The sequence below is a fragment of the Burkholderia sp. AU18528 genome, from assembly GCF_002223215.2.
Classification (GTDB): Bacteria; Pseudomonadota; Gammaproteobacteria; order Burkholderiales; family Burkholderiaceae; genus Burkholderia; species Burkholderia semiarida.
In genome coordinates, this window is the sequence record NZ_NKFC02000006.1 from 114,786 (window position 1) to 342,002 (window position 227,217).

The 227,217-nt window shown below is 66.6% G+C and carries 209 protein-coding genes, 5 pseudogenes and 2 riboswitches (1 of these 216 cut by a window edge); of the genes and pseudogenes, 117 read left to right on the top strand and 97 right to left on the bottom strand.

Annotated features, from left to right (window positions below):
• A riboswitch (yybP-ykoY riboswitch) is annotated at positions 1-21 on the bottom strand (it extends 148 nt beyond the left edge of the window).
• Positions 22-136: 115 nt separating this feature from the next.
• From CFB52_RS17280 to CFB52_RS17295, 4 genes are all read left to right on the top strand, one after another.
• Positions 137-412 (top strand): metal/formaldehyde-sensitive transcriptional repressor, encoded by a 276-nt coding sequence (locus CFB52_RS17280; RefSeq protein WP_059579714.1) that lies wholly within the window; start codon positions 137-139, stop codon positions 410-412.
• 12 nt (positions 413-424) lie between these two features.
• Positions 425-1,432, top strand: coding sequence for a CDF family Co(II)/Ni(II) efflux transporter DmeF (dmeF, locus tag CFB52_RS17285; protein ID WP_099317032.1), 1,008 nt, complete (start codon positions 425-427; stop codon positions 1,430-1,432).
• A gap of 2 nt (positions 1,433-1,434) precedes the next feature.
• Positions 1,435-1,620, top strand: a complete 186-nt coding sequence (locus tag CFB52_RS17290) for a DUF1289 domain-containing protein (protein WP_059579721.1) — start codon at positions 1,435-1,437, stop codon at positions 1,618-1,620.
• A gap of 89 nt (positions 1,621-1,709) precedes the next feature.
• Positions 1,710-2,918, top strand: a complete 1,209-nt coding sequence (locus tag CFB52_RS17295; protein ID WP_099317033.1) for an MFS transporter — start codon at positions 1,710-1,712, stop codon at positions 2,916-2,918.
• A gap of 23 nt (positions 2,919-2,941) precedes the next feature.
• On the opposite strand, the gene CFB52_RS17300 is transcribed toward CFB52_RS17295, so the two are convergent.
• Positions 2,942-4,351, bottom strand: a complete 1,410-nt coding sequence (locus CFB52_RS17300) for a heavy metal sensor histidine kinase (RefSeq protein ID WP_099317034.1) — start codon at positions 4,349-4,351, stop codon at positions 2,942-2,944.
• Positions 4,348-5,019, bottom strand: a complete 672-nt coding sequence (locus tag CFB52_RS17305) for a heavy metal response regulator transcription factor (protein WP_059579730.1) — start codon at positions 5,017-5,019, stop codon at positions 4,348-4,350. Before CFB52_RS17305 ends, CFB52_RS17300 begins: the two co-directional genes overlap by 4 nt.
• A gap of 228 nt (positions 5,020-5,247) precedes the next feature.
• On the opposite strand from CFB52_RS17305, the gene CFB52_RS17310 reads away from it, so the two are divergent.
• The 6 genes from CFB52_RS17310 to copC all read left to right on the top strand — a co-directional run bounded on the left by CFB52_RS17310 (position 5,248) and on the right by copC (position 9,581).
• Positions 5,248-5,604 (top strand): hypothetical protein, encoded by a 357-nt coding sequence (locus tag CFB52_RS17310; RefSeq protein WP_059579732.1) that lies wholly within the window; start codon positions 5,248-5,250, stop codon positions 5,602-5,604.
• 90 nt (positions 5,605-5,694) lie between these two features.
• Positions 5,695-5,976 (top strand): hypothetical protein, encoded by a 282-nt coding sequence (locus CFB52_RS17315; protein WP_059579842.1) that lies wholly within the window; start codon positions 5,695-5,697, stop codon positions 5,974-5,976.
• On the top strand, positions 5,973-7,475 hold the full coding sequence (locus CFB52_RS17320; RefSeq protein ID WP_099317035.1) for a TolC family protein: 1,503 nt from the start codon (positions 5,973-5,975) through the stop codon (positions 7,473-7,475). The genes CFB52_RS17315 and CFB52_RS17320 overlap by 4 nt, the downstream gene beginning before the upstream one ends.
• A gap of 1 nt (position 7,476) precedes the next feature.
• Positions 7,477-8,772: a multicopper oxidase family protein gene (locus tag CFB52_RS17325; protein ID WP_099317036.1), complete on the top strand. Its 1,296-nt coding sequence runs from the start codon at positions 7,477-7,479 to the stop codon at positions 8,770-8,772.
• A gap of 66 nt (positions 8,773-8,838) precedes the next feature.
• On the top strand, positions 8,839-9,186 hold the full coding sequence (locus CFB52_RS17330; RefSeq protein WP_059579844.1) for a copper-binding protein: 348 nt from the start codon (positions 8,839-8,841) through the stop codon (positions 9,184-9,186).
• 14 nt (positions 9,187-9,200) lie between these two features.
• Positions 9,201-9,581 (top strand): copper homeostasis periplasmic binding protein CopC, encoded by a 381-nt coding sequence (copC, locus tag CFB52_RS17335; RefSeq protein ID WP_059579847.1) that lies wholly within the window; start codon positions 9,201-9,203, stop codon positions 9,579-9,581.
• A gap of 13 nt (positions 9,582-9,594) precedes the next feature.
• On the opposite strand, the gene CFB52_RS17340 is transcribed toward copC, so the two are convergent.
• A complete protein-coding gene (locus tag CFB52_RS17340) occupies positions 9,595-10,020 on the bottom strand; it encodes a zinc ribbon domain-containing protein (protein WP_099317037.1) in 426 nt (141 codons plus the stop codon).
• An 89-nt stretch (positions 10,021-10,109) separates the two neighbouring features.
• On the opposite strand from CFB52_RS17340, the gene CFB52_RS17345 reads away from it, so the two are divergent.
• The 5 genes from CFB52_RS17345 to CFB52_RS17375 all read left to right on the top strand — a co-directional run bounded on the left by CFB52_RS17345 (position 10,110) and on the right by CFB52_RS17375 (position 16,422).
• Entirely contained in the window at positions 10,110-11,051 is a 942-nt protein-coding gene (locus CFB52_RS17345; protein ID WP_099317038.1) for a CopD family protein, read from the top strand.
• Positions 11,052-11,278: 227 nt separating this feature from the next.
• Entirely contained in the window at positions 11,279-13,093 is a 1,815-nt protein-coding gene (locus CFB52_RS17350) for an ExeM/NucH family extracellular endonuclease (protein WP_099317039.1), read from the top strand.
• A 703-nt stretch (positions 13,094-13,796) separates the two neighbouring features.
• Complete coding sequence (locus tag CFB52_RS17365) at positions 13,797-15,644, top strand: peptidase S10 (protein ID WP_089465326.1); 1,848 nt, start codon at positions 13,797-13,799, stop codon at positions 15,642-15,644.
• A 43-nt stretch (positions 15,645-15,687) separates the two neighbouring features.
• On the top strand, positions 15,688-16,119 hold the full coding sequence (locus CFB52_RS17370) for a hypothetical protein (protein WP_059579750.1): 432 nt from the start codon (positions 15,688-15,690) through the stop codon (positions 16,117-16,119).
• 135 nt (positions 16,120-16,254) lie between these two features.
• On the top strand, positions 16,255-16,422 hold the full coding sequence (locus tag CFB52_RS17375) for a hypothetical protein (RefSeq protein ID WP_226094112.1): 168 nt from the start codon (positions 16,255-16,257) through the stop codon (positions 16,420-16,422).
• A gap of 97 nt (positions 16,423-16,519) precedes the next feature.
• On the opposite strand, the gene CFB52_RS17380 is transcribed toward CFB52_RS17375, so the two are convergent.
• The 6 genes from CFB52_RS17380 to CFB52_RS17405 all read right to left on the bottom strand — a co-directional run bounded on the left by CFB52_RS17380 (position 16,520) and on the right by CFB52_RS17405 (position 25,394).
• Positions 16,520-17,998: an aminotransferase class V-fold PLP-dependent enzyme gene (locus tag CFB52_RS17380; RefSeq protein WP_099317040.1), complete on the bottom strand. Its 1,479-nt coding sequence runs from the start codon at positions 17,996-17,998 to the stop codon at positions 16,520-16,522.
• Positions 17,999-18,151: 153 nt separating this feature from the next.
• Positions 18,152-18,466 (bottom strand): TrfB-related DNA-binding protein, encoded by a 315-nt coding sequence (locus tag CFB52_RS17385; RefSeq protein WP_059579849.1) that lies wholly within the window; start codon positions 18,464-18,466, stop codon positions 18,152-18,154.
• A gap of 18 nt (positions 18,467-18,484) precedes the next feature.
• Complete coding sequence (locus CFB52_RS17390) at positions 18,485-18,742, bottom strand: PAAR domain-containing protein (RefSeq protein ID WP_059579755.1); 258 nt, start codon at positions 18,740-18,742, stop codon at positions 18,485-18,487.
• 79 nt (positions 18,743-18,821) lie between these two features.
• Positions 18,822-20,303, bottom strand: a complete 1,482-nt coding sequence (locus CFB52_RS17395; protein WP_257220495.1) for a virulence factor — start codon at positions 20,301-20,303, stop codon at positions 18,822-18,824.
• Positions 20,300-22,612, bottom strand: a complete 2,313-nt coding sequence (locus CFB52_RS17400; RefSeq protein ID WP_081066558.1) for a hypothetical protein — start codon at positions 22,610-22,612, stop codon at positions 20,300-20,302. The genes CFB52_RS17395 and CFB52_RS17400 overlap by 4 nt, the downstream gene beginning before the upstream one ends.
• Positions 22,613-22,631: 19 nt before the next feature.
• Positions 22,632-25,394, bottom strand: coding sequence for a type VI secretion system Vgr family protein (locus CFB52_RS17405; RefSeq protein WP_099317041.1), 2,763 nt, complete (start codon positions 25,392-25,394; stop codon positions 22,632-22,634).
• An 877-nt stretch (positions 25,395-26,271) separates the two neighbouring features.
• On the opposite strand from CFB52_RS17405, the gene CFB52_RS17410 reads away from it, so the two are divergent.
• Positions 26,272-27,021, top strand: coding sequence for a hypothetical protein (locus CFB52_RS17410; RefSeq protein WP_306532430.1), 750 nt, complete (start codon positions 26,272-26,274; stop codon positions 27,019-27,021).
• Positions 27,022-27,172: 151 nt separating this feature from the next.
• Positions 27,173-27,276, top strand: a riboswitch (SAM-I-IV-variant riboswitch).
• Between the two features lie 42 nt (positions 27,277-27,318).
• A complete protein-coding gene (locus CFB52_RS34650) occupies positions 27,319-27,744 on the top strand; it encodes a hypothetical protein (RefSeq protein ID WP_180278222.1) in 426 nt (141 codons plus the stop codon).
• Here the strand turns inward: CFB52_RS34650 and CFB52_RS35385 are convergent.
• The gene (locus CFB52_RS35385) at positions 27,689-28,129 is read right to left on the bottom strand and encodes a helix-turn-helix domain-containing protein (RefSeq protein ID WP_099317851.1); all 441 of its coding nucleotides are present in this window, start codon (positions 28,127-28,129) and stop codon (positions 27,689-27,691) included. The genes CFB52_RS34650 and CFB52_RS35385 overlap by 56 nt on opposite strands.
• Between CFB52_RS35385 and CFB52_RS17425 the strand changes: the two genes are divergently transcribed.
• From CFB52_RS17425 to CFB52_RS17435, 3 genes are read left to right on the top strand one after another with little or no spacing between them, the layout of a single operon-like run.
• Positions 28,057-28,344, top strand: a complete 288-nt coding sequence (locus CFB52_RS17425; protein ID WP_099317852.1) for a DUF4031 domain-containing protein — start codon at positions 28,057-28,059, stop codon at positions 28,342-28,344. The genes CFB52_RS35385 and CFB52_RS17425 overlap by 73 nt on opposite strands.
• A gap of 23 nt (positions 28,345-28,367) precedes the next feature.
• The gene (locus CFB52_RS34930) at positions 28,368-29,645 is read left to right on the top strand and encodes a nucleoside triphosphate pyrophosphohydrolase family protein (RefSeq protein ID WP_218964205.1); all 1,278 of its coding nucleotides are present in this window, start codon (positions 28,368-28,370) and stop codon (positions 29,643-29,645) included.
• Between the two features lie 51 nt (positions 29,646-29,696).
• Complete coding sequence (locus CFB52_RS17435; protein WP_257220496.1) at positions 29,697-30,326, top strand: uracil-DNA glycosylase; 630 nt, start codon at positions 29,697-29,699, stop codon at positions 30,324-30,326.
• Here CFB52_RS17435 and CFB52_RS34260 read toward each other — a convergent pair.
• The 6 genes from CFB52_RS34260 to glmS all read right to left on the bottom strand — a co-directional run bounded on the left by CFB52_RS34260 (position 30,318) and on the right by glmS (position 35,530).
• Positions 30,318-31,061 (bottom strand): hypothetical protein, encoded by a 744-nt coding sequence (locus CFB52_RS34260; RefSeq protein ID WP_144029745.1) that lies wholly within the window; start codon positions 31,059-31,061, stop codon positions 30,318-30,320. The genes CFB52_RS17435 and CFB52_RS34260 overlap by 9 nt on opposite strands.
• A gap of 99 nt (positions 31,062-31,160) precedes the next feature.
• On the bottom strand, positions 31,161-31,796 hold the full coding sequence (locus tag CFB52_RS17440) for a C1 family peptidase (protein ID WP_099317044.1): 636 nt from the start codon (positions 31,794-31,796) through the stop codon (positions 31,161-31,163).
• Positions 31,793-32,851: an ImmA/IrrE family metallo-endopeptidase gene (locus tag CFB52_RS17445; protein ID WP_099317045.1), complete on the bottom strand. Its 1,059-nt coding sequence runs from the start codon at positions 32,849-32,851 to the stop codon at positions 31,793-31,795. Before CFB52_RS17445 ends, CFB52_RS17440 begins: the two co-directional genes overlap by 4 nt.
• Complete coding sequence (locus tag CFB52_RS17450) at positions 32,851-33,219, bottom strand: helix-turn-helix domain-containing protein (RefSeq protein ID WP_099317046.1); 369 nt, start codon at positions 33,217-33,219, stop codon at positions 32,851-32,853. The genes CFB52_RS17445 and CFB52_RS17450 overlap by 1 nt, the downstream gene beginning before the upstream one ends.
• Positions 33,216-33,491, bottom strand: coding sequence for a hypothetical protein (locus CFB52_RS17455; protein WP_099317047.1), 276 nt, complete (start codon positions 33,489-33,491; stop codon positions 33,216-33,218). Before CFB52_RS17455 ends, CFB52_RS17450 begins: the two co-directional genes overlap by 4 nt.
• Before the next feature lie 209 nt (positions 33,492-33,700).
• A complete protein-coding gene (glmS, locus tag CFB52_RS17460) occupies positions 33,701-35,530 on the bottom strand; it encodes a glutamine--fructose-6-phosphate transaminase (isomerizing) (protein WP_099317048.1) in 1,830 nt (609 codons plus the stop codon).
• Positions 35,531-35,686: 156 nt separating this feature from the next.
• On the opposite strand from glmS, the gene CFB52_RS17465 reads away from it, so the two are divergent.
• Entirely contained in the window at positions 35,687-36,178 is a 492-nt protein-coding gene (locus CFB52_RS17465) for an Lrp/AsnC family transcriptional regulator (RefSeq protein ID WP_059640479.1), read from the top strand.
• A 68-nt stretch (positions 36,179-36,246) separates the two neighbouring features.
• Here CFB52_RS17465 and CFB52_RS17470 read toward each other — a convergent pair whose 3' ends face one another.
• Complete coding sequence (locus CFB52_RS17470; protein ID WP_099317049.1) at positions 36,247-36,780, bottom strand: methylated-DNA--[protein]-cysteine S-methyltransferase; 534 nt, start codon at positions 36,778-36,780, stop codon at positions 36,247-36,249.
• Between the two features lie 413 nt (positions 36,781-37,193).
• Here CFB52_RS17470 and CFB52_RS17475 point away from each other — a divergent pair, with 413 nt between their 5' ends.
• On the top strand, positions 37,194-38,486 hold the full coding sequence (locus tag CFB52_RS17475; RefSeq protein ID WP_059579857.1) for an MFS transporter: 1,293 nt from the start codon (positions 37,194-37,196) through the stop codon (positions 38,484-38,486).
• Positions 38,487-38,566: 80 nt separating this feature from the next.
• On the opposite strand, the gene CFB52_RS17480 is transcribed toward CFB52_RS17475, so the two are convergent.
• Positions 38,567-39,670 (bottom strand): LacI family DNA-binding transcriptional regulator, encoded by a 1,104-nt coding sequence (locus tag CFB52_RS17480; protein ID WP_099317050.1) that lies wholly within the window; start codon positions 39,668-39,670, stop codon positions 38,567-38,569.
• Between the two features lie 71 nt (positions 39,671-39,741).
• On the opposite strand from CFB52_RS17480, the gene CFB52_RS17485 reads away from it, so the two are divergent.
• The gene (locus tag CFB52_RS17485) at positions 39,742-40,575 is read left to right on the top strand and encodes an NAD(P)-dependent oxidoreductase (protein ID WP_099317051.1); all 834 of its coding nucleotides are present in this window, start codon (positions 39,742-39,744) and stop codon (positions 40,573-40,575) included.
• A 110-nt stretch (positions 40,576-40,685) separates the two neighbouring features.
• Here the strand turns inward: CFB52_RS17485 and CFB52_RS17490 are convergent, their stop codons facing one another.
• From CFB52_RS17490 to CFB52_RS17505, 4 genes are all read right to left on the bottom strand, one after another.
• Positions 40,686-41,006: a hypothetical protein gene (locus tag CFB52_RS17490; RefSeq protein WP_099317052.1), complete on the bottom strand. Its 321-nt coding sequence runs from the start codon at positions 41,004-41,006 to the stop codon at positions 40,686-40,688.
• A complete protein-coding gene (locus tag CFB52_RS17495; RefSeq protein WP_082720161.1) occupies positions 40,966-41,274 on the bottom strand; it encodes a hypothetical protein in 309 nt (102 codons plus the stop codon). Before CFB52_RS17495 ends, CFB52_RS17490 begins: the two co-directional genes overlap by 41 nt.
• A gap of 220 nt (positions 41,275-41,494) precedes the next feature.
• Positions 41,495-41,815 (bottom strand): DUF1330 domain-containing protein, encoded by a 321-nt coding sequence (locus CFB52_RS17500; protein ID WP_059579788.1) that lies wholly within the window; start codon positions 41,813-41,815, stop codon positions 41,495-41,497.
• 189 nt (positions 41,816-42,004) lie between these two features.
• Positions 42,005-42,463, bottom strand: coding sequence for a MerR family transcriptional regulator (locus CFB52_RS17505; RefSeq protein WP_060967980.1), 459 nt, complete (start codon positions 42,461-42,463; stop codon positions 42,005-42,007).
• Between the two features lie 77 nt (positions 42,464-42,540).
• Here CFB52_RS17505 and CFB52_RS17510 point away from each other — a divergent pair, with 77 nt between their 5' ends.
• Positions 42,541-43,773, top strand: a complete 1,233-nt coding sequence (locus CFB52_RS17510) for an NADH:flavin oxidoreductase/NADH oxidase family protein (RefSeq protein WP_099317853.1) — start codon at positions 42,541-42,543, stop codon at positions 43,771-43,773.
• Between the two features lie 99 nt (positions 43,774-43,872).
• Here CFB52_RS17510 and CFB52_RS17515 read toward each other — a convergent pair whose 3' ends face one another.
• From CFB52_RS17515 to CFB52_RS17530, 4 genes are all read right to left on the bottom strand, one after another.
• Positions 43,873-45,990: a TonB-dependent siderophore receptor gene (locus tag CFB52_RS17515; RefSeq protein ID WP_099317053.1), complete on the bottom strand. Its 2,118-nt coding sequence runs from the start codon at positions 45,988-45,990 to the stop codon at positions 43,873-43,875.
• Positions 45,991-46,029: 39 nt separating this feature from the next.
• Positions 46,030-47,505: a PepSY domain-containing protein gene (locus tag CFB52_RS17520; RefSeq protein WP_099317054.1), complete on the bottom strand. Its 1,476-nt coding sequence runs from the start codon at positions 47,503-47,505 to the stop codon at positions 46,030-46,032.
• A 243-nt stretch (positions 47,506-47,748) separates the two neighbouring features.
• Entirely contained in the window at positions 47,749-48,234 is a 486-nt protein-coding gene (locus CFB52_RS17525; RefSeq protein ID WP_059579802.1) for a hypothetical protein, read from the bottom strand.
• A 124-nt stretch (positions 48,235-48,358) separates the two neighbouring features.
• Positions 48,359-48,682, bottom strand: coding sequence for a hypothetical protein (locus tag CFB52_RS17530; RefSeq protein WP_034205546.1), 324 nt, complete (start codon positions 48,680-48,682; stop codon positions 48,359-48,361).
• A 588-nt stretch (positions 48,683-49,270) separates the two neighbouring features.
• On the opposite strand from CFB52_RS17530, the gene CFB52_RS17535 reads away from it, so the two are divergent.
• Complete coding sequence (locus CFB52_RS17535; RefSeq protein WP_059579804.1) at positions 49,271-49,903, top strand: LysE family translocator; 633 nt, start codon at positions 49,271-49,273, stop codon at positions 49,901-49,903.
• Positions 49,904-49,974: 71 nt separating this feature from the next.
• Here CFB52_RS17535 and CFB52_RS17540 read toward each other — a convergent pair whose 3' ends face one another.
• Positions 49,975-51,603, bottom strand: coding sequence for an NADP-dependent glyceraldehyde-3-phosphate dehydrogenase (locus CFB52_RS17540; RefSeq protein ID WP_089465359.1), 1,629 nt, complete (start codon positions 51,601-51,603; stop codon positions 49,975-49,977).
• A gap of 807 nt (positions 51,604-52,410) precedes the next feature.
• Here CFB52_RS17540 and CFB52_RS17545 point away from each other — a divergent pair.
• Both CFB52_RS17545 and CFB52_RS17550 read left to right on the top strand, forming a co-directional pair.
• Positions 52,411-54,540: a TonB-dependent siderophore receptor gene (locus CFB52_RS17545; protein WP_099317055.1), complete on the top strand. Its 2,130-nt coding sequence runs from the start codon at positions 52,411-52,413 to the stop codon at positions 54,538-54,540.
• Between the two features lie 59 nt (positions 54,541-54,599).
• Entirely contained in the window at positions 54,600-55,091 is a 492-nt protein-coding gene (locus tag CFB52_RS17550) for a hypothetical protein (protein WP_226221647.1), read from the top strand.
• Between the two features lie 19 nt (positions 55,092-55,110).
• Here CFB52_RS17550 and CFB52_RS17555 read toward each other — a convergent pair whose 3' ends face one another.
• Positions 55,111-56,058, bottom strand: coding sequence for a LysR family transcriptional regulator (locus tag CFB52_RS17555; RefSeq protein ID WP_060315994.1), 948 nt, complete (start codon positions 56,056-56,058; stop codon positions 55,111-55,113).
• A 226-nt stretch (positions 56,059-56,284) separates the two neighbouring features.
• On the opposite strand from CFB52_RS17555, the gene CFB52_RS17560 reads away from it, so the two are divergent.
• On the top strand, positions 56,285-57,313 hold the full coding sequence (locus tag CFB52_RS17560; protein WP_060315991.1) for a DUF1338 domain-containing protein: 1,029 nt from the start codon (positions 56,285-56,287) through the stop codon (positions 57,311-57,313).
• A 239-nt stretch (positions 57,314-57,552) separates the two neighbouring features.
• On the opposite strand, the gene CFB52_RS17565 is transcribed toward CFB52_RS17560, so the two are convergent.
• From CFB52_RS17565 to CFB52_RS34655, 3 genes are all read right to left on the bottom strand, one after another.
• A complete protein-coding gene (locus CFB52_RS17565; RefSeq protein ID WP_059579817.1) occupies positions 57,553-57,750 on the bottom strand; it encodes a CsbD family protein in 198 nt (65 codons plus the stop codon).
• A 53-nt stretch (positions 57,751-57,803) separates the two neighbouring features.
• Positions 57,804-58,154, bottom strand: a complete 351-nt coding sequence (locus tag CFB52_RS17570; RefSeq protein WP_059579819.1) for a BON domain-containing protein — start codon at positions 58,152-58,154, stop codon at positions 57,804-57,806.
• 83 nt (positions 58,155-58,237) lie between these two features.
• Positions 58,238-58,402, bottom strand: a complete 165-nt coding sequence (locus tag CFB52_RS34655; RefSeq protein WP_180278224.1) for a hypothetical protein — start codon at positions 58,400-58,402, stop codon at positions 58,238-58,240.
• 398 nt (positions 58,403-58,800) lie between these two features.
• On the opposite strand from CFB52_RS34655, the gene CFB52_RS17575 reads away from it, so the two are divergent.
• The 4 genes from CFB52_RS17575 (at position 58,801) to CFB52_RS17590 (ending at position 63,561) form a co-directional block, all read left to right on the top strand.
• On the top strand, positions 58,801-60,333 hold the full coding sequence (locus CFB52_RS17575) for a helix-turn-helix transcriptional regulator (RefSeq protein WP_059579822.1): 1,533 nt from the start codon (positions 58,801-58,803) through the stop codon (positions 60,331-60,333).
• 140 nt (positions 60,334-60,473) lie between these two features.
• Complete coding sequence (locus tag CFB52_RS17580; RefSeq protein WP_059579825.1) at positions 60,474-60,665, top strand: CsbD family protein; 192 nt, start codon at positions 60,474-60,476, stop codon at positions 60,663-60,665.
• 422 nt (positions 60,666-61,087) lie between these two features.
• Positions 61,088-62,239 (top strand): branched-chain amino acid ABC transporter substrate-binding protein, encoded by a 1,152-nt coding sequence (locus tag CFB52_RS17585; protein WP_099317056.1) that lies wholly within the window; start codon positions 61,088-61,090, stop codon positions 62,237-62,239.
• A 149-nt stretch (positions 62,240-62,388) separates the two neighbouring features.
• The gene (locus CFB52_RS17590) at positions 62,389-63,561 is read left to right on the top strand and encodes an FAD-binding oxidoreductase (RefSeq protein WP_099317057.1); all 1,173 of its coding nucleotides are present in this window, start codon (positions 62,389-62,391) and stop codon (positions 63,559-63,561) included.
• Between the two features lie 94 nt (positions 63,562-63,655).
• Here CFB52_RS17590 and CFB52_RS17595 read toward each other — a convergent pair whose 3' ends face one another.
• A complete protein-coding gene (locus tag CFB52_RS17595; RefSeq protein WP_099317058.1) occupies positions 63,656-64,837 on the bottom strand; it encodes a serine hydrolase in 1,182 nt (393 codons plus the stop codon).
• Positions 64,838-65,114: 277 nt separating this feature from the next.
• Here CFB52_RS17595 and CFB52_RS17600 point away from each other — a divergent pair, with 277 nt between their 5' ends.
• The 3 genes from CFB52_RS17600 (at position 65,115) to CFB52_RS17610 (ending at position 67,437) form a co-directional block, all read left to right on the top strand.
• Positions 65,115-66,242 (top strand): aminotransferase class V-fold PLP-dependent enzyme, encoded by a 1,128-nt coding sequence (locus CFB52_RS17600; RefSeq protein ID WP_099317059.1) that lies wholly within the window; start codon positions 65,115-65,117, stop codon positions 66,240-66,242.
• A 96-nt stretch (positions 66,243-66,338) separates the two neighbouring features.
• Entirely contained in the window at positions 66,339-66,908 is a 570-nt protein-coding gene (locus tag CFB52_RS17605; protein ID WP_099317060.1) for a YdeI family protein, read from the top strand.
• A gap of 94 nt (positions 66,909-67,002) precedes the next feature.
• On the top strand, positions 67,003-67,437 hold the full coding sequence (locus CFB52_RS17610; protein ID WP_226094116.1) for a lysozyme inhibitor LprI family protein: 435 nt from the start codon (positions 67,003-67,005) through the stop codon (positions 67,435-67,437).
• Positions 67,438-68,161: 724 nt separating this feature from the next.
• Here CFB52_RS17610 and CFB52_RS17620 read toward each other — a convergent pair.
• Positions 68,162-68,737, bottom strand: coding sequence for a TetR/AcrR family transcriptional regulator (locus tag CFB52_RS17620; RefSeq protein ID WP_099317061.1), 576 nt, complete (start codon positions 68,735-68,737; stop codon positions 68,162-68,164).
• Positions 68,738-68,883: 146 nt separating this feature from the next.
• Here CFB52_RS17620 and CFB52_RS17625 point away from each other — a divergent pair, with 146 nt between their 5' ends.
• Positions 68,884-69,576, top strand: a complete 693-nt coding sequence (locus CFB52_RS17625; RefSeq protein ID WP_099317062.1) for a glutathione S-transferase — start codon at positions 68,884-68,886, stop codon at positions 69,574-69,576.
• Positions 69,577-69,632: 56 nt separating this feature from the next.
• Here the strand turns inward: CFB52_RS17625 and CFB52_RS17630 are convergent, their stop codons facing one another.
• Entirely contained in the window at positions 69,633-70,091 is a 459-nt protein-coding gene (locus CFB52_RS17630) for a GNAT family N-acetyltransferase (RefSeq protein ID WP_099317063.1), read from the bottom strand.
• Between the two features lie 588 nt (positions 70,092-70,679).
• On the opposite strand from CFB52_RS17630, the gene CFB52_RS17640 reads away from it, so the two are divergent.
• From CFB52_RS17640 to CFB52_RS17650, 3 genes and pseudogenes are all read left to right on the top strand, one after another.
• The gene (locus CFB52_RS17640; protein WP_089465370.1) at positions 70,680-70,904 is read left to right on the top strand and encodes a hypothetical protein; all 225 of its coding nucleotides are present in this window, start codon (positions 70,680-70,682) and stop codon (positions 70,902-70,904) included.
• A 215-nt stretch (positions 70,905-71,119) separates the two neighbouring features.
• Positions 71,120-71,494 (top strand): annotated as a pseudogene (locus tag CFB52_RS17645) (VOC family protein).
• Positions 71,494-72,171, top strand: coding sequence for a hypothetical protein (locus tag CFB52_RS17650; RefSeq protein WP_059579883.1), 678 nt, complete (start codon positions 71,494-71,496; stop codon positions 72,169-72,171). Before CFB52_RS17645 ends, CFB52_RS17650 begins: the two are co-directional and overlap by 1 nt.
• A 5-nt stretch (positions 72,172-72,176) precedes the next feature.
• On the opposite strand, the gene CFB52_RS17655 is transcribed toward CFB52_RS17650, so the two are convergent.
• Positions 72,177-73,148, bottom strand: a complete 972-nt coding sequence (locus tag CFB52_RS17655; RefSeq protein ID WP_059579885.1) for a LysR substrate-binding domain-containing protein — start codon at positions 73,146-73,148, stop codon at positions 72,177-72,179.
• Between the two features lie 134 nt (positions 73,149-73,282).
• Here CFB52_RS17655 and CFB52_RS17660 point away from each other — a divergent pair, with 134 nt between their 5' ends.
• The 6 genes from CFB52_RS17660 (at position 73,283) to CFB52_RS17685 (ending at position 80,242) form a co-directional block, all read left to right on the top strand.
• Positions 73,283-75,583, top strand: coding sequence for an NADP-dependent malic enzyme (locus CFB52_RS17660; RefSeq protein ID WP_099317064.1), 2,301 nt, complete (start codon positions 73,283-73,285; stop codon positions 75,581-75,583).
• A 288-nt stretch (positions 75,584-75,871) separates the two neighbouring features.
• The gene (locus CFB52_RS17665) at positions 75,872-77,134 is read left to right on the top strand and encodes a DUF6402 family protein (RefSeq protein WP_180278225.1); all 1,263 of its coding nucleotides are present in this window, start codon (positions 75,872-75,874) and stop codon (positions 77,132-77,134) included.
• Positions 77,135-77,142: 8 nt separating this feature from the next.
• Positions 77,143-77,787 (top strand): hypothetical protein, encoded by a 645-nt coding sequence (locus tag CFB52_RS17670; protein WP_257220497.1) that lies wholly within the window; start codon positions 77,143-77,145, stop codon positions 77,785-77,787.
• Positions 77,788-78,156: 369 nt separating this feature from the next.
• Positions 78,157-79,356, top strand: coding sequence for a PLP-dependent aminotransferase family protein (locus tag CFB52_RS17675; RefSeq protein WP_099317066.1), 1,200 nt, complete (start codon positions 78,157-78,159; stop codon positions 79,354-79,356).
• Positions 79,357-79,368: 12 nt separating this feature from the next.
• A complete protein-coding gene (locus CFB52_RS17680) occupies positions 79,369-79,560 on the top strand; it encodes a hypothetical protein (protein ID WP_099317067.1) in 192 nt (63 codons plus the stop codon).
• A gap of 94 nt (positions 79,561-79,654) precedes the next feature.
• On the top strand, positions 79,655-80,242 hold the full coding sequence (locus tag CFB52_RS17685; RefSeq protein WP_099317068.1) for a pyridoxamine 5'-phosphate oxidase family protein: 588 nt from the start codon (positions 79,655-79,657) through the stop codon (positions 80,240-80,242).
• Positions 80,243-80,267: 25 nt separating this feature from the next.
• Here CFB52_RS17685 and gcvA read toward each other — a convergent pair whose 3' ends face one another.
• Positions 80,268-81,158 carry a transcriptional regulator GcvA gene (gene gcvA, locus CFB52_RS17690; protein ID WP_059579899.1) on the bottom strand — a complete coding sequence of 297 codons (891 nt, stop codon included), beginning with the start codon at positions 81,156-81,158 and terminating at the stop codon, positions 80,268-80,270.
• A gap of 134 nt (positions 81,159-81,292) precedes the next feature.
• Between gcvA and CFB52_RS17695 the strand changes: the two genes are divergently transcribed.
• Both CFB52_RS17695 and CFB52_RS17700 read left to right on the top strand, forming a co-directional pair.
• Positions 81,293-81,997: an SDR family oxidoreductase gene (locus tag CFB52_RS17695; protein ID WP_099317855.1), complete on the top strand. Its 705-nt coding sequence runs from the start codon at positions 81,293-81,295 to the stop codon at positions 81,995-81,997.
• 204 nt (positions 81,998-82,201) lie between these two features.
• Positions 82,202-83,479: an epoxide hydrolase family protein gene (locus CFB52_RS17700; RefSeq protein WP_060967959.1), complete on the top strand. Its 1,278-nt coding sequence runs from the start codon at positions 82,202-82,204 to the stop codon at positions 83,477-83,479.
• Between the two features lie 53 nt (positions 83,480-83,532).
• Here the strand turns inward: CFB52_RS17700 and CFB52_RS17705 are convergent, their stop codons facing one another.
• Positions 83,533-84,918, bottom strand: coding sequence for a PLP-dependent aminotransferase family protein (locus CFB52_RS17705; RefSeq protein ID WP_089465377.1), 1,386 nt, complete (start codon positions 84,916-84,918; stop codon positions 83,533-83,535).
• Between the two features lie 164 nt (positions 84,919-85,082).
• Here CFB52_RS17705 and CFB52_RS17710 point away from each other — a divergent pair, with 164 nt between their 5' ends.
• From CFB52_RS17710 to CFB52_RS17775, 13 genes are all read left to right on the top strand, one after another.
• A complete protein-coding gene (locus CFB52_RS17710; protein WP_099317069.1) occupies positions 85,083-86,369 on the top strand; it encodes a hydroxymethylglutaryl-CoA reductase, degradative in 1,287 nt (428 codons plus the stop codon).
• Positions 86,370-86,456: 87 nt separating this feature from the next.
• Positions 86,457-86,954 carry a hypothetical protein gene (locus CFB52_RS17715; protein ID WP_099317070.1) on the top strand — a complete coding sequence of 166 codons (498 nt, stop codon included), beginning with the start codon at positions 86,457-86,459 and terminating at the stop codon, positions 86,952-86,954.
• Entirely contained in the window at positions 86,954-88,333 is a 1,380-nt protein-coding gene (locus CFB52_RS17720) for a tripartite tricarboxylate transporter permease (protein ID WP_059579912.1), read from the top strand. The genes CFB52_RS17715 and CFB52_RS17720 overlap by 1 nt, the downstream gene beginning before the upstream one ends.
• A 254-nt stretch (positions 88,334-88,587) precedes the next feature.
• Positions 88,588-89,631 (top strand): alpha/beta fold hydrolase, encoded by a 1,044-nt coding sequence (locus CFB52_RS17730; protein ID WP_099317071.1) that lies wholly within the window; start codon positions 88,588-88,590, stop codon positions 89,629-89,631.
• Complete coding sequence (locus CFB52_RS17735; protein WP_099317072.1) at positions 89,631-90,173, top strand: cytochrome P460 family protein; 543 nt, start codon at positions 89,631-89,633, stop codon at positions 90,171-90,173. The genes CFB52_RS17730 and CFB52_RS17735 overlap by 1 nt, the downstream gene beginning before the upstream one ends.
• 277 nt (positions 90,174-90,450) lie before the next feature.
• Complete coding sequence (locus tag CFB52_RS17740) at positions 90,451-90,771, top strand: DUF4148 domain-containing protein (protein WP_099317073.1); 321 nt, start codon at positions 90,451-90,453, stop codon at positions 90,769-90,771.
• 84 nt (positions 90,772-90,855) lie between these two features.
• Positions 90,856-91,647, top strand: coding sequence for an alpha/beta fold hydrolase (locus tag CFB52_RS17745; protein ID WP_099317856.1), 792 nt, complete (start codon positions 90,856-90,858; stop codon positions 91,645-91,647).
• Between the two features lie 76 nt (positions 91,648-91,723).
• Positions 91,724-93,124, top strand: a complete 1,401-nt coding sequence (locus CFB52_RS17750) for an amidase family protein (protein ID WP_099317074.1) — start codon at positions 91,724-91,726, stop codon at positions 93,122-93,124.
• A 372-nt stretch (positions 93,125-93,496) separates the two neighbouring features.
• Positions 93,497-93,967: a rhodanese-like domain-containing protein gene (locus CFB52_RS17755; RefSeq protein WP_099317075.1), complete on the top strand. Its 471-nt coding sequence runs from the start codon at positions 93,497-93,499 to the stop codon at positions 93,965-93,967.
• Between the two features lie 28 nt (positions 93,968-93,995).
• The gene (gene epsC, locus CFB52_RS17760; protein ID WP_059640414.1) at positions 93,996-94,946 is read left to right on the top strand and encodes a serine O-acetyltransferase EpsC; all 951 of its coding nucleotides are present in this window, start codon (positions 93,996-93,998) and stop codon (positions 94,944-94,946) included.
• Complete coding sequence (locus CFB52_RS17765; protein WP_011356215.1) at positions 94,943-95,164, top strand: helix-turn-helix domain-containing protein; 222 nt, start codon at positions 94,943-94,945, stop codon at positions 95,162-95,164. The genes epsC and CFB52_RS17765 overlap by 4 nt, the downstream gene beginning before the upstream one ends.
• A gap of 137 nt (positions 95,165-95,301) precedes the next feature.
• Positions 95,302-96,234 carry a family 2A encapsulin nanocompartment shell protein gene (locus tag CFB52_RS17770; protein WP_006479760.1) on the top strand — a complete coding sequence of 311 codons (933 nt, stop codon included), beginning with the start codon at positions 95,302-95,304 and terminating at the stop codon, positions 96,232-96,234.
• Positions 96,209-98,209: a family 2A encapsulin nanocompartment cargo protein cysteine desulfurase gene (locus CFB52_RS17775; RefSeq protein WP_099317076.1), complete on the top strand. Its 2,001-nt coding sequence runs from the start codon at positions 96,209-96,211 to the stop codon at positions 98,207-98,209. The genes CFB52_RS17770 and CFB52_RS17775 overlap by 26 nt, the downstream gene beginning before the upstream one ends.
• 265 nt (positions 98,210-98,474) lie before the next feature.
• Here the strand turns inward: CFB52_RS17775 and CFB52_RS17780 are convergent, their stop codons facing one another.
• The 4 genes from CFB52_RS17780 to CFB52_RS17795 all read right to left on the bottom strand — a co-directional run bounded on the left by CFB52_RS17780 (position 98,475) and on the right by CFB52_RS17795 (position 102,332).
• Positions 98,475-99,089 (bottom strand): LysE family translocator, encoded by a 615-nt coding sequence (locus CFB52_RS17780; RefSeq protein WP_060967952.1) that lies wholly within the window; start codon positions 99,087-99,089, stop codon positions 98,475-98,477.
• A 185-nt stretch (positions 99,090-99,274) separates the two neighbouring features.
• Positions 99,275-100,915: a chaperonin GroEL gene (gene groL, locus CFB52_RS17785; RefSeq protein ID WP_059579935.1), complete on the bottom strand. Its 1,641-nt coding sequence runs from the start codon at positions 100,913-100,915 to the stop codon at positions 99,275-99,277.
• A 12-nt stretch (positions 100,916-100,927) separates the two neighbouring features.
• The gene (locus CFB52_RS17790) at positions 100,928-101,218 is read right to left on the bottom strand and encodes a co-chaperone GroES (protein WP_011694564.1); all 291 of its coding nucleotides are present in this window, start codon (positions 101,216-101,218) and stop codon (positions 100,928-100,930) included.
• 154 nt (positions 101,219-101,372) lie between these two features.
• Entirely contained in the window at positions 101,373-102,332 is a 960-nt protein-coding gene (locus tag CFB52_RS17795) for a LysR substrate-binding domain-containing protein (protein ID WP_099317077.1), read from the bottom strand.
• Between the two features lie 183 nt (positions 102,333-102,515).
• On the opposite strand from CFB52_RS17795, the gene CFB52_RS17800 reads away from it, so the two are divergent.
• From CFB52_RS17800 to CFB52_RS17810, 3 genes are all read left to right on the top strand, one after another.
• Complete coding sequence (locus tag CFB52_RS17800) at positions 102,516-103,637, top strand: M20 aminoacylase family protein (protein ID WP_099317857.1); 1,122 nt, start codon at positions 102,516-102,518, stop codon at positions 103,635-103,637.
• Positions 103,638-103,687: 50 nt separating this feature from the next.
• A complete protein-coding gene (locus CFB52_RS17805) occupies positions 103,688-104,470 on the top strand; it encodes an ABC transporter substrate-binding protein (RefSeq protein WP_099317078.1) in 783 nt (260 codons plus the stop codon).
• 136 nt (positions 104,471-104,606) lie between these two features.
• Complete coding sequence (locus CFB52_RS17810; RefSeq protein ID WP_099317079.1) at positions 104,607-105,791, top strand: porin; 1,185 nt, start codon at positions 104,607-104,609, stop codon at positions 105,789-105,791.
• Between the two features lie 72 nt (positions 105,792-105,863).
• Here the strand turns inward: CFB52_RS17810 and CFB52_RS17815 are convergent, their stop codons facing one another.
• Positions 105,864-106,883 (bottom strand): NAD(P)-dependent alcohol dehydrogenase, encoded by a 1,020-nt coding sequence (locus CFB52_RS17815; protein WP_099317080.1) that lies wholly within the window; start codon positions 106,881-106,883, stop codon positions 105,864-105,866.
• Between the two features lie 131 nt (positions 106,884-107,014).
• Here CFB52_RS17815 and CFB52_RS17820 point away from each other — a divergent pair, with 131 nt between their 5' ends.
• Positions 107,015-107,944, top strand: coding sequence for a LysR family transcriptional regulator (locus CFB52_RS17820; protein ID WP_099317081.1), 930 nt, complete (start codon positions 107,015-107,017; stop codon positions 107,942-107,944).
• 93 nt (positions 107,945-108,037) lie between these two features.
• Here CFB52_RS17820 and CFB52_RS17825 read toward each other — a convergent pair whose 3' ends face one another.
• The gene (locus CFB52_RS17825) at positions 108,038-108,751 is read right to left on the bottom strand and encodes a hypothetical protein (RefSeq protein WP_099317082.1); all 714 of its coding nucleotides are present in this window, start codon (positions 108,749-108,751) and stop codon (positions 108,038-108,040) included.
• A gap of 275 nt (positions 108,752-109,026) precedes the next feature.
• Between CFB52_RS17825 and CFB52_RS17830 the strand changes: the two genes are divergently transcribed.
• From CFB52_RS17830 to CFB52_RS17850, 5 genes are all read left to right on the top strand, one after another.
• The gene (locus CFB52_RS17830) at positions 109,027-110,976 is read left to right on the top strand and encodes an arylsulfatase (protein ID WP_099317083.1); all 1,950 of its coding nucleotides are present in this window, start codon (positions 109,027-109,029) and stop codon (positions 110,974-110,976) included.
• A gap of 15 nt (positions 110,977-110,991) precedes the next feature.
• A complete protein-coding gene (locus CFB52_RS17835; RefSeq protein ID WP_099317084.1) occupies positions 110,992-112,041 on the top strand; it encodes a formylglycine-generating enzyme family protein in 1,050 nt (349 codons plus the stop codon).
• Positions 112,038-112,850: a MetQ/NlpA family lipoprotein gene (locus tag CFB52_RS17840; protein ID WP_099317085.1), complete on the top strand. Its 813-nt coding sequence runs from the start codon at positions 112,038-112,040 to the stop codon at positions 112,848-112,850. The genes CFB52_RS17835 and CFB52_RS17840 overlap by 4 nt, the downstream gene beginning before the upstream one ends.
• The gene (locus CFB52_RS17845; protein ID WP_099317086.1) at positions 112,844-113,830 is read left to right on the top strand and encodes a YkgJ family cysteine cluster protein; all 987 of its coding nucleotides are present in this window, start codon (positions 112,844-112,846) and stop codon (positions 113,828-113,830) included. Before CFB52_RS17840 ends, CFB52_RS17845 begins: the two co-directional genes overlap by 7 nt.
• A gap of 64 nt (positions 113,831-113,894) precedes the next feature.
• Positions 113,895-114,221 carry an antibiotic biosynthesis monooxygenase gene (locus tag CFB52_RS17850; RefSeq protein ID WP_099317087.1) on the top strand — a complete coding sequence of 109 codons (327 nt, stop codon included), beginning with the start codon at positions 113,895-113,897 and terminating at the stop codon, positions 114,219-114,221.
• A gap of 10 nt (positions 114,222-114,231) precedes the next feature.
• Here CFB52_RS17850 and CFB52_RS17855 read toward each other — a convergent pair whose 3' ends face one another.
• Positions 114,232-115,089, bottom strand: a complete 858-nt coding sequence (locus tag CFB52_RS17855; protein ID WP_099317088.1) for a hypothetical protein — start codon at positions 115,087-115,089, stop codon at positions 114,232-114,234.
• A 155-nt stretch (positions 115,090-115,244) separates the two neighbouring features.
• Positions 115,245-116,177, bottom strand: a complete 933-nt coding sequence (locus tag CFB52_RS17860) for a LysR family transcriptional regulator (RefSeq protein WP_059579973.1) — start codon at positions 116,175-116,177, stop codon at positions 115,245-115,247.
• 205 nt (positions 116,178-116,382) lie between these two features.
• Between CFB52_RS17860 and CFB52_RS17870 the strand changes: the two genes are divergently transcribed.
• The 4 genes from CFB52_RS17870 (at position 116,383) to pdeR (ending at position 124,878) form a co-directional block, all read left to right on the top strand.
• Complete coding sequence (locus tag CFB52_RS17870; protein ID WP_099317090.1) at positions 116,383-117,156, top strand: putative hydro-lyase; 774 nt, start codon at positions 116,383-116,385, stop codon at positions 117,154-117,156.
• Positions 117,157-117,240: 84 nt separating this feature from the next.
• Positions 117,241-118,539: an MFS transporter gene (locus CFB52_RS17875; protein ID WP_059579978.1), complete on the top strand. Its 1,299-nt coding sequence runs from the start codon at positions 117,241-117,243 to the stop codon at positions 118,537-118,539.
• A 121-nt stretch (positions 118,540-118,660) separates the two neighbouring features.
• Positions 118,661-122,299, top strand: a complete 3,639-nt coding sequence (locus CFB52_RS17880; protein ID WP_099317858.1) for a hydantoinase B/oxoprolinase family protein — start codon at positions 118,661-118,663, stop codon at positions 122,297-122,299.
• A 575-nt stretch (positions 122,300-122,874) separates the two neighbouring features.
• Entirely contained in the window at positions 122,875-124,878 is a 2,004-nt protein-coding gene (gene pdeR / locus CFB52_RS17885; protein ID WP_060967942.1) for a cyclic di-GMP phosphodiesterase, read from the top strand.
• Between the two features lie 48 nt (positions 124,879-124,926).
• Here pdeR and CFB52_RS17890 read toward each other — a convergent pair whose 3' ends face one another.
• Together CFB52_RS17890 and CFB52_RS17895 are read right to left on the bottom strand one after the other, a co-directional pair.
• Entirely contained in the window at positions 124,927-125,790 is an 864-nt protein-coding gene (locus CFB52_RS17890; RefSeq protein ID WP_059579986.1) for a crotonase/enoyl-CoA hydratase family protein, read from the bottom strand.
• Positions 125,727-126,311, bottom strand: a complete 585-nt coding sequence (locus tag CFB52_RS17895; protein WP_144029747.1) for a hypothetical protein — start codon at positions 126,309-126,311, stop codon at positions 125,727-125,729. The genes CFB52_RS17890 and CFB52_RS17895 overlap by 64 nt, the downstream gene beginning before the upstream one ends.
• A 178-nt stretch (positions 126,312-126,489) precedes the next feature.
• Here CFB52_RS17895 and CFB52_RS17900 point away from each other — a divergent pair, with 178 nt between their 5' ends.
• Positions 126,490-128,406 (top strand): DUF3857 and transglutaminase domain-containing protein, encoded by a 1,917-nt coding sequence (locus CFB52_RS17900; RefSeq protein ID WP_099317859.1) that lies wholly within the window; start codon positions 126,490-126,492, stop codon positions 128,404-128,406.
• A 68-nt stretch (positions 128,407-128,474) separates the two neighbouring features.
• Positions 128,475-128,639, top strand: coding sequence for a hypothetical protein (locus tag CFB52_RS34660; RefSeq protein WP_180278226.1), 165 nt, complete (start codon positions 128,475-128,477; stop codon positions 128,637-128,639).
• Positions 128,640-128,691: 52 nt separating this feature from the next.
• Here the strand turns inward: CFB52_RS34660 and CFB52_RS17910 are convergent, their stop codons facing one another.
• Positions 128,692-129,741 (bottom strand): AraC family transcriptional regulator, encoded by a 1,050-nt coding sequence (locus CFB52_RS17910; RefSeq protein WP_060315850.1) that lies wholly within the window; start codon positions 129,739-129,741, stop codon positions 128,692-128,694.
• A 70-nt stretch (positions 129,742-129,811) separates the two neighbouring features.
• Here CFB52_RS17910 and CFB52_RS17915 point away from each other — a divergent pair, with 70 nt between their 5' ends.
• Complete coding sequence (locus CFB52_RS17915) at positions 129,812-131,014, top strand: MFS transporter (protein ID WP_060010326.1); 1,203 nt, start codon at positions 129,812-129,814, stop codon at positions 131,012-131,014.
• Positions 131,015-131,064: 50 nt separating this feature from the next.
• Here CFB52_RS17915 and CFB52_RS17920 read toward each other — a convergent pair whose 3' ends face one another.
• Positions 131,065-131,943 carry an aldo/keto reductase family oxidoreductase gene (locus CFB52_RS17920; protein ID WP_099317093.1) on the bottom strand — a complete coding sequence of 293 codons (879 nt, stop codon included), beginning with the start codon at positions 131,941-131,943 and terminating at the stop codon, positions 131,065-131,067.
• 101 nt (positions 131,944-132,044) lie between these two features.
• Here CFB52_RS17920 and CFB52_RS17925 point away from each other — a divergent pair, with 101 nt between their 5' ends.
• Positions 132,045-132,944 carry a LysR family transcriptional regulator gene (locus CFB52_RS17925; protein ID WP_099317094.1) on the top strand — a complete coding sequence of 300 codons (900 nt, stop codon included), beginning with the start codon at positions 132,045-132,047 and terminating at the stop codon, positions 132,942-132,944.
• 151 nt (positions 132,945-133,095) lie between these two features.
• Here the strand turns inward: CFB52_RS17925 and CFB52_RS17930 are convergent, their stop codons facing one another.
• Together CFB52_RS17930 and CFB52_RS17935 are read right to left on the bottom strand one after the other, a co-directional pair.
• A complete protein-coding gene (locus CFB52_RS17930) occupies positions 133,096-133,857 on the bottom strand; it encodes an isocitrate lyase/phosphoenolpyruvate mutase family protein (protein WP_099317095.1) in 762 nt (253 codons plus the stop codon).
• A gap of 146 nt (positions 133,858-134,003) precedes the next feature.
• Complete coding sequence (locus tag CFB52_RS17935) at positions 134,004-134,471, bottom strand: MarR family winged helix-turn-helix transcriptional regulator (RefSeq protein WP_060315843.1); 468 nt, start codon at positions 134,469-134,471, stop codon at positions 134,004-134,006.
• A gap of 81 nt (positions 134,472-134,552) precedes the next feature.
• Between CFB52_RS17935 and CFB52_RS17940 the strand changes: the two genes are divergently transcribed.
• From CFB52_RS17940 to CFB52_RS17970, 8 genes and pseudogenes are all read left to right on the top strand, one after another.
• Positions 134,553-134,921: a YciI family protein gene (locus tag CFB52_RS17940; protein ID WP_059580008.1), complete on the top strand. Its 369-nt coding sequence runs from the start codon at positions 134,553-134,555 to the stop codon at positions 134,919-134,921.
• A gap of 93 nt (positions 134,922-135,014) precedes the next feature.
• On the top strand, positions 135,015-135,632 hold the full coding sequence (locus CFB52_RS17945; protein WP_059580010.1) for a glutathione S-transferase family protein: 618 nt from the start codon (positions 135,015-135,017) through the stop codon (positions 135,630-135,632).
• 132 nt (positions 135,633-135,764) lie between these two features.
• On the top strand, positions 135,765-138,581 hold the full coding sequence (locus tag CFB52_RS17950; protein WP_257220498.1) for a type VI secretion system Vgr family protein: 2,817 nt from the start codon (positions 135,765-135,767) through the stop codon (positions 138,579-138,581).
• A gap of 43 nt (positions 138,582-138,624) precedes the next feature.
• Positions 138,625-143,469, top strand: a complete 4,845-nt coding sequence (locus CFB52_RS17955) for an RHS repeat-associated core domain-containing protein (protein WP_257220499.1) — start codon at positions 138,625-138,627, stop codon at positions 143,467-143,469.
• A complete protein-coding gene (locus CFB52_RS34270; protein WP_124657359.1) occupies positions 143,466-143,888 on the top strand; it encodes a hypothetical protein in 423 nt (140 codons plus the stop codon). Before CFB52_RS17955 ends, CFB52_RS34270 begins: the two co-directional genes overlap by 4 nt.
• 120 nt (positions 143,889-144,008) lie before the next feature.
• A complete protein-coding gene (locus tag CFB52_RS17960; RefSeq protein WP_144029748.1) occupies positions 144,009-144,338 on the top strand; it encodes a hypothetical protein in 330 nt (109 codons plus the stop codon).
• Between the two features lie 224 nt (positions 144,339-144,562).
• A pseudogene (locus tag CFB52_RS35390) lies at positions 144,563-144,709 on the top strand (RHS repeat-associated core domain-containing protein); the annotation flags it as partial.
• Positions 144,710-145,047: 338 nt separating this feature from the next.
• Positions 145,048-145,323 carry an Imm53 family immunity protein gene (locus CFB52_RS17970; RefSeq protein WP_099317097.1) on the top strand — a complete coding sequence of 92 codons (276 nt, stop codon included), beginning with the start codon at positions 145,048-145,050 and terminating at the stop codon, positions 145,321-145,323.
• 40 nt (positions 145,324-145,363) lie between these two features.
• Here CFB52_RS17970 and CFB52_RS17975 read toward each other — a convergent pair whose 3' ends face one another.
• The 6 genes from CFB52_RS17975 to CFB52_RS18000 all read right to left on the bottom strand — a co-directional run bounded on the left by CFB52_RS17975 (position 145,364) and on the right by CFB52_RS18000 (position 151,333).
• A complete protein-coding gene (locus CFB52_RS17975; RefSeq protein WP_099317098.1) occupies positions 145,364-145,567 on the bottom strand; it encodes a SymE family type I addiction module toxin in 204 nt (67 codons plus the stop codon).
• A gap of 695 nt (positions 145,568-146,262) precedes the next feature.
• On the bottom strand, positions 146,263-146,985 hold the full coding sequence (locus tag CFB52_RS17980; RefSeq protein WP_099317099.1) for an HAD family hydrolase: 723 nt from the start codon (positions 146,983-146,985) through the stop codon (positions 146,263-146,265).
• Between the two features lie 24 nt (positions 146,986-147,009).
• Positions 147,010-147,981, bottom strand: coding sequence for an ornithine cyclodeaminase family protein (locus CFB52_RS17985; protein WP_099317100.1), 972 nt, complete (start codon positions 147,979-147,981; stop codon positions 147,010-147,012).
• Between the two features lie 109 nt (positions 147,982-148,090).
• Positions 148,091-149,221, bottom strand: coding sequence for a DSD1 family PLP-dependent enzyme (locus CFB52_RS17990; RefSeq protein ID WP_059580017.1), 1,131 nt, complete (start codon positions 149,219-149,221; stop codon positions 148,091-148,093).
• Between the two features lie 129 nt (positions 149,222-149,350).
• Positions 149,351-150,310, bottom strand: coding sequence for a LysR substrate-binding domain-containing protein (locus CFB52_RS17995; RefSeq protein WP_089465384.1), 960 nt, complete (start codon positions 150,308-150,310; stop codon positions 149,351-149,353).
• Between the two features lie 108 nt (positions 150,311-150,418).
• On the bottom strand, positions 150,419-151,333 hold the full coding sequence (locus tag CFB52_RS18000) for an NAD(P)/FAD-dependent oxidoreductase (protein ID WP_060315828.1): 915 nt from the start codon (positions 151,331-151,333) through the stop codon (positions 150,419-150,421).
• A gap of 142 nt (positions 151,334-151,475) precedes the next feature.
• Here CFB52_RS18000 and CFB52_RS18005 point away from each other — a divergent pair, with 142 nt between their 5' ends.
• From CFB52_RS18005 to CFB52_RS18020, 4 genes are all read left to right on the top strand, one after another.
• Entirely contained in the window at positions 151,476-151,916 is a 441-nt protein-coding gene (locus tag CFB52_RS18005; RefSeq protein WP_059580023.1) for an Rrf2 family transcriptional regulator, read from the top strand.
• 249 nt (positions 151,917-152,165) lie between these two features.
• Positions 152,166-152,756 (top strand): DUF2760 domain-containing protein, encoded by a 591-nt coding sequence (locus CFB52_RS18010; protein WP_059580026.1) that lies wholly within the window; start codon positions 152,166-152,168, stop codon positions 152,754-152,756.
• Complete coding sequence (locus CFB52_RS18015; RefSeq protein ID WP_099317101.1) at positions 152,753-154,594, top strand: Hsp70 family protein; 1,842 nt, start codon at positions 152,753-152,755, stop codon at positions 154,592-154,594. Before CFB52_RS18010 ends, CFB52_RS18015 begins: the two co-directional genes overlap by 4 nt.
• 5 nt (positions 154,595-154,599) lie before the next feature.
• Positions 154,600-157,356 carry an Hsp70 family protein gene (locus CFB52_RS18020; RefSeq protein WP_099317102.1) on the top strand — a complete coding sequence of 919 codons (2,757 nt, stop codon included), beginning with the start codon at positions 154,600-154,602 and terminating at the stop codon, positions 157,354-157,356.
• A 267-nt stretch (positions 157,357-157,623) separates the two neighbouring features.
• Here CFB52_RS18020 and CFB52_RS18030 read toward each other — a convergent pair whose 3' ends face one another.
• The 4 genes from CFB52_RS18030 to CFB52_RS18045 are packed head-to-tail and all read right to left on the bottom strand — an operon-like array spanning position 157,624 to position 161,211.
• Positions 157,624-158,217 (bottom strand): peroxidase-related enzyme, encoded by a 594-nt coding sequence (locus CFB52_RS18030; protein WP_099317103.1) that lies wholly within the window; start codon positions 158,215-158,217, stop codon positions 157,624-157,626.
• On the bottom strand, positions 158,214-158,744 hold the full coding sequence (locus CFB52_RS18035; RefSeq protein WP_099317104.1) for a CMD domain-containing protein: 531 nt from the start codon (positions 158,742-158,744) through the stop codon (positions 158,214-158,216). The genes CFB52_RS18030 and CFB52_RS18035 overlap by 4 nt, the downstream gene beginning before the upstream one ends.
• The gene (locus tag CFB52_RS18040; RefSeq protein ID WP_099317105.1) at positions 158,741-160,201 is read right to left on the bottom strand and encodes an NAD(P)-binding domain-containing protein; all 1,461 of its coding nucleotides are present in this window, start codon (positions 160,199-160,201) and stop codon (positions 158,741-158,743) included. The genes CFB52_RS18035 and CFB52_RS18040 overlap by 4 nt, the downstream gene beginning before the upstream one ends.
• Positions 160,198-161,211, bottom strand: a complete 1,014-nt coding sequence (locus CFB52_RS18045; RefSeq protein ID WP_099317106.1) for a LysR family transcriptional regulator — start codon at positions 161,209-161,211, stop codon at positions 160,198-160,200. Before CFB52_RS18045 ends, CFB52_RS18040 begins: the two co-directional genes overlap by 4 nt.
• A 355-nt stretch (positions 161,212-161,566) precedes the next feature.
• Between CFB52_RS18045 and CFB52_RS18050 the strand changes: the two genes are divergently transcribed.
• The 4 genes from CFB52_RS18050 to CFB52_RS18065 are packed head-to-tail and all read left to right on the top strand — an operon-like array spanning position 161,567 to position 166,241.
• On the top strand, positions 161,567-162,760 hold the full coding sequence (locus tag CFB52_RS18050) for an ABC transporter substrate-binding protein (RefSeq protein ID WP_089465390.1): 1,194 nt from the start codon (positions 161,567-161,569) through the stop codon (positions 162,758-162,760).
• Positions 162,761-162,799: 39 nt separating this feature from the next.
• Positions 162,800-164,611 (top strand): ABC transporter permease, encoded by a 1,812-nt coding sequence (locus tag CFB52_RS18055; protein WP_099317107.1) that lies wholly within the window; start codon positions 162,800-162,802, stop codon positions 164,609-164,611.
• A gap of 11 nt (positions 164,612-164,622) precedes the next feature.
• The gene (locus tag CFB52_RS18060) at positions 164,623-165,480 is read left to right on the top strand and encodes an ABC transporter ATP-binding protein (RefSeq protein ID WP_099317108.1); all 858 of its coding nucleotides are present in this window, start codon (positions 164,623-164,625) and stop codon (positions 165,478-165,480) included.
• Positions 165,477-166,241: an ABC transporter ATP-binding protein gene (locus CFB52_RS18065; protein WP_059580051.1), complete on the top strand. Its 765-nt coding sequence runs from the start codon at positions 165,477-165,479 to the stop codon at positions 166,239-166,241. The genes CFB52_RS18060 and CFB52_RS18065 overlap by 4 nt, the downstream gene beginning before the upstream one ends.
• A 3-nt stretch (positions 166,242-166,244) precedes the next feature.
• On the opposite strand, the pseudogene CFB52_RS18070 reads toward CFB52_RS18065, so the two are convergent.
• The 5 genes and pseudogenes from CFB52_RS18070 to CFB52_RS18095 form a co-directional block, all read right to left on the bottom strand.
• Positions 166,245-166,492 (bottom strand): annotated as a pseudogene (locus CFB52_RS18070) (sensor histidine kinase); the annotation flags it as partial.
• Between the two features lie 316 nt (positions 166,493-166,808).
• Positions 166,809-167,429 (bottom strand): hypothetical protein, encoded by a 621-nt coding sequence (locus tag CFB52_RS18080; protein WP_099317110.1) that lies wholly within the window; start codon positions 167,427-167,429, stop codon positions 166,809-166,811.
• Positions 167,426-168,013 carry a PAAR domain-containing protein gene (locus CFB52_RS18085; RefSeq protein WP_230943804.1) on the bottom strand — a complete coding sequence of 196 codons (588 nt, stop codon included), beginning with the start codon at positions 168,011-168,013 and terminating at the stop codon, positions 167,426-167,428. Before CFB52_RS18085 ends, CFB52_RS18080 begins: the two co-directional genes overlap by 4 nt.
• A 174-nt stretch (positions 168,014-168,187) precedes the next feature.
• Entirely contained in the window at positions 168,188-169,639 is a 1,452-nt protein-coding gene (locus CFB52_RS18090; RefSeq protein WP_099317111.1) for a sensor histidine kinase, read from the bottom strand.
• A complete protein-coding gene (locus CFB52_RS18095; protein WP_059580058.1) occupies positions 169,626-170,291 on the bottom strand; it encodes a response regulator transcription factor in 666 nt (221 codons plus the stop codon). The genes CFB52_RS18090 and CFB52_RS18095 overlap by 14 nt, the downstream gene beginning before the upstream one ends.
• A gap of 237 nt (positions 170,292-170,528) precedes the next feature.
• Between CFB52_RS18095 and CFB52_RS18100 the strand changes: the two genes are divergently transcribed.
• The 4 genes from CFB52_RS18100 to CFB52_RS18115 all read left to right on the top strand — a co-directional run bounded on the left by CFB52_RS18100 (position 170,529) and on the right by CFB52_RS18115 (position 173,659).
• On the top strand, positions 170,529-171,554 hold the full coding sequence (locus tag CFB52_RS18100; protein WP_099317112.1) for an ABC transporter substrate-binding protein: 1,026 nt from the start codon (positions 170,529-170,531) through the stop codon (positions 171,552-171,554).
• A 124-nt stretch (positions 171,555-171,678) separates the two neighbouring features.
• Positions 171,679-172,989 (top strand): MFS transporter, encoded by a 1,311-nt coding sequence (locus CFB52_RS18105; RefSeq protein WP_059580063.1) that lies wholly within the window; start codon positions 171,679-171,681, stop codon positions 172,987-172,989.
• Between the two features lie 98 nt (positions 172,990-173,087).
• A complete protein-coding gene (locus CFB52_RS18110; protein ID WP_059580322.1) occupies positions 173,088-173,363 on the top strand; it encodes a YlcI/YnfO family protein in 276 nt (91 codons plus the stop codon).
• Positions 173,360-173,659, top strand: coding sequence for a type II toxin-antitoxin system RelE/ParE family toxin (locus CFB52_RS18115; protein WP_059580066.1), 300 nt, complete (start codon positions 173,360-173,362; stop codon positions 173,657-173,659). Before CFB52_RS18110 ends, CFB52_RS18115 begins: the two co-directional genes overlap by 4 nt.
• A gap of 40 nt (positions 173,660-173,699) precedes the next feature.
• On the opposite strand, the gene CFB52_RS18120 is transcribed toward CFB52_RS18115, so the two are convergent.
• Together CFB52_RS18120 and CFB52_RS18125 are read right to left on the bottom strand one after the other, a co-directional pair.
• Positions 173,700-175,499 (bottom strand): sensor histidine kinase, encoded by a 1,800-nt coding sequence (locus tag CFB52_RS18120; protein ID WP_099317113.1) that lies wholly within the window; start codon positions 175,497-175,499, stop codon positions 173,700-173,702.
• Positions 175,496-176,143, bottom strand: coding sequence for a response regulator transcription factor (locus CFB52_RS18125; protein ID WP_059580324.1), 648 nt, complete (start codon positions 176,141-176,143; stop codon positions 175,496-175,498). Before CFB52_RS18125 ends, CFB52_RS18120 begins: the two co-directional genes overlap by 4 nt.
• A gap of 332 nt (positions 176,144-176,475) precedes the next feature.
• On the opposite strand from CFB52_RS18125, the gene CFB52_RS18135 reads away from it, so the two are divergent.
• Entirely contained in the window at positions 176,476-176,928 is a 453-nt protein-coding gene (locus CFB52_RS18135) for a hypothetical protein (protein ID WP_099317114.1), read from the top strand.
• 122 nt (positions 176,929-177,050) lie between these two features.
• Positions 177,051-179,069, top strand: coding sequence for a VTT domain-containing protein (locus CFB52_RS18140; protein WP_099317115.1), 2,019 nt, complete (start codon positions 177,051-177,053; stop codon positions 179,067-179,069).
• Between the two features lie 24 nt (positions 179,070-179,093).
• On the opposite strand, the gene CFB52_RS18145 is transcribed toward CFB52_RS18140, so the two are convergent.
• Complete coding sequence (locus tag CFB52_RS18145) at positions 179,094-179,423, bottom strand: DNA-binding protein (RefSeq protein WP_006479699.1); 330 nt, start codon at positions 179,421-179,423, stop codon at positions 179,094-179,096.
• Positions 179,420-179,752 (bottom strand): type II toxin-antitoxin system RelE/ParE family toxin, encoded by a 333-nt coding sequence (locus CFB52_RS18150; RefSeq protein ID WP_099317116.1) that lies wholly within the window; start codon positions 179,750-179,752, stop codon positions 179,420-179,422. Before CFB52_RS18150 ends, CFB52_RS18145 begins: the two co-directional genes overlap by 4 nt.
• Positions 179,753-180,050: 298 nt before the next feature.
• Between CFB52_RS18150 and CFB52_RS18155 the strand changes: the two genes are divergently transcribed.
• Positions 180,051-180,560 (top strand): GNAT family N-acetyltransferase, encoded by a 510-nt coding sequence (locus CFB52_RS18155; protein WP_059580082.1) that lies wholly within the window; start codon positions 180,051-180,053, stop codon positions 180,558-180,560.
• A 19-nt stretch (positions 180,561-180,579) separates the two neighbouring features.
• Here the strand turns inward: CFB52_RS18155 and CFB52_RS18160 are convergent, their stop codons facing one another.
• From CFB52_RS18160 to CFB52_RS18165, 3 genes are all read right to left on the bottom strand, one after another.
• Positions 180,580-181,533, bottom strand: coding sequence for a leucyl aminopeptidase (locus CFB52_RS18160; protein WP_089465401.1), 954 nt, complete (start codon positions 181,531-181,533; stop codon positions 180,580-180,582).
• Between the two features lie 58 nt (positions 181,534-181,591).
• Positions 181,592-181,714: a hypothetical protein gene (locus CFB52_RS35130; protein WP_006479692.1), complete on the bottom strand. Its 123-nt coding sequence runs from the start codon at positions 181,712-181,714 to the stop codon at positions 181,592-181,594.
• Between the two features lie 342 nt (positions 181,715-182,056).
• Positions 182,057-182,512, bottom strand: a complete 456-nt coding sequence (locus CFB52_RS18165) for an Lrp/AsnC family transcriptional regulator (RefSeq protein WP_059580088.1) — start codon at positions 182,510-182,512, stop codon at positions 182,057-182,059.
• Between the two features lie 116 nt (positions 182,513-182,628).
• On the opposite strand from CFB52_RS18165, the gene CFB52_RS18170 reads away from it, so the two are divergent.
• On the top strand, positions 182,629-183,174 hold the full coding sequence (locus tag CFB52_RS18170; protein WP_059640318.1) for an alpha/beta hydrolase: 546 nt from the start codon (positions 182,629-182,631) through the stop codon (positions 183,172-183,174).
• A 178-nt stretch (positions 183,175-183,352) separates the two neighbouring features.
• Positions 183,353-184,586: pseudogene (locus CFB52_RS18175) on the top strand (YbfB/YjiJ family MFS transporter).
• An 11-nt stretch (positions 184,587-184,597) separates the two neighbouring features.
• Here CFB52_RS18175 and hpaC read toward each other — a convergent pair.
• Positions 184,598-185,143, bottom strand: a complete 546-nt coding sequence (gene hpaC / locus CFB52_RS18180; RefSeq protein ID WP_059580098.1) for a 4-hydroxyphenylacetate 3-monooxygenase, reductase component — start codon at positions 185,141-185,143, stop codon at positions 184,598-184,600.
• A 354-nt stretch (positions 185,144-185,497) separates the two neighbouring features.
• Here hpaC and CFB52_RS18185 point away from each other — a divergent pair, with 354 nt between their 5' ends.
• Positions 185,498-186,130: a response regulator transcription factor gene (locus tag CFB52_RS18185; RefSeq protein WP_059580100.1), complete on the top strand. Its 633-nt coding sequence runs from the start codon at positions 185,498-185,500 to the stop codon at positions 186,128-186,130.
• Positions 186,131-186,142: 12 nt separating this feature from the next.
• Here CFB52_RS18185 and CFB52_RS18190 read toward each other — a convergent pair whose 3' ends face one another.
• The 5 genes from CFB52_RS18190 to CFB52_RS18210 all read right to left on the bottom strand — a co-directional run bounded on the left by CFB52_RS18190 (position 186,143) and on the right by CFB52_RS18210 (position 190,304).
• Positions 186,143-186,886 carry an SDR family NAD(P)-dependent oxidoreductase gene (locus CFB52_RS18190; RefSeq protein ID WP_099317117.1) on the bottom strand — a complete coding sequence of 248 codons (744 nt, stop codon included), beginning with the start codon at positions 186,884-186,886 and terminating at the stop codon, positions 186,143-186,145.
• Between the two features lie 59 nt (positions 186,887-186,945).
• Positions 186,946-188,070 carry an amidase gene (locus CFB52_RS18195; protein WP_059580105.1) on the bottom strand — a complete coding sequence of 375 codons (1,125 nt, stop codon included), beginning with the start codon at positions 188,068-188,070 and terminating at the stop codon, positions 186,946-186,948.
• Positions 188,071-188,101: 31 nt separating this feature from the next.
• Positions 188,102-188,623, bottom strand: coding sequence for a nuclear transport factor 2 family protein (locus tag CFB52_RS18200; RefSeq protein WP_059580107.1), 522 nt, complete (start codon positions 188,621-188,623; stop codon positions 188,102-188,104).
• Positions 188,624-188,631: 8 nt separating this feature from the next.
• Positions 188,632-189,009, bottom strand: a complete 378-nt coding sequence (locus CFB52_RS18205) for a hypothetical protein (RefSeq protein WP_059580110.1) — start codon at positions 189,007-189,009, stop codon at positions 188,632-188,634.
• Positions 189,010-189,110: 101 nt separating this feature from the next.
• The gene (locus CFB52_RS18210) at positions 189,111-190,304 is read right to left on the bottom strand and encodes an acyl-CoA dehydrogenase family protein (protein WP_059640309.1); all 1,194 of its coding nucleotides are present in this window, start codon (positions 190,302-190,304) and stop codon (positions 189,111-189,113) included.
• A 148-nt stretch (positions 190,305-190,452) separates the two neighbouring features.
• Between CFB52_RS18210 and CFB52_RS18215 the strand changes: the two genes are divergently transcribed.
• A complete protein-coding gene (locus CFB52_RS18215) occupies positions 190,453-192,000 on the top strand; it encodes a sensor histidine kinase (protein WP_089465404.1) in 1,548 nt (515 codons plus the stop codon).
• Between the two features lie 50 nt (positions 192,001-192,050).
• Here the strand turns inward: CFB52_RS18215 and CFB52_RS18220 are convergent, their stop codons facing one another.
• The 3 genes from CFB52_RS18220 to CFB52_RS18230 form a co-directional block, all read right to left on the bottom strand.
• Positions 192,051-192,437, bottom strand: coding sequence for a tautomerase family protein (locus CFB52_RS18220; RefSeq protein WP_099317118.1), 387 nt, complete (start codon positions 192,435-192,437; stop codon positions 192,051-192,053).
• 65 nt (positions 192,438-192,502) lie between these two features.
• Positions 192,503-193,006, bottom strand: a complete 504-nt coding sequence (locus CFB52_RS18225) for an aromatic-ring-hydroxylating dioxygenase subunit beta (RefSeq protein WP_099317119.1) — start codon at positions 193,004-193,006, stop codon at positions 192,503-192,505.
• Entirely contained in the window at positions 193,003-194,286 is a 1,284-nt protein-coding gene (locus tag CFB52_RS18230) for a Rieske 2Fe-2S domain-containing protein (protein ID WP_099317120.1), read from the bottom strand. Before CFB52_RS18230 ends, CFB52_RS18225 begins: the two co-directional genes overlap by 4 nt.
• A gap of 140 nt (positions 194,287-194,426) precedes the next feature.
• On the opposite strand from CFB52_RS18230, the gene CFB52_RS18235 reads away from it, so the two are divergent.
• Positions 194,427-195,344, top strand: a complete 918-nt coding sequence (locus CFB52_RS18235) for a LysR family transcriptional regulator (RefSeq protein WP_059580327.1) — start codon at positions 194,427-194,429, stop codon at positions 195,342-195,344.
• Positions 195,345-195,464: 120 nt separating this feature from the next.
• Here CFB52_RS18235 and CFB52_RS18240 read toward each other — a convergent pair whose 3' ends face one another.
• Both CFB52_RS18240 and CFB52_RS18245 read right to left on the bottom strand, forming a co-directional pair.
• Positions 195,465-196,445, bottom strand: a complete 981-nt coding sequence (locus CFB52_RS18240) for a PDR/VanB family oxidoreductase (RefSeq protein WP_099317121.1) — start codon at positions 196,443-196,445, stop codon at positions 195,465-195,467.
• 213 nt (positions 196,446-196,658) lie between these two features.
• On the bottom strand, positions 196,659-198,062 hold the full coding sequence (locus CFB52_RS18245) for an MFS transporter (protein WP_089465406.1): 1,404 nt from the start codon (positions 198,060-198,062) through the stop codon (positions 196,659-196,661).
• Between the two features lie 410 nt (positions 198,063-198,472).
• On the opposite strand from CFB52_RS18245, the gene CFB52_RS18250 reads away from it, so the two are divergent.
• Entirely contained in the window at positions 198,473-199,591 is a 1,119-nt protein-coding gene (locus CFB52_RS18250; protein ID WP_099317122.1) for a porin, read from the top strand.
• A 44-nt stretch (positions 199,592-199,635) separates the two neighbouring features.
• Here CFB52_RS18250 and CFB52_RS18255 read toward each other — a convergent pair whose 3' ends face one another.
• Complete coding sequence (locus CFB52_RS18255) at positions 199,636-200,673, bottom strand: LysR family transcriptional regulator (RefSeq protein WP_099317123.1); 1,038 nt, start codon at positions 200,671-200,673, stop codon at positions 199,636-199,638.
• Positions 200,670-201,644 carry an AraC family transcriptional regulator gene (locus CFB52_RS18260; protein ID WP_099317124.1) on the bottom strand — a complete coding sequence of 325 codons (975 nt, stop codon included), beginning with the start codon at positions 201,642-201,644 and terminating at the stop codon, positions 200,670-200,672. The genes CFB52_RS18255 and CFB52_RS18260 overlap by 4 nt, the downstream gene beginning before the upstream one ends.
• A 149-nt stretch (positions 201,645-201,793) precedes the next feature.
• Here CFB52_RS18260 and CFB52_RS18265 point away from each other — a divergent pair, with 149 nt between their 5' ends.
• Positions 201,794-202,900 (top strand): NAD/NADP-dependent octopine/nopaline dehydrogenase family protein, encoded by a 1,107-nt coding sequence (locus CFB52_RS18265; protein ID WP_059580138.1) that lies wholly within the window; start codon positions 201,794-201,796, stop codon positions 202,898-202,900.
• Complete coding sequence (locus CFB52_RS18270) at positions 202,897-203,907, top strand: 3-hydroxybutyryl-CoA dehydrogenase (RefSeq protein WP_099317125.1); 1,011 nt, start codon at positions 202,897-202,899, stop codon at positions 203,905-203,907. Before CFB52_RS18265 ends, CFB52_RS18270 begins: the two co-directional genes overlap by 4 nt.
• Before the next feature lie 119 nt (positions 203,908-204,026).
• Here the strand turns inward: CFB52_RS18270 and CFB52_RS18275 are convergent, their stop codons facing one another.
• The gene (locus CFB52_RS18275) at positions 204,027-205,364 is read right to left on the bottom strand and encodes an MFS transporter (RefSeq protein WP_099317126.1); all 1,338 of its coding nucleotides are present in this window, start codon (positions 205,362-205,364) and stop codon (positions 204,027-204,029) included.
• Positions 205,365-205,773: 409 nt separating this feature from the next.
• Here CFB52_RS18275 and CFB52_RS35395 point away from each other — a divergent pair.
• The 3 genes and pseudogenes from CFB52_RS35395 to CFB52_RS18290 form a co-directional block, all read left to right on the top strand.
• Positions 205,774-205,863, top strand: a pseudogene (locus CFB52_RS35395) (PAAR domain-containing protein); the annotation flags it as partial.
• A gap of 154 nt (positions 205,864-206,017) precedes the next feature.
• The gene (locus CFB52_RS18285; protein ID WP_099317127.1) at positions 206,018-209,872 is read left to right on the top strand and encodes a type VI secretion system Vgr family protein; all 3,855 of its coding nucleotides are present in this window, start codon (positions 206,018-206,020) and stop codon (positions 209,870-209,872) included.
• The gene (locus CFB52_RS18290) at positions 209,838-210,728 is read left to right on the top strand and encodes a hypothetical protein (RefSeq protein ID WP_226094128.1); all 891 of its coding nucleotides are present in this window, start codon (positions 209,838-209,840) and stop codon (positions 210,726-210,728) included. Before CFB52_RS18285 ends, CFB52_RS18290 begins: the two co-directional genes overlap by 35 nt.
• Positions 210,729-211,326: 598 nt before the next feature.
• On the opposite strand, the gene CFB52_RS18300 is transcribed toward CFB52_RS18290, so the two are convergent.
• From CFB52_RS18300 to CFB52_RS18330, 7 genes are read right to left on the bottom strand one after another with little or no spacing between them, the layout of a single operon-like run.
• Positions 211,327-212,373, bottom strand: coding sequence for an ABC transporter substrate-binding protein (locus tag CFB52_RS18300; RefSeq protein WP_099317128.1), 1,047 nt, complete (start codon positions 212,371-212,373; stop codon positions 211,327-211,329).
• On the bottom strand, positions 212,370-213,521 hold the full coding sequence (locus CFB52_RS18305) for an FAD-binding oxidoreductase (RefSeq protein WP_059580157.1): 1,152 nt from the start codon (positions 213,519-213,521) through the stop codon (positions 212,370-212,372). Before CFB52_RS18305 ends, CFB52_RS18300 begins: the two co-directional genes overlap by 4 nt.
• Positions 213,514-214,956: an NAD(P)/FAD-dependent oxidoreductase gene (locus tag CFB52_RS18310; RefSeq protein WP_099317129.1), complete on the bottom strand. Its 1,443-nt coding sequence runs from the start codon at positions 214,954-214,956 to the stop codon at positions 213,514-213,516. Before CFB52_RS18310 ends, CFB52_RS18305 begins: the two co-directional genes overlap by 8 nt.
• Entirely contained in the window at positions 214,953-215,300 is a 348-nt protein-coding gene (locus CFB52_RS18315; protein ID WP_059580162.1) for a (2Fe-2S)-binding protein, read from the bottom strand. The genes CFB52_RS18310 and CFB52_RS18315 overlap by 4 nt, the downstream gene beginning before the upstream one ends.
• Positions 215,300-216,094: an ABC transporter permease gene (locus tag CFB52_RS18320; RefSeq protein ID WP_059580164.1), complete on the bottom strand. Its 795-nt coding sequence runs from the start codon at positions 216,092-216,094 to the stop codon at positions 215,300-215,302. The genes CFB52_RS18315 and CFB52_RS18320 overlap by 1 nt, the downstream gene beginning before the upstream one ends.
• Positions 216,091-217,089 carry an ABC transporter permease gene (locus CFB52_RS18325; RefSeq protein ID WP_099317130.1) on the bottom strand — a complete coding sequence of 333 codons (999 nt, stop codon included), beginning with the start codon at positions 217,087-217,089 and terminating at the stop codon, positions 216,091-216,093. The genes CFB52_RS18320 and CFB52_RS18325 overlap by 4 nt, the downstream gene beginning before the upstream one ends.
• Positions 217,090-218,172: an ABC transporter ATP-binding protein gene (locus tag CFB52_RS18330; RefSeq protein WP_089465414.1), complete on the bottom strand. Its 1,083-nt coding sequence runs from the start codon at positions 218,170-218,172 to the stop codon at positions 217,090-217,092.
• Positions 218,173-218,466: 294 nt separating this feature from the next.
• Between CFB52_RS18330 and CFB52_RS18340 the strand changes: the two genes are divergently transcribed.
• The 4 genes from CFB52_RS18340 to CFB52_RS18355 all read left to right on the top strand — a co-directional run bounded on the left by CFB52_RS18340 (position 218,467) and on the right by CFB52_RS18355 (position 221,889).
• Positions 218,467-219,372, top strand: coding sequence for an IclR family transcriptional regulator (locus CFB52_RS18340; RefSeq protein ID WP_089465415.1), 906 nt, complete (start codon positions 218,467-218,469; stop codon positions 219,370-219,372).
• Positions 219,373-219,599: 227 nt separating this feature from the next.
• A complete protein-coding gene (locus CFB52_RS18345) occupies positions 219,600-220,346 on the top strand; it encodes an SDR family oxidoreductase (RefSeq protein ID WP_089465416.1) in 747 nt (248 codons plus the stop codon).
• 153 nt (positions 220,347-220,499) lie between these two features.
• Entirely contained in the window at positions 220,500-221,348 is an 849-nt protein-coding gene (locus CFB52_RS18350) for a DJ-1/PfpI family protein (protein ID WP_059580176.1), read from the top strand.
• 67 nt (positions 221,349-221,415) lie between these two features.
• Positions 221,416-221,889 carry an SgcJ/EcaC family oxidoreductase gene (locus CFB52_RS18355; protein WP_059580179.1) on the top strand — a complete coding sequence of 158 codons (474 nt, stop codon included), beginning with the start codon at positions 221,416-221,418 and terminating at the stop codon, positions 221,887-221,889.
• Positions 221,890-221,993: 104 nt separating this feature from the next.
• Here CFB52_RS18355 and CFB52_RS18360 read toward each other — a convergent pair whose 3' ends face one another.
• Positions 221,994-222,941, bottom strand: a complete 948-nt coding sequence (locus tag CFB52_RS18360; protein WP_059580180.1) for a GlxA family transcriptional regulator — start codon at positions 222,939-222,941, stop codon at positions 221,994-221,996.
• A gap of 376 nt (positions 222,942-223,317) precedes the next feature.
• Between CFB52_RS18360 and CFB52_RS18365 the strand changes: the two genes are divergently transcribed.
• The gene (locus CFB52_RS18365) at positions 223,318-223,701 is read left to right on the top strand and encodes a hypothetical protein (RefSeq protein WP_059580183.1); all 384 of its coding nucleotides are present in this window, start codon (positions 223,318-223,320) and stop codon (positions 223,699-223,701) included.
• 167 nt (positions 223,702-223,868) lie between these two features.
• Here the strand turns inward: CFB52_RS18365 and CFB52_RS18370 are convergent, their stop codons facing one another.
• Positions 223,869-224,726, bottom strand: coding sequence for a helix-turn-helix transcriptional regulator (locus tag CFB52_RS18370; RefSeq protein WP_059580185.1), 858 nt, complete (start codon positions 224,724-224,726; stop codon positions 223,869-223,871).
• A gap of 95 nt (positions 224,727-224,821) precedes the next feature.
• On the opposite strand from CFB52_RS18370, the gene CFB52_RS18375 reads away from it, so the two are divergent.
• Positions 224,822-225,715, top strand: coding sequence for an SDR family oxidoreductase (locus CFB52_RS18375; protein WP_059580330.1), 894 nt, complete (start codon positions 224,822-224,824; stop codon positions 225,713-225,715).
• An 80-nt stretch (positions 225,716-225,795) separates the two neighbouring features.
• Here CFB52_RS18375 and CFB52_RS18380 read toward each other — a convergent pair whose 3' ends face one another.
• Positions 225,796-227,175 (bottom strand): FAD-containing oxidoreductase, encoded by a 1,380-nt coding sequence (locus CFB52_RS18380; protein ID WP_099317131.1) that lies wholly within the window; start codon positions 227,173-227,175, stop codon positions 225,796-225,798.
• Between the last annotated feature and the right edge of the window lie 42 nt (positions 227,176-227,217).

The following is a 227,217-nucleotide window of genomic DNA, read 5'->3' on the forward strand; positions in this document are numbered from 1 at the left end:
CTACTCCCCAAAGACGGAAATCAGTCTAGCCGAGCGGTTTTCCTTCGACAAGCCTTCGTCTCGAAAAATATACCCCTCCACCCTATAGGGTCAGCCTTCCGGATATATACTCCCCTACCCTATACCGGAGCCGCCGATGAGTCATACCGTTCGCGAAAAACAGAAGCTGCTGAACCGCGTGCGCCGTATCAAGGGGCAGGTCGAGGCGATCGAGCGGGCGCTGGAAGAAGAGCGCGGCTGCAACGACGTGCTGCAATTGATCACGAGTTGCCGCGGCGCGATGAACGGCTTGCTGGCCGTCGTGCTGGAAGACCACATCCGGTCGCATCTCGTCGATGCGGACACGGCCGACGCGCACGAGGGCAGCGCGACCGAGCAACTGATCGACGTCGTGCACAGCTATTTCAAGTAACCGGGCCGGAACATGAACGAATTCAATGGCTCGCGGGCCGGCGGTGCGCACAGCCACGCGTTTCTGGGCGCCGCGCACACGCGCAATGAGCGAAAGACGTGGATGGTCATCGGCCTGTGCACGGCGATGATGATCGCCGAGATCGTCGGCGGCACGTTGTTCGGCTCGCTCGCGCTGGTCGCCGACGGGCTGCACATGTCGACGCACGCGGGCGCGATGCTGATCGCCGCGCTGGCCTACACCTATGCGCGCCGGTACGCCGACGATCCGCGCTTCGTGTTCGGCACCGGCAAGCTCGGCGACCTGGCCGGCTTCACGAGCGCGATCGTGCTGGCGATGATTGCGTTGCTGATCGGCTACGAGGCGATCGCGCGCCTGCTGGCGCCGGTGCCGATCCATTTCGACGAAGCGATTCCGATCGCCGTGCTGGGGCTCGCCGTGAACCTCGCCAGCGTGTGGCTGCTGAGCGGCGACCACCATCACGGGCATGGTCACGGCCATCACCACGCGCACGGGCACGACCACCACGATGACCATGACCACGACGACCACGCGCACCATGATCGCGGTTCGCACTCGGCCGCGCATCGCGACCACAACATCCGGTCGGCCTACGTTCACGTGATCGCCGACGCGGCCGTGTCGGTGCTGGCGATCGTCGGCCTGCTGCTCGCGCGTGCGTTCGGATGGGGCTGGATGGACCCGCTCGCGGGCATCGTCGGCGCGCTGGTGATCGCCAACTGGTCGTACGGGCTGATGCGCGATACGGGCGAGATCCTGCTCGACGTCAACGTCGATCGCCCGCTGACGGACAACGTGCGTCGCGCGATCGAGGCGCTCGGCGACACGGTCAACGATCTCCATGTGTGGCGCGTGGGCCCCGGGCACATGAGTGCGATCGTGTCGGTCGAATCGGGCGACGCCGCGCGCGATGCGCGTTTCTACCATGCGCTGCTCGCGGGCTTCGACGGCATGTCGCACGTGACGGTCGAAGTGATGACACCTGCGAAGGCGGCCTGATCGTGGCCGTGAAATCGCCGTGTATCGACCTGTGCGCGTTCGACGGCCGCACGGGTTTTTGTGTCGGCTGCCTGCGCACGCGCGACGAGGCGCGCGACTGGAAGAAGCTGACCGATCATCGCCGGCATCAGATACTGAACGATCGTAAGCGCCGGCAGGCGAAGCTCCAGCGCGATACGGCGGAATAGCAAGGGCACGCGTTCCCCGGCTCGGCATCGCGGGCGTGCGGTAGCATCACGGGCATTCAGCTTCAGGATTCCTGAACCGGGAGCGACCCATGCAGACCGACGCATCGACCGGCATTCTTCGGCAGATTCCGCGCAGCGTGTGGGTGCTCGGCTGTGTCAGCCTGCTGATGGACGTGTCGTCCGAGATCATCCACAGCCTGTTGCCGATGTTCCTGATGGCGGGGCTCGGTGCGAGCGCGACGACGATCGGCCTGATCGAGGGGATCGCCGAGGCGACGTCGCCGGTCGTCAAGGTATTCTCCGGCGCGCTGAGCGACTACCTGCGCAATCGCAAATGGCTCGCGGTGGCCGGCTACGCGCTCGGCGCGCTCAGCAAGCCGCTGTTCGCGATCGCGCCGACGATCGGCGTCGTGGTCGCGGCGCGGATCGTCGACCGCATCGGCAAGGGGATTCGCGGCGCGCCGCGCGATGCGCTCGTCGCCGACGTCACACCCGTGCACCTGCGCGGCGCCGCGTACGGACTGCGCCAGGCGCTCGACACGGTGGGCGCATTCCTCGGGCCGCTGCTGGCCGTCGTCATCATGCTGGCGTGGCGCGACGATTTCCGCCTCGCGTTCTGGCTCGCCGTGATCCCCGGCGTGCTGGCCGTGGCGCTGCTCGCGTTCGGCATCGACGAGCCGGCGCGTGTACCCGGCGAGAAGCGCGTGAACCCGATCCGCCGTGCGGTCGTCGCGCAACTCGGCACCCGCTACTGGTGGGTCGTGGCCGTGGGCGGCGTGTTCGCGCTCGCGCGTTTCAGCGAGGCATTCCTGGTGCTGCGCGCGATGGGCAGCCGCGTGCCCGTCGCACTCGTGCCGCTCGTGATGGTCGCGATGAACGTCGTGTATGCGTTGTCCGCTTACCCGTTCGGCAAGCTCGCCGATACGACGAGCCACACGAAACTGATGGTGATCGGGCTGGTGCTGCTGATCGCCGCCGATGTCGTGCTGGCGCACGGCGCGCACTGGCCGACCGTGCTCGTCGGCGTCGCGCTGTGGGGGCTTCATATGGGGATGACGCAAGGGCTGCTCGCGACGATGGTCGCGCAGGCCGCGCCGGCCGAACTGAGAGGGACCGCGTTCGGCGTGTTCAACCTGATCAGCGGGGTCGTGACGCTCGTATCGAGCGTCGTCGCGGGCGCGCTGTGGGACCGGGCAGGCGCCGCCGCCACGTTCTACGCGGGAGCCGTATTCAGCGCGGCGACCATCGTGCTGCTCGTGTGCGTTCGCACGTCGTTCGGCGTGGTGCGGGATCGCTAGCGCTGAACGCGGTGGCGCACGATCTAACCATCGGCGCCGTGCGGAAAGTACAGCGCGAACGTCGTGCGCCCGTCGCGGCTTGCAACCTCCACCTTGCCGCGGTGCAGTTCCATGATCGACTTCACGATCGCGAGCCCGAGCCCCGCGTTGCGCGCCGCACCGTGCCGCGACGAATCGATCCGGTAGAAGCGCTCGAAGATCCGCTCGATCTGTTCGGGCGGGATCGCCGCGCCGCGATTCGTGACTTCGACGACCGCGTAATCGCCCTGGGTCGACACCGCCAGCTCGATCGTCGACGTGGCTTGCGCGTGTTCGAGCGCATTCGACGCGAGGTTGCTCACCGCGCGCCGGAACAGCGTCGCGTCCGCGACGACCGGCGCTTCGCCGCGCACGTCGATGCGCACGCCGGCTTCGTCGGCCAGCGCCTGGAAATACGACGCGAGCCGGCGCAATTCGCCACCCGCGTCGAGTTTGGCGGCCTTCAGATGCTGCGTTGCATTGTCGGTGCGCGCGAGAAACAGCATGTTCTCGATCATCCGCTGCAGCCGTTCGCATTCCTCGATGTTTGATTCGATCAGCGTCTCGTATTCGTCCGTCGAGCGGGCGCGCGACAGCGTGATCTGCGACGAGCTGATCACGTTCGCGAGCGGCGTGCGCATGTCGTGCGCGAGATCGGACGAGAACTGCGACAGCCGCACGAACGCGCGTTCGAGCCGGTCGAGCATCCGGTTCACCGACGTGGCGAGCTCGCGCAATTCGACCGGGCCGCCGCGCGCGTCGAGGCGCGCGTTCAGGTTGTGCGCCTCGATGCGCGACGTCTGCCGGCCGAGGCTTTCGACCGGGCGCAGGCCGCGCGACGCGACCGCGTAGCCGAGCGCGCCGACGAGCAGCGCGCCGACGGCTGCCGCGAGCCAGATATCGACCCGATAGCTTTCGAGCAGCGACTGCCGATCGGCCGCGGTGCGCGCGAGCGCGACGTGGATCGTTTCGCCGGATGGCAGCGTTTCGCGTGCAACCACGCAGCGCGACGTGCCGATGCCGGGCGGCGCGCATGTGAACGGGCCGTCGGCGCCGCCAGCCGGATGTGGCGCGGCGATCGCCGACGCGAGCGTATTGCCGGCTGCGTCGGAATGCTCGACGAGCGGGCGGTTCCCTGCGTCGTAGATGCCGAGATAGACGCCCGGATGCGACAGCAGCACGTCATGGAACACAGCCGGATCGGCGCGCAGCGCGGCCGTCGATCCGCTGGCGCGCGCGAGTTGCAGGAACTGGTTGAGCTTGCCGGAGATCTCGATGTCGTCGCGCCGCGTCAGCTCCGCGGACAGCGAGCGGTACAGATACGCGCCGGTCAGCGCGAACACGAGCGCCGCGACCGCGGCGAACGCGAGCGTGAGGCGCCGCAGCAGCGAATACGAAGCGGAGCGCGCGGTCACGAACGATCCTCGAGCACGTAGCCCATGCCGCGAATCGTGTGGATCAGCTTGTTCTCGTACGCGTTGTCGATCTTCGCACGCAAGCGCTTGATCGCCGCATCGACGACGTTCGTGTCGCTGTCGAAATTCATGTCCCAGATCTGCGACGTGATGAAGGTGCGCGTCAGCACCTCGCCCTCTCGTTCGGCGAGCAGTTGCAGCAGCGCGAATTCCTGCGCGGTCAGGTCGATGCGGGCATCGGCGCGCCGCACGCGGCGCTTGAGCAGGTCAATTTCGAGATCGGCGACGTGCAGGACGTCGCGCACGTTGCGCGGCGCGCGCCGCAGCAGCGAGCGGATGCGCGCCAGGAATTCGGCATACGCGAACGGCTTGAGCAGGTAATCGTCGGCGCCGAGCTCGAGCCCGGCGACCTTGTCCTCGATCGCGTCGCGCGCCGTGAGCAGCAGCACGGGCGTCTGCTTTTGCGCGCGCAGCCGCTTCAGCACCTCGAAGCCGTCCAGCTCCGGCAGCATCACGTCGAGCACGACCAGGTCGAAATCCTCGTGCAGCGCGAGGAACAGCCCGTCCTGGCCGTTTTCCGCGACGTCGACCGTATAGCTCGCCTCCATCAACCCCTTCCGGAGGTAGGACGCCATCTTCGGTTCGTCTTCGACTATCAGTATCCGCATGGTGAGGCAGGCTGTCCGTGATTCCAGCCGGTCAGTGTAACGCCAGAGCGTACGGCGTCGCGCGTGCGCGAAGGATGACCGGCGGATGACGGAATTGTCATGAAAAACCGGTCATGGTTCGGCCATCTCGTCGTCACCGCGGCGGCGCTAAGCTGCGGCCGTCTTGTCCCCGGAGCGCGCCGCCGTGCGCCGCGCCGGCCCAACGGTCGCTGTCCCGATTTCGCTTCCATGTCGTACTGGCGCACATTCGTTCTCGTCGTGTTGCTCGCGCTGAGCCTGCCGATCCAGTCGTTCGCGGCTGTGTCGATGCCATGCGCGGGCGCCGCCGTGTCGCATGGGGACAGCGCGCCGCACACGCTATCGGCCGCGCAGGACGGGCATCACGATCACGGCGACCACGCGCGGCATGCGACGTCGTGCGCCGCGTGCGTGTCCTGCTGCTTCGGCACGGCCATGTCGGGCGCACCCGCGGTGCCCGCCGCGGCGAGCGTCGGCGTCGCGATCGTCGCGCCGCCGCGCTCGGCCGGGGACGTGTCGTTCCTGACCGGCGGCATCGACCGGCCGCCTCGCCGAATGCCCGTCTAGCTCCTGCCCGCGGCGGACCCGCCGCGATCCCGCTATTTGCTCCGGCCGACGCATCGCGCCACGCCGGACGACTGACGACGAGACATGTTCATGCGATTGATCATTGCGGCGCTCTGGAGCGCGGCGGCCCTCGCGCCGTCGCTCGTGCCGGCGCAAACCCGGTTTCCCGATCCGGCCGACGCCGCCGCGTCGGTGCCGGACGTCACCGTGACGTCCGCGTTCGACGGCTACCGGCCGTATCGGGACGACGCAGGCCCGGGCTGGCAGCAACTGAACCGGGACGTGGCGGAGCGGCCCGCGAAAGGGCGCACGAGCGGCGCCGCGGCCGGCAACGGCGCCGCCCATTCGACACACGGCGGGGCCGCGCGATGACGACGCTCGCGATATCGCCGAGGATCGGCGCGGCTGCGGTCGTGCTGGCGATCCTCGCGGGCTGCACGACGTTTTCGAAGGACGGCGGCTTCGACGCCGTGTCGTCCGTCGCATCCGAGCGCATCGGCAAGGAGGCGGTGGCTGTGCGGACCGACGCCGACCGCGAAGCCGTCGACCGGCGGACGACGGAATTGCTCGCGAAACCGCTGTCGATGGACGATGCGGTGCAAATCGCGCTGCTGAACAACCGCGGCCTGCAGGCGTCGTACGCAGAACTCGGGCTGTCGGAGGCCGACCTCGTGCAGGCCGGCCGGCTGCCGAACCCGCGCTTCGCATTCAGCCGCACGCGTGCCGGCGACGGCGAGCTGACGCTCGGCCGCACGTTCTCGGCGAACGTGTTCGCGCTGCTGACGATGCCGCTCGCGACGCATATCGAACGCCGCCGCTTCGAGCAGACCAAGCTCGAAACGGCCGACGCGATGCTGAAGGTCGCGGCCGACGCGCGCCGCGCGTATGTCGAGGCCGTCGCCGCCGAGCAGGCCGCGAACTATGCGCAGCAGGTGCGCGAGGCCGCCAGCGCGGCCGCCGAACTCGCGCTGCGCATGCGGCAGGCCGGCAACTTCAGCCGGCTCGACCATGCACGCGAACAGGCGTTTCACGCCGACGCGGTCGCGCAGCAGGCGAAGGCGCGCCAGCAGGCCGTCGCCGCACGCGAGAGGCTCACGCGCGCGATGGGGCTGTGGGGCGAACGCACGCGGTACACGCTGCCCGAACGCTTGCCGGATTTGCCAAAGGCGCGCCCGGACCTGCCCGATCTCGAACGCTTCGCGATGAGCAACCGCCTCGACATCCAGGCGGCGAAATTGCAGACGCAAGGCGTCGCGTCTTCGCTTGGCCTCAGCAAGGCCACGCGCTTCGTCAACGCGGTCGAGCTCGGCTACGTGAACGACTACGAAACCGGCAAGGGCCACGAGCACGGCTACGAGATCAGCGTCGAGATTCCGCTGTTTGACTGGGGCGGCGCGAAGGTCGCGCGCGCCGAGGCGATCTACATGCAGTCCGCGAACCGGCTCGCGAAAACCGCCATCGATGCCCGCTCCGAAGTGCGCGAATCGTACGCGGCGTACGTGACGAGCTACGACGTCGCCACGCACTACCGCGATGAAGTCGTGCCGCTGCACAAGACGATCTCCGACGAACTGCTGCTGCGCTACAACGGGATGCTCGCGAGCGTGTTCGAGCTGCTGACCGATGCGCGCGAACAGGTCGGCGCGGTCAATGGCTACATCGATGCGCTGAAGGACTACTGGCTCGCCGAAACCGATCTGCAGATGGCCGTCGGCGGCCGGTTGCCGTCGTCGGATGCCGTGCCGCGCGCGACGCATTCCGCCGCATCCGCATCCGCATCCGCTGCAAAACCCGACGCCGCGCCGCAGCCGGCTTCCACTCCCGCGGCGCCGTCGGTGCCCGCCACGCAACCGCATCCGGAAGGTCATTGACATGGTGTCCCGTCGACAATTTCTCAGCGGCTCGGGCGCCGCGCTGCTTGGTGCGGCGATGGTCGGCCGGGCCGGCGCCGCGTCGCTGCCCGAAGCGCCCACGATGGCGAAAGCCGGCACGCAGCCGCCGCTCGTGCCGCCCAACGGCCGCCCGTACACGCCCGTCGCGACGCTGAACGGCTGGTCGCTGCCGTGGCGGATGAAGAACGGCTGGAAGGAGTTCCACCTGACGGCCGAGCCCGTCGTGCGCGAGATGGCGCCCGGCATGAACGCGAACCTGTGGGGCTACAACGGCCAGTCGCCGGGCCCGACGATCGAGGCCGTCGAAGGCGACAAGGTCCGCGTCTTCGTGACCAACCGGCTGCCCGAGCACACGACGATCCACTGGCACGGGCTGCGGCTGCCGAACGGGATGGACGGCGTCGGCGGCCTCACGCAGCCGCATATCCCGCCGGGCAAGACGTTCGTCTACGAGTTCCGGCTCGAAGCGCACGGCACGTTCATGTATCACCCGCACGCCGACGAGATGGTACAGATGGCGATGGGGATGATGGGCATGTTCATCGTACATCCGAAGGATCGCGGCACGATGCCGGTCGACCGCGATTTCGTGTTCCTGCTCGCCGCGTACGACATCGACCCGGGCAGCTACACGCCGCGCGTAAACGAGATGACCGACTTCAACATGTGGACCTTCAACTCGCGCGTGTTCCCCGGCATCGATCCATTGCCGGTGCGCGCGGGCGACCGCGTGCGGATTCGTTTCGGCAACCTGACGATGACGAATCATCCGATCCACCTGCACGGCTACAGCTTCGAAGTCGCGGGCACCGACGGCGGCTGGATTCCGCCGGCCGCACGCTGGCCGGAAGTGACGGCCGACGTCGCGGTGGGCCAGATGCGCGCGATCGAGTTCACCGCCGATCGTCCGGGCGACTGGGCGTTCCATTGCCACAAGTCGCACCACACGATGAATGCGATGGGCCACCAGGTGCCGAACCTGATCGGCGTGCCGCAGAAGGATCTCGCGAAGCGGATCGGCAAGCTCGTGCCCGACTACATGGCGATGGGCAGCACGGGCGGCGCGATGGGCGGCATGGAAATGCCGCTGCCCGACAACACGCTGCCGATGATGACCGGCACGGGCCCGTTCGGGCCGCTGGAGATGGGCGGCATGTTCACGGTGCTCAAGGTGCGACAGGGGCTTGGGCGCAACGACTATCGCGATCCGGGCTGGTTCCGGCATCCGAAGGGCACCGTCGCGTACGAATACACCGGCGAATTGCCGGACGGCTGAAGCAGCACGCGGCGGCCGCGCCGATGCGGCCGCCGGTTTCCATTCACTCACAAGGGAGTCGACATGATGAAGAAGGGACTGGTTTTGATGGCGACGGGTTGCGCGCTGGCGTTCCCGGCCGCGTCGTACGCGGCCGGCGACATGGCCGGCATGGACATGGGCGCGAGCGCGAAGCAGGGCGCCGCCGCGGCGGCGCGCATGTCGCACGGCGAGATCCGCAAGGTCGACACGGCGGCCGGCAAGCTGACGATAAAGCACGGCCCGCTGGAGAACCTCGGGATGGACGCGATGACGATGGTGTTCAAGGTGAAGGACCCGGCGATGCTGTCGCAGGTGAAGGCGGGCGATACGGTCGACTTCGTCGCCGAGGACGTGAACGGCGCGCTGACCGTCGTCGAACTGAAGAAGCCGTGATGCGGAGCGCGAACATGAAGATCTCGATGCTCAACCGGCTGGCCGGCTTCACCGCGGCCGCCGCCCTTTTCGCGGTCGCACCGGGTGCGGCGTCGGCGCACGGCAAGCTGGAAAGCGCCGTACCGGCGGCCGGCGGCACGGTCGACACCGCGCCCGACACGGTGCGGCTCACGTTCAACGAAGATCTCGAACCGGCATTCAGCTCGGTGAAGGTGTCCGACGCGAACGGCAACGCCGCCACGCAGGACAAGGCGAAGGTCGATGCGTCGAACCCGCGCGTGATGACCGTCGCGATACCGAAACTCGCGGCGGGCGCGTACAGGGTGCAGTGGGCGGCGATGACGGCCGACGCGCATCGTACGAAGGGTAGCTACACATTCCGGGTGAAGGATTGACGTCCTCCTCTCCCTAAAGGGAGAAGATTCCCACACCTAGCGATGCACGTCCGCATCGAAGAATGTTCAACGCAGCGTTGGTATCTCGATCATGCTCGACACCACAGTCACTGCAGGCCCACTCTCTTATTCTCAGTCCCGCGATACCGTTCGGCCGCGTCGTGCTGCCGCGATAGCGCAGGTAGGGCCGAGGGTGCTGGCTGAGCGACTTCGCATATTGCTCGCACGTCGCGTTGATCGTGCCGGAGTGGATGCCGAGCGCCTTGCTGCTGCCAGTGGTGAGCATGTTCAGGTCAAAGCCCGTCGGCCACTTCTTGCTCCACTTGAGCGCGTGCTTCTGCGTGTCGTTGCAGAAGTTCCAGACGTAGTTCACCGCACGGCTCTGCTTGTTGAGCAGTCCGTTGAGCGACTTCACGCGGTAGCGGTAGACAAGGATCATGTCGGTGATCCTAACCCGTGGAAGAAGCTGTCCGTCAACAGCGATCCTTTCCTTCCCGTCCTGAAGGACGGGGTTTCTCGGAGCAACTGATGAACGACGGTATCGTCGGCCTGCTTCGGCTCGTGGGGGTGGCGATCCAGAACGCCGGGTTCGCGGTCGTCGTCGGTGCGCTGCTGGCGCGCCACTGGCTCGCGCGCGGCGCGTCCGCGTGGCAGCACGGCGTCGGGCGGCGGCTCGTCGCGACGCTGCGCATCGCGTCCGTCGTATCGCTGCTCGCGAGCGTCACCGCGTTCTGGGCGCATTGCGCGCTGATGAGCGAGGTGTCGTTGCTCGAAGCGGGGCCGGCCGTCCGCGCGATGCTCGCGGGTACGGGGTTCGGTCATGCGTGGCTGATCGGGGCGGTGTTCATGCTCGTCGTCGTGGTGCTGTCGTTTATCCGGCGCGCGAACGATACGCGCTTGCCGTTCGCGATGTGGGCCGCGCTCGCCTGCGTCGCGCTCGCACGCAGCAACGGCGGACATCCGGTGGACGCAGGCCTGTTCAGCGTACCGGTGTGGATCGACTGGCTGCATCTGCTGGCGATCAGCGCGTGGGTCGGGCTCGTGCTCGTGACGGCATTCGGCGTGATGCCGAGGCTTGCCGCGATGCCCGCGAGCGAACGCACGACCGGCGCATCGTTCGTGCAGTCGCTGTCCGATACGTCGACCTACACGTTGATCGTGCTGTTCGTGACCGGCGCGTACAACGGCTGGCGAGGCGTCGATACGCCCGCCAATCTGCTCGCGTCGACGTACGGGCAGATCCTGCTGCTGAAGCTCGCGCTCGTGCTGATCGCGGCGGCGCTCGGCGGACATAACCGCTTCTTCGGGATGCCGAATCTGTTGGCCACACTGAAGGATCCGGCAGCCCCGATGCCGGCCAGTTCGTTGAAACGGTTCGGCGCCGTGTTGCGGATCGAGGCGGTGGTGCTCGGCGGCGTGCTGATGGTTGCGGCCGTGCTCGTGTCGAGCGCGCTGCCGGGCACGGTGTAGTGCGACGGCGCGACGCTGCGCTGTCGTGGCAGCGAAGGCGTGCGGGGCAATCGTCATGGGCGCGGCGAACTTTCGTCAGACGAACCCCCGCTTTTTCCGGGGTAAACGCGCGGTCGGTGGCGATCTCACCGCGATAGCGATAATTACATACGCCTGTCTCGCGATTACCAAAAACTGTCATTGAGCGCCGCTAAGCTTTCGCCACCGTCACAACCGGGATTCCCGCCATGCGCTCGACAATCCGCCTGTTTGCCCCGCTATTGCTGCTCCCGACGCTCGCCGCGCCGGTATTCGGCGCCACCGCCGCGCCCGTCAGCCCGAACTGCGGCGGCAGCACGACGCCGATCGCCGATATCCAGGGGCCGGGCGCGCCGTCGCCGCTCGCCGGTCAGAACGCGTCGATCGAGGCCGTCGTCACCGCCGATTTCGGCGGCACGGACGGCTTTGGCGGCTTCTTCGTCCAGCAGGCCGACGCGCAGCGCCGCAACCAGCCGGGCGTGTCCGAAGGCCTGTTCGTCTATGCGCCGAAGGTGCGTGCGAAGGCCGGCGATCTCGTGCACGTGACGGGCAAGGTCGAGGAGAAATACGGGCAGACGCAGCTCACGCTGTCGGGCGCGATCGCGGTGTGCGCGAACGGCCAGACTGTGACGCCCGCGACGCTCACGCTGCCGGTCGACGGCCCGAACGCGTTCGCCGCATACGAAGGGATGCGCGTGCGCCTGCCGCAGACGCTGAGCGTCACCGACAACTACGAGCTTGGCCGCTACGGCAGCGTGATGCTCAGCAACGGCCGCCTGCGGACGCCGACGAGCGTCGTGCCGCCCGCGCAGGCGCAGACGCAGATCGACGCGAACGCGCGCAACCGTCTGATCCTCGACGACGGCTCGAACAAGCAGAACCCCGCGACCGTGCCGTATCCGGCGCCGGGCCTGTCGGCCGCGAACACGCTGCGCGCGGGCTACACCGTGCGCGACGTCGAGGGCGTGCTCGAAGTGCGTTACGGCGCATGGCGCGTGCAGCCGCTGCCGGGCGCGGCCGTGCCGGCGTTCGACAAGCGCGAGAACCCGCGCACCAACGCACCCGCGCGCGACCCGAAATCGAACCTGCGCGTCGCGTCGTTCAACGTGCTCAACTACTTCAACGGCAACGGTCTCGGCGGCGGCTTCGACGATCCGGACAACCGCGGCGCGAAGACGTTCCAGGAATTCCAGCGCCAGGAAGCGAAGATCGTCAGCGCGCTGAAGGCCATCGACGCCGACGTGATCGGCCTGATGGAAATCCAGAACAACGGCTACGGCGAATTGAGCGCGGTGCGCCAGCTCGCGGCGAAGCTCGGCAATCAGTGGCGCGTGGTCGATCCGGGCACGTCGCGGCTCGGCGGCGATGCGATCGCGGTCGCGGTGATCTACGACAGCCGCAAGGTCGAACCGGTCGGTCGCGCGGCGACGCTCGCGATCGACGACAAGAACCGCCAGCCGCTCGCGCAGTCGTTCCGGCTGGTCGGCGGCAACAAGCAGGCGCTGACGGTGGCCGTGAACCACCTGAAGTCGAAGAACTGCCCGGACGCCGCGAACGACGATTTCGACCAGGGCGATGGGCAGGGCTGCTGGAACCCGACGCGCACGCGCGCGGCGGCGAAGGTGGCCGACTGGTTGGCCGGCAACCCGACGGGCGTCAAGAGCCAGGGCGTGCTGCTGATCGGCGACTTCAACAGCTACACGTACGAAGACCCGATCCGCACGCTCGAATCGCGCGGCTATCGCAACCTCGTCGCGCGCTGGATCGGCGCGAACGCGTACAGCTACGTGTACAACGGCGAAGCCGGCTATCTCGACCACGCGCTCGCGACGCTGCCGCTCGCGTCGCACGTGAAGGCCGTGCACGAATGGCACATCAACGCGGACGAGCCGCTCGCGCTGCAATACACGCTCGCGTACAAGTCGGCCGAGCAGCAGAAGACGTTCTATGCGGCCGATGCGTATCGTTCGTCGGATCACGATCCGGTGCTGATCGATATCGCGCTGCCGGGCGGCGGGAAGTAATCGTGGTTTGAGTCTTTGCGACGACGGGCGCGATGTGCGGCAATGCCGCGCGTCGCGCCCGTCCCGGAAAGCCGTTCGAATACCGGGTAAATAATGCCGCGAATAATTAGTCGAGCCGGTATTTTATGGATGACGCAGTGCACATCGGCACTTCGATTGAAACGCGATTGAAGTGGAAAGAATCATCGAGTGGCGTGTGCATGATGCCGCATCGTCTTAATCGATTGGCGATAATAAAATTGAAAGAATGATCCTGTCGATATGAAGGCTTTCGATGCGTTGCGCCAATACGGGAAGCGGCTTCCGCGCCGTGCTGAAAAAGTAAAATAGTCGGCGCGACATAGCCGATAAAGCCTACCTTGCACGAATAATTCCGTTTTCTTTCAAATCCCAGACACTATCTGCCCTTCGCATCATCGCGGGATTTTTAATATCCGAATGATCTTTGACAACGCGGCGCAGCACCGCCTATTTTTGTCATGTCGTAAATTTCGGTAATACAAAAGTTGGCCAAACTGCAGGGGGCGCGTCCGGGCATCATTCTCGCCAGCAGTTTGCTGTGTCTGTATCAAGTTCAGTCTCTGAGAAGTCCCATTCCCAACCGCCGACTGCCGACCTTGCAACGCGAGTCGCGGGGTAGGCCTGCGCGTGTCGCGGGCGTTGGCGGCCTTTGTGATGCGGTATCCGAAGCCGAAGGAAAGAGATGAAACCAGACAAGAGCAATACCGGCAGCCGCCGTGTCCGTCGCGGCCGGGTGGCCGGGCTAGGCGCATTGACCGCCATGACGCTGGCGCTCGCGGCATGCGGCGGCGACGATTCGTCGTCCGTCGGCGCGTCGAGTCTCGCGCAGGCCACCGCGAGCCAGCAGGCCAGCGCGCAGGCGGCCGGCACCCAGGCGTCGGCGGCCAACCAGCCGTACGTCGACCCGGTCGCGTATTCGATGAACGCGACCGACGGCCTCGCGCCGTCGCAGGTGTCCGAGAAAGCGGCCGTCATGCATTACCAGTGGAAAGGCGGCGGCAAGACGATCGACTACACGACGACCACCGGCCACCTGACCGCGCAGGATGCGAACGGCAATCCGGAAGCGTCGATGTCGTATGTCGCGTACACGGCGCCCAGCACCAACGGCAAGCCGCGCCCGGTCACGTTCGTCTACAACGGCGGGCCCGGCTCGTCGTCGATCTGGCTGCGGCTCGGCTCGTTCGCGCCGACCCGCGTGGCCACGCCCGATCCGCTGTTCGGCACCAACTGGCCGAACTATCCGCTCGTCGACAATGCGGACAGCCTGATCGACACCACCGACCTCGTGTTCATCGACCCGCCCGGCACCGGGCTGTCGGAAGCCGTGTTGCCGAACACCAACCAGAAGTACTGGGGCTCCGACGTGGACGTGAACATCATGCGCGACTTCATCCAGCGCTACCTGAACGTCAACGGCCGCGGCACGTCGCCGATCTACCTGTACGGCGAATCGTACGGCACGCCGCGTACCGACATGCTCGCGCTCGCGCTCGAATCGGCCGGCGTGCACCTGACGGGCATCGTGCTGCAGTCGTCGATCCTCAACTACTTCGCGGACGCGGTGGAAGCGGTGGCGATCACGCAGTCGACCGAAGGGCTGCTGCTCGATACCGATACGGTGGCCGGCTACCTGCCCGGCTACGCGGCGGTCGCGGCGTACTTCAACCAGGTGTCGCCGGCGCCGGTGAACCAGGATCTGTACGCACTGCAGACGGAACTGTTCACGACGCTGATCTACAGCCAGTTGCAGAAGTATTCGCAGTCATGGGTGTTGAGCCAGCTCGGCATTCCGGATGCGCTCGGCACGCCGGTGTTCCCGAGCGATGCGACGCTCAGGCTGTGGTCGATTCCGTCGAGCCTCACGCAGCGGGCGCTGCGCGACTACTTCAACGCGAATCCGTTCGGCACGAGCCTGGTGCCCGGCGCGACGATCGGCCGGTACGACGGGCGCGTGTCGCTGCCGAATTCGGACCCGCGGCTGCAGACCGACGGCGATCCGTCCGACATCCTGATCTCGCAGCCGTTCACTAACGCGCTCGCGACGCAGATGCCGGACTATCTCGGCTATACGGCCCCGAACGCGACGTACCTGCCGCTGAACGACGACATCATCGGCGTCTGGGATTTCTCGCACGACGGCCAGCCGATGCCCGACACGATCCCCGATCTGCTCGGTGCGCTGCAGCTCAACCCGAAGCTGCGCGTGCTCGCGGAGAACGGCTACCACGATCTCGCGACGCCGTTCTTCAACACCGAGAAGCAACTCGCGCGGCTGCAGACGGTGAAGGGCCTGAATCCGAAGCTGCAGGTGAACTTCTTCCAGGGCGGCCACATGATCTATCTGGACGACGTTGCCCGTCCGCAGATGAAGCGGGACTTGCAGACGTTCTACAAGGGCGCGCGGATTCCGACGGCGCTGACGCTGCATACGCTGCCGCCGCCGTGGCCGGACGAAAACCCGCCGGGCGTACCGACCGGCAGCGCGCCGGGCGCGACAGCGGCGACGACGCTGGCGGCCGCCCCCTGAGCGACGGACTCCTTGTCAGAGGAACCCTCTATTCATCCATTGAATGCGAGCGATCATGTCCCTAATCCAATTGATGCGGCGTATGTCCCCGTTGATCGTGCTCGGTGCCGTGATGAGCAGTGCCTACGCGTTGCCGCCGCAGGCGGTGGCGCCGGTGAAGCTGCCGCACGGCGGGCGCGGCGTCGACGGCCCGTTCTTCCCGGCCACGCGGGCGGCGCCGGTGCTGCCGTCGACCGGTGCGGCCCTGCAGCAGCAGGCGCAGCAGCGCGTCGACGCGCGGCTCGGCGGCAATACCGTGCTGAGCAACGGCGCGGCCGTGACGAAGGCGCAGGCGCAGAGCAGCGGGCTCGGCTTCGTGTCGCAGCACTTCGACGAGATCGATGCGAAGCACACCGGCCGCGTGACGATGAGCGATGTACGGCAGTTCATCCGGCAGCGACAGGTGCAGGCGCAGCAGGAACAGCAAGACGAGTGACGTAGCAACGCAGGGCGGCGGCCGGCGCGGCTTTCCCTCGCGCGGGCCGCGGATCATCGCGCAGGTCGTCGCGCATTTTCGGCGGCGTGCCTACGTGACGGGCCGGCGCCAGTCGATCGCAACATCCTTGTCTACATGTTCGAGGCGCCGCACGCGCGTGCGCTGTTCGCCGCGAGCCGGGCCGACGAGGCGCCGCGGATGATCGCGCTGTTTCACACGAGCCACGATCTCTATGCGAAGAATGACGATCCCGCGCTGAAGCTGGCGATCCATACGCCGGTAAACGGCGATGACGAGGCGTGATGCGGATGTGAAGGGCGCCCGCCGACGGCCACGCAGCGAAGCATCGGCTTCGTGCGTGAACGCGGGTCGTCACGCGTCATGGCGGGACAGCGGCGACTCAGGCCGTGCGCCGAGCGGACAGCCGATTCCACAGCAGGCCGGAGCGGCTGCCGCTGCGGCAATACGCGAGCACGGGCTTCGGCAGCGTGTCGACCAGTGCGCCGAACGCGTCGACTTCCGCTTCGCCGATGCGGTCGCGCTCGACCGGCAGGTAACGCGCATCCATGCCCAGTTCGCGCGCGGCGGCGGCGATCTCCTCGAACGCCGGTTGATCCGCGCCTTCGCCGTCGGGCCGGTTGCAGATCACCGCGCGAAAGCCGGCATTGCGGATCGCCTTCAGGTCGGCCGGCGTGATCTGCCGCGACGCGGTGAAGCCGGTCGCCGCCGCCGCCCGGCATTGCTCGATCGCCCGCGTGAAACAGGCGATCGCGAAGTCGACGTCCTCTTCCGTCGTGAAACGGCCGAAACTGATGCGTACGGTACGCCCGGCCGTTTCGGCATCGAGGCCGATCGCGGTCAGCACGTGCGACGGTGCGCCGCTGGTCGAATTGCATGCGGAGGTGGACGACACGGCAAGCGCTTCACCGAGCATGAACGGGAAGAAGCCCGGCGCATGCACCGTCAGGCTCAGCGTGTGCGGGATACGGCGGGCGGCGGCCGCGTTCTGCGTGACGTCGCCGAGCGCGAACAGCGCGCCGGTGAGCCGCGCGCCGAGCGCCGTGATCCGCGCGGCCTCGCCGTCGAGCTTTTCAGCGGCGAGTTCGCAGGCTACACCCATGCCGACGATCTGGTGCGTGGCGAGCGTGCCCGAGCGCAGCCCGCGCTCGTGGCCGCCGCCATGAATCTGCGGCGCGATCCGGTTCGCGATCTCGCGACGGACGAACAGCGCGCCGATGCCCTTGGGACCATACACCTTGTGGGCGGACATCGACATCATGTCGATGCCGAGCGCGCGCACGTCGATCGGCGTCTTGCCGAGCGCCTGCGCGGCGTCCACGTGAAGCAGCGCGCCGGCGGCGTGGACGATGCGGGCGATCGCGCCGATGTCGGTCAGCGTGCCGATCTCGTTGTTCACGAGCATCAGCGACACGAGGCCCGTGTCGGGGCCGATCGCGGCCGCCACTGCGTCGGCTGTGATTTCGCCGTTCGCGTCGGGCGCCAGGAAGGTGACCTGCGCGCCGTGCTTCGACAGGTTCGCCATCGTGTCGAGAATGGCCTTGTGCTCGAGGCGGCTCGTGATCAGGTGGCGCTTGCCGGTCGCGTTTTCCGCATACCCCTTCAGCGCGAGGTTGTTCGATTCGGTGGCGCCCGAGGTCCAGACGATCTCGTCGGCATCCGCGCCGATCAGCGCGGCGACCTGCGCACGGGCATGCTCGACCTTGTCTTTCGCCCGTCGGCCGGCCGCGTGCGAGCTGGACGCGGGGTTGCCGAAGAAGCCGTCGAAGCCGAGGCAGGCCGTCATCGCTTCGATTACACGGGGGTCGGCAGGGGTCGTGGCGGCGTAGTCGAGGTAGTGCAGCGGGGGGAAGTCGCTCATGTCCGTCTCTTGCTCATTGCGTGGTGACGGAATGATACGGGGGACAGAAGGGAAAAAGGATCCAAAGTTGGCTGACGATTCGATCTAACGTGGAATAACGTTTTGTTAATTTGCGAAATTGGGGAATTTTTTTATATGAGCACGCCGGCCCGATCACGTCGCCGTATCGGGGCCGGATTGGGTCGACAACCGGTGTGCATCCCGCACCCACGCCAGCAGCGCGTGCTCGTACTTCGACGGGATCGTGACCGTGAGCGTCGTGAGGCGGGTGGCGCTGCTGGGCAATTCCAGATAGCGCCGCCAGGTTTTTCGCACCAGTTGCGACATCGCGGAGTCCGTCATGCCGAGTTCGGCGGCCAGCGCCCGTTGGGATCTGCCTTTCACGAAAATCTCGTGCAAGGCCCACTGGTTCAGCGGCTTGGTCCGCGTATCCTGAAGCCGCAACAGCCGGAACTGTTCGGCAGTCATGCGTCGGGTCGTTTGCATTCAGATCCGCCCCGAATGTTGAAGTGACGAAATCAATTCCGCGCCGCACGAAGTCTTGTGGCCGTCGAAAGCGGCGGCCCGGCCTTCGATGTCGAAGCTCGGGTCGCCTTCGGCGATCTCGCAGGCGCCATGAATCGGACACGAGCACGCGTCGCCGATACGCGCGACCGCGCGCCCCATCACCGTGCTTGTTTGGGCGCCGGATTCGACCCGGCCGCCGTGGGTGTGCGTATCTTCTACCCGGATAATTCCCCGCATGGGATTTCCTCCTCCAAATGGTTTGAGGTCTGACGCGGCGATCACGTTCGGACGAAGCGATTTGCCGTGCCGGTGTGCATCACCATGAATAACCCTGCATGCCGTAATTCGTATCGTGTCGGCGTCCCCACCACGGCAGGTAGGCGTTGTTTCCGCCGCGTGCGCGGAACCAGTCCTTGTCGGGATCGATCGACGTGAGCTTCGACGGTGGCCGGACAACGACCGCGACCGGGTGCTCCGGATCGGTCGTGCCGGCGACGAGTGCGTTGCCGCCGAAGTGATTGATCCGGCCGATGGCGAGCGCGACGTCTGTCAATGCGCTGCCTGTTCCCATGTCGCCGAGCAGGGCGGCCGTGTTGAAGGTCTGTTTGCGGTGGTCGTATTCGGGAAGCGTTTCCGTCAAGGTCTGCGCGAGCGCGGCAAGACGTGCCGACGATGCGTCGCTGCCTTTACCTGCGTCGTGAACGATGTAGTTGACGTCGGTTGCCGCGATGCCGGCATTGCGTGCGGCTTGGTCGATGGTCGCCTTCCACGCCTGCACGGCGCGCGTTGTGCAGACCTTCGGCGAAAAATCATGCGTGTTGCCGGTTGCTGCCTTGCCGATCCAGGCGAGGGGCTCACGCTCAGTGTTGAAGGCCGGGCCGGCGAGGAACAGCACGACAAGATTCTCGTTGATCTGTGCGTCCGTGGGCGGGAAGTTGGGTGCGTCCCAGTTCACTACCCAGACGCTCTTGTCAGGGTTCGCCTGCAAGTAGTCCAGGGCATTGTTCAGCGATGTGAATCCGGTGTTTGGGCCGCCTTGTGTGACTTGTACGTCAGGGAGTTCGTTGCGGCTCCACATCGTCGGGAAATGTGGGTTGCCGATCGAGAACGTCTTTCGAATCGAGTCCTGCAAGTAGCTTTGCGATTCGGCTGCGTCAAGTCGTTCCGGAATTGCAAGCTCGACACGGATGCCAGCCAACTCGCGCCAGTTCTTTTTATCGTCAGGGCTGACCGTGTAGAAGTATTTCGCGTTGCTCGCGTAGCGTGAGTGAAGCAGCAGCGGGAACTTGGTCATGTACTTGCGATAGAACCCTCTAAATGTTTCTGCTCCGCGGTTGCCATATGCGATGCCTGCTACCGATTGGAGAGTAGTAAAGGACTGCGGGTCGGTGCGAACCATATCGTCATTCTTGTTTGGCCCGGAAAGCCCTTGCGTCCACAACAGCTGCCATTCGGTCGGGTAATCCATGCGTTGCAATGGATTCAACCAAATCAGACCGACAACTTGGGCAACAAATGGCTTCGCCGGCTCTGCGGCGGCCGGAGCTGAGTTCGCTACGAACTCAGGGGTTGGCGCGGAATGCGCGGAACGGGTCATGGCCGTAGTAAACAGAAAAACCATGAGCGCTACCAAACTGGGTACAACTACCAATCGCTTCATCCAATCTCCAAATTCCAACTGTGTCGGGTCCGGTTGTTCTACGTGTGCCATCAGCGAGGCCATGAGTACGGCTGCGATGATCCATGCTCCGACCGAAACGGCAACACGTCGCGGCCATGTAACGATCAGCACCTTCATACCGCACCGCCGATCTTCAGATAAAACTGTCCTTCGCGTTCGTCCGTGATCGCGGTCGGCATTCTTCCTTCGCTGTTCTCCTCATGGATCCAACTTTGTATCGATAGATCGTCAAACTTTCCGCGTATAAAGTACTCCGTGTATTTCTTGTTCGGGCTGTCGTCGGGAATACCATCTCCCATTCGCCAATCCGCCTCAATCCGCAAGTCGTAGAGTTGATCCGGCGTCAGATAGCAAACCCCGATCGCCACGTCGTACGCAAGCGCCTTTTCGGCATGCTTCGGATTCGTCATCGTCGTGGAGTGATTCGTCGGGCTGTTGGTCGCGCCACGATCGAGCCAATCGACAATCTGCTGATCGCGCCATTCCTTGTAGCCCTCCGGCATTTCGCTCTTGCCGTCCTCGCCGATCACGTGGCCATCACCATCGAGCCATTCCGTATTCAGCGTGCGTCGCGCTTCCATCCGCATCAACGCGCGATCCTCATAACGCTGTCCGGCTTCGCTCTCTGCCGTCCCTTGCGCGACACTGTCCGCGTTCTTCGCCTCGTACTGATCGTAGGGATCGTCCGTGCGCTTGTCTGCCTCGCTTTTGCTTGCGTCGCGCCATGCGGCCGGCGGATCGTTGCCTTCGTTGAAGTCGCTTGTCGCATTGCCGTCCTTCGTTTCGATGGGCTTGCCGAACCGCAACGCCTTCGGCGCGAACGGTTCGTCGAGTGCCGGCGCGTCCGCCACCACGGTCCAGCCCTGCGGCGGAACGGCGTTCACGCGGAACATGTTCAATGCCGAGCTGATCTGGGTGACGAAAAACATGATCGGCGCCGATGCAAGCGTGGCCGCCACCCCGAACACAGACTCGTTTCCCTTGAGTGCACCGATGAGATTGAACTTGGCAGGCGGCGAAGGCGGATACCAGAATCCCGCCGTCGTTCCCTTTTTGCCATGCCGCCAGTCGTCTTCCCAATAGCGATAGTGCTTCTGCACGCCAACCCGGAAGCCGGAGGCAAAGACGCGCTGCGTCAGCACGCCGGGGACACCGATATCGTTCAGTTCGTTCTTGTCGATGCCGCGCCAACCGATGCCTTGAACCGTGACCGCCGAGATCACCTGATCATGCGGACAGCAATACGCGGTGACGCGACCATACGTCGATCCGTTCAGGCCGTGGCGTATCCGATCCTCTTGTGCTGCATAAGATTTCTTGCTGGTCGGCGATACCCGTTCGTTCGCCATGTCTTCATCGATCTTGTCGGCGGGCAGTTCGTAGGCCTTCCGCGTGCCGATGATCGACAGAAACTTGCCGAACGTTTTCGTGCGGGCGGTGTAGGTCTGCCGTCCGCGACGGCCGCCACCGTCCCGGGTCGCGCGTTGCGACCAAGTATCCATGAACGTATCGGATGGATTCGGGCCATCTGCGCGCGCAAGACTGTACGGCGCATTCGCCAGTACATAGGCATCCGCCACGCAATGCCCGCTGCGTCCCCATGGATCTTCGACATCGGGTAGTGCATCGCCGAAGAAGGCCGCGGTAAGGCCCACGATGTTGCCCTGGCTATGGCACACGACGGTGATCGGTACGTCGGCCTGCATGCGGCGAATCGACTCGATCAGCCTCGCAAGGCGCAACGCCGCGAGCACGCCATATGCGCGGGGTGGCGCGCGATACAGCGGTCGATTGGTCGGGTTGATCCCCTGGACGGTCAACCACCCGGCCGCGCGGTCGTCGAGGCCGCCGTGCCAGAGATCGGGCAGGCTCGCGCAACCGTTCGTGAACGGGCCGCCGCCCCAGTAGTCCTTCTCGTTCAGGAAGATCTTGTCGCCGTACTCTTTCAGCTCAGCGGCGGTCGCCCGATAGCCCCATCGGAAATGAATGACGGGAGAGAAGGACGGGTCGGATTTGATGTAGTTGCCGGACCAAAGCTTCGGGTTCAGAAACCCGTCCGGCGTCACGCTTTCCGTGTACTTCGCCGGCACCAGTTGCCCGGCATCGATGCCGTGATACTTCAACTGATCGTCCAGCCGCCCGAGCCGGCGATTCAGGCCATCGCACAGCCCCTGCTCGGCGGCCTCGAACCATTCGCCTTCGGAGTTCACGCCATGCACGAAGATGACGACACCGGGCAACGGCATTTGCTTGACGCAGATCAGGCGGGTGTCTTTCGTCCACATCGCAACCCCGTCGGTCCGGCCGACGACGATCTGCGGCGCCTCCGGGCGCGACGCGGCCGCGTCGGGCACGTCGGCCTTCGCGGCGTGCTCGTTGGTGCGGATGTCCTCTTCCGGTCGAGGATCGAGAGATGACTGATTCATCCGGAATCCTGCGCTTTCGTTAAACATTCTTCTTGGTGAACTGCACCGCCAGCCTCTCGAACCGGTCGGTGTCGACCGCCGGCAGTTCCCCGGCCGTGTCGGTCGTCAAATTCGACAGCGTTCCCGAAGCCTTTCGAACCTGCCCTTCGAACCCCGGCGCCGCGTTGCCGTCCGTGGGGCGGATCAGCTTCGGGACGCGGCCGAGCGTATGTCGATCGAAGGCCGGCAGATCGGCCCTCATGCTGGCGGGGCCGTCCCATGCGTGACCGTTGGATTTCACGGTGAACTTGCCGGGGCATCCGAGTTCGATATCGCTCCCACGCAGCTTCAGATACGCGCCGCCCGCCGTGACGAATACGACTTCGTCGCTCGCCGTGCCGGCAAGCTTGCCGCCGGCCGCGGTCAACTGAATGCTTTTGCCGGACTCGATTTGCGTGTCGTCGTGCTGCGATTGAATGGCCACTTTCCCCTGATGCGCGATCGCCGATACGCCATTGCCGTGCGCGAACATCGCGACGCCATGCCCGGCATGCAGATTGATTCGCTCGCCGCTCGTGATTTGCACGTGTTGCTGCGCGATCTGATCGATGTTCTCGCCCGCATACGTGACGTGCGTTTTCGGCGTGACGTTCAGCGAACCCGCTTGCGCGCCGAACGCCATGAATGCGCGGGCGTCGCCGGTAGCGCCGGATTCGGAACTGCCGGGTTTCCAGTGACGGAACGCATCGGCGAGGGTGTCCTGGCCGGCCGTGTCGGGGGAATGCCCGCCATGCTGGCCGGCATGATCGCCGAGCGACTTGAACAGCGCCGTGCATTGATCGAGCAAGCGGAGCAGCTCGTCGCGATCGAGCTGACCGCCGGTTGCGTGCGAACGCGCATAGGTCGTCAACAGCATGCCTTGGGCGGCGCGTAACGCCGCGGCGGCGTCGGTGCGCAGCTCCGCGCCTTCGCCCCGATCGTCCCCGTGGCCGTCGATGCGCGGCTGCGTCAGGTAGCCGAGATTCAACTGCGTGTGCGCATGTTCGCTTGCCAACTGCGCGGAGATCTGCGACGGCGTATCGTCGAGGCGAAGCTGGTTGTGCCGGCGACCCCTGATTTCCCGCGTCTTGATCCCGGACACGTAGCGATTGCCCGGAAGCGCGCCGGTATCGCTGAAGGTCGCCGGCGGGTTCGCACCGTTGCTCAACACGCCGATGATCACCAGACGGTCCGGATCGCCCGACAGGCTCCCCAGCAGGACTTCCATCCCGACACGCGGCAGGAACAGCGCGCCGAAGCATTCGCCGGCGAGACTCGCCGCGACGCGAATCGGTGCGCTGTCGCCGGCCAGGCCGTTCGTACCGGCGCCTTGCGCATGAGCATGGTCCGCCGGATCGAGACCGTGAAGCTGCACACGCACGCGGCCGGCCTTGTCGCAAAACACCTGCTCGCCCTGCGTGCCGACGATCGTGCCGGTCAGCAGGTGAACCGGCGGCACGTCGATCGTCGGATCGTAGGCCGGCTTGAGCGGTACACCGCGTTGCACGCACGTGAAGCTGTTTTCGTAGCGCGTGTCCGTTTGTCCCGATGCATCGGGCGGCGGAACGGTTGGCCTCAGGTTGCGGCTTGCCGAGAACAGCCCGCTTGCGCGGCCCGACAGGTCTTTCGGCAGGTTGTTCCAGATGACGTGTCGAATCGACGTGACGACGAACCGACGACGATCGATGGGCTTCATATCCAGTTCGGGGTCGCCCGCCAGCGTGAATCCGTATCCGACCAGCATGTCGCGCACGGTGCCGATGCCTTCGAAGCGCGCGGCTTCGAACTGATGGGCCAGCATCCGGTCGTGGGCGATGCGTGCGTGATCGTTCCACGAGTCGCCGACGTGCGGGATGTCGATCGCGACGTCGGTCAGCAAACGCGCGAGATCGTTCCCCGACTCGCCCTGGTCGATGCCGGTGAAGGCCTCGAAATCGTCCACGCGCGCGGTCTTGTAATCCCACGACGGGCGGCGGACCTTGCCCGCGGACAGACGCTGGTCGTACGCGAAGAGGGTCACGGTGTCGCGTTGCTCGACGCCGGCGTCGCGCGGGTGAAGGCGTACCGTGCCCGCCGGTGCGTCCGGAAGACGATGCGGATCGTCGCAGAACACGAGCGTGTGAATCGGCCGCTCGTCGGTCACGCCGCGTCTGCCGTCGGCCGGGGCGGCCTTCGCAAAGACCGTGATGCCTTCCCGGCGCAGCAGACGCCGGATGAAGCGTGCGTCGGATTCGTTGACCTGCCGCGTCAGCTCGCGTGCCGGATAGCGGTCGGCCTGCAAGGTCGACAGGTCGAAATCGAACGCTCGCGCGAGCGCGGGGCTGCGCTGTTTCCACTCGTTCATCAGCGTCGCCAGGATGTCCGGCACGCTGCGCGAGCGGAACAGGCGCGCGTTCGTGCGACGATCCATCAGCGACAGGGCGTCGCATACATGGAGCTGATAGACGGTCAGTTCGCCGTCGGATTGACCGGCCCGCACTTCGTGCACGATTGCGTTGATGGCCCGGATGTCGCCTCGATCGGTCGTCAGCCGGACCGATACGGGCAAACCGAGAAACAGCGCAGGCGGCAGATGATCGTAGGTGGACACGCAGGTCAATTGCCCTTCGATGCCCGACATGAGCCCCTCGCGGATATCGGCGTGGTGGAGCGCCAGCAGATGACCGACTGCGCGTTGCGCCTGACCGAAATGAAGGGCGACCGGTCGCTTGTTCCGGTCGACGAGACCCGACGCAAAGTTTCGCAAAGTTGCTGCTATCGACATAACGACAATCTCGTTATTTTTTGTTCCGGATTCGGATGGGTTCGAATCCGCCTCTCAGAGTGATAAGGCGATGGTCTTTGGGATTTCGGTGCGAAGAATAGCAAGCTATTTCTATCTTTAACTGATATTTTTATTTTGAGATGGAAAATAAGTTCTTTTGAAACAATGGTTAATGTTTGTTTGGTTTGGGCGGGGATTTTGTGTGAATGAGAATATGTCGATTCGACTATTCGGGATTGGTATTTGTCTCGACTCGTTTTCAAATATCGCTGAAGTAAGGATTTTCTGTCCGGACATGATTGAGTGGGAGTTTGAAAAATCGGAATTGTCCCGACTCAATGTGAGCAGCGACATGTCATGTCTTTGAGATCGATGCGAGCGGGCTTGCGCTCTGGCGCGCGATATGCGCACCCGCCGATCGAATGTCGAAAATGCAGGATGATTTGATCAGCGCCGCGCTTCACTACCGGTTGTCGAAGCGGGCGATGCGGGTATGCGTCGCCGGGCTATCGGTGGGCGAGTCGCGGCGCGAATGCGCGCGTGAATGGCGTGCCGGATCCGAACGTGTGTCGCGAGTCAGGCGATGGCGCGGGATGCGTTTGCGGATGCTCGACGGGCGCCGCCGCGCGCTTTGCGTCGGTTGTTGTCGCCAAGGCAACACGGTAGTGTTGCCCATTGACGTGCCGCCGGGCCGACAATGAATCTGTGGCAACGCGTGCCGGCATCGGCCAATTCCAGATGGCGGGTGCGTGGCCGATCATTCCACCCTATAGTGCTCGTCGTTGATCGATCAGGAAGCGTTCGGGAGTTCGTCGTGTTTCACCGGAGATTCAAATTGGGTTGTTCACGCTTCGCGTGCATCGTCGCCGTGACGACGATGCTGGCGCCAGTCGCGGCGCATGCACAAGTGGAGGCTGGCGACGGCGCGACGCACGTCGCGGCGGCTGTCGATCACGGCACGTCCGCGGCACGACCGATCGTCGGCGACGACCCGGTTGCCATCCGCGATGCGTTGCAGAAGCTGCACGTCAATACGCTCCCGCCTTCGTTGCGTGACCGGATTCGCGGCGCGGTCTCCGGCGCCGCTGGCCGGCACGGCCCGGATCCCGACCTGACGGGCGTCGGTCTGGATCGTGACGTGACATTCGTGGTGCCGGTGCGGTACGGGCTGAGATACCGGTCACGGCCGCACCTGCTGACGCTGGACGTCGACCTGTTCGATGGGGAGCGCGACGGCCGGGCAGGCATCCTGCTCAGAAGGGTGACGACGGGGCCGCGAGGGCGCGGGCTCGTGATTGCGCCGGAAGCGAAGGCAAAAGGGTACATCCAGCACGTCGACATCATCGAACTCGACGCCGGACAAGGCAAAAAGACCACGGTCAGGAGCCGCATGCGGCTTTCGGCCGCCGAGTACGCGCGGACGCAAGGCGACTTCGCACTCGTTTTTTCCGGGCGCCTGGTTCGGCCTTACCTGACCGAACAAACCGAACACGCCGATCCGAGTATCGAGGAGCCGACGGACATTTCGACGAGAATCTCCACGTTGCACATGGATCTCCGCGATATCTGGCTGGTGAGTCCGTCGAGCGGCGTCGTGGTGTCGAAGAAGCTGCGGCTGTCGAAGTAGCGGTTTCCGGCGGGCCGGTCATGCAGGCGCCCGGATAGGGAAGGGCCGGATCAGCGGAGCCATCCGGCCGAAGTGACGCGTTCGGGGGCCGCTTGTTCAGCGCCGGGTTTTCGGTATAATGGACCCACGTTCGGAATGTCGAACGTGAGAATTCAAGCATCCAGAGTCGGGTTTTCCGACGCCAACCTGCCCTCCCGGGCAAGGTGGACGCCCTCGAGGCGATGCGGCCGATTGACGGCAACGAAACGGGAGCAGCATGGCTGGCACCGGTTCGATAACCATTCATCCGGAGCAACCATGAGCCAAGTTTCCTCCGCTTCCCATCCGACGGTCTGTGAAGACTGGTCGCGTTTTCTTCCCGGTTTCACGTTGACGCATACGGTTCATCTCGTTTCGAGACGAAATCCGGGCATTGTTTCGACCGCGGCTGCCGTACTCGAAGGCGAAACGGCGACGGTCGACCGGTGGGCCATCACCCGCTGTGGCGACGTGCTCGAACAAAAGATCGTGCTCGGCGAGATGACGGAAGGGCAAGCGGTTCGGCTGCGTGAACGGCTCGCCGCGCTCGATGGCGTGCTCCGGACGAGGGTCGAGCATCATTTCGTTCGGGTGGGGGCGGCGGTGGGCGGGGACGCGACGGAGTGCAGTCTACGTCCGAGAATACGTCTCAACGAAGCTGCTGAAGCGCTCGGACCAGAGCAATCGCGGCAGCTCTGTGCCTAGCAGATCGGTCAAGCAACTCAGCGAATTGCTCGACGATGCCATTGGGCTCCCCGACCTCGGCGTTAACTTGAATTTGCAAAAAATCGGCGACTTTTTGCAAATTATGAGATACGATTTTGAACTCGGCTCTCTCAAATCGGGAAAGCTGACCGACGTCTACGTTTATCTCGGACGCAAGTTGTTCTAGCGTCAAGCCGAGCTCCTTCCTTCGGTGGCGCAGTGCGTCACCGAGTTGTTTTGCCGCCAGAACTGACTTGCGATTTGTTTGCATATTGCGTATCATTTTGCAGATATTTTTGCAAAATGGCAAGCATGGCAATCTACGTTGACGACGAGCGCATATCTTGGCGCGGGAAGCAGTGGTGTCACCTAGTTGCAGATTCATTGAACGAACTGCATGATTTCGCCCAGCAACTCGGTCTCCGCCGTTCTTGGTTCCAAGAGCATGCTATCTACCCACACTACGACGTTACTGTAAGCGTGAGAGAGAAAGCCCTTATCCTTGGTGCTTTAATGGGTGACCGCGGGACTATCGTGACATGCGCGAAGCAGTTGAAGACCGAGCTTCGCAGCGGGAAAAATGCAATGTCGCAGCCATAAATAGATCAGAACGAGGGGCCGTCGTGTTCAATCCGGACAATTCCGCAAGAAGCTCAGCTTTGCCGCTTTCTGAGTACGAGGTTCGAGCTTCGGCGTCAAACCAGTTCAAGGGGACCCCGGAGGCGTTCAATCAACTCAGATACGGTCTTTTTGGCGAAGTCGGAGGAATTCTGGCTGCGATCAAAAAATCCAAGCGCGACCTCGGGCCGGCGGAGCAGGCGAGCGTAACGGAAGAAATCGGCGACGCGCTCTGGTATCTAGCAACCGTTGGCATCGAATGCCAACACAGCCTGAACGATCTCGGGCTCACTGCCTTGGAGGAACTTCAGCGCCGCCTCGAAGTAAATCACAATAGGCCAATAGGCGACGTAACGTTCGCTGAGTTCGATGGCTTGATAGCGTTCTGCCGAAATAGGCTTGCCGCAGACACACGCACTAAAACGCTTTGCGGGCTCGGTGCCCATTGTGGCCAACTGATGGCCATATCCAGTGCAGGAGATCTCGCGAGCCACTCAAGTCTCGAACTGCTTGGCTCGTTGCTGGCAGACATGGTACTTGTCTGCGCCCAATTTGACCTTTCAGTCGCCCAAGTCGCCAAAGAAAATCTAGATAAGTTCGAGTCAAGGTGGCCGCGAGAGGGAACTGCCTACCATGCGCTGTTCGATGATTCGTATCCGGAACTCGAACAACTGCCTCGGAAGCTCACGATGCGGTTCATCGAACTGCACGGGCCCGATGGTGTCCCCTATGTCGTTCAGCAGATGAACCGTGTGAACATTGGTGACAGGCTGACCGACAACCGTACGGAACCGGACGGTTATCGGTTTCACGACGTATTCCACCTAGCCTACATCGCTCATTTGGGCTGGTCGCCCGTCGTCCGCGGCCTGCTGAAGCTGAAGCGTAAGAGCAACGCGCAGGTCGACCGTGACGAAGATGGTGCGCGAGCCATGATTATCGAAGAAGGCATTGCCACCTGGATTTTCAATCACGCCTATCGCCATCGGTATTTTACGGATACCGCGCCTGGTAAGCTGGACTATGGCGTGCTGAAGCAGGTTCGTGAAATGGTAAAGGGCTATGAGGTCTACGCGTGCCCGCTGTGGCAGTGGGAAAAGGCCATCCTGGAGGGATTCAAAGTTTTCCGTGAGCTTTGTGAATCAGGAGGTGGCGAAGTGACTGTAGATATGAAAGCACATACCATCGCCTTCTCCCCAATAAGGGAGGAAGAGAAGCCCACCTTAGTGGTGCTCCCAAAGAAGAAGGTGATGGTCGGTGCGGTACCTCCTGACTATGAATAAAGAAGAAGTATGACTCCTCGTTCATTCGTTGCTGCGCTGTCCGAAATCGGAATGGAAGGCGTATTCAATCCCTACAGAAATCGCTGCGAGGTTCATGACCTTGCCGACGCACCTGCCGTCCGCCGACGTAACCTTCGCAACTATTTGAGCGCCATAGAGCAGCTTGGCGTCGACACGATATGGATGGGCCGCGACCTTGGCTATCGAGGCGGCCGACGCACCGGATTGGCGCTGACAGACGAGCGGCGCCTCGACGCCGTTGCGCTGTCGTATCCAGGCACAGCTGTCAACAAAGCAACCAGGGGGCCGGTTGTCGCGGAAAGAACCGCTGCTGAGATTTGGACAATCTTGGAGCGGCTGGAGCGGCACCCGCTTCTGTGGAACGTATTCCCATTCCATCCACATAAAGCCGACGACGCGTTGACGAACCGGAAATTTACTGCAAGAGAGTTAGCTGCGGTATCCGAATTGAATGACGCGCTCTTCAAGTGGCTAAAAATACGTAGAATCATCTGCATCGGTCAGGATGCTGCGACGTACGCAAAAGCATTCGGCGTCAGTGTCGAGTGTGTGCGTCATCCGAGTTACGGCGGCGTTTCGGACTTTCGCCGAGGTATGCAGAAAATATACGGGCATAGCTTGGCGCCACATGTCTCTGCGACGCAACCAACGTTATTCTGATCCCGTGCACCCCAACACTTCTCGGGCTCGCTGTACGCCGCCCCAAGTCTCGGTATCGAGTACTGCATGTGATGAAAGGCAAGTAAGTGTACCGACTTTCAATTCTGCCTCTTTCGCAACAAACGAAAGAAGTTGAGCTAGGCCCAAAAGATTGCCTAGTGCTCGAGCGCAGTAGTGATGTGACCGATACATTGCCGTGAGATGCACAGCAAACCCTTCTGCTTCTCTGACGCGCTTGAAACTGAGATGGGAGAGGCAGGGCATCCCCATCCATCGGCGGCCATCTATTGCGGCGTTGTATGTCGGCACATCGCCCTCGACGCTGTCGTCAATGGCCAAGTCCACCGCCGGATCTGCGACACCAAGTTCATAAGCGGACGTAAATGAAGAGACCGAGCCGTCTTGCTTCGCCGGCTGCCCGTCGTGCCGTAGTCGGGTAACGAGCATATCTAAAGGATTGATTGACTCTTTTCCCTTCGCAGGAGGTCTGTCAATCATTCTCGATGCGTAAGTACCCCACGTGCCATGCTTTTTACCGCGCTTGAGCATGGTTTTGTACTTGTCGTAGAAATTGGGGCGACCATAGCGCTCGTACAGATCCAACGGAAAAATGGTGCCTGCGACTGTACGGAGGGTTAGGTCTTCTGCCTCTAGCGCGACGTCCACTCGCTGCATTATTGCCCGGTCCTCGGCAGTTACGGTGAGTGGCTCAGTGATTTCGAGTACGAGGTTCATCGCCGTACGATTCGGAGATGACTCGAGATACTTGGCGGCAGCTAGCCACGCAGGCACTACTCGCAATTGCTTGTCAAAGAGAATGGCCATATCGTAGTTTTATACCGCAAATCCCTCTTGCATGTGCAGTTGAAGATGTCTTTCTGGCACCCAAGCATGTCCTTGATTGCCCCATCCGGTTCCCCAAGAGTTTCGGAGATAAATATGCGTTTCGTTGGTCATGCGATGCGTGCCGACGCCCACGGCGACCATCGCATGAAATTGCTCTGGAATGACATATGGATCAAAATCGATAATACCATCTCTCGGATAAAACAACGACTTCGTGATGGCTATCACTATACCCACTGCGCGCCCCTGACGGATTAAGGAGGTAATTTCAGAGAGTGTCAAGGCGCGAGTATTCGATGGGCTTTGGTAGAGTGGCATCAGCCCGCTGGGCGGGGCTTGAAGCGGTGCGTCCTGTGAATCCGGGCGGTAAGGGTAGCTGTTTTCTTCCGGCTGTCCAGGGTAGGCCACTGCCGTGAAAACTTCGTCTACGGTAAAACCGTCCCCTGGCTCCCAGCTTTCCCCAGCTTTAGCTGCATGATGGCACAGGAACTCGACGCTCAGATGCGCAGTCGCATTGGCGAACGCATTCAAATCGGATGTCGTGAACACCAAGCATGTTGGCCGCCGACCTTGATTGCGCGGAGCCCCGAGACGTTCGGAGTGGTTCACTTCAACTTCGATCATTCGAGACCCCGAACGCTATTCAGCCTGCGTGTACGCTCAGGTCTCGACAACCCGTCGTTGACGTCGTCAAATTCGGCACTGAATGCAAGTGAATCTTGAATCTCGGGCTTGCGGGACCACGGGGTGATTTCATGAACCGAGATTGTCGAGCGCCTATTGTGGTCAATCGTCGAGTTGCTGCTTAAGTCGATTGTCGGCGTCAATGCATATCTCATTGTAGTACCGGCACCCAGTCCTCCCACGCGAATTACCCTGTCTTCACGGTCGGATACCATCCGTGCATCTTGCACGAACGGTTCCAGCGTAAATCCTTCGCAGCGCAACTCATCGATAGTCCACAAATGACCCGCCGCCGCATGATTAGGTAAATCAACTACAAAACGGTCGGTCGACGCTGGTTCTATAATCCGGTCCTTGTCAGTCTTATCGAGAATCCAGACATCGCCGGGTACCTTCTCTGACACGTCGTCGATGTTCAAAGCGGCAAGCTTCAGGGTTTTTGGTTTTTGCCCGAGTGTGCGAGTTGCCGACAGTGTAGACAGCACTCCAAGGCGTACGAGCGACCAAGCCATCGCTTCGAAGCTCATGCCCAGCCGGAGAGAGAGTTGATAGACGATTGTCGGGTCGTTCAGGTGTTCTTTCGACCAGCCCTTCATTCTCATGACTGCTATGACAAGCCAGCGAGGCGCAAGTAGCGAATATGCAAACTGATTTGCTTGCTGTTCGACAAGGGCCGCGTTGGTCCCGATGTCTACGGTCTCGTCGGTGTTGCTTTCATGTCCGAGAAAGTAGTGACCGAGCTCATGTGCGCATGTCATATGCATCAGTCCGCGGGGGCGCAATACGTTGACCAATATCCCCGCCTCACCATCTTCTCGAAGAAAACCACCAAGAAGCTTTTCCAACGGCCGGAACATCACAGTTACATCGGCCTCGCTGGCTAACTGGGCCGGGTCAACTCGAGTGTAACCGTCCCTAATGCGATCTTTTGCTCGGAATTCATCCAGAACTTCAGCGGCCCGGCGTCCAGCTTGTAACAAGTCGTCCCGCGCCATTACGAGCCTCGTCGTTTTGATTTTCCAGAGCTACGCAAGAATTCGGCGAACCGACCTAGCTCTTCGAAGTCCCGATCGCTCAGTCCGTGAGTCGCCCGCGCGAGAAAGACAACACGAGTATCTTGAGCGTACGATTCCCCAGTTAGGAAGAACTGCACCGTTTTCCCGTATAACTGGCTCAGCTTGTCTAATTCAACGGCCTCGACCTTGCGCGTACCGGCTTCGATGTTCGTGACCGCGGGTCTTGAGATTCTCAGGGCGGCGGCGACATCCTCTTGCGATAGCCCGACGTACTCGCGGGCTTCGCGCAGGCGCTGGGCGAGGAGCAACCTTTGGTCATCAGTCGAGTCAGGGGTGCCCTGGCTCATTTTTTCTTGGCCTGGAGGTATGAGATGACTTTGGCGGACAGCCCGTCAACAAATTCCTCTCTTGTCTTGTAGCCGCCAGTTCGAATAACGCTATTCGGGAGCTCGGTTCCAACAATCTTGTCGAGTATTGCCAACACCTCGACAGCGGTCATGGATTCAATCGGTTCGAGCAATTCGTCTACTGTGCTGGGCCCACCCGCCTCGGGTATTAGCGCGTGCTCGTCCCAGAACTCTTCCAGCGCCGCTTTAATCTGTTTCTCAAGGTCTGCCATCGTTTCCTCGCGCGCAGCTGTTGATGTACGAAAATCGTACAATCAATGTTCGATTTTGTCAAAGAACGGAGTGCGCCACGACCGCAAGCTGACAGCATAAGAGACGGGCTGCCCGGCTGGAGTTGGCCCGGCAGGTGTAAAGGTACGGAGAGCTCGCAGTTGGGTAACGACTTCTAAACCGCATTGCCATGAAAAGGCGTGCCCCGCCCTCACTCCACCGTCACCGACTTAGCCAGATTCCTGGGCTTATCGATATCCGTCCCCCGCGCGAGCGCCGCGTGATACGCGAGCAATTGCATCGGCACCGTATGCAGGATCGGCGACAAAGGCCCGTAGTACTCGTTCAGCCGAATCACCTCGATCCCCTCGCTCGGCACCAACCCGCAGTCCACATCCGCGAACACGAACAGCCGCCCATTGCGCGCACTGACCTCATGCATGTTCGACCTGAGCTTCTCGAGCAGCATGTCGTTCGGCGCGACCGCGATCACCGGCATTTCGTTGCTGACGAGCGCCAGCGGCCCATGCTTCAGCTCTCCGGCCGGATAAGCCTCCGCATGAATATAGGAAATCTCCTTCATCTTCAGCGCGCCTTCGAGCGCGATCGGATAATGCATCCCGCGCCCGAGAAACAGCATGTTGTCGCGTCGCGCGAGCAATTCCGACCACGCCATGATCTGCGGTTCCAGCGCGAGCACCTTCGACATCGCGTCGGGCAGGTGCCGCAGCGCACGCAGATGTTCCTTTTCTTCGTCGTCGCTCAACCGCCCGCGCACCTGCGCCAGTGACAGCGTCAGCAGGAACAGCGCGACGAGCTGCGTTGTAAATGCCTTCGTCGAAGCCACCCCGATCTCGATTCCCGCACGCGTCACGAACTGCAACGCACATTCGCGCATCAACGCACTCGTCGCGACGTTGCAGATCGCGAGCGTGTGCATCATCCCGCTGCGTTTCGCGACATGCACGGCCCCGAGCACATCGGCCGTCTCGCCGCTCTGCGACACCGCAACCACCAGCGTGCGCGAATTCGGCACGCTGTCGCGATAACGGAACTCGCTGGCAATCTCGACGCTGGCCGGCAGCTTCGCAATGCTCTCGATCCAGTACTTCGCGGTCAGCGCCGCGTGATAGCTGCCGCCGCACGCGAGCAGCAGCACCGAATCGACGTCGTTGAACACGCGCCACGCGCCGTCGCCGAACAGCTCGGGCATGATCGACGTAACGTCGAGCAGCGTATCGGCCACGGCCTGCGGCTGTTCGAAGATCTCCTTCTGCATGTAGTAGCGGTACGACCCGAGATCGGCCGCGCCGCTATGCGCGGCGACGCGTTGCACCGCGCGCTCGACGCGCTGGCCGGCCGCATCGACGATCCAGTAGCGATGCAGTTGGATATCGGCGACGTCGCCGTTCTCCAGGTACGCAATGCGATCGGTGATGCCCGACAGCGCCATCGCATCGGACGCCAGAAAATTCTCGCCTTCGCCGACCCCGACGACGAGCGGCATCCCGTCGCGCGCGCCGACGATCCGGTGCGGCTCATCGCGGCACATCACCGCGATCGCATAGCTGCCGCGCAGTCGCGCGACCGCAAGCCGCACGGCCTCGAACAGATCGCCGTCGTACAGATGATCGATCAGGTGCGCGATCGCCTCGCTGTCGGTCTGGCTGGCAAACACGTAGCCGTGCGCCTGCAGCTCCGCGCGCAGTTGATCGCAGTTCTCGATGATCCCGTTGTGCGACAGCGCGATGCGCGCGTTCGCGTCGCTCGGTGAGAAGTGCGGATGCGCGTTGAGCGTGACGGGCGCGCCATGCGTGGCCCAGCGCGTATGCGCGATGCCGGTGTAACCGGACAACGCCAGCGCGGCGATCTCGCGCTGCAGGTTCGCGACACGATCGACGCTTCGGGCGCGCGCCAGCGCGCGGTCGCGGTAGACCACGACGCCGCACGAATCGTAGCCGCGGTATTCGAGCCGCTTCAGGCCGTCGACGAGGTTCGGCAGGATGTCCCGCTGGGCTACCGCCCCGACAATTCCACACATATCGCGCTCCGTAAATGTCCTGTCTGAATCAGTGAGAGCGATGGTAGAGCCAGCGAAATGGAATTAAATTTCAAAAAATTGCGATGGATGAAATTAACCGTGGATAGATTATCATGTTGAAATTAAATTTCATCCGCTAACCGGAAGGAGCAGCCGATGCCCGGCATCACCCTCGACGATCTCGACCTGCGCATCCTCGCGATCCTGCAGGAGGATGCGTCGGTGTCGAACCTGCAACTGGCCGAGCGCGCGCTGTCGTCGCCACCTACCTGCATGCGCCGCGTGCGGCGGCTGACGGAGGCCGGCGTGATCCGCCGGCAGGTTGCGGTGCTCGACCCGGTCGCGATCGGCACGGCCGTCACCGCGCTGATCGAGATCAGCCTCGACCGGCAGACGGCCGAGGACTACGACACGTTCGAAGCGTACGTGTGCGCGGAGCCGGCCGTCACGCAGTGCTACCGCGTGTCGCCGGGGCCGGATTTCGTCGTGATCGCCGATCTGGCGGACGTGGCCGAATACGACGAATTCGCGCGGCGGCTGTTCACCGGCGCGTCGAACGTCCGCAACGTGCGGACGTTTTTCTCGACGCATCGCGCGAAATTCGAGGCGAACGCGCGGGTCGCGCATGCGATGCGCAAGCGCACATAGCGTGGGTGACCGGCAGCGCTGTCGCGGCTGTTCCGGCAGGACGCGGGGCTGTCGTTCACCGAATGGCGTCAGAACGCGAGCGCCTGCTGCATCGGTTGATGCATGCCGCGCGAAAACCCGGCGCCTTCGAGCGACAGCAGCGCACGTTTGCGCTCGATGCCGCCCGCATAGCCGGTCAGGCTGCCCGATGCGCCGACCACGCGGTGGCACGGCACGATGATCGATATCGGATTGCGGCCGACCGCGCCGCCCACGGCGCGCGCGCCGCTCATCGGCAGCCCGACGCGCTCGGTGATGTCGCCGTACGACACGAGTTCGCCGAACGGAATCGCGAGCAGTTCCTTCCATACGCGTTGCTGAAACGCGGTGCCGCGCAGGTGGATCGGCACCGAGAACGTGTCGCGCGCGCCGGTGAAGTACTCGGCGATTTCTTCCGCGACCTGGCGGGCGACGGGCGACATCGCGTGCGCGTCCGCTTCGGTCGCGATCGCAAGCGACGGAAAGTATTTCTGCCCGACGAAGTACAGGCCGCTCAGCGCATCGTCCTCGATGCGTACGGCGATGTCGCCCAGCGGGCTCGGAATCAGGTGAGCGGGAGTCATCGCGACACATCTCCATGAAGGCGCCGCACATGCAGTGCGGCATACGCGCGTCACGGCGCCCGGCGCGCCGCATGTGACGACTGTAAACCATCCTCGACGTCGATTCCGGCCGGAATCGGTCGTGCGTTTCGGCGGCCGCGCGGCCGCCACGCCGTGGCGGGAAAATCGGCGGAAAAACGGTTAATACCACTCTGCGAAACAGTCGTCTCTTTTCTCGCGACCAATTTGAGATGACTCATCGAAATCCCCGACTGACACGGTGCCGGTAGGCGGCCTATCCTTTGAAAAACGTTTTCCAGATTGGTTGGTGAAAGGGCCTGTGCGCGAGCGCGCGGGCCGTTCACCCCGGCGCCGGTCGCCGGTCAACGAACTTGGTGCGGCGCGACGGGCGCGACCGCGCATCGGAGACATTCATGCCCTCTGCCGTCGTCGGCGCCGTGCGCGCGGCCGCGAGCCGCTACCGCTGGACCGTCTGTGCGCTGCTGTTTTTCGCGACCGTGATCAACTACATGGATCGGCAGATCCTCGGCCTGCTCGCGCCGATGCTCCAGCACGACATCGGCTGGAGCCAGGTGCAGTACGGCCGCATCGTGATGGCGTTTTCCGCGTTCTATGCGCTGGGCCTGCTCGGCTTCGGGCGCATCGTCGACTGGCTCGGCACGCGCGTGTCGTACGCGGTCGCGATGCTGGTGTGGAGCATCGCCGCGATGCTGCACGCGGCCGTCGGCTCGGTGGCGGGCTTCGCGTTCGTGCGCGCGCTGCTCGGGATCGGCGAGGGCGGCAACTTCCCGGCCGCGATCAAGACGACGGCCGAATGGTTCCCGCGCCGCGAACGCGCGCTCGCGACCGGCATCTTCAACTCGGGCGCGAACATCGGCGCGGTGTTCGCGCCGGCGATCATCCCGGCGATCGCGGTGGCCTACGGCTGGCGCGCGGCGTTCGTGATCATCGGCGCGATCGGTATCGTGTGGCTCGCGGTGTGGCTGGTGATGTATCGCACGGCCGATACGCGCGCGCTCGCCGCGGAATACGACGAGCCGCGCGACGAAGCCGAAGCGCTCGACGCGGCGAACGCGAACGCCGGCGCGCCGCGCTGGGGCGAACTGATCCGCAAGCGCGAGACGTGGGCCTTTCTGGTCGGCAAGTTCCTGACCGATCCGGTGTGGTGGTTCTACCTGTTCTGGCTGCCGAAGTGGCTCAACGAGTCGCGCGGGATGGACATGCAGCACATCGGCTTGCCGCTCGTCTGCATCTATGCGCTGACGACGGTCGGCAGCATCGGCGGCGGCTGGCTGTCGTCGATGCTGCTGCGTGCGGGCTGGAGCGTGAACCGTGCGCGCAAGACGGCGATGCTGATCTGCGCATGCTGCGTGCTGCCGATCGCGTTCGTGTCGCAGGTGCAGAGCCTGTGGATCGCGGTGCTGATCGTCGGCCTCGCCGCCGCCGCGCACCAGGGCTGGTCGGCGAACCTGTTCACGACGGCCTCCGACCTGTTCCCGCGCCGCGCGGTCGCGTCGGTGGTTGGTATCGGCGGGATGGCCGGCTCGATCGGCGGCGTGCTGTTCTCGGAAGTGATCGGCCAGGTGCTGCAGCGCACCGGCCACTACTGGGTGCTGTTCGCGATCGGCGCATCGGCCTATCTGATCGCGCTGGCCGTGATGCATGTGCTCACGCCGAAGATGAAGCCCGCGAAACTCGATGCGTAAGCGCATTCCGGCAAACGAATGCGCCGCCCTCGGGCGGCGCTTCCTTTTTGCGTTGGGGAAAAGGGCGCGTCGCGACCGCGTCAGCTCGCCGAGGCCGTCGACGCGCGCATGATCAACCGCGGCTCGAACGTCGAATAGCTCGCGTCGGTGCGCCCGGCGAGCGCGTCGATCAGCTTCTGCATCGCGAGCTCGCCCATGTTCTCGCTCTGGATATCGACGGTCGTCAGCGCGGGCGCCGCGTATGCGCCATACGGCACGTTGTCGATGCCGGCGACGGACACGTCCTGCGGCAGCCGGAAGCCGAGCGACGCGGCTTCCTTCATGAAGCCGAGCGCGATCAGGTCGTTGTAGCAGATCACGGCCTGCGGGCGCTGCGGCCCGAGCATCACGCGCGAGCACGCGCGCTCGCCGGCCTCGGCGGTCGGCGCGTGTGCGTCGTGCACGTCGAGCGTGAGCCCCGCTTCGGCGAGGCAGTCGCGCGCGCCCTGGATCCGTTCGTCGTTCACGCGCGCGGTGCCGAAGCCGAGATACGCGATGCGCGTGTGGCCGAGGTTGAGCAGGTGACGCGCGAGCATGTAGGTCGACAGCCGGTTGTCGATGCCGACGCTCGGAATCGGCAGGCCGGGGCTGCGACGCAGCAGCACGAGCGGCTTGTTGAGGTCGAGCATCCAGCCGGCTTCCTCGTCGGGCATCCGCGTGCTGACGATCAGCCCGTCGACGCGCTGCGCGAGCGCCTCGATCAGCGAGCGTTCGCGCGTCTGGTTCTCCTCGGTGTCGACGAGCAGCAGCGTGTAGTCGTGCTGCAGCGCGACGCGGTTCGCGCCTTTCACGACGTTCGTGAAGTGCGGGTTGCTGATGTCGAGGATCACGAGGCCGATGGTGCGCGTGCGGCCGGTGATCATCGAACGCGCGAGCGGGTTCGATCGGTAGCCGAGCCGCTCGATGGCTTCCTTCAGCCGTGCCTCGACGGTCGGCGAGAAGCGCTGCGTGCCGTTCACGTACTTCGATACCGTCGCGACCGACACGCCGGCTTCCGCGGCCACGTCGCGGATCGTCGGGGAAACTTTTTTCATCCGAAGGGTAACGTTTTCGTTCGATAACGCCGGATTGTGGCAGAAAAAGCCCGCGCACGGCCGTACGGCGATATCGGGAAAGTGCGGATGGCCGCGAACAGGTCCGACCATTGACGTTCGGCGCGGCGTCCGCGTATAGTTGGAAAACGTTTTCCGGTTTAGATCAGATCCAAGGAGATTCGATGAACGCCTCATCCACCGCCGCGCGCAAACCGTTCGGCCGCCTGCTGCTGACGGGCGCGGCCGGCAACCTCGGCCGCCAGTTGCGCGGCGCGCTCGCCGACTGGGCCGACGTCGTGCGCGTCAGCGACATCGCGACGCTCGGCGACGCCGCCGCCCATGAAGAGCTCCGCGTCGTCGATCTGGCCGATCGGCCGGCCGTGATGCAGCTCGTCGAAGGCGTCGACGCGATCGTCCATCTCGGCGGCATTTCGGTCGATGCGCCGTTCGACGATCTGGTCGGCGCGAACATCACCGGCACGTACAACCTGTACGAAGCCGCGCGCAAGCATGGCGTGAAGCGCGTCGTGTTCGCGAGCTCGAACCATGCGATCGGTTTCCATCCGGTCACCGAAGTGCTCGATGCCGATGCGCCGCTGCGCCCGGACAGCCTGTACGGCGTGACGAAATGCTTCGGCGAATCGCTGTCGCGCTACTACTTCGACCGCTTCGGGATCGAAACCGTATGCCTGCGGATCGGTTCGTCGTTCGAGGTGCCGAAGAATCCGCGCATGCTCGTCACGTTCCTCAGCTATCGCGATTTCATCGAGCTCGTGCGCTGCTCGCTGCTGACGAACCGCGTCGGGCACGCGATCGTCTACGGCGCGTCGGACAACCCGGTGAAGTGGTGGGACAACACGAAGGTCGGCTTCCTCGGCTTCCGCCCGCGCGACAGTTCCGAGCAGTTCGCGGAACTGTTCCCGGTGACGGCGCCGACCGCCGAGTACGATGATCCCGCGCAGCGGTTCCAGGGCGGCGGGTTCGTCGTCGGCGAGCCGATGGAGCGGAAGGCTTAAGCGGTACGGCCCGTCGAGGGCCGCTTCATTGACGACGGATTTGCGGTTGAGGCCGCGCTCGATCAACTGAAAAACGCCGGACCTCGAGAGTCGGGGTCCGGCGCACCGAATCACTTTTTGCCGTAGGTCGCGTCGTGATCGGGCTCGATCGTGAGGAGGCGGAGCATATTGCCGTCACGATAGGCGGTCGCGCGACGCGCCTGCGTGATGCGCAGCGAATACAGCACATCGATGCCGGCCGGCGGCGCTACGCTCGTGATCTTTTCCCACTTCAGCCCCTGGTCTCGGTATAGCTGATCCCAGTTCAACTGCAGCAACTTCTTGACGGTCGCAAGCACCCGTGATGCCTCGGTCTTGTCCAGGTCGACCCACTGACGCTGGAAGACCGGATTATTCAGATCCACCTTTACGACGTCGTTTTTCTTGTGCATGTCGCAGCTCTTCGAAAAGGGCGTCAGGGTCTGATTCGTGCGGCGGATTGGCTTGAGCCCACGCGAGTGCTTCCTGCAGGTCACGTTGGGCCTGAGGCGCATGCAGCCACGCTTCGTTTTCGGGGATCACGACGGCGGTGCGGACGAGCCACACCCCCGGCTCGCGCTCTTCGATGAGCACTTGCCGGCCGGCGAATTCCTTGCCAAGCGAAATCTGACCGCTCGAACCGACGACCTTGACACTGGTCTTGTGTTCAAACGTGTTCATAGCCGGTTTCGTCCTAATGATTTAAGTAGGCGCACGCTCTAACTTGCCTCCTGTATGCCCAAACGGTGCGCGGCGTTTCGGCGGTTGACGACCCATAGTGTTACGTTGACGCTGAAGCATCGGATGGTGCTTCAATTTGTAATAAACAGGCACCGGCTCGTGCCTGTGTTCACTATAGCACAATTGCACGATTGCACAACGGCATGAATGCATGATTGCATCAACGCAGGATATCGGTCGCCTTGTGCCGTTCGTCGACGCCGTCGATCAGGATCAACGGGCCGCTCGCGTGGCGTGCGCGCAGCGGCTGGATTTGCCGGTACGCATCCGAGTCATACCACGCGCGCGCCGCGTCGAGATCGGGAAACGCGATCGCGATCAGGTCGCCGCGCCACACGCCTTCGCGCACTTCGGGCCGTGCGCCGTGAATCACGAAATGGCCGTCGTACGGCGCGAGCGTGCCGTCGATCCGTTCGAGGTATTCGACGATGTCGTCGCACATCTCGACGTCGTGCAGGTGGGCGATGGCGTAGGCGGTCATGGCGGGCTCCTTGGCGGGATGCGGTGCGTGAGTCGATGGGGCCATGATCGCGGCGCGGGTAGCGCGCGTCGATTACCTGCGACGTAAGCAAATCGCGACAACCGCGCCGCGTCGCGCTTCCGGCCGCGAGCGCATCGATCGACGGACGACGCGACGCAATCCCGCGATGCAATCCCGCAGCACACGCCATCACGCCCGCTTGCGCGCCGGCCGCACGACTCGCGCCGGTTCCAGCGGCTCGCTGGCCTGCTCGCACAGCCGGTCGAGCATCCGCTGTACGGCGCCCGTGCAATCCTCGCCGGCCGGCTTGTTTTCGATCGCGTCGATCAGCGTTTCCAGATGCTGTCGGTTCTGCGCGAGACGCCGTTCGAGCAGCGCGATTTCGCCGACCTTGTGCCGCAGCGCGTCCAGCAGTTCGTCGTGCGGCCACGCGCCGAGATCCGGCGGCAGCACCGCACGAATCTCGTCGAGCGAGAAGCCCGCGCATTGCGCGCGGTCGATGATCGCGAGCCGCGTCAACGCTTCCGGCCCGTATTCCCGATAACCGTTCGCCTGCCGGCGGGCCGGTTCGAGCAGGCCGCTCGCTTCGTAGAAGCGGATGCGCGACGCCGCGAGGCCGCTCGCCTTCGCCAGTTCGCCGATTTTCATGGTGGGCTCCAAAAGGGCTTGACCTTAAAGTTGACTTTAAAGTTATCGTTGGGCATCGTCAATCGAGGATGCTCACCATGAATCTGTTTGCGCCCCTGACACTGCCCAACGGGGCGGTGGTTCCGAACCGTCTGGCCAAGGCCGCGATGGAAGAAAACATGGCCGATGCGGACCACGCGCCGTCCGACGCGTTGCTGCGCCTGTACCAGGCGTGGGCCGACGGTCAGGTCGGCCTGATCCTGACCGGCAACGTGATGGTGGACGGCCGCGCGATGACGGGGCCGAACGGCGTCGTGCTCGAAAGCGACGCGCATCTCGATCGCTTCCGCCGCTGGGCGCAGATCGCGCGCTCGGGCGGTGGACACGTGTGGATGCAGATCAATCACCCTGGGCGCCAGATGCAGGCGGCGCTCGGCCAGACGACGCTCGCGCCGTCGGCCGTGCCGCTCGCGCTCGGCGCGCTGTCGAAGCAGTTTCCGGTGCCGAAGGAAATGACCGCAGCCGATATCGCCGACGTGCGGCAGCGCTTCGTGCGCGCCGCGCAGCTCGCCGAGCAAAGCGGCTTCACCGGCGTGCAAGTGCACGCGGCGCACGGCTATCTGCTGAGCCAGTTCCTGTCGCCGCTGACGAACCGCCGGCAAGACCAATGGGGCGGCAGCATCGAGAATCGCGCGCGCCTGCTGCTCGACATCGTGAAGGCGGTGCGCGCGGCGGTGTCGCCGGCCTTCGTCGTCGCGGTGAAGCTGAACTCGGCGGATTTCCAGCGCGGCGGCTTCAGCGCGGACGACGCGAAGCGCGTGGTCGAGCTGCTGAATCCGCTCGGCGTCGATCTCGTCGAACTGTCGGGCGGCAGCTATGAAGTGCCGGCGATGCAAGGCGAGGCACGCGATGGGCGCACGCTCGCGCGCGAAGCGTATTTCCTCGAATTCGCGCGCGACATCACCGCCGTCGCGCGGATGCCGCTGATGGTCACGGGCGGGATCCGCCGCCGTGCGGTGGCCGAGCAGGTGGTGGACAGCGGGGTGGCGATGGTCGGCATCGCGACCGCGCTGTCGATCGACCCGAACCTGCCGCGCGACTGGCGCGCCGGCAAGGACAGCGCGCCGGTGCTGCGGCCGATCCGCTGGAAAAACAAGGCGCTGGGCGCGCTGGCGAACATGGCCGTCGTCAAGTTCCAGCTCGCGCGGCTCAGCGAAGGGCGCCGCCCGCACCCGCGGGTGTCGCCGTTGCGCGCGCTGGTGCGGGAGCAACTGGCCGCGCAGTGCCAGACGCGGCGCTACCGGAAATGGATGGCCGGCCCGCGTGCGTGACGGCGCCTCCGGATCGGCGGCGGCGATGCCGAAGGCTGACCGGCGCGCCACCGCGCCCGTGCCCGTGCCGCTTTGCACGTTGCGCGGCGGCGTGCGCGCTCAGAAGCGGTAGTTCGCCAGCACCTCGAACCGCCGGTCGTTGCCGAGCAGATACTGCGTCTCGTTGTAGTACGCGGATTGCACGTAGCGGCGATTGAACACGTTGTACGCGCGTGCGGTGATCGTCGTGTCCTTGCGCGGCTTCCATGCGAGGCCGAGGTCGACGGTCGTGTACGACGGCATCACGAGCTGGTTCGCGGTATCGGCGAACCGCTTGCCCACGTACTTGACGCCCGCGATGCCCGTCCAGTCCGGTGCGAAGCGCCAGCTCACCCACAGGTTCGCGAGCCGCTGCGGCACCGACACCGGCACGTTGCCCGCGCGCGACACGGTCGCGCCGCCTGACGACTGCTGGAAATCGTCGTATTTCGCGCGCAGGATCGACACGTTCGCATCGACGCGCCAGTCCTTCGCGATCTCCGCGCCGACCGTCGCTTCCAGCCCGCGCGACGACTGCTGGCCGACCTGGATCGACTGGTTCGGGTTCACCGGGTCGGCCGTCAGCAGGTTGCTCTTGACGATCCGGTACGCGGCGAGCGTCCATTCGGCCTTGCCGTCGAGGAACGACTGCTTGACGCCGATCTCGATCTGCCGGCCGGTCGCGAGCGTGAAGTTCGCCTTCGATGCATTCAGCGACAGCAGCGAGCTGACCGGATCGGCCGCGACCGAGTACTGGCCGTACACGGCGAGGCCGGGCCGCACGTCGTACACGGTGCCGATGCGCCAGCCGGTATTCGCGAACACCTTCGTGAATGCGCCGCCGTTCACGAGATCGTCGCGGTTCACGCTTGCATGGTCGTAGCGCAGCCCGCCGATCACCGACCAGCGCGGCGTGATCTCGAGCCGGTTCTCCGCGAATAGCGCGTACTGGTTCGACTGGCTGCGGTACTTCGGAAACGTGCCAGCCGTATTGATGAAACGGCCCGGATCGAAGTCGAACGGGTCGACCGTCGACGTGCCCGCATACGGCGAGTTGTTGTCGTGCTGGAACGTCGTGTGGTTGAACTCGACGCCCGCCGAAAACGTGTTGCGCATCCCGAGCAGCACACTGCCGACGGTGGCCGTCGTCACGTTGCCGTACTGCTCCTGGTCGTGAAAGATCTCGGTGTAGCTGCTGCGCCGGATTTGCGCGCTCGACGGCAGATACGTGTAGTACTCCGCATCCTTCCAGTGACGGTTGCTCTTCATCCGGTACAGCGTGCTCGTCACGTTCAGGCCGTCGCTCGGCTGCCAGTTCGCCGATACGGTGGCCCAGCTGTCGCGGAACGCGATGTCGGCGTCGCCGACGTTGTAGTTCTTCTTGTCGAGCGCACGATCGCGCGCGCCGTTGACGAGCGGCACGCCGAAATACTGCATCGGATGCATGAAGCCCTGCGCGTACGACGCCGTCACGTACAGATCGGACGTCACGTCGTAGCGCAGCGCGCCGGAGACCGACAGGTTGCGCGAATTGCCGCGATCGACCCAGTTGGACGATCGATTGCCGCTGATGTCGAAGCGGTACGACAGCTTGTCGTTGATCGCGCCGCCGCTGCCGAATGCGGCGCGCGCCGTACCCTCGGTGCCGCCGCCGATCTGTAGTTCGTTGCGGATCGGCGTGCGCGTCGGCTTCTTCGGGACGATGTTGACCACGCCGCCGATCGCGCCTTCGCCGTAGATCACCGAGGCGGGGCCGCGCAGCACGTCGATATGGTCGACCGACCACGTGTCGAACGGGAACGTGACGCCGATCGCGCCGTACGGGCGCACGCCGTCGTACAGCTGCGTGACCGACGACGCGCCGACGAAGCCGCGCGCGGCGAGCTCCGAGTTGCCGTTGCCCGGATGCGGCGACGCGCTGATGCCGGCGGCGCGGCTCACGGCGTCGATGATCGAGCTGTCGCCGCGCGTGTCGAGCGTCGCGCGGCTGATCTGTTCGACGCTCGCGGGCGTTTCGAGGGGCGACAGCCCGAGATGGCTGCCCGTGTCGAGCGGTTGCGTCAGGGCGGGCGCCTTCTGCGCGTCGACGCGAATCGGTGCGAGCGTGGCGCCGGTGCCGTCGACGCCACTTTCCTGTGCCTGCCCGGCCGGCGAGAGCGCCGCGAGCACGGCAGCCGGCAGCATCAATTTCAACTTCATTGCTTTGGGTTCCTTCGAATGGGGAAGCGATTGCCTCGATCACGCCGCGGCGGCAGCCGCGCGGCCGAACAGCAGCCGGTCGATCAACCAGACCGCGACGATCGTCAGCCCCATCAACGGGAAAACGATGCCGAGCAGCACGAGCCCGGCGATCCAGCCGCGCATCGGCGGCGTGCCGCGTTCGCGCGACGGTGCGCCCAGCGTCCCGGCCGGGCGGCGCTTCCACCACATCACGGTACCCGTGACGGCCATCGCGGCCAGCCCGAGCGACAGCACCGCGCAGATGATCTGGTTCGCGAGCCCGAAATATCGGCCCATGTGCAGCGACGTGCCGTACGACACGGCTCGCGCTACCGCGCCGTAGTCGTCATAGCGGATGTCCTTCAAGACGGCGCCGCTGTACTGGTCGACGTAGATCGTGCGTTCGGCCTTCGGGTCGGCCGGAAAGTACGACGCGGTGAACACGCCGTCCGGGCCGGACGGCAGCGCGAGCGTGTAGCCGCTCGTCACGCCGAGCCCGGCGACGATCGCGATCGCGCGGGCCAGCGGCAGCGGCAGCGGCGCGGGCGTCGGCGCGGACGGCGAATGCGGCACGGGCACGTTGCCGACGGCCCACGGCGTCTGCGGCAACGGCAGGTCGTCCATCACCATTCCCGGCATCGCTTCGCCGGAATCGTGGTGATGGCCGGACGGCGCGGCCGCCTGCGCACGCGCAGTCTCGGGCGTCGCTGCGGCGCCGGGGCGCGTCGAGCGTACCGACGCACCGCCCCACGCGCCTTCCGGCGCGCCGAGGTTCACGGTCGCGGCGAGCGCCTTGAAGTTCTTGCCCCACGAGCCCGACCACGGCAGCCCGGACAGGATGAACGCGATCGTGCCGGCCGCGAGCCAGATACCGGCCGTCGCGTGAAGGCTCTTCCACAGCGGCCGGCCGCGCAGCGACAGGTCGGGCCGCAGCGCGCGCCCGACGCGTGCCGCGCCGCGCGGCCACCACAGCGCGATGCCGGTGCCGATCATCACGAAGGTCCAGCACGCGGCGAGTTCCATCAGCAACTCGCCGGTCTTGCCGAGCAGCAGCTTGCGATGCAGCATCCGGTCGACCTGCATGAAGCGGTTCTCGACGCTGAGCGTGCCGAGCACGCTGCCGTCGTACGGGTTCACGTACACGCTCTCGCGGCTGCCGTCGCGCAGCCGGAAAACGTACTCGGCGCTGCGATCCGGCGCGGTGGCGATCTGCACGGAAATCGGCGTCGCGCCGGCCGGCATCGCGGTGCGGGCGCGGGCGAGCAGCGTGTCGGCATCGAGTCGCGGCGTCGCGCGCGGCTCGACGATCAGCCGGTGCGGATACAGCAGCGGCTCGATCTGCGGCTGGAAGCAATAGAGCGTGCCCGTGATCGCGAGGATTACGAGAAACGGCATCACGAACAGGCCGGCATAGAAATGCCAGCGCCAGAGTGTGCGGTAACCGGCGCTGGCGGAACGGGCGGGCGAGATGGCCCGATCGACGGTGGTCGACATGGTGTGAACTCCTCGGGTTCGTCGAGCGGCGGGAGCGGCGCGGGCCGGCCGCCGTCGACGTGCGTCACACCCGCGTGCGTGCATCGCCGCAGGCAGGCGGCGCGGCACGCTGCGCAAACGGTGCGCAGGGCGGCGTCGCCCGCGCGAGGCGGGCATGCGAGTGAACGCGTGAATCAGGTCGGGTGAAACGAACGGCGTGAACGCGCTTGCACGTCGACGTGCACGCGCCACGGGGCGGAACGTTCAGCAGAACAGAGGAGGCGCGCGGGAGGGTGGGCGATCGTCGAATATCGATCGCACGAAAGGAAGGCTGTCGAATTGAACGCGGAAGCGCCGCGGCGGCGCCGCGGGGAACAGCAGCACCAGCAGCGCGAACGATGCGAGCGCGGTGAACAGCGCGGCGCCGAACGCGCACAGGCCGTCGCCGTGGCCGGAGGGCGCGGCCTTGTCGGCGTGTGCGTCATGCTCGAGCGCGTCGACGAGCGCGCGCGCATCGTTGGCCGGCGTGATCGGCGCGCTCGCGTCGAAGCGGGCGGCCAGCGCGGCGCTCGTGACGATCAGCGGGCCTTGGCCGGAACACAGCACCACCGAGCCCGCATCCGGACCGTCCGGATCGAGCATCACGGCGCCCGACATCAGCGCGCGGGACAGCAGCGTCACGAGGAGGAACCCCCACAGCAACTGTCGCGCGACGCCTGGCCGGAGCAGGAAGCGGCGAAGTGCGTTCATGGCGCGCGATTGTACCTCCGTTTGCGCGGAGGGGCAGGCGGGCCGTGCGTGTGCCGTGGGGCGAATCACGCATGGCCGGCGTGGCCGCGCCGGTCCTGCGCGACCTCCGGTCGGTTGCGCCCGCTCACACCGGATACGCGTCGTCGACCTTCAGGTTCGCGAGCCGGAACAGCGTGCGCAGCGTCTGCGGATGGATGTCGCGGTGCGCGGCGAGCGACGTCAGCATGAAGTCGAGCACCTTCGCGTAGCGGAGCAGCACGAGGCAGCGTGCGAGATCGGGCGCGCGGCCGCGCATGTCTTCGGCGAGCGTGACCATTTGCGTCGACAGCGTGCGCGCCATCTCGAGTTCCATCTGCTGTTTTTCGGTCCAGTCGGGCAGCGGCTGTTCGAGCACCTTCGCGAGGAAGAGCTGGAACGACGAATCGGACGAGTTGGGCTGCGCATCCATGAAGAGCCTCGTTGCGTGTGCATATCGTACGGGCGGATCCGTGGAGCGCCCGAGGGTGAATCATGTCCGCGCGGTATGGGGCGCGGCTTCTGCCCGAACGGAATGCAGATTCCGTACCAGCCCCGTCGGACGATTGTTGAGCAATGTTGAGCCGTGATACGGCATCGGTCGGCGAGTCCCGCCGGGACTGGATCGCGCAGGCGATCGAGGAGGGTGTCTACGGGCGGGAGGTGGGCAGCGTCGGGCGCCCGAAGCGACTCGACGACGCGAAATGCTTCACGGATGTAACGTAACGCGGGCGTCCGGCATGTCGCGCATTCGCGCCGGCGAACGGCCGACCCGGCGCGTGCCGGGCGGTTCGCCATGCCCGCCGTGCGTTCGCCGACGGGAAACGGCTGCATGGAGCGCGCGCCGCCGCATCGCGCGAACCGGCGGCGAATGCGCCGGTTGTTTCAAAACAGAGACGGTCCGGCGCGCGGCAATCGGTTGCATGGTCACGCAACTGGCCCAGCGAATCGCCGCGCAATTGTCCATGGGCACACGGTGCGGGTTTGCCGACAATCTCCCGATCATCTCCCGAGGTGCGACATGAACGCCCACGCCTTCTTCTCCGCCAACCTGCTGCTTGCCTACACCGCCTATTTCATCGGCACGGCCAGCCCCGGCCCCAGCAATCTCGCGATCATGTCGGTCGCCGCGAACCAGGGCCGCAAGGCGGCGCTCGCGTTCGCGCTCGGCGTGATTTCGGGGTCGATGTTCTGGGCAACGGTGGCGGCGCTCGGCGTCTCGGCCGCGCTGCTCGCGTGGTCGAAGCTGCTGGTCGCGATCAAGGTGTTCGGCGGGCTGTACCTGCTGTGGCTCGCGTTCAAGTCGGGGCGCATGGCGCTGTCGGGCCCGCCGGCTGCAACCGCGAACGCGGCGCGCGAGCAGCGGCTGTCGCGTTTCTACGTGCGCGGCGCGATGCTGCACCTGACCAATCCGAAGGCGATCCTCGTGTGGGTGTCGATCGTCGCGCTGTCGTCGAACGGCGCGGGCGGCGCGCACGGCGCCGTCGTGCCGGGCTGCCTCGCGATCGGCTGCGTGGTGTTCGGCGGCTACGCGCTGGTGTTCTCGATGGACGGTGCGCGCCGGCTGTACGTGCGCGGGCGGCGTGCGATGGAAGCGTGTCTGGCCGTCGTGTTCGGCGTGGCGGGCGTTCGGCTGCTGGCGACGAACGTTTAGCCGTGCAGCGTGTGCCGGAGCCTGCGCCGCACCGGCGTGCGACGGAGGTTCCGGCATCGATCAAGCCGGCTTCAGAAAATGAAGCCGGTATTGATGAACTTCGAGTGGTGATCCGACACGATCGAGTCGAGCAACTGCTTGCTGCTGTCGGTCTGCTTCGCCGCGACCATCGAGCGAATCGAGAACGCGCGCAGCGCGTCGCTCACCGACAGCGTGCCTTCCGCCGAATCCTTGCGCCCCGCGAACGGGAACACGTCGGGCCCGCGCTGGCACTGACAGTTGATGTTCACGCGGCACACCTGGTTCACGAGCGGATCGACGAGCGCGCCGATCTGCGCCGGATCGGAACCGAAGATGCTGACCTGCTGGCCGTGCTCCGACGTCGTCACGTAGTCGAGCGCGGTATCGACGTCGTCGAACGGCGCGACCGGAATGATCGGCCCGAATTGCTCCTCGCGGTACAGCTTCATTCCTTCGGACACCGGATACACGACGGCCGGGTAGAACAGCGTCTTGCTGAACTCGCCGCCCTGGTGGTTGACGACCTGCGCGCCTTTCGCCTTCGCGTCGTCGATCGCGTCGGTCATGTACGCGGTGCGATGCATGCCCGGCAGCGGCGTGATGCTGACGCCCTTTTCCCACGGCATGCCGATCTTCAGCTGTTCGAGCGCGGCGGTGAAGCGCTTCAGGAATTCGTCGACGATCGAGCGATGCACGAGCAGCATCTTCAGCGCGGTGCAGCGCTGGCCGTTGAACGACAGCGCGCCGAGCAGGCACTCCTTCACGGTGAGGTCGAGATCGGCGTCGGGCAGCACGATCGCCGCGTTCTTCGCGTCGAGGCCGAGGATCGCGCGCAGCCGGTGCGACTTCGGGTGCTGCTTCTTCAGGTGATCGGCGACCTTGCTCGAGCCGATCAGCGCGAGCACGTTGATCTTGCCCGACGCGAGCATGTGCGGCACGACCACTGCGCCCGGTGCGTAGATCGTGTTGATCACGCCCTTCGGGAACGCGTCGCGGAACGCCTCGAGCAGCGGTTCGAACAGCAGCGTGCCGTACTGCGGCGGCTTGAACACCACGGTGTTGCCCATCAGCAGCGCGGGGATCAGCGTCGCGAAGGTTTCGTTCAGCGGATAGTTGTACGGGCCCATGCACAGCACGACGCCGAGCGGCGTGCGGCGGATCTGGCCGATCGTGCCTTCCGCGATCACGAAGCGCGAGTTCGCGTTGTCGAGCTCCTTCAGCGCGTCGATCGTCTGCGTCATGTAGGTGACGGTGCGGTCGAACTCCTTCTGCGAATCGGCGAGGCTCTTGCCGATCTCCCACATGATCAGGTTCACGACGAGTTCGCGCTGCGCGACCATCCGCTTGATGAAGTCCTGCATGCACGCGATGCGCTGCTCGACCTTCATCGTCGGCCACTCGCCGCGGCCGGCGTCGTACGCGCGCACCGCGGCGTCGAGCGCCGCGTCGCTTTCCGTTTCGCCCATCACCGGGTAGCTGCCGATCTCGACCTGCTCGACGCTGCCGTCCGCCTGCCGCACGCATACCGGCGACAGCACGGTCTTGGTGGCGCCGTCCCACGGTCGCAGTTCGCCGTCGACGAGCGACACGCGCTGGTGGATCGGCGAAGCCAGCCGGCATTCGGCGGGAATCTCTTGTAACGCGGGAAACAGGTGCTGCAGGGAGGCGGAATCGGGCATGACGGTCTCGTTTGACGGGGGGTGTCCGGGAAGGACGGGCGATGCGAATCCTGAGCGGAATGATCCTCGATCCTGAATCGGCATCATGACGCGCACGCGGCTGCACGTCACGCGCGAATGTGGCCGATCCGGCGAATGGAACCAGTTCCATTTAAAAGGAACGCCGCAGCGAATGCAACAACGCGGAATCACGTCGCAATTACCGTAAGTATTTCGAAAGACTGTTTCCGAATCGCCGGTATAGCCATGCGGGTGCAATCGCAAACGTTTTACTTCGGCCGAATTGAGCGGATAATGGCGCGACGCGGTGAGGAAAAAAATGCAGTGAACCTGAGAGCAGACGCAGTGAAGAACAGAAGAAGATCCGCCGCGCCGCCGATACGAGGTCGGCTGCCCGGAGCGCCGGGTCGGGGTTGCCCGGTCCGGCGCGCACCGGACGATTGAATCGGTCGCGCCTGCTTGTCTCGATCCTTCGTGATCCTCTCCAGCTTCTCCATCGCCGTATCCCGAATCCTGCCTTTTACCGATCGTCGCCACACGAGACGATCGATTCAATTCTTTCGTTTACATTACGAATCAAGCCGCTCGACGGCCTGAAACGGAAAGGTATTCGTCGGGAATACAGAGCGCGCTCCACGTCCGCGTTGCGGGCAGGCGACATGCCGCAAATTAATTAAAAACACGAATCATTCTCGTTTATTATTTCGCCGCATTACGAGCCGTGACCGGACGTCACGGCTTTTTTCGTGCCGGGTGCGCGGCCGGCGTGCCCCGTTCGTCGCTTTCTTCACTACCTCTACGTTCACGATGAAACTCAACAAGAGCGCGTGCCATGCGCTTCTGATCGCCACGTCGCTGGCCGGCGCCCGCACTTCGTTCGCGCAGGCGAGCGACGCCGCGGCGACCCTGCCCGCGATTTCCGTCAACGCGACCGCCGAGCATGCGTCGTACGACGGCGGCCATTCGCGCGCGGCGACCAAGACCGACATGTCGCTGATGGACGTGCCGCAGACCGTGAACGTCGTGCCGCACGCGGTGATCGAGGATCAGAACGCGACGTCGCTGCAGGACGCGTTGCGCAACGTGCCGGGCGTCGGCTTCTCGGTCGGCGACGGCCAGCGCGACCAGATCACGATCCGCGGCTTCAACAGCATCACGGACCAGTACGTCGACGGCATTCGCGACGACGCGCTCTACTACCGCGACCTGTCGAACGTCGACCGCGTGGAGGTGCTGAAGGGGCCGGCGGCCGTGCTGTACGGGCGCGGCTCGGCGGGCGGCATCGTGAACCGCGTGCTGAAGCGGCCGCAGGCGAACCCGGTGAACGACGTGGGCGTGACGCTCGGCACGCGCGGCGAGCGGCGCGGCGAGTTCGACCTCGGCTGGAACGCGAACGACGCGGCGCGCTTTCGCATGACCGGCGCGGCCGAGAATTCGAACAGCTTCCGCGACAAATTCCAGCTCAACCGGCAGGCGATCGCGCCGTCCGCGCAGTTCAAGCTCGACAGCGACACGGTGCTGAACGTCGAATTCGACTACCTGCACGACCGCCGCACGTCGGACCAGGGGATTCCCGCGTATCGCGGCCGGCCGGTCGACGTGCCGATCAACACGTACTATGGGTCGGCCGATGGCGGGAACAGTTCGTACAACGACGTCTCCGCGAAAAGCGCGACGGTGTCGCTCGATCACCGCTTCAACGATTCGCTGTCGTTTCACGGCGCGATCCGCGCGTACGACTTCTCGCTCGAGCGGAAGAACTACGTGACGTACGAGCCGATCAAGACCGCCGCGCACCCGGTCGTCACGCTCGACCAGTCGACGCGCCAGCGCACCGACCACGGCATCGACGGGCTGTTCGAGCTCACGCAGAAGACGTCGCTGTTCGGCATGCGCCACGAGCTGCTGTACGGGCTGGAGCTGTCGCAGCAGCAGAAGTTCGACACGATCTACAGCGTGACGAAGGTCGCGAACTACGATCTCTTCAATCCGCAGCCGGTCGTCCTGCCCGGCGTGCCGATCGGCGCGCGTGCGAAGACGAACGCGTCGACCGTCGTCGGGCTCGCGGGCGTGTACGCGCAGGACCTGATCTCGCTGACCGAACACTGGAAGGTGCTCGCCGGCCTGCGCTTCGACTACCTGAACCAGATCCGCCACGACTACACGTCGTCGAACGTCAATCTCGACCGCACCGATCACGCGTGGAGCCCGCGTGTCGGCCTGATCTACGAACCGCTCGACTGGCTCACGCTGTACGGGTCGTTCAGCCAGTCGTTCTCGCCGCTGGCCGACACGCTGATCAGTTCCGGCGCGTTCTCGAACGGCGCCGCGCTCGCGCCGCAGAAGACCACCGCGTATGAAGTCGGCTCGCGCTTCGACCTTGGCGGCAAGGCGACGGCCAGCGTCGCGCTGTTCGACATGCGCCAGACCAACCAGCAGATCGGCGACCCGGCGAATCCCGGCTATGCGCTGCCGATCGGCACGCAGCACGTGCGCGGGATGGAGCTCGGCTTCACCGGCGAGATCGCGCCGAAGTGGTCGGTGTATGCGGGTTACGCGTACCTGAACGGCACGGTGGACGGTTCCGCGCAATCGACGGCGGCCGGCCTCTCGCTGTCGAGCAACACGCCGGGGCTGATGCCGCGCCACAGCGCGAGCCTGTGGCTCAAGCGCGAGCTGCCGTACGGCTTCTATGCGGCGGCCGGCATGCAGTTCCAGTCGGCGCGCTATACGTCGGCGAGCGATCTCGTCACGCTGCCGTCGTTCACGGTGTTCAACCTGGGCGCCGGCTATCGCAGCAAGAAGGTCGACGTGACGCTCACGCTCGACAACCTGTTCAATCGCCGCTACTTCATCGCCGCGCACGGCAACGCGGACCTGTACAACATGCCGGGCGATCCGCGCACGCTGACCGCCACGGTGAAGTGGCACATGTAACGCACGCGGTGCGCGACAATGCGGGTCTTCGTCACGACGACCCGCGCCCCTGACTGCCCATGATCCGCCACACGATCGATGTATCGAGCCTGACCGGCCGCGCCCGCGCGCTGTTTCTATCGTTGCTGGTATGCGGCCCGGTCGCGGCCGGTGCGCAGACGATCGCGGCGGATGCCGAGCCGGGGTGCCACGCGATGCATGTCGACCGGACGATCACGCTGTCGGGGCGCTACGCGCTCGACTACGGCGACGAATCGCTCGGGTCGGACGTGTGGTTCGAAGAGGACGATGCGTCCGCCCGGCGCTTGCCTGATCGCTCGCAACGCGCGGGCGTGATCGTTTTCACGAACCAGCGCGAGGCGGCCCGCGGGCTGCGGCTGCCCGCGGCGCAGCCGCGCGGCGTATGCCGGTTCGACGGGCGCGCAACGCTCGTGATTCGCGATCTGGAGACCGCGTGCCCGGGGCTGGAAACGCCCGATCGCGCGCGGCTGCTGAGGGTCGTGGCAGCCGACGTGCCGGCGCGGCACGCCTGCGGCGCCACCGCGCCATGACGCCGGCGCGGCGGCGCCCTTACTCGACGTCCTCGTCGTCCGCCTCGTCGGCGTCGTGCGCGTCGCGCTCGGGCGCCGCATACGCGCTCGCCTGTTCGAGCAGCCACCCGCGGAACGATTCCAGCGGCTTGCTGTGGCTGAACTCCGTCGGATACACGAGGTAGTACGCCGAATCGCCGACGGTGGCCGCATCGCACGGCACGACGAGGCCGAGCTGCTGCAACTGTTCCTCGACGAAGAACTTCGGCACGAGCGCGACGCCGAGCCCGGCCGCCGCCGCGCTGATCAGCATCGTATGCAATTCGTAGCGCACGCCCTGCATCGTGCGGATGTCCTCGACGCCGTGCGTCTCGAACCACTGCGCCCACGCGCCGGGGCGCGTCGTCGAGTGCAGCAGCGGATACGCGAGCAGATCCTCGACGCGCTCGACGGGCCCCTTCAGCAGCGCGGGGGAGCAGATCGGCACGACTTCCTCGCCGAACAGGTAGTCGGACGACGTGCCGGGCCAGGTCGGCTTGCCGTAGTGGATCGCGGCTTCGAAGTGCGTGTCCTCGAACGAGAACAGGTCGGTGCGGCTGCCCATGTTCACGCGCACGTCGGGCGTGCGGTCGTAGAAGCTCTTGATGCGCGGGATCAGCCAGTGCGACGCGAAGGTCGGCAGCACCGCGAGTTCCAGGTAGCCGCCGCCGCTGCCGTGCGCGATGATCGACAGCGTGTCGCGGTCGAGCGCCTCCAGCGCGCGCCGCACCTGCGTGCCGTACAGCTTGCCGGCGCGCGTCAGCACGACGCGCTGCTTCACGCGCGCGAACAGCCGCACGCCGAGGCTCGCTTCGAGCGTCGCGATCTGCCGCGACACGGCGCTTTCGGTCAGGAACAGCTCCTTGGCCGCGTGCGTGAAGCTCTCATGGCGGGCGGCGGCTTCGAAGGCCACGAGCGCACCCATGTTGGGGATCTTGAATTTGCGCATGATGCTCGTTTTGTCTGATGGACGGAGCCGCCCGGCGCCGGGGGCGAAATGTCGGCGAAGGACGATCGATAATTCCAAAAACTCATCACATATCAATTTAATCTCGCTTTACGCGCCGCTGCAACCCTTTGAATAATGCTTGCCATGCAAGGTCAGGCGCCCGTGGGCGGCCGGCCGACGAGTGGCCGGCGCGCTTGCCGGCGGGTCCCCCGAGACGAGAATCCCGATGCGCAATCCGAATATCGACAGCTTGCTGACGAAGCTGCTGGGACAGGCGAAGACCGACGCCCTGTTCTCGACCCTGAACATGCCGGCCATCCTCGAGGAGTGGGAGGACGGCGTCGTGACGCGCGCGGAAATCGCGCAGGCGATGAACATGGCGCTGTTCGAGGGGCTGCTCGAGCGTTCGGCGAACGGCCGCGCGTACACGGCCGACGCGATTGAAAGCGGCGGCTCCGTCTATTTCGACCACGGCGCGCTACGCACGGTGCGCTGGCCGCATACGGGCGCGCTGCCGCCGGGCGAAGCTGCATTCACGCGTATCCTGCGTCCGCTCGGCTTCCGGCTGAACGGCCGTTATCCGCTCGACAAGCTCGGCATGACGGGCCGCGCGTACGCGCATGAAGACGCGCCGGACGAAATCGCGCAGTTCTTCGTCAGCGAACTGCATCCGGAGCGCTTTTCGAAGGAATTCCAGCAGGCCGTGACGAACGTGGTCAGCTCGTCGCGCGACCCGCTGTCGCCGGCGGCCGTCGCACTGCTGTGGGAGGTCGAGCGCGAAGGCTGGCTGCCGCTGGAAGCCGCGCACGCGCTGCTGCCGGAAATCGTCGGCGCGTTCGCGCGTCAGCACGACGTGCCGAACGAACTCGACTACGAGACGCTGCTGATGGAATCGGCGGAAATGGCGTGGATCGCGACCGAGGGCAATGCGTTCAATCACGCGACGGACCGCGTCGCCGACGTGTTCAAGCTGTCCGACGACGAGAAGGCGAAGGGCCGGCCGATGAAGCCGGAAGTCGAGCGCTCGCGCTCGGGCCGCGTGTTCCAGACGGCCTATCGCGCGGATACCGTCGAGCGAGAGTTCCGCACGCGCGACGGCGGCACCGTGAAGCGCAACGTGCCCGGTTCGTTCTACGAGTTCATCACGCGCAAGCGCACGTTCGACCAGGCGTCGCGTCGCTGGGTGACCGACCTGCGCTTCGATGCGGGCAACGCGCAGGGCATCTTCAAGATGACGGCGAACGCGGCGAAGTAAGCGCTTCGCGTCGCGCGGCAGGGAGGAAAGCAGAAGGGCCGGCGGCTGGTTTCAGCCGCCGGCCCGTTTGCGTCGACGGGGCGTCGCGTGCGTCAGAACAGGTGCGTGACCAGATAAAACAGCACCAGCAGCCCGATCGGTACGCCGAGCAGCCATGCGATCAGATATTTGCCCATGTCGTTGTCCTCCTCGTGGCCGCGACGCGGCGTGCGTCGCGGCAGGGTGAGACGACTGGCGCGTTACAGCTCGCGGTCGAATTCCTTCAGTTGCTTCTCGGCTTCGTCGCGGGCGATCCCGTAACGCTCCTGGATCTTGCCGGCCAGATAGTCGCGATTGCCTTCCGCGACCGCGAGATCGTCGTCGGTCAGCTTGCCCCACTTGGCCTTCAGCTTGCCGGTGAGCTGCTTCCACTGGCCCTGGATCTTGTCCTCGTTCATCGTGTACTCCTTTCATAAGGGGAGAAAAGTGCGGCGCTCGGCCGCGGGGTAGCTCAGGCCTTGGCCTTCAGGCCGGACGCGTCGACGTGCTTCACGCCCTTGATCGCACGGGTGACGGCGATGGCCTTCTTCACGGCGGTCTTCGTCTGCAGCACGCCCGTCAGCGTGACGACGCCGTCCACCGTCTTCACGCTGATGTCAGTGCTTTCCACGCCCTTGGTGGTCGCGAGTTCACTCTTTACCTTGGTCGTGATCCACGTGTCGGTGACAGGCTGGTTCGATTCGGTCGCCATGCCGCTGTCGGTCGACGATGCCTGGGCATGCGCGTTCGTGAGCGGGGCCGCGGAAAGCAGGAACGCCGCGCTGACGGCGAGCAGGGTCGAAAGGTGCGAGGTCTTGTTCATTGATGTCCTCCTTCGATTGGCGGGTTGAATCAATCGGTGGGCGAGCACGGATCGTTCCCGTGCATTCCGGCGCATCGCGCGGCTTAGCGCGCGATCGGCGTGTCGTAACCGGGCTCGCGCGGCGGCATGTCCGGGCGCGGCACGTCGGGCGGCAGCGGCACCGGCGGATCGGTGCCCGGCGCCGGTTCGGGCGGATTGTCCGGGGCCGGCTCGGGCCGCGTCGGATCGGGTGTCTGATGCAATTCCATCCTGGTGTCCTCCCTCTGCGGTATGAAAGGGCAGCGCATGAGCGCCGATGCAGTACCAGCGTACCGACGCGAACGCGAGCGGACATCGCGCAAATTCACCGGGTTGGCTAGTGCGCTTGCACCGGGGGACGGAACACACGGGCGGGAACGGCACATGCACCACGACCCGGGCAACCCGCCGTGGCGGGCGCGCAGGCCGCGCCGCCTCATTCGGCGGGGCACCGCACGATCAGCGGCGGCGTGCGAATGTACTATTCGGGGTAGTGCATCCGCGCCTGTCGCGCCGTTGCCCGGCACACGATCATCGCCGCACGCGGCGGCTGGCATGTGCCGCTGCCACGGGCGCTCGGCCGGCGCGCATGTTGACCGCTCATGTTGACGACAGGGACGACGATTCGATGAACGAACCAGTAGACGAACAGGTGCTCAAGTCGCATACCGACCGGCGCCAGCTGCACCAGATCATTGCGGGGCTCACCGAGGGCGTGATCCTGATCGAGCCGGACCAGCGGATCGTCTGGGCGAACGAGGCCGCGCTCGCGATGCACGGGGTGACCGAGCTTAAGGCGCTCGGCGCGGACGTCACCGAATACCGCGAGCGATTCCGGCTGCGCTACCGGAACAACCATCCGGTGCGCGACGGGCACTATCCGATGGATCGCGTGATCGCCGGCGAGGAGTTCAGCGACGTGACGGTCGAGGTCGAATCGGCCGCCGACGAGTCGGTGAGCTGGGTGCATCGCATCCGCAGCCTCGTGCTGACGAACGCGGCCGGCGAACCCGACTGCCTCGCGCTGGTGCTGCACGACGCGACCGAATGGGCGAGCGCCGAAGAGCGCTTCGAGCGCACCTTCAACGCGAATCCGGCGCCGGCCGTGATCTGCCGGCTCGACGACTTGCGTTACGTGAAGGTCAACCAGGGCTTTCTCGACATGACGGGCCACGCGCGCGACGACGTGCTCGGCCGCTCGGTGTACGAGGTCGACGTGCTGGATCAGGCCGAGCGGCGCGAGCTGGCGATCGAGCGGCTCGGCGAAGGCGCGACCATCCCGCAGATGGAAGCCGTGCTCAAACTTGCCGACGGCAGCACCAAGGCGGTGGTCGTCGCCGGGCAGCCGATCGACATGAACGGCGAGGCGTGCATGCTGTTCACGTTCATGGATCTCGAGCCGCGCAAGCAGGCCGAGCGCGCGCTGATGCAAAGCGAGGAACGCTTCGCGACGGCCTTCCGGATGGCGCCGGTCGCGACCGCGATCGTCACGGCCGACCGTTTCGAGCTGCTCGACGTGAACGATGCGTTTGCCGCGATGACGGGCCACGCGCAGGCCGACCTGCTCGGCAAATCCGCGGACGAGATCGGGCTGTGGGCCGAACGCGGCGCGTGGTCGCGGATCGAAGGCCGGCTCGCGCGCGACGGCCACGTGCGCAACGTGGACGTGCAGATCCGCACGCGCGACGGCGACGTGCGCGATTGCGTCGTGTCGGCCGACCCCGTCGCGATTCACGGGCGCGACTGCCTGCTCGTCGCGCTGCTGGACATCAGCGACCGCAAGCGCACGGAGATGGAGCTCGTCTATGCGATCGAGACCGCGATGCAGGACGCGTCTTGGTTCAGCCGCACGCTGATCGAGAAGCTCGCGAACGTGCGGCGCGCGAATGCGCCGGATGCGGGCGCCCAACTGTCCGACCTGACCGCGCGCGAGCGCGACGTGTTCGACCTGCTGTGCCACGGCCTCGCCGACAAGGAGATCGCCGGCCGCCTCGGGCTGGCGCCGAACACCGTGCGTAATCACGTCGCGACGATTTACGCGAAGCTCGACGTGCACAGCCGCGCCGAGGCGATCGTCTGGGCGCGCGAGCGCGGCATCGTCGGCGCGGCCGAAACGAACGGCGCGCGCGGCGACAAGGGCGGCGCGAAAGGCACGGACTGACGGGATCGGTGCGAATGCACCATGCGCACTGGTGCATCCGCATCTGCCGCCCGTGGCCGCCGCTTGCGATCCTGTCCGCTCGGCGGTGCCGCGCAGGCCGCTGCATTGCCGGCTTTCCTCAACCATCGCAGGAGACGACCATGGACAGGAATCGCATCGAAGGCAAGCTCAAGCAGGTCAAGGGTTCGGTCAAGGAAGCACTCGGCAAGGTGACGGGCGACCGCGAGACCGAAGCGCAAGGCGTGGCCGAGCAGCAGGCCGGCAAGCTCCAGGAGAAGGCCGGCGAGGCCGCCGATGCGGTGCGCAAGCATACGGGCACCGATCGGCACTGACCGATGACGCGGCGCCCGCCGTGGGCGTCGCGAAGGCCGGCCGGGCCGGCGCCGCGACGATGATGCGCGGCCGGCATGACAACGACCGGCCTTTACGCTGCGGCGCGGCCGCCATTCCCCACGGAATACCGCCATCCACGGCCGCCGCCGGACGGCCGTCGATCGGCCATCAGCACGGAACTTGATGACAAATCCTCACGACATAGTTCCGATATTTCGTTTGCTGGACGGGTATTGGCTACCCACAATCCCTTCACCTCTTTCGCGATGAAAGGTTCTTCGGAGACGGAGCCGCGGTGATCGTCCGGCCGGATCGGCGTGTCGCACGCACTCCGGCACGGAAAGGCATCACCGGCGCGCAGGAGGTTGCCGACGCGTGCCAGTCTCGCGTTGCATCCCGACCCATAGAAAGAAGGATTGCCATGACGTTCCGCATTCGTTCGCTTTCCGGCGTCGCGCTGACCGCCGCGCTTTTCGCATTCCAGACGGGCGCGGCCCATGCGCAGGAGACGATCGTCAAGGTCGGCGTGGCCGGCCCGCTGACGGGCGGCGGCGCGGCATACGGCAAGGACATCGAGAACGGCGTGCGCATGGCCGTCGACGAAGCGAATGCGGCGCGGACGACCGTCGGCGGCAAGCCGGTGAAGTTCGTCGTCGCGTCGCAGGACGACCAGAGCGATCCGCGCACCGGCGTGCAGGCCGCGCAGCAGCTCGCCGACGCGCAGGTGGCCGTCGTGATCGGCCACTTCAATTCCGGCACGACGCTGCCGGCGTCGGAGATCTATGCGAAGGCCGGCATTCCGATGATCACGCCGTCGGCGACCAATCCCGACATCACGCGCGCGGGGCTCGACACCGTGTACCGCGTGATCGCGACCGACACGCAGAACGCCGGCAACGCCGGTGCGTACGCCGCGAGCGTGACGAAGGCGAAGCGCATCGCGATCATCGACGATCGCACCGCGTTCGGCCAGGGCGAAGCCGACGAATTCGAGAAGGCCGTGAAGGCGAACGGCGGCACGATCGTCGCGCGCGAATTCACGAACGACAAGGCCGTCGACTTCAGCGCGCAGCTCACGAAGATCAAGAGCGCCAATGCCGATCTCGTGTTCTTCGGCGGCCTCGACGCGCAGGCCGCGATGCTCGTGAAGCGCATGCGCCAGCTCGGCATTCGCGCGCAGTTCCTCGCGGGCGGCGGCGTGATGAACGCGAACTTCATCAAGCTCGCCGGTAATGCGGCGGAAGGCGCGTCGGTATGGGAGTACGGGCAGCCGCTGTCGCGTCTCGCGAAGGGCAAGCTGTTCGAAACGAAATTCAGGCAGAAGTACGGCGTCGACATGCTCGCGTATGCGCCGTTCGCGTACGACGCGACGTGGATCGCGATCAACGCGATGCAGAAGGCGAACTCGACGAAGCCGGGCGATTTCAACGGCGCGCTGAAGGGCACGCGCTACGACGGCATCACGGGCACGATCGCGTTCACGAACACGGGTGACCTGAAGAACCCGAGCTCGACGCTGTACGAAGTGAAGAACGCCGCGTGGCAGCCCGTCACGACGAAATCGGCGGACTGAACGCAACGCGTGAGCAGGCTTTCGCGGCGATGCCGGACGTGCTGAAATAGCCGGGCGATCGCCCGCGAAGTTTGCTCGCGGGATGCCCGCGAGTCGCGGCACGCATCATTTTCAGGCCCTGAGCCTTTTACGTGCAACCGGAGTCAGTCGTGAGTTCTCAAGTCGTCATCGTCGGCGGTGGTGTGATCGGCAGCTCGATCGCTTATTTCCTGCGCGCCACCGATCCCACGGTCGCCGTGACCGTGATCGAACGCGACCCCACCTATGCCAAATCGTCGTCGGCGCTGTCGGCCGCGTCGATTCGCCAGCAGTTTTCCACGCCGTTGTCGATCGAGATGTCGCTGTTCGGCATCGACTTCCTGCGCACGATCGGCGAGCGGCTCGAAGTGGACGGCCACCGCCCGTCGATCGACCTGCACGAGGGCGGCTACCTGTTCCTCGCGACGCCGGCTGGCGACGCGACGCTGCGCGAGAACCATGCGCTGCAGACGCGCCTCGGCGCCGATATCCGGCTGATGGACGGCGACGCGCTGCGCGCGAAGTTCCCGTGGCTGAACGTCGACGATCTCGCGTCGGGCGCGTACGGCGTGAGCGGCGAAGGCTGGTTCGACGGCTACGGGCTCGTGCAGGCGCTGCGCAAGAAGGCGCAGGCGCTCGGCGCGCGCTACGTGCCGGCTGACGTGAAGGACGTGGTGCGCGACGGCCGCAGGATCACGCATGTCATGACGGGCGACGGCGAGCGCTACGCGTGCGACACGCTCGTCAACGCGGCCGGTGCGTGGACGCGCACGCTGTCGTCGATGATGGGCATCGACATCCCCGTGTATGCGCGGCGGCGCAGCATCTTCAACGTATCGTCGCCGGCGAAGCTTGCCGATTGCCCGCTGCTGATCGATCCGACCGGCGTGTATTTCCGGCCGGAAGGGCGCACGTATATCTGCGGCACGTCGCCGAGCCCGGATCGCGACCCGGACGACCTGCCGCTCGACGAAGTCGACCACGACCTGTTCGACGACGTGATCTGGCCGACGCTCGCGCACCGCGTGCCGGAATTCGAGGCGCTGCGCGTCGAGCATTGCTGGTCCGGGTACTACGAGTACAACGTGTTCGATCACAACGCGATCATCGGCTACCACCCCGAACTCGACAACGTCGTGTTCGCGAACGGCTACAGCGGCCACGGGCTGCAGCAAGGGCCGGCGACGGGGCGGGGCGTCGGCGAACTCATTCTGGGCGGGCGTTACGACACGCTCGACCTGTCGTCGCTCGGCTGGGCGCGCGTGCTCGAAAACCGGCCGATCGTCGAAAAGAACGTCGTGTAGTGCGGCGTAACCGCCCGGTATGGGGTGGGCGGGATTCTCCTTGTGTCTCAAACCCGTTGGCCCGACTTTGTCGGGCCTTTTTTCGCCGCGTGCGTCAGCCAACGCCGTAGACGGCGTCGCGCAGATCGAGCGTGTACTGCCCGTTCATCCCTTCGTAGAGCGTGTTCGACAGCGACACGACGGTGAGCCCGCGTGCGCGATCGACGAACCACGAATGACCGTAGACGCCGCCCCAGCGCCACGTGCCGACGGATTCCGGCGACGCGGCCGCCTGCGGGTCGCGCAGCACCGAGAAGCCAATCCCGAAGCCCGCGCCCGGCAGGTCCGGCAATTCGAGATCGCCGGTTTGCACGCGGCCCATCTCGTCGACCAGCTCGGCCGGCAGAATCGCACCGCCGCCTGCGCGCAGCGTGTCGAGCACCGTCAGCACGTCGCCGGCGGTGCCGACCATTCCGGCGCCGCCCGACGGGAACGCATGCGCATCGAGCGCGCGCGACGGCGAGTACGTGACGCCGACGAACCCTTCGTCGATGGGCACCGTCTCGTTCTCGGCGAGCCGGTGCGGCTGCGGCGTGTCGTTGACGTACGGCGTGGCGAGCCGGGCGGGATCGCGTGCGACGAAGCCCGTATCGCGTGCCCCGAGCGGGCGCAGCACGAGCGCATCGATCGCATCGGCGAGCGGCATGTCGCAGACGACCTCGATCAGCGCGCCGACGACGTCGATCGACAGCGAGTAGTTCCAGTTGGTGCCGGGCGCGAACAGCAGCGGCACGCTCGCGATCCGGCGCAGGTTTTCGGCGAGCGTGATCGATGCGCGATCGAGCCCGTCGGAGACGCCCGCACGTGCATACGGGCCATTCGCGTCGGTTTCATTGAAACGATAATCGAGGCCGGCGGTATGCACGAGCAACTGGCGCACCGTGATCGTCGGCACGCGGCCGTCGGGCAGCGCCGGACGGAACTCGGGCAGCCAGCGCGTGATGTCTTCGTCGAGCGACAGCTTGCGTTGCGCGACGAGCGCCATCGCCGCTGCCGAGACGATCGGCTTGGTGACCGACGCGAGCCGGAACAGCGTGTCCTCGCGCATCGGCGTGCGCGATTCGCGATCCGCGAAGCCGGCCGCGCGGCGATAGACGAGTTCGCCGTCGCGGGCGACGAGCACCACCGCGCCGACGAGGCGCTGCGTGTCGAGCTGGCGGGACAGGACCGCGTCGATGCGCTCGGCGAGCGCGGGATCGGTTGACGACTGCAGTGACGATGCGGGAGAAGAGGTCATCGAAAGTTCCGTCGTGAAGGGGGCCGATCGACATGTTAGGCGGCTGCGGCCGCACGCGTCGTTAACCCTTACACGGAACAGGGCGATGTGCGCGGTACCGGCCGGCGTCGACGAGCACCGGGCGCGGCGGCAGGCAAAATAGGCGCCAAGCGGCCGGCGGCGTTCGTTAGAATCTGCTTTCGTCGAGGAAATGACGCAGTTGCATGGTGCAGAGCAGTATCGAATCGAAGACGCTGCTTGTCCTGATTCCATCGTTCATCTTTCGCCGGAGGCGAGCATGCCAGGTTTACTTCCCGATGTTGACCGCGAGGGGCTCCTCGAATATTCGGTGGTGTACACCGATCGCTCGGTCAACCATATGTCGCAGCGCTTCCAGGGTGTCATGCGCGACATCTCCGCCACGCTGAAAAAAGTCTACAACGCGAAGTCGGTCGCGATCGTGCCGGGCAGCGGGACGTTCGGCATGGAAGCCGTGGCGCGACAGTTCGCGACGAACAGGAAGTGTCTCGTGATCCGCAACGGCTGGTTCAGCTTCCGCTGGTCGCAGATTTTCGACATGGGCGGCATTCCGTCGGAGGCGACGGTGCTGAAGGCGCGCCCCGTCGAAGCCGGCAGGCAGGCCGCCTACGCACCGGCGCCGATCGACGAAGTCGTCGCCGCGATCCGGGAAAACAAGCCCGATCTCGTGTTCGCGCCGCACGTCGAAACCGCGTCCGGAATCATGCTGCCCGATGCGTACCTGCGCGCGGTGGCCGATGCCGTGCATGCGGTCGGCGGCATGTTCGTGCTCGATTGCATCGCGTCGGGCACCGTGTGGGTCGACATGCAGGCGAGCGGCGTCGATATCCTGATCAGTGCGCCGCAAAAGGGCTGGAGTGCGTCGCCGTGTTGCGCGATGGTGATGTTCAGCCCGCTTGCGCGCGAGCGCATCGATTCGACCACCAGCACCAGCTTCGCGTGCGATCTGCGCAAGTGGCTGCAGATCATGGAAGCGTACGAGGGCGGCGGGTTCGCGTATCACGCGACGATGCCCACGGACAGCCTCACGACCCTGCGCGACGTGATGAAGGAAACCGACGCATACGGCTTCGACAAGGTGAAGGCGGAACAGCTCGAACTCGGCGAGCGCATTCGCGCGCTACTGACGGAGAAGGGGATCAGGAGCGTGGCCGCGAAGGGGTTCGAGGCGCCGGGTGTCGTGGTCAGTTACACCGACGATGACGGGATTCGCACCGGGAAGAAGTTTGCCGATGTCGGTTTGCAGATCGCGGCGGGCGTGCCGTTGCAATGCGACGAACCGGAGGACTTCAAGACTTTCCGGCTCGGGTTGTTCGGTCTCGACAAGCTGCATGATGTCGATGGCGCGGTGAAGCGGTTTGCCGATGCGTTGAACCGGATCGTTTGAGGCGGTTTTGCGGCGAGGGTTGCTTCGGTGGTCGCCGCTCGTGTGTTGAGTGGCGGCTTTCGAGTCGTTGAAAACGCAACCATTCTGGATCGTGACATGACAGAAGGCGCACTAACGTTTGCCAGTCAAGCCGAATGGGAAAGCTGGTTGGGGCGGAACGGCGGCACGTCGACCGGAGCATGGCTGCGGCTCGCGAAAAAAGGCGCGGGGCAGCGAACCGTCACCTATGAAGAGGCGGTGGAAAGCGCCCTCTGCCACGGCTGGATCGATGGCCAAAAGAAGGCCGAGAGCGAGCAATACTGGTTACAACGCTTTACCCCGCGCTCGGCGAAAAGCATCTGGTCCAAACTCAACAAGGACAAGGCCGAAGCGCTGATCGCCGCAGGCAGGATGCGCGCGGCCGGCATGGGCGAAATCGAGAAGGCGAGGAAGGACGGCCGTTGGGAGGCGGCTTATACGTCGGCCAGCAACTCGATCGTGCCGGACGACTTGCAGGCGGCGTTGGACGCCGATCCGAAAGCCGGGAAGTTTTTTGCGACACTGAACAGCCGTAATCGCTATGCGATCCTGTTTCGGATACAGAACGCCAGGAAGCCGGAATCACGGGCGCGCAAAATCGCGGAATTCATCGACATGCTGAAGCGGGACGAGACTTTTCATCCGTAGAGGGTGGGTTTCCGACGGAGATTTCGTCGAACGCGATCGGCGCGTGAATTGTTCCGATCGCCATATGAATGGGAAAACGGGAATGGGAGCAAGAATGCATATCCGTGCATCGGCGTTCAGCTTTCGTCGCGCGACGCTGGGCGCCGCCATGGCGCTGACATTGTCGTGGTTCACCGCTGCGCAAGCGCAGGGCTGCGCACCGGATAGCGTAGCTCCCGAGTGCTTGCTGCAACGTAGTCAAGATGAATTTCAGCAAGCAGACGACGAATTGAACCGCACTTACCAAAAGGTATTGAAGTCGCTGTCTCGGCCACGTGACGAGTACGTCGACTATCCAGCACTCAAGGTGAAATTTGTCGCGGCTCAGCGGCAATGGATCCGTTTTCTCGGCGACGAGTGTTCCGCTTGGTATCTGATAAACGAGGCAGGCGCGGATCGTAATCTTGATCTACTGACTTGCGAAATCGACAGAACACGTGATCGTACGCGTCAATTGAACGCGTGGCTCAAACAAGTGAGCCATGGTTAGTGCGGCGCTAGATAAAGACAGAATGAGTGCCGGGAGCGCGGCTAGCGTCAGGCTTGTTACGTGGTGCACCGGGATGATAGCTCGGATATAACGGGGGAAACGAGCGATGGTGTCGAAAAGCGTCCGCAGAGCGACGGCAGACGATGTCCCGGTACTGACACAGATCCGGAACGATGCACATGCAAAGAAGGTCGCGCATGGCGACCACGTATGGGGCAAGGAACGCGACGGCTTCTCCGAACGGTGGGTACGAAACCACGTCGCCGAGAAAGCCGTGTACGTCGTCGAACAGGATGGCACGCTGGTCGGAACGTTCTCGCCCGACTTCGACGACGACAGGCACTGGGGGCCCACGCGCCGATTGCGGGCTACGTGCACGGCCCTGCGTGCGGAAAGGTTTCAACGGGCTCGGCAGCTTCATGCTCGACGGGTGCGCTCATGAGGTGAGCCGCTTGAACCGGCGTTTGCTTCGACTCGACTGCGGCGCTGAAAACATGACGCTCTGCGCTTACTACGAGTCGCTGGGCTTTGTCCGCGTCGGATTGCAAACGGACGGTATTGCCTGGTCCCTGTACGAAAAACCCGCCAGTTCGGTCCGCCGGTGATCGCGGGGGGGCAGCAGCAAACATCGGCGACGGATTCCACGTCAGCCGGGGTCACACGATCGAACATCATGCGTTCACGAACGATCGACGTCGTCCGAAGCCGCGTCACCGTTACCCTGCTACGCCGGCAAAAGGCCCGCTTTACGATAATTGTCGATCAGTGAGTCATAGAGCGAAAGATCGGCGCGACTCCGCGCGATGAGCTGGGCGCCGGCGATGGCGGCGAAGATTGCCCGCGCCCGCTGTTTGCTCTCCCGGGCGCTGACCACTGCCGCAGCGGACAGCACCTTGCTTAACCACGCCACGTTGACGTCGGCGAAGGCCAGAACTTCTTTCATCACGACTTCCGGCAGATCGTCGGTTTCGGCGGCCATGAAGCTGCAAAGACACAGGCGGTTGCCGGTCTCGAGCGCCTTGCGGAAGGTATCCGGATAGCGGCGCAGGCAGTCCAGCGGATCGCGCGATCGGGCCAGCATGTCCTCCAGCGCCGCCGCGGAATCCTCCCAGTAACGCCTCGCCACCGCGGCGCCGAGATCGGCCTTGCTTTCGAAGTGGTGGTAGATGCTCGCGGCCTTGATTCCCACCTCGCTGGCGAGATCCCGATAGTTCAACCCGCCGTAGCCGTGCGTCTGCGCGAGCCTCGTGGCGGCTGCCAGAATTCTTTCTCTCGAGTTCGAGCTCGCGTCGTTCGTCACTGCTTCAGCCTCCGCGTGCAGGAAATGGATGTTGACACCCCGGATTCTACCTTATATGGTTAACCTAACAAACGTTAGGTAGTTTCGCCGGCGACGTGTTTCCGCGTCGTCCGATCCAGTGCAACCGACTCCGGAGCGCCCCTGCAATGACTTCCAGTAACGTCGACTTCGACACAGCCCAGCTGCCCATGATGAAGATCCACGATTTCCCGACAGGGCCCTATCCGACACGCGTGCGCATTGCACTGGCCGAAAAGGGGCTGCAATCGCGCGTCCAGTTCGTGATGGTCGATCTTTACAAGGGCGAGCATAAAAAGCCCGAGTTCATCGCCAGCAAGAATTATTCGGGTACGTTGCCGGTTCTGGAACTCGATGATGGAACGTGCATTGCCGAGTGCACGGCCATTACCGAATACCTCGACGCGCTCGACGGCGTACCCACGCTCACCGGCACCACGCCACGCGAAAAAGGGGTCATCCACATGATGAGCAAGCGCGCCGAGTTGGAATTGCTCGACGCGATCAGCGTCTATTTCCATCACGGCACGCCGGGGCTGGGGCCCGACGTGGAGACGTATCAAAATCCGGAGTGGGGATTCCGTCAACGCGACAAGGCGTTGAGGGGCATGCGCTATTTCGATGCCGTTCTGCAACGGCAACCGTATGTCGCGGGCGAGACGTTCTCGATGGCCGACATCACCGTCATCGGTGGTTTGATCTTTGCGATGCTCGTGAAGCTGCCAGTGCATGAGGAATGCGAAGCACTTCGAGCCTGGTACGCGAGAATGCTGGAGCGCGAGAGCGTCAGGAACCAGCCGGTGTTTGCGATGCTGGCCTGAGCTGCCCCTGCGTCGGTCGATAACGGGCGGATGAGGCGAGCGAACGGACGAGCGCGCTACCGCGTCAAGCGATACAAAACATCGGGACAACGCTCCTCGTTTCTGCTTCCGTCGCTGTACGCAATGGCAACGAACCCGTGCTGCTCGTAAAACGCAGCAGCATCGTGGTTCATTTGAAACGTATGGAGCTGGAGCGAGCCATCCGTTTGCGACTTCACCGATTCCAGCAGGGCAGTGCCCATCCCTTGCCGTTTGAATTCGGGGCACACGTACAATTGCTCGAGCCATGTCACGCCGTCGGTGGCAGCGTGTGCGGCCATGCCGATGATGTGGCCATCGTTCACGGCAACGGTAACGTTGCCCGACGGAACAAGCATGTTGGCAACCCAATCGCAGACGGTTGCTTCGGCGTGCGCGAGTGGCGCATAGGATGCCAGCGTGTCGCGCGACCGAAGATAGACGTCGGCCACCGCTGCGGCATCGGCCATCGTCGCGCGACGCAAGATCAGGGGCATGGTTCGGCCACTCCGAAGTCGTCAAGGAATGCTCGACGATAGCAGCATGGCATCGAACTTCCAAGGTCGTGTGGAATGCTGCTGAAGGGGCGGCGGAAATCGGCAAGTCCGCGCGATATATCGAGTTTGCAGCGCGGACAATTGGCGCAGTGTCCGGCCAATTGCGGCTACTCACCTGGCGCGCCTGATGGCTGCTTTCGGGTCGCAATCTGCCGTCGCTACAGCCCACTGGTGAGGCATGAATCGCAATCCGAGCATTTCGCGGGCGTATCGAGAATGGTGTAGAAGCTCTGAGTAAAATGGCATTCTTGTCGCGCACGGGACCCATATGTTCACACCGGAATTTGTAAACGAAGAACTGCGCCAGTTTGCCCTAGTAGCAAACCACAGCTTGGAAACGGAGGAGGCCGCTTGTCTAAGCATCGAGTACAACCGAGCGCGCATCGTGCACGGTCGATCGCATCTGCCTTCGGCGTCCTGGAAATGTCAGCTTGTCTATGATGTTCGTGGGCAATCGGTGAGTGAAGTGACGATCGACCAGGTCAGGGCAGCGCTCTGCGACGTAGCTACTGTGGAGTTCAAGCGCTGATGGGCATTCAGGTCATAGTTTCCGCCGGGAGCCGAGCAGAGGTAGTAGAGAAATTGGGAAATGCGGCTCCATTCGCCGAGATCTTTCCATTGTCGGGAGGCAATTTCGGGATTTCCATCCCGTTCAAAGTCGTCGACGATATTGGCGAACAGCTCGTACTCGGCTGCATCTCGGCTCTCAAGTATTTCGATCTCTGGGCGGGCGAGTGGAAGCCACCGCAGTAGAGCCTACGCTCGCTTGCGAAAGAACAGCAATAGCTCGTACGCCACGTCATGAGGGTCGGCTTCCGGGTACCCAAACGGCCGTCGGCATCCTTGTTATCGAACGGCGGCAACGGGTCCTTTGGAGCCGGCACCGGACCACCGCCGCATGTGGCAACATTGCGGCCATCGCTACATCACACCACCGTGATGACTGATCGATCCATCGGAGGGAACTCATGTTCGACCACGTCAAGTTCGGCGTCAGCGACTACGCCGCCAGCAAGGCGTTTTTCCTGAAGGCACTTGAACCGCTGGGCGCCGAAATTGTCGGGGAAGGTGAGCCGTCGTACGGGATCGAGATCGGACTGCCCAGCAAGTCTTGACTGTGTTTGTTCCCGACCGACGAGAAGCCGGCGCCTCTCCACATCGCGTTCGCGGCCGACACGCGGCAGCAAGTCGATGCGTTCCATCGCGCGGCGCTGGAGGCCGGCGGGAAAGACAATGGCGCGCCCGGGCTGCGGCCGCATTATCACGCGAACTACTACGCGGCGTTCGTCATCGCTCCGGATGGACACAATATCGAGGTGGTGTGTCATCGGGCGGAGGGGTGATGCGCTGGATCGGTAAAACGCTCGCGGCGATCGCAAGCATGGCGCTCGTCGGCATCGCCTGCGTTCAAGCAGCGCCCCGCGAAACGGCATTCCCGCGCTTCACTCAGACGGAAGGCAAGCTCGACGGCGACGGGCTTCCGCTTTCCGGCGTGAAGCTCTGCGTGCTGCCCGACCGTGCGCCGTGCTTCGAGATGCCGCCGGCGCCGCTTCCCCATTCTTCGAAGGAGTGGTACCAGTTCGGCCTGAATCCGCGGTCCGAGCGCTTACCGATTGCATCGGGCGGCTCGTGGGTGTTCTTCTCGGGGATGTTCTCGGGTGGCGGCAGCGGGATGCTGGAGCGTGTGGCCGTGCTGCGTGTCGGCGCGAACGGCAAGATCGAGAACCTGATGCCGACAGTCACCCAAACGGAGATGGCCGATCGCGCGATGTGGAGCTTGCCGCAGGTGTCGCCGTATCCGCTGTTCGTCCGGGCCGACTATGTATGGGGCAAGGACGAGAATCATTTCGGTCAGCACTTCTTCGAAGTCGACGCGTGGATGTTCGATCCCGCCGCCAATCAATACGTGAAGCGCTTTTCCTACCGCACGAGCAAACGCTACGACAGGGGCGAGGGCGCGGACCACGTGTTGACCGCCGAGCGTCCGGAGATACTGCGGCGCCTTGCCGCCGGCAAGTAACGCAGCTATCGACGCATTTCTCCGTACGTTTCCTTGCACACCTCGCGTAGCGCGTCGACGAGCAGATCGCGCGCGGGCGAATGCGAATCGGCGGAGCGCGTGAACAGCGCAATCGGCGGCAGCGTCCACACCAGCGAATAAGGCACGATCGCCACGCCGGCGATCCGCACCAGTTCTTCGGCGATATCGGCCGGCACGATCGACACGGCCTCGTCGCTCGACGCGATCATTTCGCCGATCAGCTTCGACGAGTAACTTTCGACGATCGGCACGGGCGGCGCGATGCCGGCCGACAGGAACAGGTCGGTCACCTGTTCGCGCATCGGCGTATGCGGCGCGCCGAGAATCCAGTCGAGCGCGTGCAGCTTGTGCCAGTCGAGCGGCGTGCGGGCGAGCTTGGCGGCCAGCCGCCGGCTCGCGATCATGCGCGGCTGCTGCTGGTACAGCACTTCAAACGAGACCTGCCCGAGATCGATCGCCGACGACGCGCGCCCGATCACGATGTCGACACTGTGATCCCGGAGTTGCAGCAGCAGCTGATCGCTGGTGCCTTCGTGAATCGTCACGGTCAGGCGCCGCTCCATGCGCGCTTGCAGCCGCTTCAGCGCGGCCGACAGCATCTGGCCGGAGATGAACGGAATCACGCCGATGTGCAGATGAGCCGCATGCCCGGCGGCGACGGCCTCCATCTCGCGGGCGAGGTGGTCGAGATCCTTGATCATCGCCTTCGCGCGCTCGAGCACGACCGCGCCGAGCGCGGTGGGCCGCATGCCGCGCGACGAGCGCTCGAACAGCGGCGTGCCGAACATGCTCTCCAGCTCGGACAGCGCGTTCGTCACGGCCGGCTGGCTGCTTGCCATGTGCTCGGCGACGCGCGTCAGCGATCCGTGCTGCTGGATCTGCAGCAACAGCACCAGATGCCGAATCTTCAGACGCGCGCCGAGCCGCCTGACCACGTCGTTTGCGTCAAAATTCATTGACTGGTCATGCATTCATCATGAAAAAGTGATGGGCCGATATTAAAACAGAATCATCACGTTATGGCGGATCCCTAGAATCACCTTCATGGATCGCGCCGGGACTGGCCTGGCGCCCACGCCGGGACGAAAACATGAAACAGACAGAGACACAGCAGCAGGCCGCTTTCGACTATCACGAATTTCCGACCCCCGGGAAAATCTCGGTCGTCGCGAGCAAGCCGCTGGTGACCCAGCGCGATCTGGCGCTGGCCTATACGCCCGGCGTGGCGAGCGTGTGCGAGTCGATCGCCGCCGATCCGCTGACGGCGCACCGCTTCACGAGCCGCGGCAACCTGGTGGGCGTGATCACGAACGGCACCGCCGTGCTTGGCCTGGGCAACATCGGCCCGCTCGCGTCGAAGCCGGTGATGGAAGGCAAGGCCGTACTGTTCAAGAAGTTCGCGGGCATCGACGTGTTCGACATCGAGATCAACGAAACCGACCCGGACAAGCTGGTCGACATCATTGCCGGCCTCGAACCGACGTTCGGCGGCATCAACCTCGAGGACATCAAGGCGCCGGAATGCTTCACCGTCGAGCAGAAGCTGCGCGAGCGCATGAAGATTCCCGTCTTCCACGACGACCAGCACGGCACGGCCATTACCGTGTCGGCCGCGTTCATCAACGGGCTGAAGGTGGTCGGGAAATCCATCAAGGAAGTGAAGGTCGTGACGTCGGGCGCCGGTGCGGCCGCGCTGGCGTGCTTGGACCTGCTGGTCGACCTCGGGCTGCCGGTGGAAAACGTGTGGGTGACCGACATCGAAGGCGTCGTCTATCGCGGCCGTACCACGCTGATGGACCCGGCCAAGTCGCGCTTCGCGCAGGAAACCGACGCGCGCAAGCTCGCCGACGTGATCGGCGGCGCGGATGTGTTCCTCGGGCTGTCGGTCGGCGGCATTCTCACGGCGGAGATGCTCAAGCAGATGGCGGCGCGCCCGCTGATTCTCGCGCTGGCCAACCCGACGCCGGAAATCTTCCCGGAACTGGCGCACGAGACGCGCGACGACGTCGTGATCGCGACGGGCCGCTCGGACTACCCGAACCAGGTCAACAACGTGCTGTGCTTCCCGTACATTTTCCGGGGCGCGCTGGACGTGGGTGCGACGACGATCACGCGCGAGATGGAAATCGCCGCGGTGCACGCGATCGCGGGGCTGGCCGAGGAAGAGCAGAACGAAGTCGTCGCGGCGGCCTATGGCGCGTACGACGTGTCGTTCGGCGCCCAATACCTGATTCCGAAGCCGTTCGACCCGCGCCTGATCGTGCGGATCGCGCCGGCCGTGGCGAAGGCGGCGATGGAAGGCGGCGTGGCGACGCGTCCGCTCGCGAATCTCGATGCGTACGTCGAGCAGTTGCAGCAGTTCGTCTATCACTCGGGTGCGTTCATGAAGCCGCTGTTCGCGACCGCGCGCCAGCTCGTGCGCGACGGCGGCAAGGCGCGGATCGTGTTCACCGAAGGCGAGGACGAGCGTGTGCTGCGTGCGGTGCAGGTGATCGTGGACGAGAAGCTGGCGCGGCCGATTCTGGTCGGGCGTCCGGAGGTGCTGCTCGCGCGCATCGAGCGGTTCGGGCTGCGTTTGCGGCTCGGTCAGGACGTCGAAGTGACCAATCCGGAATACGACGAACGTTTCCCGCAGTACTGGACGAAGTATTGGGAAATGCGCTGCCGCGACGGTATCTCGAAGGAAATGGCGCGCGTGGAAATGCGCCGCCGCCTGACGCTCATCGGCGCGATGATGGTGCAGCTCGGCGACGCGGACGGGATGATCTGCGGGACGGTGGGCGAGTATCACAATCACCTGCGTTTCGTGGACGAAGTGATCGGCAAGAAGCCGGGTGCGTCGACCTACGCGGCGATGAACATCCTGTTGCTCGATCAGCGGACGGTGGCGCTGGTGGATACGCACGTGAACGACAACCCGGATGCGGAGCAGATCGCTGAATTCACGATCGCGGCGGCGCGGCAGATGGAATGGTTGAACCTGACGCCGAAGGTCGCGCTGCTGTCGCGGTCGAATTTCGGGTCGGGGAGTGCGGCTTCGGGCGTGAAGATGCGCCGGGCGCTGGAGATCATGCGGGAGCAGGCGCCGGATATCGAGGCCGATGGCGAGATGCATGGCGACTGCGCGCTCGATGAAGGGCTGCGGGCGAAGCTGCTGCCGATGTCGCCGTTGAAGGGTGCGGCGAATTTGCTGGTCTGTCCGAATGTGGATGCGGGGAATATCGCGTACAACCTGCTCAAGACCGAGGCGGGGAGCAATGTGGCGGTGGGGCCGTTCCTGTTGGGCGTCAATGCTCCTGTGAACATCCTTACGTCCAGCGCCACCGTGCGGCGGATCGTGAATATGGCTGCGTTGACGGTGATCGAGGCGAATCGGGGTGTGGGTGGGTGATTGAATGGCTTCGTGGGGCGGCTGAGGCCGCCCTTTGTTTGTCAGCTTCGGCCATGAGCGGCCGTCGTGACGGTGCCAAGCAATGTCTGCCCTAAGCTGGCACCCAAGCCAAGAATCTTGGAGCAACTCGTGACAAGTCCTCCTATTCAATCACCCCATTGAGAATTGTCCCAATCTTCGCGATTTTCTCGTAATCGAATTGATTTAACAGTTGTTTTCATTGCTATTGCGGAATTGCTTGGGTATCGATTATTTTGGCGCCGATTCGTTCAGAGGTGCTATCTACCCATGTCAGTTGTCAAAAAAGTTCCGTACTACCAGATGGAATCGCGCCTTTTATATTCCGGAAAGCATTGGAAATGCTATTCAGGCATCGTCGGGTGCGTTCCCATCGACACGCAGCAAAAGATCTCGTTCGCTAGGCTTGCGCCAAATGAGCAGCCACCGCCGCCTCCGCCCAAGATAGCCGATCGAGTCGCAGCGCAGAAGCCGCGAGCCCCGGCTCCAGCACCGGTTAAGTCACCCGCCAAGCCACAGCCGAGCGACAAGCCTCAAGACGCAGAGCAAGCCGACAAACTGCCCGAGTTCGATCTGCAGGATATCCCCAACGCGATGGACAGGGCGGGGTGGCCAATTTCGGCTAAGTTGGCGCGAAAGTGGTTGGCGAGTCCCAAGCATATCTACAACAACAAGCTCAACTCACCGCAGCCGATCGACGACACGACAGTCACTCTGGAGTGGGCGTTGAGATTTAGTGGTGCATCCTGGCGATTCAAGCAACTCGTCCGGCAAGCGATTTACACGGAGAAAGCTGCTGAAGCAGTCAAGAATGCGCTGGTGCCCGTGATCGAGAGGGTTTTTTCTGCCGGAAAGATGAACGCAGCGGGTATCGTGATCGACACTGCTCCGTTTCTGACGGATCTGCTTCAGTTTCATATCGCCTGGAGATTTCAGTTCCAGTCGGTATCATCCTTTGCCACCCTCGACGGAACGGCTTTGACCGATCTAACCGGCGCTCTGGGAAACTTCAATTTCTACGCTGCTGTTGGGAGGGCGACCGTTACCGGTGAGCGCTACTACAAGTACGAGGGTAAGAACACAATATTCTGTCTCGAACCGGTTGCACAGATGACCCACATCTATGTCTACATCAAGGACAGCTACTCGTTCAACGACGACTCGCCTTCCAAGAGCCAGTACCTCGGTCACTGGAACAAGAGCGGGATGGTTTTGTCCTATGCCGCGGCCATCAACGATCTCTTTAAGAGCAGTAACTTTAACGTTGGGAGCTCGACCATTGAGGAGTGGCGCTATCTCCCTGAGGGAGAAGAGATCGATAAGCCGATCGACAAACGAACCAGTCGCTTTCGGAAATTTCGAGTGAAAGATGTCTACTGGCCGGTGCATAACAAGACGTACCGGGACTGGAGGTCGGTGCATAATCGTGGTGGCGACTTCATGGTCTACAGCAAGCCAAAGCTCATCAAGCTGGACAGGCCGATCATTTTGAAAATTGACACCGTATGCAGATCCATTCCGGCCGAGCAATGAAAGGGGCCATGACCATCCTCAAAGTAGTCTTGTCCGTGAGCGCCATATACCTCGTTGTCGATATCGCGTGGCTGTGCTTGCCACTCAACGTGAGGAACGGAATCGTACTTGTCTCGGCGATGAATACGAAGCCGGCGATCTTCGCCATCACGTCGATCATCTTCGGTTTCTACCTGTACCGGCGCGTCAGAAATTTCAACCGTTTCAGCCGAGCGAAGCGCGCAGGCCTCGCGATCGTCACGCTCGTTTTTTTTGCGTTCGTCTACCTGGTAGGATTTCGCGGGATCATGGCTGACCGTACCGATTGTCAGCGCTTCAACTACAACGTCAAGATGAATGGCGGTGTCAAGCACGTTGACGGCACAACCTACATCATCAACATCTGCGGGAGTGGTGCTCCGGGCAATGGTTTTTTCGTGGATCAGAATGAGCAGGTCAAACTCGTCGTCAGCAATGCACACGGCTCGACGCTCGCCACTCGACTATTTTTCGTTTTTTGGGACGGCCGGCCGGGGGAAGAATCGACCATCATCCGTAAGAACAAATTGATTTATTTCGACGCATCGGATGAGTACGACAGTGAAAGGTCGATCTCGCTGCCACCGACCACGCTCGATTGGATCGCGGCGAGAATTCCGATTTGGCTTCGCTGAGAACGCCCTCGATGCCGTGGTGGTCGTCGCGTTGAAGCGGCGCCGCCCACGATTCACGATTCTTGCTGAACCGCCCAAGCCAAGAAAGCCGTGGCGATCATCATGACCACCCGGGCGAAACAACCACCCGAATCAAACACCCGTTCGGCAACCCGTCCCCGAACCCCACATCATCCCCGCACCGCCAACACGCACCCCACCGCGATTTAATGACCAAACCGCAAGACCTAGTGCATAGATATCGTTTGCCGAGCCCTTAATGACTATCGACAATCGTGGCTCGAATTCACCGCCGCGGCGCCAGAAGCGCCTTGGCGGCCGGCACTCGACGGCTATCCCGGCCGTCCGCGCCCACCCGCTCACGACGACATGTACGCGTTCACGCCCTCATTCCAAAACCCTGCCGGCTCGCCGATCCGCGAGTTGTTCAAGTACCTGTCCGAACCGGGCATGATTTCCTTCGCGGGCGGTTATCCGGCCAGCGACCTGTTCGATGTCGACGGCCTGAACGCGGCCGCCGAACGCGCGTATGCCCAGCCCGTCCGCTGCCTGCAATACGGCCCGACCGACGGCCTCGCCGAACTGAAGCAGCAACTGATCGCGCTGATGGCGCGGCGCGGCGTCGCATGCACGCCGGCCGAACTGCTCGTCACGACCGGTTCGCAGCAAGGCCTCGACCTGCTGCTGCGCGTGATGGTGTCGCCCGGCGACGTCGTGCTGACCGAACAACCGGCGTACCCGGCCACGCTTCAAGCCATGCGTTTGCAACAGGCGCGCATCGTGACGATCCCCGTCGACGGCGAAGGCCTCGACGTCGATCGTCTCGGCGAACAACTCGCGTCCGGCGCGATCGCGCAGCCGAAGCTGCTCTACACGGTCCCCACCTTCGCGAACCCGACGGGCGCGACGCTCACGCGCGAACGCCGGCTGAAGCTGCTGCGTCTCGCGGTGCAATACCGTTTCCTGATCGTCGAGGACGACCCGTACGGCGACCTGCGCTTCGCGGGCGAACCGGTGCCGTCGATGCTCGCGCTCACCGGCGAGGTGGACGGCGCACGCGACTGGCTCGTGCATTTCGCGAGCCTGTCGAAGATCGTCGCGCCGGGTCTGCGCGTGGGCTGGACGATCGCGCCGGCCGAGATCGCGCGGCGCTGCGTGATCGCGAAGCAGACGGTCGATCTGTGCAGCGCACCGTGGACGCAGGCCACCGCCGCCGAATATTTGGCGGACGGCGCGCTCGAACGCCATCTGCCGCGCATCACGGCCGCGTACCGGATCAAATGCGACGCGATGTGCGACGCGCTGCGCGACGGGTTCGGCGATGCGATCGAGTTCCATCGTCCCGAAGGCGGGATGTTCGTGTGGGCGCGAATCGGTGCGGTGTCGTCGGACGTGCTGCTGCAACAGGCGATCGCGCACAAGATCGTGTTCGTCCCCGGCAAGGCGTTCTTCGCGGACAACGTCGACGCGGCGTCGCTGCGCCTGTCGTTCGCCGCGCCGGACGTCGACGCGATCCGGGAAGGCGTCGCGCGCCTCGTGCGTGCGTATGGTGCGGCGCGGGCCGCGTAAGGAGACATCGGCATGACCATCACCGTCAACGAAACGGCATCGACGCGCGCAGCGGCGAGCGGCGGCGACAACCGGCCGGCGAAGCATCGCTCGTCGCAGATCAGCGCCGGGCCGCAGTATGTGGCCGACGTGCTCGGCCGCTTCGGCGCGGAGCCGGCGACCGATGCCGGCGATGCGGCGCCGGTGGTGCTCGGCTACAACTGACTGGCACAGGCGCGGCGGCGCACTGGATGCGAGCCGTCGGCGAAACGAACGGTTAAGCTTGCGCGATCGAAACACCGACGATCGCCGCCGCCCCATGTCCGACTCGACCTCCGAATCGCTCGCGCAAACGTACGACCGCATCTGGTCCTGCCTCGAATCCGGCGTCAGCGTGCAGCGCTCGCCGTTCACGATGTTGCAGGCGGCGACGCTCGGTCTCGATGGCGCACCGAAGGTCCGGACGATCGTGTTGCGTCAGGTGAACCGCGTCGAGCGCGTGCTGTCGTTTCATACCGATGCGCGCTCGGCGAAGGTCGCGGAGTTGCGTCGCGATCCGCGTATCTCGATCGTCGCCAATGATCTCGACGCGCTCGTGCAGATTCGCGCGGAAGGAATTGCATCGGTCTGCGATGACGAAACGCAACGGCGCGCGCTCTGGGCATCGAGCCGCCCGCATACGCTGCTGCTGTATCGAGCACCGTTGCCGCCCGGCACGCCGGTCGCGTCTCCGGAAGCCGCACATGTCGACAGCACCGCACCAACCGGCGACGGCTACGAAAACTTCTGCCTGATCCACATGACGGTCACACGCATCGACTGGCTCGAACTCGCGCGCGCCGGCCATCGCCGAGCGGTATTCGACCTGAACGAAAACCGCTACGAAGCCCGCTGGATCGCGCCCTGAAGCGGGCCGAACGCGCTCGAGCCGCTCAAGGCCGCCCGTCCGACGCGGCTTGAATCATCCACTCGCGCATCACCGCGATCGCACCGTCGTCGCGGCGCTCGGCCGGATACACGAGATAGAACCCCATCGACAGCGGAAACGCGAAGTCGAACGGCTTGCACAGCCGTCCGGCGGCGATGTCGCGCTCGACGAGCGGCTCGGTCGCGAGTGCGATGCCCTGGCCGGCGACGGCCGCATCGATCGCGAGCGACGTCTGGTTGAAGCGCAGCCCCTTGTGCGGATCGACGTCGACCGGTTCGGGCATCGCCGCGAGGAACTCGGGCCACAGGTCGTGCGCGTCGTGCAGCAGCACCTGGCCGGCAAGCGCGCGCGGCGAAGCCGGCGCGGTCAGCAGCGAAGGGCTGCACACCGCGCACACGTCGAGCGGGAACAGCGCATGGGTGACGAGATGCTTGCCGAACGGTGGCTTGCCGTAGCGAATCGCGAGATCGACGCCGTCGTGGCGGAACGTCGCGATCTGCGGGTCGGCGATCACGCGCACGTCGTAGTCGGGATGCGCGTCGGTGAACTGCGCGAGCCGCGGGATCAGCCACTTCGACGCGAACGACGGCGTCGTGCTGATCGTCAGCGCGGCGCGCCGTTTCACGAGCTTGTCGGTGGCGTCGGCGATCGCATGCAGCGCGCGCTGCACGTCGGAAAAATAAGCGGCGCCGTCGTGCGTGAGCGCGAGACCGCGCGGCAGACGCTCGAACAGCTTCAGGCCGAGCACGTCCTCGAGGTGGCGCACCTGCTGCGCGACGGCGCCCTGCGTGACGCCGATCTCGTCGGCGGCGGCGCGGAAATTGAGGTGTCGCGCCGAGACTTCGAACGCGCGAAGCGCATTCAGCGGCGGCAGGCGGGAAGGGCGTGGCGGCATCGTAAGACTGTAGAAAAACTATCGGCTGGCGGCAGAAATACTGGTTCGACAGCCGGAATCGATGCGCCTACATTACCACCATGGCGCGCCGAATGGCGGCTGCGCGGCGGCGGAATCGGAGCAAGGAGCACATCGTGACTGTAGAAAAAGTGGCGTTGATCACGGCGGCGGGCAAGGGCATGGGCGCGGCGATCGCGCGCGAACTGGCGGCGACGGGCTATCGCGTCGCGCTGATGTCGCCGTCGGGCAGCGCGGTGGCGCTCGGCGAGGAACTGGGCGGGTTCGGCATCAAGGGCTCGGTGACGGACGAAGCCGATATCGACACGCTCGTGCAGGAAACGGTCGCCCGCTACGGGCGGATCGACGCGGTCGTGAACAATACCGGCCATCCGCCGAAGGGCGAACTGCTGGCGATCACCGACGACAATTGGCATGCGGGGCTCGACCTGATCCTGCTGAACGTGGTGCGCGTGATGCGCCGCGTGACGCCGATCTTCCAGAAGCAGGGCGGCGGCGCGGTGGTGAACATCTCGAGCTTCGCGGCGGACGCGCCCGAGCAACCGATGCCGGTGTCGTCGGCGCTGCGCGCGGCGCTGAGCGCATGGACGCGCCTGTACGCGGAACGCTATGCGGCCGAGAGCATCCGGATGAACGCGGTGCTGCCGGGCTTCGTCGACAGCTGGCCGGAAACGCCGGAGATCGTCGCGCGCATTCCGGCCGGCCGCTTCGGCAAGACCGGCGAGATCGCGAAGACGGTCGCGTTCCTGCTGTCGGACGGCGCGGGCTACATCACCGGCCAGAACATTCGCGTCGACGGCGCGATCGTCAAGGCGCTCTGAGCGCCGCGGCGGCGAGCGAGCGGCGGCGCGGGCCGCCCGCTCGCGGTGCAGCCGCTACAAACGCGTACAAATCAGACAAATCCCGGATACATCAGACCTTTCAAATGGGCGACGCCGCGTGACGAGGGCGCGCCGGATCGAAAGCCTGGGCGCGATCCCGCGCGCGGCATCTTCACTTTCCACTTCACGAAAGGATGCCGAACGATGTCTTCCACACCGTTTTCCCCGATGCGTCGCCACCTGCTGGCCACTTCCGTGGCCGCCGGGGTCTCGGCGATGCTGCCCACCGCGCTGCATGCCGCGACCGGCGCGAGCGGCATACGCCCGTTCACCGCGCACATTCCCGATGAAGCCGTGGCTGACCTGCGCCGCCGCATTGCCGCGACGCGCTGGCCGGGCCGCGAAACCGTCGCCGACGAATCGCAGGGCGTGCGGCTCGCGCGCATGCAGGCGCTGCTGCGCTACTGGGGCACCGACTACGACTGGCGCAAGGGCGAGGCGCGCCTGAACGGTTTCCCGATGTTCATCACGGAAATCGACGGGCTCGACATTCATTTCATCCACGTGCGCTCGCGGCACGAGAACGCGATGCCGATGATCATGACGCACGGCTGGCCCGGCTCGGTCTTCGAGCTGCTGAAGGCGATCGGCCCGCTGACCGACCCGACCGCGCACGGCGCGAGCGCGGACGACGCGTTTCACGTCGTCGTGCCGTCGTTGCCGGGTTTCGGCTTCTCGGGCCGTCCGACGAAGACCGGCTGGGGTTCCGATCACATCGCGCGCGCGTGGGGCGAGCTGATGGCGCGGCTCGGCTATACGCGCTTCGTGTCGCAGGGCGGCGACTGCGGCTCGGTGATTTCGCACCGGATGGCGATGCAGCGCGTGCAGGGCCTCGTCGGGATTCACGTGAACATGCCGGCGACGGTGCCGCCGGACATCGCGACGCTGCTCCAGGTCGATGCGCCGGCGCCGGCGTCGCTGTCGCCGAAGGAGAAGGCCGCGTACGAGAAGCTCGCGACGTTCTACCGCGACAACTGCGGCTACTCGGCGATGATGGTCACGCGGCCGCAGACGGTCGGCTATGCGCTGGCCGATTCGCCGTCCGGACAGGCCGCGTGGATGTACGACAAGATCTCGCAGTGGACGTACAGCGGCGGCGTGCCCGAACGCTCGATTCCGCGCGACGAGATTCTCGACGATATTTCGCTGTACTGGCTGACGAACACCGCGACGTCCGCTGCGCAAATCTACTGGGAGGATCACTCGAACAACTTCAACGCGGTGGATATCTCGCTGCCGGCCGCGATCACGGTGTTTCCGGGCGAGATCTACCAGGCGCCGCGCAGTTGGGCGGAGCGCAGCTATCACAACCTGATCTACTTCAACGAAGTCGACAAGGGCGGGCACTTCGCCGCATGGGAGGAGCCGGAACTGTTTGCGCGTGAAGTGCGTGCCGGGTTCCGGCCGTTGCGGCGCGTGTAAGCGCGGTTGCACGACGAATGCGGGCCAGGCGATGGCGCGGCCCGTGTTCGTTTTCAGGTAACCGCCTGCAAGGCCTGCGCAAACCGCTTGTCCGCGAGATACGCAACGTTGAAGCGGCAATACTTCGACGGACGATCGGCCTGCGGCGAAAACACCGCACCGGGCGCGAGAATCACGCCACGCTCGAGCATTGCCTGCGCGAGCTGCATCGAATCGGGCCAGCCGGGCAGCGCGGCCCACAGATACAGGCTCTGGTCACAGGGCCGATAGACCTCCGCGCCGAGGCGGCCGAGCGCATCGAGCGCGGTGCCGGTCGCGCGCCGCAACTTCTCCTGAAGATGGTTCGTATGCCGGAGGAAATGACCATCGCTGACGATCGCGTCGAGCGTGCGTTCGCAGTATTCCGAGCTGCTGACGTGCGTCAGCATCTTCACGTCGGCGAGATCGCTGGCAAGCGCCGCATTGCACGCGAGAAACCCGACACGCAGCGCCGCCGACACCGATTTCGAAAAACTGCCGATATAGATGGTGCGGCGCAGCTGGTCGAGCGTCGCGATGCGCGTGAGCGAGCGCGGCCGCAGGTCGGCGAGCGCATCGTCCTCGACGATGATCAGATCGTGCGCGTCGGCGAGCTGCAGAATGCGGTGTGCCTTGGCCGCGCTCGTATCGGTCGCGGTCGGGTTGTGGCCGACCGATTGCGTGAAGAACAGCTTCGGCCGGTACGCGGCGACATGCTCGGCCAGTTTCGCGACGTCGGGGCCGTCGATCTCGCGCGGCACGCCGACGATGTTCGCGCCGCTCAGCTTGAGCTTGCCGAACAGCGGGTAGTAGCCGGGATCGTCGACGAGCACGGTATCGCCGGGACGCACGAAGTAGCGCAGCACGAGATCCATCGCCTGGTTCGCGCCGTGCGTGAGCACGATCTGCGCGGGCGGCGCCTCGATCTCGTAGCCGGCGAGCTTCTGCTGCAGCGACTGGCGCAGCGGCAGATAGCCGAAGCGGCTGCCGTAGCGGAACAGCGACGCGGCGCTCGTGCGCATGATGCGCTGCTGGTACTGGTTCAGCCGCGTTTCCTCGAGCCACTCGATCGGCGGGAAGCCTTCGCCGAGATTGAGCACGTCGGGCTTCACGTGCAGTTGCTCGCGCATCAGCCACACGATGTCCATCGCGCGGTCGAGCGAGCTCGGCTCGTCGATGTCGGGCACGGCGGCCGCGCGCCGCGTGACGAAGAAGCCCGAGCCGCGGCGTGGCTCGATCAGGCCGTCGGCCGCGAGCATCTCGAACGCGCTGATCACGGTGTTCTTCGAGCAGCCGGACGCCTCGGCGTATTCCCTGATCGACGGCAGTTTCGCGCCGGCCGGCAACACCCCTTCTTCTATCTGTCTGGCCAGATTGTCCGCCATTGCGCCAGACAGGCTGGCTTTCGCACGCTGTTTCATCGGAATGTTCCGTCGACGCCGGCCCACTGTCATGGGTACGGTTGGGTGACTGTCTGCGCCGCCTGTACCTTTTCAATGGGTACGGCGTGACTATTATTCGGCTATCCGCTGCCTGCCGCAAGCGCCGACGGGCTACACCGCCACCCCGAAACAGTCGACCCATCATGCCGATCGATTCCGCCTTGCCGAACTTCCGCTCGCTCACGCCCGAGCAACGCCTGTCCCACCTGTCCCGCATCGTCGGGCTCGACGACGCCGAGCACGCGCTGCTCGCGAAACCGGGCGCGCTGCCGCTCGAGACCGCGAACGGGATGATCGAGAACGTGATCGGCACGTTCGAACTGCCGATGGCGGTGGCCGGCTACTTCCGGATCAACGATCGCGACGTGATCGTGCCGATGGCCGTCGAGGAGCCGTCGATCGTCGCGGCCGCATCGTATATGGCGAAGCTCTCCCGCGCGGCCGGCGGCTTCCGCACGTCCAGCAGCGGCCCGCTGATGCGTGCGCAGGTGCAGGTAATCGGCGTCGGCGATCCGTACGGCGCGCGGCTCGCGATCCTGCGGCACGCGGCCGAATTGATCGCCCTCGCGAACAGTCGCGACAAGGTGCTGGTCGGCCTCGGCGGCGGCTGCCGCGACATCGAGGTTCATGTGTTCCCCGACACGCCGCGCGGCGCGATGATCGTCGCGCACCTGATCGTCGACGTGCGCGACGCGATGGGCGCGAACACGGTGAACACGATGGCCGAAACCGTCGCGACCCGCATCGAGGCGATTACCGGCGGCCAGGTACGGTTGCGGATACTGTCCAACCTCGCCGATTTGCGGTTGGCGCGCGCGCAGGTACGGTACTCGGCGGCGACGCTCGCGACCGACGATTACGCCGGCGAGGACGTGATCGACCGCGTGATCGACGCATACGTGTTCGCGGCGACCGATCCGTACCGCGCGGCGACCCACAACAAGGGCATCATGAACGGCATCGATCCGGTGGTGGTCGCGACCGGCAACGACTGGCGCGCGGTCGAGGCCGGCGCGCATGCGTACGCGAGCCGCAGCGGCCGCTATACGTCGCTGACGACGTGGGAGAAGGCCGCCAACGGCGACCTCGTCGGCACGATCGAGATGCCGATGCCGGTCGGGCTCGTCGGCGGCGCGACGAAGACGCATCCGCTCGCGCGCCTTGCATTGAAGATCATGAACGTGACGTCGGCGCAGGAGCTCGGCGAAATTGCGGTCGCGGTCGGGCTTGCGCAGAATCTCGGTGCGCTGCGCGCGCTCGCGACCGAAGGGATCCAGCGCGGACACATGGCGCTGCATGCGCGCAACATCGCCGTCGCGGCCGGTGCGACGGGGGCCGACATCGACCGGATCGCGCAGCAGATGGTCGCGGCGAAGGACGTGCGTACCGATTTCGCCGTCGCGTTGCTCGCGGGCCGCAGCGGCGGCTGACCCGCGCGCTGCACGCCGCGCGATACAGGCGGCGCGCTGCGCGCCGCGCCGGCATGGCCGGCGACATATCAAACCAGGAGGAGACACATGGAACAGACCGGTTCAAGCGCCGTCGCACCCGCGCCGCATCGCGCCCGGCCGTTGGCCGGCGCCGATGCGGCGGCCACGACGCTCGTCGAGGTATGGGGCGACACGGTGGCGACGAAGCATCTTGCGTGGTCGGTGCTGCTCGGCATCGCGATCAGCCTCGGCGCGTTCGAGGTCGGCCGCATCGCGCTCGCGTCGTTCGTGCACGACGCGGCGATCGCACGCGCATACGCGATGCTCATCGGCCTCGGCGGCTGCCTGCTGGCCGGTGCGATCTGCGCGCGGCTGTTCAAGCCGAAGCGCACGGTGATCGAACATGCGGCGGGCGGCGCCGAGCGCGACGACGCATTGCGGCACCTCGCCGAAGCATCGGGCGGGCTCGGCTCGACGAACGACCTGTCGCCCGCCGCGCGCGCCGAGATGGAGGAACTCGGGTTGCTCGACCTGTTCGCGTCGTACGACGCCTCCACCGGGCGCGCCCGCGCGGGAGGCCGCTGATGGACGCGCTGCTGCATGCATTGCCGGCCGCGTTCGCGATGGGGCTGCTCGGCGCGATCGTGTTCTCCGCCATCGGCCTGATCTCCGGCACCGACGAAACGACGACGATCGCGCCGCTCACGTTGCTCGTCGCGCTGCTCGGCGTGCCGCCGGCCGGCGTGTTCACGTTCTTCCTCGCGGGCGCGGTGGCCAAGCACATCACGCACGCGATCCCGACCGCGCTGCTCGGTATTCCCGGCGACACGATGGCCGCGCCGCTGCTGCAACAGGCGACGCTGCTGCGCGCGCTCGGCGTGCCGCACATCGCGCTGCGCAAGATGATCTCCGGCGCGATCGTCGCGGCGTTCGTCGCACTGCCGCTCGCGGTGCTGTTCGCGTCGCTGCTCGCGCCGTTCGGCGCGGCGATCGCGAAGGCGGCGCCGTGGGTGTTCCTCGCGGCGGCCGTCGGCATCGCGTATTTCTCCGCCGGGCGGTGGGCGTCGGTACTGCTGCTCGTGCCGTTCGTGATGCTGGTGGTCGGCTTGCAGGCGCTCACCGGTCGTTACGGCGTGAAGCTGAGCGTCAGCTACTTCCTCGGGATCGCGATCGGGCCGCTGGTGGCCGACCTGTTCTCGATCCTGTCGCCGGCCGAGCGGCGGCGCATGCGTCGCGACGGGCCGTCGACGTTCGTGCTCGCGCCCGACGTGAAAAGCTGGCGCGGCTACTTCCCGAATCCGCTGAAGGTGCTCGACCGCGAGCAGGTCGCATGGACGGTCGGCACGGCCGCCGTGTCGAGCGCGACGTTCGTGTTCAGCCCGGTCGCGATGACGGTGCTGATGGGCGAGATCGTCGGTGCCCGCGTGCGTCATGCGTACCAGCGCCTGACGACGGTGATCGCCGCGCGCAACGGCGTGACGGAGGCGACCTACATCGCCGAAGCGCTGATTCCGCTGATCGCGTTCGGGCTGCCGCTGAGCCCGGTGGCGGCCGGCCCCGCGGCGCCGCTGTTCAATGCGCCGCCGCGCTTCACGGTCGATGCGGCGAGCGGGCAGATCCACAACCTGCATACGCTGATGAGCTGGCCGGCGTTCCTCGGCTACGGGCTGCTGTCGATCGTGCTGGCCGCGCTGATCGCGTATCCGCTCGCGATGCACCACGCGCACCGCGCGGCGTCGTTCGTCGCGCGCAAGCTGAGCCATGAAGCGATCATCGCGACCTTCGCGGGGCTGATCGTCGTGATCGGCGTGTGGGAAGGGCAACTGCTCGGGCTCGCCGTGATCGTGACGATCGGCCTGTTCGGCGGAATGCTGTCACGCCTGTTCGCGTTCAACACGGGCGTGCAGTTCATGGGCTATTACGTCGCGGTGCTCAGCGTGCCCGCGATCGCCAAACTGTTCTGACGCGCCGGCGCCGGTCGCGGATGCCCGGCCATCGCGGCGAAACGTCGCTTTTCCGACGATTTTTGAATCGCTTTTTGTCGTGTTCGCACACAGATACGTTGGGATACAAAGCGCCCGGTCGGTTCGGATATAAAACCGGTGAAGCGATTCACACGACGGCGCGGTGCGATGCGCCGCCGCTGCGAACGACGATACCCGAATGCCCGCACGTGCCGCGGGCCCCTTCCTTAGCGATCGACAATGGAGAACGAGTCATGTCCGATAACGTGAACACCCGCCGCCGCCTGATCCTGGGCTCGACGCTGGCGAGCCTCAGCCTGGCCGACCTCGGCTTCAGCGCGCTTGCGCATGCGCAGTCCGCGCCCGATGCATCGGCCGGCAAGCGTGCGGCCGGCGTCGCGTCGCTGGGCACGATCCACCAGATCGACGCGGGCGTGCTCAACGTCGGCTATGCGGATCTCGGCCCGAAGAACGGCCCCGTCGTGTTCCTGCTGCACGGCTGGCCGTACGACATCTACAGCTATGCGGAAGTCGCGCCGCTGCTCGTCGCGGCCGGCTATCGCGTGATCGTGCCGTACCTGCGCGGCTACGGCTCGACGACGTTCCGCTCGGCCGACACGGTGCGCAACGGCCAGCAGGCCGTCACGGCCGTCGACATCGTCGCGCTGATGGATGCACTGAAGATCGACCGCGCGGTGTTCGGCGGTTACGACTGGGGCGCGCGCACGGCCGACGTCATCGCGGCGCTGTGGCCGCAGCGCGTGAAGGCGCTGGTGTCGGTGAGCGGCTACCTGATCGGCAGCCAGGCGGCGAACGCCAAGCCGCTGCCGCCGAAGGCCGAGCTGCAGTGGTGGTACCAGTTCTATTTCACGACGGAGCGCGGCGAACTCGGCTACGCGCAGAACCGCGATGCGTTCAACAAGCTGATCTGGCAGCTCGCGTCGCCGAAGTGGCAGTTCTCCGACGAAACCTTTGCGCGCACGGCCGCGTCGTTCCAGAATCCCGACCACGTGGCCGTCGTGATCCACAACTATCGCTGGCGTCTCGGGCTCGCGAAGGGCGAAGCGCAATACGACGACATCGAGCGGCGTCTCGCGGCAGGCCCCGCGATCACCGTGCCGACGATCACGATGGAAGGCGACGCGAACGGCGCGCCGCATCCGGAGCCGGCCGCGTACGCGAAGAAGTTCACCGGCAAGTACCAGCACCGGACGATCACCGGCGGCATCGGCCACAACCTGCCGCAGGAAGCGCCGCAGGCATTCGCCGATGCGATCCTGCAAGTGGAGCATCTGTGATGCGGGCCCGCGTCGGAGTGTGGCGGCGCGGTGCGCGCCGGGTGTTCGCCGCGGGCGTGCTGCTGGCCGGTGCGTGGTCGGCGAGCGGTCCTGCCGCGTTCGCGGAACAGCCGAAGCCGGCCGCGGCCGCGTCGCCGATCTACGGCGTGACGATTCCGCCCGGCTATCGCAAGTGGGAAATGGTTGCGCCGGCAGAGGAAGCCGCGCCGCTCGACGAGTTGCGCGTGGTGCTCGGCAATCCGGTCGCGATCCGCGCGCTCGAAAAGGCGACGCTGCCGTTTCCGGATGGCACGATCCTCGTGAAGCTCGCGTACAAGCGCAAGCAGTCCGACGAGTTTCCGCCGGCGACGGTGCCCGGGCAGGCGACGACCGTGCAGGTGATGGTGAAGGACTCGCGCCGCTATGCATCGACGGGCGGCTGGGGCTTCGGACGCTTCATCAACGGCGTGCCCGCCGACATCGGCCAGCATCAGACGTGCTTTGCGTGTCACCAGGCGCGCGTGAAGAATCACGATTACGTGTTCACGCGGCTCGCGCCGTGACGTGACACGGCGGCGTGAAGTGGAGGGAAAGGCGTGCCTTGCGAGGCACGCCTTTTTTCATGGGTGCGCGGCGGGGGGCGAAACGGATCACGCGCGTTTGTATCCCACTGTATCTGCGGTCGTTCCTGAAAAACTGGCATGCAGAACGCCCCGGTTTCGGAAACATGCCGGATACGTGCGCGGGTTCTACTGTCGACATGCAGCAAGCGTTCGGTGCCAGACGTTCACGCCGAATGCCAAGTGATCGACACCCCAACTTCCTTCAAGGAGAACTCTCATGAAAGCCGCTCGAATCCTCGCCGTTGCCGTCCTCGCCGTCGCTCCGGCCCTGTCGTTCGCCGATACGGGCCACGGCCTCACGCGTGCCGAAGTGCGCGCCGACCTCATCCGTCTCGAGCAGGCCGGCTACAACCCGGCCGGCAGCGAAGCGCACTACCCGGACGATATCGCGGCCGCGGAGCAAGCCGTCGCCGCCGCGCAGCAGGTCGCACGCTCCGACCAGAACGGCCCGTCGAAGTCGCAAGGCGACAACGTGGCCGATGCGTCGACGTCGGCCGGCCATCGCAACGCCGCCGACGACCTGTACGCGCATTCGTGATCGGTCGCCGCGCCTGCTTCACGTAGGTGTGGCGCGCGCTGAAGCACTTCATTTGAACAACACGACAAAGAAAGGAGCATGACGATGGCCGGTTTGATGAAACGCGTTCTGGTATCCGCCGCGATAGTCGGCGGACTGTTCGGTGCGGTCGCGGCGCAGGCCGCACCGAAGGAAGACCTGAAGGGCACCAACGTCGTGCTCGTGCACGGCGCGTTCGCCGACGGGTCGAGCTGGAACCGCGTGATTCCGCTGCTCGAGGCGCGCGGGCTGCACGTGGTGTCGGTGCAGAATCCGCTGAGTTCGCTCGCCGACGATGCGGCCGCGACGAAACGCACGATCGACGAACAGAAAGGGCCGGTCGTGCTGGTCGGCCATTCGTGGGCCGGCGTCGTGATAAGCGACGCGGGCAACGACGACAAGGTGAAGTCGCTCGTGTACGTCGCGGCGTTCGCGCCCGACAACGGCCAGTCGATCGCCGACGTCACGCAAGGGCTGCCGGCGCCGTCGTGGGCGGGCGAGCTGCGCAAGGACGCGGGTGGTTTCGCGCGGCTGTCGGACAAGGCGATCGCGCAGGATTTCGCGCCGGATCTGCCGCCCGCGCAGCAGCGCATCGTCGCGGCGACGCAAGGGCCGTGGTACGGTGGCTGCATCTCGGAGAAGGTCACGCAGGCCGCGTGGCATGCGAAGCCGTCGACGTTCGTCGTCGCGACGCAGGACCGGATGATCGATCCGAAGCTGCAGGAAGCGATGGCGAAGCGGATCGGCGCGACGGTCACGCGCGTGAACGGCAGCCATGTCGCGATGCTGAGCCAGCCGAAAGCCGTGGCCGATGCGATCATCGCCGCCGCCGAGCGCGCGAAGCACGATACGCAGTGAGCGAATGCGGCGCCGCGCCTTCGTGAGGACGCGCGGCACCTTGAGTGATGGCGATGTCTTTCCACCAGGAGAAGTGATGACGCAACTCTGGCAACTGTCGGCAACCGAACTCGCGAAACGCGTGCGGCAGCGTGAAGTATCCGCGCGCGACGTGGCGGAATCCGTGCTCGACCGGCTGGACGCCGTGAATCCGGCGATCAACGCGGTGGTCGAGCATCGCCCCGACGACGTGCGGCGGCAGGCCGACGAAGTCGATCGTGCGATCGCGCGCGGCGACGATCCGGGGCCGCTCGCGGGCGTACCCGTCACCGTGAAGATCAACGTCGACCAGGCCGGCTATGCGACGACCAACGGTACGCGCTTGCAGGAGAGCCTGATCGCGCAAGCCGACAGCCCGGTGGTCGCGAACATCCGCAAGGCCGGCGGCGTGCTGCTCGGCCGCACCAATTCGCCGACGTTCGCGTTGCGCTGGTTCACGTCGAATCTCGTGCATGGCCGCACGCGCAATCCGCGTAATCCGTCGCTGACGCCGGGCGGATCGAGCGGCGGCGCGGCGGCGGCCGTCGCGGCCGGGATCTGCCCGCTCGCGGTCGGCACCGACATCGGCGGCTCGGTGCGTTACCCGGCCTATGCGTGCGGCGTACACGGAATCCGGCCGTCGCTCGGCCGCGTGCCGGCGTTCAATGCGTCGTCGCCCGAGCGGGCGATCGGCGCGCAACTGATGTCGACGGCTGGGCCGATCGCGCGCACGATCGACGATCTCTCGCTCGCGCTGCGGGCGTTCTCCGCGCCGGACCCGCGCGATCCGTGGCACGTCGCGGTGCCGTTCGACGGGCGCGCGGTGCCGAAGCGCGCGGCGTTGTGCGTGCGTCCGCGTGGCCTCGAGGTCGTGCCCGAAGTCGAGGCCGCGTTGCGCGATGCCGCGCGTCGGCTCGTCGATGCAGGCTGGACCGTCGACGAGATCGACGATACGCCGCCGATGCGCGAGGCGGCGCTGCTGCAGGAGCAGCTGTGGCTGGGCGACGGGTTCGACGCGCTGGCGAACGCGGTCGAGCAAGACGGCGATCCGGGCGCGGCCGCGGTGATCGCCGCGGTGCGCGGCAAGGTGCGCGACCTGCCGGCCGACGTGATCAGTCGCGCACTGGTTCGACGCACGACGCTGACGCGAGCGTGGCGGCTGTTTCTCGATGAATATGCAGTGTTGCTGCTGCCTGTTTCCGCGGAACTGCCGTTCCCCGACGATCTCGACCGGCAAGGGCCGGACGGGTTCGAGCGCGTGTGGGAAGCGCAGCTCACGTTGCGCGCGCTGCCTGCGATGGGGCTGCCGGGGCTGGCCGTCACGACGTCGCTCGTGAACGGCGTGCCGGTGGGCGTGCAGGTGGTGGCGGCGCATCATCGCGAGGATTTGTGTCTGCTTGCCGGACGCGATATCGAGGCGCGTGGCGCGCCGGTTGCGCCGGTCGATCCGGTGGCGTGATGTGTCGACGGCGCGTGCATCGGCGAGGCTCGGAGGCTTCGTCGGTGCATCGCGTGGCTCGTGTCATTTCGGATTCCATGACGACGCGCGAAATGCGCGTCGATCGTCCCCCTCCTTTCTTTTCACCCCCTTCGATGCACGACATCGAACGGCCATCGCCCTCCATTTCCAGCCCGCGATCGACCGCGCGCCGATAGCGCGCGTCCGCTATTGCATTCCCCGCAGCGCTGATTAGGAAATGAATTTTTATTGGTTCTGCTTCCCCGACCGCACTCGCATAGTGGCGCTGACGGCTATAGACAGCACGCAAGCTGCGACGGCCGCATTCCCGATGTTTTTGTTCATACGAATCTGCGAGAACGAGGAAGTGTCATGACGGTTGAACTGCAAGAACGAACCGCTGCGCAGCAGGCGCTCGAAGACGCGCGCGCGGCAGCCGTGGCGGCCGGCACGCCCTACGCGGGCCGCGTCGCGCCGCAAGCCGCGTGGGCGCTGTTCGCGGCGGGCGATGCGTTGCTGGTGGACGTGCGCACGGCCGAGGAACGGAAATTCGTCGGTCACGTGCCGGAGTCGCTGCACGTGCCGTGGGCGACCGGCACGAGCCTGACGCGCAACCCGCGCTTCGTGCGCGAGCTGGAAGCAAAGACCGGCAAGGATGCGGTCGTGCTGTTGCTGTGCCGCAGCGGCAACCGCTCGGCGCAGGCGGCCGAGGCTGCCACGAAGGGCGGTTTCACGCAGGTATTCAACGTGCTCGAAGGCTTCGAGGGCGACCTCGACGACCGGCAGCATCGCGGCGGCCGCAACGGCTGGCGCTTTCGCGGCCTGCCCTGGGCGCAGGATTGATTCACGGCCGTTACGGGGAGAAAGCAGCATGGCCGCGTTCGACATCGACGACATCGTTCAATCGCTGCAGACGGTGCGCCGCGCATGGCGCGAAAAGCAGCGGCGCTCGCTTGAACCGGGCGGGCGCGATTTGCCGGCGCGCGAGGCGCTCGCGCAGATCGTCGGCGCGCTGAAGGGCGTGCTGTTCCCGATGCGGCTCGGGCCGCCCGACCTGCGGCAGGAAAGCGAGAACCTTCACGTGGCCCACGCGCTCGACGCGGCGCTGAATGCGTTGCTCACTCAAGTGACGCTCGAATTGCGCTACGCGGCGCGTCAGCGCAATGCCGACGGGCCGCTCGACAACCTCGACGAAGTCGCGTCGAAGGCCGTGCAGGCATTCGCCGCGCGCCTGCCGGAGATTCGCCGGCTGCTCGACAGCGACGTGCTGGCCGCCTTCCACGGCGATCCGGCGGCCGGCAGCGTCGACGAGGTGCTGCTGTGCTACCCGGGCATCCTCGCGATGATCCACCACCGGCTCGCGCACGAGCTGTACGGGCTCGGCCTGCCGCTGCTCGCGCGGATCATCGCCGAGCAGGCGCATGCGGAAACGGGCATCGACATTCATCCGGGCGCGCGCATCGGCGCGGGCTTCTTCATCGATCACGGCACGGGCGTCGTGATCGGCGAGACGGCGATCATCGGCGAGCGCGTGCGCGTGTACCAGGCCGTCACGCTCGGCGCTAAGCGCTTCCCGCGCGATGCGGCCGGCCATCTGGAGAAAGGGCTGGCCCGCCATCCGATCGTCGAGGACGACGTGGTGATCTATGCAGGCGCAACGATTCTCGGCCGCGTGACGATCGGACGCGGCGCGGTGATCGGCGGCAACGTGTGGCTCACGCAGGACGTGCCGCCCGGCGAAAACGTCACGCAGGCCGTGCTGCGCAGCGAAGCGAATGCCGCGCCGCGCACGGCGGCGCGCGTCGCCTGGGAGGCGCGATGAGCGACCTCATCCATCACTTCGGCGCCAACGTGCGCAAGCTGCGCGAAGCGCGCACGTGGTCGCAGGAGCAACTGGCCGAGCATGCGGGGCTGAACCGCTCGTACGTCGGCGAGATCGAGCGCGGCGAGGCGATCGCGTCGATCGTCACGGCCGACAAGATCGCGCGCGCTTTCGACGTGTCGATCTCGACGCTGCTGCCGGGCGCGTACGTCACCTGAGCTCGCGCCGCATCGTTTCCCCTTCGGTTGCACGCCCCTGACGGCTATAGCATGTTGAGCCGGCACGGGTGTGCTTCCGATAATCACCGAGCGTCATAAGCAATCCCGTTTTTCATCTTAAGAACCCGGAGCCACACATGTCGACCGTTGCAAGCGGCACGGCCGCGCTGAGCGATCACGCCGCCCGCCAACTAGCGAACGCTACCAAGACCGTCCCCCAGCTTTCCACGATCACGCCGCGCTGGCTGACCCATCTGCTGCAATGGGTGCCGGTCGAGGCCGGCATCTATCGGCTGAACCAGGTGAAGAACCCGGAAGCCGTGCGCGCCGCGTGCACGCAGCTCGAGGACGAAAGCGTGCTGCCGCAGACCTTCGTGCCGTACGAGGAACAGCCGCGCGAATACTTCCTGAACGCGGTGAGCACGGTGCTCGACGTGCATACGCGGATCTCCGATCTTTACAGCAGTCCTCACGACCAGATCAAGGAACAGCTGCGCCTGACGATCGAGACGATCAAGGAGCTGCAGGAAAGCCAGCTGATCAACAATCCCGATTACGGGCTGCTCGCGAACGTGACCGACGAACAGCGGATCTTCCCGCTGACGGGCGCGCCGACGCCGGACGATCTCGACGAGCTGCTGACGAAGGTGTGGAAGGAGCCGGCGTTCTTCCTCACGCACCCGCTCGCGATCGCCGCGTTCGGCCGCGAATGCACGCGGCGCGGCGTGCCGCCGCCGACGGTCAGCCTGTTCGGCTCGCAGTTCCTCACGTGGCGCGGCATTCCGCTGATCCCGTCGGACAAGGTGCCGGTCGCGGACGGCAAGACCAAGATCCTGCTGCTGCGCGTCGGCGACAAGCGTCAGGGCGTCGTCGGCCTGTATCAGCCGGGCGTCGCGGGCGAGCAGGGGCCGGGCCTGTCGGTGCGCTTCATGGGGATCAACAACCAGGCGATCGCGTCGTACCTGATCTCGCTGTATTGCTCGCTCGCGGTCCATTCGCCGGATGCGCTGGCTGTCCTCGATGACGTCGAAATCGCCAAGTTCCATGACTATCCCGACACCTATCGTTAATCCCGGCGTGGCCGCCGGCGACGCGCACGCGTTGCCGCACGCGCCGCTGCCGGCCGGGTTGCCCGATCCGGCGACGCTCGCGCGGCTCGCGTCCGAGTTCTTCGCGACGCCGCCCGGGCAGGCCACCGCGCCCGGGCTGTCGGCGGGCAGCGGCGCGGTCGGCGGCGTGCCGTCGGCATTGCCGGCGGCGGCGCCGATCCTCGCGTCGGTCAGCAACCCGGTGCCGGGCGGCTCTCCGCTTGCAGGCCCGGGCGGAGCGGGCACCGGCGTGCCGGGGCTCGCGCTGCCGCAAGGCAAGGTACCGGGCGCGAACCTCGCGCCGTCCGCACCGACGCATGTGCTGTCGCTCGGCAACCGCGCCCCCGCGCTCGCTCCGCATGCGGCCGCGCAGAACGGGCTGCCCGACAACGCCGTGTCGATCGCGCCCGCGCTCGAACCGCGGGTCGGCGGCGCGGCGCTCGGCGTGCCGCAGGTGAACGCGGCCGCACCGGAAGGCGCGACGAAGGCGTCGCCGTACTACTTCACCGACGGTTCGCTGCAGGGCTGGCAGGCGACGCCGCAGGACATCGTCGTGCCGTCGAACGGCCTCGCGTCGCCGGAAGCGTTCGGGTTGCCGGGCGACGACGCGCTGCGTGCGCTGCTGGCGGTGCACCGCGACGTGCCGGTGTCGCGTGCGTCGGGTGCCGACGTGCCGCGCTACTTCATCGACGATGCGCAGGCAGCCGAGCCGCAAGGCCAGCCGTATCGCGGCGCCCACCCGCCGTTCGACGTGAACGCGATCCGCCGCGATTTCCCGATCCTTCAGGAGCGCGTGAACGGCAAGCAGCTCGTCTGGTTCGACAACGCGGCGACGACGCACAAGCCGCAGGCCGTGATCGATCGCCTCGCGTACTTCTACGCACACGAGAACTCGAACATCCACCGCGCCGCGCACGCGCTGGCCGGCCGCGCGACGGATGCGTACGAGCATGCACGGGAAACGGTGCAGCGCTTCATCGGCGCATCGTCGCCCGACGAGATCGTGTTCGTGCGCGGCACGACCGAGGCGATCAACCTGATCGCGAAGACGTGGGGCGTGCAGAACGTCGGCGAAGGCGACGAGATCGTCGTGTCGCATCTCGAGCATCACGCGAACATCGTGCCGTGGCAGCAGCTTGCCGCGCAGAAAGGCGCGAAGCTGCGCGTGATTCCGGTCGACGATTCGGGGCAGGTACTGCTCGACGAATACCGGAAGCTGCTCAACGATCGCACGAAGATCGTGTCCGTCACGCAGGTGTCGAACGCGCTCGGCACGGTCGTGCCGGTGAAGGAGATCGTCGAGCTCGCGCATCGCGCGGGCGCGAAGGCGCTGGTCGACGGCGCGCAGTCGATCTCGCACATGCGGGTGGACGTGCAGGCGCTCGATGCGGATTTCTTCGTGTTCTCCGGGCACAAGATCTACGGGCCGACCGGGATCGGCGTCGTGTACGGCAAGCGCGCGATCCTCGACGACATGCCGCCGTGGCAGGGCGGCGGCAACATGATCGCGGACGTGACGTTCGAGCGCACGGTGTTCCAGCCGCCGCCGAACCGCTTCGAAGCCGGTACCGGCAACATCGCGGATGCGGTGGGGCTGGGTGCCGCGCTCGATTACGTGAACCGCGTCGGCATCGAGAACATCGCGCGCTACGAGCACGATCTGCTCGCGTATGCGACGAGCGTGCTCGCGCCGGTGCCGGGCGTGCGGCTCGTCGGCACCGCGCGCGACAAGGCGAGCGTGCTGTCGTTCGTGCTGAAGGGCTATGAAACCGAGGAAGTCGGGCAGGCGCTGAACGAAGAGGGCATCGCGGTGCGCTCGGGGCACCACTGCGCGCAACCGATCCTGCGGCGTTTCGGGCTCGAGGCCACGGTGCGGCCGTCGCTCGCGTTCTACAACACGTGCGACGAAGTCGATGCGCTGGTGAGTGTCGTCAGGAGACTGGCGGCGCGACGTTGACGTTGTCGTTCTCGTTGCGCCGATGTTGTCCGCTTGCGGCGGCCTTCGCGGGCCGCCGCGAGCGTTTTCATGCTACCCGCTCAGAAGCGCACGACCGGCTTCTTCTCGACGTTGAATCCGTCGCGCAGCATGCCGGTGATCGAACGCACGCGTTGCGATGCGCGACGACCGTATCGACGTCGTGTTCAGGCGTGCGCGGGAATGCCCGCCGGGGCGGCATGGCAGGTGAACGGCGAGCATTCGAAACGGACAAATACGCAGCGAATCAACGTCCGGCCAGCATCCGCCCGCCGACCCCTATCAGCAACAGCCCGGCCGCCGTATCCAGCACGGCCTTGCGCCGGACCAGCAGCCGGCGCACCGACGGGTGCGACGCGAGCAGCGCCATCGTGCAATACCACGCGGCCGAGATCGCGACCGACAGCACGACGACCGACAGATCGAGCCACGCCGGCGCGTGGGCCGGCACCATCAGCGCGAAGATGCTGCCGTAGAACGCGACGGATTTCGGGTTCGTCATGCTGACGACGTAGCCCTTTCTCGCCGCGTGCCAGTCGGACATCGCGGCCGGCGCGGAAACGGGCAGCGGCTTGCGCGCGGTCGCGATCATCTTCAGGCCGAGCCAGATCAGGTACGCGGCGCCCGCCAGCCGCAGTGCGGTGTGAACCCATGCGACGTGCGTGACGAGCAGGCTCAACCCGCCGATCGCGATCGCGGCCCAGGTGCCGGACGCCGCGGCCAGGCCGAGCCCCGTCATCACGCCGGCGCGACGCGACGCGACCGCGGTGGAGGTGACGATCACGAAGTTCGGGCCCGGGCTGGCGACGCTCAGCAGCAGGACGCCGGCGAGCGGCAGCAGGGTGTTGGCGATGGGTGACATGGGGTGGAAGCGGCGTGGCGGAACGGGTCTTGATCTTACCCGAGCGCGGCAATCGGCTTCGTCGAACCCGGCATTCCGTGGCGCCAAAGCAAACAACGCGTGACGACTTCGGTCGCCACGCGTTGTTGCAGGATTCTGCCCAACCGCGCGCACGCCGACAAACCGGCGCGCACGCTGCCGCGTCGTCAGAAATCGAACCCCGGCCCGCCCGCACCCGGGCCGCCCGGCGCGGCGGCCGGCGCCGCGTCCTTCGGCGCTTCGAACACGGTCGCATCCGTCGTCAGCAGCAGCCCGGCCACCGACGCCGCGTTCTGCAGCGCGGTGCGCGTGACCTTGGTCGGATCGAGCACGCCCGATTCGACGAGGTCGCCGTACTCGCCCGTCTGCGCGTTGTACCCGAAGTTGCCCGTGCCTTCGGCGACCTTCGCGACGACGACGCTCGCTTCCTCGCCCGCATTCGTGACGATCTGGCGCAGCGGTTCCTCGAGCGCGCGCAGCACGATCTTGATGCCCGCGTCCTGATCGGCGTTCGCGCCCTTCAGTTCGCGGATCGCCTGCCGCACGCGGATCAGCGCGACGCCGCCGCCCGGTACGATGCCTTCCTCGACGGCCGCGCGCGTGGCGTGCAGCGCGTCGTCGACGCGGTCCTTCTTCTCCTTCACCTCGATTTCGGTCGCGCCGCCGACCTTGATCACCGCCACGCCGCCCGCGAGCTTCGCGACGCGTTCCTGCAGCTTCTCGCGGTCGTAGTCGGAGGTCGCCTCGTCGATCTGCACGCGGATCTGCTTCACGCGCGCCTCGATGTTCTTCGCATCGCCCGCGCCGTCGATCACCGTGGTGTTTTCCTTGCCGACCTCGATGCGCTTCGCCTGGCCGAGTTCGGCGAGCGTCGCCTTCTCGAGCGTCAGGCCCGTTTCCTCGGCGATCACCTGGCCGCCGGTGAGGATCGCGATGTCCTCGAGCAGCGCCTTGCGGCGATCGCCGAAGCCCGGCGCCTTGACCGCGACCGTCTTCAGGATCCCGCGGATGTTGTTCACGACGAGCGTCGCGAGCGCTTCGCCTTCGACGTCTTCGGCGATGATCAGCAGCGGCCGGCCCGACTTGGCGACTTGTTCGAGCACCGGCAGCAGGTCGCGGATGTTCGAGATCTTCTTGTCGTGCAGCAGGATGTACGGGTTTTCGATCTCGGCGATCTGCTTGTCCGGATTGTTGATGAAGTACGGCGACAGGTAGCCGCGGTCGAACTGCAGCCCTTCGACGACGTCGAGCTCGTCGGCGAGCGACTTGCCGTCCTCGACGGTGATCACGCCTTCCTTGCCGACGCGGTCGATGGCCTCGGCGATGCGCTGGCCGATCGATTCCTCGCCGTTCGCGGAGATCGTCGCGACCTGGGCGATTTCCTTGCTGGTGGTGGTCGGCTTGCTGATCTTCTTCAGTTCGTCGACGGCCGATGCGACGGCCTTGTCGATGCCGCGCTTCAGGTCGAGCGGATTGAGCCCGGCCGCCACGTATTTCTGGCCTTCGCGGACGATCGCCTGCGCGAGCACGGTGGCCGTCGTCGTGCCGTCGCCGGCCGCGTCGCTGGTGCGCGACGCGACTTCCTTCACGAGCTGGGCGCCGATGTTCTGCAGCTTGTCCGCGAGTTCGATTTCCTTCGCGACCGACACGCCGTCCTTCGTGACGACGGGCGCGCCGAAGCTGCGTTCGAGCACGACGTTGCGGCCCTTCGGCCCGAGCGTGACCTTCACCGCGTTCGCGAGGATGTTGACGCCTTCGGTCAGCTTCGACCGGGCGATGTCGCTGAAAATGATTTCCTTGGCTGCCATGATTGCGCTCCGTTATTGATTGACGACCGCGACGATGTCTTCCTCGCGCAGCACGAGAAACTCGTTGCCGTCCACCTTGACGGCTTGCCCCGCGTACTTGCCGAACAGCACGCGCTCGCCGACCTGAAGGTCGGGCACGATGCGCTGGCCGTCCGTGTCCTTGCGGCCGGGGCCGACGGCGATGACTTCGCCCTGATCGGGCTTTTCGGCGGCGCTGTCGGGGATCACGATGCCCGACGCGGTGGTGGTTTCCTGATCGAGTCGCTTCACGATCACGCGATCGTGCAAGGGGCGTAGGCTCATTGGTTCGTCCTGTGCGGTTCTGTCGAAATTGGCTGGCACTCTTTGGCAGAGAGTGCTGACGAGTATAAAAACGCGCGGCGACGCGATCCAATAACGGATTTCGAAAAGCATTTGCGCGAATGCGCTATGGACGAACGGCAGCCGGTGCAGGCCGTCAGATCAGCAGCGACACCGTCTTGAACAGCGCGAGATCCTCCTTGCGCGCGGATCGCGCGTGCCGGCGGATGACATGCAGCAGGCAATCGATGAAGCAGCGCGCGGCGTCGCTGAGCGTGCTGCTGCGGCGCGTGACGATGCCGAGCTCGCGCGGTTCGAACGTCTCCTTCAGCGACAACGCGCGCATCCGGTCGCCGGACGGCGGCACGGCCGCGAGTATCGTCGGGCACCACGTGCACATGTCGGCCTGTTCGAGCATCGTCTGCAACATCGCGACCGACTGCGCGCGGACGATGCGCCGCTCGTCGATCCGGGCGCCGTGGCGCGTGAACAGATAGTCGACGAGCGCGGCCTGCCCGTCGGCCGCGAAGTTCAGCACCCAGTCGTTGTCGAGCAGGTCGTGGATCGACCGCGCGCGTTCGAGCGGATGGCCGGCGCGCACCATGACCGACGTCTCGTAGCGCAACATCGGCTCGCATGCGAATTCCTGCGTGCCGCCCGGCTGCACGTGCCCGAGCGCGAAATCCATGCTGCCGTCGCGCAGCAGCGGTTGCGCGACGGCCATCAGCGCGTCGTAGAGTTCGAGCCGCACGTCGGGCATGTGCTCGCGAAATCGCAGCACCGCTTCCGCGAGGAACGTCATCGTGAGCCACGGCGTGACACCGATGCTCAGTCGGCCCTCGACGCGGCCGCGCATGCGTTCGAGATCGCTCTGCGCGTGTTCGAGCTGTTTCAGCACGAGCTTCGCGTGCGTGAGCAGCGTCTTGCCGTAGTCGGTGAAGCCGATCCCCTCCGGCGCGCGCACGAGCAGCGGCAGGCGCTCGCTCGCCTCCAGCTCGCGCAGCGCACGCGTGACGGCCGCCTGCGACAGCCCGAGCGAGCGTGCCGCGCCGCGAATGCTCCCGGCCTCCGCGCTGGCGACGAGCGCCTGTAACTGATGCAGCTTGATCGTGCTCATGGTGCGATACCCGACAACGAAAGGTTGTCATCATAACGAAACCGCGGCTGTTCGACGGGATTTTCGCTACCTACGATTAGGGCACGATCGGTCATTCGGGCGATCGGCAACCGGAATGCATCGAGGAGAATCGGGTTGGACCATTTATCCATTCAGCCGGAAATGGCGGCGATCGAGGCGGAGATGATCGCGCTGCGGCGCCGGCTGCACGCGCATCCGGAGCTGGGTTTCGACGAGCATGCGACGAGCGATCTCGTGGCCGAGCATCTGACAACGTGGGGTTATCGGGTAACGCGCGGGCTCGGCGGCACCGGCGTGGTCGGCACGCTCACGCGCGGCGCCGGGAAGCGGCTCGGGCTGCGCGCCGACATGGACGCGCTGCCGATTCGCGAGGCCACCGGGCTGCCGCATGCGAGCCGGCACGACGGCGTGATGCACGCGTGCGGTCACGACGGCCATACGACGATGTTGCTCGCGGCCGCGCGCTGTCTGGCGGAACGTGCACGCTTCACGGGTACGCTGAACCTGATTTTCCAGCCGGCGGAGGAAGGGCTCGGCGGCGCGAAGCGGATGATCGACGACGGGTTGTTCGCGCGCTTTCCCTGCGACGCGGTGTTCGCGATGCACAACGTGCCGGGCCTGCCGGCCGGCGTGCTCGGTTTCTGCGACGGCCCGGCGATGGCGTCGGCCGACGAGGTGCGCGTGCGTGTGACCGGGCGCGGCGGGCATGGCGCGGCGCCGCACCTGACGGTCGATCCGGTGGTCGTTTGCGCGTCGATCGTGATGGCGCTGCAAAGCGTCGTGTCGCGCAACGTCAATCCGCAGGATCTGGCCATCGTCACGGCCGGGTCGATTCATGCGGGCACGGCATCGAACGTGATTCCCGCGCATGCGGAGCTCGCGCTCAGCGTGCGAGCGCTTTCGCCCGACGTGCGCGCGCTGCTCGAAACGCGCATTCGCGAGATCGTGCACGGGCAGGCCGCGAGTTACGGCGCGACGGCCGAGATCGATTACCGCCACGACTATCCGGTGCTGGTCAATCACGCGGCGGAGACCGCGTTCGCGCGCGACGTCGCCCGCGAATGGGGCGGCGATGCGGCGCTGATTCCGCACCTGAAGCCGATCGCGGCCAGCGAGGATTTCGCGTTCATGCTCGAAGCGTGCCCCGGCAGCTACCTGTCGATCGGCAACGGCGACGGTGTCGGCGGTTGCGGGCTGCATCACCCGGGTTACGACTTCAACGACGCATGCGTCGCCATTGGCGCGAGCTACTGGATTGCGCTGGCGGAGCGCTACCTCGCGTGAGGCGCCCGCACGCTTTCGATCGACGATTCACACACGCAAGGAGACTGGCAATGAAGACATGGATGGCGGCGCTCGCGGTGGCGCTGGCGGCAGGAACGGCGCAGGCGGGCGACTGGGCGGGCAAGGAGATTCGTCTCGCGGTCGATCCGACTTATCCGCCGCTCGAATACAAGCTGCCCGACGGCGCGCTGACGGGCTTCGGGATCGACATCACGAACGCGTTGTGCGCGGAGTTGCGTGCGCGCTGCGTGTGGGTCGAGTCGAGCTTCGACGGGATGATCCCCGGGCTGCTCGCCCGCAAGTTCGACGTGATCGCATCGTCGATGACGATCACGCCGAAGCGGATGCAGCAGATCGCGTTCACGAACCGGATCTCGAACGCGCCCGCGCGGCTGATCGCGCGCAAGGGTTCGCCGCTGCTGCCGACGGCCGCTGCGCTGAAGGGCAAGCGGGTAGGTGTCGAGCAGGGTTCCGCGCAGGCCGATTACGCGATTGCGAACTGGCAGCCGGCCGGCGTGCAGATCGTGTCGTATCAGAACCAGGACCAGGTCTACGCCGATCTCGTGACGGGCCGGCTCGACGCGGCATTCCAGGCGTCGATCGCGGCCAGCGACGGTTTCCTGAAGAAGCCGCAGGGCAAGGATTTCGCGTTCGTCGGCCAGGCGATCGACGACGTGAAGTACTTCGGGCAGGGCGACGGACTCGGGCTGCGCAAGCAGGACAACGATCTGCGCGAGGCATTCAACCGCGCGCTCGCGACGATTCTCGCGAACGGCACGTACCAACGGATCAACCGGAAGTACTTCGACTTCGACATCTACGGCGCGAAGTAACGCGCGGGACCGGCACGAGGGGACGGTGCGCGGCGAGCCGTGCACCGGAAACGGAAGCAGCATCGCACCTGTGCGAGCGGCGGACCATGAACCGCCGGCTCGCCACGGTAAATCATATCGATGAGGATTACATATAATGAAATGGAGATTCGTTTTCGTCGCGATTCCGGCGCTGTGTGCGGCGCCTGCGTTCGCGCAAGGCAGCGTCACGCTTTACGGCCTCGTCGACGCGGGTATCGACTATACGAACAACGTCGGCGGGCACGGCGCGTGGCAGATGGCGAGCGGCTTCGCACAGGGTAGCCGCTGGGGGCTGAAGGGCACCGAGGACCTCGGCGGCGGCTACAGCGCGCTGTTCCAGATCGAGAACGGTTTCAACGTCAACAGCGGCACCCTCGCGCAGGGCGGTCGCATGTTCGGGCGGCAGGCGTACGTCGGGCTCGGCAGCACACGGTTCGGCACGCTGACGCTCGGCCGGCAGTACGACGCGCTCGTCGACTATCTCGCGCCGACCACGGCGAACGGCAGTTGGGGCGTCTATCCGTTCGCGCATCCGTTCGACAACGACAATACCGGCAACACGTTTCGCGTGAACAACACGGTCAAGTACGCGAGCCCGGATTTTTCCGGCTTTTCGTTCGGCGGCACGTACAGCTTCAGCAACGACACGGGCTTCGCGAACAACCGGCAATGGAGCGTCGGCGCGCAGTACGAGCACGGCGGCCTGCTCGTCGGCGCGGCGTTTCTCAACGCGGACAACCCGGGTGCGACGTCGGGCGGTGCGATCGCCGGTTCGGGGTCGGTCGGCGCCGATGCCAATTTCGCGTCGGCGCGGTTGCGGATCTTCGGCGCGGGCATCAACTACACGGCGGGGCCCGCGACGGTCGGCTTCGCTTACACGAACAGCAACGTCACGCGGCCGGGCGCGAACGTCGGCTACCTGTTCGGCGACGAAACGATCGAGCCGGTGACGGGCCCGCTCGCGGGCGGCACGGTCACGTCGATCAAGTACCAGAACTTCGAAGTGAACGGCAAGTATCAGTTCACGCCGGCGCTGTTCGTCGGTGCGCAGTACGTGTACACGACAGTGCGCTATGACGCGACGACGGGCTCCGCGAAACCGAAGATTCATTCGATCGAGCTGATGGCCGACTACAACCTGTCGAAGCGCACGGACGTGTACCTGATGGGCGCATTCCAGCGCGTGGCGGGCGACGCGACCGGCTCGTCGCTCGACCAGGCTTACATTCCCGGTGCGGCGGATCTGTCGTCCACGTCGAAGCAATTGATGGTGCATGCCGGGATTCGTCACAAGTTCTGACGAGGTCATCCGGGAAGCGGCGAGCGCGGCACGAGGCCGTCCGTCGCTCGCCGCCCGTGCATCTCGCGTCGCTCATTGAGCGACGCGAATCACGACCTTGCCGAAGTGCTGCCCCGACTCCAGGTACGCATACGCCTGCGGCGCTTCGTCGAAGCCGAACACGCGATCGACCACCGGCTCGATCCGTTTCGCGTCGACGAGCCGCACGACGTCGTCGAGCATCGTGCGGCTGCCGACCATGAAGCCGTGCAGCCGCCGGAAGCCGCCGATCAGCGGCAGCAGCGCGAGTTCCGGGCCGCCGAAGCTGCTGAGTCCGCCGATCACCGACACGAGGCCGCCCAGCTTCGTCGCGGCGACCGAGCGCGGCAGCGTATCGCGGCCGCCGACTTCGACGACCAGATCCGCGCCGGCGCCGCCGGTGAGCCGCAGCACTTCGTTTTGCCATTCGGGTGTCGCGCGATAGTTGATCGTTGCGTCCGCACCGAGTGCGCGGGCGCGTTCGAGCTTCGCGTCGCTCGACGAGGTCACGATCGTGCGCAGCCCGGCCGCCTGCGCGAGCTGCAGCGCGATGATCGACACGCCGCCGGTGCCGAGCAGCACGACGGTCGCGCCCGGCGCCAGCCCGCCGTCGACGAACAGCGCGTTCCACGCGGTGACGCCCGCACACGACAGCGTCGCCGCCTTGTCGTAGTCGAGATGCGCGGGAATCGCCACCAGCGCCGTTTCGTCGGCGACGAAGCGTTCGGCCAGCACGCCGTCGAATTGCGCGCCGGGCGAGCCCGACACTTTGTGCGGCGTCGGCGGCCCGTCGATCCAGCGCGGGAAATAGGTATTGATCACGCGGTCGCCCGGCTTGAAGCGCGTGACGTCGCGGCCGGTCTCGACGACTTCGCCGGCGCCGTCGGCGACCGGGATCAGCGCGTCCTTTCCGATGCCGAGATAGTCGCCGCGCGCGAACATCAGGTCGCGATAATTCAGCGCGGCCGAGTGGATCTTCACGACGACGTCGGTCGGCCCGACCGGATGTTCAGTCGCATCGACGCGACCGAGCCCGGCAATGCCGTCGCCCGGTTTGATTTGCCATGCATGCATGTCGGCTCCTTTTCGAGATAGTCGGGACTATCATAGTGTCGCGCCCGGGGACGCATTGGCGAGAATTCGGCCAATGATTGTCGCCGGTGCGGACACAACCCTGTCATCCCCTTTCATCGGAGCGGAACGACATGGACGAACGGCTCAGAGGCGTCGCCGAATTCGTCGACGTGGTGGAATCGGGCAGCTTCGCGGCGGCGGCGCTGCGCCTCGGCATGACGCGCTCGGCGGTCGCGAAGATCGTCGCGCGGCTCGAACAGCGTCTCGGCGCGAGGCTGCTGCAGCGTACGACGCGCCAGCTCGGCCTGACCGACGAAGGGCACGTCTATTACGAGCAGTGCCGGCGGGTGCTCGCCGAACTCGGCGAGACGGAGGCCGCGCTCGACGCGGGCCGCCGCGAGCCGGTCGGGCGCGTGCGCATCAGCGTGCCCGTGCTGTTCGGGCGGCAATGCGTGGCGCCCGTCGTGCGGCGCCTCGTCGAGCGCCATCCGCGGCTCGAAATCGACGTGTCGTTCAGCGATCGCGTGGCCGACCTCGTCAACGACGGTTTCGACCTGGCGGTGCGCATCGGCGAACTGGCCGATACGAGCGCGCTGGTCGGCCGCAAGCTCGGCGTGCAGCGCATGGGCATCTGCGCATCGCCCGCGTATCTCGCGCGTCACGGCCGGCCAGCGGGGCTCACCGAACTCGCGTCGCACGTCGGCATCGCGTATTCGCGCGGCGGACAGCCGGCGCCGTGGCGGATCATCGGCGCGGACGGTGCGGTGCACGACCATCGCGCGGCCGGCCGCCTGCGGTTAGACGACCTGCAGGCGATTGCCGACGCGGCCGCCGCCGGTGCGGGTCTCGCGTGGCTGCCGTGCTGGCTGATGGCGCCGTACGTGCGCGACGGCCGTCTCGCGCTCGTGATGGACAGCGACAGCGTATCGGGCGCCGAGGTGTTCGCGGTGCGGCCGGCTGCGCGCCACGTGCCGTCGAAGGTGCGGGTGGTCGTCGATGCGCTGGTCGACGAGATTCCGCGGATGCTGGCGTCGGACGACGCGAATGGGGAGCGCGCATGACGGCGGCCGATTCTCCATGACGGCGCGCAATCCGGTTGGCTGCACGTCGCGCTTGCTCTCGTCTCACATATCGAGAAGGTAACCGGTAAGGCGCTACGTATTCTTTTCCATTGTCTCCAACGCTCGGCGTAACAATGTCAGTTCGATCACTTCGAGTTGGTACGCGAAGCGCGACTGGACCCGCCTCATCATCATGGAGCCGACGGACAATCCAAAGACGAGGGCGATACCCCAGAGAATCGCCGTGTTGATGAAGTTTCCGGAGACGAATCCGCTCGCCAGCGTATTCCCCAGCCACGGCAATCCACCCGCATCCTTAATGTTGGTGAACGTGATGGCAAGAAGCGCATATGCTGCCGCGCCGCTACCAAAGAATGAAGCGACACGCGAATCGAGGCGTTTCACCTTGATCTGCAGGCAATGCTGCGCGCATTTGAGGGTGTCGTCCGCATAGCTGTTCAGCAATCGGGCGTTCTTTTCGTCGGTTTCTATCTCGCGGATGAGCGTATCCAGCGCTTCTTGCTTCCAGTGACACATCTTTACGACGCCGACGATGGGTTCCACAACGAGAGAGAGCAGGCTGAGGACGACTGTAAAGGTATAGAGTGTGACTGCCGGAATCACCTGCCACTCGGCAGCCGCCAATTTATGCCACCCGGCTAACAAGAGGAGCAGCAGAAAGCAGAAGCCGCCACTGCCAAGGAGAAGTGTGGAGGCCTTCCGCGCGCGCTCCATAGACAACGTTTTTATTGGACGGTAAGGCTCGCAAGTATCGAGCGTTTTCAGTAGTTCCGTGATTTTCGACATGACGACTCCGATGAAAATTCGATGGTTGGATGGCGTGCCTGCATGGTCTTGAAAGCGACATCAACATGCGGATGCGCGCGTGAACGACGGCGCACGACGGGATGATGGGGCGGGGATGCGCATTCCTGTCTCGATTACGGTTTGGAAAGCATGGGCAAGCACGCGCTGCTTGAGCCGCATATTCCCGCACCCCGTTAGCATGTGACGAATCCGACTTTGGGCGCCGCGCGAGCAACGCTAAGATCGCCGCTCCCGTAGCTCGAGCGTCAACAAAAATGAAAAAGTCCGTGTCGCCGTTGCATGCCGTTCGTTTCCGTGTCGTCTGCGCCGCGATTGCCGGCGCGGTGTCGCTCGCGTCGTGCGGCGGCGTCGACAGCAATCCGCCGCCGCAGGCCAGCGCGACGCCGTCGGCCAAGCGCCCGAACATCCTGTACATCATGGCCGACGATCTCGGCTATTCCGACATCCACGCATTCGGCGGCGAGATCAATACGCCGAACCTCGACGCACTCGTCGCATCGGGCCGCATCCTGTCGAACCATCACACGGGCACCGTCTGCGCGATCACGCGCGCGATGCTGGTGTCGGGCACCGATCACCATCTCGTCGGCGAAGGCACGATGGGCGTGCCGACCGACGAGCGGCGCGGGCTGCCCGGCTACGAGGGCTACCTGAACGATCGCGCGCTGTCGTTCGCGCAATTGCTGAAGGACGCCGGCTATCACACCTATATCGCGGGCAAGTGGCACATCGGCTCGGGAATCGTCGGCAGTGCGACGGGCAGCGGGCAGACGCCCGACCAGTGGGGCTTCGAGCGCAGCTACGTGCTGCTCGGCGGCGCGGCGACGAACCACTTCGCGCACGAGCCGGCCGGCTCGTCGAACTACACGGAAGACGGCCGCTACGTGCAGCCGGGCCAGCCCGGGCAGCCGGGCGGCGCGGGCGGCAGCCCGGCCGTGTTCTATTCGACCGATTTCTATACGCAGAAGCTGATCTCGTACATCGATGCGAACAGGCAGGACGGCAAGCCGTTCTTCGCGTACGCGGCCTATACGTCGCCGCACTGGCCGCTGCAGGTGCCCGATCCGTGGCTGCACAAATACGCGGGCGTGTACGACGCCGGCTACGATGCGATCCGCAACGCGCGGATCGCGCGACAGAAGGCGCTCGGCCTGATTCCGGCCGATTTCAAGCCGTTCGACGGGCTGCCCGAGGCGACGACGGCATCGCCCGCGACCGCGAACAACGGCACCGCGAACGCGAAGTACATCAGCGCGGTACATTCGGCCGCGGACGGCTACAGCGACTACGGCACCGGCAAGGTCGACAAGCTGTGGTCGAGCCTGTCGCCGGCCGAGCGGAAGGCGCAGGCGCGCTACATGGAGATCTACGCGGGGATGGTCGAGAACCTCGACTACAACATCGGACTCCTGATCCAGCATCTGAAGGACATCGGAGAATACGACAACACGTTCATCATGTTCCAGTCGGACAACGGCGCGGAAGGCTGGCCGATCGATTCCGGCGCGGACCCGACCGCAACCGATACCGCGAACGCGCAGGAGCCGGCCTATTCGGCGCTCGGCACCGACAATGGCAAGCAGAATGCGCAGCGCCTGCAGTACGGGCTGCGCTGGGCCGAAGTGAGCGCGGCGCCGTTCCGGCTCACGAAGGGCTATTCGGGCGAAGGCGGCGTATCGACGCCGACGATCGTGCACCTGCCGGGCCAGTCTCAGCCGTTGCCGACGCTGCGCGCGTTCACGCACGTGACCGACAACACGGCGACGTTCCTCGCGGTCGCGGGCGTCACGCCGCCGTCGCAGCCGGCGCCGGCGCTCGTCAACACGCTGACGGGCGTCGACCAGAACAAGGGCAAGGTCGTTTACAACAACCGCTACGTGTATCCGGTCACCGGCCAGTCGCTGCTGCCGGTGCTGACCGGCTCGGCAACGGGCGAGGTGCACACGACGCCGTTCGGCGACGAAGCGTACGGCCGCGCGTACCTGCGCAGCGCCGACGGCCGCTGGAAGGCGCTGTGGACCGAGCCGCCGCTCGGGCCGCTCGACGGTCACTGGCAGCTGTACGATCTCGCGTCGGATCGCGGCGAGACGACCGACGTGTCCGCGCAGAACCCGTCGGTGGTCGGCACGCTCGTCGACCAGTGGAAGGCCTACATGAGCAACGTCGGCGGCGTCGAGCCGCTGCGTCCGCGCGGCTATTACTGATCGCGGGGCGACACGATGCGGTTGCGTTTCTGGACGATCGGCGCGGCGCTGGCCGCCACGCTGTTCGCCGCCGCATTCGCGGCGGGCTATGCGAATCCGGCGGCGCCGGCAGGCGACGCGTTCGACGAGCTGAATCGCGGCCGCGCGCTCGCGCCGCTCGGTTCGGAGCGCGCGTGCGAACGCTATTCGGGGCTGCCCGCGAAGTGGCGCGACGATCCGAAGGCCGGAATGGTGCATCTGCGCGGCGGCGCGTTCGTGTTCGGCAGCACGCGCGGCTATGCGGACGAGCGTCCGGCGGGCGACGGCCGCGCGCGCGTCGGCGGCTTCTGGATCGACCAGACCGACGTGACGATCGCGCAGTTCGCGGCATTCGTGCAGGCGACCGGTTACGTGACCGAGGCCGAGCAGCAGGGCGGCGCGGCGGTGTTCCATGTGCCGACGCGCGACGAGCTGAATGCGCGCGACCTCGCGTGGTGGTCGTGGGTGAAGGGCGCGTCGTGGCGGCATCCGCGCGGGCCCGGCAGCAACGTGGACGGGCTCGGCAACCTGCCGGTGACGCTCGTCACGCAGCGCGATGCGCTCGCGTATGCGCACTGGCTCGGCCGCGACCTGCCGACCGAGGCCGAATGGGAATATGCGGGCAAGGCCGGCCGCGACGACGCATCGCTCGATGCGGCGCCGCGCGATGCGCACGGCAAGCCGGCCGCGAACTACTGGCAGGGTGCGTTTCCGGTGCTCGACTCGGCCGAGGACGGCCATGCGGGGCTGGCGCCGGTCGGCTGCTATGTGGCGAACGGCTTTCGTCTTTACGACATGATCGGCAACGCGTGGGAATGGACGAAGGACGCGTACACGGGCCCGCATCAGTCGCACACGAACGGCGATACGGCGGCCGTCGCCCCGCCGACGCACCGGCACGATACGCCGATGGTCATCAAGGGCGGCTCGTTCCTGTGCTCGCGCGATTACTGCGTGCGCTATCGCGCATCGTCGCGCGAACAGCAGGAAGCCGATCTCGGCGCGTCGCATATCGGCTTCCGCACGATCCTGAGGGACGCGTCATGACGACGCGCATCGGGCGTTGGGTGGCGGCCTGGCTGCTGGCCGCATGTGGCGTCGTGCATCACGGCGCGGCGATGGCCGCCGAAGCCGCCGCTCCGGCTGTGCGCGTGGGCGTCACGCGCGGCGTGCATGCGCAGATTCTCGACGAAGTGAAGCGGGTGGCGGCCGCGCGTGGGTTGAGCGTCGACGTCGTCGAATTCGACGATGCGTCGCGCATCGACACGGCGCTGGCCGACGGGCGCATCGACGCGGCCAGCTTCGAGGATGCGCAACAGCTTGCCGCGACGCGTGCGCGCAAGCGCTATGCGCTGACCGAAGTCGCGCCGACGGTCACGCTGCCGATGGCGTTTTATTCGCGCAAGCTGAAGCGCCTGAACGAACTGCAACCCGGCGCGACGGTCGCGCTTCCCGCCGATCCGCGCGGCATGGCGCGCGCGCTCGTGCTGCTGCAGAACGACACGCTGGTGACGCTGCGCGAAAATGCCGGCCTGCATCCGACGCTGCGCGACGTGACGGGCAACCGGCTCGGGCTCAAATTCGTCGCGCTGCGCCGCGACCGGCTTTACGCGGCGCTCGACACGGCCGCGTTCGTCGCGATCGACAGCGACGACGCGGCCCGCTTCGGGCTGCAGCCGGCGCGCGACAGCATCAGCCTCGAGGACGCCCGCTCGCCGTATGCGAACGTGCTGACGGTGCGCGACGCCGATCGCGCGAAGCCGTGGGTCGCGCAGCTCGTCGCCGCGTATCACTCGGACGACGTCGCGCGCTTCATCCTCACGCGCTACCAGGATTCGGTGCGGCGGCCGTGGTAGACACCTGGCTGCTCGCGTGCAACGCGTGCGGACGCTGCTGCAACAGCGCGCCCACGTTGTCGTTGCGCGAGCTGTTCCGGCATCGGCATCGCTTCGTCGGCGCGTTGACGATTCGCCGCGTGCCGAAGCGGCGGATCGGCGAACGCTGGCAGGCGGGCGGGCGCGAGCATGCGCTCGATGCGGCCGACGTCGCGGCCGCCGATGCGCTGGCGGACCGGTTGTTCCACCGCGGCGGCGGCGTGCATGGCGAATGGCTCGCGCTGACGCTGCAAGGCTACGACTATCCGTCGCTGGGCCGCTGCGCGGCGCTCGCCGACGACGGCCGTTGCGGCGTGCACGCGAACAAGCCGTCGATCTGCCGCGCGGTGCCGCTCGATCCGATGCTGCCCGACCGGTTGCAGTCGCGCGTGCTCGTGGCACGGCGCGACGATGCGGCGTGGCTGGGCGCGAACTGCATCGTCGAGGCGGGAAGCGGGCAATCCGCTGGCGAGCGGGCGTTTCCGATTCCGCTGGTGACGGCCGGGCAGGTCGCGGATCGTGCGGCGCTCGACGCGCATCGCGATGCGCTCGTGTTCGAGCGTGCGGTGTGGCGCGACGCCGTGTTCGCATCGTTGACCGACGGCGGGCACGACGTGCGTCATGCGCTGTCGCGGCTTGCGCCCGGCGGCTACCTGACCGTGTCGATCGTGCCGGTGCTGTTGGCCGTCGCACCGGTTTCCGCGCATTGTCGCGCACTGTGCATCGACTTGATCGATGCTCAACTCGCATTGATCGGCACCCGCATCGAAGCGGCGCTGGCGCGCCGACGAGCCGACGACCGGCCGGCAACGCACGAATTGCGCGGCTTCGCGCAGGCGCTGGAACGGGCGCGACGCGCGCTTGCGGCCATGCCGGCTCCGGCAGCCGCAACGCATGAGGACGCGCCGCGCATCGACGCGTGGCTCGACGATCGCGTCGACACCGATTCGCTCGCCGCCTGACGATCGCGGTACGCCGCGCGTGCCTTACACTTGCGCTCTTTCAATCGTTGCAGAGCGGGCGGACATGTACGCGTCGACCTTCATTTTCCGTGCCGGGCAGTACGACGACGAATTCCACCGGCTCGACCGGCAGATCGCCGACGTGGCGCGCGCGACGCCCGGCTATCTCGGCGAGGAAACGTGGGAGAACGCGGAAGCTGGCCTGATCCAGAACGTCTACTACTGGGAATCCGAGGCGGCGCTGCGGCAATTGATGCAGCATCCCGCGCATCTCGAAGCCAAGGCGAAGCACGCGCGCTGGCTGGACGGGTATCGCGTCGTGATTTCGCAGGTGCTTCGCGAGTACGGCGACGGCAAGCTGACGCCGCCGCGTGCGGGGCCCTCCGCGTAACGGCTGCCGGTCAGGCGGTCGCGCCGGCGTCTCCCGGCGTGGCCGGTTCGCGCGCCGGGCGCTCCCAGATCGGGAACGTCGCGTTCTGGATCGACGTCTGCGCGTCGATGACCTTGCGGTGATCGATGCCGGGCAGGTCGAGCAGCCGATCGACCGCCGCCTTCGCGCCCTCCGCATCCTGCGGGAATGCGCACGCGAATTGCCTGCTCGTATCGAACAGGACCCACCAGACATCCGACGCGAACGGCCCCTGGTCGTTGGTTTCGATCAGGATCGCGCCGAGGTCGGACAGCGCGATGCCTCGCGTCGCTCCGGTCCGGTCGGTCGACTCGATGCGCGTATCGGTTGCCGTCACGGTCCAGCCGCGCGGCCGGGCATTCGGCCGGGCCGCGGTGCGGCGGCCGGTGCCGGTCGGCACGGCCGCATCCGCGGCGCCGGCGGCAAGGCCCGGCGCTCCGTCCTCCTGCACCCCGCGCCCGTCGATCCACGGTAGCGCGGCGGCGCCCGCGATCGCTGCAATCCACAAGTAGTATCCGGCCCCGAACGTACGGATCGTTTCGTAGTTCGCGTCGGTCGGGATCGTATGCCACCCGAGCGCAAAGACCACGACCACGGCCAGCAGCGCCGACACGGTACGGCTCGGCCTGAGTAGCGCGACGACGAGCAGCGGGTTGCCGAGCCATGCGAATTGCAGGTCGAGGATCGCGAGCGGCCCGAGCGCGAGCACGGTGTAGCCGTGCCACCAGCTCACCGCGCCGGCCGCATTCGGCGGTTCGGCCGCGACGGGCAGCAGCAGCGACGCGACATACAGCGCGACGATCACGATGCGCGCGAGGGTCAGGCGGGGCGAAGCGGAGCGAATCTGCATGTTGCCTTCCCGTGGTGCACGATCATGCGAAGCGACGAATGCCGGACGGCCGGGCCGTCATTCACGACGCGCGGCGCCGATGTGGCGACGCGCCGAACGCGATTGTGGGCGATTCGCGCCGCGATGTCGAACGCGCGATATCCGGCGCGTCACGGTCAAAGCGCTTCGACCAGCAACCGCGTGCTCTTCTCGCAATACTCGTGACATGCCGCGCGCGCGGCGATCGATGCGCCGTGAACGAACCGCGGCGCGTCGGCCCGCCGCGACATCGACACGACGATCGACGGCGGCGACGGCTGCAGCGGCAGCTCGACGACTTCGCCGCTTTCGATCAGCGCGTCGACGAACAGCACCGGAATCGCGGCGACGCCGAAGCCGTCGCGCACCAGTTGCACGATCACCGAGATCGACGGCGACCCGGTGATGCGCGTCTCCGACAGCGGCACGCCGTGCGCGTGCGCGAGCGTGCGCACGATGTCTTCCAGCGCGCGATGGGGCGCGGTGCCGCGCCCGTAGGTGAGGATCGGCTGGCGCAGCACCTGCCGCGCGAGGCCCGTGCGCGTGTTCGGCAGCAGCCCGGCGCGCGCGATCCAGCGCACCGGGTAGTTCGCGAGCGCATCGCATACGACCGACGCCTCGTCGCTGCCCTCGACGCGGATGATCAGGTCGAGCTCGCCGGCCATCAGCCGGCGCTGCAGCACGACGCTGACGTCGACGGTCAGGTCGATCTCGAGCTGCGGATAGTCGGCCGCAAGCCGCCGCATGTAGTGCGGCAGCCAGCTGTGCACGACCGTCTCGATCACGCCGAGCCGCAGCTTGCCGCGCAGGGCGCTCTCGCCGGACGCGGCCGCCTGCAGCTCCTGCGTCGCCTCGACCACCGCTTTCGCATAGCCGAGCAGGTATTCGCCGTTCGGCGTGAGCCGGAATTCACGGCTGTCGCGATCGACGAGTACCGTGTGCAGTTCGTCCTCGAGCGCCTTCAGGCGCTGCGAGATCGCGGCCGGCGTCGCGTGCAGCGCAGCCGCGGTCGTGCGGAAGTTGCGCAGTTTCGCGAGCGTGACGAAGGTTTCGAGAAAACGCGTGTTCATGGCGGTCGAGCGAGCAGTGGATGCGCAGCTTGCCGCCGACGAAAATTGAACGGGACCGGGGAAAACCCGCGGATCCGTTAAGAAATTCTATACAGCGGGCGCAAAAAAACTCGTTGGCGACAAAATTTTTTCCTTTCTATTCTTCGCCGTATCCGATGACACACCACCGTCATCGCCACGTCATCCCGACCCGAGACCGATTCTCATGACGCCTTCCGAATTCCGCCAGTCCGTGCGCCGCGGCGCGTTCCGCGGCCCGACCGCCGGCCATTGCGGCCCATTTGCCCAGGCGAACCTGGCGATCCTGCCCGACGCGTACGCGCACGATTTCCTGCGCTTCTGCCAGGCCAACCCGAAGGCCTGCCCGCTGCTGGGCGTCGGCGAACCGGGTGCGTTCCGGATCGACGCGCTGGGCGAGGATCTCGATATCCGCACCGACGTGCCGAGCTACAACATATATAGGGACGGCCGCCTGACCGAGCGCGTCGAGTCGCTCGAAGCGCTGTGGCGCGACGATTTCGTCGTATTTGCGATCGGCTGCTCGTTCTCGTTCGAGGACATGCTCGCCCGCGAAGGCATCGGGCTGCGCCACGTCGAAGAAGGTCGCAACGTGCCGATGTACCGCACGTCGATCGCGAACCGCCGCGCGGGCATCTTCGGCGGCCAGCTGGTCGTGTCGATGCGGCCGCTGCGCGGCGCCGACGCGATCCGCGCGGTGCAGATCACGAGCCGGTTCCCGGGCGTGCACGGCGCGCCGATCCATATCGGCCACCCGCGGGAACTCGGCATCGAGAATCTGAACGCGCCCGAATTCGGCGACGCGGTGACGATTCGCGACGGCGAACTGCCGGTGTTCTGGGCGTGCGGTGTGACGCCGCAAACCGCGCTGATGGACGCGAAGCTGCCGATCGCGATCGCGCATACGCCCGGCCACATGCTGATGACCGACATCCCGAACGCGTCGCTGGCCGTGTTCTGACGCGGCCGGCATCCGGTACGCCACGCACATACGACACACCGCACCCCACGCCCTTTGACGGCGCACAACGACAGGAGCATCACCATGGAAAGCAAGACCTTCGCGGCGCCCGCCGCCGAGCCCGCGAGCCGCGAGCGCAGCGGCCTGTTCTCGTGGTACGCGGATGCGCAGCCGCGCGAGCGCCGCGCATTCTGGAGCTGCAAGGTCGGCTACATGCTCGACGGGATGGACACGCAGATGCTGTCGTTCGTCATCCCGACGCTCGTCGCGACCTGGGGCATCTCGCTCGCCGACGCAGGCTTCATCGGCACGGTCACGCTGCTCGCGTCGGCGCTCGGCGGCTGGATCGCCGGCATCCTGTCCGACCGCATCGGCCGCGTGCGCACGCTGCAGCTCACGGTGCTGTGGTTCGCGGTGTTCACCGCGCTGTGCGGGCTCGCGCAGAACTACCACCAGCTGGTCGCGGCGCGGGCGCTGATGGGCTTCGGCTTCGGCGGCGAATGGACGGCCGGCGCGGTCCTGATCGGCGAGGTGATTCGCGCGCGCGACCGCGGCCGGGCCGTGGGCCTCGTGCAATCGGGCTGGGCGATCGGCTGGGGGCTCTGCGCGCTGCTGTATGCGCTGCTGTTCTCGGTGCTGCCGGCCGAGCAGGCGTGGCGCGCGCTGTTCCTCGTCGGGCTCGCGCCCGCGCTGCTGGTCGTCGCGATCCGTCGCTACGTGAAGGAGCCCGACGTCTACGAGAAGGAAAAGGCCGCGCAGGCGAAAGTGGCCGACGCGCCGCGCCTCACCGAGATCTTCGCGCCGAAGCTGATCACGACGACGCTGCGCGCGGCACTCCTGACGACCGGCGCGCAGGGCGGCTACTACGCGATCACGACGTGGCTGCCGACCTTCCTGAAGACCGAGCGGCATCTCACCGTGATGGGCACCGGCGGCTATCTCGCGATGATCATCTTCGGCTCGTGGGTCGGCTACCTGACGAGCGCGTACCTGACCGACCGCCTCGGCCGCAAGCCGAACTTCATCCTGTTCGCGGTCGGCTCGATGGTGATCGCGTTCTCGTACACGTCGCTGAACCTGACCAACGCGTCGATGCTGTGGCTCGGCTTCCCGCTCGGCTTCTTCGCCTCGGGCATCTTCTCGGGGATGGGCGCGTTTCTCACCGAGCTGTTCCCGACCCGCGTGCGCGGCTCCGGCCAGGGCTTCTGCTACAACGTGGGCCGCGCGATCGGTGCGCTGTTCCCGTTCCTGATCGGCGCGCTGTCCAGGCAGTACGGGCTCGGCACGAGCATCGGCATCTTCGCGGTCGCCGCCTACGGCGTGGTGATCGTCGCCGCGCTGACGCTGCCCGAGACCCGCGGCCGCGAACTCGACGCCGCCTGACCGACGGCGGCGGCCGGCCGTTCGTTTTTCTTCCCCTTTCATCGACACCGTGACACGGCGCGCGACGCGCGCCGTGCGGCGGCGCTCGTTCCTCGAATCAACGACGCATCGACCCGACATCATGACCGATCGACACCTTTCCCCCGTTTCCTCCGACGCCGCACGCTGGCAATTCTGGATCGACCGCGGCGGCACGTTCACCGATATCGTCGCGCGCCGGCCGGACGGCACGCTCGTCACGCACAAGCTGCTGTCGGAGAACCCCGAGCAATACCGCGACGCGGCCGTGGCCGGCATCCGCCACCTGCTCGGCCTCGCGGCCGGCGAGCCGATCACGCCCGAGCGCGTCGACATGGTGAAGATGGGCACGACGGTCGCGACCAACGCGCTGCTCGAACGCAAGGGCGAGCGTACCGCGCTGGCGACGACGCGCGGCTTTCGCGACGTGCTGCGCATCGCGTACCAGAACCGGCCGCGCCTGTTCGATCTCGACATCGTGCTGCCCGACGCGCTGTACGAGACGGTCGTCGAGATCGACGAGCGCGTCGGCGCGCATGGCGACGTGGTCGTGCCGCTCGATGTTCAGGGTGCCGAAGCGTCGTTGCGCCGCGTGTTCGACAGCGGCGTGCGCGCGCTCGCGATCGTGCTGATCCACGGCTACCGCCATACCGCGCACGAACGCGCGCTGGCCGAACTCGCGCGCCGCATCGGCTTCACGCAGGTGTCGGTGTCGCACGAGGTGTCGCCGCTGATGAAGATGGTGTCGCGCGGCGACACGACCGTCGTCGACGCGTACCTGTCGCCGATCCTGCGCCGCTACGTCGAGCAGGTCGCGCACGAGATGCCGGGCGTGAACCTGCAGTTCATGCAGAGCAGCGGCGGGCTGACACGCGCCGATGCGTTCCAGGGCAAGGACGCGATCCTGTCGGGCCCGGCCGGCGGCATCGTCGGGATGGTGCGCGCGGCCCGCGCGGCCGGCTTCGACCAGGTGATCGGCTTCGACATGGGCGGCACGTCGACCGACGTGTCGCACTACAACGGCGAATTCGAGCGCGTGTTCGAGACGCAGGTGGCCGGCGTGCGGATGCGCGCGCCGATGATGAGCATCCATACCGTCGCGGCGGGCGGCGGCTCCGTGCTCGGCTTCGACGGCGCGCGGCTGCGCGTCGGGCCCGAATCGGCCGGCGCGAACCCGGGGCCGGCCGCGTACCGGCGCGGCGGCCCGCTGACGGTGACCGACTGCAACGTGATGCTCGGCAAGATCCAGCCCGATCATTTCCCGCGCGTGTTCGGCCCGCAGGCGGACCAGCCGCTCGACCGCGACGGCGTGGTCGCGAAGTTCGCGGCGCTCGCCGACGAGATCCATGCGGCGACCGGGCGGCGCGAGACGCCCGAGGCCCTCGCCGAAGGGTTCCTGGAGATCGCGATCGGCAGCATGGCGAACGCGATCAAGAAGATTTCCGTGCAGCGCGGCCATGACGTATCGCGCTACGTGCTGACGACGTTCGGCGGTGCGGGCGGCCAGCATGCGTGCGGCGTGGCCGATGCGCTCGGGATGACGCAGGTGTTCGCGCATCCGCTCGCGGGCGTGCTGTCCGCGTACGGGATGGGGCTTGCCGACCAGACGGCCATGCGCGAGCGCGCGGTCGAGGCCGTGCTGACCGACGAATCGCTGCCGGCGCTGAATGCCGCGCTCGACCGGCTGGCCGACGAGGCCATCGGCGCGCTGCTCGAACAGGGCGTGCCGCCCGAGCGGATCGCGACCGAACGGCGCGTGCACCTGCGCTATCAGGGCACCGACTCGGCGCTCGACGTGCCGGCCGGCAGCGTCGCCGCGATGCAGCAGGCGTTCGAGGCCGCGTATCGGCAGCGCTACGCGTTCCTGATGCCCGGCACGCCGCTCGTGGCCGAGCTCGCGTCGGTCGAGGCGATCGGCCGCTCGGACGCGCCGGTCGATATCGCGCCGCTCGCACCGCGCGAGGCGGGCGCGGCGCCGCAAGCGCACGCGGCCGTGCGCTTTTATTCCGGCGGCCAGTGGCACGACGCGGCGCTGTACGTGCGCGACACGCTCCTCGCCGGCGACGCGATCGACGGCCCGGCGATCGTCGCGGAGCAGAACGGCACGACTGTGGTCGAGCCCGGCTGGCGCGCCGGGATGACCGCGCAGGGCAACCTCGTGCTGACGCGCACGACGCCGCTGCCGACGCGCCGCTCGCTCGGCACCGACGCCGACCCGGTGCGGCTCGAGATCTTCAACAACCTGTTCATGTCGATCGCCGAGCAGATGGGGCTGCGGCTGCAGAACACCGCGTACTCGGTAAACATCAAGGAGCGGCTCGACTTCTCGTGCGCGATCTTCGACGGCGACGGCAACCTGATCGCGAACGCGCCGCACATGCCCGTGCACCTCGGCTCGATGGGGGAGAGCATCCGCACCGTGATCGAGCGCAACCGCGGCCGCATGCGCGACGGCGACGTGTTCATGCTGAACGACCCGTACCACGGCGGCACGCACCTGCCGGACGTGACGGTCATCACGCCGGTGTTCGCGGACGGCTCGGGCGCGCCGCTGTTCTACGTCGGCTCGCGCGGCCACCACGCGGACATCGGCGGCACGACGCCGGGCTCGATGCCGCCCGATTCGACCCATATCGACGAGGAAGGCGTGCTGATCGACAACTGGCAGCTCGTGTCGGCCGGCGTGCTGCGCGATGCCGAGACACGCGCGCTGCTGGCGTCGGGCCGCTACCCGGCGCGCAACGTCGAGCAGAACATGGCCGACCTGCGCGCGCAGGTCGCCGCGAACCAGAAGGGCGTCGACGAGCTGCGCCGGATGGTCGCGCAGTTCGGCCGCGACGTCGTGCTCGCGTTCATGGGGCACGTGCAGGACAACGCGGAAGAAGCCGTGCGGCGCGTGATCGGCGCGCTGCAGGACGGCGCGTACCGCTACCCGCTCGACAACGGCGCCCAGATTCGCGTCGCGATTCGCGTCGATCGCACGGCGCGGCGCGCGGAGATCGATTTCACCGGCACGTCCGCGCAGCTCGACAACAACTTCAACGCGCCGAAGGCCGTCTGCATGGCCGCCGTGCTGTACGTGTTCCGCACGCTGGTGGGCGACGACATCCCGCTGAACGCCGGCTGCCTGAAGCCGCTGACCGTGATCGTGCCCGCCCGCTCGATGCTGAACCCCGAGTATCCGGCGGCCGTCGTGTCGGGCAACGTCGAGACGTCGTCGGCGATCACCAACGCGCTGTACGGCGCGCTCGGCTGCGTCGCGTCGAGCCAGGGGACGATGAATAACTTCACATTCGGTAACGATCGCTACCAGTACTACGAGACGATCGCGGGCGGCAGCGGCGCGGGTGACGGCTTCGCGGGCGTCGGCGCGGTGCAGACGCACATGACGAACTCGCGGCTCACCGATCCGGAGGTGCTCGAATGGCGCTACCCGGTGCGGCTCGATTCGCACCGGATCCGCGCCGGCTCGGGCGGCGGCGGGCGCTGGCGCGGCGGCGACGGCGCGGTGCGGCGGATTCGCTTCCTCGAGCCGATGACGGCGTCGATCCTGTCGAACAACCGGATCCACGCGCCGTTCGGCGCGGCGGGCGGCGAAGCCGGCGCGCTGGGCCGCAACACGATCGAGCGGGCGGACGGCACCATCGAGACGCTCGATCACATCGGCCGCGCGCAGATGGCGCCGGGCGACGTGTTCGTCGTCGAAACGCCGGGCGGCGGCGGCTACGGCGCGGCAGGCTGAGCTGTGCACCCGGCGCGAACATCCCGCGCCGGGTTTCCGGCGGCGGGTGGACGATATTGCAACGAACTGTGGAATAAAGCCGCGCATTCGCGCACAAATTGAATCAAAAACAGCAAAAAACGGGATCGCGGCATCCGGGTCGACCCAGCCGCCACGGCGTCGCCAAAAGATCTGGCCCGATATTCGCGGATCGGCCGCGACCGCCCGCCTGTCGGGCCGCGCGGCGTGGCACGCGGCGCCCGGCACGCGCCGCGTCGCCCGCCCATTCGCACGCTACCAATCATGAAAAATCCGGCTTGCCAATCGAGTCCCAATTCCTTGACACTCTGCTCTAAATGTGAGTGCCAATCCTCATCGTCATTTGATAAGATGGCTCTCATCATTCATTCGTAAGGCAGAACCTGCGCATCACGCGCGAACGCCGGTCGCATCAGCTGCAAACAAGTACGGGACGAGACTCGCCGTCACGGCAATCACGTCCGCCCTGCCGGCCCGCGCACCGCGCGTCCCGGGAAGGCGGCCGGCCCGCTCGCCTCCGTCTACACTGTGCGTTTTTTCTGGATCGGGGCGTGTCCATGGATGACGAAAACGATAGCGCGGTGCTCGAGGCGCATGTCGGTACGCGCAGCCCCTGCTGGCGTCTCGGCAGCGACAGCAACGCGCTCGAACTCGCCGCGGTGCGCGGCCTGACCAACGTCGCGGTCGCGCTGACGGCCGAGCAGGCCGCGCGCATCCGCGCGCTGACCGGCGTCACGTCGCACCTCGTGCTCGACATCGTGCTGTTCGGCAGTCCGGTCAGCCTCCATCTCGTCGGCAGGAAGGTCAACACGGTCGACTGGGCCGGCACGGCGTCCGCCTATTCCGATACCGAATCCGTCGCCGGCGATCTGTCGCACGGGCTCGCGTTCGCCGAGCAGGTGGTGTCGGAGGTCAATTCGCTCGTCGTGATCCTCGACCGCAACGGGATGGTGCAGCGCTTCAACCGCCTGTGCGAGGAAGTGACGGGCAAGCGCGAGGTCGACGTGATCGGCCGCAGCGCATTCGAGCTGTTCATGAGCCCGGAGCAGGGCGCGCAGTCGCGCAGCAACATCACGGGCTTCTTCGCGAGCAACCAGTCGTTCGCGGTCGAGCGCTACATCAACACGGTCAACGGGCCGCGCCTGTTCCAGTTCCGCAACAAGTTCGTGCAGAGCGGCAGCGGCGTCGACGAGCAGTTCCTGATCTGCTCGGGCATCGACATCACCGAGGAGCGCAACGCGCAGCAGCGGCTCACCGAGCTCGCGAACACCGACGTGCTCACCGGGCTGCCGAACCGCCATGCGATCAGCGAGCGCATCCACGCGGCGATCGCGGAGGAAGACGCCAATACGCGCGGCCAGGTCGGCATCCTGTTCCTCGATCTCGACAACTTCAAGCGCGTCAACGATCACTACGGGCACATCACCGGCGACCGGCTGCTGCAGGACGTGTCCGCGGTCATCGGCGGCTGCCTGCCGTCCGGCGCGACGCTCGCGCGGCTCGGCGGCGACGAGTTCCTGGTGCTGTTCGAGCACGGCACGCGGCCGCTGCTCGAGGCGACCGCGCAGATCATCCTCGAGCGGCTGCGCACGCCGATCCACCTCGGGCTGGTGGAGGTCTACACGAGCTGCTCGATCGGCATCGCGATGTATCCGCAGCACGGCGATTCGCTCGAGACGCTGATCCGCAGCGCCGATACCGCGATGTACGTCGCGAAGGAAGAAGGCAAGCATACGTACCGCGTGTTCTCGCTGGAGATGAACCAGAAGGTCGCGAAGTACATGTGGCTCGACACGAACCTGCGCAAGGCGCTCGAGGAAGAGCAGTTCGTGCTGCACTACCAGCCGGTCGTCGACATCGCGACGGGCGACGTGCACGGCGTCGAGGCGCTGATCCGCTGGCAGTCGCCCGATCGCGGGCTCGTCGCGCCGGTCGAGTTCATCCGTTTCGCGGAAGAGTCGGGGCTGATCGCGCCGCTCGGACGCTGGGTGATGCGTACCGCGGCCGCGCAGGCCGCCGCGTGGAAGGCGAAGGGGCTCGGCATCCGGATCGCGGTGAACGTGTCCGCGCGGCAGTTGCAGGACATGAACATCGTGCACCAGTTCGCGTCGATTCTCGACGGCGCGGGGCTCAAGCCGAGCCTCGTCGACATCGAGCTCACCGAGAGCAGCTTCATCGAGGACGAAGAAGCGGCGATCGGGCTGATGCGGCAGTTCCGCCAGCTCGGCGCGGAAATCCACCTCGACGATTTCGGCACCGGCTATTCGTCGCTGTCGCAGTTGTCGCGCCTGCCGCTCGACGCGATCAAGCTCGACCGCACCTTCATCACGGCCATCGACCGCAATCCGCGCTCGCAGGCGCTGGTGCGCTCCGTCGTGTCGCTCGCGAAGGCGCTGAATTTCGCGGTGATCGCCGAAGGCGTCGAAACGCATGCGGAGGCCGAATTCCTCAAGCAGCTCGACGTCGATCACGCGCAGGGCTACTACTACGCGCGGCCGATGCCGGCGCAGGCGTTCGAGGCGTGGCTCGCGGAGACGAGAAAGCTCAGGCTGATCGCCTGAGCTTCGTTCCGGAAAAAGGCGCCGCCGACGGCCGGCGGCGCCGTCGCATTACACCGTGCGCAGCTTCGACACGCGCCGGTTCTGCAGCATCACCAGGCGTTCCATGTACGCGAGATCCTTCGGCTCGATCGTGAACGCTGCATGCACCCACGCTTCCGTGATGTCCATCAGCTCCGAGCGCGACAACTGGAATACGCGTTCGCGCGCGCGCAGCATCGCGCGGATGCCGTTCAGCTTGGGCTTGGTCACGTCGATGAAGGTGCGCGTCGCCAGATACGCGTCACCGGCGTCGAACGTCTCGTCGATCAGCCCCTGGTCTTCGTACCACTCGGCCGCATGCGCCTCGCCGGTCGCGATCAGCGATTCCGCGAGGCCGCGGTTCGCCTTGCGCGCGACGAGCGAATAGCCGCCCATGCCCGGGAACAGGTTGAACGCGATCTCCGGGAACCCGAGTTTCACGCCCTTCTGCGCGAGCACGTAGTGATGCGCGAGCGCGGCCTCGAAGCCGCCGCCGAGCGCGCTGCCCTCGACCATCGCGATCGAGATCGCGCCGGTGCCGAAGCCGGTGTAGATCTCGTACACGCCGTCGATGCACGAGCGCGCGTAGGCCATCAGCTGATCGCGCCGGCCGCTGCGGATCGCGTCGACGAAGAAGCTCAGGTCGCCGCCGACGTTGAACAGCTCGGGGACGAGCGAGCCCGTCACCCAGAAGTCGAACGTAAGGCCCGAGTCGCGTGCGACGCGCGCGAGATGGATGATGTCGGTGACGAGTTGCTGGTTGAAACACGGCCGCGGCTCCGATCGCAGCATCATCCACATGACGTTCCGGCCTTCTTCGTAGAAGGCCGTCAGTTGCGACAGTTCGCCGGCTTCGTAAAACGGGCGGCACGCCGGATGGGATTGGAGTTGCATGGTATGTCCTCGTGAGATGTGGTTTTTGAAGACCATCGCGCCCGGCGCCCTGCGGGAATCGGGTTGCCCGCCGGGCGCCAGGCGCGAGGCATCGCCATTGTTGCGCGCGCACAAATGTCGAAATGCGGGGAACAACGCACGAGCGGGACGCCGGTGCGGATCGCGTCCGGGCGACGGGGCGGGTGGCGGTGGATTGGGGATGAGGGGCCGAGATCGGCGGGTGGAAGGCGGCGCGAGCCGAGCGGCGCGCCGGCGACGAGGCGGCCGGCGTCGCCGGTCGCTTGCGCGCCGAATATGACGTCGGGACGTCGATCGACGGTTGCGGGTCGGGCCGATCGGCGTGGCGGCCCGCCGATTTGCCGTGAGCGATCGCGCAGCGCGCATGACCGTGCGGCGCCGATCGGCGTCGGGTGCCGCCGTTCGAGATGCGGCGCCGTCGGCAAGAGGCCGAACGGGATCACGCGCAGCCATGCGAACGCAATCGCGAGGTCGCCGATTTTGAAATCGGTGTTGCTCCGCATGATGTCTGCTTCCCGATGGCGCGGCTTGACGCTCGCCGGCACGTCGCCCACACTGGGTCGCACGACGGCCACGCGTGAGGGTGGCGCGGGCGGCTGTCATGCGCGCGTCATGCGGGTCGGGCCGCCGTGCCGGCGCTCGGTGCTGACGCCCGGCAACGAACGCGCGGGGAGCTTCGACGTGGTGCGTTTTCCTTCCCGATGGACCGGCTGCCTGCTCGCGTGCGCCATGGCGTTCGGCGCTGGGGCGGCCGCGGCCGACACGCGCGACTCACACGACACGCGCGATGCTCGCGACGCGGGCGATACGGCGCCCGTCACGCTCGTCAGCGACGTCCACGAATTCGTGATCCAGCGCGACGGCTCGCTCGACGAGCACGACGATTCGACGCTGCGCGCGAATGACGCGAACGGCATCGACGCGGTCGCGCAGCGCTACGTGTGGTTCGACAAGAATCTCGAGAAGGTGGAGTTGCTCGCGGCCGAGACGATCGACCGCGACGGCGTCGCGCACCCGGTCGGCGCGGACGGCATCCGCGACGTGCAGGAGCCGCGCTCGGCCGGCGCGCCGACGTTCCAGGACGGGCTGCTGCGCACCGTCGTGTTCCCCGGCGTCGAAGCCGGGTCGAGCACGCGCGTCGCGTTCCGCAAGACCCGCACGAAGCCCGTCAATCGCGGCTATTTCGGCTACACCGTCGAGCCGTCGCGCGAGCCGGTCGACAACCAGCGGCTGATCTTCGACGTGCCGGCCGACATGCCGCTGTACGCGGATGCGCGCGGCTACGTCGCGCTGCCGCCCGTCACGGCGAACGGCCGCACGCGCTACGCATTCGACTACCGGCACGGCGCGTACGATCGCATCGAGAGCGGCGCGGTCGGCTACCCGACCTACGGCGACCGGCTCGTCGTGTCGACGCTGCCCGACTACGCGGCGTTCGCCGCGCGCTACCGCAACGCGGCCGTCGATCCGGGCGCGAACGATCCGGCCGTCGTGCAACTGGCGCGTGCGCTCACGGCGGATGCCGTCGCTCCGCGCGACAAGGCGCGCATCCTGTACGACTGGGTGCAGGCGAACGTGCGCTACGTCGGGCTGTTTCTCGGCGAAACGGCCGCCGCGCCGCATCGCGTCGCCGACATCCTGCGCAACCGCTACGGCGACTGCAAGGATCACGTCGCGCTGTTCGGCGCGTTGCTCGCGGCGGTCGGCATTCGCAGCGAACCGGTGCTGATCAATCTCGGCGCCGTGTACACGCTGCCGTCGGTGCCCGGCTACGGCGCCGGCGCGATCAATCATGCGATCACGTGGCTGCCCGATCTCGGCCTCTACGCGGATACGACGACGGCCGGCATCGCGTTCGGCTACCTGCCGCCGATCGTGATGGACCGCCCGGCGCTGCTGGTCGATACGGGCGTGCTGTCGCGCACGCCGGCCACGCAGCCGCGCGGCCGCATCGCACGGATCGCGATCGATGCCGCGCAGCCCGGCCCCGCGCGCGTTCAGGCCTATGTCGAGGACGACGGCTGGACGGCCGAGCTCGAGCGCAACCTGTTTCGCCGCGCGTCGCGCGAGCGCATCGCGCAACTCGCGAACGAGCGCCTGCGGCAAAGCGGCCTGCGCGGCCGCGCGCAACTGTCGACCAGCGACCGGCGCGGGTCGACAGGCCCGTTCGACGTGACGATTACCGGCACGCTCGATCATTTCGTGTGGCCCGACGGCACGACCGCGTTGCCCGCGCTGTCGAGCGTCACGGGCGGCATCGCGACACAGGTCGAGACGTGGCTGGCCGAGCCCGTGCGCACGCAGCCGTGGGGTTGCCTCGGCGGCACGTTCGACGAGAGCGGCCAGATCGCGCTGCCGGCGGGCGTCGCCGTGACCGACCTGCCGGCCGATACGGCCGTGCACGACCGCTTCGTCGACTTCACGTCGCATTACGTGTTCGATGCGGCCGCGCGGGTCGTGCAGGTCACGCGGCGGATGAACGCCGATTTCGGCCGGCAGGTCTGTACGCCGGCCGAATTCACGGCGCTGCGCGCGTCGCTCGAGCGCATCGAGCGCGACACGCAGGCGCAGATCGTCGTGCGGGCGAAGCAGCGTTGAGCGGCGCGGGCACGGCATTCGCTCCGAACGGGCGAATCACCGGAATCGCCGACGCGAAGGAGGACATCATGACGGAACGGGATCACGAGATCGCCGAACTCTCGAAGGAATTGTTGGGCAGGATCGTGCAGGGCACGGTCGCGACCGGCGCGGCAGTCGACGCGGAGCAGTGCGCGGCGCTCGCGGTGCGGTGCGCGACGGCGCTGGTCGACCGGCTCGACGCGTTGAAGTGACGCCCGCGGGCCACCGCCGCCGCGGCCACCACCGGCGCCGCGCGTCGGCGCGTTACGCTTCGGCGTGCACGTTGCCGTCCGCGCGCACGGCGCCCGGCGGCTTGCCGACCACGCGCTTGAACGCGCGGCTGAACGCGGCGAGCGAACCGTAGCCGAGCCGGTACGCGACCGCTTCGATCGTCTCGCGGTCGCGTGCGATCCATTGCGCGGCGAGCCGCATCCGCAGCTCGGTCAGGTAGCGCACGGGCGTCATCCCGGTGGCCGCGAGAAAACGCTCGGCGAACACCGAGCGCGACACGCCCGCTTCGGTCGCGAGCTCCGCGACGCTCCAGTTGCGGCCCGGGTCGCGATGCAGCGCGACGATCGCGCGGCCGAGCTTCGGCTCGCGCAGCGCCTGCACCCAGCCGGTCGCATCGCCGCATCCGCACTCGACCCAGCCGCGCACGATGAACGCCGCGACCACGTCCGCGAGCCGCGCGAGGATGCCCGCGAAGCCCGCGCGCGCCGTGCACGCCTCGCGCTCCATCGCGTCGAGCATCGGCCGGATTTCCGGGTAGCGCGCGAGCAGCGTGCCCACGTGCATGAATGCGGGCATCGTGCCGACGAGCGGCTGCATGCCGCCGAGGTCGAGTTCCATGCACGCGCTGAAGATCAGCGCATCGCCGGCGCCGGGTTCCGTCGTCGCGCAGGTCGGGGGCGACATGCCGGCCGACGCGACCGACGCCACCGTATCGCAGATCTTCCTGGCCTCGAAGCCGTTGATCTCGCGGCACGGCACATCCGGATCGGACACCAGCGCATGCATGCCGCCGTGCGGCAACAGGATCGCGTCGCCGGCCTCGAGCCGCATCGTCTCGCCCGACGCGTCGCGCAGCAGCACGGGCCCGCGCACGACGAAATGGAACTGCGCGCGGCCCGGCGCATGGCCGAAATTCAGCCCGAACGGCCGCGCGACCTGGATGCGGCGGTACTGGACGCCGCTCAGGCGCATCCCCAGCAGCAGCTCGCTGACGAGGTCGTGCGCATCGGGAATCGGCGGCAGAAGGGGTTCGGACATCGTGAGATACGGACGATCGATCAACAGGAACGGATTGTATGTCATAGACCGTCCTGCCGCTGTTCCTTACGATACGCCCTCATCAGTACTTTCCCTAACCGACACGGAATCCCGCATGAATCCCGGAATCTCCCCGGCCGCCTCGACGGCGGCCCCCCGCGAACCGGCCTGGGGCGCGGTATTCGCGATGGCGCTCGGCGTGTTCGGGCTCGTCACGGCCGAATTCCTGCCGGCGAGCCTGCTCACGCCGATGGCCGAGAGCCTCGGCGTGACCGAAGGCGTGGCCGGGCAGGCCGTCACGGCTACCGCCACGGTCGCGCTCGTCACGAGCCTGCTGATCTCGGCGCTCACGCGCACGATCGACCGGCGGCGCGTGCTGCTCGTGTTTTCGGTGCTGCTCGTGGCGTCGAACCTCGCCGTCGCGTTCGCGCCGAACCTGGGCGTGCTGCTGTTCGGCCGCGTCGTGCTCGGCATCGCGCTCGGCGGCTTCTGGACGATGGCCACCGCCACCGCGATGCGGCTCGTGCCGACGGCGATGGTGCCCCGCGCGCTGTCGATCATCTTCAGCGGCGTGGCGGTCGCGACCATCGCGTCCGCGCCGATGGGCAGCTACTTCGGTCACCTGATCGGCTGGCGCAACGTGTTCCTGATCGCGGCCGTGCTCGGCGGCATCGCGTTCGTGTCGCAGCTTCTCACGCTGCCGTCGATGCCGCCGAGCGGCACGACGCGGCTGCGCACGCTGATCGACGTGCTGCGCCGGCCGACCGTCGGCCTCGGGATGTTCGCGACGATCCTCGTGTTCACCGGCCATTTCGCGTTCTTCACGTATCTGCGGCCGTTCCTCGAACAGGTGGCGGGCGTCGGCGTGAACGGGCTGTCGGCGATCCTGCTCGGCTACGGCATCGCGAACTTCGTCGGCACGTCGCTCGCGGGCCGCGTGCTCGAACACCGGCTGCGGCCGATGCTGATCGGCATGCCCGCGTTGATGGTCGTGCTCGGCATCGCGCTCGTCGCGCTCGGCCGTGCGCCGATGATCGACGCGGTGCTGGTCGCGTTGTGGGGGATGGCGTTCGGCGGCGTGCCGGTCGCGTGGTCGACGTGGGTCACGCGCACCGTGCCCGACGAGGCCGAGAGCGCGGGCGGGCTGATCGTCGCGGCGATCCAGCTCGCGATCGCGACGGGCGCCGCGGCCGGCGGCGTCGTGTTCGACGCGAACGGCGCGGCGGGCGTGTTCGTCGGCGCGGCGATCGTGCTGGCGGTGGCGGTCGCGACGATCGTCACCGGCGTGCCGAAGCGCGTCGGCGTGGCCGCGTCCTGACCGGCGTGGCGGCCCGCGTTGCACGGGCTGCCAGGCGGATTATCCGCGCGTCACGCGGCGTCGGCGCCCGCGATGCGGTCGAGTTCCGCGAGCGCGTCGGCCGGCAGATCGAGGTCGGCTGCCGCGAGATTCTCGCGCAGATGCGCGACCGACGACGTGCCCGGAATCAGCAGGACATTCGGCGCGCGGCGCAGCAGCCATGCAAGCGCGACCTGCATCGGCGTCGCGCCGATGCGCGCGGCCACGCCGGACAGCGTCGACGACTGCAGCGGCGAGAAGCCGCCGAGCGGAAAGTACGGCACGTAGGCAATGCCGTCGCGGGCGAGCGCGTCGATCAGCGCATCGTCGCCCCGGTGCGCGATGTTGTAGTGGTTCTGCACGCACACGATGTCGCAGATCCGGCGGCCTTGGGCGACCTGCGCGGGCGTGACGTTGCTCAGGCCGATGTGCCGCACGAGCCCGCGCCGCTGCAGCTCGGCGAGCGTGGCCAGCGGCGCCTCGATCGATCCTTCGGCCGGCCCGTGTGTGTCGAACATGATGCGCAGGTTCACGACGTCGAGCACGTCGAGCCCGAGGTTGCGCAGGTTGTCGTGCACGGCCCGTTCGAGTTCGTCGGGCGCGAAGGCGGGCAGCCACGACGCGTCGTCGCCGCGGCGCGCGCCGATCTTGGTGACGATCACGAGATCGTCGCGATACGGATGCAACGCGTCGCGAATCAGCCGGTTCGTCACGTGCGGGCCGTAGAAGTCGCTGGTGTCGAGATGGTCGACGCCGGATTCGACGGCTTCGCGCAACACGTTCAATGCGGCTTCGCGATCTTTCGGCGGGCCGAATACACCGGGGCCCGCAAGCTGCATCGCGCCGTAGCCGATTCGTCTGACGGCGCGATCGCCGAGCCTGAAGGTGGCGGTATGGCGAATATCGGGCATGACCTTACTCCTGTCGAAGAGATGAATGCGTTCAGCATAAGGACGAGTCGGCTGCGCGATAAGCGGGCATAATTCGCACGGGTTGTACGAAAAGGCGAACAATGCAAACCGATCTGGGTGATCTGAACGCATTCATGGCCGTCGCACGCGCGAGCGGATTCCGCGACGCCGCACGCATGACGGGCCTCAGCGCGTCGGGGCTGAGCGAAGCCGTGCGCCGGCTGGAAGCGCGGCTCGGCGTGCGGCTGCTGCACCGCACGACGCGCAGCGTCGTGCCCACCGAAGCCGGCGAGCGCCTGCTCGCGCGTCTCGAGCCCGCACTGACCGAAGTGGCGGCCGCGCTCGACGGTATCGATGAATTCCGCGGCCGACCGGCCGGCACGCTGAAACTCAACGTGCCGGTCAGCGCGTCGCGGCTCGTGTTGCCGGCGATCGTGCCGCGCTTTCTCGATGCGTATCCGGACATCCGGCTGGAAGTGACTGCCGACGAAAATTTCGTCGACGTGCTCGCGGCCGGATGCGACGCGGGCATCCGCTACGACGAACGGCTCGAACAGGACATGATCGCGGTGCCGATCGGCCCGCGCATCCAGCGGTTCGCGACCGCGGCGGCGCCCGGCTATCTCGACCGGCACGGCCGGCCGCGGCATCCGCGCGACCTGCTCGCCCATCGGTGCCTGCGCGGGCGCTTCGCGAGCGGCGCGATGCCGCCGTGGGAGTTCGAGCGCGACGGCGAGGTCGTGCGGGTCGAGCCGGCCGCCGGGCCGCTGCTGGTCCAGATCGGCGGGGCGACGGAGCTGCTGGTCGACGCGGCGATCGCCGGGACGGGCATCGTGCATCTGTTCGAAGACTGGCTGCGTCCGCATCTCGACAGCGGCGCGCTCGAACCCGTGCTCGAACCGTGGTGGCGGCCGTTTTCGGGGCCCTTTCTGTATTATCCGGGGCGGCGTCTCGTGCCGCCGGTGCTACGCGCGTTCATCGATTTCATCAAGGCATCCTGAGCGTTCGACCGCGCCCCGGGGCATGCGCGCCCAGCGGGCCGCGTGCCATCGCCGCTCATATGGCCGGCCGATGCGCGATGCACGCGCTGCAGCAAGCGGCGCGACGGCCGAAGCGCGGGAGCGGGCGTGCCGCGCCGCCCCCGCGGATCCGTCAGCCGCCTTGCCTGACCAGCGCCGCCAGCGTCTTCATCGCCTGCAGATACGGATACGGCCCGTGGCTGATGCGCGCCACGCCGTAATCGGCGAGCTCCGCGAGCGTCGGCGTTTCCGACACGCGCATCACGTTCACCGGCAGCGGCGACGCGGCCGTCAGCGCGCGAATGAGCGCCGGCGCGCGCAGGCCCGGCACGAACAGGCCGTCGGCGCCGGCCGCCGCATAAGCGCGCGCACGGGCCAGCGTCGCGTCGAGCAATCGTTCGTCGTGCGTATCGGCTGACGCCTTGAAGAACACGTCGGTGCGTGCGTTGATGAAGTAGTCGGCGCCCGCGCGATCGGCCGCCTGCCGGGCCGCCGCGAGACGGGCCGCCGCTTCGTCGGCGTCGCGCAGTTCGCCCGTCGCCGGAAAACTGTCTTCGAGATTGCAGCCGATCGCGCCGGCCCGGATGCTGAGCGCGATCGTTTCGGCGACATCGTCCGGCCGCTCGCCGTAGCCGCTTTCGAGGTCGACGGTGACGGGTAGCGCCGTCGCGCGCGTGATCCGCTCCAGCACGTCCATCATCAGCGCGCGCGGCATCTGCTCGCCGTCGACGAAGCCGTTGGCTGCCGCGACCGACCAACTGCCGGTGGCCAGCGCGACGGCGCCGGCATCGGCCGCCGTGCGCGCGCTGCCGGCGTCCCACACGTTGAACAGCACCAGCGGCTGGCCTGCGCGGTGAAGCGACCGGAAAGTCGCGCCTTTCTCGTTGTTGCCCATGCTCGTCTCCTCGTGAATACCGGATCGGTTGTCGTGCCGAGCGATATTGCCACCGAATCGGGCGGTGCGACGCGGGCCGGCAATGTCTGCTGACAGCGCGTGGCAGGAAGTAGGCATGAGCGCCGCGCGGCGATCGGCGCGCCGGCTCAGCGGCGCGAACCCGGATCGATCGACAGCGTGCGCAACTGGCCGCGCAGCTGGTCGACTTCGCCGGGCGCGAACGGCCGCTCGATCTCGGCATGCGTCTGCCGCCACAGCGGGAACGCTTCGGCCAGCAGGTCGTGCCCGGCCGGCGTCAGTTCGAGCAGGCGGCTGCGCCGGTCGTCCGGATCCTGCACGATCGTGACGAGGCCGCGCCGCTCGAGCGGCTTGAGCGCCGCGGTGAGCGTGGTGCGGTCCATCGCGAGCAGCGACGCGACCGATTTCATCGGGGCCGGTTGCGGCCGGTTCAACGACATCAGCAGCGAAAACTGGCCGTTGGTGAGGTCGAGCGGGCGCAGCACATCGTCGAAGATGCGCGCCAGATTGCGCGCCGCGCGCTGCATGTGCAGGCACAGGCAGCAATCGCGCACCATCAGCGTCGTCTCGAAGGGAAGCTTTTCTTTTCGTGCCATGTTGCAATTGTGTTGATATCAACCTATCTTGTCAAGATCGAGGCGCGGCAACCCGCCGTGTCCGTCATCGGAGGGGAAGGCATGAGTGCGCAACAACAGTTGTATCTCGCCGTATTTCTCGGGACCCAGGATAGCCCGGCGATGAAGGCATGGCTCGCGCTGCCGGATGAAGAACGGCGCACGCGCGAGCGCGACGGCATCGCCGCATGGCATGCGTGGGTCGAGCGGCATCGCGACGCGATCGTCGAGCTCGGCGGGCCGCTCGGCAAGACCAAGGCCATCGATGCAGGCGGCATCCGCGACACGGCCAATGCGTTGACCGGCTTTACCGTCGTGCGCGCGGCGTCGCACGACGCGGCCGCCGCGCTGTTCGAAGGTCATCCGCATTTCACGCTGTTCCCGGGCGTGTCGGTCGACGTGATGCCGGTGCTGGCGATTCCCGGCGCATGAGCGACGCGTGACGCCGGGCGCTGCGTGTCGCCAGGTTCGATGCGCGCGGCCCGGATGCAGAGGTTTTCACGACATTCTGGATGGAGACTCGCGATGAAGCTTTACGGATTTGCCGGCACCCGCTCGCAACGCGCGCTGTGGGGGCTGAAGGAGCTGGATGCGGACTTCGAATTCGTGTCGGTCAACCTGCTCGAGGGCGAGCACAAGCGGCCCGAATTCCTGCGCCTCAATCCGGCCGGCAAGGTGCCCGTGCTGGTGGACGGCGACCTCGTGATTCCCGAATCGGCCGCGATCGTGCTGTACCTCGCGGACAAGTATCCGGAGAAGGCGCTGCTGCCCGTGGATCCGGCGCTGCGGGCGCAGGCCTATCGGTGGATCATGTTCGCGGTGACGGAGCTCGAGCAGCCGCTGTGGCGGATCACGCGGCATACGTTCCTCTATCCGCCGGAGAAGCGCTCGCCGGCCGATATCGAACTCGCGCGCGAGGATTTCACGACGATGGCCGCGATTCTCGACACGCATCTCGAAGGGCGCGCGTTCATCGTCGGCGATACGCTGACGGTGGCCGATTGCGTGACGGCCTATCTGATCGACTGGGCGAGCGAATGCCACCTGATCGAGCCGTTCCCGCAATTGCGCGCGTATCTGGAACGGCTGTATGCGCGGCCGAAGGCGCCGCAGCGGATCGCGGAGGCGAGGAAGGCGGCGTGAAATGGTGGTCGGTCACGTCGACGTGATCGGCCACGAACATTGTTGCAGACCGTTGCCATTCGCTGGACGAGAACCCGGCCATCCTTTATCTCTTCAGTTTCCGAGAAAAAACGCGGTTGCTGAGAGAGAAGCATGGCCCGAGGACGAGATACGCAACGCGCATTCGCGCAGTGGATAACCGGTCGGCAGTCGTATTTCCTGGAGGTGCCCGGCGCACCCGCGACGCCGGATCTGTCGATCATGTCGTTCGTGCTCGACGAGCGGCTGGGCGAGCCTTATCGGATCGAAGTGACGCTGACGAGCCCGGTTTCGCTCGCACGCGCCGATTACCTCAATCGCCCCGCCATCTTTACGATCGAGCCCCCCGGCACGAATGCCGCGACGGGCGTGGTGCGTCGATTCGCCGGCTGCATCACCGCGTTCGGTCAGATCCGCAAGACGCGCGATTTCGTGTCGTACAGGATCGTCGTCGAGCCGTTCGTCGCCCGTTTGCGCCTCGTGGAGGCGACCCGCATTTATCAGCAACAGTCCGTGCCCGAAATCGTCGAATCGATCCTCAGGCGGCACGAATTCCGCGCGCACCAGTTTTCATTCAAGCTGCGGCGCGCGTATCCGCGTCTTGCGTTTCGCATGCAGTACCGGATGTCCGACTGGGATTACATCCGCCTGCTGATGGAACAAACCGGATTATTCTGTTTTTTCCGCGCGGGACAGCATGGCGACGAACTGCATTTCGGCGATGATGTCGATGCCTATTCGTATCGTCCGCAAGTCGTCATTCCGTACCGCGAAGCAAGCGGCCTGGAAAGTGGTCACGAGGCCGTGCTTTCGCTCGAATCGTTAAGCGAAACGATTCCTCGTTCGATCAAGGTCGCCGATTACAACCCCGAGAAGGCTGACGACCGATTCAACGCCGAGGCGACCATCGCCGCACGCGACGATCCGACGACATGGGGGGCGAGCTACGTCTATGGCACTCACCATGCCGACGGCGACGAAGCCCGGCGTGAAGCGCAATTGCGCCGCGAGGCGGCGCTTGCATGGCAGGTCACGTATTCGGGCAAGAGTTCGGTTGTCGACTTCGCGCCGGGCCTTGTCGCGAAGCTCGACGAGCAACCGGCCGACGCGCCGCACGGGATCGTGATCGTGTCGGTGCGTCATGCGGGCGGCCGGGATGCGTCGTATATCAATACGTTCGACGCGATTCCGTGCGGCCGGGCGTTTCGACTGAAACTCGACGAGCACCGCTGGCCTGCGATTGCGGGCACGTTGCCGGCACGGGTCACGACTCCGGGCGCTTCGCCGTATGCGCACCTGACGAGCGACGGCTGTTACACCGTGCGCTTCGATTTCGATTTCGACACATGGCCTGCCGGCGGCGAGTGTGTGCCGCTGCGCCTCGCCAAGCCCTTCGCAGGCAGCCATCAGACGGGATTCCACTTTCCGCTGCTGGCCGATACCGAAGTCGCGGTCGCATTTGCCGGCGGCAACCCGAACCGGCCGTATATCGCGCATGCGCACCATCACAGTCAGGCCGTCGACCTGGTCACGAGCCGGGATAGCTTCAACACGCGCAACGTGATTCGCACGCGAGCGAACAACAAGCTTCGCTTCGAGGATCGGAAGGGGCGCGAAAGCATCAAGCTGTCGACGGATTACGGTGGAAAGACGCAGGTCAACCTCGGGCATTTCGTCGACAGCCGACAGCAGACGCGTGGTGAAGGGTTCGAGGTCAGGACCGATGAGCGCGGCGCGCTGCGCGCCGGCAAGGGACTGTTCCTGTCGGCCGATGCGCAATCGAGTGCGGGCGGGCACGCTTTCGACATGACGGTCGCGCGGCGGCAACTCGACGCGGCGCGATCCCGCATGCGCCGTCTGAGCGACGCGGTCGAGAAGGCGCGAGCGACGATGGCGGCCTGCGAAGCGCAGCAGGCGTTGCTCGAAGCGCAGGTTCGTGATCTCGAGGCTGCCGTGCTGCTCGCATCAGCACCGCACGGGGTTGCCGTGACCAGTGGAGAACACATGCAATTGGCGGCTGACGGACATCTTTTCACGACGACGGGCGGCAACGCCGATGCGGCGATCGGTGGCAACTATACGGTTGCAGCGGGCAATGCGGTGTCGCTGTATGCGAATGCGCATGGAATGAAGCTATACGCGGGCGCGGGCAAGGTCGACGTTCAGGCGCAAGCGGATGCGCTCGAACTGACGGCGCTAAAGGGCGTGACGATCGCGAGCACGTCGGATGCGGTGACGCTGAATGCGCAGAAGGCGCTGGTGCTGATGTGCGGCGGCGCCTATATCAAGCTCGAAGGCGGGGCAGTGGAGATCGGCAGCGCAGGCGAGATTCGGTTGCGGGGGCCGGTGAGTGCCGGACCGTCCGCGACCCGCCGGCAGGCGTTGCCGCTGATGCCGGCGCAGGAGCGAACCGGCATGAAGCTCTGGCATGCATATCCGAATGGGGAGCCGGTCAGGAACGCAACGTATCGCGTGACGTTCCCGGACGGTTCGTGGCGCGAGGGCCGGCTCGATGCCGACGGCCGGGGCACGGTGGCGGATGTGCCGCGCGGCGGTGGCTCGGTCCAGTATTTCGAGGAAGACCAGGATCTTCAGGACACCGCGCGCAAGTGGAGCGATCCGCAAGGGACGCCGCCATTTTCGCCGGCGAGCGGGGATGCCGGCCACGCGGTGCCGAGTCTCGTCGGGGCGTCGATGACGGCCGCGATTCCCGTAGCGGAGTCGGCCGGGCAAGCGCTCGGGGCGGCCGCGCTCGTCAGGGAAGCAGCATCGGGCGGGGCGGCGAACGTCGCGAACGGCGATGCCGCTGCGCTTGCCCGGGCCTCGCTCGACGCTGTCGGCGAGCCAGTCGCGAATTCCACACGCAATCACGCGGCGGCTTCGATGCCCGGCGCCGCCCCCGGTCTCGTCAAAACCACCGTGTCGCGCTGATCGCGCGCGGTGTTCGCTTCCTATTCGAAACAGATAACAATTTATGGCCGGAACCACCGCACCCTCGACCCCGCAGCGTCCGATACCCAACGCGATTCTTCAGAATGCCGAAGCACGGCGCGTGATCGTCAGTCCGGTTCCCGCACCGGACACCTCGCCGAAGCTGATCGCGACCGACGTCGAATCGGTCGGTAACCCCGGCCTCGAGATCTTCGTGCAGTGCCTGTACATGGTGCCGTTCGTCGGCAATGCGATGTCGCTGTACGACGTCGGTGTCGACATCTACCGGATCTGCAGCGAGCCGGGCGGCACGGCGAAGGTCCTCAATTGGGGTATTCTCGCGATCGATGCGATCGGTGTCGTGCCCGCCGCGGGCAATGCGACGCGGCCGGCGCGCGCGGTCGTCAAGGAAGTGTTGCTCGCATTTGCAAAGGGTGCGGGCGCGGCGATGCTCGTCGACCTGTTCTGGGCGACGGCCGGCGGCGACGTGCTCGCCTTCATGGCGGAACTCGACACGTACCTCGACGCGTGGAAGAAAGACATCGTCGCGGGGGTGCGCGAAGCGTCGCGCACGGTGCGCCGCTTCGTGCTCGATCCTGTTTCGGCGGCCGAGCAGATGGGGCGCATCAAGAAGAACCCGGGCTTCCTGTCGTGGGTGCCGTCGACGGAGGAGATCGCGCTCATCGGCATCGACCAGTTGCTCCAGGTGTCGGGCCAGCGCGATGCGATCGTCGCCTGGCTCGACGCGTTCGACCGCGAAACGGGGCCGATGCTGGACCGCGCGTTCGGCAGCGTGGACGAAGCGGGTGGTTTGCTGTTCATGGCCGCGCAGATCACCGCGCAGATCAAGGCGCGCAAGGCGCGCGGGATGCCGTCGCACGTCGCGCAGGTCACGCCGGGTACGATGAGCGCGCCGCACCGCAAGCCGGGCGAGCACCGCGATTCGACGCAGAAAGGCGCGATGCCCAGCCCGCTGCCGCCGAAGGACGGGTGCGGCTGTCCGAAGACGGCGAGCGCGAAGCCCGTCAGTTACGCAATGGGCGACGAGCACCTCGCGCAGACCGACTTCGTGCTCGACGGTGTCGTGCCGATCGTGTGGACGCGACGCTATCGATCGAGCCTTGCGGCCTACGATGCGAGCCCGCTGGGCGCGCGCTGGAGCAGTGCGTATCATCTGTCGCTGGAGGAGCGGGACGGTACGCTGACGTTCTTCGATCCGGACAGTCGCGCGGTGCCGTTGCCGCCGGTGGGATTCGGGGAGTCGGTCGAGGTGCCGGCCGAGCAGTTCACGATTGCACGCCCGGATGGCCGCCGAATCCATTTGACCTATCCGGACGGTAGTCGAGAGGAATACGAACTGAGCGACCGCGTTGCGTCGGCCCGTTACCGCCTCGTTTCCCGCATCAACCGCGACGGCATCGGTCTCGGCTTCACGTACAACGCCGCCGGCGAACTCGTTACGATCAGCGATGGCGCGGCGAACGCGATCCGCATCGAGTACGTCGACGGTCGCGTCTCGGCGATCTACCGTGCAGGCGTTCCGGGGCTCGCCAACGAAGCCCTCGCGCGCTACACGTACAGCGCCGACGGCGACCTGAGCGGCCACGTCGACATGCTCGGTTTCCGGCGTACGTATACGTACGAGCAACACCTGCTCACGCGTTATACGGATTTCAACGGACACCCCGCGAACCTCGCATGGGACTGGCCGGGCCGGCGCGAAGGCGTGCCCGCGACGGCCGACGCCCGATGCGTGCGGACGTGGTACGGCAACGACGGCCAGCATGTCCAGGACGACATGCACTTCGAGTACCATCGCGAACACTGGTACACAAAGGTGACCGATGCCGGCGGCCATGCGACGATTCACCGCTACGATTTCCACAACCGGATCGTGCTGGTCGAGCATCCCGACGGCTCGACCGAATCGTACGAATGGGACGACCAGCACCGTCTGGTCGGAATGCGGAACGCGCTGGGTCACACGCAGCGTTTCGAGTACGACGCGCACGGCCGGCTGACGGCCGAGATCGACGCACTCGGCAATGTCACGCGTACCGAATACGACGCGCGCGGTTTGCCGGTCCAGGTCACCGGGCCGGATGGCCGTGTCACACAAACGGCCTACGACGCGCTTGGCCGGCCGGTCTCCGTGACGGACGCGGCAGGCCGCACGACCCGCTACGTGTGGGGCGTACGCAGCGAATTGCTGTCGCTGACCGATCCGAAGGGCGGCGTAAAACGCTTCCGTTATGACCACGGTGGACGGCTCGCGGAGGCGGCCGACTGCTCCGGCCACGCGACACGCTACGGCTACGACGAGCGCGGTCATCCGTCGCGGGTCACCGATGCCGCGGGCCACGACACGCTTTATCGCTGCGACGCGCGAGGGCAGGTCGTCAGCGTCGTGCATCCGGACGGCGCCGAGGAACGCTTCACGTGGGACGGAGAAGGCAACCTGCGCACGTATCGCGACGGCGCGGGCCACGTCACCGAGTACACGTTCAATGCACGCGGGCAGCCGACCTGGCGCAAGGACGCCGCAGGCCGGGAACTGGCATACGGATACGACCGGCAATGGCGGCTCGACACGCTGACCAACGAGAACCGGGACCGGACGCGGTTCGGCTACGACCGGCTGGGGCGCATCGTCGAGCAGACGGATTTCGACGGCAGCACGACCCGCTACCAATGGGACGATGCCGGGCAATTGATCGGTTCGCAGGCCGGGGACGTCGAGACGACCTACACGCGCGACCCGCTCGGCCGGCTGACGCGGCGGGAGACGAAGGGGCCGGGCGGCCGGGGCCGGGTGACCGAGCTTTTCCATTACGACGCCCGCGGCCGGCTAACGACCGCGCAGGGATATCACAGCCGTGTGCACCTGCACTACGACGATGCCGATAACCTGATCGCCGAAGAGCAGACGATCTACCCGGACAGCGACGGTTCCTACACGACGGTGACGCGTCACGAATACGACGTGCTCGGCAACCGGATCCGCACGCAACTGCCGAACACGCGCACGATCGACTGGCTGCGCTACGGTTCGGGCCATTTGCACGGCGTGTTGCTGGACGGCCGGCCGCTGGTGGACTTCGAGCGCGACAAACTGCATCGTGAGATCGTGCGCCGGTATCGCAGCTTCGAGCAGGTTCGGGAATACGATCCGGCAGGTCGGTTGCAGCGCATGGCCGTGCGGCGTGACGGGAGTGCGCGGCTGGCGGACTGGATGGCCACGCGCCGGTTGCAGTACGACGCGGCCGGTCACCTGACGCGTATCGAGGATCGCACGCGCGGCGTCACGGAGTATGCGTACGACCCGACCGGGCGTCTGCTGAAGGCGACGACACGGGATCTGAAGGAGGTATTCGCATTCGATCCGGCGGGCAACCCGGTGGATCCGGACAGCATCCCGCCGCGCCCGAGCGACGAAACGATCGAGTCGGCCAAGGCGCGGATGCAGCGGCAGATGGCGCAGGATCGTGCGTGGTGGGACGCCCATCCGGGCGAACGGTTGCCCGACGAACAGCTCGCGCGGCGCTTGCGGATTGCCGACGAGGTCGACGCGCTGACCGGCTGGGAGCGGTCATTGCCGAAGTGCATCGGCAACGTGCTGAAGGAACTGAACCGCACGCGCTACGAGCACGACGCGCAAGGCAATCTGGTGCGCAAGACGGAGCCGGGCGGCGTGACGTGGCTGTACGAATACGACGCGGCGAACCGGCTCACGCAGGCCGAACGCTATGCGAGGTGGCCGGCGGCGAACGAGATCGACCGGATCGAGCGGACGCCACATGGCGTGACGTCGACCCCGGGCACGGTGCGGCCGGAATTGCGCGTGCACTTTACCTACGACGCGTTCGGCCGGCGGCGGATGAAAGAGGTGACGAGCAGGGACGGCCACATCGATCGGACAGTGTTCACGTGGGACGGCGACGTGCTGCTGATGGAGGAGCGGTTCCATATCGCACCGCTTGAGCCGGGGGAACGCGGCGAGCGGGTGGGGGACCGCTCGACGCCGATGGTCCGGGAGGATCCTGCCGATCCGTACTCGGTGCCGGTGGCGCAGCGGGTCCATACGTTCATTGAGCGGCACCGGTGGCAGGGGGCGTCGCTGTACCTGCACGAACCGGGGACGTTCGTGCCACTGGCGCGGCTGGACGAGACGCTGGTGGAGGCGGCGTTCGTGGCGACGGGCACGGATGGAAGGTTCGTGCAGGTGCCGGCGAAGACGCGGCATGCGACGCTGTTCTACCAGAATGACCACCTGGGGACACCGCAGGAACTGCTGGACGATTCGGGGAAGGTGGTGTGGCTGGGGCGGTATCGGGCGTGGGGTGGCGAGAAGACGGTGTGGGGGGAGGTGCCGGAGCGCAACGAGGCGGGGAACGCGGTTCGGTTCCAGGGGCAGTATCGGGACGAGGAGACGGGGCTGCACTATAACCGGTATCGGTACTATGATCCGGGCAGCGGCAGGTTCATCTCGAAGGACCCGATTGGGTTGCAGGGTGGATTGAACGTCTGGCAGTACGCACCAAACCCGGTTGGGTGGATAGACCCACTTGGGCTGACATGCAAATGCCCTTGCCCTGGTACTTTCTGGGCCGATAGGTCGCTGCCTCGAGATAATCACGGCAATCCCGTGCCGGACGTAGGCGCGCCTCACACGCAATTGGGTCGGAGGGATGGACGTCGAGGTGCATACAATCAGGCACGAGAATGGAGTTACGATGCAAACGGAAATCTTGTTCCCACACGCGATATAGATTTCACTGATCACGGTCGCCCCCAAAACCACCCGTGTCCCCATCAGCACAATTGGCTTCCCAATCCGACGGGAGGAACACGACAGCACGGGCCCGCAGTCCCCATGGAGATGCCATGATGCAAATGCGATCGTTTCCAATGGATCGATCAGACGGCTCCAAGATTTCACTCGAGGAACTGTTGACAGTTGTTCCGGGCAGCCAATGGACTTGGTACGTGCTTGATTTTTACGGCATTGGTTGTGCCCCAGGTGACCAAACCATGACCTCTTTTGAAGACGAGGTCCGTTCTTCGGATAATGGTGTTGCTATGACTTGGACTGAGTTGAACGACTTTGCTCACGGGTTGGATCAAACGATCGATTGTCAAATAGTTGCGGCTACTCAATATCCGGTTTCCCGCGAGCGAGTGGGAAGGAGGGATTTTTGCGAATATGAAATGGTGATCGATGGATTCGATAGTACTGAATGGGCTGTTTGGGCGCGCGATGAGAGCGTATCTGATCGAATTGTAAGAGTGGCTTCGAAATTGAAATAGCAGAGGCGCGCGCTCCGCGCTCAACCGCTATATCAATACGTGCCAAATTCGTCCAGGCGGTGTTGATGAAGGAAATGATGAAAATATTGATTGCCTTTCGATGGTGCTCGGAAAATCTACGTGTTGCTCATGGTGATGAAGTTTAATCTCAAGGATCATAGCGGGGAGGGTATGGGTGAAATCATTGTGATCGCCTCACGCGAGGGGAGCATCCTTGGTGAATTCTCTCCTGCTTCATGTTTTGCTACTTATGCACCGTTGTTTAAGGAGTTTGAGCAGGCGGCGAATGATCAGCTCTTAGTGGAGATAGACCGGCTGGAAGGTGAAATTTACAAACTCGGGTTCTATGTGGTTGGTCCCTGTCCTCAAGGCCCGAGGTATGAAATAGAGAATCTCCAAATAATGGAAAGGGGTATCAGTTTTCGATTGAAGGGCGGAGGCAAAATATAACTGCCATAATTATTGTTGTTCGTGCCTGAGACGATTGGTTGCGGTACGACTACGATTGAGTGTCGGACCAAGCTCTGTCTACTGTCGAGCGACGTCGAGATGCCACGCGGCACAAGGCGAGGCGGAGAGTCGGTCAACATACGATAGTGTTACGACGACGAGTGTAATCTGAGGTAGCGCACGAGATTTTGGGCAATCGTTAGGGGATTGGTAACGGGCGGTAGACGGGGCTGCACTATAACCGGCACCGGTACTATGATCCGAGTAGCGGACGATTCATTTCGAAAGACCCTATTGGGCTCGCGGGCGGCATCAACGTCTGGCAGTACGCACCCAATCCAATTGGCTGGATTGATCCGCTGGGGCTGTCGAAGCAATGTGCGAAGTGCTTGCCGAGTTGCAACGATATCGCATCTCAGGGACCGAAGGATGCCACCGAGATGGCGCAAGAACTTTCTAGGCAGATTAATCGGAATTCGGTAACATTTTCTACGCCGACAACGCAAGGCCATATTGATTTGCAGGGTGATGCGCACTTCGATAAGGCGACGAAAGTTAAAATTCCAACTCCCCATGTTCAGACGCGAACGATTAACATCGGACCGAACGGCCAAATAACTACGTCAAAAAAGACAGAGGTCACGACGGCGGCAACTAAGCAGGATGTGCGAGTGGCAAGGGAGCTTGCAAGACGGAAGGGGTTGTGCAAATGAATGATCTAATCGATGCGTTGCAGCACTGGTATACATCTCAATGCGATGATGTTTGGGAGCATTCTTACGGTGTGAAGATTTCTACCATTGACAATCCGGGATGGGAAGTTAGAATAAATGGTGTTTCGGGGAGAAAGTTGATAGATATTAATGCAGAGCGTGATGAATCAGATTGGATTAGTGTGACTGCTACTAAAGAGGAATTTGTTGGGTATGGTGGTTCAAGTAATTTGAAGGAAATTCTGATGCTTGCGATGGACTGGTTGCATTAAGCACCAAGGGCCGCAGTTGTGGCCCTTGTAGTTAGTGTGGTTAGCCGCAATCGGGGGTGATTTGCGCGGCGGTAATGGTGAGCTTGCCGTGTTCAACGTGAACGTGAAGCTTCTGGCCGGCGTGGAAGCCGACGTCGTGTATCAGCCAGCGGCCGACGATCTTGAGCCAGAGGTGCAGCGGCTCGCAGCTCTCGTCATAGATGGCCTGCAGTCCGTAACGACCGATGTCGCGCTTGCGCTGCATGGTGATGAAACGCTCCGTGACGGGTTGCCGAACCTACGGCGCGTGGACTTGGCGCACGTCCTGGTGTAGATATCCCGGTCGACATTGACGGAACGGTTCATCCAAGCACTGGCGGCATTTCGGTTGCTCTGGAATCAGCACGCAATCTTCCGCCTCATAGGCGCCCCGAAAATCCAGGGGGAACCGGAAGGGACTGTGCTTGTTTGCTGAATACAGCGAACCTTCCGAAAAGTCTGAGGTGCGTGCGGGATAGTGCCAAGCATGGAACGATCCAACCAAGCACAAGTATGTCTTTATCTGATTATCAAGCCGCACTTCGTTCAACGCGTGAAAAATTGGTGAGGCAATGACGGCTGAACTTTATGTCGTGCTGGATCGGGAACTGCGCGACGCATTGGAGGCGAGCGCCGACTTCGACGTGCTGAGAGATATTCTCGTGAAATATCGGGAGAAAGGTTTTAGTTCGAATTCCGTATGTGAATTGTTGGAATCTATGAGGGATGGCGTAACTTAAAATATTGAAGAGCGAATTCTGGAGCTTATGGATATCGTTTCTGGATTCTGTTCTCCGAATATGCGAGTTTGGTGATGGGTGAAAGGGCCGCAGTTGCGGCCGTTGTTGTTATCGTGGTTGGCGGCGATCCGGGCCGATGGTGATCTGCTCCGCCTGTTCTACCCGACCGTCGTACAGACGTCTACGACACGTCGTCAGGCCCGCCGAGCACGCGACAAAGCATCGACAGGTCGCGCAGCCTGAGATGCGGCGCCACGGCGTACCCCGGCGCGTATTCGCCTGCAGAAACCGGCTCGCGCACGACCCACGCCGCCTGCAGCCCCGCATTCAGCGCGCCGACGATATCGAGATGAAAATCGTCGCCGACATGCAGCAATTCGCCCGGCCGTACGTCGAGCGCATCCGCCGCCGCATGGAAGATCTCGGGTTCCGGCTTCGCGAAGCCGAACTCACGCGCACTGAGCGTCGTGCGAAAGAATTCGCCGCCGCCGGTCAGCCGGAGATCCGCGTTGCCGTTGGTGACCGCGATCAACGGAAAGCGCTCGCTCAGCCACGCGAGCGCCGGCAGCGCGTCTTCGTAGAATTCGACGCGGTTGCGCGCCGCATAGAACACGTCGTACGCACGATCGGCCAGCGAGACATCTTCGTTCGCACGTTCCAGCGCCAGCCGGATCGACCCGATTCGCATCGCGCGAAAGTCGCCGGCAAGCTCTGGACACAAACGTTCGTATTCGTCACGTAACGCACCGAGTGCCTGTTGCGTGGGCAGCACGCGCTCGGTGTTCGGCGCGTGCTCGATCAACCATGCGCGAAGCGCCGCCTCGGCCCGTACGATGGACGGCCCGAACGGCCACAGGGTGTCGTCGAGGTCGAACGAGAGGGCGGAGACTTTGGCGAGACGCATGGCGGTTGAAAGCGGGAAGTCGTTTTACCAGGGCCACGGAACGGCAGTGCCGGTGCCGTGGTCGAGGGCGTGCCGATACAGGAAGCGCGCGACGGTCAGATCCTGAAGCGCGAGCCCCGTCATGTCGAAGACGGTGATCTCGTGCGCGGCACGATCGATCGATGTCGCACCCGCGAGGATGTCACCGATTTCCGTGCGCGGCAAATCTGGCGCCCACTGGCACTCGCCGATGCCGCGCGCCTGCTCGTGATCGTCCACGACGATGCGCGCGCGTTCCAGCACGCCCGCCGGAAGTTCGCGCTTGCCCGCGGTATCGGCGCCCACGCAGGTCAGGTGGGTGCCGGGCTGCACGGCATCCGCGTCGAACAACGCGCCGCCGCCCGGCGTGGCCGTGATCACCACGTCGCTATCGGCCACCGCGTCGTTGCGGTTGTGCGCCACGCCGATCGTGCATCGATCGACGAAGTGCGCTTCGAACGCCGGGTCCGGTTCGCCGCTCACGGTCACGTACTGCACCGTGCATCGCCGCGGCAGCAGCCTGAGCGCGTAGTCGAGCTGCACACGCGCCTGCACGCCCGTGCCGAACACGCAGAGCCGCGTGCTGTCGCGGCGCGCGAGCAGTTGCAACCCGAGGCCGCCGGCGGCCCCGGTGCGCGCGGTGGTGATCGCGTTGCCGTCCATGATGCACAGCGGGCGTCCCGTCGCCGGATCGAACAGCGCGACGGTGGCCTGATGCGGCTCGCCGCCCAGCGCACGGTTGCCCGGCCAGAACCCGGCCGCCTTGAAGCCGAGCAAGTCCTGACCGGCGACGTCGCCCGACTTGATGCCGAACACGCCGCCGGTATGGAGCTTCTCGCGCACGACCGGGAATACGCGTCCTGCCCGTTGACTGTGCAGCACGAACGCTTCGCGGACGGCCGCCATCACTTGCTCGACCTGCAGGGCGGGCTCGACGGCATCGCGGTCGAGGAGAAGGAGGCGGGCGTCGGTCGGCATGGTCGGGGGCGCCTGTTCGGCACGAGATGAATCAAGGGTGTTTAAAGTTTGTCCAAATATGGACAAATAGTCAATGCGTGGATGAGACGGCATGGACGCCGGACGACGCTCACCACCCGTAGAACCGCGGCCACGTCTGCGCGGCGCCGTCGCCGCCGATGGCCTGGTATTCGGGATGCTGCGCGCCAGTGGCGCACGCATGATTCGGGAGAATGCGCAGCCGCGTGCCGATCGGAAACCGCTGCGCGATGTCCGTATCCGGCGCGCCCGTTCGCGACACGATCCCGTGTTCCTGATTGGCGGCGCTCATCAGGTAGCCGCCGAGCACCTCGCCGTCTTCGGTGCAGACCTGCCCGTAGCCGAAATCGCGCGCCTGGCGCTGCGTGCCGCGGTCGCGGCTCATCGCCATCCAGCCCGCGTCGACGATCGCCCAGCCTTTCTCTTCCTGATGGCCGACGACGGTGGTCAGCACCGACAGCGCGATGTCGGACGGTTCGCACACGCCGATGTTGTGCATCACGAGGTCGAACATCACGTACACGCCGGCGCGCACTTCGGTCACGCCGTCGAGCCGTTGCGCCGCCAGCGCGGTGGGCGTCGATCCGATGCTGACGACCGGGCACGGCAAGCCGGCGGCCCGCAGGCGCTCGGCGGCGCGCACGGTGCGGCTGCGCTCCTGTTCGGCGATCGCGACCAGCGCTTCGGGCGTGTCGTATTCGTAGCTGGAGCCCGCATGAGCGAGCACGCCGCCGAGCCGCATGCCGCCGTCGGTCAGCGCGCGGCCGACGGAGATCAGCAGGTCGGCATCGGGCGGGATGCCGGAGCGGTGCCCGTCGACGTCGACCTCGATCCACACGTCGAAACGTTCGCCGTGCTCGCGCCCGAACGCGGCGATCGCGTGCGCGGCCGGCAGGCTGTCGGCGACGATCTTCAGGTCGCAGCCCTGCCGGCGCAGCGCCAGCGCCTGGCCGAGCTTGGCGGGCACCATGCCGACCGCATAGACGATATCGACGATGCCGTCGGCGAAGAATTGCTCGGCTTCCTTGAGCGTGGACACCGTGATGCCCTGCGCGCCCGCCGCGATCTGCGCGTCGACGACTTGCCGGCATTTGGTGGTCTTGACGTGCGGCCGGAACCGCACGCCGAGCGCGTCCAGATGCGCCTGCATGCGTGCGATGTTGCGGTGCATGCGGCCGATATCGATCAATGCGGCCGGGGTGTTGAGGGTGTGAAGGTCCACGATGCGTCCGTTTGCGAAGTTGCCGATACGGACACTGTAGGGGAGGGGAGCAGCGCCGTGTTTAATGCACGTCTAATCTGCCATTAAGCAGAATTTAATCAACGAAGTCCTCCTGGATCGCACCGGAACTCAGGCCTTGCCGCGCCAGGGCGGCGGATCGAGAAGCTGCCGCGCGGCGTCGAGAAACACCCGCTGCCGCGCGGAGCGGCCGGTACGCGATGGCACGAGCGCCGTCACCGGCGCGGGCGGCAGGCGCCAGCGGGGCAGCAACCGGACGAGCTTGCCGTTCGCGAGCAGCGGTGCGACGTCCCACTCGGAGCGCTCGACGATGCCGAGCCCGGCCAGCGCCCATTCGGTGATGACGGTGCCGTCGTTGGACGACAGCGCGCCGGTGACGCGGATGACGGTGGACCGCCGCGAATCGCCCTTGGCGCCGCCAACAGGCGAGAAGCGCCAGCGCGGGATGTCCTCGTCGTTCTCGCGCAGGCACAGGCAGTCGTATCGCGCCAGGTCGGACGGATGCTTCAGATCCTTGATGCGACGCGCGTACGCGGGGCTCGCACAGAGGAAGCGCTCGTTGGGCGCGAGCGGATAGCCGATCCACGAAGACGACTTGAGGCTGCCGACATGGACGACCACGTCGGCCCCCGCCGCGCTGGTCAGCGGGCTTTCCGACAGATGGAGCGAGATCTCGAGTTTCGGATGTGCGCGCTGCACGTCGCGCACGATCCGTGCGACATATTTGCGGCCGAAGCCGAGCGGGGCGACGACGCGCAGCGTGCCCTGCACGTCGCCGTGGTCGCCCGCGATGCTGACCGGCAGCGCCTCCACGCGCTCGAGAATGCCCACGGCTTCCTGGTACAGCCGCTGCCCTTCGTCGGTCAGCGCGATGCCTTTCGGTTGCCGCACGGCGAGCCGCGCGTTCAGGCGCGCTTCCATCCGCTGCAGGCGAATCGTGACCGCGGGCGGCGTGAGATCGAGCAGCCGGGCGGCAGCGGCCAACGATCGGGACGTGCCGATCGCGCGGACGAGTCGAAGGTCGTCGAGGTCGAGCATTTCATGGCTCTTAATGCAGAGGGTATCCAGCATTAAACCGCACATTCGGTGCCGACGCCATCGAGGTGGCCGGCGCCCGCCTGCCGCATTCGCCGATATATTGAATCGTCCGATCGATCGTGACGCCCGGCGCCCGCCCGCCTACGCGTGCAGCCCCCAGATCAGCGACCGGTGCGCGGCCACTCCGGCCATCACGCCCGATGCCGATGCGAAGGTTGCGTTGCTCATCGACGTCGACGCATCGCCCGCCGCGAATACGCCGGCGACGCTCGTCTGCTTTGACGCATCGACGCGAACGACGGGGCCGAGCGGCCCTTCGTCGAACGCGCAGCCGAGCTGCCGCGCGAGGTCGCTCGCCATGTCGGTGCGCGCGCCGATGAACAACGCGTCGATCGGCACGACCTGGCCGTCGGCGAGCCGCAGCGCGTCGATACGCGGCGCATCGCCGAGGATCTCGGCGACCGGCGAGCGTTCGATCCGCACCCCGCGCGCGGCGAGCAATGCGGCTTCTTCGTCGTTCGCTTCGACCACGCCCTGCGTGAACCACGTCGTCGGGCCCCAGTCCGGAATCAGGATCGCCTGATGGACCGACAGCGGATGCGTGGCGAGCACGCCGAGCCGCTGGCCGCTTACTTCATAGCCATGGCAGTACGGACAATGCAGCACGCTGATGCCCCAGCGTTCGGCGAGCCCCGGCAGCGCGGGCAGTTCGTCGCGGATGCCGGTGGCGAGAATCAGCCGGTCGGCGCTCGCGCGGCCGCCGTCGGCCAGCGTCACGTGAAAGCGCCCGTCCGCGTCGCGCTCGGCCGTGCGAACCGTGCCGTCGATGCGCCGCACCGTCGGATACGCGTCGAGCTGCGCGCGCGCATCGGCGACGATTTGCGCCGGCGGCTTGCCGTCCTGCCCGAGGAAGCCGTGCGCGTGTTCGGCAAAGCGGTTGCGCGGCCGGCCGGCGTCGATCACGAGCACGCGGCGGCGCGCCCGCGCCAGTTGCATCGCGGCCGACAACCCGGCAAAGCTGCCGCCGATCACGATCACTTCATGATGAGAATGCATGCGTCCTCTCCTTTCTGAACCTGCGTGAATGACCGATGTGCTCCGCTGACGGTCAACTCATGAAACATGAGAAGTTGCATGATAGGGCGATGGTATCATTCATGCAACTTCAGAAGTTTCGAGAGAGAGGGGAGTTCTACCCGTGAGAACCGACAGCCGTTTGTCGCGCATCCTGCATGCGCTGATCCACATGGACCAGGCCGACGGCCCGCTGACGTCGGAGACGATCGCGACGATGCTGTGCACGAACCCGGTCGTCGTGCGGCGCCTGCTCGGCGGGTTGCGCGATCGCGGGTACGTGCAGTCGGAGAAGGGGCACGGCGGCGGCTGGGCGCTCAGCGTCGCGCTCGACGACATCACGCTGCTCGACGTCTATCGCGCGGTGGGCGAGCCGCCGCTGTTTTCCGATCTCGTGTCCGACGACGCGCCCGAATGTCTGGTCGAACAGGCCGTCAACGCGCATCTGTCGGCGACGCTGAAGGAGGCCGAAGCCTCGCTGCTCGCGCGCTTCGGCGAAGTCACGCTCGGCATGCTCTCGCGCGATTTCGACGCGAAGGCGGCGCGGCCGCGCAAGCCGCGCTGACGCGGCGCAGCACGTCCGCCGTACACGCGTGACGTGCGCGCCGGCGCGATCGAAACCGTCGCGCCGTCATGTTCTGTCCCCCAACTTCTGCCCGGTTCGCCCGCCACAGGGCAAAATACGGGTTTTCCGCACCCGCGAGGGCGCGTTCGAATCACGCGCCGGGCGGCGGCAGTGCGCATGCCGCACGCGGCCGCCCGGTGCCAGGCAAGATCGCTCGCCACGCTGCGAGCCCACAGGAGTCCAGACCCCATGCCCGAATCCAACCTGTCCTTCTTCGGCCGGCTGTCGCTGGCCGTCGGCACGTTCTTCTCCGTGCTCGGCAATCGCGAGTTCGCCGCCGACGTGCTGCGCGTGCGCGATGGCGCCGCGGCGCCCGTCGCGCCCGCTCCGACGCCGGCACCGGCCGCCGCGCCCGTCGCCCCCGCGCCCGTGAAGCCGCCGGCGCCCGAGCTGCGCGAAGCCAGCCCGCAGGCCGCGCTGCAGCTGCTCGGCCTGCTGCAGCGCGATGCGCGCTTCATCGATTTCGTCGAGGAAGACATCGCCGGCTACGCGGACGCCGACATCGGCGCGGCCGCGCGCCTCGTGCACGACGGCTGCCGCGTCGCGCTGCGCGAGCACTTCACGATCGTGCCCGTGCGCGACGAAGCCGAAGGCAGCCGCGTGACGCTGCCGGCCGGCTTCGACGCGACGGCCGTGCGCGTGACCGGCAACGTGGTCGGTTCCGCGCCGTTTACGGGCACGGTCAGCCATCGCGGCTGGCGTGTCGCAGACGTGCGCCTGCCGAAGCTGACGGGCAGCCACGACGCATCGGTCATCGCACCGGCGGAGGTGGAACTGTGAGCGATCCGCGCTATTCGATCGGTATCGACCTCGGGACGACCCATTGCGCGCTGTCGTACGTCGACAGCAGCACGAGCGACGGCGAGAAGATCACGCAGCAGGTGCTGCCGATCGCGCAACTCACTGCACCCGGCGCGCTGGAATCGCGCGACCTGCTGCCGTCGTTTCTCTACTTGCCGCACGAAAGCGAGCTGACGCAGGGCGACCTGACGCTGCCGTGGACGGCCTCGCGCACCTTTGCGGTCGGCGAGATGGCGCGCACGCGCGGCGCCGGCACGCCGATCCGCCTCGTGTCGAGCGCGAAGAGCTGGCTGTGCCACCCGGGCGTCGATCGCCGCGCGGCGATCCTGCCGAGCGATGCGCCGCCGGAAGTGACGCGCGTGTCGCCGCTGGAAAGCTCGATCCGCTATCTGACGCACCTGCGCGAAGCGTGGGACCACGCGCATCCCGACGCACCGTTCGCCGACCAGGACGTGACGGTGACGATCCCCGCGTCGTTCGATCCGGCCGCGCGCGAGCTCACGGCCGAGGCCGCGCGCGCCGCCGGCTACTCGCGGATGACGCTGCTCGAGGAACCGCAGGCGGCGCTGTACAGCTGGATCCAGAAGAGCGAAGGCGGCTGGCGCAAGCAGGTGCAGGTCGGCGACCTGATCCTGTGCGTGGACGTCGGCGGCGGCACGACCGACCTGTCGCTGATCGCGGTGGTCGAGCGCGACGGCAATCTCGAACTGCATCGCGTGGCCGTGGGCGAGCACATCCTGCTCGGCGGCGACAACATGGACCTCGCGCTCGCGCACGTGGTGGCGCGCAAGCTCGCGCAGCAGGGCACGCAGGCCGATCCGTGGCAACTGCGCGCGCTGACCTACGCGTGCCGCTCGGCCAAGGAAACGCTGCTGTCCGATCCGAGCGCCGACGCGGTGCCGCTCGTCGTGCCGAGCCGCGGCTCGAAGCTGATCGGCGGCTCGATCCGCACCGAACTGACGCGCGCGGAACTGACGCAGACGATCCTCGAAGGCTTCTTCCCGCAGGTCGATGCGGCCGCGCGCCCGGTGAGCCGCGCGCGTGTCGGCCTGACGCAGCTCGGCCTGCCGTATGCGCAGGACGCCGGCATCACGCGCCATCTCGCGGCGTTCCTCGGCCGCCAGGTCGCGGCGCTCGACACGCTCGAAGGCGTGCAGCGCACGCTGCCGCAGGGCGCGACGTTCCTGCATCCGACCGCCGTGCTGTTCAACGGCGGCGTGTTCAAGTCGACGCTGCTCACGCAGCGCGTGCTCGACACGCTCAACGGCTGGCTCGCCGCCGAAGGCGCGCCGCCCGCGCGCCTGCTCGAAGGCGCGGATCTCGATCTCGCGGTCGCGCGTGGCGCGGCGTACTACGGCTACGTGAAGCGCGGCCGCGGCGTGCGCATTCGCGGCGGCACGGCGCGTGCGTACTACGTCGCGATCGAATCGGCGATGCCCGCGGTGCCGGGGCTGGAGCCGCCGGTGCAGGCGCTGTGCGTCGCGCCGTTCGGGATGGAGGAAGGCTCGGACGCGGCGCTGCCGCCGCAGGAGTTCGGGCTGGTCGTCGGCGAACCGGTGCAGTTCCGCTTCTTCGGCTCGTCGGTGCGGCGCCAGGACCAGGTCGGCACGCTGCTCGACTACTGGTCGCCGGAAGAGTTGCAGGAGCTGGAGGAAATCCAGGCGACGCTGCCCGCCGAAGGGCGCACCGTCGGCGAAGTCGTGCCGGTGAAGCTGCATGCGCGCGTGACCGAAGCCGGCACGCTCGAACTCGAGGCGATCCCGAGCGGCACGAACGAGCGCTGGAAGGTCGAGTTCGACGTGCGCGGCGCCGCCTGAGCGCGATGAAGCGTTATACGGTCGGCATCGACCTCGGCACGAGCAATACGGTCGTCGCGTACGTCGAGGCCGGCTCCGACGCGATCCGCGTGTTCGACGTCGAGCAACTGGTCGGGCCCGGCGCGGTGGCCGCGCAGCCGCTGCTGCCGTCGGTGCGCTATCACCCGGCGGCGGGCGAGCTGCCGCCGGATGCGTTGCGACTGCCGTGGGCGGCCGATCCGAAGGCCAACACGAAAGCGGACGCGGCCGACGCGCCGCCGGCCGTGATCGGCCGCTACGCGCGCACGCTCGGCGCGCAGGTGCCGGGCCGGCTCGTGTCGAGCGCGAAGAGCTGGCTGTCGCATGCCGCGGTCGATCGGCTCGCGGCGATCCTGCCGTGGGGCGCGGCTGACGGCGTCGACAAGGTGTCGCCGGTCGACGCGAGCGCGAGTTATCTCGCGCACGTGCGCGACGCATGGGACGCACATTTTCCCGATGCGCCGCTCGCGCGGCAGGACGTGATCCTGACGGTGCCCGCGTCGTTCGACGACGGCGCGCGCGCGTTGACGGTCGAGGCCGCGAAACGCGCGAAGCTGCCGGCGCTGCGCTTGCTCGAAGAGCCGCAAGCCGCGTTCTACGACTGGCTGTATGGGCAACGCGACACGTTGCGCGAGACGTTCGCCCATCCGCGGCGCGTGCTGATCTGCGACGTGGGCGGCGGCACGACCGACCTCACGCTCGTCGACGTCGCGCCGGGCGACGACGGCGAGCCGACCTTTACGCGCGTCGGCGTCGGCAACCACCTGATGCTTGGCGGCGACAACATGGATCTCGCGCTCGCGCGCCTCGTCGAGACGCGGCTGACCGAGCCCGGCACGCGGCTGTCGGCGGCGAGCCTGTCGCAACTCGTCGAGCGCTGCCGCGCGGCGAAGGAGCGGCTGCTCGGCGACGACGCACCCGCGTCCGTCACCGTCACGCTGCTCGGCGCGGGCAGCAAGCTGGTGGGCGGCGCGCGCTCGGCCGAGCTGACCCGGCAGGAAGTCGAGCAGATCGTCGTCGACGGGTTCTTTCCGCAGGTCGACGCCGACGAATTGCCGCGCCGGGCGCGCGCGGCGATCGTCGAATTCGGCTTGCCGTATGCGAGCGACGCGGCCATTACGCGCCACGTCGCCGCGTTCCTGAAGCGTCATGCGGAGGGCCCGCTGCCCGACGCGCTGCTGCTCAACGGCGGCGTGTTCCGCGCGGATGCGCTCGCCGGCCGTCTCGCGCAGACGCTCGGCGCGTGGCGTGGCGCGCCGCTCGACGTGCTGCACAACGCGCACCCGGACGTGGCCGTCGCGCGCGGCGCGGTGGCCTACGGGCTCGCGCGCGCCGGGCATGCGCCGCGCATCGGCGGCGGCTCCGCGCGCAGCTATTTCCTCGTGCTCGACGATGGCGAAGGCGACGCGGCCGCACGCGGAGTCTGCCTGCTGCCGCGCGGCGCGGAAGAGGGCCGCGAGATCCGGCTCGACGATCGCACGTTCGCGCTGCAGCTTGGGCAGCCAGTGCGCTTCCACCTCGTATCGACCGTGGCCGACACGAAGTATCGACCCGGCGATCTCGTCGATCTCGACGGTGGCGATTTCGTGCGGCTGCCGCCGATCGCGACGGTCGTCGACGCGAAGGCGGGCGGCGACGCGCGCGAAACGCCGGTGACGCTCACCGCGTCGCTGACCGAGGTCGGCACGCTCGAAATGCACTGCATCGCGATCGACGATGCGGCGCGCCGCTGGCGGCTCGAATTCCAGTTGCGCGGCGACGCGCCGGTGCACGGCGACGCGGCCGCGCCCACGCGGCATCCAAGGCTCGACCAGGCGATCGAGCTGATCGAGCGCTCGTTCGGCAGCAAGGCCGCGGGCGTGACGCCGAAAGACACGCGCCGGTTGCGCGCGCAACTCGAGCAGGTGCTCGGCGCGCGCGAAGAGTGGGACGTCGCGCTCGCACGCGAACTGTTCGACGCATTGCTCGCGCGGGCGCGGCGGCGGCGCCGCTCGGCCGATCACGAGCGCGCGTGGCTGAATCTCGCCGGGTATTGCCTGCGTCCGGGTTTCGGCCATCCGCTCGACGCGTGGCGCATCGAGCAACTGTGGCCGCTGTTCGACGACGGCATTCAATACGTGACCGACGCGCAGGTGTGGTCCGAGTGGTGGACGCTGTGGCGGCGCGTGGCCGGCGGGCTCGACGACGATGCGCAGACGCAGGTGCGCGATGCGATCGCGTTCCTCGAACCGTCCGACGACAAGCGGCGCAAGCTGCCGTTCGATCCGGCCAAGGTCGGGCCGGCCGACATGACGCGGTTGTCCGCGTCGCTCGAACGGCTGCCGGTCGAGCGCAAGGTCGAACTGGCCGAGCGCCTGATCGCGCAATTGCAGAAGCCGGCCGAACGCACGCTGTGCGCGTGGGCGCTCGGGCGGATCGGCGCGCGCCGGCCGTTCTACGGCAGCGCGCACGGCGTCGTACCGGCGGAAATCGTCATCGGCTGGCTCGATGCGCTGTTCGCGCTCGACTGGAAGCAGGTCGAGCCGGCTGCGTTCGCGGCTGCGCAGATTGCGCGGATGACGGGCGACCGCTCGCGCGATCTGCCGGACGACACGCGCGAGGCGGTGATCAAGCGCCTGTCGGCCGCGAATGCATCGACGGCATGGATCGACATGGTGCGTGAAGCGATCGCGTTCGACGAAGCCGATACGGTGCGCGTGTTCGGCGAAACGCTGCCGGCCGGGTTGAAGCTGCTGGGCGATTGATGGCAGTACAGGATGTTTCGATCTCGTTGGAAGGTCGAAGCATCCGGTCGCGGTCGCGCCAACCATGGCGCGACCGCGACGCCCGTTCCATTCAGGCGTGCGATACCGACGCTGCTTCGCGTCGTTTTTCCATTGATTCGAATTTCGCGCCCTCCTGCGCCGCCGCCGAACGCCGCGCGAGATGAATTCCCGCGAGCATGCAGCGCACCGACCGTTGACGCGCAAGGCGCGAAACGGGCCGGTTCCGCGCCACGTTCCTGCGTGCGGTCAGGCGCTGGGCGCCGGCTCCGGAAACACCGGCTCACCAAGCGTCAGCATCAACCGGTTCGCCCACGCGAAGATCGCGATCGCGTGCGACAGGTCGAGCATTTCCTCATGCGTCAGCCCTTCGGCTTCGAGCGCGGCGATGTCGCTTGCGTCGATCGCGTCGGGCCGTTCGGTCAACGCGATCGCATAGCGGACGATCGCGCGTTCGCGTGCCGTGGTGCCGGCCGTCGCCGGGTCGTCGAACACCTGTTCGATCGCATCGGTGCGTTTCGCGAGTTGCGCGAAGCGCTGCGCATGCACCGACGCGCAATACACGCAGCCGTTCACGCGCGATACCGCCGTGCTCGCCAGTTCGCGCTCCGCGCGCGACAGCCCGCCGGGGCCGTACATGATCGCGTTGAACACGCCCGAGCGCTGCCGCAGGATGTCGGGCAGATGGACGAGCAGCAGGTAATAGTCGGACGTCTTCGCTTGCGGATGGCTCGCTTCGAGCACCGCGAGCTGATCGGGCGTCGCCGCATCGAGCGAGACCGTGTCGAGCCACGCGCGCCAGCCGAGCGTGTCGAAGGTGAAGCCGTGGGTGGCAGTCGTCATGCGGCCTCCTTTGCGACGCGTGCCTGAAGCGCCCGCGCGGCCGCGGCGACGCGCAATTGATACGCGACGAACGCGACGAGCTGCGACAGCGCGACGATCGCGGGCGTCGTGAGCCCGGCCGATTTCAACGTGTCGAGATCGGATGCACGCGCGTCGACCGGCGCGTGCGTCAGGCGCTTCGCGTGCAGCAGGATCGCGCCGAGGCGGCGAGGCAGCGCGTCGAACGCGTCGGCATCTGCGTGCTCGATGTTGTCGAGCGTGCCGCCTGCGTCGAGCAGCCGGGCGCGATAGATGTCGGCCAGCGCGTGCGCATTCGACTGCCACGCGACATACCGTGCCGCATGCAGCCGCTCGATCAGCGAAAGATTGGGTAGCGCGGGATCGAACAGCGCGGCTTCGCTCAGTTGCGTATGCAACCGTACCTTGTCGCGCACGCGGCGCAGCGCGGCGACGGCGTCGCCGGCGCGCAGGCCGGCTGCCGCGTCGATCGTGTCCGGCCCGGCGGCCGGCGTGATGGAGTCAGTCATCGTTTCGGTTTCCCTTCGTCGTCAAAGTGATCGATGGCGTCGGCGTCGCGCCATTCGTCGCCTTGCAGTTCGGCATTCGCGTACGCGACGAGCGCATCGTAGTGGCGGTCGCGATCGGCATCGAAGAGCCGGCTCGCAATGCCGCGCGCGAGCCGCTGCGCGCCCGCGCTGATCGCCGGGATATCGCCGGACAGCTTGCCTTGGCTCAGGCTCGCCGCGTGATTGAAGCAGTGGATGCGCGTGACGGCCGGGCACGCACCGCGCTCGCGTTCCTGGAACGCGAACGCGGGGCCGAGATCGGGCGACTCGGCGAGCTCGTCGAGCCACAGCGCCGGTTCCGGCCGATACCGATCCTTCCAGCGCCGCACGTGCGCGCCGAACGACGCGAATTCCTCGCGCGTCGTCCAGTCCGAATGAAAGCCCGTCGCGAAGATCAGGAAGTCGACCGTGTAGCGTCCGCGCGGCGTCGTCAGTTCGAGGCCGTCCGCGTGGTCGGCGAGCATTTCGATCGGGCTGCCCGCATGGAAATGCGCATGGTCGTGGCGCGATACGCGCAGCACGCTGTCGCGCGGCGGCGGCGTCTGCGACGTCAGCGCGTAGTGCATGAAACGCCACTTCGTCGCATCGTCGAGATCGGCGTAGCCGTGCACGAGGCCCGGGCTGCCGATGCCGGTCAGCTTGTTGATGCGCGGAATGTCCGCGCGACGGAAGAACAGGTCGACACGCGCGGCGCCCGCTTCGAGCGCGGTACCCGCGTTGTCGAACGCGGACGCGCCCGCGCCGACCACGCCGACGCGCTTGCCCGCGAGCGCGGCGAAATCGATCGGCTCGGACGAATGGGCCCAGCGCGCGCGCGGCGCGCGCCGCGCGACGGGCGGCACGTACGGGCCGCCGAGGCCGTCGCGGCCGGTCGCGAGCACGACGTGCCGCGCGAGCAGCGTGTGCGCTTCGCCGTTGCCGCGCACGTCGAGCGCGAGCAGCCCGTCGTCGCGCGGGCGCAGCGCGACGAGCGTCGTGTCGTTGCGCACCGGCAGGTCGAGCACGCGCCGATACCAGCGCAGGTAGTCCATCCATTGCGGGCGCGGAATCTTGTACAGCGCGTCCCACGCGTCGCGGCCGTATTGCGCTTCGAACCACGCGCGGAACGTCAGCGCGGGCAGGCCGAGTGCGGGGCCCGCAAGCTGCTTCGGCGAACGCAGCGTCTCCATCCGCGCGAACGTGACCCACGGGCCTTCGTAGCCGGCCGGCGCGCGGTCGATCACGCACTGGTTGTCGATGCCGAGCAGGCGCAGCTCGGCCGACGCCGCGAGCCCGGCCATGCCGCCGCCGACGATCGCGACGTCGAGCACGCGCGCGCCGTCCGCTTCGCGCGGCGGCACCCACGACGGCGCGGGCAGGTCGAGCCAGCGCAGGTCCTGCGCGAGCCGCGCCTCGAGTGCGTCGAGCGGGGTCGTCATGCGGCCTCCGGGCGCACGCGGCGGGTACGTGCCGGGCGAGGCGCGCGCGTCGCGCGGTCGGCCCGCAGCCGGTCGCCGCGCAGCAGCGCATCGTGCGCGGCGGCATCGTGAAAGGTCACGTCGTCGAGCAGCGCGCGCGTCGTGCGATGCAGCGCGTCGAGCAGTGCGTCGACGGCCGCCGTGCGCGCCTTGCCGGCCGGCGTCGCGACGCCGAACGCGAACGGTATGTCGACGTCGAGCGCGCGCGCGACGACACCGGCCACCGGCAGCGCGACGCCCGTGGCCGGATCGACGATGCCGACCCCGATGCCCGCGCGCGCGGCCATCACCGCATTCAGCGACGCGTTGGTTTCGATGAACACGTGCGCATCGACACGCGCGGCCGCGAACGCCGCGTCGATCCGCTGGCGCAGCCGGTGCCGGTTCGCGACCGTCACGATGCGGCGCCGCGCGAGGTCGCGCAGCGCGATGCGCGGTTTCGCCGCGAGCGGATCGTCGGCCGGCAGCACGGCGACGCACGGCGTTTGTGCGATCCAGTGCACGTCGAGCCCGGCATGCGCCATCGGCAGCGTGACGACGCCGACATCGGCCGTGCCGGCCAGCACCTCGTGCACGACGTGCTCGGCCGATTCGCTGCGCAACTGATAGTGCGGCGCATGCGCGTCGTCGGGCAGCGCGGCGAGCGCGGCCGGCACGAGCGTGGCCGCGAGCGACGGCGTGGCCGCGATGCGAACGGGTTCGGCCGTTTCGTCGCCGAGTGCGCGTGCGCGCGCCTCGATCGCGCGCAGGCCGACCAGCGAGCGCTCGACTTCCTCGTACAGCAGGAACGCGCGCCGCGTCGGCGTGACGCGCGGGCCGTGCCGGTCGAACAGCGCGTAGCCGAGATCGGCTTCGAGTTCCTGGATCTGCCGCGTGACGGCCGGCTGCGAGCGGCCGAGCAGCTCGCCCGCGCCGGTGACGCTGCCGGCCGACATGACTGCGGAAAAGGCTTCGAGTTGATGCAACTCCATGACGCGTTCCGATGATGCGATTTGCGCATTGTAGGAGTGCGAGCATGCACGATTCATATAATGATTTTTGCTATCGACAGCGGGAAAACTGCGAAGGGCGTAACGGCCGCGGCGGCCCGTCGTGCGTGCAGTCGCACCGGTCGTGCACGGTGCGCCGAACGAAACGCCCATCGAATCAATACGATGCGATGCATGCCGGCATGTCGATCGATGCGGCGGGTATCGGCGGCCGTTCGCGCTCGTCATCGGCTTCGCGCCGCATGCGATATCGATATGCGCAAAACTTCGTTGGATCGTCCTGAACCGGATGGTTACATGCCCTCACTCTTTTCGATTGACGGAAGCTGGGGGACGCATGAAGGTTTCGGGGAACGACGCGCGCGGCGCATGGCGGCGCGTGCTGGGCACGGTGGCGGCGCTCGCCGCCGCATGGGGCTTGTCGGCCGGCGGCGCGCTCGCGGCCGGCGTGTCGGGCGAGCCGGTGGTGATCGGCGTGAGCGGGCCGCTGACGGGCCAGGACGCGCAATACGGCGAGCAGTGGAAGCGCGGCTTCGATCTCGCGCTCGACGAGATCAACGGCAGCGGCGGCATTCACGGCCGGCCGCTCGCGATCGACTTCCAGGACAGCCGCAGCGATCCGCGCCAGGCGGTGGCGATCGCGCAGAAGTTCGTCGCCGATCCGCGCATCGCGATCGAGCTCGGCGATTTCTCGAGCGCGACGTCGATGGCCGCATCGCCGATCTACCAGCGCGGGCAACTGGTGCAGTTCGGCTTCACGAATTCGCATCCGGATTTCACGAAGGGCGGCGATTATCTGTGGAGCACTGCGCTGAGCCAGGCCGAGGAGCAGCCGCTGCTCGCCCGCTACGCGGTGAAGGAACTCGGCTTCAAGCGGATCGCGGTGCTGTACCTGAACACCGACTGGGGCCGCACCAGCAAGGACATCTTCGCGAAGGCGGTGACGGGGCTCGGCGCGCAGGTCGTCGCGGCCGAAGGCTACCAGCCGGCGGAGAAGGATTTCCGCTCGACGCTCGTGCGGATCGGCGCATCGAAGCCCGATTCGATCGTGCTGATTTCCTACTACGCGGACGGCGCGCAGATCGTGCGCCAGGCACGCACGTCGGGCGTCGCGCTGCCGATCGCGGCGGTCGGCTCCGTGTATTCGCCGAAGTTCCTCGAACTGGGCGGCACGGCCGTCGAAGGCGTCTATACGGAATCGAACTTCTTCCCGGCCGAGCCGCGCCCCGAGGTGCAGGCGTTCGTGCAGCGCTATCGCGCGAAATTCCACGCCGATCCCGATTCGTTCGTCGCGCGGGCGTACGATGCGCTGATCCTGTCGGCGGAAGTGCTGCGCCGCTACGGCACGACGCGCCAGGCCGCGCACGACGGCTTCGCGAAGATCAGCGACGTGCCGAGCGTGATCTTCGGCAAGGTGCGTTTCGATCCGCAGACGCGCCGCGTCGCGGGCGCGCGCACTGTGTACCTGGTCGTGAAGCAGGGGCAGTGGGCGCTGTGGGATGGCGCGAAGCCGCAGCTCGCGGCGCGCTGAACCCGACATGAACCGCCTGCACCTGACGGACGCATCGTGATGGCTTCCTGGCTCGACTACACGCTCAACGGCCTCATCGTCGGCAACATCTACGCGTTGCTCGCGGTCGGGCTCGCGCTGATCTTCGGCGTGTCGCACCTGATCAACTTCGCGCACGGCTCGGTGTACATGGTCGGCGCGTTCATCGGCTGGCTGTGCCTGACGCGCTTCGGGCTGCCGCTGCCGGTCGCGCTCGCGGCGGTCGTCGTCGGCTGCGGTGCGCTCGGCATCGCGATCGAGCGGATCGGGCTGCGGCCGCTGCGCCATGCCGCGCGCATCGCGCCGCTGCTCGCGACGATCGGCATCAGCTTCATCCTCGATCAGCTTGCGCAGCTCGCGTTCGGCGCGGACCCGCGCGCGGTGCCGACGCCGCTGCCCGACTGGCACCTGCGGATCGCCGGCGCGACGCTCGGCTCGCTCGACCTGCTGATCGCGGGCATCGGCATCGCGGCGGCCGCGCTGCTGTACGGCTTCCTGCGCTTCACGCGGCTCGGCTGGGCCGTGCGCGCGACCGCGCAGGATCGCGACGCGGCGTTGCAGATGGGCGTCGACGTCGATCGCGTGAACCAGACCGTATTCGCGATCGCGTGCGCACTCGGCGGCGTGAGCGGGCTGCTGGTCGGCATGTACTACAACAGCATCGATCCGGCGATGGGCTTTCAGGCGACGCTGAAGGGCGTGGTTGCGCTGCTGATCGGCGGGCTCGGCAACGTGCCCGGCGCGATCGCCGGCAGCTTGCTGCTCGGTCTCGTCGAAAGCTACGGCGTCGCGCTGTTCGGCACCAGCTACCGCGACCTGTTTGCGTTCGGGCTGCTGATCGTGTTCCTCGTGTGGCGGCCGAACGGCTTGTTCAGCGCGAACCGCGCATTGCCGCCCGAGCCGATGACGGGCACCTTCCTCGCCGCCGCGAAAGCCGTGCGCGTGCCGCGCCCCGTACTCGTCGCGCTGATCGCGGCGGCGGCCGTGCTGCCGTGGCTCGGTGCATCGCCTTACGTGCTGCAGACGCTGACCAACGCGTGGCTGTACGGGCTGCTCGCGCTGAGCCTCACGCTCGTCGCGGGCACGGTCGGGCAGATCTCGCTTGGGGCTGCCGCGCTGCTCGTGATCGGTGCGTATGCGTCGGCGCTGCTGTCGTCGGATCTCGGCTGGTCGCCGGCCGTGACGATTCCGTGCGCGGGTGTGATCACCGCCGTGCTCGGCACGCTGCTCGTCTATCCGGCGTTCCGGCTGCGTGGGCATTACGTGTCGATCGCGACGCTCGGCATCGGCGAAGTGGTGAGCCTCGTGATCCTGAACTGGGATGGCCTCACGCGCGGCCCGCTCGGCATCACCGGCATCGCGCCGTTGCCGTGGGCGACGACCGCGCGCGCCGCGTACTGGTTCACGTTCGCGGTGCTCGTCGTGTTCGCGCTCGTGCAGGTGCGGCTGCTGCGCTCGCACCTGGGCCGCACGCTGCGCGCGGTGCGCGAGGACGACGTCGCCGCGCGCGCGCACGGCATCGCGCCGAACCGCTACAAGGCGATCGCGTTCGCGGTCGGCGGCGTCGCGGCGGGCGTGAGCGGCGGGATCGCCGCGCATCTGTACAGCTACATCAATCACCAGACCTTCGACTCGCAGGTGTCGATCCTCGCGCTGACGATGGTGATCCTCGGCGGGCTCGGCAACGTGCTCGGCGGTATCGTCGGCGCGATCGCGCTGATCGGGCTGCCCGAGCTGTTCCGCTGGGCGGCCGATTACCGGATGCTGATCTACGGCCTCGTGCTGCTGCTGCTCGTTCGTTTCCGGCCACAGGGCCTGCTCGGCACGGTGTGAGGAGGAATGCGATGATGACGACTCGACCCCTGCTCGACGTGCAGGGCCTGACGCGCCGCTTCGACGGCGTGACCGCGCTCGACGGCGCGAGCCTGACGCTCGCCGACGGCGAACTGCTCAGCGTGATCGGCCCGAACGGCGCGGGCAAATCGACGCTGTTCAACCTGATCGCGGGCGCCGACCGGCCCGATGCCGGCCGCGTGACGTTCGACGGCCGCGACATCACCGGCACCGCGCCCGAACGGCTCGCGGCGCTCGGCATCGCGCGCACGTTCCAGCACGGCCGTGTATTCGGCAACCTGAGCGTGCTCGACAACGTGCTGATCGGCGCACATGCGCGGCTGCGTGCGGCGCGGCCGGGCTGGCCGGCGCTCGGCGCGGCGGCCGAAGTGCTGCGCGCGCTCGTGCGGCCCGCGTCGGTGCGGCGCGAGGAAGCCGCTTTGCGTGAAGAAGCGCGCGACATCATTGCCGGCTTCGGCGAACGGCTTACGCCGCGCATCGATCATCCGGCGCACAGCCTGTCGTACGCGAACCGGCGGCGCGTGGAGATCGGTCGCGCGCTCGCGCTGCATCCGCGCCTGCTATTGCTCGACGAGCCGACGGCCGGGATGAACGAGACGGAGACGGCCGAGATGCTCCAACTGATCCAGTCGCTGAAGGCACGCGGACTGACGATCCTGCTGATCGAGCACAAGCTCGAACTCGTGATGCGCGTGTCCGACCGCGTGATGGTGCTCGATAACGGCGTGAAGATCGCCGAAGGCGCGCCGCGCGACGTGCGGCACGATTCGCGCGTGATCGAGGCCTATCTCGGTCGCCGCCACGCGGGCGGTGCGCCGGCGGACCATACTACGCAGGCGGCCGCATGACCGTGCAATCTTCCGTGCCTGATACGACCATGACCGACGCGCTGCTGAAACTCGAACACCTCGACACGTTCTACGGGCCCGTGCAGGTGCACTTCGACGTGAACTTCGAAGTCGCCCGTGGGCAGATCGTCAGCCTGCTCGGCGGCAACGCGAGCGGCAAGTCGACGACGATGAAGCTGATTCTCGGGCTGATGCGTCCGCGCCGCGGCGTCGTGCGTTTCGACGGCGACGACGTGACCGCGCTCGCGACGCCGCAGCGCGTGCGGCGCGGGATCGCGGCCGTGCCCGAAGCGCGGCGGCTGTTCGGCGACATGAGCGTGCGCGAGAACCTGTTGATGGGCGCGTACACGCGCGGCGATCGCGCGGCGGTGGCCGAGGACTATGAGCGCGTGCTGGACCTGTTTCCGCGTGTGCGAGAACGATTGACGCAACGTGCGGGCACGTTGTCGGGCGGCGAGCAACAGATGCTTGCGATGGCGCGCGCACTGATGGCGCGGCCGAAACTGATCTGCATGGACGAGCCGACGATGGGGCTGTCGCCGCTCTACGTCGACAAGGTGCTCGAACTGATCGACGCGATCAACACGCAAGGGGTGACGGTGTTCATGGTCGAGCAGAACGCGAGCCTCGCGCTGGAAATCGCGCACTACGGGTACGTGCTGCAGACCGGGCGTGTGGTGCTGGAGGGGCCCGCGAAAACGCTGCTCGACGACGAGCGCGTGCGCGATGCGTATCTCGGTGGGGAGGCGGTGGCGGCGTAGGGGCGCGAGCTCCACGCGCCCGCCGCGCGCCTTCATCACTTTTTGCACGATCGCGGGATCGAGGCCCGACACCGTGTGCCGCTCGCTGCCGTCGGCGCGATCCGCATGCACGGCTGCAATGCGGCGTCCCAATGCTCGCGCGGACTGCGATGACCATTGTCGGTGGCGATCAGCGTCACGGCATCGTCGGCGGTGCTCGAGGTCTCGACCGACACGAAGTTGTCGTCCGCATGCCCGTGCAGCAGCACGTTCGACCGCGTTGCCTGTTATCGGGCAGCCATGCTCACCACGCAAATAACAGCAGGGTCAGAAGTTCCACGGAAGGCAGCGTGACGACGAGAAACAAAACGATCATCGATCGGTTCCGCTTATCTGATACTGCGAGTGCGATTGCCAGTAGTACCGTTGCGAGCCATCCAGCAAGGCAGTAGAAGGACGATCGTATGACGAGGGACCATTCCCCAGGGCCGTCGAGAAAGTCGATGTCTGGCCAAGCCCGTCGCCTGAGCCAGCCGGCGGTTGCAATCAGCAGCACTTGCACGAGCCCGAGGGTGATGTATCGGACGATCATTGATCTGTGCGCTTCGGATAGTGATTTTTTTTCGCCAATCGCTTCGATTTTTCGAGGACGGCCAACAATTCGGCCGGCGTCACAGGCGTCGGGAGCCAGCGTGGATCATGGGCGAGAATGCCGATCGATTCAAGTACGTCGGCCACGTTGGACGAGCAACTGTTGTCGAAGACACTATAAGTGCTGGAATGGGGGCGTGTGATTTTGAACGCTCGATCAACGGCGACACGTCGTTCGAGCTCCTTCCTGATCTTCTCTTTTTCAGCAGGCGAAAGTCTCACGACCAGACCGAGGTTATCCCGCCATAAATTTCCGCCGGTTCTTATCGAACCGTTTGCCAGCGACACGATTCCGCCATGCAGGTAGGTACTCTTGTCGATCTTGACGTATTCTTCATGGGCGCGGCTATACACGATTCCGTCAATTTCGATTGCCACGTGACCCCATTGAGAACCTCGACTGCGCAAGCGTGAATCGCTGACGATTACTTCGACGCTTGTCGTGTCAGTGATCACCTTCTTGATGGCTTTGTCCGTGGTTGGCGTGGTCTCCTTAACTGCGATAAGTCGATATTTCACGCCATCCGGAGCAATGTGCGTCCGATTTCCCATGGTCATCCCGCTACGTACAGTTTGATTCGTTCTGGCTGCTGTCCGGATTCGATCTGGCGTGTGCGTCCAAAACGATCTGTTGTGCCGTACACGAGGCTACCGTTTTCGAACTGCATGGCATATGCAGTATGAGACAGGATCACTCCGGTCGGATCGTAGAGCACGAATCGGTCATCGAACGATTCCGTGCCCACGAACGACGAACTTGCGTCCGTAGAGGCTGCCGTGTCCGCGAGATCCGACGGGTGTCGGCTCGATTGCAGAAAAATGCCGGGGTCGCTGCCGACAAGGACGCGGTTAGCCCCGCAAGGGCACATCACGATGTCTCCATCGACGACGACATTGCGCCCTTTTTCCGAGATACCCTTCCCGGTAGCGACTATCTTGAATGCACCCTTGCAAGTGCCGCAGGTTGCTTTTTCTCCATCCAGTGCAACTTTTTTCTTGCCGTCATAGATGGTGGAGGCGTGAGCGATGACCGATCCGCGAGTGGTAGTCGGATCGCCGTCACGTACGGCTGCCTTACGCATGATCAAAACCTCGGTGTCGTCAATGTTGAGACGGTGGCGCTGTGTTTGAGCGTTTGTCACGCGCTCATCCGCCAACGCGAATTGGCGTCAACATGATGTCGGTTGGAAACGACGACACGCAATAAGACAGATTCGAATATTTCGTTCAGATCGCCATGATTTCAGACTTGTTTAGGGAATTATCTGGAGCGGTGCCTGAAATCGAGAGTCGCATTGCAACGCTGCTGGGCAACTTCAGACGCGTGTACGTTTGGAAGATCCACCCGCATTTGCGCCGCCATCTATTCCCGTACCACGCGGAAACGTCAACACCACCGCGAATCCGCCCGCCTCGGGAAACGCGAACCCCACGCGCCCGCCGTGCGCCTTCATCACTTCCTGCACGATCGCGAGCCCGAGGCCCGACCCCGTGCGCCGTTCGCTGCCGTCCGGCGCGATCCGCACGAACGGCTGCAACGCCGCGTCCCAGTGCTCGCGCGGTATCCCGCGCCCGTTGTCGGTGACGGTCAGCGTCACCGCCTGATCCGCGTTGCCGGTGGTCGCGACCGACACGACGATGTCGTCCGCATGGCCGTGCAGCAGCGCGTTGTGCAGCACGTTCGACAGCGCTTCCTGAAGACTGATCGCATCGCCGTCGATCCACGCATGCGGCGCGTCGCTCGCGAACGCAACCGCCACGTCGCGTTCGCCGGCGAGCGGAATCGTGCGGCCCAGCACTTCTTTCGCGAGCGCGACGAGGTCGACCGGTTGCAGCGGCACGGCCTCGGTGCGATGAATCACCATCGCGTGATTGAGCAACTGCCCGGTGAGCCGGCCGACGTCCGACGAGGTCGCACGCAGCGCATCGAGCCGTGCCGCGTGACGCGCGGGATCGGATTCGCCGTCGAGCAGCTCGATCTGCGCGTCGAGCCGCGCGAGCGGCGTGCGCATCTGGTGCGCGGCGTCGGCGATGAAGCGCTGCATCGCGTTGATCCGCTCGGCGAGCCGCCGCATCAACCCGTTGATCGACCCGATGATCGCGTCGATCTCGCTCGGCGTATCGACGGCCACCGGCCGCAGGTCGGCCGGGTCGCGTGCGGCGATGATCGCGCCGATCCGCGCGAGCGGACGCAGGCCGCGCCGGATCGCGAGGCCGCTCGCACCGATCGCGAGCACGCTCATCAGCAGGATCAGCGTCCATACCTTGATGCTCATGTCGTTCGTCAGTTGCTGGCGCGCATTGGTGGTCTGCGCAACCGTCACGAGCGCCCAGCCGGGCGTGCTTTCCTCCGGCATGTAGCGTGCGATCGTCGCGGTGCGGACCCGATGCCCCTGGTAGACGGCGTTCGCGAACGCGGGTCCCTGCTTCGCGGCGGCGAGTGTCGCGGGGCTCGCGAGATCGTGATAGCCGGCCACGACGACGCCGCGCGAATCGACCACCTTGTAGTAGACGAGGTCGTAGCGCGACAGCGTCGACAGCGCGGCGACCGGCGGATTCAGCGCGAGCACGCCGCCTTGCACGTAGAGGTTTTCCGCGACCTGGATCGACGCGCCCGCCAGCAACTGGTCGTACGCGCGTTCGGCCGCGACGCCCGCGTAGTAGCGCGCGATCGCCGCGAGCGCGAGCGCGCCGGTCGCGACGACGAGCGCGATGAACAGCAGCGTGCGCCCGAACAGCGTCCTCGGGAACCAGTCAATGCGCGGCAATCTGATACCCCATCCCGCGTGCGGTGCGGATCTCGACCGAGCTGCCCTGCAGCTTCCTGCGCACGCGCGTCACGTATTGCTCGACCGCGTTCGCCGTGGGCTCGTTGCCGAAGCTGAACAACTGGTTCAGCAGTTCTTCCTTCGAGAAGATGCGCTGCGGACGGCTCGCGAGGATTTCGAGCAGCGCGAATTCCTGGCGCGACAGCGACAGCGGCTGGCCGTCGAGTTCCGCGAGACGGCTGCTGCGGTCGATCACGAGGCCGCCGAGCGTCAGCACGTCGTTCGCGTGGCCGCTGTTGCGGCGCAAGAGCGCCTGCACGCGCGCGTCGAGCTCGCGGTAGTCGAACGGCTTCACGAGGTAGTCGTCGGCGCCGAGGCCGAGGCCGCTCACGCGGTCGTCGATCGCCGAGCGCGCGGTGACGAGCAGCACGGGCGTCGTGCTGCCGGCCGCGCGCAGGTTGCGCAGCACCGTGAAGCCGTCCATGCCGGGCAGGTTCGCATCGAGCACGACGAGATCGAAGCGCTCGACGCGCAGCAGCCCGTTCGCGGTCGAGCCGTCGGTTTCGAGATCGACGGCATGGCCGAGCCGCGTCAGACGGCTGCGGATCGCCGCGCCGATTTCGGCATCGTCCTCCACGACGAGAATGCGCATGGTGCCGTTTGCAGGTAGGTGGATTAGGGGTTTTCCCGGGGGCGGGATGTCAGCATTTTCTCAGACTCGCCCGATAACCTGTGTCGAGCCGGAAGCAGGATGCAAGGACGGCATTAATACCAGAAATATTCAAGGAGACGGCAACATGCAGCATGTCACGGGCACGACGAACGCGCGCCGCCGCGCCACGCCGGCCGGCGCGTCGCCGCTGGCCGTTCGCCGCGCGGCGGTGCGCGCATGACGACGTCGCCGCGCCGCCGCGCGTTGATCGCCGCCGGCCTCGGCGTGCTGGGCGCGCTCGGGGCCCCGGCGCTCGTGCGCGCGAAACCGCGCACGGTGCGGATCTCGAAAGGCTATGGCGTGCTGTACCTGCCGCTGCTCGTGATGGAGAAGCAGCGGCTGTTCGAGCGGCATGCGGCGCGCCACGGCGTGCGCGACGTCGCGGTCGAATGGGTGCTGCTCGACGGCGGCAATTCCGTCAACGACGCGATGATGGCCGGCACGCTCGATTTCGCGGGCGCCGGCGCGCCGGGGTTCATCGAGCTGTGGGCGCGGGCGCGCGGCATTCCGAATGTCGAGGTGATCGGCATCAGCGGGCTGTCGACCACGTCGCTGTCGCTGAACGCGAACCGGCCGGGCCTCGTGTCGCTGCGCGATTTCACGCCGTCCGACCGGATCGCGGTGCCGGGCATCCGCACGTCGCTGTCGGCGGTCGTGCTGCAGATGGTCGCGAGCCGGCAGCTCGGCCCCACGCATTTCGCGCAGCTCGATTCGATCACCGTGAACCTGCCGCATCCGCAGGCGATGCAGGCGCTGATCCGCCGCGAGAACGGCGTGACCGCGCACTTCACGTCGCCGCCGTTCTCGACGCTCGAATTGCGGCAGCCGGGCATCCATCGCGTGGTGAGCTCGGTCGACGTGCTCGGGCCGATGACGCTCGACGTCGTGTTCGCGCCGAAGCGGCTCGTCGATGCGGAGCCCGCGTTGGCCGCGGCGTTTCTCGGCGCGCTCGACGAAGCGAACCGCCTGATCGCGCAGGACCCGCGCGCGGCGGCCGCGCTCTATGCGGCGTCGTCCGGCGTCGGCGTGTCGCACGACGACGTGATGCGCATGCTTGCCGCGCCCGACACGCGCTTCTCGGTGCGGCCGAACCAGCTGATGGACTACGTCGAATTCCTGTACCTCGCCGGCACGATCAAGGCGAAGCCGCGCGCGTGGCACGAGATGTTCGCGCCGATGCTCGACGACTACCGGTCGGGTTGAGCCACGCGGGCCGCGAGCCGATTCCATTCATCGAACCACGTGGCGCCGGCGCGCTCGTTCCGCGCGGCGCCGATTCAACCCGCCGATTCAACCGATACGCAACCGATTCACGAAGGAGCCTGAAGTGAACGCTACCGACACCCTGGACCCCGCGTCCGCCGAAGAACAGCGCATCATGTCGAAGATGGCGCGGCGCCTGCTGCCCATCCTCGTCGTGATGTTCCTGATCGCGTTCATCGACCGGCAGAACGTCGGTTTCGCGAAACTGCAGATGGTGCACAGCCTCGGGATGACGGAAGCCGCGTTCGGGCTCGCGTCGTCGCTGTTCTTCATCGGCTACCTGCTGTTCGAGGTGCCGAGCACGCTCGCGCTGCATCGTTACGGCGCACGCGTATGGCTCGCGCGGATCATGCTGACGTGGGGGCTCATCACGGTGCTGATGGGCTTCACCACGTCGATGCCCGCGTTCTGCTCGCTGCGCTTCCTGCTCGGCATCGCCGAGGCCGGCTTCTATCCGGGCGTGATCTACTACCTGACGCTGTGGTTCCCGCAGAGCTACCGCGCGAAGGTGCTCGGCATCTTCACGCTCGGCAGCGCGCTCGCGAACATGCTCGGCTCGCTGGTCGGCGGCGTGCTGCTGAGCCTGAACGGCGTGTGGGGGCTCGCGGGCTGGCAGTGGGTGTTCGTCGCGACGGGCATTCCGGCCGTGATCGTCGCGATCGTCGTGTTCCGCGTGCTGCCCGCGTCGTTCCGCGAAGCGCCGTTCCTCGACGAGCGCGAGAAGCAGATCGTCGCGGCCGCGCTGGAGCGCGAGAAGCCGGCGCAGGCCGAGCACGGGCAGCCGTGGAAGGCGCTGCTCGATCCGCGCGTGATGCTGTTCGCGGCGACCTACATGCTGATGTCGACGTCGCTGTACGGCGTCACGTACTGGCTGCCGACGCTCGTGAAATCGTTCGGCGTGTCGAGCGCGACGAACGGCTTCCTGAGCATGCTGCCGTGGGCGCTGGCGGTGGTGCTGCTGGTGTGGCTGCCGGCGAAGCTGCGCCGCGCGAAGAGCATCCTGCGCACGATCGCGATCGTCGCGGCGCTCGGTGCGCTCGGCTTCCTGCTGAGCCTCGTGCTGCCGTCCACGCCGCTGCGCTTCATCGCGCTGGTGCTCGGCGGCGCGTGCATCCCGCTGCTGTATCCGTGCTTCTGGTCGATGCCGCCGCGTTACTTCACCGGCGCGCGGGCGGCCGCGAGCGTCGCGGCGATCAACTCGATCGGCAACCTCGGCGGCTTCTTCAGCCAGAACCTGATGCCGTTCGCGGGCAAGATGACGGGCACCGCGTTCGGGCCGATGATCGTGCCGATCGTGTGCCTCGCGCTGCTCGGCGTCGGCGCGCTGGTCGCGTGGACGCGCTCGGAGCGGGGGATGGTGGCGGCACGGGCGTGAGCGTTCCGTTGACAGCTCGACTAGAACGAACGGTCGACTGTCGTCGATTCGGGCCGATGTGCTACCATGTATTACATATGTAATGCATGGAGGGTGCGATGAAAACGGCCACGATGCCCGCGCTGCGAGTCGATCCGCAGTTGCGCGAGGAAGCGGAATCAGTTCTTGCGGAAAACGAGACGCTGTCTGCGTTCATGGAGTCGGCGTTGCGTGATGGCATCGCTCGGCGACGCTTGCAGCGCGAGTTCGTCGCACGAGGTTTGGCGTCTCGCGACGAGGCGCGACGCACGGGCGAATACATCGATGCCGCCGACGTTCAGCGCGAGCTCGAGTCCATGCTGAAAGCGGCTCGTTCGAAGAAGGCGGCGGATTGAGTTACCAAGTCAGATATACGCGTGCGGCGCGCGAAGACTTGGTGCGACTGTATCGATATCTCGTCGAACGTGATGAGGAAGCGGCAGCGAGGGCGTTGGAAGCGATCGAACGAGGTGTGGCCATGTTGCGATTGTTTCCGTTTACCTGCCGCAAGCTGGATGCGAGCAATCCCTTCCTGCGTGAACTCATCGTTTCCTTCGGCACGTCGGGCTATGTGCTCCTGTTCGAGATCGAAAGTGCAGAACAAGTCACGGTCTTGGCCGTTCGGCATCAGCGCGAAGAGGACTACCACTGACCCCTCGCGGCAGCATCCCGCTACCGTTGCTTTGACCGCTTCAGCCTTTCGTCCGCAACGCGCCGGGTCGTTCATGCACAATCGCCGCATGCACGGACGCCACCGGAATATCCACCTCCACCGTCGTGCCTTCGCCGAGTGTCGTCGCGATCCGCAGCGTGCCGCCGACCAGATACGCGCGCTCGCGCAACCCCACCAGCCCGAACGAACTCGACTTGCGCGGCACCGCCGGATCGAACCCCGCGCCGTCGTCGCGTATCGTCAGCGCGATCGCTTCGCCGCCGCACACGAGCTCGACGGCCGCGTGCGACGCGGCCGCGTGCCGCGCGACATTCGCGAGCGCTTCCTGCGCGATGCGGAACACGGCCGTCGCATACGGCTCGTCGAGTTGCAGCTCGGGCGGCTCGACGTGCAGCGAACAGGTAATCCCGTGACGGTGCCGGAAATCCTCCACGAGCCATTGCATCGCCGCCGCGAAGCCGAGATCGTCGAGCATCAGCGGGCGCAGGTCGGACGCGATGCGGCGCGTCGCGGCCACCGCGCCGCGTGCGAGCGTATGCATTGCCGCGATCTTGCGTGCGAGCGACGCGTCGTCCTGCGGCACGCGGTCGATCAGCCATTCGAGGTCGTTCTTCAGCGCCGCGAGTGACTGCGCCAGTTCGTCGTGCAGTTCGCGCGCGATGCGGCGCTGCTCGGCTTCGCGCGCGCTGGCGCTGATCGCCGCGATCTCGCGCAGCTCCTCGCGCGACGCCTGCAGCGCCCGCTCGGCACGCACGCGCTCCTCGACTTCGCGCCGCAGGTCGCGGTTCGACGCGCTCAGTTGCGCGGTGCGCGCGGCGACGCGCTGTTCGAGCCGTTCGTTCGCGTCGTTCAACTGCGCGCTTTTCTGCGCGACGAGCAGATGCTGATAACGGGCGCCGGCCAGTGCGCGCACCGTCTGCGCATGCAGCCGGCCGTTTTCGAACAGCATCGCGAACAGCACGACGCCCGATGCAACGAGACCGTACGCGCGCCCCGCATAGAAACCGAGATCGAAGCGCCCGTGGTTCAGCATCGACGACAGCGCGATGTCGAACAGCCACGCGACGAGCACCGTCATCACCCACAGGTCGAGCACGGAATGGCGCCGCCGCTGCCGCCACATCAGCATCAGCGCGACCAGGTTCAACCCCCAGACGGCCGTGATCGCTTTCGTCATCGTCGCGGTCATCCGGTTGCCGCTCATGATGCGCGGCAGCAGGTCGTGGCCGGCGGTCGCGAGCAGCGCGAGCGCGACCGTCGCGCCGCCTGCGGCCGCGATGCAGAGGACGACCGGAATCGCCGCGCGACGCTGCGGGGCCGGGACCGCACGGCCGCGCGAGGTCGCGCGCAGCAGTGCGTACGCGGCGACCGACAGCGGAAAGCCACCATGCCAGAACAGGTACAGCCATGCGGTGGTCTGTTCGCCGGCGCCGAGCAGGCCGGTGGGCGCGAACAGGCCGGGGAAGGTCAGCATGTGCGTGCCGGCCATGAACGCCGTGAACAGGTAACCGCCCGCCAGCACGAGCAGCGGCTTCTCGCGCAGGATCGCGTACTGGCCGAGCAGCAGGCCGGCCGTCACCATGTCGTTGACGACGATCGCCGACTGGTACACGGGAATGAACGCCCAGCCCGGCGCGAGCGGGATCGCTGCGAACGGCGCGAGCGCGGCGAAGATCACGGCCGAGACGAGCACCGTCGCGAGCGCGAGCCGCCGCTCGCGTCGGCCAGGCGGCAGCGACGACATGAACAGGCGCGACGTATCCGGACCGTCGTCGTCCGACGGCGGCGGGGCGGGCGGGAGGGGGAAGGCGGCCGTCATGCGTCGTCGGTGCCGAGGTCGAGATCGTGGCGCACCGCGTAGCGGATCAGCGCGGCTTCGTGCGGCAGCGCCATCTTCTCGAGGATCCGCGTCTTGTACGTGCTGACCGTCTTCGCGCTCAGCGCGAGTTCGCACGCGATCTGCGTGACGGTCCGGCCCGTGACGATGCGGCGCATCACGTCGAGCTCGCGCGCGGACAGTCGCTCGTGCGGCAGGGCATGAGCCGGCGCCCGCAACGTGCGAGCGAGGCTTTCGGCCGCGGACGGGCTCACGTAGACGCCGCCCGCCGCCACCTTGCCGACGGCCTCGACGAGCTCGGCGGTCGCGCTGTCCTTCGTCAGGTAGCCGATGGCGCCGGCCTTGAATGCGCGTGCCGCGTACTGCGTTTCCGCGTGCATCGTCAGCACGAGCGTGCGCAGCGACGGCGCCTGGCGCTTGACCAGCCGGATCAGCTCGATGCCGGTGGGGGCGGGCATCGACAGGTCGAGCAGCAGCACGTCGGCGGCGGCGCGCTCGGCCAGCGCGAGCGTGCCCGAGCCGTCGCTCGCCTCGCCGACGATCTCGAAACCGCCGGCCGTTTCCAGGATGTGACGCAGTCCGTCCCGCATGACTGCGTGATCGTCAGCCAGAATTACCCTGATCATCTTCCAGCGGTCCTCTTCGGGATGACGCCGCGCGCTGCTGTCGTTGCTGTCCGGGTGTTGCCGCGGCCGTTCTTCTGACCAATATATGCCCCCGAACCCGAAAACGGTACTCGTTCGCGAAATTTTCAGGATGGTGGGTCGCGAAATGCCCACCGACACGAAATAATTCACGCGGAATGGCACGGCCCCAGCCCGGGCGAATCAGGGTATTCCCGGGGGGATCGTGACGTCCGACGCGGCCCGGCGCGCCGTCGCCGCAACCGCCCCGCGAACCGTGCCGAATCGGGACTAAACTGGTGCGCGATGCCACTGCGCGAACCGGGGAGCCCGCGATGATCGACCTGGCCGATATCCTGCCGTCCGCGCTGCCCGCCGCGCTCGCCTGGGCCGAAGCCGAGGCGGCGAGCGGGCTCGCGCGGGGCGCGCCGCTGACGCCGGCGCAAGCCGACGATGCGCGCGCGGTGGGCGTCGTGCAGCCGGACCTCATTCGCGTGGTGGCGGTCGATCGCATGCCGTTTCCCGATACGCCAACGCTTGCCGAGATCGCCCGCGAGGCCGGGCTGCTGTCGCCCGGGACGATCGGCCTCACGCTCGGTCATGCGGTGTACGTGCTGCGCGGGCACGACACGCGCCGCCTGCTGACCCATGAATTCCGTCACGTACATCAATACGAGGCCGCCGGCTCGATCGGCGCGTTTCTTGCGCGCTACCTGCGCGAGATCGCGACGGTCGGCTACCACGATGCGCCGCTCGAGGCCGACGCGCGGCAGCACGAGTTCGATTGAGCCGCAACCCTGCCCCCTGAACCCCGCCGGCGGCCCGAGCGTGTACATGTTGCGATGAACGTATCCAATGCCCCTGCCGGCCCGGCGTTCGCACACCGGGCCGCCCCGCTCGGGAGTGTGCGATGAGCGACACGATCCATGCGTGGATCGGCGCGATCGGCGCGCATCCGCTGCTCGTGCTGGCCATCGTATTCGTGGCCGCGTGCGCCGAGGCGATCGCGCTGATCGGCACGGTCGTGCCGGCCGGCGCCGTGATGTTCGCGGCCGGCGCGCTGATCGGCGCGGGCGCGCTCGATGCATGGGCGACGATCGGCGTCGCGGCCGTCGGCGCGGTGATCGGCGACGGGATCAGCTACGAACTCGGGCGACGTTACCGCGGGATGATCCGCAACGCATGGGTGCGCTTCGGCTACGCGAGCGCGTACGCGCGCGGCGAGGAATTCGTGTTGCGTCACGGCATCAAGAGCATCGTGCTCGCGCGCTTTCTCGCGCCGGTGCGGGCGGTGGTGCCGGTCGTCGTCGGCTGCGCGACGCTGCCGCGCCGGTCGTTCTATCCGGTCAACGTGATCTCGGCACTCGTGTGGGCGCCCGTGCACGTCGCGCCCGGCATTCTGTTCGGCGCATCGGCCGCACTGGCCGCGGCGATCAGCGTGCGGGTCGCCGCCATCCTGCTGGTCGTGGCCGCGCTGGTCGCGCTGGTATGGATCGGCGTGCGCGTCGCGCTGCGGCGCGGCTGGCCGCTGCTGCGCCGTGCGCTCGCCGACGCCGTGCACGCAGGCGCGCACCGCTGGCCGCGGGTCGGCGCGCGATTGCACGGCGCGATCGCCCGCTTGCGCGCGTTGCCGGGCGCGGTGCCCGTGCTCGCGCTGCTGTTCATCGGCTGCGTGTGGCTGTTCGCGGGAATCGTGCGGGACGTCGTCGCGAACGACCCGCTGATGCATGCGGACATCGCGCTGTACGCGTTCCTGCAAAACCTGCGCACGCCGCCCGTCGACGCCGCGATGAGCGCGCTCGCCGTGCTGCACGGGCACGACACGGGGCTGATCGTTGCGGCCGCGTTTCTCGTCTGGCTGATGATCCATCGCTGCTGGCTGACGGCTGCATGGTGGCTCGCGACGGTCGGCGTCGCCGTCGTGCTCGTGCCGGTGTTCGGCGCAAGCGTGCCCGGCGCGACGCCGGCGAGCCTGCCGCCCGGCGCGCCGCACGTGCCGCTGCCCGATGCCGACGCCGCGTTCGCGATCCTCGCGAGCAGCGGCCTCGGCTGGGTGCTGACGCGCGACCGGCCCGCGCCGTGGCGCATTCCGGTCGTGACGGCGGTCGTGCTGTGGATCGTGCTCGGCGGTTTTGCGCGGCTGTACGTGGGCGATACCTGGTTGTCGGGTTTGCTGGGCGGCTGGAGCCTCGGGCTCGCGTGGTTCGCGTTGCTCGCCGGCGCCTACGCGTACTGGCGCGTGCGCGAGCACGTGCAGCCGAGAGGCGCGCTCGTCGCGATGGTGGTCGTGCTTGCGACGGCCGGCGTATGGACGGTTCCCGCGCAATGGCAGATCGATCGCGCATCGCGCCCGCATGCCGGCGACGTGGTCGCGATGACGGTCGACCAGTGGCGGCGCGGCGGGTGGCAGCGCGTGCCGACGCGGCGCACCGAGATCGGCGGCGACCGCGAGGAGTATCTGCCGCTGCAATGGAGCGTGACGTCGGACACGCTCGACCGCCATCTCGCGCAGGCCGGCTGGCAGCGTGCGACGCCTTGGTCGCCGGCCACCGCGCTGCGCTGGCTGTTGCCGCAGGCGCCGGCCGACGCGCTGCCGGTGCTGCCGCGCTATACGCATGGCGAAAGCACGCGGCGCGTGTTCGTCCGCGTCGATCCGGCCCACCCGGACAGCCGCTTCGTGCTGCGGCTCTGGCGTTATCCGTACGTGCTGCAGGACGCGCTCGGCATGCGCCCGCTGTGGTACGGCGCGCTGTATCGCGAGACGCTGCGCCGGCCGGCGCGGCTGATGACGTTCGTGCGCACGACGACGATCGACGATGCGGCGGCGATCGCGCAGGCCTTGGCGGTCGAGCCGACGATCGAGCATCGGCCGGCGGGGATGACGGCCGCGCCGGGCGAGATGCTGCTCGTATGGATGGTCAGGCCGTGAGCGGGCAGGCGTGACGTGCGCCCGTTACGCGTGCGACGGCTGTGCGGGAACGACGGACAGGCGCAGGCCGACGGTCTTGAGCACCGCGAGCAGGGTCTTCAGCGTCGGGTTGCCGTTCGGGGACAGCGTGCGATACAGCGATTCGCGGCTGATGCCGGCCTCGGCCGCGACCGCGCCGAGCCCGCCGTACGCTTCCGCGACCGTGCGCAGCGCGAGCAGGCCGGCCGCGCGGTTGTCGGGATCGTCGAGCGACTCCATCGCGACGCGCAGATAGGCCACCGCGAGTTCGCGGTCGGCGCCGAGTTCGGCGACTTCCGCGTCGTGGTGCGATACCGCGCCTTTGAGCTTGTTCATGTTTGCCTCCGTTTCCAGTTCGACCAGTGTTCCTTCGCGCGCCTGATGTCGTCGGGTTGGCTACCCTTGTCGCCGCCGGACAACAGCAGGATCAGCGCACCGCCGTACCGGCCGAAGTACACGCGATAGCCGGCACCGACGTGGATGCGCAGTTCGATCACGCCTTCGCCGACCGGTTCGCAATCGCCGAAGTTGCCGGTCTGCACGCGGCGCAGGCGCTCGCGAATCCGTGCCTGCGCAAGCTTGTCGCGCACGGCGTTCAGCCATTCGGTGAACGGCTCGCGACCGTCGTCGCACTGATAGCGAAGCAGTTCGAACCTGAAAAGCATTGTAACTTATAAGCTACAAAAAGGTGGCTGGAACGAGGCGGTCCGTATCGCGACGGCGCTGCGGCCGACACGCACGCGGCGTCTTCATGGCTCGAGGTTTCAGGCAGTGATGCCGGCTTCACGGACGAAGATCATTCTTTCATCCGGTTCGAAGCGTGGCGATTCGGCCGAATCGCCACGGTCGATGGTGTGATCAGGGGCGCGTATCGCAGCGCGGCATTGCGCGCCGGCGAGCGTCGATGAATCGCGGTACGATCGCTGGCCTGCCTGCCGACATCACCCGCACGAGAGAACCCGCATGATCACGATCCGCCCGATGACCGACGACGATTTCGCACGCTTCTGGCCAACCTACCGCGCCATCGTCGCTGCTCAGGAAACCTACGCATTCGATCCGGAGCCGACGCCGGAAGCGGCGCGCGCACAGTGGCTCGACGCGCCGCTCTGCACGTGGATTGCCGAGGAGGACGGCGTGCTGCTCGGCTCGTACTACCTGAAGGCGAACGCGGCCGGGCCGGGCAAGCACGTGTGCAACTGCGGCTACATGGTGAGCGAGGCCGCGCGCGGACGCGGCGTCGCGCGCCTGATGTGCGAACACTCGCAGCAGGTCGCACGCGAGCGCGGTTTCCTCGCGATGCAGTTCAATTCGGTGGTCGCGACGAACGAGGTCGCGGTCGCGCTGTGGCAGAAGCTCGGATTCGAGATCGTCGGCCGGCTGCCGCGCGCATACCGTCACGCGCGGCTCGGCTTCGTCGACTGCTTCGTGATGTTCAAATGGCTCGGCGACGCGGCGGCCGCCGAAGCCTGAGCCGGCAATCGCCGCCGCGTCAGACGGCGAACGCGCCGTCGAACACGATCCGCTCGTCGAGCGCGAGCGTGCCGCGCGCGAAGATCAGGTCGAGATGGTGGCTGCCGTTTTCGCCGCCGCCGAGCCCGAGATGCAGCCCGGGGTGGCGTTCCTCGAACCCTGCGTTGCGGCCGTACAGCCCGCGAATCCCGAGGTTCGTGCCGATGCCGAATTCCTCGATCCGCCGGTGATTCGCGTGCCGGTCGAGATAGGTCGAGAAATCGCGGCGGAAGCCTGCGTCGTCGGTGTCGAAATCGACGATCGTGCTGTGCTCGACGTGCAGCGTCGCGAGCCGCTCGGCCACCTTGTACTTGATCGCGAACGGCACGGTGCCGAGAAACGTGCCGCTGAACACGACCGAGCCGTTCAGGTCGGTCACGTGCGTCGCGATCTCGCCGGGCACGACGTCGAGGTTGCCCATGCCGTCCACGCTCGTCCATTTCTGGTCCGGCGCGAGCGAGCCCGTCAGCGTGTTGCCGGCTTCGTCGATGAAGCGGATCTGCGACGCGCGCGCGGCCGCCTCGATCAGCCGGGCGTTGCGTGCGGCGATGTCGTCGAGCGATTCGGCGAACGCCTCGTCGAGATGCGGGCCGTAATCCTTGAATAAAACCGATTTGCTCCAGTGCTCGACGATCGCGGGGCGGATCGCGGCGAGGAACGGCGGCCCGCTCGGAGAAGGCGTCGGCAGGCACGACGAGTCGTACAGCAGCACGAACAGGTCGGCGTCGCCGAGTGCGGCGGCGATGTCGGCGGGTGGGGTGCTTTCGAGGCAGAGGGTGGTCGCGTCAAGCGAATCGGGCAGGGCGGAAAAGGCGCGCAACGCGATGTCGCGATTGCGGGCGTCGTAGCCGACCAGCAGTTTCCCCGATTCGCCGCGTGCCAGCTTGTCGCGCAGCGCCGGGTGAAAACCGAGCGCGCGGTGCAGGTTCAGCATGCGTATCTCCGGAAGCGGCGGAAGGGCCGCGGCCCTTCCGCGAGAACGGGTGGCCCGCTCAGACCGGCCAGAGCGCGGTGCCGAACGGCACCACGGCGTCCTCGACCATCATGTCGACGGCCTCGGGGTGCGTGTCTTCCTGCATCCAGTCAAGCAATTCGATCTGCTGGGTTTCCTGCATGTCAATTCTCCTGTGGTGAACATGAGTGATTCAACATGAAAGCGCGGAAAAAACAATCCCGCTCCTCGTTCGATATTTTGTGAATGCCGGACGAGTGGCGTCGATATTAGTCGGATGAATTTACGAAAGCAATGCGTTGCAAGGTTTTTAGCGGAAGCGTGCTAAACAAGGGCGTTTGCGGTTCAAATATTGGAAAAAACTAGATAAAACGACAGACGGGTCACGCATCTTTTTTTAGTGAATCGAATTCGGATGGCCGAAATGAATTCGATCATTTTTAATTTGGATTCAATTGCCGGAATTGCTGCGCTTTATGTCATTGACGAAAGCCGCATGCGAGCGTCATCCGAGCAACGCCTTGCCGATCGCCTTCGTCGGCTCGGAGCGCAGCACCAGCGAAGTCGTGACCGCGCCGAAGCGGGCGATCGCATCGATGAGGGTTTCGAGCTGGCCCGGTGTCGGCACCAGCACCTTCAGCAGAAAGCAATCCTCGCCGGTCATGCGATGGACTTCGATCACATGCGGCATCTCGGCAAACGTGCGCAGCGCCGGCTTGATGTGCTCGTGGGTCGTTTTCAGCCGGATGATGGCCATCATGCCCAAGCCCAGTGCCGCCGGATCGATCCGTGCGCCGTAGCCGGCGATGATGCCGCGTTCTTCCAGCCGCTTGACGCGCTCCGACGTCGCGGGCTGCGACAGCCCGATACGCCTGCCCACTTCCGACAGCGGCGTCCGCGCGTTCTCCTGCAGCGCTTCGAGGATCGCAAGATCCAGGCGATCGAGTGCTTCGTCCGGCATGACGGTCCTCCAGTACCGTTGATTCATCGGCATTCTGGCTCAATAACCGATGACTTGCCATTCCATGCCGACCGGCGCACCGCCACACTGCCGGCTTTGCGTTGACGGAGGGCGTGATGGAGCAAGCGATCGTGATCGTGCCGGGTATCGGTAATTCGGGACCGGATCATTGGCAGAGCCACTGGGAGGCGGCGTTGCCCGGCGCCGCGCGCATCGCGCCGGCTTCGTGGGAGGCGCCCGACCTGGCCGACTGGACGGCGGCGCTGGACGCGGCCGTCGCGAACGCCGGGGCGCCGCCGCTCGTGGTTTGTCACTCGCTGGGTTGTCTGTTGTTCGCACATTGGCATGCCGCGTCGGCGCGCGCGGTGCGCGGCGCGTTTCTCGTGGCCGTGCCCGACCCGCAAGGGCCGCGCTTTCCGGTTGCCGCCGCCGCGTTCGCGAACCTGCCGAAGCGTTCGTTCGGGCGCGTGCCGGTGCTGGCGATCGCGAGCGCGGACGATCCCTACGATCCATCCGGGCGCGCGCTCGAATGGGCAACGGAACAGGGCGCGACGCCGCTTCTGCTCGGCGCACGCGGCCATCTGAACGCGGCGTCCGGGTTGGGCGGATGGTCGGAAGGGCGCGCCCTGCTTGCGGCTTTTGCGGCCGGACTCGGGCGGTAGTGCGGGTCAGCGCCGGCCGACCTTCGGCTCATTCACGCCGTTGCGCCGGACCGACGGGAGCGGGCGCACCGGCCGTCGCGATTTTGCCGCGTGCGCGCGCCGGTTTCACGGCGGCTCCAGTATGATCGACCGATGGCGGCGGAAGCCCCGGAATCGAACAACGAAGGAGACACCCCCGATGCGTGCAGTGCCGCAACCGGAGCGTGCCGGCCGCTCGCGGCCGCATGGCCGCATGGCGGCTCGCGATCGGCCTGTCGCTCGGCAGCGCGATCGCGCTTGGCCTCGCACGCTTTTCGTACGCGCTGCTGCTGCCGCCGATGAAGGCCGATCTCGGCTGGACGTTCGCGCAGGCCGGCGCGCTGAACACGGCAAACGCGGCCGGCTACCTGATCGGCGCGCTGGCATTCCCGCTGCTGTCGCGGCGCTGGCGCGCGGGCACGCTGCTCGCGGCCGGCTGCGCGTTGACCGCCGTGCTGATGGCCGCGGGCGGGCTCACGTCGGACATGCACGCGCTGCTGGCGCAGCGGCTGGCAACGGGTGTCCGCAGCGCATCGATCTTCATCAGCGGCGGCGTGCTGGCCGCGCGGCTCGCATCCGCGTCGCCGCGCGACGCGGGGCTGCTGCTCGGCCTTTATTACGGCGGCACGGGATGGGGCATCGTCGCGTCGTCTTTGCTCGTGCCGGCCACGCTCGTGCCGCGCATGCACGGCTGGCAACCCGCGTGGTTCGCGCTCGCGACGGCATGCGTGCTGTTCTCGGCGGTGGCCGTGTCGGCGGCACGCCGCATCGAGCACGCACATGCGGCACCGGTGAGGCAGGCCGACGCCGACGGCGCGAAACCGGCGGTGACCGCGAGCCCGGCCCGCTTCGCGCTCGCGCTGGCCGGCTATGGCCTGTTCGGCGTCGGCTATATCGGCTACATGACGTTCATCGTCGCGCTGCTGCGCGGCGCGGGGATGAGCGGCACGGTGGTCGCCGCGTTCTACGTGATGCTCGGGATCGCGACCGTCGTGTCCGCGCGGTTGTGGTCGGGGTTGCTCGACCGGATGCGCGGCGGCCAGGCGCTCGCCGTGCTCAACGCGCTGCTCGGCGTCGCGACGCTGATGCCCGCGCTGTTCGTGCATCCGGCTGCCGCGTTCGCGTCGGGCTTGCTGTTCGGCGCGACGTTCCTGTCGGCGGTCGCGTCGACGACGGCCTTCGTGCGGCACAACCTGCCGCCCGACGGCTGGGCGAAGGGCATCAGCGCGTTCACGACGGTCTTCGCATTCGGGCAGATCGCGGGGCCGGTCGCGATCGGGTGGGTGTCGGACAGCGCGGGCCTTGCGCGCGGGCTCGTGTATTCGGCGCTGACGCTGTTCGCGGGCGCCGCGCTCGCGGCCGGGCAGCGCGCGCTGCACAGCAGGTCCGCGTAGTCACGCGAACGTCACCGCACACACGCGGCGCGCGACACGCGATGAAATGCACGGCTGAAGTAGATGAGGCTGTCGCCGTCGTCGCGCACGCGAATCGACGTCGCCTCGATGAACATCACCGAGTGCGAGCCGACTTCCTTCATCTCGGCGATCGTGCCCTGCAGGCTCGCGAGCGCATCGCGCAGCACCGGCACGTCCTGTTCGCCGCGATCCCACACGGGCAACTGGAAGCGCTGTTCCATCGGCAGGTCGGTGAGCCCCGCGAAGTGTCGCGCGAGCAGTTCGTGCTCGGCCGGCAGCACGTTGATGCACACCTGACGGTTGCGCTCGAAGGTCGCGTGCATTGCGCTCGACCGGTTCAGGCACACGAGCAGCGTCGGCGGCGCATCGGTGACGGAACACACGGCGCTCGCGGTGATCCCGCAGCGGCCGTGCGGCCCCGCGGTGGTGATCACGTTGACGGCCGCACCGAGGTGGGCCATTGCCTGGCGGAAGGCCTTCTGCGCGTCGGTCGGTTCGACGCGCGGCGGTCGCTGGATATCGGTCGTGGAAGACATGGGCGCTCCTGATTGGACGAAAGCGGCGAACCGCGCGGCGCTGCGAGGGCAGCGCCGGATCGCCGACGATGACCCAAGCGTACGTCGCGAAAAGGCGGCCGACCATTCGCACGATTGACGATCGGGATGGCGTTCCTGCCAACGCGTCTAAAGGTTCTACCTAGACGCGTGCCGCCGCGTGCAAAAAAAGCCGCGATTGTGCGTTCGCGCGGCACGTCCAGGGGTTTGCAGCGGGTTTTCGGCTCGTTATGATGTGCCGCACACCCCCAGCGAACGACGCTTGCGCCACGCCGGCCACCGGCGTCGCGCGCGGCGCGTGCGATACCGATACCGATATTCAGCGAGACCCCCGCGATGACGTCACCCGCACCGATCGTATACATCGTCGACGACGACAGCGGCATGCGGACGTCGCTCGCCTGGTTGCTCGAATCGGTCGGCATCGCGTCCGAGGGATTCGCGAGCGCCGCCGATTTTCTCGCGCGCTTCGACGTGAACCTGCCTGCGTGTCTCGTGCTCGACGTGCGGATGCCGGAGAAAAGCGGCTTCGACGTGCAGGCCGAACTGAACGCGCGCGGCGCGACGCTGCCGGTGATCTTCGTCAGCGGGCACGGCGACATTCCGATGTCGGTGCGCGCGCTGCAGAACGGGGCGATCGATTTCGTCGAGAAGCCGTACAACTCGCAGCAGATGCTCGAGCGCGTGCAGCGTGCGTTGCGGCTCGCGCAGCAGCGGCATGCGGTGAGCCAGCGCCACCGTGAACTGCGCCAGCGGCTCGATGCGCTGACCGCGCGCGAGAAGGAAGTGCTGCGCGGCGTCGTGGACGGCAAGGGCAGCAAGCAGATCGCATCCGATCTGTCGATCAGCGTGAAGACGGTCGACGTGCATCGCGCGAGCATCAAGGAGAAGCTCGGCGCGACGTCGATCGCCGCGCTCGTGCGCGACGTGATGGTCGTGTGGGGCGACGACGGTGAGCCGTCGCGATGAGGTTCGGCGCGTTCAGCGCATGTACAGCCCGCCGTTGATGTCCCAGCATGCGCCGTTCGCGAAATGCGCGTCGCCCGACGCGAGCAATACGGCTGCATCCGCAACGAAAGCGGCCGACCCGAGCTTGCCGCCCGGCAGGCTCGCGAGCACCTGACGCAGTTTGTCGGGCGCGACGCTTTCGTACACGATCGGCAGATCGAGCGGGCCCGGCGAGATCGCGTTGACGGTGACGCCCTGCGCGGCGAGATCGCGCGCGAACACCTTGGTCAGCGTCAGCGTGCCGCCTTTCGCAGCCGCATAGTGCGCGCCCGTGGCCGAGCCGCCGTTCTGCCCGGCGAGCGACGCGATGTTGACGATGCGGCCCGCGCCGCGCCGCGCGAAATACTGGCCGAACACCTGGCAGCCGAACAGCACGCTGCGCAGGTTCACGTCGATTACGTGGTCGAACTGCTCGGCCGTGATCTCCATCGCCGGCACGACCTTCGATGCGCCCGCGTTGTTGACGAGCACGTCGATCGCGCCCCAGCGTGCGACGAGCGCATCGCGCGCCGCTTCGAAATCGCGTTTCGACGTGACGTCGAGCGGCAGCGCGATCGCGCGTTCGCCGCTCGGATCGAGCTCGCGCGCATGCGCATGAACGGCATCGGCCGCGATGTCGGCCAGCGCGACGCGGTAGCCGGCCGCATGGAAGCGTTCGGCGAGGACGGCGCCGAGCCCGCGCGCGGCGCCGGTGACGAGGACGACTCGGTCTGACATGGTGTGGTGTTCCGTGGTTCGTGGGCGCACGCCGGTGAAGGCGGCCCCCGCATTGTGGTTCATGCGGCCAGCGCCGCTTCGAAGTGTGCCGCGATCGCGCAGACCCGTTCGTCCGCGCCCTTGCGCCCGACGATCTGCAAGCCGGCCTTCAACGGTGAACCGGCGAGCGGCAGCGGCAGGCTGAGCGCGGGATGGCCGCTCAGGTTGAACGGCCGGATCAGCGACGACATCGCGATCACCGATACGCCGTCGCGGGCCTGCTGCAGCGTGATCGGCAGCGCGGGTAGCGTCGGCAGCACCAGCACGTCCGCGTGTTCGAGCGCGGCATCGACCTGCGCGGCGAAGCGTGCGCGCACGGCCTCGGCTTCCTTCAATGCCGCAGGCGCGGTCGTTGCGGCCGCACGCAATCGTGCATCGAGATCGGCGCCGAGTTTGCCGGTCGCGACCAGATGGCCGAACGCGCGCGACGTTTCCGCGTTGATCACGGTGAGCCCCGCGGCGAACGCGGCCGGCATTGCATCGAGCACGACGGTGTGCGAGCGCAGGCCCGATGCACGAACGGCCGCGTCGAGCGCGGCGGCGATCGCCGGATCGGCTTCCACGGCGAGTCGAGCGACCGTGCAGCCTTCAACGGAGGCCGTCGCCTGCGCACGATCGAAGCCCGGCGCGATCGCGGCCATCACTGCGACGAGCGTGCGGATGTCGCGGGCGAATGGCCCGACGCAATCGAGCGTGGTTTCCGCAGGCGCGACGCCGCGTCGCGACACACGCCCGAACGTGGGCTTGAGCCCGGCCACGCCGCAGCAGGCGGCCGGCCCGCGAATCGAGCCGCCGGTATCGGTGCCGAGCGCCGCATCGACAGTGCGCAGCCCGACGAGCGACGCGGAGCCGCTCGACGAGCCGCCCGGAATGCGCGAGGCGTCCTGCGGATTGACGGGTGTGCCCGTGTAGTCGTTGATGCCGGTCATGCCGAACGCGAGCTCGTGCATGTTCGCCTTGCCGGCGATCTGCCAGCCGGCGTCGAGCAGCAGGCGGACCACGTCCGCGTGGCGTACGGCGGGCGGCGCGTCGGCGAGCGCGCGGCTCGCCGCGCGGGTCGGATGGCCAGCGATATCGATCGTGTCCTTGATCGCGATCGTCGGGCCCGGGCCGCCGAGCGTGAAAGTGTCGATGAAGCCTGTCATGGTCGGTATCGTGCGAAAGCGGCGGGAAACATCAGGACCGTGGCGCGGCGGCGAGCGGCCACGGGCCGTCGAGCACGCGTTCGGTGCGGAAATGGCGGATCAGCCAGGCGGAGCCGCTGGCGGCCGGCGCGAAATCGACGGTCAGCCGCGCGGCGATCAGCTCGGCCGAGCCGTCCGCGTAGCGCGACGCCTGCAGCATGACCCAGCGGCCGCGTGCGCTTGCATGGCCGGCGCCGATCTCGATCGACTCCGACGTCAGGAAGTGCAGGTTCGCCGCGAAATGCGGATCGGGCGGCAGATAGCGGCCGAGCATCGCGACGATCGCGGCGGTGCCTTCGACGCGGCCGAATTTCCTTGCATACTGCAGGCCGATGCCTTCCCACACGGCGTCGGTCGTGAACAGTTCGGCCAGCGACGGGCCCGCGCCCGCATCGTCGGGTACGTCGCACAGCGCCATGTACCGCGTGATCGTCGCGCGCACCGCGCGCTCGGCGTCGAGCGCCGCGACGCGCCGCGCGAGCGCGTCGATCGCGGCGGGTGTCAGGTCGCTCATCGCGCGCCTCACGCCGCGGGCTTCGCGGCCGGCGGCACGCTCAGCGCGCGGCCGACGCGCGCCTCGATCTTGCCGTAGCGCCACAGGTTGTATTCGCCGACGGGCGTCGTGCGGTACAGGTTGCACACCGCGACCGCCGTGTCGAAATCGGCGACGTCGGCCATGATGTAGAACGTCCATGGCGCGCCGTCGGCCTGGCCGACCACGAGGCGGTCGTCGTCCATCACGCCGAGCACGCGCACGCCGGGCATCGCCTCGACGGCCGCGAGCATCGCGCCGTACGCCTGCCACACTTCGCCGATCCGCTCGCGCGGCAGGTCGAAGAAATTCTGCGACACGCCGCAGCAGAACAGCACGCGCAGCGGCAGCGGATTCGAATCGGACATATCGGGTTCTCCAGAGGAATCGGTTGGATGCATGATCCGGCCGGCGAGCGCGCTCCGGATCCGGTTTCATGCGTATGCATCGAGGTTGCGGTCGATGCCGGTCACAGATAGCCGGGAAACGGCGTGACGCCGGTGAACACCGCGCCCGCGCCGTCGAAGTTGCCTTCGCCGAGAAACGCGTGCTGCGTGACGACCATCGCATCGCGCAGCAGCCGCTGCAACGGATGCGTGCGATAGATCGCCGCCGTGCCGCCGAGGCGGTACGCGCGTTCGACGACGCTCGCGCCTTCGCGCGCGATCTGCGTGGCCGCGAGCCGCAGCAGGCTGACCTGGTCGGGCGTCACCGGATTGCCGGCGAGGATCGATTGCCACACGGTATCGGTCGCGTCGTAGAAGAACGCGCGTGCCGAGCGCAGTTGCGCCTCGGCCTTCGCGAGCTCGATGCGGTAGTACGCGCGATCGGCGAGACGCGGCGCACCGGTCGTCGTCTGGCGGCCGCCCGACATCCGGTTCACGACGTCGAGCGCCGCGCGCGCGAGGCCGAGGTTGACGACGGCCAGCACCTGCGCCGCATACGCGACGGTCGGGTAGCGGTACAGCGGCTCGTCGACCGTCGCCTCGCCGCCGCGCACGAAGGTCCACGCCTCGGGCACGAAGCGGTCGTTCACGCGCAGGTCGTGGCTGCCGGTGCCCTGCATGCCGACCACGCTCCAGTTCTCGACGATCTCGACGTCGGCGGCGCGGAACACGGCCGTGCGCGGCTTGTTGGGCGCCGCGTCCCGCGCGCCCGGCACGGCGATGCCGACGCCGAGCCAGTCGGCGCCCTTGCAGCCGCTCGCGAATTTCCACGTGCCGTTCACGCGCCAGCCGCCCGGAGCGTCCTGCGCGGGCTGCACCGGAAACAGGCCGCCCGCGAACACCTGATCGGGGCCGCTCGCGTACAGCTCGGCCTGCGTGTCGAGCGGCAGCGCGGCGAGGTAGACGTTCGCGGAGCCGAAGCTCGCGACCCACGCGGCCGAGCCGTCGGCGGTCGCGATCCGTTCGATCATGTCGAGGAACGCGGTCGGCGCGAGCGCGTCGCCGCCGAAGCGGCGCGGCGTGCCCGCGCGATAGATGCCGGCCTGCTTGAACAGCGCGATCACGTCGCGCGGCACGTGCGACAGCCGGTCGAATTCGTCGCGGCGGGCGGCGACGGTTTCGATCACCGCGTCGAGCGGCGACAACTGCCCGGCCGCGGGACGGGCCGCGGGCGGCGAAGGCGGCGCGGATTCGATGGCGAGGGCGGCTTGCGGCATGAAAGTCTCCTGGGGATGGGGGCGATGTCGGCGTCGGTTGCTGGAGCAAGACGATGCAACCAGTCTAGAAACGCCGAAAACACGCAGCAATTGGTGCGTTGGGCCGCCTGACTGGTGACGCTCCGTGCCGGCCTAAAGAAATCTTCAGATGCGATCGGCGCGCGCCGGTGCTATGTTGGGCTTCCGGCCGCGCGACGCCGCGCGCCTTGCTCTGAATCCGATCATGAGTTTTCCCGACGAAGACGATTTCCACCGGCTGCTCGACGCGCTGACCACGTGCGTGCTGCTGCACGACGCGCAGACCAAGGCGATTGTGTGGGCGAATCGCGCCGCGTGCATCGCGCTCGGTTTTTCCGTCGAGGAATTGCTGCCGCTGAAGGCGCCGGACATGACGCGTCCCGAGCCGAAGTACCGGCGCGAGATCGCGGTGAGCGCGTGGGATCGCGCGCTCGTCGACGGGCCGCAGGTGTACGAGTGGTGTTATCGATCGCGTACGGGCGTCGACATGCTGTCCGAGGCCACCGCGACCTACGTGCCGCTGCGCGGGCGCGACGTCGTGATGGTGCAGTTTCGCGACATCAGCGCGGAAGAGGCGGTGCGCCAGCAATTGCGCCGCTACGAGGCGCGGCTGCGCGAGTTCATGCAGGATCTCGACGAAGGGATCGCGGTCGTGACGCCGCACGGCGGCGTGCAGTTCATCAGCGAGTCGGGCCGCCGCGTGCTCGGGCTCGCGCCCGGCGAACCGCTCGGCGAGGTGCTCGACTACTGCGCCGAAGCCGATCGCGACCGGCTCGTCGCGCAGTTGCGCGATGCACCGTCGGCGCATCCGTCCGCGCCGCAGCGCTACCGGATCGTACGGCGCGACGGCTCGGCATGCTGGCTGCGCATCCTGTGCCGGCAGGTCGAGATCGAAGGCGATCTCGACGGGCTGCTCGTGCAGTTCCGCGACGTGAGCGACGAAGTCGCGATCGAGGACGCGCGGCGCGCCGAGGCGCGGATGCTCGAATACGCGGGCCGTTACAACGCGATGGGCGAGATGGCGACCGTGATCGCGCACGAATTGAGCCAGCCGCTCGCGGCCGTGCGCAATTTCATCGAAGGCGCGGTGCGACGGCTGAACGGCAACGGCGCCGTCGACGACGCGATCTGGGGGCTGCGCAGCGCGGACCGGCAGGCCGAGCACGCGGCGCTGATCATCAAGAGCGTGCGCGAGTTCATCGTGAAGCGCGAGCCGGTCGTCGCGCGGGCCGACCTGCGCGACATCCTCGCGGACGTCGCGTACTTCATCGAGCTGCGCGCGAAGGAAGCCGGCGTGACGGTCGCGATCGTGCAGGCCGACACACCGCTGCCGATCCGTTGCGAGCGCGTGCTGATCGGGCAGGTGATCCTGAATCTCGCGTTCAATGCGATCGAGGCATTCGCCAGTTGCGAGCGCGTGCCGCGCACGCTGACGCTCGGCACCGCGAACGTGGCCGGCCAGGCGGAGTTGCGTGCGATCGACAATGGCCCGGGCATCGAGGCCGGCGCGCACGAGCGGCTGTTCGACGGCTTCTCGTCGTCGAAGGCCGGCGGCAACGGGATCGGGTTGTCGCTGTGCAAGAGCATCGTCACGCGCCACGGCGGGCGGATCGCCGCGAGCGCGGCCGCGGGCGGCGGGCTCGACTGCCGCGTCACGTTGCCGCTCGCCGATGGTTGAGCGCAACCGCGGCGGCGCGTCGCGGCGGGGCGGCGGCGCACGGCGCATCGTCAGCGCCCCAGCGCCCGCGCGGTCCGGCCGCCGATGCCGAAGTCGGTGTTCGGAATGTCCTTGATGATCACGCGCGTCGCCTGCAGCGGCGCGTCGAGCACGTTCGCGCCCGCGTCGGACAGCGCGGCGATCAGCGCGCGCTTCTGCTCGTCGGTGCGGCCGGCGATCAGGATCGCGACGATCACCGGCAGCGACGGCGGCGCGCCGTCCGCGGCGCTGCGGCCGCCGAGGCCGATATGCGTCGCGGGCAGTTCGGTGAGCAGCACGCGCACCGATTCGATCGGTGCGCCGATCGCGTCGACGGTCGCACCGGTCAGTCTCGCGATCAGCTCGGCCTTGCGCGCATCGTCATGGCCGGCCGGCAGGAAAACTTCGAGTGTGGGCATGATGGCTCGGAAAGGTGAAGGTGACCGGTTCACCTTTGCGCGTGCAGCGGTGAACCGGCCACGGCTTACAGCAGGAAGCCGATCGCGCTGAGCGCTTCGGTCGAGTCGATCAGGCGCACGACCTTCTCCGCGATCCGCATCTCGCCGTCGGCATCGACGTGCAGTTTGTGCGTGACGTCGGCCGCGAACAGCGTCGCGGCACCGCGCTTGTACGCGACGACGACCTGCGCCGATTTCAGCTCGACGGTGTCGGCGCTGCCGCTCTCCAGCGTGAAGCGCGACACGGTGCGCACCGTGCGCGCCGCGTCGGCGGCCGACGCCGAGTAACCGGACACCATCCGCTGCACGCGCTTCTCGCGCATGTCCTGGTCGTCGAATACGTAGTTCAGCGTCGCCGCGAAATCGGTCGTGTCGGGATCGATCGGCACCACGTAGTGGCCGGCCGGATCCCACAGGTCGAGCCATGCGCGGTAGTCGCGGCGGTCGAGCATCTCGGCTTCGCGCCACACGAATTCGACCGCGCGGGCGAAGGTCTGCTCGGAAAAGAGGGCGTTGCGGTCGTCCATCACTGTTGCTCCATCATCTTGCGCCACTGCTGGTAGGCCTCGCGCATGCCGGTTTCGTCGGTCGCGTGCGCGGTCTTTTCGCCGTTCGCGGCGGTAATTTCACGGTTCAGCCCGCGATTCACGAGGATCGGCACGTCGGGGCCCGCATGCGCGCCGCGCTGCACGCGCTCCCAGGCTTCCGCGTCGTCGGGGCTGCCGAAGCCGAACGGGCCCTGGAAGTGTTCGTGAATGCGCAGGCGCTCGCGGTTCGCTACGTCGGGGCCGCCGTCCATCGCGAGCGCGACGTGGCGGATCTCGGTTTCGTTCGCGGAGATCGGCCGCAGCACGCGAAAGAACGCCATCGACAGCGCGAGGTTCGGGAACAGGTTCAGGTTGAAGCCGACGCCCATCAGCGAGCGCACGATGCGGCGCACTTCGTCCGGCGCGTGGCGCTCGGCGAGCTTCGCCGCGAGCGGCGCGAAGCGTTCGGGCAGCGGGGCGCCGTCGTCCGCGTCGAGATCGATCAGCTCGGGCATCAGCACCGCGAGGCTGTGGCCGTTGCCGAGCGCGCGGCAGAACGCGTCCTCACTCGTCATGAAGCGCGTGATCGCGGCGGCCGTTTCGTCGTCGATCGATTTCATCCACGACTTGTGCACGACCGGGAAGTGGTAGAGGTCGGTGGTGTTCTCGAGCTGGATCTTCCAGTTGCCCTTGAACCTGAACTTGTGCTCGCCATTCGCCTTGATCGGGTAGCCGGCGCCCTGTTTCATGAACAGGTCGATCCACGGCTTCGCGCCGCCGAGGAAATCCTCGAGCGGCTCGATCGCGTCGTTGAAGCTCGCGAAGATCAACCCCTGGTACACACCGACGCGCAGCTTCACGAGCGGCAGGTCGCCCTTGTCGCACACGCCTTCGTAGCCGTCGCCGTACGGCAGCGCGCGCAGCGTACCGTCGAGCGCGTACGACCAGCTGTGATACGGGCACGTGAAGCCCTTCGCGTTGCCCTTGTGCGCTTCGCACACGGTCGCGCCGCGATGGCGGCAGCGGTTCTGCAGCACGTTGATCTCGCCCGTCCTGTCGCGCACGACGATCACCGGCTGGCGGCCGATCGTCGTCGTGATGAAGTCGCCCGGGTTCGGCAGTTCGCTTTCGTGCGCGACCCAGATCCAGGTGCGGTAGAAGATGCGGTCGAGCTCGGCTTCGAACAGCGCGGGGTCGTGGTACATCGCGGGCGCGATGCGGTCGGGCTGCGCGAGACCGTGCAACGCGCGGGTGTCGATCGTCTGGTAGGCAATGTCGCTCATCGTCGTCGTGGGGAAAGAGTCGCGAAAATCGGGCCGCGCCGGGCGCAGCGTCCGGAGATCAGTCTCGTCTTCTGCTACATATCGGTCAAATTGATCTAAAATCGACGATCAAATAAATGCGGCAAATGATGGAGGTCACGATGACATCGGTCGATCATCTCGATCTGAACCTGTTGCGCGTATTCCAGGCGATCGTCGAGGAACGCAGCCTGACGAAGGCCGGCGAGCGGCTTGCGCTGTCGCAGCCGGCCGTCAGCTATTCGCTCGGCCGGCTGCGCACGCTGTTCGACGATCCGCTGTTCGTGCGCACGCGCGCCGGCATGCAGCCGACGCCGGTCGCGCTGGAACTCGCCGGCATCGTCGGCAAGGCGCTCGACATGGTGCGCGTCGCGCTGCGCTACGCGGAGCGCTTCGATCCGGCCACCAGCACGCGCACGTTCCGGCTGTCGCTGTCGGATGCGGGCGAGATGGCGTACCTGCCGGCGATCTGCCGGGCGCTGCGCGAGCGCGCGCCGCGCGTGACGCTCAGCGTGCAGCCGCTGCCGGTGGAGGAGATCGAGGAAGCGCTGCGCGCGAGCCGGCTCGACTTCGCGATCGGCAACTTGCCGGAGTTGATGCCGCGCACGCGCCACCAGGTGCTGTTCGAGGAAACCTACGTGTGCATGACGGGGCGCAGGCGCGGGCTGCCGACGGCCGCCGCGCTGAGTCTCGAGCAGTTCGTGCGCGCCGCGCACGTGAACGTGAAATCGGTCGAGCACAGCCACCACGCGCTCGACGATGCGTTGCGCGCGCAAGGCGTGGGCCGCAACATCGCGCTCGAGGTGCCGCACTTCGTTGCGCTGCCGAGCGTGCTGTCGGTCACCGATCTGTATGCGACGCTGCCGAAGCGGCTCGCGCGGATTCTCAACCGCGACAACGCGTTCCGGCTGTACGACCTGCCGGTCACGCTGCCGCCCGCGCCGGTGACGATGCACTGGCACGAGCATTTCCACGAGGACGAGGGCAACGCATGGATGCGCGCGCTGCTCGCGGAGATCGTCGAGCGTTTCGACGAATGACGATCGGGCGGTGCGAGATGGGCGGCGGCCGCGTGTCGCCGGCGCCGGCCCGTCCCGATCTTCAGCGCATCGGTGCGTCAGTCGATCTCTAGATCGCGATGCGCCAGCGCGCCCCGCGCATCAGAGATCGAGCACGAGCACGGGCGAGCGCGCACGCGACACGCAGCAGCAGATCACCGTGTTGCTCGCGCGCTCGGCCTTGCTCAGGCAGTGATCGCGATGATCGGGTTCGCCGTCGAGCACCGGCACCATGCAGGTGCCGCACACGCCTTCGCCGCATGAGGTATCGACCTCGATGCCGATCTTCGCGAGTGCGTCGACGATCGACGTATCGGGTGCGACGCGCACCGATTGGCCGCTGCGTTGCAGGCGCACTTCGAAGCCGTCCGCCGCGGCGTCATCCGCGGCGGTGACGCCCGCCGACGGTTCCGCCGCGAAGCGTTCGAGATGAATCGCGTCTTCCGGAACGCGCGTGACCGCGGCGGCGACGACCGCATCCATGAACGGCCCGGGGCCGCACGTATAGACATGCGCGCTCGAGTCGATCGACTCCATGCAGCGGCCGAGTTCGGCCGCGAGCGCATCGGGCTCGACGCCGTAGTGGAACGTCACGTGCGATGCGAACGGCTCGGCCGACAATTCGTCGACGAAGGCCGCGTGATCGCGGCTGCGCGCGAAGTAATGCAACCGGTAGCGTGCGCCGCGCCGGTTCAGCGCATACGCCATCGACAGCAGCGGCGTGATGCCGATGCCGGCCGCGACCAACACGTGCTCGCTCGCGGCATCGGTCAAGCGAAACAGGTTGCGCGGCGCGCCGATCGACAATTCGGCGCCGACGCTTACGTCGTCGTGCAGCGAACGCGAGCCGCCGCGCGAGTGCGTTTCCTTCTTCACCGCGAACAGGTAGCTGCGGCGCTCGTCGGGGTTGCCGCACAGCGAGTATTGCCGCGTGATGCCGGACGGCGCGGTGACGTCGATATGAGCGCCGGGTTCGTACGCGTCGAACGGCTGGCCGTCGACGCGCGAGATCCGGAAACAGCGGATGTCCTGCGCCGCGTCGATCAGCGCGTCGATCCGGACCTGGTGGCGGTTCGCTTGCATGGGAAATTCCGTGGGTAGAGAAAAGCGGCGCGGCCGAGCCCGCGCCGGCATGCAATCGAGAATAGGGATGGGCCTCGCATAAATCAAATCGATTAAAAATCGATGTTGGAATAAGCGGGATGGATGATGGTGGGCGTGCCGATTGTCGCCGGTCGGCGTGGCGGCGCTCGCGCGGCCGGTACACCGACCACGCGATCGGTGAACCGCGCGGCTTCAGCGAGCGGCGATGGCGTTGCCGCCGTCGACGGCCGCGTCAGCCGAAGCCGATGCCGCTGCATGACCGCGTTCGCGTTCGAGGCTGCGGCGATAGTGGCGGCACCCTGCGGCGAGCAGCAGCGCGGCCAGCGTGGCCGCCGCGACGTTGACGATCGACATCGAATGGCCGACCGCGGCCGGCGCGCCGAACACGCGATCGGTGAATAGCGCGACGACGGTCGTGCCGATCCCGAGCGCGATCAGGTTCGACACGAGCAGGAACAGCGCGGAGATCTGCGCGCGCATCTGGTTCGGCGCGAGCGTCTGCATCGCGGCGGTCGACGTCGGCATTGGGAACGATGCGAAGAACATCGCGACGACCAGCATCGCGAGCGACGCGGGCAGGCTGTCGAGCTGCGTGAACAGCGTCGCGGGAATCACCATGCACGCGGCGCCGATCGCGCCGGCACGCATCGGCGCATCGCTTCGGCCGCGCCGCAGCAGCCAGTCGTTGAGCCAGCCGCCGCAGAACACGCCGGCCGTGTTCGCGGCCAGCAGCACGATGCCGAGCGTGTAGCCGGCTTCGACGGCCGTCATCCCGAAGTGGCGGATATAGAACGCGGGCGTCCAGCTCAGCAGGCAGTACAGCGTCATCGCATAGAACGAGAAGCCGAGGTAGTGGCACGCGAAGGTCGCGCGATGCGCGCCGACGAAGCGCAGCGAATCGCGCATCGACACGCGCCGCACGGCGCCCGAGCGATCCTGCGCGAGCCCCTTGCGCTGCGGATCGCGCACGGTCGCGGCGAACAGCAGCGCAACGAGGATCCCCGGCAGCCCGACGATCAGGAACGTGACCTGCCAGGCATGCACCTGCCCGACGATCGGCAGCGTGAACGCGCTCGCATGCTTGAGCAGCGCGATCACGTAGCCGCCGATCAGGAACGCGATGCCGCCGCCGATGAACGAGCCGAGCGAATACACGGCGATCGCGCGACCGAGCTTCTCCTTCGGGAAGTAGTCGGCGAGCATCGAATACGCACCGGGCGACAGCGCGGCCTCGCCGACACCGACGCCCATCCGAGCGACGAACATCTGCACGAAATGCTGGCTGAGCCCGCATGCGGCGGTCGCGACGCTCCACAGCGCGATGCCGAGCGAGATGATGCGCGGGCGCGCATAGCGGTCGGCGAGATACGCGACGGGCAGCCCCATCACCGCATAGAACAGCGAAAACGCGAAGCCGTTGAGCAGGCTGAACTGCGTATCGGACAAATGCAGGTCGCGCTTGATCGGTTCGATCATCAGGACGAGGACCTGGCGGTCGACGAACGAAAAGATGTACGCGAGCATGCAGATGACGACGACATACCATTCGTACGTATAGCGCTTGCCGTCGGCAGCGCGGGCCGTTGATGCGGACATGCGGGTTCTCCAGGAGCGGGCGGTGGAAACGCGCGGCATCGGCCTCGCGGGCCGGGCGCCGTCGCGGCGCGAACGCGTGCGGGTGACACGATCGGTGACGCAGCGTAGTCGGCCAAATTCGGCCGCCATAGCCGGAGTGACAGCCGCGCCACACGGACATTTACCGACGCGGATAAAGAAAACACCGAGGCCTTGCGCGCGAGCCGCCCCGCAGCGTACGTGCGACGGGGCGCGCGCGCATCATGCGGCGCGTCTATAAGCGTTATAGAGCCCATTGCGTCGACGTCCGAAATTGTCGTTCCTAGACTCGGCCGGGTTTTGATCGGCGGCGTTCGCGTCTCAAGGCGAACGCGCTTCACACCGAGCGGCGCGATGCCGACAGGCGCCGCAACTTCTACGGGACGACGCAGATGAACCAACCGAACGGGCGGGCCGACCGGCTTGCCGTACTGCTTGCCGCGCTGCTCGCGTGCATGACGCTGCCGGCCGCCGCGCAATCGAGCGTGACGCTCTACGGCCGCATCGACACCGCGATCGAATACGCGAACGCCGGGCCGAACCACGTGACACGCATGGGCAGCGGCAACCTGTGGGCGTCGCAGTGGGGGCTGAAGGGTGTCGAGGATCTCGGCGGCGGCTACGCGACGATCTTCAAGCTCGAGGACGGCTTCAACGCGGCGAACGGTGCGTTGTCGAACAGCAGCGCGCTGTTCGGCCGCGAAGCGTGGGTCGGCATCACGGGGCCGTTCGGCGGCGTGCAGTTCGGCGAGCTCTACACGATCCTGCATACGACGCTCGTCACGTACAGCCTGCCCGGCCTCGGCGCGGGGCTCGCCTGGGGCAACGCGACCAACAACTTCGTCGGGCCCGCGTTCCTGCGCGTGCGCAACTCGATGCGCTACACGTCGCCGCGCTACGCGGGCTTCATGCTGCGCGCGATGGCCGCGCGCGGCGCCAATGGCGCGGCCGGGCAGCCGGCGACGCTCGGCGATACGTACGGCGCGGGCATCAACTACGTGCGCGGCGGGCTGTCGGTCGACGTCGACTACATGCAGCAGAAGTTCAGCCCGGTAGCCGCATCGACGCTCGGCAACACGAGCCCGGCCGCGAACGGCAACTACACGCTCGGCGCGATTTCGTACGACTTCAACGTCGTGAAGGTGGCCGCGCTGTATATGCGCCATCGCGGCGGCCCCGATGTGGCGACCGCGGTCGACAGCCAGAGCGCGTATCCGCACAGCGACATCATGGAGCTCAGCGCGACGGTGCCGATCGGACGCGCGTCGCTGCTGCTGAGCGTCGGCCATTACCGGAAGGTGGCCGACAGCGACGGCAACGCCGATTCGTACGGCATCCGCTTCGACTATCCGCTGTCGAAGCGCACGGTGCTGTACACGGGCGCCGCGATGGTGCGCAACGGCGCGCATGCGCGCTTCGTCGTCAACGGCGCGGCGGGCGGCGGCGTCGCGGTCGCGAAGCCTGGCGCGACCGCGAGCGCGCTCGTCGCGGGCATCCTCACGTCGTTCTGAGCGTTTTGGCGGACCCGCGCCCTGGTGCGGGCCCGCTCGCGCCGCTACGCGCAGGCGGGCGGGTGCGGCGCGAGCCATGCGTCGAACGGTGCCTGCTCGCCGATATTGAACAGTTCGAGCAGCAGCGCGCGCAGCCAGCGATGGCCGGGGTCCGCGTCGAAGCGACGATGCCAGTACGCGTTGACGGACCACTCGCCGGCGCCGGCGACTTCGTAAAGCACGCACGGCTGGCGCGCCGCGAACGTGATCGCGATCGTCTCCGGCAGGATCAGCGCATAGTCGCCGCCTTGCAGTAATGCCGGCACCACCATGAAATCGGGCAGCGCCGCGCGCACGCGCGGCATCAGTTCGTGCCGTTCGAGCAATTGCATCGATTGCGGATGCGACGTGATCGCGACGAAGCGCAGCGCGTCGGGCGCCGCGCCGTCGAGCACGAAATCGTCGGGCAGGCCGACGCGCCGGGCGGTGCGGCGCGGCATCAGCAGCACGCAGCGCTCGTGCAGCAGCGCGGTGCGCTGGAAATGGCTCGACGCATCGGCGAAATGGCCGAGCGCGAAGTCGATGCGCCCCGATTCGAGTGCGACGTTGAGCTGGCATTCGTCGACGTGCAGCGTCTCGATCACGGCGCCCGGCGCGCGCCGGTCGAACGCGGCGAGCAGCGTCGGCAGGAACGCGCTCGCCGCGAAATCGCTCATGTGCAGGCGGAACACGCGCTGCGTGCTGTCGGGCGCGAAGCGCGAGCCTTCGTCGAGCACGTCCTGCAGGATCGCGAGCGCCTTGTCGACCGAGATCGCGAGCCGTTGCGCGCGCGGGGTCGGCTCGACGCCGGTGCCGGTGCGCACGAACAGCGCGTCGCGGAACATCAGCCGCAGCCGGCCGAGCGCGTGGCTGACGGACGGCTGCGTGACGCCGAGCCGCAGCGCCGCGCGGCCGACGTTCCGCTCTTCATACACCGCGCGAAACGTCTTCAACAGGTTGAGATCGAGATCCTGCACGCGCAGGCCGTCGGGCGAGTCGCCGTCGTGCGGCGCGGCTTCGGGGCGGGCGGGGGCCGTCGCGCGGCCGGGAGTGGAGAGCGTCAACGTGTCTGCCTCGCGGTGACGGAAGGCGCGTGGCCGTAACGCCGCGCATATGCCTTCGCGAAATGGCCGAAGCCATGGATGCCGTGCGCGATCAGCACGTCGGTCACGCTGCGCGCGTCGCCGCGTTGCAACGCCGCGTGCACGGCGGCGAGCCGGCGCTCGCGCACGTACGCGGCCGGCGTGGTGTGCAGGAACGCGCGGAACGCATGCTGCAGCGTGCGCGGCGCGACGCCCGCGACGGCCGCCAGCACGGCGAGCGCGAGCGGTTCGCCGAGGTGCGCATCGACGTGAGCGCACGCGCGCCGCACGTGCGCGGGCAGCGGTGGCGTGCCGCGCAGCAGCGCGTCGCTGTACGCGTGCGGCAGGTGCGTGAGCAGCAGCGACATCAGCCACGCGGTGAGGTCCGCGCCGAACACCGGCGACGCCGTGCCGATGCGCGGCTGCGCGCCGAGCCGGCACAGGTATTCGAAGGTCGACAGCACGAGCGCGGCGCCCGCGCCCGCGCCGCTCGTCGCGAGGTCGAATTGCAGCGGCCGCGTGAGCGGCGCGCGCAGCATGTCCTGCAGCTTGCGTTCGAGCGCGCCGCGTTCGAGCCGCAGCACGAGATTGCGGCAATCGCGGCTCGTGCGCAGGCGGCTCGCGAGCGCGGGCGACGACACGGTCAGCGCGCCGGGGCCGGCGCGCGCGACGACGCTGCCGGCCTGCAGTTCGCACGCGCCCGCGAGCGTCAGCCGGAACAGGAAGTGATCGGCGTCGTCGCCGAAATCGATGCGCGTTTCACGACCGTAGCAGAGTTCGAGCAGCGCGCCGTGATGCAGCGGCACCTCGTACAGCTCCGCATGAAACGGATCGCGGCCGGACGCGGCCATCCGATGCGGCCCGAGACGATGCGCGACCGCGCGTTCGACTTCGTCGGGCGCCTGCAGCGTGCCGAGCCGGTTCGGCGCATGACGGGAAAGGGCGATGTCCATTCCTAGACCTCGAAGCGAAGGCGGGCGTGCAGCGTCGCGCACGGCGCCGCGATTGCGTTGCGCGAACGGGCGCGTCGTTGCGCGTTTTGAAGCGACGCGGCGCAGGCGGCCGCGTAGTCTCGGACAGACTCGATCACCGGGAGAAAACGATGAAGGTATGTGTTCTGGGCGGCGGCCACGGCTGCCATGCGGCGGCCATCGACCTGCTCGAAAAAGGCCACGACGTGACGTGGTGGCGGCGCGACCGCGCGCCGCATGCGCGGCTGCACGAGCTCGGCGTGCTGAACGTCACCGACTATCGCGGCAAGCGCACGGTGCCGCTCGGCGACGCGCCCGGCGCGATTCGCCTGACCGACGATCTCGCCGCCGCGTTGAGCGGCGCGCGGCTCGTCGTGGTGCCGCTGCCGGCCACGTCGCACGACGCGCTCGCCGCGCAGGTCGCGCCGCTGCTGGAGGACGGCCAGGTCGTGTTTTTGCCGCCCGGCACGTTCGGCAGCGTCGTGTTCGCCCGCGCGGCGGCCGACGCCGGCAATCGTGCGCGCGTCGCGTTCGCCGAAACGGGCACGCTGCCGTACCTCGTGCGCAAGCATGGCGACAACGACGTCGTGATCAGCGCGTACGCGACGCGCCTGCCGACCGGCGTGTGGCCGGCGAACGCGGCCGGCTGGGCGTTCGACGTGCTGCGTGCGGGCTATCCGTCGGTCGAGGCGGTCGAGGATGCGTTGTCCGGCGCGCTGATGAACGCGGGCCCGGTGATCCATCCGCCGCTGATCCTGATGAACGCCGGGCCGCTCGAACACTTCGACGCGTGGGACATCCACAACGAAGGCACGCAGCCGTCGATCCGCCGCGTGACGAACGCGCTCGACGCCGAACGTATCGCGGTGCGCGAAGCGCTCGGCTACCGCGCGCCGCATTTTCCGCTCGCCGATCACTACGCGACCGAAGGCGACGAGTGGATGTACGGGCGCGGCGCGCACGGCAAGCTGACCGATAGCGGCGACTGGCGCGAGAAGATCGATCTGCGCACGCATCGCTACATGCTCGAGGACACCCGGCTCGGGCTGTCGTTCATCGTGTCGTGCGGGCGTTGGGCCGGCGTGCCGACGCCCGTCGCGCAGGGACTGCTGGGCATCGCGAGCGCGGTGGCGGTGCGGGACCTGTACGCGGAAGGCCGCACGCTGGAACGGCTCGGGCTCGCGACGCTGTCACGCGACGCGCTGCGCGTGCTGCTCGGCGCGGGGTACACGGCATGAAGGCGGCCGCGGAAGTGACGCGCATCCACGTGCTCGGCGCGGGGCGCATGGGGCAGGGCATCGCGCTCGTGTTCGCGTTCGCGGGCCTCGACGTGACGCTGATCGACTTCAAGCCGCGCGATGCGGCCGGCCGTCGCGCATTCGACGATCGCACGCGTGACGAGATCGCCCGGCCGCTGCATGCGCAGGTCGCGCTGGGCCGCATCGATGCCGCACAGGCGGATGCCGTCGTCGCGCGCATCGCGATCGTCGCGCGGGACGGCGCGGCCGACGCGGTGCGCGATGCCGATATCGTGTTCGAAGCGCTGCCCGAAGTGCTCGATGCCAAGGCGGACGCGCTGCGCTGGCTCGGCGAACACGTCGATGCGCACGCAACGATCGCGTCCACCACGTCGACGTTCATCGTCACCGAATTGCAGCGCTACGTCGCGCACCCGGCGCGGATGCTGAACGCACACTGGCTCAATCCCGCGCTGCTGATGCCGCTCGTCGAGGTTAGCCGCAGCGATGTAACGGATCGGTCCGTCGTCGACGCGCTCGCGGCGCTGCTCGAACGCGTGGGCAAGAAGCCGGTGATCTGCGGGCCGGCGCCCGGCTATATCGTGCCGCGCATCCAGGCGCTCGCGATGAACGAGGCCGCACGGATGGTCGAGGAAGGCGTCGCAAGCGCGGAGGATATCGACACGGCCATCCGCACCGGCTTCGGCCCGCGATTCGCGGTGCTCGGGCTGCTCGAATTCATCGACTGGGGCGGCTGCGACATCCTGTATTACGCGTCGACGTACCTGGCCGGCGAGATCGGGCCGCGCTTCGCGCCGGCCGAGAGCGTCGTGCGCAACATGGAAGCCGGCCGCGACGGCGTGCGCACGGGCGCCGGCTTCCACGACTATGCGAACGTGGATGTGCCCGCGTACATGCGCCGGCGGCTCGGCGAATTCGCGCGGCTGCTCGACCATCTTGGGCTCGCGCCGACGTTCGACAGCGCGCGGCGCGGCCGGGACACGTAGCCTCGACGTTGCGGCTGCGTGCGCTTGCGGCGCCGCGCCAGCGCGCACGTGGCGCCGTGAACCGGTGCGCCAATCGTTTACCGGCAACGCGGGTGCGGCGGCCGGCGCGGGCCGCGCGCTCATGCCGCGTCGCCGCGCGTGCCGGGCGCCGGTACGGCACGCGTCTCGCGCATCACGCACAGCGTCGCGACGGTCACGAGGCCGAGCGCGACGAGGAACAGCGATACGGGCCACGACGCGTGATAGCGCGCGAGCAGCGCGGTCGCGATCAGCGGCGACATGCCGCCCGCGAAGATCGACGCGACTTCATGGCCGAGCGCGACGCCCGAGTAACGCACTTCGGTGCTGAACAGCTCTCCGACGAGCGCCGGCAGCGTGCCGATCATCGCACCGTGGCTCACCGCCGTGCCGACCGTCAGCGCGAGCCACACGAGCGGCGTCACGCGCGTATCGAGCAGCCAGAAGAACGGAAACGCGCACGCGATCAGGCTCAGCGCGCCGATCAGGTACACGGGCTTGCGGCCGATCCGGTCGGACAGGCGACCCCACGCGAGCATCGCGCCCATCTCGACGATCATCGCGATCATCACGCCGGTCAGCATCGTGCCGTTCGGAATCCCGACGTACTTGCCGTAGACGAGCGAGAACGCGAGGAAGATGTACGCACCGCCGTTCTCGGCCACGCGCAGCCCCATCGCGAGCAGGATTTCCTTCGGATGGCGGCGGATGCACTCGACGATCGGCAAGTGCGTGCGCGCACCGCGCTTGCCGGCCTGCTCGAAGTCGCGGCTTTCCGGCAGATGGCGGCGGATATAGATGCCGATCGCGAAGATCGCGATGCTCGCGAGGAACGGCAGCCGCCAGCCCCACGTGCGGAACATGTCGTCCGGCAGCGCCTGCGCGGCGAGAAACGCGGCCGACGACAGCACGAAGCCGCCGCCCACGCCGAGCTGGCTCCACGCCGCGTAATAGCCGCGCTGCTCGGGCGGCGCGTTCTCGCTGATCATCAGCACGCCGCCGCCCCATTCGCCGCCGGACGCGATGCCCTGCAGCAGCCGCAGTACGACGAGCGCGGCCGGCGCCCACAGGCCGACCTGCGCGTAGGTCGGCAGCAGGCCGATCGCGAAGGTCGATGCGCCCATGATCAGCAGCGTCCACACGAGCGACGCCTTGCGTCCGTAACGATCGCCGACGTGGCCGAACACGATTCCGCCGAGCGGCCGCGCGACGAAACCGAGCGCGAATGCGGCGAACGCGGCGAGGCTGCCGGCCAGTGGCGATGCGCCGGGCGGAAAGAACACGTGGCCGAACACCAGCGCTGCGGCCGTGCCGTAGACGAAAAAGTCATACCATTCCATCGCGTTGCCGGCGACGGAGGCGATGACGATCCGGCGTAGTTGCCGGTCGGCGAGCGGCCGGGCGGCGCTCGGGGATTGCACGGTGTCGGTCGGGTACATGGCGGACTCTGAAGGGGAGGCGGGCGCGTGCCGTCTTTTGCGGCACTGCGGGCTAGTGTTGTCGGCCCCGCCGGCCCCGTCAAATCCGCAGAAAAAGGGGAGTGTCATCACTCCGGTTGATGATGGGTACAACCCTCGCGGGTGGAAAAGGTCACGCTGCGTGCCTGCATTTGCGTGGAAACTGGCATGGATGTTTCGGGCGGGCCAGAAAAGTTCAGACAGACTCCATGCAGGCGTCCGGTTGCTTGCGACCGGTACAAATCGGATCACGCAGAAAAGGGGCTTTTTTAACGAAAGTCGAAGCCGGAAAATTCGTATTCATCCCATAGGCGGCGTTGCATTTCCGCGTTATCAATCTCGATCCACGTGATATGCGAGATCGCTGATGAAGAACGAACAAGGCCATGAAATGGTTCGCCTCGGAGACGCCACCGACCACGACGGCACCGTCATCGAAGCCGCCGACGACCTGAAACATCTCGGAATCGGCGTGGCGCTTGACGGCCATGGTGTTCGTTGTCCGAAATGCGATGGCGTGTTTCCGCTGCTGGCGAGCGGGCCGCATGCACCATGGCCGCCTGGTGGGATATCGCGGCGACGCAACCGGCTGCGGCGCAATCGTCATTGGCCTGCGAGCAACAGGGGCGGCATGAATGGCGATTTTTGCTCATGCTCGCACGCTCTCGATCTCCGGCGCATCGTTGCCGACCTACGGAATGGATGCGCTGCCGGTCTTCGTTCCCGTGCGCTTGCAAGGCACCGAAACCCTTGGCCGTCTCGATGCATGCCGTTACCTCGTCACGCTGCGAACCGACGACGCCTATGCGTTCTCTCCCAGTCGCACGGCCGATGTCGAGCTGGACGAGATCGTCGGCACCGAAGTGACGGTGTCGATCCGGCTCCAGGACACAGGGTCGCTCGCGCCGGAGCCGCCCGGCACGGCTGGACACGACAACAGGGGCGCCGGAACGCGCGAGATCAGCGGACTGGTCGAAGCGGCACGGCTGGCCGGGCAGGATCGCGATTCAATCCTGTACGAACTGGAGCTGCGCCCGTGGCTCTATCGCGCGGCGCTGACGCAGGATTGCCGTCTGTTCCAGGATATGACCGTCGTCGAAATCACCGACGCGGTACTCGAGAAATACCCATACCCCGTCGACAAGCGCCTGGGCGCATTCCGCGGCGCGTATCCGACACGCGACGTCCAGCGTCAGGCGTTCGAATCGGATTGGGCGTTCCTGCAACGCCTCTGGGAAGAATGGGGAATCTGGTGGTGGTTCGAACACGACGGCGGCCGTCATCGCCTGGTCCTGTGCGACTCGATGGGCGGGCATCGGCCGCATCGTGCCGCTTATGCGACGTTGCGCTATCTGCCGCCCGGCGCGCGGCGCATCGACGCGGAACACATCCATACGCTGTCCGTGACCCGTCGTCTGACGCCGGGCGGCATGAGCGTGACGGACTACGACTACACGCGCCCGCGGGCCGATCTCGCCGCGACGGCGGAAGCCCCTCGCCCGAACGCAAGCGCCGATGGCGAGATCTACGGATGGGGCGATTACAGTCAGCCGCTTGCCGGCGCGCCTGGGCTGACGGGCCAACCGAACGATACGGCGCGCGAGGCGCATCACTTCGCAAACGTTCAACTCGAGGCGCAGCGCTCCAAGGGGCTGCGTGCGAACGGGCAAGGAAACCTGCGCGGCCTCGCGGCCGGGCATACCTTTGAGTTGACCGGCTATCCGCAGCAGGCGGCCAATCGAGAGTACCTCGTCGTATCGTGCACGCTCGATATCGAAGAGCTCGCGCAGCGCACCAGCGACGCGCCGACCTGTCGCGTCGACGCGCGATTCGAGCTGTTGCCGGCCAACGAGCCGTTCCGCCTGGAACGCAGCGTTCGCAAGCCGGTCATGAGCGGGCCGGAGACAGCCATCGTCGTCGGCCCCGCCGGACAGGAAGTCTGGACCGACCGATACGGCCGCGTGAAGGTGCAGTTCGCCTGGGACCGGCACGGCACGCACGACGAGCATGCCGGTATCTGGCTGCGCGTGCTGTCGCCGTGGCAAGGCGTGGACATGGGGGCGACGTTCATCCCGCGCATCGGCCACGAGGTCGCGGTGTCGCACTACCAGGGCGACCCGGATTTGCCGGTGATCATCGGCAGCGCGGTCAACGCGTTCCGACAGCCTGCGCTGGAGCTGCCGCACAACCATTCGCTCGCCGTGATCCGCGGTCGGGAGTTTCACGGCACCGCGTCCGGTCATCTCGCGATCGACGATACGCGGGAACAAATCCAGACGCAGCTGTCGAGCGATGCCGGTGCATCGACGCTGAGCCTGGGTAACCTCCGCCGTATCACACGCAAGAAAGGTCGCGGCGACGCGCGTGGCAAGGGTTTCGAGCTTCGCACCGACGACTGGGGTGTTGTTCGGGCGTTGAAGGGACTGTTCGTATCAACGGACGGCCAGCCAGGCGGCCCCGGCCACGCGAAGGCCGCGAAAGCGGCCGTCGGCCGGCTGACGCAGGCGCGTGACCTGCAGAAAAGCCTCGCGGATCTGGCGCAACGGCACGACGCACCACCACCTGGCGCCGATCAGCGCGACGTCCACCGGGCGATCAACGCGCGCAACGATGCGATTCGGGGCACACCGTCCGGGGGCACGAACGACTTCCCGGAACTGGCCGAACCCGACATCGTGCTGGCCGGATCGGCCGGCATCAGCATGGCGGCCGAGCGCGGCGCGCATATCGCCAGCGGCGAGGACGTGGCGGTGACGAGCGGCCGGCATGTCGGGATCGCCGTGGGGCGGTCGTTGTTCGCGAGCGTGTCGAACGCGTTCTCGCTGTTCGTGCACAAGGCGGGCATGGCGCTCGTCGCTGCCGCGGGGAAGGTGCGGATCGATGCGCAGACGGATGGCGTCGACGTCACCGCGAGGAAAGCCATCCGGCTCACGAGCACGGCCGACAGTATCCACCTGCACGCGGCAGAGGAAATCGTGCTGCACGCCGGCAGGACGGAAGTACGCATCAGCGACCGCGGATATGTGGTGCGCACGGCGGGCGAGCACACGATCCATGCGGGCAGTCATCAGACCGACCATGCACGGGTGCGACCGATGCGCATGCCGGTCACGCCCGAACACCCCGGGCGGTACGCCGCGCAGTTCGTGCTGCTGGAGCACGGCAGCGGGTTTGCCTTGCCGAAGCAGCCGTATCGGATCACGCTGGACAACGGACGCGTGATCGAGGGCGTGAGCAACGAGCGGGGCGAAACGGACGTGGTGACGAGTCACGACATCGCGTTCGGCACGGTGGAATTGCTGGCGGCGAGCGCGCCGGACAAGGTGATTGCGGTGAATCGGGCCGCGATCGTGCGCGAGAACACGGCGCCCTACACCGCCCGGGCGCCGAACGCCGACAAGCGCGCGGCGACGATCATGGGTAGGGAGGCCAGTACCCCGGAACAGGGCGCTACGTCGGGCAGCCAGCGGCCCGCGTTCGCGGCATGCGATCCGCTGAACTTCGGGTTGCGTTTCCATCACTTCATCGACGGGGCCAAACAGGGCGATACGCCGCGCAATATGCCGGTGCGCCGGGATGTCGAGTATCCGGTGACGAAAGCTTATACGGTGGCGATCAAGAAGGTGCTCAAGGGGATTCCGTGGGGCAAGTACTATACGGTGAGCGGCGAGTTAACAAGGAATCTGAATGAAAACATTGCGCTCGCAGTTGAAAAAATACTATGCGTCGCACTTTCGACCGGGCCGTTTGGAGTGCCAAGTGGTTCTTCAAGCGACCCAATGAAATCAAATGGCGCAACTCCCAAGATCGTCATTGTTAATGCGATTGAAGGTCGATCCAGGTACAACATGCGCTCAGACGTAAGCGCGTCGTTTTCCACGCCAAAGTGGACGATCGTCATTCAAGAAACCGAGATACTGAAGATCATCGCATCGTCAAACAACGCAGCTGCCTTGGATAGCAACCTGAAAGCATTCGCCGACTTGCTTTATCACGAAGCACGACATTGTCAGCAGGCATTCTGGATGATGGCTTTGCTTAATCGGCACTGTGAAGATTATTCTTCATTTAATAAAATAAATGTCATTTATAAACAATATATCCCCGAAGATATTTTCGCGGTTACGAAGAAAACTCAAATTCCGAGCGATGCACGAGTTTCCACAGGACTTCATCGCATGCTTATTTTTCACTATTACTGGATGATTTCGCATCTGCAGAATCAGACTGGCGGATCCTATGTGAAACCCGACGTGCCAATTGCACAGGCCGAGGTGTGCAAGCTGTTGAGAGTGCCGCCAGAGACGGCGGCGAAGATGGTCAGTTTCGAAGAGGGATACCGGAGTCAGTTACATGAAGAAGATGCATATGCGTGTGCGGAAGTGGTGCAAGCCTATTGGGACCGTCCTGATCGTGCTTTCGTGCGTAACCCCGGTACATGCACAGGAGAATACGATGCTTCATTTCACGCCGTTGGGGGAGGGATTTGAAGTGCAAACGACAGACGAGGAGCAACGCACCGTGCTGCGCATCATCCTTGAAACGGCCATGGCGATCCTGCGCGATGATGCACCCTACGATCCGAAACATATTGTCTTTGGAACAAACTACACGACATGGACGCACCATCCTGCAAAAGGATATCTTTATAAGTACGCAAATCGTGCACTCCATCGAACGACGATCGAATTTTCCACAGGCGACGACCCGGAGGACTACAGCGATAATCGCGACAAGGTAAAAATTGTTCCAGCCGGAGTAAGGATTATCTTCGACGCAAGGGTTGCTGGTTTGTCGGCTGCAGAAATAAAATCGCTTCTCCAGCTGGAGGATTATTGGATTGACGGAGAGGGAAATCGTCAATACGGGAACGAGATGATGGTGCGCGACCCGAAAATGCCGAATTTGCAGTCCTTCCGCTACCGATCAAAGGACCTTCCGGGAAGCAAGTTTCCCGTGAACGTGAATCTATTTTACGTGAATTCCCCGGACGGATTATCCCCGCCGGTCCTTGATGAAGTGAGGATACGTCGCGCATACAAAATCCTGACGCCGGACGAACGCAAGCAACGCCGTCTCGAAGAACAGCAAGCGAAGCGGCAGAAATATGGGGAAATGAACCTGTGCACCGGCATGCTGTGCCCGGAAACGGGGATATGGCAGGGATACAGCAAAACATCGGAGTCGCATCGGTTGCTGATCCGCAAGGGTCAAAAATTCCCTGACGTTCGCAAGTTGACCCCTTGGGAGCAAGCACAACGAGCGCAATACGCGGACCTCTTCGAACCCGGCCGATGGATGTGGTTGGAGGAATACGGCGACCCGCCGTGGACACAGGAAGGATGACGTCGCATCCTCGTTAGCGAATGCCCACAGCTGGCCGATTTCACACATGCAGAATCGGCCACGCCGCGCTTATGTAAAGCCCGACGTGCCAATTGCACAGGCCGAGGTGTGCAAGCTGTTGAGAGTGTCGCCGGAAACGGCGGCGAAGATGGTGAGTTTCGGAGAGGGATACCGGAGCCAGTCACATGAAGAAGATGCTTATGCGTGTGCCGAAGTGGTGCAAGCCTATTGGGATGAGCGCGTTATGTCCCGAGCCCGGCTTGTGGCAAGGATTCATCCCCGTCTCGGGTTCACAGTAATGGTTGGCCTACGAGAGACGAAAATTTCCCGCAGTCCGCACATTGCCCCCCAGGCGGAACGCGAGCAAGGGCGGCGCATCGAGCACGTACCGGGTCGCCGGGTGTGATTTAGAGCGCCACACGACCACCCGTTATGGGATGCAGGACGCCTCCGAACCTGACCAGGCGTGAACTCGAGGGCGGACCCGGCCCACCCTTTGGGATTCGCTGAACGCCCACGCGCCGCGGGCCGGAAATGGACCCGACTGCGCTCTCCTTGGCTTCGTCCCTTTTCGCCCGCGGCGGCGCACGCTACCCCCTCACCGCTCGATCTGCCGATTCCACCGCGTATCCCACTGCGCACGGCGTGCGTTGATCGCGGTCCAGTCGACCACCGTCACCTTGCGCACCAGATCGTCGACGTTGCCGAGGCTTTGCTGCATCGTGGCAGGCATCTTCGCGAGACGGTTGGTCGGAATCTGCTTGCCGGCCTCGGCCGCCTTCGTCTGCGCGGGCGCGGACAGCAAAAACTGCGCGAGCTTCTGCGCGAGTTGCGGATCGGGATTGTTCGCGACCACGCACAGGTCGACGAGCAGCAGCACCGGGCCTTCCTTCGGATTCGCATACGCAACGGGGATGCCCTTGTCCTGCAGGTCGCCGACGCCGGTCGGCGTCAGCGGGAACAGGCCGGCTTCGCCCGTCTGTACCATCTCCGAGATCTTCGCCGAGTTCGGGATGTATTCGACGACGTTCGGCCCGACCGTGCTCGCCCACTTGCTGAAGCCCGGCTCGACGTTCTGTTCGTTACCGCCGAGCAGCCGGTTGATCGCGAGGAAGCCGTGCAGCCCGAACGTGCTGCTCGACGCCGACTGGAACACGACCTTGCCCTTGTATTTCGGATCGGCGAAATCCATCCACGACGTCGGCGGCGCCCAGCCTTTCTCGGCGAACAGCTTCTTGTTGTACGCGATGCCGGTCATCCCGAGCTGCACGCCCGCGCCGACGTCGTCCTTCATCCGCGCGAACGGGTACAACTCCTTCAATACCGGCGAATCGTCGAGTTTCTGGCATACGCCGAGGCTCACCGCGCGCGCCATCACACCGTCGTCGAGGAACGCGACGTGGATCTGCGGCTTGTTGCGGTTCGCGAGCAGCTTCGCGAGCACGTCCGACGACGTGCCGGGCACGATCACCACCTTCACGTTGTTGGCCTTCTCGAAGTCGGGCAGCACCTGGCTCGTATAGGCCTTTTCCATCGGCCCGCCGTTCATGCCGACGTAGATCGTCTTCGTTTGCGCGCACGCGGGCGCGCCGGCGCCTGCGATGCAAAGGGCGGCGGCCGCCGCGATCGTGCCGAGCAGTTTCATTTTTGGATCTCCTCTTGACGGAAAGGGGCGGTCGGCGCGGCTTGCGGGAAGAAGCGGCCGATCGAGAATGCATCGAGTGGCGTGACGGTTTCGCCGGTGGTGACGAGATCGGCGAGTACCTCGCCGACACCCGGCGCGAGCAGGAAGCCGCCGCCTGAAAAGCCGAATGCATGCAGCAGGCGCGGCGTCGTGCGGCTCGCGCCGATGATCGGGTTGTGGTCGGGCGTGCAGCCTTCGACGCCGCTCCACGTGCGGATCAGCAGCGCGTCGCGCAGCGCGGGCAGCAGCGCGCACGCGTCGCGCATCACCGCGCGCGTCGTATCGACCGACGGCTGGCCGAATTCGCCGTCGCCGCGGCCGCGGCCGCCGCCGATCACGCAGTTGCCGCGCGCGACCTGGCGCGCGTACACGCCGCCGCCGTACACGCCGAGGTTGTGCGCGATGAACGGCGGCAGCGGTTCGGTCACCCACATGTTCGGGTAGATCGGCTCCATCGGCACGGCTTCGCCGAAGCGCTCTGCGATCGTGTTCGCCCATGCGCCGGCCGAATTGATCAGCCATGTCGCCGTGTGCGCGCAGCCGCCGGCCTGCACATGAAAGCGCGTGCCGTCGTGGTGAACCTCGTCGACCGGGGTGTGCTCGAACACGTCCGCGCCCGCCGCGCGAGCCGCACGCGCGAACGCGGGCGACACGAGGCGCGGGTTCGCATGGCCGTCGGTCTCGCACAGCGAGCCGCCGAGCGCCGCGCGGCCGAGCCACGGGTAGCGGCGGCGGAACGCGTCGCCGCGCATCACCTGCAGCGGCAAGCCGTGTTCGCCGGCGAGCGCGGCGTACGCGTCGAGCGCGTCGAGATCGGCGTCGCTGCGCGCAAGCCGCAAGTGGCCGGACACGACGAATTCGCCGTCGATGCCGATCAGTTCGGGCAGGCGATCCCAGATACGCCGCGCGCGCAGCGCGAGCGGCAATTGCTCGGCCGGGCGGCCCTGGCAGCGCACCCCGCCGTAGTTCACGCCGCTCGCCTGCGCACCGCAGTCGCGCCGCTCGAACAGCCCGACGCGCAAGCCGCGTCGCGTGAGCGCGAGTGCGGCCGACGCGCCGACGAGGCCGCCGCCGACGATCGCGACGTCGTAATGTCGACGCTCACTCATCGCGCGCCTCGTCGGGAATCGCCGCGACGTCGTCGCCCGCGAGCGCGGCCGAGATCGGGAACGGCTTCACCGGCGGTTGCGCACGCAACCGGCCGACGTCGGCGAGCGGAAGGCCGGTTTCGGCGGCCAGCACGAGCGCGGCCGCGTCGCCGCACATGCGGCCCTGGCAGCGACCCATGCCGACGCGCGTCAGCGCTTTCAGCCGGTTCATTTCGGTCGCTGCGCCCGCGCGAATGCAGCGGCGCAGCGTGCCCGCGTCGACTTCCTCGCAGCGGCACACGATCGTGTCGTCGGGGCAGCGCGCGGCTTGGTCGGCCGGCGGCGCGAATGCCGCTTCGAGGCCCACGCGGAACGAGCCGATGCGTGCGAGCGTGCGGTCGAGCGCCGCCGTGTCGGGTTTGCCGGACGGCGAGCGAGATGCGATGCCGGCATCGTCGAGCAACGCGAGCGCCGCACGTCGGCCCGACGCTTCGGCCGCGTCGGCGCCCGCGATGCCCGCGCCGTCGCCGGCGACGTAGATACCGCGCACCGACGTGCGCCCGGCTGCGTCGCGCTCCGGCAGCCATGCGCGATCGAGCGGGTCGAAGCCGAACCGGCAGCCGGCCAGATCGGCGAGCTGCGTTTCGGAACGCAGGCCGAAGCCGAGGCCGAGCGCATCGCAGTCGAGCACGCGCGGCGACGCGGTGCGCTCGTCGTCGCCTGCGGCGCGCCATGCGAGCCCCGTCACATGTCGGGCGCCGAGCACGCGCTCGAACGTGACGCCCGTTTCGATCGCGACGCCGTGCGCGCGCAGCCAGCCGATGGTGTAGAGCCCCTTCGCGAAGATCGACGGCATGCGCAGCAGCGCGGGCGCGGCGGCGGCCTGGCGGCGCAGCGGGCTCGTATCGAGCACGGCCGCGACCTGCGCGCCGGCCTTCGCATACTGGTAAGCGACGAGGTAAAGCAGCGGCCCCGTGCCCGCGAAAACGATGCGCCGGCCGATCGCGCAGCCCTGCGCCTTCAGCGCGACCTGTGCGCCGCCGAGCGTATAGACGCCCGCGAGCGTCCAGCCCGGCACGGGCAGCACGCGGTCGGTGGCGCCGCTCGCGACGATCAGGTGCGCGTACGGCACCGTCACTTCACGGCCGTCCTGCAGCGTGTCGACGCGGCCCGCGCCGCATGACCACGCCAGTGTGTTCGGCCGGTAGTCGACGTGCGGCAGCAGCGCGGCCATCGTCCGGTGCAGCGCGTCGGCCTTCGCGGCCTCGAAGCCGTATAGCGTGCGCTTGTCGCGCGCGAACGCGGCGCCGGCCGGCGGTTGACGATAGATCTGTCCGCCCCAGCGCGCGTTCTCGTCGATCACGACCGGCCGCAGTCCCGCGTCGACCAGTGCCTCGGCCGCGCGCACGCCGGCCGGCCCCGCGCCGACGATCACCGGCTGCAGCGCGGCGTTCATGCTGCGTCTCCGGCTGCGATCGGCCGGGCGATCGTGAGAATCCGCATGCCTTCGACGATCGGCGTCGAGCATGCGCGCACGCGTGCGCCGGCTTCGGTGCGCACCCAGCAGTCCTGGCACGCGCCGATCAGGCAGAAGCCCGCGCGCGGCTGCCCGCTGAATTCGCTGATGCGCACGCGACGCTGCGCGACCAGAATCGCGGTGAGCACGGTGTCGCCGGCGAGCGCCTGCGCAGGACGGCCGTCGAGCGTGAACGCGACGGACGCGCGCTCGCGTTCGGCGACGCGCACGAACTGCGCGCCGTCGTCCGCGATGTCGTTGGTACGGGAAACGGGAGTCGTCATCAATGTTGGCCGATCAGGATGCGGTTCAGGCCGTATACGCGATCGAGCAGCAGCATCGCGCCGGCGGTGATGAAGATGACGAGCGCCGACACCGACGCCATCATCGGGTCGATCGATTCGGTCGCGTACATGTACATGCGCACGGGCAGCGTGACCGTCTGCGGCGACGTGACGAAGATCGACATCGTCAGCTCGTCGAAGCTGTTGATGAACGCGAGCAGCCAGCCGCCCGTGATGCCGGGCACGATCATCGGCAGCGTGATGCGGCGGAAGGTCGTCCACGGGTCCGCGCCGAGCGAGCATGCGGCCTGCTCGATGCTGCGGTCGAGGCCCGCGACGGACGCGAGCACGAGCCGCATCACGAACGGCGTGATGACGATCATGTGCGCGAGCACGAGCCATGCGAACGAACCGGTCGCGCCGATCAGCGCGAAAAAGCGCAGCAGCGCGATGCCGAGCACGAGGCCGGGAATCACGAGCGGCGACAGCAGCAGCCCGTTCAGGAACGCGCGGCCCGGAAACGTCGCGCGGCCGATCGCGAGGCCGGCCGGCAACGCGATCGCGAGCGACAGCGTCGCCGACGCGAACGCGAGCTTCACGCTGTTGAGGAACGCGGTGACGAAGTCGGGATAGTCGAGGATCGCGCGGAACCAGCGCAGCGACACGCCGCGGGTCGGCAGCGTCAGCGTTTCGTCGGGCGTGAACGCGACGAGCACGACGATCACGAGCGGCGCGAGCACGAACAGGATCACGAGCGTGTGGAACGCCAGCGCAAAGGGGCCGTTCTTTCTCATCGGGAGGCGCCTCCGAGGCTGCGCGCGTAGCGGCGTTCGAGCACGCGGTAGTAGGTGAGCATCACGGCGAGGTTCGCCGCGAGCAGCAGCACCGCGATCGTCGCGCCGAGCGGCCAGTTCAGCGAGCCGAGGAATTCGTCGTAGACGGCCGTGGCCGCGACCTTCAGGCGGCGCCCGCCGAGCAGGCCCGGAATCGCGAACGCGCTCGCCGACAGCCCGAACACCATCAGGCTGCCCGACAGCACGCCGGGCATCAGTTGCGGCACGACGATGCGGCGCAGCGTCGTGAACGGCGATGCGCCGAGCGACAGCGCCGCGTGCTCCGTCTGCGGATCGAGCCGCTGCAGCGCGGTCCACACCGGAATCACCATGAACGGCAGCATCACGTGCACCAGCGCGATCACGATCGCGAAGGTCGTGTATTCGAGCTTGTACGGCCCGAGGCCGACGAGCGCGAGCGCCTGGTTCACGAGCCCGCTCGTGTTCAGCAGCATGCTCCAGCCGAACGCGCGCACGACCACCGACACGAGCAGCGGCGCGAGGATCGCGAGCAGGAACAGCGAGCGCCACGGGTCGCGCATTTTCGACAGCACGTACGCTTCGGGCGTGCCGATCGCGACGCAGATCGCGGTGGTCAGCGCGGCAATGCCGAACGTGCGCGCGAAGATCGTGTGGAAGTACGACGAGCCGAGCACTTCCGCGTAGTTGCCGAACTGGAACGCGGCGATCGGGCCGGTGGCCGGGTCGAAGCGGTAGAACGTCAGCACGAATGTCATCGCGAGCGGCACGAGCACGAGCGCGGCGAACAGCGCGAAGGCAGGCGCGCACATCAGCCACAGCGGCGCATGCGCGCGCCAGCTCGCGCGCAGCGCGGCGGCGGCGCCGGCACGGGGCGTCACCGCGTCCGCCGCGGCCGTGGCGGCCACGGTCGCGCCCGATTGCACGACCCCGGCCGGTGCGCCTTCAGTCGAGAGCGGGCGGGAAGGCTGTCGCATTCAGGCCTCCCGGCGCATCACGCGCACCGCGTCGCTGTGCCAGTCGATGCCGACCGGCGCGCCTTCCGCGAGCGGCTCCGCGCCTTCGTTCTGGCAGCACACGAGCACCTCGCCGAGCGCGCTGTCGACGCGGTACAGCCACTGGCTGCCGAGGAAGAAGCGGCTCGTGACGGTCGCCGCGAAGCGGCCGGCCTCGGGCGCGCACAGCCGCAGCTTTTCGGGGCGGATGCAGACCGATACCGCGTCGCCCACGCGCACGTCGCGCTCGCGCGGGGGCAGATGCGCGGTGCGGCCCGTCTCGGCGAGATCGTGCCCGAGGTCGATGCGGATCGCGTCGCCGTCGTGCGCGACGATCGTGCCGGGCAGCAGGTTCGCCTTGCCGATGAATTGCGACACGAAATGATTTTCGGGGCGCTCGTATGCGCGATACGGGGTATCGGTCTGCGTGATGCGGCCGGCTTCCATCACGACCACGCGGTCGCTGATCGACAGCGCTTCCGACTGATCGTGCGTGACCATGATCGTCGTCGTGCCGATCTTGCGCTGGATCGCGCGCAGCTCGAACTGCATGTCCTCGCGCAGCTTCGCGTCGAGATTCGACATCGGTTCGTCGAGCAGCAGCACGGGCGGCTCGATCACGACCGCGCGCGCGATCGCCACGCGCTGCCGCTGGCCGCCGGACAATTCGCGCGGAAAGCGGTGCGCGAGCGCGTCGAGCCGCACGAGCGCCAGCGCCGCGCGAATGCGCTCCGCGCGCTCGGCCTTGTCGATGCCGCGCATGTCGAGGCCGAAGCCGACGTTCTCCGCGACGCTCATGTGTGGAAACAGCGCATAGCTCTGGAACACGATGCCGAGCCCGCGGCGGTTCGGCTTCAGGTGCGTGATGTCCTGCCCGTCGAGCGCGATGCGGCCGCGCGTGACGTCGACGAAGCCGGCGATCATCTGCAGCGTGGTGGTCTTGCCGCAGCCGGACGGCCCGAGCAGCGACACGAATTCGCCTTGCTCGACCGACAGGTTGACGTCCGCGACGGCGGTGAGCTCGCCGAAGGTTTTCGTCAGATCCGTAAGCGTGAGAAACGACATGGAGAGCTCCGGGTTCGCACACCGCATGGCCGGTGCGCCGATGACGCGGACTCTAGCCAGCCATATTTCGGCGCGTCAATTTCGAATTCTGCTGAACGGGAGGAATTTCGGAAAAATTCCATTGACCGGAACGAATCGGAAAATCGCCTGCGAATCGTTCCGTTGGATGACGGGCGGCCGATCCGTGAAATGTCCGCGTCAATCCCGTGCACACCCGGATGCCCGCGGATTTTCGGCCGGACGACAATAGCGGCTACCGTATTCCATTCACTGAAATCGTCGAGGAGAGCCGACATGCAGGAACCTCGTTCGCGCGGAACGTCGCCGTCCGCCCGCGCGCCGCGCCCGGACGAGCACGCCGCCGATGCGGCAGATCCCGTCGATTCAGCCGGTGCGCCCGGCACCGGCATGCTGCAGCGTGCGTTCGCGATCCTGCGCGCGCTGGCCGGCATGCAGCAGGACGGCGTGCGCGTCACGCATCTGGCGAAGGCCGTCGGCCTGACGCAGGGCACCGCGCACCGCATCCTGCAATCGTTGATCGCCGAAGGGATGGTCGAACAGGACGAGCAGTCGAAGCTGTACCGGCTGAGCGTCGACTTTTTCGCGCTCGCCGCGCAGGCCGGCAACCCGAGCAGCATGCGCACGCTGTGCCGTCCCGCGCTGCTGCGGCTGTGCGCGAGCCTCGGCGAAACCATCTTCCTGCTGGTGAAGAGCGGCTTCGACGCCGTGTGTCTCGACCTGTGCGAAGGGCCGTTTCCGATCCGCTCGTTTACCGGCGATATCGGCGGGCGCATCGCGCTCGGCGTCGGGCAGGGCAGCCTTGCGATCCTCGCGTTCCTGCCCGAAGCCGAGCGCGAGGAGGTGATCCGCTTCAACGTGCCGCGCATCCGCGGCTACGGTGTGCTCGACGAGGTGTATCTGCGCACCGAGATCGAACGCGTGCGGCAACTCGGCTACGCGGGCCGCAACAGCGGCGTGCTCGACGGAATGGCCGGCGTCGCGGTGCCGATCCTCGATCGCACCGGTTATCCGGTGGGTGCGCTGAGCGTCGGCACGCTCGCGTCGCGGCTCGGCGACGACCGGATGCCGATGGTCGTCGAACTGCTGCGACGTCAGGCCGCCGCGATCGGCCCGCGCACCAATCCGTTCGACGCCGCGTTGCGGCGGCCGATGCACGGGCTGTCGGGGAAAACCGTCTAGCCGCGTCGCGCGTGGCCGTTTCATCGGCTTGCTCGGCCCAGGCGCCATGCCGTTCGCCGGTGCGGATCGAACGCCTCGAATGACGTTTTTCGAGGGTTATACGACCTTTGAGCCATCCGCGTCACGTTCCATACTGCACGTGAACGATCAAGCAGGAACCCGCACGCAAGCGCCATCGCGTGTCGCGTAGCCGGCCTGGTCAATCACGACACGAAAAGGAACGGAAGATGCGACTCAAAAATAAATCGGTGTTGATCACGGGCGGCACCAGCGGCATCGGTCTGGCCACCGCGAAGCTGTTCATGGCGGAAGGTGCGCGCGTCGCGGTGACGGGGCGCGACGAGGCCGCATTCGAGCGCGTGAAGGCGGAACTCGGCGAGCATGCGCTCGTGCTCAAGGGCGACGTCAGGTCGCTGGACGACATGCGCGCGATTGCCGCCGCGGCCGACGAGACGTTCGGCGGCCTCGATGTCGTGTTCGCCAACGCGGGCTGGGCGTTCCCGTCCGCCGTGAACGACATCGACGACACGCTCTACAACGACATCATGGACGTCAACGTCAAGGGTGTGGTGTTCACGCTTCAAGCAGCGCTGCCGTACCTGCGCGAAGGTTCGTCGGTGATCCTCAATACCTCGTTCGTCGATCAGACCGGCAAGCACGGCATCTCGTTGACCGCGGCGGCAAAAGCCGCCGTGCGTTCGCTGGCCCGCAGCTGGTCGTACGAATTTCTCGACCGGAAAATCCGTTTCAACGCGATCGCACCCGGCCCGATCGATACGCCGCTGCTGTCCAGGTGGGGCAAGCCCGACGAATGGGTGCGCGAGCGCAAGGCCGAATTCGCGCACGCGATTCCGGTTGGCCGCATGGGCGAGGCCGACGACATCGCGTACGCGGCGCTCTATCTCGCCAGCGACGAATCCTCGTACGTCGTCGGTACCGAGCTGGTCGTCGACGGCGGTGCGTCGCAGCTTTAAGCCCGCGCTTCGCGATCGCCGGGCCCGGCATGTCACCCCGGCTCATCCTCATCCCGATTTCACGTCCGCCGCGCCGTTCGCCGCGGCGGTTCTTCGATCCGGCCCGGCGCGGTTGCACGCGCTCATGGGCCGAAGTTGCAAGGAGCAATCATCTTGACCGACAGTAGCGACAACCATGCGTCCGCCGGGCCGCTCACGCGGGCAGGCCGTTCGCGCCGCGATGTCCTGAAGTTCGGCAGCGCGGCCACCCTCGGCGCCGTGCTGGGTGGCGGCGCGGTGCTCGGGCACGCCACGCCGGCGCCTGCGGGCAGCACGGGGCTGCTCGCGCCGAACGAGCCGCTCGAGATCCTGATCGTCAATTACGACGGCGGCACGCTGCTCGACTTCGCGGGCCCCAGCGAGGTCTTCCACCGGTTGCCGAATACGAACGTGCGCTATGCGAGCCTCGACGGCGGCAACGTGACGCTCGAATTCGGCGTCGTGTACGGCAAGACCGAACGGCTGGCCGATATCCACAGGACCGACGTGATCCTCGTGCCCGGCGGGTCCAATTTGTCGGTGCCGATGCGGCCGGCGTATCAGGCGCAGATCCGCCGTCTGGCGGAGAGCGCCAAACACGTGACGTCGGTATGCAACGGGTCGCTCGTGCTCGCCGCGACGGGCGTGCTCCAGGGCAAGCGCAGCGCCTGCCATTGGGCGTTCGTCAACAAGCTGGCCGAATATGGTGCGATTCCCGTTCCCGATCGCTTCGTCGAAGACGACAACGGCCGCTTCATGAGCGGCGGCGGCGTGACGGCGGGCATCGACTTCGCGCTGCGCGTGGCGGCGAAGCTGCGCGGCCAGCAGGCCGCCGAGTACACGCAGCTCGTGATCGAATACGATCCCGATCCGCCGTTCCACGCCGGTCATCCGAGAGAGGCGCGGCCCGAACTCGTCGCGATGGTCGACAAGAAGCTGCCCGGTGCATCAAAGGGGCTCGCACGCATTCCCGGCGTGCGCTGAAACGCTTGCCGGCACCGCGAGCAGCGTTGCCGCCTCTTCAATTCAAACCCGATTCGGAAATCATTCGATGCGACGGATTCATCTTTGTACTGCCGCGCTTGCAGCGTGCGTGTCATTTTTTTCATTCGCGGCGTCGGCTGTCGCCGCTGGTGCGCAACGCCCGCCCGAAGCGGCCATCAAGGCCGAGAACGCGCGATGGGCGGACGCTTTTGCGCGAGGGGATTACGACGCGATCGGCCGCCTCTATACCGACGACGGCGCGCTCTTGCCGCCGGGCGGCGACAAGGTCACGGGGCGCCGGGCGATCACCGAGTACTTCACCAACGGGTATGCCGGATCGAAACCCGGCACCGTGTCGTTCGACAACTACGAGTTCTACGGTAACGACCAGGCCGTGACGGAGGTATCGGATGTGGAGGTTCGCAATCACGACGGAGTGCTGAAGATCCGCGCGAAGCAGACGCTCGTGTTCCTGAAGCAGGGCGGCACGTGGAAGCTGCATCGCGACATGTGGAACGCTTACCCGCCGGTCAAGGATTGACGACGACTATCGACGTCCGGCGAAATGGCGCGTTGGGCACCCACGCGCCAATCACCCATTGGCGAGACGTCGACCCGGCCGCGCGCTGACCGGCAGGCGGCCGATCAGCGCGCGGCGTTCGACCTGCTCTCGCGTCGAACCGCTTGCGGCGGGTGCCCGAGCAGCTTGATGAAGGCACGGCGCATCCGTTCCGGATCGGTGAATCCCACCGCCAGCGCGATCTGTTCGATCGGTTCGCTGCCGCTCTGCAGGCGTAGCCTTGCCGCTTCTACTCGTAGACGCTCGACCGCCCTCGCGGGCGTTTCCCCGGTTTCCCGGCGAAAGGCGCGCCCGAACTGTCGCACGCTCAAGCTCGCCGCATCGGCGAGCCGTTCGACCGGCAACGCTTCGGCCAGATGTTCGCGAGCGAAATTCAGTGCGATACGGATGCGATCCGATTCCGGCTCCATCTGCGACATCGCGGAGAATTGCGACTGCCCGCCGGGCCGCCGATACGGAACGACGAGAAGCCGCGACACCTCGCGCGCGATCTCCGCGCTCATGTCCCGTTCGATCATGCCGAGCGCGAGGTCGATGCCGGACGCGATGCCCGCCGACGTCCAGACGCGGCCGTCGACGACATAGATGCTGTCGCCGTCGACCCGTGTGCGAGGAAAGCGCGACTGCAATTGCGCGGCGTATCGCCAGTGCGTCGCCGCTCTCAATCCGTCCAGCGAACCGGTTTCCGCAAGCAGGAATGCGCCGGTACACACGCTTGCCACTCGCGACGCCCTGGTGGCCAGCTTGCTGGCCGCGACGATATTCTCCGACGTCTGCATCGGCGCGATATCGCCGCCGACGAACACGACGGTGTCGAACGCGCGCCGTCCGATCGGCTTCGTGTCGATCGAAAGGCCGGTATTGCCGGGAATCGGGCCGCCGAATGGCGAGATGACGTGAAGATCGTATGGCGTGCGGCCGGCGGCCGTGGCCACCTGATTGAAGGCCGATAGCGGCCCGCCAAGATCGAGCGCGTCGTAGCCGCGGCAGACGAAGAATCCAATTCGATGCATGACGAGGCAATGAGTCGGTAACGCCGGAATGGCGAATTTTACGGGGGAACCCTCGAATCATGTCATTTGGCTTGAAACGAGGGAAAAGCGTCCTTTACGTCTTCATCGATCGACTGTATGGGTTTGCGCCGCGCGGATGCGATGCCGACAGAAAGCAACGAACAGCGACGATAGGTGAATGCCGGTTGATCTCGCGCAGCGGGCGTCCCGATCCGGGAAAAAGCGCCGGTATTGCAGCGCAGCGAAAGACGGCGACGCCCGCCCGGTCGAGCCTCCGTCACGAACCGAAACCGCCGCCGCGGCCATCATGCGGATGCCGATGGTTGACCGCCGGCGGTCATGCTAGGATTTCCGTCAAACAACTCCGGAGACTGCGATGCCGTTCATCTGCGAAAACGTCGAATGTCGTGCCGTGCTGGCTCGCGGGCAGGTCAGGCACCATCAGGAGGGCGCGGGCTGGTGCTTCTACTGCCCCGACTGCAACACCCGAAACGAGTTGATGAATATCGGCACGGCCAGCGGGCCTGTCGAACTGGTTCAGCCGGAACGAGCGAGCCCGCCGCACAAGGTCGTCGCGACGGCACGGCCGCTGGACGACGGCCGCTACGCGGCGCAGTTGAGCGTTCAGCGAGCGCTCGCCGTGAAGGGCACGTACGCGGCCGAAGAGCACTGGGACGAACTCGGCGTATTCGGCGACGCGCAGGAAGCCGTCGCGCATGCGAAGTCATTCGCCACGGACCTGCTGCAGCGCGCCGCGTAATCGGCATTTTTCCGTGAATGAACAAGAGGCGTCGCGCATTCGTGCGCGACGCCTCTTTGCATTTTCCGCCTGCGTTTTTCAATCGCGGATATCGAACGCGAAGGACTGCTGCGCGATCCGTCGAACCATGCCGTCCCGAACCAGGCTCGCGAGAAGGCCATGCGTGGTCACGCAGCCGGCGCCTGTGCCGCGCGGGCCCGTTCGCGGGCCGCGACGAGTTCCCGGATCCGCTCGCGGTCGGCCGGCGTCACCGGCGTGAAGGTCACGAGGCTCAGGTCCGGGCTGCCGGTGACCGAGAACGCCGAATAGTCGAGCGCGATCCGGCCGACTTCCGGATGGCGGATCTCCTTCGTGCCTTCGTCGTGCGTTCGGATATCGTGGTCGCGCCACATTGCGTCGAATTCGGCGCTGGTCGCGCGCATCTCGTCGACGAACGCCTGCACGGCCCGCGTCGCGCCGCTGCGCGCGACGTCCGCACGAAACGCGCCGACCGCGAACCGCGCGACGCGCTCCCAGTTCGGCTGCGCATCGCGCACGCGCGCATCGACGAAGATCAGCCGCAGGATGTTGCGTGCGGCCGGCGGCAGCGTCGCATAGTCGGTCAGCGTCGCGGCCGCGGCGTCGTTCCATGCGACGACGTCCCACGTCGCGGTGCGGATGATCGCGGGGCTCGCGTCGAGCGAATCGAGCACGCGTTGCAGCCGCGGCGTCACGCTGGCCGGCGCGTGATAACGCACCTCGGGCGGATGGCCGACGCCGAGCAGGAACAGGTGTTCGCGTTCGGCGTCGTTGAGCATCAGCGCGCGGGCGAGCCGGTCGAGCACGTCGGCCGACGGCGCGCCGCCGCGCCCCTGTTCGAGCCACGTGTACCACGCGGCGCTCACGTGCGCGCGCTGCGCGACTTCCTCGCGCCGCAGGCCCGGCGTGCGGCGGCGCGTGGCCGGCAGCCCGAGCACGGCCGGGTCGAGTTTCTCGCGGCGGTCCCGCAGGTACGCGCCGAGCAGGTTGTCGGGGGCGTCAGCCATATCCTGTTAGTTCGTTTACCGGTAAACCGTCACGGCTTCACCGCGAGCGGCGCTCGGCAGATAGTAAGCCTCCATTTCATCCGGAGGTGCTGAACATGCGTGTCTTTGTTACGGGAGCGTCGGGATTCGTCGGCTCGGCCGTCGTCGCCGAACTCTTGGCCGCCGGGCACTCGGTGCTCGGGCTCGCGCGGTCGGATGCAGCGGCGGCATCGGTTGCCGCGGCCGGCGCCGACGTCCATCGCGGGTCGCTCGAGGATCTCGAGAGCCTGACGCGCGGCGCCGACGCCGCCGACGCGGTGATCCACACGGGATTCAATCACGACTTCTCGCGCTTCGCGCAGAACTGCGAACTCGACCGCCGCGCGATCGAGACGATCGGCGCGGCGCTCGCCGGTTCGGCGCGGCCGCTGATCGTCACGTCGGGCCTCGCGCTCGTCGCGCCCGGCCGCGCGGCGACGGAGGACGATTCGCATGTGCCGGTGTCGGCGAATTATCCGCGTGCGTCCGAAGCGAGCGCGGTCGCGCTCGAAGCGCGCGGCGTGCATGCGTCGGTTGTCCGCCTGCCGCCGTCCGTGCACGGCGACGGCGATCACGCGTTCGTGCCGCGCCTGATTGCGTTCGCGCGGGAGAAAGGGGTGGCGGCGTACATCGGCGACGGCGCGAACCGCTGGCCGGCCGTGCACCGGCTCGACGCGGCGCGCGTGTATCGGCTCGCGATCGAGCGCGGCGCGGCCGGCGCGCGCTATCACGCGGTCGACGACATGGGCGTGCCGTTTCGCGAAATCGCGGAGGTGATCGGCCGCCGGCTGAACGTGCCGGTCGTCGCGAAGTCGGCGGCGGAAGCCGGCGAGCACTTCGGCTGGTTCGCGATGTTCGCGGGGATGGATGCGCCCGCAACCAGCGAGCGCACGCGGGCGTCGCTCGGCTGGACGCCGACACAGCCGGGGCTGCTGGCCGACATCGACCGGCCGGCGTATTTCGGAAGCTGACGAGCGACGGGCGCCGCGCATCATGCGCGGCTCGGGCCGTGACGAACACGCGTACGTCGCGGCCGCCCGCCTGCGGTGCGTCATTCGACCGGATGCAGATCCTGCAGCAGCGTCGGCACCAGCTCCGATACGGTCGGGTGGATATGCATCGCGCGGCTGATCGTCGTGTACGGCGCGCCGGCGGTCATCACGTCGAGTATCCCGTGCACGACTTCGTCGCCGGTCACGCCGAGGATCGACGCGCCGAGGATCGCGTGGCTATCCGCGTCGACGATCACCTTCATGAAGCCCTGGCTTTCGCCTTTCTCGACCGCCCGGCCGACGCGCGTCATCGGGCGCGTACCGACCAGCAGCCGGCGGCCCATCTGCTTCGCTTCCTCGAGCGTCATGCCGACGCGGCCGAGCGGCGGATCGATGTACATCGCGTAGGCCATGATGCGGTCGGACACCTTGCGCGGATCGTCGTCGAGCAGGTTGGCCGCGACGATCTCGTAGTCGTTGTACGCGGTGTGCGTGAACGCGCCGCGCCCGTTGCAGTCGCCGAGCGCCCAGATGCCGGGCACGTTGGTGCGCAACTGATCGTCGACGGTGATGTAGCCGCGCGCGTCGGTATCGACGCCCGCGCGGTCGAGCCCGAGATCGTCGGTGTTCGGCACGCGCCCGACCGCGAGCAGCAGGTGCGAGCCCGCCACCTCGCGGCCGCCGCCCGCGCAGTCGAGGCCGACCACGATGCCGTCGCCGTCGCGGCGCGCGCTCAGGCAATTCGCGTCGAGCTGCACGTCGACCCCTTCTTTTTCGAGGATCTCGCGCACGGCCTGCGACACGTCTTCGTCCTCGCGGCGGATCAGGCGCGGGCCTTTCTCGACGATCGTGACCTTCGAGCCGAAGCGGCGGTACATCTGGCCGAATTCGAGCCCGACGTAGCTGCCGCCGACGATCACGAGATGGTCGGGCAGGAAGTCGACGTCCATCATCGTCGAGTTGGTCAGGTACGGCACCGAGTCGAGGCCCGGCATCGCGGGCACCTGCGCGCGTCCGCCGACGTTGATGAAGATGCGTTCGGCTTCGAGCACGTCATCGCCCACGCGCACCGCGTTCGCGCGTTCGAAGCGGGCATGACCCTGAAAGACGGTCGTGTTGTCGAGGCCGCGCACCCATTGCTCGACGCCGTGGTTCGAGCGGCCCGAGATCTGGTCCTTGCGCGCCTTCACGGCTTTCATGTCGACGGTGACGGGGCCGCCAATCGACACGCCGTATTCGCTGGCGCGTCGGGCGAGCTGCGCGGCGTATGCGCTCGCGATCAGCGTCTTGGTGGGGATGCAGCCGGTATTTACGCAGGTGCCGCCGAAGCGGCCGCGCTCGACGATCGCGACTTTCATGCCGGCGCCGGCGAGCCGCGCGGCGAGCGGCGGCCCGGCCTGGCCGGTGCCGATGACGATCGCATCGAAGTGTTGCGTCATGACGTCCTCCTGGGCGGGGACAACGGGGAAAGGGGCAGGCGC

Coding starts and splice junctions, on each gene's coding strand:
- CFB52_RS17280 (WP_059579714.1), top strand. CDS start 137: ATGAGTCATACCGTTCGCGAAAAACAGAAGCTGCTGAACCGCGTGCGC.
- dmeF (WP_099317032.1), top strand. CDS start 425: ATGAACGAATTCAATGGCTCGCGGGCCGGCGGTGCGCACAGCCACGCG.
- CFB52_RS17295 (WP_099317033.1), top strand. CDS start 1,710: ATGCAGACCGACGCATCGACCGGCATTCTTCGGCAGATTCCGCGCAGC.
- CFB52_RS17305 (WP_059579730.1), bottom strand. CDS start 5,019: ATGCGGATACTGATAGTCGAAGACGAACCGAAGATGGCGTCCTACCTC.
- CFB52_RS17310 (WP_059579732.1), top strand. CDS start 5,248: ATGTCGTACTGGCGCACATTCGTTCTCGTCGTGTTGCTCGCGCTGAGC.
- CFB52_RS17315 (WP_059579842.1), top strand. CDS start 5,695: ATGCGATTGATCATTGCGGCGCTCTGGAGCGCGGCGGCCCTCGCGCCG.
- CFB52_RS17320 (WP_099317035.1), top strand. CDS start 5,973: ATGACGACGCTCGCGATATCGCCGAGGATCGGCGCGGCTGCGGTCGTG.
- CFB52_RS17325 (WP_099317036.1), top strand. CDS start 7,477: ATGGTGTCCCGTCGACAATTTCTCAGCGGCTCGGGCGCCGCGCTGCTT.
- CFB52_RS17330 (WP_059579844.1), top strand. CDS start 8,839: ATGAAGAAGGGACTGGTTTTGATGGCGACGGGTTGCGCGCTGGCGTTC.
- copC (WP_059579847.1), top strand. CDS start 9,201: ATGAAGATCTCGATGCTCAACCGGCTGGCCGGCTTCACCGCGGCCGCC.
- CFB52_RS17340 (WP_099317037.1), bottom strand. CDS start 10,020: ATGATCCTTGTCTACCGCTACCGCGTGAAGTCGCTCAACGGACTGCTC.
- CFB52_RS17345 (WP_099317038.1), top strand. CDS start 10,110: ATGAACGACGGTATCGTCGGCCTGCTTCGGCTCGTGGGGGTGGCGATC.
- CFB52_RS17350 (WP_099317039.1), top strand. CDS start 11,279: ATGCGCTCGACAATCCGCCTGTTTGCCCCGCTATTGCTGCTCCCGACG.
- CFB52_RS17365 (WP_089465326.1), top strand. CDS start 13,797: ATGAAACCAGACAAGAGCAATACCGGCAGCCGCCGTGTCCGTCGCGGC.
- CFB52_RS17370 (WP_059579750.1), top strand. CDS start 15,688: ATGCGAGCGATCATGTCCCTAATCCAATTGATGCGGCGTATGTCCCCG.
- CFB52_RS17375 (WP_226094112.1), top strand. CDS start 16,255: ATGTTCGAGGCGCCGCACGCGCGTGCGCTGTTCGCCGCGAGCCGGGCC.
- CFB52_RS17380 (WP_099317040.1), bottom strand. CDS start 17,998: ATGAGCGACTTCCCCCCGCTGCACTACCTCGACTACGCCGCCACGACC.
- CFB52_RS17385 (WP_059579849.1), bottom strand. CDS start 18,466: ATGACTGCCGAACAGTTCCGGCTGTTGCGGCTTCAGGATACGCGGACC.
- CFB52_RS17390 (WP_059579755.1), bottom strand. CDS start 18,742: ATGCGGGGAATTATCCGGGTAGAAGATACGCACACCCACGGCGGCCGG.
- CFB52_RS17395 (WP_257220495.1), bottom strand. CDS start 20,303: ATGAAGGTGCTGATCGTTACATGGCCGCGACGTGTTGCCGTTTCGGTC.
- CFB52_RS17400 (WP_081066558.1), bottom strand. CDS start 22,612: ATGAATCAGTCATCTCTCGATCCTCGACCGGAAGAGGACATCCGCACC.
- CFB52_RS17405 (WP_099317041.1), bottom strand. CDS start 25,394: ATGTCGATAGCAGCAACTTTGCGAAACTTTGCGTCGGGTCTCGTCGAC.
- CFB52_RS17410 (WP_306532430.1), top strand. CDS start 26,272: ATGCTGGCGCCAGTCGCGGCGCATGCACAAGTGGAGGCTGGCGACGGC.
- CFB52_RS34650 (WP_180278222.1), top strand. CDS start 27,319: ATGAGCCAAGTTTCCTCCGCTTCCCATCCGACGGTCTGTGAAGACTGG.
- CFB52_RS17425 (WP_099317852.1), top strand. CDS start 28,057: ATGGCAATCTACGTTGACGACGAGCGCATATCTTGGCGCGGGAAGCAG.
- CFB52_RS35385 (WP_099317851.1), bottom strand. CDS start 28,129: ATGAATCTGCAACTAGGTGACACCACTGCTTCCCGCGCCAAGATATGC.
- CFB52_RS17435 (WP_257220496.1), top strand. CDS start 29,697: ATGGAAGGCGTATTCAATCCCTACAGAAATCGCTGCGAGGTTCATGAC.
- CFB52_RS34260 (WP_144029745.1), bottom strand. CDS start 31,061: ATGAACCTCGTACTCGAAATCACTGAGCCACTCACCGTAACTGCCGAG.
- CFB52_RS17440 (WP_099317044.1), bottom strand. CDS start 31,796: ATGATCGAAGTTGAAGTGAACCACTCCGAACGTCTCGGGGCTCCGCGC.
- CFB52_RS17445 (WP_099317045.1), bottom strand. CDS start 32,851: ATGGCGCGGGACGACTTGTTACAAGCTGGACGCCGGGCCGCTGAAGTT.
- CFB52_RS17450 (WP_099317046.1), bottom strand. CDS start 33,219: ATGAGCCAGGGCACCCCTGACTCGACTGATGACCAAAGGTTGCTCCTC.
- CFB52_RS17455 (WP_099317047.1), bottom strand. CDS start 33,491: ATGGCAGACCTTGAGAAACAGATTAAAGCGGCGCTGGAAGAGTTCTGG.
- glmS (WP_099317048.1), bottom strand. CDS start 35,530: ATGTGTGGAATTGTCGGGGCGGTAGCCCAGCGGGACATCCTGCCGAAC.
- CFB52_RS17465 (WP_059640479.1), top strand. CDS start 35,687: ATGCCCGGCATCACCCTCGACGATCTCGACCTGCGCATCCTCGCGATC.
- CFB52_RS17470 (WP_099317049.1), bottom strand. CDS start 36,780: ATGACTCCCGCTCACCTGATTCCGAGCCCGCTGGGCGACATCGCCGTA.
- CFB52_RS17475 (WP_059579857.1), top strand. CDS start 37,194: ATGCCCTCTGCCGTCGTCGGCGCCGTGCGCGCGGCCGCGAGCCGCTAC.
- CFB52_RS17480 (WP_099317050.1), bottom strand. CDS start 39,670: ATGGTCGGACCTGTTCGCGGCCATCCGCACTTTCCCGATATCGCCGTA.
- CFB52_RS17485 (WP_099317051.1), top strand. CDS start 39,742: ATGAACGCCTCATCCACCGCCGCGCGCAAACCGTTCGGCCGCCTGCTG.
- CFB52_RS17490 (WP_099317052.1), bottom strand. CDS start 41,006: ATGCACAAGAAAAACGACGTCGTAAAGGTGGATCTGAATAATCCGGTC.
- CFB52_RS17495 (WP_082720161.1), bottom strand. CDS start 41,274: ATGAACACGTTTGAACACAAGACCAGTGTCAAGGTCGTCGGTTCGAGC.
- CFB52_RS17500 (WP_059579788.1), bottom strand. CDS start 41,815: ATGACCGCCTACGCCATCGCCCACCTGCACGACGTCGAGATGTGCGAC.
- CFB52_RS17505 (WP_060967980.1), bottom strand. CDS start 42,463: ATGAAAATCGGCGAACTGGCGAAGGCGAGCGGCCTCGCGGCGTCGCGC.
- CFB52_RS17510 (WP_099317853.1), top strand. CDS start 42,541: ATGAATCTGTTTGCGCCCCTGACACTGCCCAACGGGGCGGTGGTTCCG.
- CFB52_RS17515 (WP_099317053.1), bottom strand. CDS start 45,990: ATGAAGTTGAAATTGATGCTGCCGGCTGCCGTGCTCGCGGCGCTCTCG.
- CFB52_RS17520 (WP_099317054.1), bottom strand. CDS start 47,505: ATGTCGACCACCGTCGATCGGGCCATCTCGCCCGCCCGTTCCGCCAGC.
- CFB52_RS17525 (WP_059579802.1), bottom strand. CDS start 48,234: ATGAACGCACTTCGCCGCTTCCTGCTCCGGCCAGGCGTCGCGCGACAG.
- CFB52_RS17530 (WP_034205546.1), bottom strand. CDS start 48,682: ATGGATGCGCAGCCCAACTCGTCCGATTCGTCGTTCCAGCTCTTCCTC.
- CFB52_RS17535 (WP_059579804.1), top strand. CDS start 49,271: ATGAACGCCCACGCCTTCTTCTCCGCCAACCTGCTGCTTGCCTACACC.
- CFB52_RS17540 (WP_089465359.1), bottom strand. CDS start 51,603: ATGCCCGATTCCGCCTCCCTGCAGCACCTGTTTCCCGCGTTACAAGAG.
- CFB52_RS17545 (WP_099317055.1), top strand. CDS start 52,411: ATGAAACTCAACAAGAGCGCGTGCCATGCGCTTCTGATCGCCACGTCG.
- CFB52_RS17550 (WP_226221647.1), top strand. CDS start 54,600: ATGATCCGCCACACGATCGATGTATCGAGCCTGACCGGCCGCGCCCGC.
- CFB52_RS17555 (WP_060315994.1), bottom strand. CDS start 56,058: ATGCGCAAATTCAAGATCCCCAACATGGGTGCGCTCGTGGCCTTCGAA.
- CFB52_RS17560 (WP_060315991.1), top strand. CDS start 56,285: ATGCGCAATCCGAATATCGACAGCTTGCTGACGAAGCTGCTGGGACAG.
- CFB52_RS17565 (WP_059579817.1), bottom strand. CDS start 57,750: ATGAACGAGGACAAGATCCAGGGCCAGTGGAAGCAGCTCACCGGCAAG.
- CFB52_RS17570 (WP_059579819.1), bottom strand. CDS start 58,154: ATGAACAAGACCTCGCACCTTTCGACCCTGCTCGCCGTCAGCGCGGCG.
- CFB52_RS34655 (WP_180278224.1), bottom strand. CDS start 58,402: ATGGAATTGCATCAGACACCCGATCCGACGCGGCCCGAGCCGGCCCCG.
- CFB52_RS17575 (WP_059579822.1), top strand. CDS start 58,801: ATGAACGAACCAGTAGACGAACAGGTGCTCAAGTCGCATACCGACCGG.
- CFB52_RS17580 (WP_059579825.1), top strand. CDS start 60,474: ATGGACAGGAATCGCATCGAAGGCAAGCTCAAGCAGGTCAAGGGTTCG.
- CFB52_RS17585 (WP_099317056.1), top strand. CDS start 61,088: ATGACGTTCCGCATTCGTTCGCTTTCCGGCGTCGCGCTGACCGCCGCG.
- CFB52_RS17595 (WP_099317058.1), bottom strand. CDS start 64,837: ATGACCTCTTCTCCCGCATCGTCACTGCAGTCGTCAACCGATCCCGCG.
- CFB52_RS17600 (WP_099317059.1), top strand. CDS start 65,115: ATGCCAGGTTTACTTCCCGATGTTGACCGCGAGGGGCTCCTCGAATAT.
- CFB52_RS17605 (WP_099317060.1), top strand. CDS start 66,339: ATGACAGAAGGCGCACTAACGTTTGCCAGTCAAGCCGAATGGGAAAGC.
- CFB52_RS17610 (WP_226094116.1), top strand. CDS start 67,003: ATGCATATCCGTGCATCGGCGTTCAGCTTTCGTCGCGCGACGCTGGGC.
- CFB52_RS17625 (WP_099317062.1), top strand. CDS start 68,884: ATGACTTCCAGTAACGTCGACTTCGACACAGCCCAGCTGCCCATGATG.
- CFB52_RS17630 (WP_099317063.1), bottom strand. CDS start 70,091: ATGCCCCTGATCTTGCGTCGCGCGACGATGGCCGATGCCGCAGCGGTG.
- CFB52_RS17640 (WP_089465370.1), top strand. CDS start 70,680: ATGGGCATTCAGGTCATAGTTTCCGCCGGGAGCCGAGCAGAGGTAGTA.
- CFB52_RS17650 (WP_059579883.1), top strand. CDS start 71,494: ATGCGCTGGATCGGTAAAACGCTCGCGGCGATCGCAAGCATGGCGCTC.
- CFB52_RS17655 (WP_059579885.1), bottom strand. CDS start 73,148: ATGAATTTTGACGCAAACGACGTGGTCAGGCGGCTCGGCGCGCGTCTG.
- CFB52_RS17660 (WP_099317064.1), top strand. CDS start 73,283: ATGAAACAGACAGAGACACAGCAGCAGGCCGCTTTCGACTATCACGAA.
- CFB52_RS17665 (WP_180278225.1), top strand. CDS start 75,872: ATGTCAGTTGTCAAAAAAGTTCCGTACTACCAGATGGAATCGCGCCTT.
- CFB52_RS17670 (WP_257220497.1), top strand. CDS start 77,143: ATGACCATCCTCAAAGTAGTCTTGTCCGTGAGCGCCATATACCTCGTT.
- CFB52_RS17675 (WP_099317066.1), top strand. CDS start 78,157: ATGTACGCGTTCACGCCCTCATTCCAAAACCCTGCCGGCTCGCCGATC.
- CFB52_RS17680 (WP_099317067.1), top strand. CDS start 79,369: ATGACCATCACCGTCAACGAAACGGCATCGACGCGCGCAGCGGCGAGC.
- CFB52_RS17685 (WP_099317068.1), top strand. CDS start 79,655: ATGTCCGACTCGACCTCCGAATCGCTCGCGCAAACGTACGACCGCATC.
- gcvA (WP_059579899.1), bottom strand. CDS start 81,158: ATGCCGCCACGCCCTTCCCGCCTGCCGCCGCTGAATGCGCTTCGCGCG.
- CFB52_RS17700 (WP_060967959.1), top strand. CDS start 82,202: ATGTCTTCCACACCGTTTTCCCCGATGCGTCGCCACCTGCTGGCCACT.
- CFB52_RS17705 (WP_089465377.1), bottom strand. CDS start 84,918: ATGAAACAGCGTGCGAAAGCCAGCCTGTCTGGCGCAATGGCGGACAAT.
- CFB52_RS17710 (WP_099317069.1), top strand. CDS start 85,083: ATGCCGATCGATTCCGCCTTGCCGAACTTCCGCTCGCTCACGCCCGAG.
- CFB52_RS17715 (WP_099317070.1), top strand. CDS start 86,457: ATGGAACAGACCGGTTCAAGCGCCGTCGCACCCGCGCCGCATCGCGCC.
- CFB52_RS17720 (WP_059579912.1), top strand. CDS start 86,954: ATGGACGCGCTGCTGCATGCATTGCCGGCCGCGTTCGCGATGGGGCTG.
- CFB52_RS17730 (WP_099317071.1), top strand. CDS start 88,588: ATGTCCGATAACGTGAACACCCGCCGCCGCCTGATCCTGGGCTCGACG.
- CFB52_RS17735 (WP_099317072.1), top strand. CDS start 89,631: ATGCGGGCCCGCGTCGGAGTGTGGCGGCGCGGTGCGCGCCGGGTGTTC.
- CFB52_RS17740 (WP_099317073.1), top strand. CDS start 90,451: ATGAAAGCCGCTCGAATCCTCGCCGTTGCCGTCCTCGCCGTCGCTCCG.
- CFB52_RS17745 (WP_099317856.1), top strand. CDS start 90,856: ATGGCCGGTTTGATGAAACGCGTTCTGGTATCCGCCGCGATAGTCGGC.
- CFB52_RS17750 (WP_099317074.1), top strand. CDS start 91,724: ATGACGCAACTCTGGCAACTGTCGGCAACCGAACTCGCGAAACGCGTG.
- CFB52_RS17755 (WP_099317075.1), top strand. CDS start 93,497: ATGACGGTTGAACTGCAAGAACGAACCGCTGCGCAGCAGGCGCTCGAA.
- epsC (WP_059640414.1), top strand. CDS start 93,996: ATGGCCGCGTTCGACATCGACGACATCGTTCAATCGCTGCAGACGGTG.
- CFB52_RS17765 (WP_011356215.1), top strand. CDS start 94,943: ATGAGCGACCTCATCCATCACTTCGGCGCCAACGTGCGCAAGCTGCGC.
- CFB52_RS17770 (WP_006479760.1), top strand. CDS start 95,302: ATGTCGACCGTTGCAAGCGGCACGGCCGCGCTGAGCGATCACGCCGCC.
- CFB52_RS17775 (WP_099317076.1), top strand. CDS start 96,209: ATGACTATCCCGACACCTATCGTTAATCCCGGCGTGGCCGCCGGCGAC.
- CFB52_RS17780 (WP_060967952.1), bottom strand. CDS start 99,089: ATGTCACCCATCGCCAACACCCTGCTGCCGCTCGCCGGCGTCCTGCTG.
- groL (WP_059579935.1), bottom strand. CDS start 100,915: ATGGCAGCCAAGGAAATCATTTTCAGCGACATCGCCCGGTCGAAGCTG.
- CFB52_RS17790 (WP_011694564.1), bottom strand. CDS start 101,218: ATGAGCCTACGCCCCTTGCACGATCGCGTGATCGTGAAGCGACTCGAT.
- CFB52_RS17795 (WP_099317077.1), bottom strand. CDS start 102,332: ATGAGCACGATCAAGCTGCATCAGTTACAGGCGCTCGTCGCCAGCGCG.
- CFB52_RS17800 (WP_099317857.1), top strand. CDS start 102,516: ATGATCGCGCTGCGGCGCCGGCTGCACGCGCATCCGGAGCTGGGTTTC.
- CFB52_RS17805 (WP_099317078.1), top strand. CDS start 103,688: ATGAAGACATGGATGGCGGCGCTCGCGGTGGCGCTGGCGGCAGGAACG.
- CFB52_RS17810 (WP_099317079.1), top strand. CDS start 104,607: ATGAAATGGAGATTCGTTTTCGTCGCGATTCCGGCGCTGTGTGCGGCG.
- CFB52_RS17815 (WP_099317080.1), bottom strand. CDS start 106,883: ATGCATGCATGGCAAATCAAACCGGGCGACGGCATTGCCGGGCTCGGT.
- CFB52_RS17820 (WP_099317081.1), top strand. CDS start 107,015: ATGGACGAACGGCTCAGAGGCGTCGCCGAATTCGTCGACGTGGTGGAA.
- CFB52_RS17825 (WP_099317082.1), bottom strand. CDS start 108,751: ATGTCGAAAATCACGGAACTACTGAAAACGCTCGATACTTGCGAGCCT.
- CFB52_RS17830 (WP_099317083.1), top strand. CDS start 109,027: ATGAAAAAGTCCGTGTCGCCGTTGCATGCCGTTCGTTTCCGTGTCGTC.
- CFB52_RS17835 (WP_099317084.1), top strand. CDS start 110,992: ATGCGGTTGCGTTTCTGGACGATCGGCGCGGCGCTGGCCGCCACGCTG.
- CFB52_RS17840 (WP_099317085.1), top strand. CDS start 112,038: ATGACGACGCGCATCGGGCGTTGGGTGGCGGCCTGGCTGCTGGCCGCA.
- CFB52_RS17850 (WP_099317087.1), top strand. CDS start 113,895: ATGTACGCGTCGACCTTCATTTTCCGTGCCGGGCAGTACGACGACGAA.
- CFB52_RS17855 (WP_099317088.1), bottom strand. CDS start 115,089: ATGCAGATTCGCTCCGCTTCGCCCCGCCTGACCCTCGCGCGCATCGTG.
- CFB52_RS17860 (WP_059579973.1), bottom strand. CDS start 116,177: ATGAACACGCGTTTTCTCGAAACCTTCGTCACGCTCGCGAAACTGCGC.
- CFB52_RS17870 (WP_099317090.1), top strand. CDS start 116,383: ATGACGCCTTCCGAATTCCGCCAGTCCGTGCGCCGCGGCGCGTTCCGC.
- CFB52_RS17875 (WP_059579978.1), top strand. CDS start 117,241: ATGGAAAGCAAGACCTTCGCGGCGCCCGCCGCCGAGCCCGCGAGCCGC.
- CFB52_RS17880 (WP_099317858.1), top strand. CDS start 118,661: ATGACCGATCGACACCTTTCCCCCGTTTCCTCCGACGCCGCACGCTGG.
- pdeR (WP_060967942.1), top strand. CDS start 122,875: ATGGATGACGAAAACGATAGCGCGGTGCTCGAGGCGCATGTCGGTACG.
- CFB52_RS17890 (WP_059579986.1), bottom strand. CDS start 125,790: ATGCAACTCCAATCCCATCCGGCGTGCCGCCCGTTTTACGAAGCCGGC.
- CFB52_RS17895 (WP_144029747.1), bottom strand. CDS start 126,311: ATGCGGAGCAACACCGATTTCAAAATCGGCGACCTCGCGATTGCGTTC.
- CFB52_RS34660 (WP_180278226.1), top strand. CDS start 128,475: ATGACGGAACGGGATCACGAGATCGCCGAACTCTCGAAGGAATTGTTG.
- CFB52_RS17910 (WP_060315850.1), bottom strand. CDS start 129,741: ATGACATACAATCCGTTCCTGTTGATCGATCGTCCGTATCTCACGATG.
- CFB52_RS17915 (WP_060010326.1), top strand. CDS start 129,812: ATGAATCCCGGAATCTCCCCGGCCGCCTCGACGGCGGCCCCCCGCGAA.
- CFB52_RS17920 (WP_099317093.1), bottom strand. CDS start 131,943: ATGCCCGATATTCGCCATACCGCCACCTTCAGGCTCGGCGATCGCGCC.
- CFB52_RS17925 (WP_099317094.1), top strand. CDS start 132,045: ATGCAAACCGATCTGGGTGATCTGAACGCATTCATGGCCGTCGCACGC.
- CFB52_RS17930 (WP_099317095.1), bottom strand. CDS start 133,857: ATGGGCAACAACGAGAAAGGCGCGACTTTCCGGTCGCTTCACCGCGCA.
- CFB52_RS17935 (WP_060315843.1), bottom strand. CDS start 134,471: ATGGCACGAAAAGAAAAGCTTCCCTTCGAGACGACGCTGATGGTGCGC.
- CFB52_RS17940 (WP_059580008.1), top strand. CDS start 134,553: ATGAGTGCGCAACAACAGTTGTATCTCGCCGTATTTCTCGGGACCCAG.
- CFB52_RS17945 (WP_059580010.1), top strand. CDS start 135,015: ATGAAGCTTTACGGATTTGCCGGCACCCGCTCGCAACGCGCGCTGTGG.
- CFB52_RS17950 (WP_257220498.1), top strand. CDS start 135,765: ATGGCCCGAGGACGAGATACGCAACGCGCATTCGCGCAGTGGATAACC.
- CFB52_RS17955 (WP_257220499.1), top strand. CDS start 138,625: ATGGCCGGAACCACCGCACCCTCGACCCCGCAGCGTCCGATACCCAAC.
- CFB52_RS34270 (WP_124657359.1), top strand. CDS start 143,466: ATGATGCAAATGCGATCGTTTCCAATGGATCGATCAGACGGCTCCAAG.
- CFB52_RS17970 (WP_099317097.1), top strand. CDS start 145,048: ATGAATGATCTAATCGATGCGTTGCAGCACTGGTATACATCTCAATGC.
- CFB52_RS17975 (WP_099317098.1), bottom strand. CDS start 145,567: ATGCAGCGCAAGCGCGACATCGGTCGTTACGGACTGCAGGCCATCTAT.
- CFB52_RS17980 (WP_099317099.1), bottom strand. CDS start 146,985: ATGCGTCTCGCCAAAGTCTCCGCCCTCTCGTTCGACCTCGACGACACC.
- CFB52_RS17985 (WP_099317100.1), bottom strand. CDS start 147,981: ATGCCGACCGACGCCCGCCTCCTTCTCCTCGACCGCGATGCCGTCGAG.
- CFB52_RS17995 (WP_089465384.1), bottom strand. CDS start 150,310: ATGCTGGATACCCTCTGCATTAAGAGCCATGAAATGCTCGACCTCGAC.
- CFB52_RS18000 (WP_060315828.1), bottom strand. CDS start 151,333: ATGCATTCTCATCATGAAGTGATCGTGATCGGCGGCAGCTTTGCCGGG.
- CFB52_RS18010 (WP_059580026.1), top strand. CDS start 152,166: ATGCCCGAATCCAACCTGTCCTTCTTCGGCCGGCTGTCGCTGGCCGTC.
- CFB52_RS18020 (WP_099317102.1), top strand. CDS start 154,600: ATGAAGCGTTATACGGTCGGCATCGACCTCGGCACGAGCAATACGGTC.
- CFB52_RS18030 (WP_099317103.1), bottom strand. CDS start 158,217: ATGACGACTGCCACCCACGGCTTCACCTTCGACACGCTCGGCTGGCGC.
- CFB52_RS18035 (WP_099317104.1), bottom strand. CDS start 158,744: ATGACTGACTCCATCACGCCGGCCGCCGGGCCGGACACGATCGACGCG.
- CFB52_RS18040 (WP_099317105.1), bottom strand. CDS start 160,201: ATGACGACCCCGCTCGACGCACTCGAGGCGCGGCTCGCGCAGGACCTG.
- CFB52_RS18045 (WP_099317106.1), bottom strand. CDS start 161,211: ATGGAGTTGCATCAACTCGAAGCCTTTTCCGCAGTCATGTCGGCCGGC.
- CFB52_RS18050 (WP_089465390.1), top strand. CDS start 161,567: ATGAAGGTTTCGGGGAACGACGCGCGCGGCGCATGGCGGCGCGTGCTG.
- CFB52_RS18055 (WP_099317107.1), top strand. CDS start 162,800: ATGGCTTCCTGGCTCGACTACACGCTCAACGGCCTCATCGTCGGCAAC.
- CFB52_RS18060 (WP_099317108.1), top strand. CDS start 164,623: ATGATGACGACTCGACCCCTGCTCGACGTGCAGGGCCTGACGCGCCGC.
- CFB52_RS18065 (WP_059580051.1), top strand. CDS start 165,477: ATGACCGTGCAATCTTCCGTGCCTGATACGACCATGACCGACGCGCTG.
- CFB52_RS18080 (WP_099317110.1), bottom strand. CDS start 167,429: ATGACCATGGGAAATCGGACGCACATTGCTCCGGATGGCGTGAAATAT.
- CFB52_RS18095 (WP_059580058.1), bottom strand. CDS start 170,291: ATGCGCATTCTCGTCGTGGAGGACGATGCCGAAATCGGCGCGGCGATC.
- CFB52_RS18100 (WP_099317112.1), top strand. CDS start 170,529: ATGACGACGTCGCCGCGCCGCCGCGCGTTGATCGCCGCCGGCCTCGGC.
- CFB52_RS18110 (WP_059580322.1), top strand. CDS start 173,088: ATGAAAACGGCCACGATGCCCGCGCTGCGAGTCGATCCGCAGTTGCGC.
- CFB52_RS18120 (WP_099317113.1), bottom strand. CDS start 175,499: ATGACGGCCGCCTTCCCCCTCCCGCCCGCCCCGCCGCCGTCGGACGAC.
- CFB52_RS18125 (WP_059580324.1), bottom strand. CDS start 176,143: ATGATCAGGGTAATTCTGGCTGACGATCACGCAGTCATGCGGGACGGA.
- CFB52_RS18135 (WP_099317114.1), top strand. CDS start 176,476: ATGATCGACCTGGCCGATATCCTGCCGTCCGCGCTGCCCGCCGCGCTC.
- CFB52_RS18140 (WP_099317115.1), top strand. CDS start 177,051: ATGAGCGACACGATCCATGCGTGGATCGGCGCGATCGGCGCGCATCCG.
- CFB52_RS18145 (WP_006479699.1), bottom strand. CDS start 179,423: ATGAACAAGCTCAAAGGCGCGGTATCGCACCACGACGCGGAAGTCGCC.
- CFB52_RS18150 (WP_099317116.1), bottom strand. CDS start 179,752: ATGCTTTTCAGGTTCGAACTGCTTCGCTATCAGTGCGACGACGGTCGC.
- CFB52_RS18155 (WP_059580082.1), top strand. CDS start 180,051: ATGATCACGATCCGCCCGATGACCGACGACGATTTCGCACGCTTCTGG.
- CFB52_RS18160 (WP_089465401.1), bottom strand. CDS start 181,533: ATGCTGAACCTGCACCGCGCGCTCGGTTTTCACCCGGCGCTGCGCGAC.
- CFB52_RS35130 (WP_006479692.1), bottom strand. CDS start 181,714: ATGCAGGAAACCCAGCAGATCGAATTGCTTGACTGGATGCAGGAAGAC.
- CFB52_RS18165 (WP_059580088.1), bottom strand. CDS start 182,512: ATGCCGGACGAAGCACTCGATCGCCTGGATCTTGCGATCCTCGAAGCG.
- CFB52_RS18170 (WP_059640318.1), top strand. CDS start 182,629: ATGGAGCAAGCGATCGTGATCGTGCCGGGTATCGGTAATTCGGGACCG.
- hpaC (WP_059580098.1), bottom strand. CDS start 185,143: ATGTCTTCCACGACCGATATCCAGCGACCGCCGCGCGTCGAACCGACC.
- CFB52_RS18185 (WP_059580100.1), top strand. CDS start 185,498: ATGACGTCACCCGCACCGATCGTATACATCGTCGACGACGACAGCGGC.
- CFB52_RS18190 (WP_099317117.1), bottom strand. CDS start 186,886: ATGTCAGACCGAGTCGTCCTCGTCACCGGCGCCGCGCGCGGGCTCGGC.
- CFB52_RS18195 (WP_059580105.1), bottom strand. CDS start 188,070: ATGACAGGCTTCATCGACACTTTCACGCTCGGCGGCCCGGGCCCGACG.
- CFB52_RS18200 (WP_059580107.1), bottom strand. CDS start 188,623: ATGAGCGACCTGACACCCGCCGCGATCGACGCGCTCGCGCGGCGCGTC.
- CFB52_RS18205 (WP_059580110.1), bottom strand. CDS start 189,009: ATGTCCGATTCGAATCCGCTGCCGCTGCGCGTGCTGTTCTGCTGCGGC.
- CFB52_RS18210 (WP_059640309.1), bottom strand. CDS start 190,304: ATGCCGCAAGCCGCCCTCGCCATCGAATCCGCGCCGCCTTCGCCGCCC.
- CFB52_RS18215 (WP_089465404.1), top strand. CDS start 190,453: ATGCGATCGGCGCGCGCCGGTGCTATGTTGGGCTTCCGGCCGCGCGAC.
- CFB52_RS18220 (WP_099317118.1), bottom strand. CDS start 192,437: ATGCCCACACTCGAAGTTTTCCTGCCGGCCGGCCATGACGATGCGCGC.
- CFB52_RS18230 (WP_099317120.1), bottom strand. CDS start 194,286: ATGAGCGACATTGCCTACCAGACGATCGACACCCGCGCGTTGCACGGT.
- CFB52_RS18235 (WP_059580327.1), top strand. CDS start 194,427: ATGACATCGGTCGATCATCTCGATCTGAACCTGTTGCGCGTATTCCAG.
- CFB52_RS18240 (WP_099317121.1), bottom strand. CDS start 196,445: ATGCAAGCGAACCGCCACCAGGTCCGGATCGACGCGCTGATCGACGCG.
- CFB52_RS18245 (WP_089465406.1), bottom strand. CDS start 198,062: ATGTCCGCATCAACGGCCCGCGCTGCCGACGGCAAGCGCTATACGTAC.
- CFB52_RS18250 (WP_099317122.1), top strand. CDS start 198,473: ATGAACCAACCGAACGGGCGGGCCGACCGGCTTGCCGTACTGCTTGCC.
- CFB52_RS18260 (WP_099317124.1), bottom strand. CDS start 201,644: ATGGACATCGCCCTTTCCCGTCATGCGCCGAACCGGCTCGGCACGCTG.
- CFB52_RS18265 (WP_059580138.1), top strand. CDS start 201,794: ATGAAGGTATGTGTTCTGGGCGGCGGCCACGGCTGCCATGCGGCGGCC.
- CFB52_RS18270 (WP_099317125.1), top strand. CDS start 202,897: ATGAAGGCGGCCGCGGAAGTGACGCGCATCCACGTGCTCGGCGCGGGG.
- CFB52_RS18275 (WP_099317126.1), bottom strand. CDS start 205,364: ATGTACCCGACCGACACCGTGCAATCCCCGAGCGCCGCCCGGCCGCTC.
- CFB52_RS18285 (WP_099317127.1), top strand. CDS start 206,018: ATGGCGATTTTTGCTCATGCTCGCACGCTCTCGATCTCCGGCGCATCG.
- CFB52_RS18290 (WP_226094128.1), top strand. CDS start 209,838: ATGCTTCATTTCACGCCGTTGGGGGAGGGATTTGAAGTGCAAACGACA.
- CFB52_RS18300 (WP_099317128.1), bottom strand. CDS start 212,373: ATGAAACTGCTCGGCACGATCGCGGCGGCCGCCGCCCTTTGCATCGCA.
- CFB52_RS18305 (WP_059580157.1), bottom strand. CDS start 213,521: ATGAGTGAGCGTCGACATTACGACGTCGCGATCGTCGGCGGCGGCCTC.
- CFB52_RS18310 (WP_099317129.1), bottom strand. CDS start 214,956: ATGAACGCCGCGCTGCAGCCGGTGATCGTCGGCGCGGGGCCGGCCGGC.
- CFB52_RS18315 (WP_059580162.1), bottom strand. CDS start 215,300: ATGACGACTCCCGTTTCCCGTACCAACGACATCGCGGACGACGGCGCG.
- CFB52_RS18320 (WP_059580164.1), bottom strand. CDS start 216,094: ATGAGAAAGAACGGCCCCTTTGCGCTGGCGTTCCACACGCTCGTGATC.
- CFB52_RS18325 (WP_099317130.1), bottom strand. CDS start 217,089: ATGCGACAGCCTTCCCGCCCGCTCTCGACTGAAGGCGCACCGGCCGGG.
- CFB52_RS18330 (WP_089465414.1), bottom strand. CDS start 218,172: ATGTCGTTTCTCACGCTTACGGATCTGACGAAAACCTTCGGCGAGCTC.
- CFB52_RS18340 (WP_089465415.1), top strand. CDS start 218,467: ATGCAGGAACCTCGTTCGCGCGGAACGTCGCCGTCCGCCCGCGCGCCG.
- CFB52_RS18345 (WP_089465416.1), top strand. CDS start 219,600: ATGCGACTCAAAAATAAATCGGTGTTGATCACGGGCGGCACCAGCGGC.
- CFB52_RS18355 (WP_059580179.1), top strand. CDS start 221,416: ATGCGACGGATTCATCTTTGTACTGCCGCGCTTGCAGCGTGCGTGTCA.
- CFB52_RS18360 (WP_059580180.1), bottom strand. CDS start 222,941: ATGCATCGAATTGGATTCTTCGTCTGCCGCGGCTACGACGCGCTCGAT.
- CFB52_RS18365 (WP_059580183.1), top strand. CDS start 223,318: ATGCCGTTCATCTGCGAAAACGTCGAATGTCGTGCCGTGCTGGCTCGC.
- CFB52_RS18370 (WP_059580185.1), bottom strand. CDS start 224,726: ATGGCTGACGCCCCCGACAACCTGCTCGGCGCGTACCTGCGGGACCGC.
- CFB52_RS18375 (WP_059580330.1), top strand. CDS start 224,822: ATGCGTGTCTTTGTTACGGGAGCGTCGGGATTCGTCGGCTCGGCCGTC.
- CFB52_RS18380 (WP_099317131.1), bottom strand. CDS start 227,175: ATGACGCAACACTTCGATGCGATCGTCATCGGCACCGGCCAGGCCGGG.